This is a genomic window from Nocardia sp. Root136 (assembly GCF_001427185.1).
Lineage (GTDB): Bacteria > Actinomycetota > Actinomycetes > Mycobacteriales > Mycobacteriaceae > Nocardia > Nocardia salmonicida.
In genome coordinates this window covers 2234723-2464040 of record NZ_LMFE01000001.1, presented here as the reverse complement: position 1 = coordinate 2464040, position 229318 = coordinate 2234723, and the positions used below count along the sequence as shown (strand labels likewise).

At 67.2% G+C, this 229318-nt stretch carries 220 protein-coding genes, 1 tRNA gene and 3 pseudogenes (1 of these 224 only partly in view); 96 read left to right on the top strand and 128 right to left on the bottom strand.

Going from position 1 to position 229318, the window contains the following annotated elements:
• The 3 genes in view from ASD42_RS11430 to ASD42_RS11420 are tightly spaced (each overlapping or abutting the next) and all read right to left on the bottom strand, a layout consistent with a single transcriptional unit that may run on beyond the window.
• Positions 1-757: the 5' portion of an alanine racemase gene (locus ASD42_RS11430; RefSeq protein WP_235569379.1), read on the bottom strand. The gene continues 698 nt to the left of window position 1, outside the view; the window shows 757 of its 1455 coding nt (coding positions 1-757); its start codon is at positions 755-757; the stop codon falls past the left edge of the window.
• On the bottom strand, positions 748-1758 hold the full coding sequence (locus tag ASD42_RS11425; RefSeq protein ID WP_200950401.1) for an ornithine cyclodeaminase family protein: 1011 nt from the start codon (positions 1756-1758) through the stop codon (positions 748-750). The genes ASD42_RS11430 and ASD42_RS11425 overlap by 10 nt, the downstream gene beginning before the upstream one ends.
• Positions 1730-2806, bottom strand: coding sequence for a TauD/TfdA family dioxygenase (locus tag ASD42_RS11420; protein WP_084787073.1), 1077 nt, complete (start codon positions 2804-2806; stop codon positions 1730-1732). The genes ASD42_RS11425 and ASD42_RS11420 overlap by 29 nt, the downstream gene beginning before the upstream one ends.
• Before the next feature lie 330 nt (positions 2807-3136).
• Here ASD42_RS11420 and ASD42_RS11415 point away from each other — a divergent pair, with 330 nt between their 5' ends.
• The 8 genes from ASD42_RS11415 to ASD42_RS11380 all read left to right on the top strand — a co-directional run bounded on the left by ASD42_RS11415 (position 3137) and on the right by ASD42_RS11380 (position 12485).
• Positions 3137-4642, top strand: a complete 1506-nt coding sequence (locus tag ASD42_RS11415; RefSeq protein ID WP_056813795.1) for an ABC transporter substrate-binding protein — start codon at positions 3137-3139, stop codon at positions 4640-4642.
• 5 nt (positions 4643-4647) lie between these two features.
• On the top strand, positions 4648-5577 hold the full coding sequence (locus ASD42_RS11410; RefSeq protein ID WP_056816080.1) for an ABC transporter permease: 930 nt from the start codon (positions 4648-4650) through the stop codon (positions 5575-5577).
• Between the two features lie 35 nt (positions 5578-5612).
• Complete coding sequence (locus ASD42_RS11405; protein ID WP_156677426.1) at positions 5613-8135, top strand: ABC transporter ATP-binding protein/permease; 2523 nt, start codon at positions 5613-5615, stop codon at positions 8133-8135.
• A 106-nt stretch (positions 8136-8241) separates the two neighbouring features.
• Entirely contained in the window at positions 8242-8958 is a 717-nt protein-coding gene (locus ASD42_RS11400; RefSeq protein ID WP_056816074.1) for a lytic transglycosylase domain-containing protein, read from the top strand.
• A gap of 115 nt (positions 8959-9073) precedes the next feature.
• Complete coding sequence (eno, locus tag ASD42_RS11395) at positions 9074-10360, top strand: phosphopyruvate hydratase (protein WP_056813794.1); 1287 nt, start codon at positions 9074-9076, stop codon at positions 10358-10360.
• A 23-nt stretch (positions 10361-10383) separates the two neighbouring features.
• On the top strand, positions 10384-10962 hold the full coding sequence (locus ASD42_RS11390) for an FtsB family cell division protein (RefSeq protein ID WP_056813793.1): 579 nt from the start codon (positions 10384-10386) through the stop codon (positions 10960-10962).
• Positions 10959-11480: a DUF501 domain-containing protein gene (locus tag ASD42_RS11385; RefSeq protein ID WP_056813790.1), complete on the top strand. Its 522-nt coding sequence runs from the start codon at positions 10959-10961 to the stop codon at positions 11478-11480. Before ASD42_RS11390 ends, ASD42_RS11385 begins: the two co-directional genes overlap by 4 nt.
• A gap of 45 nt (positions 11481-11525) precedes the next feature.
• Positions 11526-12485, top strand: coding sequence for a Ppx/GppA phosphatase family protein (locus ASD42_RS11380; protein ID WP_056813787.1), 960 nt, complete (start codon positions 11526-11528; stop codon positions 12483-12485).
• Between the two features lie 21 nt (positions 12486-12506).
• Here ASD42_RS11380 and ASD42_RS11375 read toward each other — a convergent pair whose 3' ends face one another.
• The gene (locus ASD42_RS11375; RefSeq protein ID WP_162256201.1) at positions 12507-13457 is read right to left on the bottom strand and encodes a TfoX/Sxy family DNA transformation protein; all 951 of its coding nucleotides are present in this window, start codon (positions 13455-13457) and stop codon (positions 12507-12509) included.
• A gap of 245 nt (positions 13458-13702) precedes the next feature.
• Complete coding sequence (locus ASD42_RS11370; RefSeq protein WP_056813779.1) at positions 13703-13969, bottom strand: YdeI/OmpD-associated family protein; 267 nt, start codon at positions 13967-13969, stop codon at positions 13703-13705.
• A gap of 96 nt (positions 13970-14065) precedes the next feature.
• On the opposite strand from ASD42_RS11370, the gene ASD42_RS11365 reads away from it, so the two are divergent.
• From ASD42_RS11365 to ASD42_RS11350, 4 genes are all read left to right on the top strand, one after another.
• Positions 14066-15307 (top strand): cytochrome P450, encoded by a 1242-nt coding sequence (locus tag ASD42_RS11365; protein ID WP_056813776.1) that lies wholly within the window; start codon positions 14066-14068, stop codon positions 15305-15307.
• A gap of 70 nt (positions 15308-15377) precedes the next feature.
• Positions 15378-15956 carry a TetR/AcrR family transcriptional regulator gene (locus ASD42_RS11360; protein ID WP_056813773.1) on the top strand — a complete coding sequence of 193 codons (579 nt, stop codon included), beginning with the start codon at positions 15378-15380 and terminating at the stop codon, positions 15954-15956.
• Positions 15957-16008: 52 nt separating this feature from the next.
• Positions 16009-17235 (top strand): acyl-CoA dehydrogenase family protein, encoded by a 1227-nt coding sequence (locus ASD42_RS11355; RefSeq protein WP_056813771.1) that lies wholly within the window; start codon positions 16009-16011, stop codon positions 17233-17235.
• Positions 17236-17287: 52 nt separating this feature from the next.
• Positions 17288-17737, top strand: coding sequence for a cupin domain-containing protein (locus ASD42_RS11350; protein ID WP_056813768.1), 450 nt, complete (start codon positions 17288-17290; stop codon positions 17735-17737).
• Positions 17738-17741: 4 nt separating this feature from the next.
• Here ASD42_RS11350 and ASD42_RS11345 read toward each other — a convergent pair whose 3' ends face one another.
• The gene (locus tag ASD42_RS11345; RefSeq protein WP_056813766.1) at positions 17742-18986 is read right to left on the bottom strand and encodes a hypothetical protein; all 1245 of its coding nucleotides are present in this window, start codon (positions 18984-18986) and stop codon (positions 17742-17744) included.
• Positions 18987-19142: 156 nt separating this feature from the next.
• On the bottom strand, positions 19143-19691 hold the full coding sequence (locus tag ASD42_RS11340; protein ID WP_056813764.1) for a carboxymuconolactone decarboxylase family protein: 549 nt from the start codon (positions 19689-19691) through the stop codon (positions 19143-19145).
• Between the two features lie 271 nt (positions 19692-19962).
• Between ASD42_RS11340 and ASD42_RS11335 the strand changes: the two genes are divergently transcribed.
• Entirely contained in the window at positions 19963-20181 is a 219-nt protein-coding gene (locus tag ASD42_RS11335; RefSeq protein WP_131816976.1) for a hypothetical protein, read from the top strand.
• A gap of 136 nt (positions 20182-20317) precedes the next feature.
• Here the strand turns inward: ASD42_RS11335 and ASD42_RS11330 are convergent.
• The 3 genes from ASD42_RS11330 to ASD42_RS11320 form a co-directional block, all read right to left on the bottom strand.
• A tRNA-Leu gene (locus ASD42_RS11330) sits at positions 20318-20391 on the bottom strand.
• A 116-nt stretch (positions 20392-20507) separates the two neighbouring features.
• Entirely contained in the window at positions 20508-22019 is a 1512-nt protein-coding gene (locus ASD42_RS11325; protein ID WP_056813758.1) for an APC family permease, read from the bottom strand.
• 54 nt (positions 22020-22073) lie between these two features.
• Entirely contained in the window at positions 22074-23561 is a 1488-nt protein-coding gene (locus tag ASD42_RS11320; RefSeq protein ID WP_056813754.1) for a peptide MFS transporter, read from the bottom strand.
• 218 nt (positions 23562-23779) lie between these two features.
• Between ASD42_RS11320 and ASD42_RS11315 the strand changes: the two genes are divergently transcribed.
• Both ASD42_RS11315 and ASD42_RS11310 read left to right on the top strand, forming a co-directional pair.
• On the top strand, positions 23780-24226 hold the full coding sequence (locus ASD42_RS11315; RefSeq protein WP_056813751.1) for an SRPBCC family protein: 447 nt from the start codon (positions 23780-23782) through the stop codon (positions 24224-24226).
• Positions 24227-24408: 182 nt separating this feature from the next.
• A complete protein-coding gene (locus ASD42_RS11310; protein ID WP_235569378.1) occupies positions 24409-25113 on the top strand; it encodes an MHYT domain-containing protein in 705 nt (234 codons plus the stop codon).
• Between the two features lie 43 nt (positions 25114-25156).
• Here the strand turns inward: ASD42_RS11310 and ASD42_RS11305 are convergent, their stop codons facing one another.
• From ASD42_RS11305 to ASD42_RS11270, 9 genes are all read right to left on the bottom strand, one after another.
• Entirely contained in the window at positions 25157-25369 is a 213-nt protein-coding gene (locus tag ASD42_RS11305; protein ID WP_056813745.1) for a hypothetical protein, read from the bottom strand.
• 41 nt (positions 25370-25410) lie between these two features.
• The gene (locus ASD42_RS35230; RefSeq protein WP_165610278.1) at positions 25411-25566 is read right to left on the bottom strand and encodes a DUF6131 family protein; all 156 of its coding nucleotides are present in this window, start codon (positions 25564-25566) and stop codon (positions 25411-25413) included.
• Between the two features lie 148 nt (positions 25567-25714).
• Positions 25715-25990 (bottom strand): hypothetical protein, encoded by a 276-nt coding sequence (locus tag ASD42_RS11300; protein ID WP_056813742.1) that lies wholly within the window; start codon positions 25988-25990, stop codon positions 25715-25717.
• A gap of 85 nt (positions 25991-26075) precedes the next feature.
• Positions 26076-26807 carry a GntR family transcriptional regulator gene (locus ASD42_RS11295; protein ID WP_056813740.1) on the bottom strand — a complete coding sequence of 244 codons (732 nt, stop codon included), beginning with the start codon at positions 26805-26807 and terminating at the stop codon, positions 26076-26078.
• Between the two features lie 108 nt (positions 26808-26915).
• Positions 26916-28223 carry a serine hydrolase domain-containing protein gene (locus ASD42_RS11290; protein ID WP_056813736.1) on the bottom strand — a complete coding sequence of 436 codons (1308 nt, stop codon included), beginning with the start codon at positions 28221-28223 and terminating at the stop codon, positions 26916-26918.
• Positions 28224-28311: 88 nt separating this feature from the next.
• A complete protein-coding gene (locus ASD42_RS11285; RefSeq protein ID WP_056813735.1) occupies positions 28312-28851 on the bottom strand; it encodes a hypothetical protein in 540 nt (179 codons plus the stop codon).
• Positions 28852-29006: 155 nt separating this feature from the next.
• Positions 29007-29606 carry a DUF305 domain-containing protein gene (locus tag ASD42_RS11280; protein ID WP_084465801.1) on the bottom strand — a complete coding sequence of 200 codons (600 nt, stop codon included), beginning with the start codon at positions 29604-29606 and terminating at the stop codon, positions 29007-29009.
• A 65-nt stretch (positions 29607-29671) separates the two neighbouring features.
• Entirely contained in the window at positions 29672-30184 is a 513-nt protein-coding gene (locus tag ASD42_RS11275; protein WP_235569377.1) for a DUF6153 family protein, read from the bottom strand.
• A 48-nt stretch (positions 30185-30232) separates the two neighbouring features.
• Entirely contained in the window at positions 30233-30814 is a 582-nt protein-coding gene (locus tag ASD42_RS11270; protein ID WP_056813730.1) for an AMIN-like domain-containing (lipo)protein, read from the bottom strand.
• A 402-nt stretch (positions 30815-31216) separates the two neighbouring features.
• Between ASD42_RS11270 and ASD42_RS11265 the strand changes: the two genes are divergently transcribed.
• Both ASD42_RS11265 and ASD42_RS11260 read left to right on the top strand, forming a co-directional pair.
• Entirely contained in the window at positions 31217-32365 is a 1149-nt protein-coding gene (locus ASD42_RS11265) for a class I SAM-dependent methyltransferase (protein ID WP_056813728.1), read from the top strand.
• 150 nt (positions 32366-32515) lie between these two features.
• Entirely contained in the window at positions 32516-33373 is an 858-nt protein-coding gene (locus ASD42_RS11260) for a Bax inhibitor-1/YccA family protein (RefSeq protein ID WP_056813723.1), read from the top strand.
• Positions 33374-33435: 62 nt separating this feature from the next.
• Here ASD42_RS11260 and ASD42_RS11255 read toward each other — a convergent pair whose 3' ends face one another.
• Together ASD42_RS11255 and ASD42_RS11250 are read right to left on the bottom strand one after the other, a co-directional pair.
• On the bottom strand, positions 33436-34656 hold the full coding sequence (locus ASD42_RS11255) for an acetyl-CoA C-acetyltransferase (protein WP_056813720.1): 1221 nt from the start codon (positions 34654-34656) through the stop codon (positions 33436-33438).
• Positions 34657-34717: 61 nt separating this feature from the next.
• The gene (locus tag ASD42_RS11250; RefSeq protein ID WP_056813717.1) at positions 34718-35587 is read right to left on the bottom strand and encodes an SGNH/GDSL hydrolase family protein; all 870 of its coding nucleotides are present in this window, start codon (positions 35585-35587) and stop codon (positions 34718-34720) included.
• Between the two features lie 87 nt (positions 35588-35674).
• Here ASD42_RS11250 and ASD42_RS11245 point away from each other — a divergent pair, with 87 nt between their 5' ends.
• Positions 35675-37057, top strand: coding sequence for a cystathionine beta-synthase (locus ASD42_RS11245; protein ID WP_056813716.1), 1383 nt, complete (start codon positions 35675-35677; stop codon positions 37055-37057).
• On the opposite strand, the gene ASD42_RS11240 is transcribed toward ASD42_RS11245, so the two are convergent.
• Positions 37025-37996: a LysR family transcriptional regulator gene (locus tag ASD42_RS11240; protein ID WP_084787072.1), complete on the bottom strand. Its 972-nt coding sequence runs from the start codon at positions 37994-37996 to the stop codon at positions 37025-37027. The two genes, ASD42_RS11245 and ASD42_RS11240, sit on opposite strands and share 33 nt — an antisense overlap.
• A gap of 156 nt (positions 37997-38152) precedes the next feature.
• Between ASD42_RS11240 and ASD42_RS11235 the strand changes: the two genes are divergently transcribed.
• The gene (locus ASD42_RS11235; protein ID WP_084787129.1) at positions 38153-39400 is read left to right on the top strand and encodes a Glu/Leu/Phe/Val dehydrogenase dimerization domain-containing protein; all 1248 of its coding nucleotides are present in this window, start codon (positions 38153-38155) and stop codon (positions 39398-39400) included.
• Positions 39401-39448: 48 nt separating this feature from the next.
• Here ASD42_RS11235 and erm read toward each other — a convergent pair whose 3' ends face one another.
• Complete coding sequence (erm, locus tag ASD42_RS11230) at positions 39449-40273, bottom strand: 23S ribosomal RNA methyltransferase Erm (RefSeq protein WP_056813712.1); 825 nt, start codon at positions 40271-40273, stop codon at positions 39449-39451.
• Between the two features lie 226 nt (positions 40274-40499).
• Between erm and ASD42_RS11225 the strand changes: the two genes are divergently transcribed.
• Positions 40500-41513, top strand: a complete 1014-nt coding sequence (locus ASD42_RS11225) for a mechanosensitive ion channel family protein (RefSeq protein ID WP_235569375.1) — start codon at positions 40500-40502, stop codon at positions 41511-41513.
• A gap of 65 nt (positions 41514-41578) precedes the next feature.
• Here ASD42_RS11225 and ASD42_RS11220 read toward each other — a convergent pair whose 3' ends face one another.
• Entirely contained in the window at positions 41579-41923 is a 345-nt protein-coding gene (locus ASD42_RS11220; RefSeq protein WP_056813708.1) for a DUF6401 family natural product biosynthesis protein, read from the bottom strand.
• 158 nt (positions 41924-42081) lie between these two features.
• On the opposite strand from ASD42_RS11220, the gene ASD42_RS11215 reads away from it, so the two are divergent.
• Both ASD42_RS11215 and ASD42_RS11210 read left to right on the top strand, forming a co-directional pair.
• On the top strand, positions 42082-43383 hold the full coding sequence (locus ASD42_RS11215; protein WP_056813705.1) for an NtaA/DmoA family FMN-dependent monooxygenase: 1302 nt from the start codon (positions 42082-42084) through the stop codon (positions 43381-43383).
• A gap of 157 nt (positions 43384-43540) precedes the next feature.
• On the top strand, positions 43541-43822 hold the full coding sequence (locus tag ASD42_RS11210) for a hypothetical protein (RefSeq protein WP_131816974.1): 282 nt from the start codon (positions 43541-43543) through the stop codon (positions 43820-43822).
• A 1-nt stretch (position 43823) separates the two neighbouring features.
• On the opposite strand, the gene ASD42_RS11205 is transcribed toward ASD42_RS11210, so the two are convergent.
• Positions 43824-45005 carry an acyl-CoA dehydrogenase family protein gene (locus ASD42_RS11205; protein WP_056813699.1) on the bottom strand — a complete coding sequence of 394 codons (1182 nt, stop codon included), beginning with the start codon at positions 45003-45005 and terminating at the stop codon, positions 43824-43826.
• 100 nt (positions 45006-45105) lie between these two features.
• On the opposite strand from ASD42_RS11205, the gene ASD42_RS11200 reads away from it, so the two are divergent.
• The gene (locus ASD42_RS11200; protein WP_056813696.1) at positions 45106-46248 is read left to right on the top strand and encodes a cystathionine gamma-synthase; all 1143 of its coding nucleotides are present in this window, start codon (positions 45106-45108) and stop codon (positions 46246-46248) included.
• Between the two features lie 90 nt (positions 46249-46338).
• Here ASD42_RS11200 and greA read toward each other — a convergent pair whose 3' ends face one another.
• Both greA and ASD42_RS11190 read right to left on the bottom strand, forming a co-directional pair.
• Complete coding sequence (gene greA / locus ASD42_RS11195) at positions 46339-46830, bottom strand: transcription elongation factor GreA (protein WP_056813695.1); 492 nt, start codon at positions 46828-46830, stop codon at positions 46339-46341.
• Between the two features lie 301 nt (positions 46831-47131).
• Positions 47132-47596: a DUF4307 domain-containing protein gene (locus ASD42_RS11190; RefSeq protein ID WP_056813694.1), complete on the bottom strand. Its 465-nt coding sequence runs from the start codon at positions 47594-47596 to the stop codon at positions 47132-47134.
• Between the two features lie 119 nt (positions 47597-47715).
• On the opposite strand from ASD42_RS11190, the gene mca reads away from it, so the two are divergent.
• Both mca and ASD42_RS11180 read left to right on the top strand, forming a co-directional pair.
• Complete coding sequence (gene mca, locus ASD42_RS11185) at positions 47716-48582, top strand: mycothiol conjugate amidase Mca (RefSeq protein ID WP_131816803.1); 867 nt, start codon at positions 47716-47718, stop codon at positions 48580-48582.
• Positions 48582-48830: a hypothetical protein gene (locus ASD42_RS11180; RefSeq protein ID WP_056813692.1), complete on the top strand. Its 249-nt coding sequence runs from the start codon at positions 48582-48584 to the stop codon at positions 48828-48830. The genes mca and ASD42_RS11180 overlap by 1 nt, the downstream gene beginning before the upstream one ends.
• Before the next feature lie 10 nt (positions 48831-48840).
• Here the strand turns inward: ASD42_RS11180 and ASD42_RS11175 are convergent, their stop codons facing one another.
• From ASD42_RS11175 to ASD42_RS11140, 8 genes are all read right to left on the bottom strand, one after another.
• The gene (locus ASD42_RS11175; protein ID WP_156677424.1) at positions 48841-49014 is read right to left on the bottom strand and encodes a hypothetical protein; all 174 of its coding nucleotides are present in this window, start codon (positions 49012-49014) and stop codon (positions 48841-48843) included.
• A gap of 92 nt (positions 49015-49106) precedes the next feature.
• Positions 49107-49505, bottom strand: coding sequence for an NUDIX hydrolase (locus tag ASD42_RS11170; RefSeq protein WP_056816067.1), 399 nt, complete (start codon positions 49503-49505; stop codon positions 49107-49109).
• Between the two features lie 64 nt (positions 49506-49569).
• Positions 49570-50412: an ethanolamine ammonia-lyase subunit EutC gene (gene eutC / locus ASD42_RS11165; RefSeq protein ID WP_084787071.1), complete on the bottom strand. Its 843-nt coding sequence runs from the start codon at positions 50410-50412 to the stop codon at positions 49570-49572.
• The gene (locus ASD42_RS11160) at positions 50409-51821 is read right to left on the bottom strand and encodes an ethanolamine ammonia-lyase subunit EutB (RefSeq protein WP_056813688.1); all 1413 of its coding nucleotides are present in this window, start codon (positions 51819-51821) and stop codon (positions 50409-50411) included. Before ASD42_RS11160 ends, eutC begins: the two co-directional genes overlap by 4 nt.
• 46 nt (positions 51822-51867) lie before the next feature.
• Positions 51868-53295 carry an ethanolamine permease gene (gene eat, locus ASD42_RS11155; protein ID WP_056813686.1) on the bottom strand — a complete coding sequence of 476 codons (1428 nt, stop codon included), beginning with the start codon at positions 53293-53295 and terminating at the stop codon, positions 51868-51870.
• A gap of 161 nt (positions 53296-53456) precedes the next feature.
• Complete coding sequence (locus ASD42_RS11150; protein WP_056813683.1) at positions 53457-53834, bottom strand: DUF779 domain-containing protein; 378 nt, start codon at positions 53832-53834, stop codon at positions 53457-53459.
• Positions 53834-55351, bottom strand: coding sequence for an aldehyde dehydrogenase (gene adh / locus ASD42_RS11145; RefSeq protein ID WP_056813679.1), 1518 nt, complete (start codon positions 55349-55351; stop codon positions 53834-53836). The genes ASD42_RS11150 and adh overlap by 1 nt, the downstream gene beginning before the upstream one ends.
• Before the next feature lie 203 nt (positions 55352-55554).
• Positions 55555-56757 (bottom strand): transcriptional regulator, encoded by a 1203-nt coding sequence (locus tag ASD42_RS11140; RefSeq protein ID WP_174552009.1) that lies wholly within the window; start codon positions 56755-56757, stop codon positions 55555-55557.
• A 311-nt stretch (positions 56758-57068) separates the two neighbouring features.
• Between ASD42_RS11140 and ASD42_RS11135 the strand changes: the two genes are divergently transcribed.
• Positions 57069-57689 carry an alpha/beta fold hydrolase gene (locus tag ASD42_RS11135; RefSeq protein ID WP_056813672.1) on the top strand — a complete coding sequence of 207 codons (621 nt, stop codon included), beginning with the start codon at positions 57069-57071 and terminating at the stop codon, positions 57687-57689.
• A 111-nt stretch (positions 57690-57800) separates the two neighbouring features.
• Here the strand turns inward: ASD42_RS11135 and ASD42_RS11130 are convergent, their stop codons facing one another.
• From ASD42_RS11130 to ASD42_RS11090, 9 genes are all read right to left on the bottom strand, one after another.
• Complete coding sequence (locus ASD42_RS11130) at positions 57801-58586, bottom strand: helix-turn-helix transcriptional regulator (RefSeq protein WP_056813669.1); 786 nt, start codon at positions 58584-58586, stop codon at positions 57801-57803.
• 70 nt (positions 58587-58656) lie between these two features.
• Positions 58657-60270, bottom strand: coding sequence for a dipeptide ABC transporter ATP-binding protein (locus ASD42_RS11125; RefSeq protein WP_056813666.1), 1614 nt, complete (start codon positions 60268-60270; stop codon positions 58657-58659).
• Positions 60267-61136 carry an ABC transporter permease gene (locus ASD42_RS11120; RefSeq protein WP_235569374.1) on the bottom strand — a complete coding sequence of 290 codons (870 nt, stop codon included), beginning with the start codon at positions 61134-61136 and terminating at the stop codon, positions 60267-60269. Before ASD42_RS11120 ends, ASD42_RS11125 begins: the two co-directional genes overlap by 4 nt.
• A gap of 79 nt (positions 61137-61215) precedes the next feature.
• A complete protein-coding gene (locus tag ASD42_RS11115; protein WP_056813664.1) occupies positions 61216-62220 on the bottom strand; it encodes an ABC transporter permease in 1005 nt (334 codons plus the stop codon).
• Positions 62221-62226: 6 nt separating this feature from the next.
• Positions 62227-63822: an ABC transporter substrate-binding protein gene (locus ASD42_RS11110; protein ID WP_200950399.1), complete on the bottom strand. Its 1596-nt coding sequence runs from the start codon at positions 63820-63822 to the stop codon at positions 62227-62229.
• Between the two features lie 41 nt (positions 63823-63863).
• Positions 63864-65930, bottom strand: a complete 2067-nt coding sequence (locus tag ASD42_RS11105) for an ATP-binding protein (protein WP_056813659.1) — start codon at positions 65928-65930, stop codon at positions 63864-63866.
• Positions 65927-67492, bottom strand: a complete 1566-nt coding sequence (locus tag ASD42_RS11100; protein WP_056813656.1) for a carboxyl transferase domain-containing protein — start codon at positions 67490-67492, stop codon at positions 65927-65929. The genes ASD42_RS11105 and ASD42_RS11100 overlap by 4 nt, the downstream gene beginning before the upstream one ends.
• Positions 67489-68724: an aminotransferase class I/II-fold pyridoxal phosphate-dependent enzyme gene (locus ASD42_RS11095; RefSeq protein WP_056813654.1), complete on the bottom strand. Its 1236-nt coding sequence runs from the start codon at positions 68722-68724 to the stop codon at positions 67489-67491. Before ASD42_RS11095 ends, ASD42_RS11100 begins: the two co-directional genes overlap by 4 nt.
• Positions 68725-68737: 13 nt before the next feature.
• Entirely contained in the window at positions 68738-69943 is a 1206-nt protein-coding gene (locus ASD42_RS11090; protein WP_268793524.1) for an MFS transporter, read from the bottom strand.
• Positions 69944-70207: 264 nt separating this feature from the next.
• On the opposite strand from ASD42_RS11090, the gene ASD42_RS11085 reads away from it, so the two are divergent.
• Positions 70208-72259, top strand: coding sequence for a thioredoxin domain-containing protein (locus ASD42_RS11085; RefSeq protein WP_235569373.1), 2052 nt, complete (start codon positions 70208-70210; stop codon positions 72257-72259).
• A 49-nt stretch (positions 72260-72308) separates the two neighbouring features.
• Here ASD42_RS11085 and ASD42_RS11080 read toward each other — a convergent pair whose 3' ends face one another.
• Positions 72309-73790 (bottom strand): adenylate/guanylate cyclase domain-containing protein, encoded by a 1482-nt coding sequence (locus tag ASD42_RS11080; protein ID WP_056813649.1) that lies wholly within the window; start codon positions 73788-73790, stop codon positions 72309-72311.
• Positions 73791-73905: 115 nt separating this feature from the next.
• Complete coding sequence (gene trhA / locus ASD42_RS11075; protein WP_084465817.1) at positions 73906-74571, bottom strand: PAQR family membrane homeostasis protein TrhA; 666 nt, start codon at positions 74569-74571, stop codon at positions 73906-73908.
• A gap of 251 nt (positions 74572-74822) precedes the next feature.
• Here trhA and ASD42_RS11070 point away from each other — a divergent pair, with 251 nt between their 5' ends.
• From ASD42_RS11070 to ASD42_RS11060, 3 genes are all read left to right on the top strand, one after another.
• Positions 74823-75602 carry an isoprenyl transferase gene (locus ASD42_RS11070; RefSeq protein WP_056813646.1) on the top strand — a complete coding sequence of 260 codons (780 nt, stop codon included), beginning with the start codon at positions 74823-74825 and terminating at the stop codon, positions 75600-75602.
• Between the two features lie 29 nt (positions 75603-75631).
• On the top strand, positions 75632-76198 hold the full coding sequence (locus tag ASD42_RS11065; RefSeq protein ID WP_056813643.1) for a hypothetical protein: 567 nt from the start codon (positions 75632-75634) through the stop codon (positions 76196-76198).
• Positions 76199-76281: 83 nt separating this feature from the next.
• Positions 76282-77409: a hypothetical protein gene (locus ASD42_RS11060; protein WP_056813640.1), complete on the top strand. Its 1128-nt coding sequence runs from the start codon at positions 76282-76284 to the stop codon at positions 77407-77409.
• A gap of 45 nt (positions 77410-77454) precedes the next feature.
• Here the strand turns inward: ASD42_RS11060 and coaA are convergent, their stop codons facing one another.
• A complete protein-coding gene (coaA, locus tag ASD42_RS11055; protein WP_056813636.1) occupies positions 77455-78387 on the bottom strand; it encodes a type I pantothenate kinase in 933 nt (310 codons plus the stop codon).
• A 199-nt stretch (positions 78388-78586) separates the two neighbouring features.
• Between coaA and ASD42_RS11050 the strand changes: the two genes are divergently transcribed.
• The 4 genes from ASD42_RS11050 (at position 78587) to ASD42_RS11040 (ending at position 82983) form a co-directional block, all read left to right on the top strand.
• On the top strand, positions 78587-79798 hold the full coding sequence (locus tag ASD42_RS11050) for a hypothetical protein (protein WP_056813633.1): 1212 nt from the start codon (positions 78587-78589) through the stop codon (positions 79796-79798).
• A gap of 195 nt (positions 79799-79993) precedes the next feature.
• On the top strand, positions 79994-81289 hold the full coding sequence (gene glyA / locus ASD42_RS11045) for a serine hydroxymethyltransferase (RefSeq protein ID WP_056816047.1): 1296 nt from the start codon (positions 79994-79996) through the stop codon (positions 81287-81289).
• Between the two features lie 178 nt (positions 81290-81467).
• A complete protein-coding gene (locus ASD42_RS34340) occupies positions 81468-81680 on the top strand; it encodes a hypothetical protein (RefSeq protein ID WP_131816804.1) in 213 nt (70 codons plus the stop codon).
• Positions 81681-81684: 4 nt separating this feature from the next.
• Complete coding sequence (locus ASD42_RS11040) at positions 81685-82983, top strand: hypothetical protein (protein WP_056813630.1); 1299 nt, start codon at positions 81685-81687, stop codon at positions 82981-82983.
• Between the two features lie 2 nt (positions 82984-82985).
• Here ASD42_RS11040 and ASD42_RS11035 read toward each other — a convergent pair whose 3' ends face one another.
• Positions 82986-83969 carry an LLM class F420-dependent oxidoreductase gene (locus ASD42_RS11035; protein WP_056813627.1) on the bottom strand — a complete coding sequence of 328 codons (984 nt, stop codon included), beginning with the start codon at positions 83967-83969 and terminating at the stop codon, positions 82986-82988.
• A 153-nt stretch (positions 83970-84122) separates the two neighbouring features.
• Here ASD42_RS11035 and ASD42_RS11030 point away from each other — a divergent pair, with 153 nt between their 5' ends.
• Positions 84123-85451 carry a purine-cytosine permease family protein gene (locus ASD42_RS11030; protein WP_056816045.1) on the top strand — a complete coding sequence of 443 codons (1329 nt, stop codon included), beginning with the start codon at positions 84123-84125 and terminating at the stop codon, positions 85449-85451.
• Positions 85448-86938, top strand: a complete 1491-nt coding sequence (locus ASD42_RS11025; RefSeq protein ID WP_056813624.1) for an amidase — start codon at positions 85448-85450, stop codon at positions 86936-86938. Before ASD42_RS11030 ends, ASD42_RS11025 begins: the two co-directional genes overlap by 4 nt.
• Here ASD42_RS11025 and ASD42_RS11020 read toward each other — a convergent pair.
• Positions 86914-88089, bottom strand: coding sequence for an FAD-dependent monooxygenase (locus ASD42_RS11020; protein WP_235569372.1), 1176 nt, complete (start codon positions 88087-88089; stop codon positions 86914-86916). The genes ASD42_RS11025 and ASD42_RS11020 overlap by 25 nt on opposite strands.
• A gap of 108 nt (positions 88090-88197) precedes the next feature.
• Here ASD42_RS11020 and ASD42_RS11015 point away from each other — a divergent pair, with 108 nt between their 5' ends.
• Complete coding sequence (locus ASD42_RS11015) at positions 88198-88911, top strand: TetR/AcrR family transcriptional regulator (protein WP_056813621.1); 714 nt, start codon at positions 88198-88200, stop codon at positions 88909-88911.
• Positions 88912-88955: 44 nt separating this feature from the next.
• Positions 88956-89375 carry a limonene-1,2-epoxide hydrolase family protein gene (locus tag ASD42_RS11010; protein WP_056813620.1) on the top strand — a complete coding sequence of 140 codons (420 nt, stop codon included), beginning with the start codon at positions 88956-88958 and terminating at the stop codon, positions 89373-89375.
• On the opposite strand, the gene ASD42_RS11005 is transcribed toward ASD42_RS11010, so the two are convergent.
• Complete coding sequence (locus tag ASD42_RS11005) at positions 89376-89648, bottom strand: hypothetical protein (protein ID WP_056813617.1); 273 nt, start codon at positions 89646-89648, stop codon at positions 89376-89378.
• A 307-nt stretch (positions 89649-89955) separates the two neighbouring features.
• Between ASD42_RS11005 and ASD42_RS11000 the strand changes: the two genes are divergently transcribed.
• From ASD42_RS11000 to ASD42_RS10990, 3 genes are all read left to right on the top strand, one after another.
• Positions 89956-91350, top strand: coding sequence for a PhoH family protein (locus ASD42_RS11000; RefSeq protein WP_082843528.1), 1395 nt, complete (start codon positions 89956-89958; stop codon positions 91348-91350).
• A gap of 184 nt (positions 91351-91534) precedes the next feature.
• Entirely contained in the window at positions 91535-92161 is a 627-nt protein-coding gene (locus ASD42_RS10995) for an LGFP repeat-containing protein (protein WP_056816035.1), read from the top strand.
• An 83-nt stretch (positions 92162-92244) separates the two neighbouring features.
• Positions 92245-93099 carry an acyl-ACP desaturase gene (locus tag ASD42_RS10990; protein WP_056813614.1) on the top strand — a complete coding sequence of 285 codons (855 nt, stop codon included), beginning with the start codon at positions 92245-92247 and terminating at the stop codon, positions 93097-93099.
• Positions 93100-93151: 52 nt separating this feature from the next.
• Here ASD42_RS10990 and ASD42_RS10985 read toward each other — a convergent pair whose 3' ends face one another.
• Both ASD42_RS10985 and glpX read right to left on the bottom strand, forming a co-directional pair.
• Entirely contained in the window at positions 93152-94552 is a 1401-nt protein-coding gene (locus tag ASD42_RS10985; RefSeq protein WP_056813611.1) for a class II fumarate hydratase, read from the bottom strand.
• A gap of 223 nt (positions 94553-94775) precedes the next feature.
• Entirely contained in the window at positions 94776-95819 is a 1044-nt protein-coding gene (gene glpX / locus ASD42_RS10980) for a class II fructose-bisphosphatase (RefSeq protein ID WP_056813608.1), read from the bottom strand.
• A 127-nt stretch (positions 95820-95946) separates the two neighbouring features.
• Here glpX and ASD42_RS10975 point away from each other — a divergent pair, with 127 nt between their 5' ends.
• Positions 95947-96513, top strand: coding sequence for a DUF4245 domain-containing protein (locus tag ASD42_RS10975; protein ID WP_056813605.1), 567 nt, complete (start codon positions 95947-95949; stop codon positions 96511-96513).
• 26 nt (positions 96514-96539) lie between these two features.
• Here ASD42_RS10975 and ASD42_RS10970 read toward each other — a convergent pair whose 3' ends face one another.
• The 10 genes from ASD42_RS10970 to ASD42_RS10925 all read right to left on the bottom strand — a co-directional run bounded on the left by ASD42_RS10970 (position 96540) and on the right by ASD42_RS10925 (position 106000).
• Positions 96540-97553: a LacI family DNA-binding transcriptional regulator gene (locus ASD42_RS10970; protein WP_056813602.1), complete on the bottom strand. Its 1014-nt coding sequence runs from the start codon at positions 97551-97553 to the stop codon at positions 96540-96542.
• Positions 97550-98332, bottom strand: a complete 783-nt coding sequence (locus tag ASD42_RS10965; protein ID WP_056813598.1) for an ABC transporter permease — start codon at positions 98330-98332, stop codon at positions 97550-97552. The genes ASD42_RS10970 and ASD42_RS10965 overlap by 4 nt, the downstream gene beginning before the upstream one ends.
• Positions 98329-99093 (bottom strand): ABC transporter permease, encoded by a 765-nt coding sequence (locus tag ASD42_RS10960; RefSeq protein ID WP_056813596.1) that lies wholly within the window; start codon positions 99091-99093, stop codon positions 98329-98331. The genes ASD42_RS10965 and ASD42_RS10960 overlap by 4 nt, the downstream gene beginning before the upstream one ends.
• Positions 99090-99857 (bottom strand): ABC transporter ATP-binding protein, encoded by a 768-nt coding sequence (locus ASD42_RS10955; protein ID WP_056813591.1) that lies wholly within the window; start codon positions 99855-99857, stop codon positions 99090-99092. The genes ASD42_RS10960 and ASD42_RS10955 overlap by 4 nt, the downstream gene beginning before the upstream one ends.
• Positions 99854-100879, bottom strand: coding sequence for an ABC transporter substrate-binding protein (locus tag ASD42_RS10950; protein WP_056813588.1), 1026 nt, complete (start codon positions 100877-100879; stop codon positions 99854-99856). The genes ASD42_RS10955 and ASD42_RS10950 overlap by 4 nt, the downstream gene beginning before the upstream one ends.
• 14 nt (positions 100880-100893) lie before the next feature.
• Positions 100894-102318, bottom strand: a complete 1425-nt coding sequence (locus ASD42_RS10945; RefSeq protein ID WP_056813585.1) for an FAD-binding oxidoreductase — start codon at positions 102316-102318, stop codon at positions 100894-100896.
• Positions 102319-102377: 59 nt separating this feature from the next.
• Positions 102378-103646, bottom strand: coding sequence for an amidohydrolase family protein (locus tag ASD42_RS10940; RefSeq protein WP_056813583.1), 1269 nt, complete (start codon positions 103644-103646; stop codon positions 102378-102380).
• A 129-nt stretch (positions 103647-103775) separates the two neighbouring features.
• Positions 103776-104036, bottom strand: coding sequence for an exodeoxyribonuclease VII small subunit (locus ASD42_RS10935; protein WP_373864333.1), 261 nt, complete (start codon positions 104034-104036; stop codon positions 103776-103778).
• On the bottom strand, positions 104033-105319 hold the full coding sequence (xseA, locus tag ASD42_RS10930; RefSeq protein WP_056813580.1) for an exodeoxyribonuclease VII large subunit: 1287 nt from the start codon (positions 105317-105319) through the stop codon (positions 104033-104035). The genes ASD42_RS10935 and xseA overlap by 4 nt, the downstream gene beginning before the upstream one ends.
• 87 nt (positions 105320-105406) lie before the next feature.
• Complete coding sequence (locus ASD42_RS10925) at positions 105407-106000, bottom strand: lipid droplet-associated protein (protein ID WP_056813577.1); 594 nt, start codon at positions 105998-106000, stop codon at positions 105407-105409.
• A gap of 114 nt (positions 106001-106114) precedes the next feature.
• Here ASD42_RS10925 and ASD42_RS10920 point away from each other — a divergent pair, with 114 nt between their 5' ends.
• Positions 106115-107125 carry a 4-hydroxy-3-methylbut-2-enyl diphosphate reductase gene (locus ASD42_RS10920; protein ID WP_056813574.1) on the top strand — a complete coding sequence of 337 codons (1011 nt, stop codon included), beginning with the start codon at positions 106115-106117 and terminating at the stop codon, positions 107123-107125.
• Positions 107126-107278: 153 nt separating this feature from the next.
• Here the strand turns inward: ASD42_RS10920 and ASD42_RS10915 are convergent, their stop codons facing one another.
• Positions 107279-108133, bottom strand: a complete 855-nt coding sequence (locus ASD42_RS10915; protein WP_156677422.1) for a DUF6542 domain-containing protein — start codon at positions 108131-108133, stop codon at positions 107279-107281.
• 51 nt (positions 108134-108184) lie between these two features.
• Complete coding sequence (locus ASD42_RS10910; protein ID WP_056816028.1) at positions 108185-109333, bottom strand: DNA recombination protein RmuC; 1149 nt, start codon at positions 109331-109333, stop codon at positions 108185-108187.
• 183 nt (positions 109334-109516) lie between these two features.
• On the opposite strand from ASD42_RS10910, the gene ASD42_RS10905 reads away from it, so the two are divergent.
• Both ASD42_RS10905 and ASD42_RS10900 read left to right on the top strand, forming a co-directional pair.
• A complete protein-coding gene (locus tag ASD42_RS10905) occupies positions 109517-110704 on the top strand; it encodes an exonuclease SbcCD subunit D (protein ID WP_056813568.1) in 1188 nt (395 codons plus the stop codon).
• A gap of 49 nt (positions 110705-110753) precedes the next feature.
• On the top strand, positions 110754-114170 hold the full coding sequence (locus tag ASD42_RS10900) for an AAA family ATPase (protein WP_056813565.1): 3417 nt from the start codon (positions 110754-110756) through the stop codon (positions 114168-114170).
• Between the two features lie 26 nt (positions 114171-114196).
• Here the strand turns inward: ASD42_RS10900 and yczE are convergent, their stop codons facing one another.
• The 7 genes from yczE to ASD42_RS10865 form a co-directional block, all read right to left on the bottom strand.
• Entirely contained in the window at positions 114197-114850 is a 654-nt protein-coding gene (gene yczE, locus ASD42_RS10895) for a membrane protein YczE (RefSeq protein WP_084787064.1), read from the bottom strand.
• A gap of 106 nt (positions 114851-114956) precedes the next feature.
• Positions 114957-115469, bottom strand: coding sequence for a methylated-DNA--[protein]-cysteine S-methyltransferase (locus ASD42_RS10890; protein ID WP_056813561.1), 513 nt, complete (start codon positions 115467-115469; stop codon positions 114957-114959).
• Positions 115462-116982, bottom strand: coding sequence for an Ada metal-binding domain-containing protein (locus ASD42_RS10885; protein ID WP_056813558.1), 1521 nt, complete (start codon positions 116980-116982; stop codon positions 115462-115464). Before ASD42_RS10885 ends, ASD42_RS10890 begins: the two co-directional genes overlap by 8 nt.
• Positions 116983-117050: 68 nt before the next feature.
• Positions 117051-117221: a YbdD/YjiX family protein gene (locus ASD42_RS34335; protein ID WP_131816778.1), complete on the bottom strand. Its 171-nt coding sequence runs from the start codon at positions 117219-117221 to the stop codon at positions 117051-117053.
• Positions 117222-117334: 113 nt separating this feature from the next.
• A complete protein-coding gene (locus tag ASD42_RS10875) occupies positions 117335-119587 on the bottom strand; it encodes a carbon starvation CstA family protein (protein WP_056813555.1) in 2253 nt (750 codons plus the stop codon).
• Positions 119588-119712: 125 nt separating this feature from the next.
• On the bottom strand, positions 119713-120114 hold the full coding sequence (locus ASD42_RS10870; RefSeq protein WP_056813553.1) for a VOC family protein: 402 nt from the start codon (positions 120112-120114) through the stop codon (positions 119713-119715).
• 4 nt (positions 120115-120118) lie between these two features.
• Positions 120119-120961 (bottom strand): AraC family transcriptional regulator, encoded by an 843-nt coding sequence (locus tag ASD42_RS10865; RefSeq protein WP_056813548.1) that lies wholly within the window; start codon positions 120959-120961, stop codon positions 120119-120121.
• A gap of 192 nt (positions 120962-121153) precedes the next feature.
• On the opposite strand from ASD42_RS10865, the gene ASD42_RS10860 reads away from it, so the two are divergent.
• Both ASD42_RS10860 and ASD42_RS10855 read left to right on the top strand, forming a co-directional pair.
• Positions 121154-122074 (top strand): quinone oxidoreductase family protein, encoded by a 921-nt coding sequence (locus ASD42_RS10860; RefSeq protein WP_056813545.1) that lies wholly within the window; start codon positions 121154-121156, stop codon positions 122072-122074.
• An 80-nt stretch (positions 122075-122154) separates the two neighbouring features.
• Positions 122155-123143 (top strand): annotated as a pseudogene (locus ASD42_RS10855) (redox-regulated ATPase YchF).
• A 119-nt stretch (positions 123144-123262) separates the two neighbouring features.
• Here the strand turns inward: ASD42_RS10855 and ASD42_RS10850 are convergent.
• Positions 123263-124084, bottom strand: a complete 822-nt coding sequence (locus tag ASD42_RS10850) for a hypothetical protein (protein WP_156677421.1) — start codon at positions 124082-124084, stop codon at positions 123263-123265.
• Positions 124077-125060, bottom strand: a complete 984-nt coding sequence (locus tag ASD42_RS10845) for a type IV toxin-antitoxin system AbiEi family antitoxin (protein WP_162256200.1) — start codon at positions 125058-125060, stop codon at positions 124077-124079. The genes ASD42_RS10850 and ASD42_RS10845 overlap by 8 nt, the downstream gene beginning before the upstream one ends.
• Before the next feature lie 92 nt (positions 125061-125152).
• On the opposite strand from ASD42_RS10845, the pseudogene ASD42_RS33755 reads away from it, so the two are divergent.
• Positions 125153-125398 (top strand): annotated as a pseudogene (locus ASD42_RS33755) (DUF933 domain-containing protein); the annotation flags it as partial.
• Positions 125399-125425: 27 nt separating this feature from the next.
• On the opposite strand, the gene ASD42_RS10840 reads toward ASD42_RS33755, so the two are convergent.
• Together ASD42_RS10840 and ASD42_RS10835 are read right to left on the bottom strand one after the other, a co-directional pair.
• Positions 125426-126682, bottom strand: coding sequence for a PucR family transcriptional regulator (locus ASD42_RS10840; protein WP_056813537.1), 1257 nt, complete (start codon positions 126680-126682; stop codon positions 125426-125428).
• Between the two features lie 41 nt (positions 126683-126723).
• Positions 126724-128058, bottom strand: coding sequence for a lipase family protein (locus ASD42_RS10835; RefSeq protein WP_056813533.1), 1335 nt, complete (start codon positions 128056-128058; stop codon positions 126724-126726).
• A 350-nt stretch (positions 128059-128408) separates the two neighbouring features.
• Between ASD42_RS10835 and ASD42_RS10830 the strand changes: the two genes are divergently transcribed.
• The 7 genes from ASD42_RS10830 to ASD42_RS10800 all read left to right on the top strand — a co-directional run bounded on the left by ASD42_RS10830 (position 128409) and on the right by ASD42_RS10800 (position 135878).
• Positions 128409-129713: a cytochrome P450 gene (locus tag ASD42_RS10830; protein WP_056813530.1), complete on the top strand. Its 1305-nt coding sequence runs from the start codon at positions 128409-128411 to the stop codon at positions 129711-129713.
• A gap of 205 nt (positions 129714-129918) precedes the next feature.
• Positions 129919-130785, top strand: coding sequence for an AraC family transcriptional regulator (locus tag ASD42_RS10825; protein WP_056813526.1), 867 nt, complete (start codon positions 129919-129921; stop codon positions 130783-130785).
• Positions 130786-130913: 128 nt separating this feature from the next.
• On the top strand, positions 130914-131870 hold the full coding sequence (locus ASD42_RS10820) for an alpha/beta fold hydrolase (protein ID WP_056816021.1): 957 nt from the start codon (positions 130914-130916) through the stop codon (positions 131868-131870).
• 73 nt (positions 131871-131943) lie between these two features.
• The gene (locus ASD42_RS10815) at positions 131944-132465 is read left to right on the top strand and encodes a hypothetical protein (RefSeq protein WP_056813523.1); all 522 of its coding nucleotides are present in this window, start codon (positions 131944-131946) and stop codon (positions 132463-132465) included.
• A 75-nt stretch (positions 132466-132540) separates the two neighbouring features.
• Positions 132541-132897, top strand: a complete 357-nt coding sequence (locus ASD42_RS10810) for a BlaI/MecI/CopY family transcriptional regulator (RefSeq protein ID WP_056813521.1) — start codon at positions 132541-132543, stop codon at positions 132895-132897.
• Positions 132894-133841, top strand: a complete 948-nt coding sequence (locus ASD42_RS10805) for a M56 family metallopeptidase (protein ID WP_056813518.1) — start codon at positions 132894-132896, stop codon at positions 133839-133841. The genes ASD42_RS10810 and ASD42_RS10805 overlap by 4 nt, the downstream gene beginning before the upstream one ends.
• A 102-nt stretch (positions 133842-133943) precedes the next feature.
• The gene (locus ASD42_RS10800) at positions 133944-135878 is read left to right on the top strand and encodes a hypothetical protein (protein WP_056813515.1); all 1935 of its coding nucleotides are present in this window, start codon (positions 133944-133946) and stop codon (positions 135876-135878) included.
• Here the strand turns inward: ASD42_RS10800 and ASD42_RS10795 are convergent.
• Positions 135868-136482 (bottom strand): class I SAM-dependent methyltransferase, encoded by a 615-nt coding sequence (locus ASD42_RS10795; RefSeq protein ID WP_235569370.1) that lies wholly within the window; start codon positions 136480-136482, stop codon positions 135868-135870. The genes ASD42_RS10800 and ASD42_RS10795 overlap by 11 nt on opposite strands.
• 121 nt (positions 136483-136603) lie before the next feature.
• On the opposite strand from ASD42_RS10795, the gene ASD42_RS10790 reads away from it, so the two are divergent.
• A complete protein-coding gene (locus ASD42_RS10790) occupies positions 136604-137557 on the top strand; it encodes a DoxX family protein (RefSeq protein ID WP_056813508.1) in 954 nt (317 codons plus the stop codon).
• A gap of 319 nt (positions 137558-137876) precedes the next feature.
• Positions 137877-138161: a hypothetical protein gene (locus ASD42_RS10785; RefSeq protein WP_056813505.1), complete on the top strand. Its 285-nt coding sequence runs from the start codon at positions 137877-137879 to the stop codon at positions 138159-138161.
• Here ASD42_RS10785 and ASD42_RS10780 read toward each other — a convergent pair.
• Positions 138158-138481 carry a hypothetical protein gene (locus ASD42_RS10780; RefSeq protein ID WP_056813502.1) on the bottom strand — a complete coding sequence of 108 codons (324 nt, stop codon included), beginning with the start codon at positions 138479-138481 and terminating at the stop codon, positions 138158-138160. The two genes, ASD42_RS10785 and ASD42_RS10780, sit on opposite strands and share 4 nt — an antisense overlap.
• A 19-nt stretch (positions 138482-138500) precedes the next feature.
• Entirely contained in the window at positions 138501-138986 is a 486-nt protein-coding gene (locus ASD42_RS10775) for a MarR family winged helix-turn-helix transcriptional regulator (RefSeq protein WP_056813499.1), read from the bottom strand.
• Between the two features lie 74 nt (positions 138987-139060).
• Between ASD42_RS10775 and ASD42_RS10770 the strand changes: the two genes are divergently transcribed.
• Positions 139061-140491: an MFS transporter gene (locus ASD42_RS10770; protein ID WP_056813496.1), complete on the top strand. Its 1431-nt coding sequence runs from the start codon at positions 139061-139063 to the stop codon at positions 140489-140491.
• 1 nt (position 140492) lies between these two features.
• Here ASD42_RS10770 and ASD42_RS10765 read toward each other — a convergent pair whose 3' ends face one another.
• Complete coding sequence (locus ASD42_RS10765) at positions 140493-141218, bottom strand: helix-turn-helix domain-containing protein (RefSeq protein ID WP_056813488.1); 726 nt, start codon at positions 141216-141218, stop codon at positions 140493-140495.
• 391 nt (positions 141219-141609) lie between these two features.
• Between ASD42_RS10765 and ASD42_RS10760 the strand changes: the two genes are divergently transcribed.
• From ASD42_RS10760 to ASD42_RS10750, 3 genes are all read left to right on the top strand, one after another.
• Positions 141610-142194: a CHAP domain-containing protein gene (locus tag ASD42_RS10760; RefSeq protein WP_056813485.1), complete on the top strand. Its 585-nt coding sequence runs from the start codon at positions 141610-141612 to the stop codon at positions 142192-142194.
• Positions 142195-142382: 188 nt separating this feature from the next.
• Positions 142383-143531, top strand: coding sequence for a hypothetical protein (locus ASD42_RS10755; RefSeq protein ID WP_235569369.1), 1149 nt, complete (start codon positions 142383-142385; stop codon positions 143529-143531).
• 164 nt (positions 143532-143695) lie between these two features.
• On the top strand, positions 143696-144406 hold the full coding sequence (locus tag ASD42_RS10750; RefSeq protein WP_056813481.1) for a DUF1906 domain-containing protein: 711 nt from the start codon (positions 143696-143698) through the stop codon (positions 144404-144406).
• A gap of 1 nt (position 144407) precedes the next feature.
• Here ASD42_RS10750 and ASD42_RS35225 read toward each other — a convergent pair whose 3' ends face one another.
• Both ASD42_RS35225 and ASD42_RS10740 read right to left on the bottom strand, forming a co-directional pair.
• On the bottom strand, positions 144408-144755 hold the full coding sequence (locus ASD42_RS35225) for a hypothetical protein (protein WP_056813479.1): 348 nt from the start codon (positions 144753-144755) through the stop codon (positions 144408-144410).
• Between the two features lie 99 nt (positions 144756-144854).
• Complete coding sequence (locus ASD42_RS10740; RefSeq protein ID WP_056813477.1) at positions 144855-145634, bottom strand: Rv1157c family protein; 780 nt, start codon at positions 145632-145634, stop codon at positions 144855-144857.
• Positions 145635-145827: 193 nt separating this feature from the next.
• Here ASD42_RS10740 and ASD42_RS10735 point away from each other — a divergent pair, with 193 nt between their 5' ends.
• Positions 145828-147153, top strand: a complete 1326-nt coding sequence (locus tag ASD42_RS10735) for a mannosyltransferase (RefSeq protein WP_371852112.1) — start codon at positions 145828-145830, stop codon at positions 147151-147153.
• Between the two features lie 6 nt (positions 147154-147159).
• On the opposite strand, the gene ASD42_RS10730 is transcribed toward ASD42_RS10735, so the two are convergent.
• Both ASD42_RS10730 and ASD42_RS34890 read right to left on the bottom strand, forming a co-directional pair.
• Positions 147160-147447 (bottom strand): 4a-hydroxytetrahydrobiopterin dehydratase, encoded by a 288-nt coding sequence (locus tag ASD42_RS10730; RefSeq protein WP_056813475.1) that lies wholly within the window; start codon positions 147445-147447, stop codon positions 147160-147162.
• 21 nt (positions 147448-147468) lie between these two features.
• Positions 147469-147645, bottom strand: a complete 177-nt coding sequence (locus ASD42_RS34890; RefSeq protein ID WP_165610273.1) for a hypothetical protein — start codon at positions 147643-147645, stop codon at positions 147469-147471.
• 125 nt (positions 147646-147770) lie between these two features.
• Between ASD42_RS34890 and typA the strand changes: the two genes are divergently transcribed.
• The 4 genes from typA to ASD42_RS10705 all read left to right on the top strand — a co-directional run bounded on the left by typA (position 147771) and on the right by ASD42_RS10705 (position 152967).
• Complete coding sequence (gene typA, locus ASD42_RS10720) at positions 147771-149672, top strand: translational GTPase TypA (protein WP_235569368.1); 1902 nt, start codon at positions 147771-147773, stop codon at positions 149670-149672.
• Positions 149673-149823: 151 nt separating this feature from the next.
• Positions 149824-151557 carry an ABC transporter family substrate-binding protein gene (locus ASD42_RS10715; protein WP_084787062.1) on the top strand — a complete coding sequence of 578 codons (1734 nt, stop codon included), beginning with the start codon at positions 149824-149826 and terminating at the stop codon, positions 151555-151557.
• Positions 151554-152435 (top strand): N-acetyl-1-D-myo-inositol-2-amino-2-deoxy-alpha-D-glucopyranoside deacetylase, encoded by an 882-nt coding sequence (gene mshB, locus ASD42_RS10710; RefSeq protein WP_056816009.1) that lies wholly within the window; start codon positions 151554-151556, stop codon positions 152433-152435. The genes ASD42_RS10715 and mshB overlap by 4 nt, the downstream gene beginning before the upstream one ends.
• A 112-nt stretch (positions 152436-152547) precedes the next feature.
• Entirely contained in the window at positions 152548-152967 is a 420-nt protein-coding gene (locus ASD42_RS10705; protein ID WP_056813465.1) for a hypothetical protein, read from the top strand.
• Here the strand turns inward: ASD42_RS10705 and ASD42_RS10700 are convergent.
• From ASD42_RS10700 to ASD42_RS10685, 4 genes are all read right to left on the bottom strand, one after another.
• Positions 152957-153310, bottom strand: a complete 354-nt coding sequence (locus ASD42_RS10700) for a DUF1622 domain-containing protein (RefSeq protein WP_056813463.1) — start codon at positions 153308-153310, stop codon at positions 152957-152959. The two genes, ASD42_RS10705 and ASD42_RS10700, sit on opposite strands and share 11 nt — an antisense overlap.
• A 70-nt stretch (positions 153311-153380) precedes the next feature.
• Positions 153381-154121, bottom strand: a complete 741-nt coding sequence (locus ASD42_RS10695; RefSeq protein ID WP_056813458.1) for a TetR/AcrR family transcriptional regulator — start codon at positions 154119-154121, stop codon at positions 153381-153383.
• Positions 154122-154408: 287 nt separating this feature from the next.
• Positions 154409-156016 carry a PH domain-containing protein gene (locus ASD42_RS10690; protein ID WP_056816008.1) on the bottom strand — a complete coding sequence of 536 codons (1608 nt, stop codon included), beginning with the start codon at positions 156014-156016 and terminating at the stop codon, positions 154409-154411.
• Between the two features lie 47 nt (positions 156017-156063).
• Complete coding sequence (locus ASD42_RS10685) at positions 156064-156564, bottom strand: PH domain-containing protein (protein WP_056816005.1); 501 nt, start codon at positions 156562-156564, stop codon at positions 156064-156066.
• A gap of 151 nt (positions 156565-156715) precedes the next feature.
• Here ASD42_RS10685 and ASD42_RS10680 point away from each other — a divergent pair, with 151 nt between their 5' ends.
• The 4 genes from ASD42_RS10680 (at position 156716) to ASD42_RS35695 (ending at position 162639) form a co-directional block, all read left to right on the top strand.
• Positions 156716-159316 (top strand): bifunctional FO biosynthesis protein CofGH, encoded by a 2601-nt coding sequence (locus tag ASD42_RS10680; protein ID WP_056813454.1) that lies wholly within the window; start codon positions 156716-156718, stop codon positions 159314-159316.
• A gap of 108 nt (positions 159317-159424) precedes the next feature.
• Positions 159425-159748, top strand: a complete 324-nt coding sequence (gene fdxA, locus ASD42_RS10675; protein ID WP_056813450.1) for a ferredoxin — start codon at positions 159425-159427, stop codon at positions 159746-159748.
• 26 nt (positions 159749-159774) lie between these two features.
• The gene (dapC, locus tag ASD42_RS10670) at positions 159775-160860 is read left to right on the top strand and encodes a succinyldiaminopimelate transaminase (RefSeq protein WP_056813447.1); all 1086 of its coding nucleotides are present in this window, start codon (positions 159775-159777) and stop codon (positions 160858-160860) included.
• A gap of 75 nt (positions 160861-160935) precedes the next feature.
• Complete coding sequence (locus tag ASD42_RS35695) at positions 160936-162639, top strand: serine/threonine-protein kinase (protein WP_327152877.1); 1704 nt, start codon at positions 160936-160938, stop codon at positions 162637-162639.
• Here ASD42_RS35695 and ASD42_RS10660 read toward each other — a convergent pair whose 3' ends face one another.
• Complete coding sequence (locus tag ASD42_RS10660; RefSeq protein WP_235569366.1) at positions 162640-163350, bottom strand: hypothetical protein; 711 nt, start codon at positions 163348-163350, stop codon at positions 162640-162642. It lies immediately after the preceding gene.
• A 93-nt stretch (positions 163351-163443) separates the two neighbouring features.
• Positions 163444-164295 (bottom strand): oxygenase MpaB family protein, encoded by an 852-nt coding sequence (locus ASD42_RS10655; RefSeq protein ID WP_056813441.1) that lies wholly within the window; start codon positions 164293-164295, stop codon positions 163444-163446.
• 125 nt (positions 164296-164420) lie between these two features.
• Between ASD42_RS10655 and ASD42_RS10650 the strand changes: the two genes are divergently transcribed.
• Complete coding sequence (locus ASD42_RS10650; protein WP_056813440.1) at positions 164421-165848, top strand: acyl-CoA synthetase; 1428 nt, start codon at positions 164421-164423, stop codon at positions 165846-165848.
• A gap of 3 nt (positions 165849-165851) precedes the next feature.
• Here ASD42_RS10650 and ASD42_RS10645 read toward each other — a convergent pair whose 3' ends face one another.
• The gene (locus ASD42_RS10645; protein WP_056813437.1) at positions 165852-166523 is read right to left on the bottom strand and encodes a molybdopterin-dependent oxidoreductase; all 672 of its coding nucleotides are present in this window, start codon (positions 166521-166523) and stop codon (positions 165852-165854) included.
• 123 nt (positions 166524-166646) lie between these two features.
• Between ASD42_RS10645 and ASD42_RS10640 the strand changes: the two genes are divergently transcribed.
• Positions 166647-167036, top strand: coding sequence for a PPOX class F420-dependent oxidoreductase (locus tag ASD42_RS10640; protein WP_056813434.1), 390 nt, complete (start codon positions 166647-166649; stop codon positions 167034-167036).
• Here ASD42_RS10640 and sigJ read toward each other — a convergent pair.
• The 4 genes from sigJ to dapD form a co-directional block, all read right to left on the bottom strand.
• Entirely contained in the window at positions 167011-167889 is an 879-nt protein-coding gene (gene sigJ, locus ASD42_RS10635; RefSeq protein ID WP_082844116.1) for an RNA polymerase sigma factor SigJ, read from the bottom strand. The genes ASD42_RS10640 and sigJ overlap by 26 nt on opposite strands.
• Positions 167886-168965, bottom strand: coding sequence for an NAD(P)/FAD-dependent oxidoreductase (locus tag ASD42_RS10630; RefSeq protein WP_056813431.1), 1080 nt, complete (start codon positions 168963-168965; stop codon positions 167886-167888). The genes sigJ and ASD42_RS10630 overlap by 4 nt, the downstream gene beginning before the upstream one ends.
• 139 nt (positions 168966-169104) lie before the next feature.
• Positions 169105-169722 (bottom strand): hypothetical protein, encoded by a 618-nt coding sequence (locus tag ASD42_RS10625; RefSeq protein WP_056813428.1) that lies wholly within the window; start codon positions 169720-169722, stop codon positions 169105-169107.
• A 169-nt stretch (positions 169723-169891) separates the two neighbouring features.
• Positions 169892-170842 carry a 2,3,4,5-tetrahydropyridine-2,6-dicarboxylate N-succinyltransferase gene (gene dapD / locus ASD42_RS10620; RefSeq protein ID WP_056813425.1) on the bottom strand — a complete coding sequence of 317 codons (951 nt, stop codon included), beginning with the start codon at positions 170840-170842 and terminating at the stop codon, positions 169892-169894.
• Positions 170843-170960: 118 nt separating this feature from the next.
• On the opposite strand from dapD, the gene dapE reads away from it, so the two are divergent.
• A complete protein-coding gene (gene dapE / locus ASD42_RS10615; RefSeq protein WP_056813422.1) occupies positions 170961-172055 on the top strand; it encodes a succinyl-diaminopimelate desuccinylase in 1095 nt (364 codons plus the stop codon).
• 26 nt (positions 172056-172081) lie between these two features.
• Here the strand turns inward: dapE and ASD42_RS10610 are convergent, their stop codons facing one another.
• Positions 172082-172900 (bottom strand): hypothetical protein, encoded by an 819-nt coding sequence (locus ASD42_RS10610; protein ID WP_200950398.1) that lies wholly within the window; start codon positions 172898-172900, stop codon positions 172082-172084.
• A gap of 99 nt (positions 172901-172999) precedes the next feature.
• On the opposite strand from ASD42_RS10610, the gene ASD42_RS10605 reads away from it, so the two are divergent.
• The 5 genes from ASD42_RS10605 to ASD42_RS10585 are packed head-to-tail and all read left to right on the top strand — an operon-like array spanning position 173000 to position 178060.
• Entirely contained in the window at positions 173000-173800 is an 801-nt protein-coding gene (locus ASD42_RS10605; protein WP_056813420.1) for a TIGR00730 family Rossman fold protein, read from the top strand.
• On the top strand, positions 173794-174348 hold the full coding sequence (locus ASD42_RS10600) for a TIGR00730 family Rossman fold protein (protein ID WP_056813417.1): 555 nt from the start codon (positions 173794-173796) through the stop codon (positions 174346-174348). Before ASD42_RS10605 ends, ASD42_RS10600 begins: the two co-directional genes overlap by 7 nt.
• An 11-nt stretch (positions 174349-174359) precedes the next feature.
• Complete coding sequence (locus ASD42_RS10595; RefSeq protein WP_056813415.1) at positions 174360-176126, top strand: long-chain-acyl-CoA synthetase; 1767 nt, start codon at positions 174360-174362, stop codon at positions 176124-176126.
• Between the two features lie 21 nt (positions 176127-176147).
• Complete coding sequence (gene folP / locus ASD42_RS10590; protein ID WP_174552001.1) at positions 176148-177125, top strand: dihydropteroate synthase; 978 nt, start codon at positions 176148-176150, stop codon at positions 177123-177125.
• On the top strand, positions 177122-178060 hold the full coding sequence (locus tag ASD42_RS10585; RefSeq protein WP_056813411.1) for a glucosyl-3-phosphoglycerate synthase: 939 nt from the start codon (positions 177122-177124) through the stop codon (positions 178058-178060). The genes folP and ASD42_RS10585 overlap by 4 nt, the downstream gene beginning before the upstream one ends.
• A gap of 53 nt (positions 178061-178113) precedes the next feature.
• Here the strand turns inward: ASD42_RS10585 and ASD42_RS10580 are convergent, their stop codons facing one another.
• The 9 genes from ASD42_RS10580 to sigE all read right to left on the bottom strand — a co-directional run bounded on the left by ASD42_RS10580 (position 178114) and on the right by sigE (position 185226).
• Entirely contained in the window at positions 178114-178548 is a 435-nt protein-coding gene (locus tag ASD42_RS10580) for a DUF6640 family protein (RefSeq protein WP_056813408.1), read from the bottom strand.
• Positions 178545-179141, bottom strand: coding sequence for a TetR/AcrR family transcriptional regulator (locus ASD42_RS10575; RefSeq protein WP_056813405.1), 597 nt, complete (start codon positions 179139-179141; stop codon positions 178545-178547). Before ASD42_RS10575 ends, ASD42_RS10580 begins: the two co-directional genes overlap by 4 nt.
• A gap of 103 nt (positions 179142-179244) precedes the next feature.
• Positions 179245-180324: an XdhC family protein gene (locus ASD42_RS10570; protein WP_056813402.1), complete on the bottom strand. Its 1080-nt coding sequence runs from the start codon at positions 180322-180324 to the stop codon at positions 179245-179247.
• Positions 180325-180417: 93 nt separating this feature from the next.
• Positions 180418-180984, bottom strand: a complete 567-nt coding sequence (locus tag ASD42_RS10565) for a hypothetical protein (RefSeq protein WP_131816777.1) — start codon at positions 180982-180984, stop codon at positions 180418-180420.
• A gap of 116 nt (positions 180985-181100) precedes the next feature.
• Positions 181101-181958 carry a hypothetical protein gene (locus ASD42_RS10560; RefSeq protein WP_056813397.1) on the bottom strand — a complete coding sequence of 286 codons (858 nt, stop codon included), beginning with the start codon at positions 181956-181958 and terminating at the stop codon, positions 181101-181103.
• 181 nt (positions 181959-182139) lie between these two features.
• Positions 182140-182559, bottom strand: a complete 420-nt coding sequence (gene tatB / locus ASD42_RS10555; protein WP_056813396.1) for a Sec-independent protein translocase protein TatB — start codon at positions 182557-182559, stop codon at positions 182140-182142.
• Positions 182560-182592: 33 nt separating this feature from the next.
• Positions 182593-184125, bottom strand: a complete 1533-nt coding sequence (locus ASD42_RS10550; protein WP_056813393.1) for a S1C family serine protease — start codon at positions 184123-184125, stop codon at positions 182593-182595.
• Between the two features lie 10 nt (positions 184126-184135).
• Positions 184136-184504: a hypothetical protein gene (locus ASD42_RS10545; protein WP_056813391.1), complete on the bottom strand. Its 369-nt coding sequence runs from the start codon at positions 184502-184504 to the stop codon at positions 184136-184138.
• Between the two features lie 59 nt (positions 184505-184563).
• Positions 184564-185226, bottom strand: a complete 663-nt coding sequence (gene sigE / locus ASD42_RS10540) for an RNA polymerase sigma factor SigE (RefSeq protein ID WP_056813388.1) — start codon at positions 185224-185226, stop codon at positions 184564-184566.
• 376 nt (positions 185227-185602) lie between these two features.
• Between sigE and ASD42_RS10535 the strand changes: the two genes are divergently transcribed.
• A complete protein-coding gene (locus ASD42_RS10535; protein WP_056813381.1) occupies positions 185603-186235 on the top strand; it encodes an O-methyltransferase in 633 nt (210 codons plus the stop codon).
• 24 nt (positions 186236-186259) lie between these two features.
• Here ASD42_RS10535 and glgC read toward each other — a convergent pair whose 3' ends face one another.
• The gene (gene glgC / locus ASD42_RS10530; RefSeq protein ID WP_056813378.1) at positions 186260-187477 is read right to left on the bottom strand and encodes a glucose-1-phosphate adenylyltransferase; all 1218 of its coding nucleotides are present in this window, start codon (positions 187475-187477) and stop codon (positions 186260-186262) included.
• 111 nt (positions 187478-187588) lie between these two features.
• On the opposite strand from glgC, the gene glgA reads away from it, so the two are divergent.
• Positions 187589-188755, top strand: coding sequence for a glycogen synthase (glgA, locus tag ASD42_RS10525; protein ID WP_056815989.1), 1167 nt, complete (start codon positions 187589-187591; stop codon positions 188753-188755).
• A gap of 61 nt (positions 188756-188816) precedes the next feature.
• Here glgA and ASD42_RS10520 read toward each other — a convergent pair whose 3' ends face one another.
• From ASD42_RS10520 to ASD42_RS10480, 9 genes are all read right to left on the bottom strand, one after another.
• Positions 188817-189647, bottom strand: coding sequence for a putative RNA methyltransferase (locus tag ASD42_RS10520; RefSeq protein WP_200950444.1), 831 nt, complete (start codon positions 189645-189647; stop codon positions 188817-188819).
• A complete protein-coding gene (locus ASD42_RS10515) occupies positions 189644-189811 on the bottom strand; it encodes a DUF3117 domain-containing protein (RefSeq protein ID WP_011211259.1) in 168 nt (55 codons plus the stop codon). Before ASD42_RS10515 ends, ASD42_RS10520 begins: the two co-directional genes overlap by 4 nt.
• 106 nt (positions 189812-189917) lie before the next feature.
• Complete coding sequence (locus tag ASD42_RS10510; protein WP_056813367.1) at positions 189918-190550, bottom strand: DNA-3-methyladenine glycosylase I; 633 nt, start codon at positions 190548-190550, stop codon at positions 189918-189920.
• Positions 190547-190867: a DivIVA domain-containing protein gene (locus ASD42_RS10505; protein ID WP_056813364.1), complete on the bottom strand. Its 321-nt coding sequence runs from the start codon at positions 190865-190867 to the stop codon at positions 190547-190549. Before ASD42_RS10505 ends, ASD42_RS10510 begins: the two co-directional genes overlap by 4 nt.
• Positions 190868-190904: 37 nt before the next feature.
• Positions 190905-192041: an Mrp/NBP35 family ATP-binding protein gene (locus tag ASD42_RS10500; RefSeq protein WP_056813362.1), complete on the bottom strand. Its 1137-nt coding sequence runs from the start codon at positions 192039-192041 to the stop codon at positions 190905-190907.
• 172 nt (positions 192042-192213) lie between these two features.
• Complete coding sequence (locus ASD42_RS10495) at positions 192214-193077, bottom strand: lytic transglycosylase domain-containing protein (RefSeq protein ID WP_056813357.1); 864 nt, start codon at positions 193075-193077, stop codon at positions 192214-192216.
• Positions 193078-193173: 96 nt separating this feature from the next.
• Positions 193174-194478, bottom strand: a complete 1305-nt coding sequence (locus tag ASD42_RS10490) for a lytic transglycosylase domain-containing protein (protein ID WP_156677420.1) — start codon at positions 194476-194478, stop codon at positions 193174-193176.
• Between the two features lie 181 nt (positions 194479-194659).
• On the bottom strand, positions 194660-195250 hold the full coding sequence (locus tag ASD42_RS10485; RefSeq protein WP_056813355.1) for a DUF1003 domain-containing protein: 591 nt from the start codon (positions 195248-195250) through the stop codon (positions 194660-194662).
• Positions 195247-196554: a magnesium transporter MgtE N-terminal domain-containing protein gene (locus tag ASD42_RS10480; RefSeq protein ID WP_082844121.1), complete on the bottom strand. Its 1308-nt coding sequence runs from the start codon at positions 196552-196554 to the stop codon at positions 195247-195249. The genes ASD42_RS10485 and ASD42_RS10480 overlap by 4 nt, the downstream gene beginning before the upstream one ends.
• A gap of 52 nt (positions 196555-196606) precedes the next feature.
• Here ASD42_RS10480 and ASD42_RS10475 point away from each other — a divergent pair, with 52 nt between their 5' ends.
• From ASD42_RS10475 to ASD42_RS10465, 3 genes are all read left to right on the top strand, one after another.
• A complete protein-coding gene (locus ASD42_RS10475) occupies positions 196607-197536 on the top strand; it encodes an HpcH/HpaI aldolase/citrate lyase family protein (protein WP_056813352.1) in 930 nt (309 codons plus the stop codon).
• A gap of 89 nt (positions 197537-197625) precedes the next feature.
• Positions 197626-198120 (top strand): general stress protein, encoded by a 495-nt coding sequence (locus ASD42_RS10470; protein ID WP_056813349.1) that lies wholly within the window; start codon positions 197626-197628, stop codon positions 198118-198120.
• 4 nt (positions 198121-198124) lie between these two features.
• A complete protein-coding gene (locus tag ASD42_RS10465; protein ID WP_056813346.1) occupies positions 198125-198706 on the top strand; it encodes a suppressor of fused domain protein in 582 nt (193 codons plus the stop codon).
• Here ASD42_RS10465 and ASD42_RS10460 read toward each other — a convergent pair.
• Entirely contained in the window at positions 198703-199791 is a 1089-nt protein-coding gene (locus ASD42_RS10460; protein WP_413232929.1) for a magnesium and cobalt transport protein CorA, read from the bottom strand. The two genes, ASD42_RS10465 and ASD42_RS10460, sit on opposite strands and share 4 nt — an antisense overlap.
• Before the next feature lie 69 nt (positions 199792-199860).
• On the opposite strand from ASD42_RS10460, the gene ASD42_RS10455 reads away from it, so the two are divergent.
• The 5 genes from ASD42_RS10455 (at position 199861) to ASD42_RS10435 (ending at position 204493) form a co-directional block, all read left to right on the top strand.
• Positions 199861-200715, top strand: a complete 855-nt coding sequence (locus tag ASD42_RS10455; protein WP_056813340.1) for a PHP domain-containing protein — start codon at positions 199861-199863, stop codon at positions 200713-200715.
• The gene (locus ASD42_RS10450; protein WP_056813337.1) at positions 200712-200978 is read left to right on the top strand and encodes a hypothetical protein; all 267 of its coding nucleotides are present in this window, start codon (positions 200712-200714) and stop codon (positions 200976-200978) included. The genes ASD42_RS10455 and ASD42_RS10450 overlap by 4 nt, the downstream gene beginning before the upstream one ends.
• Positions 200979-201029: 51 nt before the next feature.
• Positions 201030-202586, top strand: coding sequence for an FAD-binding protein (locus ASD42_RS10445; protein WP_056813334.1), 1557 nt, complete (start codon positions 201030-201032; stop codon positions 202584-202586).
• Positions 202587-202990: 404 nt separating this feature from the next.
• Positions 202991-204211, top strand: a complete 1221-nt coding sequence (locus ASD42_RS10440) for an NAD(P)-dependent malic enzyme (protein ID WP_056813332.1) — start codon at positions 202991-202993, stop codon at positions 204209-204211.
• 72 nt (positions 204212-204283) lie between these two features.
• Positions 204284-204493, top strand: a complete 210-nt coding sequence (locus ASD42_RS10435) for a ribbon-helix-helix protein, CopG family (protein WP_056813329.1) — start codon at positions 204284-204286, stop codon at positions 204491-204493.
• On the opposite strand, the gene ASD42_RS10430 is transcribed toward ASD42_RS10435, so the two are convergent.
• From ASD42_RS10430 to ASD42_RS10415, 4 genes are read right to left on the bottom strand one after another with little or no spacing between them, the layout of a single operon-like run.
• A complete protein-coding gene (locus ASD42_RS10430) occupies positions 204476-205183 on the bottom strand; it encodes an ABC transporter permease (protein ID WP_056815981.1) in 708 nt (235 codons plus the stop codon). The two genes, ASD42_RS10435 and ASD42_RS10430, sit on opposite strands and share 18 nt — an antisense overlap.
• The gene (locus ASD42_RS10425) at positions 205180-205845 is read right to left on the bottom strand and encodes an ABC transporter permease (protein ID WP_056813326.1); all 666 of its coding nucleotides are present in this window, start codon (positions 205843-205845) and stop codon (positions 205180-205182) included. The genes ASD42_RS10430 and ASD42_RS10425 overlap by 4 nt, the downstream gene beginning before the upstream one ends.
• Positions 205842-206990, bottom strand: a complete 1149-nt coding sequence (locus ASD42_RS10420; RefSeq protein WP_056813323.1) for an ABC transporter ATP-binding protein — start codon at positions 206988-206990, stop codon at positions 205842-205844. The genes ASD42_RS10425 and ASD42_RS10420 overlap by 4 nt, the downstream gene beginning before the upstream one ends.
• A gap of 28 nt (positions 206991-207018) precedes the next feature.
• Entirely contained in the window at positions 207019-207951 is a 933-nt protein-coding gene (locus tag ASD42_RS10415; RefSeq protein WP_056813320.1) for an ABC transporter substrate-binding protein, read from the bottom strand.
• A gap of 199 nt (positions 207952-208150) precedes the next feature.
• Between ASD42_RS10415 and ASD42_RS10410 the strand changes: the two genes are divergently transcribed.
• On the top strand, positions 208151-208735 hold the full coding sequence (locus ASD42_RS10410) for a hypothetical protein (protein ID WP_056813317.1): 585 nt from the start codon (positions 208151-208153) through the stop codon (positions 208733-208735).
• 95 nt (positions 208736-208830) lie between these two features.
• On the opposite strand, the gene ASD42_RS10405 is transcribed toward ASD42_RS10410, so the two are convergent.
• The 6 genes from ASD42_RS10405 to ASD42_RS10385 form a co-directional block, all read right to left on the bottom strand.
• A complete protein-coding gene (locus tag ASD42_RS10405; protein WP_056813314.1) occupies positions 208831-209241 on the bottom strand; it encodes a DUF4189 domain-containing protein in 411 nt (136 codons plus the stop codon).
• 280 nt (positions 209242-209521) lie between these two features.
• Positions 209522-210433, bottom strand: coding sequence for a TniQ family protein (locus ASD42_RS33750; protein ID WP_084787060.1), 912 nt, complete (start codon positions 210431-210433; stop codon positions 209522-209524).
• Positions 210430-211479, bottom strand: a complete 1050-nt coding sequence (locus ASD42_RS10400) for a TniB family NTP-binding protein (RefSeq protein WP_056813311.1) — start codon at positions 211477-211479, stop codon at positions 210430-210432. The genes ASD42_RS33750 and ASD42_RS10400 overlap by 4 nt, the downstream gene beginning before the upstream one ends.
• Positions 211476-213542, bottom strand: a complete 2067-nt coding sequence (locus ASD42_RS10395) for a Mu transposase C-terminal domain-containing protein (RefSeq protein WP_056813308.1) — start codon at positions 213540-213542, stop codon at positions 211476-211478. The genes ASD42_RS10400 and ASD42_RS10395 overlap by 4 nt, the downstream gene beginning before the upstream one ends.
• Positions 213539-214303 carry a TnsA-like heteromeric transposase endonuclease subunit gene (locus tag ASD42_RS10390; RefSeq protein WP_235569364.1) on the bottom strand — a complete coding sequence of 255 codons (765 nt, stop codon included), beginning with the start codon at positions 214301-214303 and terminating at the stop codon, positions 213539-213541. The genes ASD42_RS10395 and ASD42_RS10390 overlap by 4 nt, the downstream gene beginning before the upstream one ends.
• Positions 214304-214478: 175 nt before the next feature.
• The gene (locus ASD42_RS10385; protein WP_156677418.1) at positions 214479-215258 is read right to left on the bottom strand and encodes a hypothetical protein; all 780 of its coding nucleotides are present in this window, start codon (positions 215256-215258) and stop codon (positions 214479-214481) included.
• A gap of 350 nt (positions 215259-215608) precedes the next feature.
• Between ASD42_RS10385 and ASD42_RS33745 the strand changes: the two genes are divergently transcribed.
• Positions 215609-215866: a helix-turn-helix domain-containing protein gene (locus ASD42_RS33745; RefSeq protein WP_084787058.1), complete on the top strand. Its 258-nt coding sequence runs from the start codon at positions 215609-215611 to the stop codon at positions 215864-215866.
• 259 nt (positions 215867-216125) lie between these two features.
• Complete coding sequence (locus ASD42_RS10380) at positions 216126-216896, top strand: hypothetical protein (RefSeq protein WP_156677417.1); 771 nt, start codon at positions 216126-216128, stop codon at positions 216894-216896.
• A 646-nt stretch (positions 216897-217542) separates the two neighbouring features.
• On the opposite strand, the gene ASD42_RS10375 is transcribed toward ASD42_RS10380, so the two are convergent.
• Together ASD42_RS10375 and ASD42_RS10370 are read right to left on the bottom strand one after the other, a co-directional pair.
• On the bottom strand, positions 217543-219144 hold the full coding sequence (locus ASD42_RS10375; RefSeq protein ID WP_056813300.1) for a phosphoribosyltransferase-like protein: 1602 nt from the start codon (positions 219142-219144) through the stop codon (positions 217543-217545).
• A gap of 2 nt (positions 219145-219146) precedes the next feature.
• Positions 219147-222176, bottom strand: a complete 3030-nt coding sequence (locus ASD42_RS10370) for a hypothetical protein (RefSeq protein ID WP_156677416.1) — start codon at positions 222174-222176, stop codon at positions 219147-219149.
• A gap of 1473 nt (positions 222177-223649) precedes the next feature.
• Between ASD42_RS10370 and ASD42_RS10365 the strand changes: the two genes are divergently transcribed.
• Entirely contained in the window at positions 223650-224330 is a 681-nt protein-coding gene (locus ASD42_RS10365; protein ID WP_056813294.1) for a PadR family transcriptional regulator, read from the top strand.
• A gap of 30 nt (positions 224331-224360) precedes the next feature.
• The gene (locus ASD42_RS10360; protein WP_056815975.1) at positions 224361-225833 is read left to right on the top strand and encodes a DHA2 family efflux MFS transporter permease subunit; all 1473 of its coding nucleotides are present in this window, start codon (positions 224361-224363) and stop codon (positions 225831-225833) included.
• A gap of 14 nt (positions 225834-225847) precedes the next feature.
• Here ASD42_RS10360 and ASD42_RS10355 read toward each other — a convergent pair whose 3' ends face one another.
• Positions 225848-227425, bottom strand: a complete 1578-nt coding sequence (locus ASD42_RS10355) for a molybdopterin-dependent oxidoreductase (RefSeq protein ID WP_056813291.1) — start codon at positions 227423-227425, stop codon at positions 225848-225850.
• Between the two features lie 124 nt (positions 227426-227549).
• Here ASD42_RS10355 and ASD42_RS10350 point away from each other — a divergent pair, with 124 nt between their 5' ends.
• From ASD42_RS10350 to ASD42_RS35210, 3 genes and pseudogenes are all read left to right on the top strand, one after another.
• Positions 227550-228020 carry a hypothetical protein gene (locus ASD42_RS10350; protein WP_056815971.1) on the top strand — a complete coding sequence of 157 codons (471 nt, stop codon included), beginning with the start codon at positions 227550-227552 and terminating at the stop codon, positions 228018-228020.
• Positions 228021-228088: 68 nt separating this feature from the next.
• Positions 228089-228160, top strand: a pseudogene (locus ASD42_RS35215) (helix-turn-helix domain-containing protein); the annotation flags it as partial.
• A gap of 376 nt (positions 228161-228536) precedes the next feature.
• Positions 228537-229235, top strand: a complete 699-nt coding sequence (locus ASD42_RS35210; protein WP_327152887.1) for an RNA-guided endonuclease InsQ/TnpB family protein — start codon at positions 228537-228539, stop codon at positions 229233-229235.
• Positions 229236-229318: the final 83 nt, after the last annotated feature.

Below are 229318 nucleotides of genomic sequence, written 5' to 3'. Positions count from 1 at the left end.
CGGCCGCCTGTTCGGAGCGGGCGACCGCGTCGTAGCCCGACAGATGGAAACTGAAGCCCGACAGCGTGATCGGTCCTGCGACGGCGATGGCTTGGATCGCCTGTTCGAGTTCCATGGCATCGAGCCCGAACCGGCTGGTCGAACCTTCGGGCAAGACCCGAAGCAGCACCCGCACCGGCAGATCCAGCGCGGTGAGGCGGTCGAGTTCGTCGAGTGCGTCGACAGCGATGAGCGCTCGATGCCGAGCGGCCAACCACAGCAACTCATCGGATTTCGCGGGCCCGGTGACCATCAGATCCTCGCCACGCACCCCTTGTCCCAACGCCGCGATCAGCTCGCCGGTGCTGGCGACATCGATCCCCGCGCCGTTCTCCGCGCACGCGCGAGCCACGCACGCCGCCTTGTTCGCCTTCTTCCCGTAGTAGACGAACCCGTCGACCTCACCGAACGCTGACTGAAAAGCCTTGATATTCACCGAGACCCGCTCGGGGAACAGCACATGGAACGGCCCACCGACCGCATCGGCGATCTCCCCGAGCAGGCGGGGATCGGCGAGCAGCCGCTGTTCCGCCACGTCGGTGTAGGCGGGCATGGGTGGCGCGCAGTGCCCCGGCCGCACGTCGGTTGCCGTCGGTGCCGAGTCGACGGCCAGGTCCGCGATTGGCGGCGGGCTCGGCGGCACCCGCGCGTCGGTGCGGGGCGCGGCGAGTGGGGTGCTGTCCCCGGTGACCCCGGGCTGCGCACCCGTCAGTCCCACAACGGCACCTCCGTGCCGCGTCCCTCGCTGATCGCCCTGGCGGCCAGCGCGTGCGCGACCGCGATATCGGTGAGTACCAGCCCGCTGTTGTAGACGAAGATCTTCTCGTCCTCGTTGCGACGCGCCACGGCGCTGCGGGTGAGCACTTGCGGCAGTTCGGCATCCACCGACCGCAGGGTCCCGTCGGGTCCGACCATGTCGGTGCCCGTCAGTGCCATCTGCGCCGCGCTGGTGGCCACCACCCGATCGGCTTCGACCAGCGTCGACGGCGCCAGTCCGTAGCCGACCAGTACCGCCACCGAACCCGGTGCCAGATGCGAGGATTCGAGCGCCACCTCGGTACCGGGTCCGGCCGTGGCCAGCACCACATCGGCGGATGCCGCCGCGGCGTACGGATCGTCGACCACGTCGAGCAGCGCGTGCGGCGCCGCGTCGGCCAGGTGCGCGTGCACGGCGGCCAGCCCCTCGGGATGCGTGCCGAACACCATCAGCTTGCGCAGCTGTGGGTTCGCGGCGAGCAAGTGCGGCAACGCATTACGTCCCTGGGTGCCGGTGCCGATGAGTAGCACGCTCTCCGCCCCGCGCCGGACCGTCTCGCGCACCAGCAGCGCCGACACGGCCGGCGTGCGTAACGCGCCGACCCGCGCGCAGTCCATCATCGCGATGGGGGCGCCGGTGGTGTCGTCGTAGAGGGTGATGGTCGTGTAGTACCGCTTGGTGCTGCGGTCGTGACCGGGGTCGAATTTGTAGGAGGTCTTCATGGCCACCACGCGCCGCCGCCCGTCGCGGCCGAGCATGGCATAGGACACCGAAGATCCGCCAGGGTCGGCGACGCTCAGCTTGCGCGGATTGTCGGATTCGCCTGCCGCGAACGCGAGATAGGCCTCCTCCACGGCGCGCACCACCTCGGCGGGGCCGATCGGCACGTCGGCCAGGTCGCTGCGGGAGAGCACCCGCAGCCCGATGCCACGGTCACGGTTGTTCAACGGATCCTCGTTCATCTGCAATGCCCCGCTCTGCTGTCCGATCAGCGACCGCCCGGAACGGGGCGACCACACGTTGGCCATACCCATTCTCGGACGACTCCTGCGCGCGCCGACGGCGTTCGGGCAGCCGGATATTGACACGCTTGAGCCAGCGGTCGGTGCCGTCGTAGCGCGCGCGGAACGGAACGCGTCCGTGTACGGCGACATCGTTGTCCACCAGCAGGATCTCGCCGGGGGCCAGCGCGGGGGCGTGACTGACCCTGGCGAGTTCGGTGGTGAGCCTGGCGTAGGCGGCGCGGAAAACCGCGTCCGCGTCGTCGATCGGGGTATAGGCGGGATCGTAACGTGCTGTGACAGCATTGTTTTCGTCGAGCCACAGCGTGGGCAACGGTGCGAGCTGATCGAACCCGGTGCCGTAGGAGACGTCGGGCAGGATCGGTAGCGTCGGGGTGGTGAGCGTGCGCAGATCGTCGTCGGACAGGCGTGCCTCGCGCACCGAGGAGACCGTGGTGGCCACGCGGTCGGGGTTGCGCAGGCAGGCCAGCATGAGCATGTTCGCGCGCTGAGCGTGGAAAGCGTCCTCGGTGTGCGGGCTGAGCAGGGTGGAACTGCTCGCGCCCGACTGCTCGTCCTCGTGACCCTCGGCGGGCACGATGTTGTTGACCAGCCTGCCGTTCTGCTGCCCCTGCCAGCCGAAAGGCTCACCGGCACAACGCCCGAGCAGCAACATCGCGATATCCAGCTCGAGTGAGCCACGGTGCGCGTGCTCGGCCGCGGCCTGCCAATGCGCCGGAGTCGCGCCGAATTCGGCGTCGTCGACGGACAATCCGCGCACCACGGTCGCGCCCGCGGCGGTGGCGGGTGGTCGAACGGCGTGGCGCACGCTGTCGGGCAGTTCGCCGACGCGCTCGGTGATCTGGGCGATCAATGCGGGATCGTGCAGAGTCGCGGTGTGTAGTGCGTCACCTAATCGGTGGCGGATGTCGGTCGCGAGCGATCGCAGCGCCGTGGCGGCACGGGGATCCAGCTCGCGATATTCGATGTCGTGCTGGTGAATCGTCATACGTTCGGAGAGAACGCTTTTCACCGGCTTCCCTTCTTCGCATCGGTCGAACGCGGGTGATCTTCAGACTCGATGTGCGAAGGTAGTGCCTGTACTCTGATTAGGCAAGACTTACCTAACGTGTCGGCCAGGGAAATAGCCGATCCATATAACATAGCGTTGTGCCCCCGAACTGCCGAAGCGAACGCTGACCGGGGTGTCGTCAGGTCGCTGCGGTTCGGTGACGGTCGATGTGAAGCTCCCCACTCGGTGTAAGTTTTAGGCTAGCCTCGCCTGGTTTGCGGCGCCGGAAAAGGGGTTTCGGCGCACGCGGTTCGAGGAGGCAACACGATGAGTTTCACTCGCAGGCAGCTCTTCCAGTCCGGCATCGGCGTCACCGCGGTGCTGCTGGCCGCCGCATGCACCAGCGATGATCGATCCGCCACCGCGCAACGCGGTGGCACTCTGCGCGTCGGCGCGCTCGGCACCGCGGCCCGCAGCGAACGCGATCCGCACGCAAATCTCAGCAACGACAGCGACTTTCTCATCGCCTCGCTCGTCTACGACGCACTCACCGTTCCCGGCGCGGACCCGACTGTCGCCCCGCGCCTCGCCTCGCGCTGGGAGCCGAGCCAGGACAACCGCCGCTGGACCTTCACCATCGCCGAGGGCGCGACCTTCCACAACGGTGCGCCGGTGACCGCCGACGACGTGGTGTGGTCGATGCGGCGCCTGCGCTCGGTCGGTGGCGCCTCGAAGATGCCGGTGGCCGAGAACGACATCGTCGCCGACGGCCCGAACCGCGTCATGTTCACGCTGGCGGCGCCTAATACCCAACTGCCACTGCTGCTTCGGCTGATGACCTTCACTGTGCCGAAGGACACCACCGACTTCGCCGCCGCGATCGGCACCGGGCCGTTCCGGCTCGAGTCCTATCAGGGCGGCAACGCCAGGTTGGTGCGCAACGAGCGCTGGCACGGCACGCCGCCCCTGCTCGACGCCATCGAGGTGACGATGTTCGACAGCGTCACCGCGCTGGGCAACGCCGCGCTGGGCGGCCAGATCGACCTCGCCTCCAACGTGGGCGCGATCGCCGGGCGTACCGCCGCAGGACGCGGTGACCTACAGGTGATCCGGCGTGCCGACGACACCATGCTCGGTGTGGCGATGCGTGTCGCCGACGGCCCGTTCGCCGATGCCAGGGTGCGCACCGCACTGCGTCTGGGCGTCGACCGGACCGCGCTGGTCAACCAGGTGCACTCCGGCTACGGCACCGTCGCCGCCGATGTTCTCGGCACCGCCGACCCGCTCTACGACACCGCGCTGCGTCGTGACCGCGATGTCGAGCGCGCGAAAAACTTACTGCGCGAGGCGAACTTCGACACCGGGCGCAGCTACCCGTTCGTAACGAAGGCCGAGGTGCCGGGCGAGGTCGAATCGGCGAAGGTGATCGCCACCCAGCTCGCCGAGATCGGCGTGCGGCTCGATGTGCAGGTGGTGGAATCGGCGGCGTTCTACGACCGGACCTGGCTCAACGCACCGTTGTACACGGTGTCGTGGGGGACCAACGACTCGATGGTGTTCCTGGCCGACAAGCTGATGACCTCCGGCTCCAACCGCAACGAAACCGCCTTCCGCGACCCGGAATTCGACGCCGCCGACGCGAAGGCGCTCGCCGCATCCGGTGACGAGTACACCCGTGCGGTGCGCGAACTGCAGCGCATCGAGTTCGAGCGTGGCGGCTATCTGGTGTGGGGCATGGCCGACGGTGTCGACATCGCCGCGTCGACAGTGCGTGATCTGCCGACGCTCGGCGGGTTCGCGCGCGTTCAGCTGGAACGTGCCTGGTTGGCGTGAGTGTCATGAAAACCTTCGCCCTGCCGATGTTCCGGCGGATCGCGCTCCTGGTGGCATTGCTGGCCATCGTGTTCGTCGCGGTGGATCTGCTGCCGGGCAACGCGGCACGCGCGGCGCTCGGCAGGGACGCGGATCCGGCCGCGCTGGCGGCGAAAGAACACGAGCTCGGACTGGATCGAGCACTGCCGGTGCAGTTCCTGGACTGGATCCGCGGGGTACTCACCGGAGACTTCGGGCAGACCGCGCGCGGGAACTCGATCGGCGCGTTGCTGGCCGACAAGTTTCCGCAGACTCTGCTGCTGGGTGGGATCGCCTTGCTGCTGACCATCGCCTTGTCCTTGGGGCTCGGCTGCTGGTGGGCGATGCGGCCGACCGCGCTCGGCTCGCGAATTTTGCAGCCTGTCAGCACGATCTCGGTGGCCGTTCCGGAGTTCGTCGGCGGCACCTTGCTGATCCTGGTGTTCTCCCTGGCCACCGGCTGGCTCCCGGCCGTCACCATTACGGGCCGTTCCGGTTTTCCCCTCGGTCCCGAGATGCTGGTGCTTCCGGTGCTGGCGTTGGCGATTCCGCAGATCGGCTGGAACGCCCGAGTCGTGCGCTCGGCCCTGCTCGATGTGGTTGCCGCACCCCATGTGGAAAGCGCGGTGCTGGACGGACTCCCTACCCGCACGATCCTGATCCGGCACATGCTGCCGTTCGCCGCGCCGACCATCGTCGCCGGGTACGCGACCTCGGTCGGCATGCTCTTCGGCGGCGCCCTGGTGGTCGAGACACTCTTCAACTACCCCGGTATCGGCGCCGTTCTCGCCGGGTCCGTCGCCGACCGTGACGCCACCATGGTCGCCGCGGTGGTCGCCCTGACGGCGATCGTCATCATGGTGCTGCTCGCCGTCGCCGACCTGGTCCGGGCGTGGGCATCGAGGAGCGCGCGGTGAGGAGGTCCAACTCGGGAGGTAGAGCGGTGCCGCGGATGTCCAGGTGGTGGCGGTATTCGATGGCGGGTGGTGTGGGGCTGGTTGTGCTGCTCGCGGTGGCCGGGCCGCTCTTCGCGCCCCATCCGGGGGAGAAGGCCGTCGGGATGCCGTTCGCGCAGCCGGGTGGGGACGCGCTGCTCGGGACGGATCGGCTCGGCCGCGATGTGCTCAGTCACCTGCTCACCGGCGGCACGCAGCTGCTGGCCGTCTCCGCGGTGATCGCGGTGGCGGTGACCGTGCTGTCGGCCGTCCTCGGCGCCGTCGCGGCCGTGCGCCCGCGCGCGGGCAAGGTCATCGAACTCTGCGGCGACTTGGTCATCCTGCTGCCCGCTGTCCTCGGCATCCTGCTCGTACTCACCGCATGGCCACAGGGCGGCGTCACCGCGCTGGTCGCCGTTTCCCTGCTCTTCGGAGTTCCCTACTGCGCCAGAATCTTCGCGGCCTCCGCCTCGACCATCGCTGCCTCCGGATACGTCGAATCCGCCGTCGCCAGCGGAGAGTCGCTGTCGCACCTGGTCTTTCGCGAAATCCTGCCCAACCTGCGCGCTGTCTTCACCACCCAGCTCGGCCTGCGCTTCGTCGTCGCCGTCTACCTCGTCAGCACCATCGCCTTCCTCGGCGTCTCCGCCCTCGACCCCGACAACTGGGCGATCATGGTCCGCGACAATGCCTCCGGGCTGCTGCTGAACCCCTGGGCGGTGCTGGCGCCGAGCACTGCCATCGCCATCGTGGCGGTCGGTGTGAATTTGGTGGTGACGAGTGGGCCGAGGAATCGCCGGACCGCGAAAACCTCGGATGCGCTCGACGCGGTCGAGGTCTCGAGGCCGAGAGCTGAGAGGGGCGCACTCAGCGGGGGAGCCCTCGGGGGCGTAAACGTTGCTGGAGGATCAGGAGATGCTGGGCGGCTGAGGGATTCGGGGAGGGCCGGGGTATGTGGGATCTCCGTGGTGGATTCAGGGGACGCGGCGGTGGTAGACGGGCTCAGCGTCGTTGCCGACAGTGGGGCGGTGTTGCTGGCGCCGGTGTCGTTTCGGTTGACATCGGGGACGGTCACCGCGCTCACCGGGGCGTCGGGGTCGGGGAAGTCGACGGCGATGCGTGCGCTGCTCGGACATCTGCCCGCCGGTGCCAGTAGGCAGGGCGCGGTGCTCGTCGCGGGACACGATGTGTTCGCGCTCGACGCGGGCGCGCTGCGCGCTTTCCGCCGTGGGCAGATCGCCTATGTCGGCCAGGATCCCGGCTCCGAACTCAACCCGCTGCTTCGCGTCCGGGCAGTCCTGGCCGAGGCGGCGCCCGGCGCCTCCGCCGCCGACCGCCTGGCCGTCCTCGAACAAGTGGGCCTCGACCCCGCCCATCTCCGCCGCCGCTGCGCTCGGCTCTCCGGCGGCCAGCAACGTCGTGTCGCCCTGGCCCGTGCCATCCTGCGCCGCCCCCGAATCCTCGTACTCGACGAACCACTCGCGGGCCTGCACGGCACTCTTCGCACCGAAATAGCCCAGCTGATCTCGACCCTCGCCACCGAGAACCACACCACCGTCCTCCTCTCCGGCCACGACACCGAGGCGATCACGGCCATCGCCGACACCGTGATCGAACTCCACCCGCCCGGCGACAGGTCGATGAATGTCGCTGTTGCGGTAGCTGATTCCGTCGAGGATGCTCGCCTGTCGGCCCGGAGTTCGGTACGGGCCTCGGTCTCCGGCACCGACCGCATCGCCGACATGCGCACCGACTTGTCGGGCGAGGTTCCGGGGAGCAGGACGGCATCTCGAACCGGCCCGGCGGAGATTGCCTTGCGCACCAAGGCGATCCACGCCGACGCGGGCGGCCACAGGGTGCTCGAGAACATCGGTTTCAGCCTGCCCGCAGGTGCTGCCCTTGCTGTCGTCGGTCCTTCCGGGGCGGGAAAGACCACCCTCGCACGGGTGATCGCGGGTTTGCACGCCGATGCCATCGGATCGCTGGAGGTAGATGGTGTGCGGGTTCCGGTGGGAAGTCGGCGGCGAATCCGCTTTGGCGCCAACGGTATTCAATTCGTCCCCCAGAACCCTCGGGCCGCGTTGAACCCCCGACGCACCGTCGAGCAGACCCTGGCACGCCCCCTGCGTCGCATCGCACGCGTCCCCAGACCCGAAATCCACCCCCGCGTCACCGCCCTTCTCGCCGCCGTCGACCTCCCCGCCGACCTCGCCGACCGCCGCCCCCACCAACTCTCCGGCGGCCAACGCCAACGGGTCGCCCTGGCCCGCGCCCTCGCCGCCGACCCAGCGGTCCTGATCTGCGACGAGATCACCACCGCCCTCGACACCGACACCGCCGCCGCCATCATGTCCCTGCTCGACCGCCTCCGCGCCGACCACGGCACCGCGGTCATCCTGATCAGCCACGACATGACCCTGGTCCGTGGCCACTGCACCGACCTCCTCGTCCTCGACCACGGCCGAATAGTCGAATCAGGCACCCCCGAAACAGTTCTCACCACCCCGACCCACCGAGCCACCGCCGCGCTACTCGGCTGACACCGCCCGGACAACCGCCTCGGTCCGGCCGGAATCGCGGGGACACGGAGCTGAGAACTCCCTGTGAGATGTGCACGAACACTGCTGGATCTGGATGATTGAACAGATGTCAGTGCAGAAGGTCGGCGTACTCGCCGCGGTGGCGATCACCGCCCTCTTATCGGGGTGCAGTTCGCTCGCGTCGATCCCCGATGACATGCCGCCGGGGCCGGGAGTCGCGCTGCCCGTGATCGATGTCGACGCACCCGGCCGCGCGGCCGAGCAGTTGCGCGGCTGGGCCGACGAGCAGTCCGGGGCGATCGGCATCGAGCCGGTCGCGCTGGAGGCCTACGGCTACGCCGCCGCCGTGCTGGCGAAGTCGAAGCCCGAATGCGGGATCGCCTGGACCACCATCGCCGGCATCGCCAGCGTGGAGAGCGGGCACGGCACCCATCGCGGCGCGGGCGTCGACGCCGACGGGACGGTTCGCCCGGCGATCATCGGCGTCGCCCTCGACGGCACCAAGGGCAACGCCGACATCCGCGACACCGACGGCGGCAGCCTCGACGGCGACACCACCTACGACCGCGCGGTGGGCCCGCTGCAGTTCATCCCCGAAACCTGGAAGCGCTGGGGCGTCGACGCCAACGGCGACGGCGTGGCCGACCCGCAGAACATCGACGACGCCGCCCTCACCGCCGCCCGCTACCTCTGCACCCGCGGCGGCGATCTGACCTCGGCCGACGGCTGGCAGCGCGCCCTGTTCGCCTACAACCAGTCGAACAAATACATGCATGTGGTGCGCGATCGCGCCGCCATATACAGCATCGGCCGCCGCGTGTAGTTGCGCACGGCCCGGAGTGCCGGTTACTCCACACTCCGCCGAGACGATAGGCTCGGCACCGCACGGCCCTTTCCCGTGATACCTACCGTGCCTTCCGTCGTAAGGAGCAGTTTTCGTGGCCATTATCGAACAGGTCGGAGCTCGCGAGATTCTGGATTCGCGCGGCAATCCCACTGTCGAGGTCGAGATCGCCCTCGACGACGGCACCCTGACCAGGGCAGACGTACCTTCCGGTGCGTCCACCGGCGAGCACGAGGCCGTCGAGCTGCGTGACGGCGGCGACCGCTACGGCGGCAAGGGTGTGACCAAGGCTGTCGAGGGCGTCCTCGACGAGATCGCGCCCGCCATCATCGGCCTCGACGCCGTGGAGCAGCGCACCGTCGATCAGGTCCTGCTGGATCTGGACGGCACCCCCGACAAGTCCCGCCTCGGCGCGAACGCCCTGCTCGGTGTATCGCTGGCCGTGGCACGTGGTGCCGCCGAGTCCTCGGGCCTCGAGCTGTTCCGCTACCTGGGCGGCCCGAACGCCCACGTGCTGCCGGTCCCGATGATGAACATCCTCAACGGTGGCGCGCACGCCGACACCGGCGTGGACGTGCAGGAATTCATGGTCGCCCCGATCGGCGCGCCCACCTTCCGCGAGGCACTGCGCTGGGGCACCGAGGTGTACCACTCGCTCAAGGCCGTGCTGAAGGAGAAGGGCCTGTCCACCGGTCTCGGTGACGAGGGCGGCTTCGCCCCCGACGTCGCGGGCACCGTGGAGGCTCTCGACCTGATCAGCGTCGCCATCGAGCGCGCGGGCTACAAGCTCGGCACCGATGTGGCGCTGGCGCTCGACGTGGCCGCCACCGAGTTCTACACCGAGGGCGAGGGTTACAAGTTCGAGGGCAAGGTCCGCACGGCCGCCGAGATGGGCGAGTTCTACGCGGATCTGCTCACCCGGTACCCGCTGGTCTCCATCGAGGACCCGCTGTCGGAAGACGACTGGGACGGCTGGGTCGCGCTGACCGACGCCATCGGCGACAAGGTGCAGCTGGTCGGTGACGACCTGTTCGTCACCAACCCCGAGCGCCTCGAAGAGGGCATCGCCAAGGGCGCGGCCAACGCGCTGCTGGTGAAGGTCAACCAGATCGGCACGCTGACCGAGACCCTCGACGCCGTCGAGCTGGCGCACCGCAACGGTTACAAGACCATGATGTCGCACCGTTCGGGCGAAACCGAGGACACCACCATCGCCGACCTCGCGGTCGCCGTCGGTTCGGGCCAGATCAAGACCGGTGCCCCCGCGCGCTCCGAGCGGGTCGCCAAGTACAACCAGCTGCTGCGCATCGAGGACGCCCTCGGTGATTCGGCACGCTACGCGGGTGACGTGGCCTTCCCGCGTTTCACCGGCGAATTCTGAAGGCAGTGCAGGGGCGGTAGCGAATGACCGAGCGACGTGCGCGTGGGACCAGTCCAGGTGGACGAGGTGACCGGCGCACGTCGCGGGCCGCGCGCTCCCGCCCCAGCCTCGACACGCCCGGCCGCCCCACCGCGGCCAAGCGCCCGACGCGGCGGCACCCGCAACCCGCGGGTGCTACCCGTAAGTCCAGCGGCAAGCTGGAACGCAGCGAGCACACCATCCTCGGTCTCTCGACCGGTAAAGCGGTGATCCTGGCGGCGGTGCTGTGCGGTCTCGCGCTGACCTTGGCCGTGCCGACGCGCACCTACTTCAGTCAGCGCGCCGAAGCCGTGGCACTGGCCAAGCAGCGGACCGAACTCGAAGCCGACCTGGCCGACCTGCGTAATCGTCGTGCGCAACAACAGGATCCGGCCTACATCCGATCCGAAGCGCGCGACCGCCTGCGCCTGGTGATGCCCGGCGAAACCCCCTACATCGTGCAGATTCCCGGCATCGAGGCACCAGCGCCGCCGCCGATGAGCACCCGAACAGCGGCGCCCGACCCCTGGTACACCGACCTGTGGCGCAGCATCTCCGAACCAGCCCCGGAAGGACCACGGTGACGACACCGAACGCCGACGACCTCGAGATCATCGCGAAGCAGTTGGGTCGCGAGCCTCGCGGCGTGCTCGAAGTCGCCTACCGTACCCCCGACGGCCTGCCCGCCGTGGTGAAGACCGCGCCACGCCTGCCCGACGGCACCCCGTTCCCCACGCTCTACTACCTGACCGACCCCCGGCTCACCGCCGAGGCGAGCAGGCAGGAATCGGCCGGGGTGATGCGCGAGATGACCGAACGCCTCGCCACCGATCCCGAACTGGCCGCCGCCTACCGGCGCGCGCACGAGAGCTACCTGGCCGAACGCGATGAAATCGAGTCGCTCGGCACCGATTTCACCGGTGGCGGGATGCCCGACCGGGTGAAGTGCCTGCATGTGCTGATCGCGCATTCGCTCGCCAAGGGGCCCGGTCTGAACCCCTTCGGGGACGAGGCCGTCGCCCTCGCCGCCGACGCCGGTTTCCGCGGTACCGCGATCCCCGCCGACTGGCCTGCCACGAGCACACCCGACGAACAGGCATAATCGCGGTCAGTGCCCGTGCGCGGGTCGAGACCTCTGGAGGACACCATGAGTGAGCGCATCGCCGCAGTCGACTGCGGCACCAACTCGATCCGCCTGCTGATCGCCGAGGTGGGGGCCGACGGCGGACTCACCGACGTGCACCGGGAGATGCGCATCGTGCGCCTCGGCCAGGGGGTGGACGCCACCGGCCGTCTCGCGCCCGAAGCCATCGAACGCACGCGCCTCGCGCTGTCCGATTACGTCGATGTGATGGTGGCGCAGGGTGTTTCGCGCGTGCGCATGGTCGCCACCTCCGCCACCCGTGACGCCGCCAACCGCGACGACTTCTTCTCGATGACCCGCACCGAACTCGGCCGCGTAGTGCCCGACGCGGTCGCCGAAGTGATCACCGGCGACGAAGAAGCACGGCTGTCCTTCGCCGGTGCCGTCGGTGAATTGTCAGCTGATGCAGGACCTTTCGTCGTGGTCGACCTCGGCGGCGGCTCGACCGAGCTGGTCGTCGGCGATGAAAACGGCGTCCAGGCAGCCTATTCCGCGGATATCGGCTGTGTCCGCATCACTGAGCGTTGTCTGGCGGGCAACCCGCCCACCGCCGACCAGGTGGCTGCCGCACGGGAATTCGCCCAGCAGAAGCTCGACGAGGCCTTCGCGAAGGTTCCTGTCGACAAGGTACACACCTGGGTCGGCGTGGCAGGCACGATGACCACGATCACCGCCGTCGCCCTCGACCTCCCCGAATACGACTCCGCGCGAGTACATCTCACCCGTCTGAGTCTCGCCGAAGTCCACCAGGTCTGCGACCGCTTGATCGGCATGAACCACGACGAACGCGCCGCCCTCGGACCGATGCATCCGGGCCGGGTCGACGTGATCGGCGGCGGCGCGGTGATCACCGAGGTTCTCGCCGACGAACTGTCCGAGCGCGCGGGAGTTTCCGAACTCATCGTCAGCGAACACGACATCCTCGACGGCATCGCCATGTCGATCGTCAACGCCGCGGCCTGATGTTCGCCCCGGAGGCTGGGTTCAGCGCCTCGCGCTCACGGTGACGGCATGCGATGACCGCACCGGCGCGCGGTAACGCCGACGCCGCCTGACTGGTGCGGCGGCGGCGGGGGCCGGGCCGAGTTGGGCGATCAACTCACGCCGACGTGCGGCACCGATCAACCGGCGATCACGGTAGGTGAGCGCGCCTTCCATCGCCCACAGCATCTCCAGGTCCAAGCCGTTCACCTCGGCCGCGCGCAGTCGTCGGTAAGCCTCGACAGCGCCGATTTCGGCGAGATCGTCGAGCGAACGCACGTCGGCGTGGGCGAGCATCTCGGCGGCGGCCGCACCGAGCGCGGGCGCGTTCCCGGACCATCCACGCACGCGCAGATGCGCGTCACCCCGCACGCTCTCGGCTTCATCCCACACGGCCTCGCGGAGCGCACGCGGTGCCGATGGTGCATCCGTGCGCGAAAGCACCTGTGCGCGGGCCTGTTCGGCGATGCCGACCATCGGACGGAATCGCCGGAAGATCTGGATCTCCCCGTCGTGCCCGTGATCCCATTCGTCGAGATAGACATGGTCGGTGCCGAATCGCGTCGTGTCGAGGCGAGCCGCGTCGAGCGCCCACTGGCGGCAGTCCTCGGGTGTGCGCGCCGTGAGTACGAGCAGCCCGCGTCGCCGGGAGATATGACTCGCGTCGCGGCGGTACCGGCGCTCGGCGCACCACGCGGCGAAGGCTCGCGGCTCCAGGGTGCGATCCAATCCGAACGTCTGCCACCGCACCGTTCCCGCTGAATTCCGCAGCGGCAACCGCGCTTTCAACTGCGCCGCGCCATGCTCATCGAGCCGGGTGCACCACTCCGGCACCAGCACGATGGGGTCGGCCGGGTCCGCGTCGAACGGGGTCGGCATCAGGAACTCCCGATCGATCACCAGCACGGTGCCCGGCCGAGCCTGATACGACAGCCCCCACAGCAACCGACTCAACAACCGAGCTCCGTGATCATCGCTCAACACATGCCACGTCTCATGAAACCGATTGGTGCTGAACCGGGCGTGCGTCCCCGGCCGCAGTGCGATCACCGTCCGCACGCCATCGACCGACCGCACCACATGCCGGTGCAGTTTCAGGCCGTCACTGACGGATCGGGCGTTGCCCGGGCGTTGCCTCTTCATCCCCGTAAGCAGGCCACACCTCACCGACGCCGAGCAACAGGTTTATGCCGGTGGCCTCAGCTGCCGGTGCGTTCGCGATGCTTGCACCCCGGCCAGCAGCACGGCCGCCGTTGCCCTTCTTCCAGCTCCTCCTGGGTGCGCCGGATCCGCCGTTCACGAGTCGCGTTCTGCTTCGCGTCCTCGACCCAGCAGATGAACTCGTTGCGGGCCAGCGGCGTGATGTCCTGCCAGGCATCGAGCGCTACGGAGTTGGCGAGCAGAGCCGCACGCAGATCGGCGGGCAACTCGTGCACCACGCCCCCGGAGACTTGTCGACTGCTCATCAGTCCACGGTAGCGCGCAAGCGTTCGACCTGCGGTTACCAAGAAGGGGAGCCAGCGCCTCTAGACAAAACAGTTCATATGTCTCACTATGGAGTCATGAGCACAGCGACGTCTCATTCGGTGCGGTTCGAACTTCGCTCCGGAGACACTTGGCGCGATCCCTGGTCCATGTATTCCGCACTGCGTGATCACGACCCTGTTCACCGTGTGATCCCCGCCGGGCAGGAGGACAACGACTTCTACGTGTTGTCCCGGCATGCCGACGTGTGGATGGCGGCGCGTGACCCCGCGACCTTCTCCTCCGCGTCGGGACTGACCGTCGACTATGTCGACCTGGTCGCCGCCGGGTTCGGCGCGGTCAAGCCGTTCGTCTTCATGGACCCGCCGGAGCACACCGATTTCCGGCGTCGGGTGTCACCGGGATTCACTCCGTGCCAGGTGAATTCGGTCGAGCCCGCCGTGCGGAGGTTCATCGTCGAACGCATCGAGCGGCTACGTGCGGCGGGTGGGGGCGACATCGTCAAGGACCTGTTCAAGCCGCTGCCCACCATGGTGGTCGCCCACTATCTCGGTGTACCGGAACAGGATCACGAGAAGTTCGACGCGTGGACCGAGAACATCGTCGGCGGCGCGGTCGCGGGGGCCGGGCTTGCCGCGGGCGACCAGAACGCCTTCACCGCGGTGGGCGAAATGGTCGGCTATTTCAGTGAATTGATCGCCCGCCGCCGCGTCGAGCCGGGCGACGACACCATTTCGCACCTGCTGGCCTCCGGTCTCGGCGCCGACGGCGACAACGAGGGCCTGGTCGCGATCCTCGGCTTCGCGTTCACGATGATCACCGGCGGCAACGACACCACCACCGGCAATCTCGGCGGTGCGGTCCAGTTGCTCACCGCCGCCCCCGACCAGCGGCAGCTGCTCATCGACGATCCCTCGCTCATCCCGGACTCCATCGAGGAGTTCCTCCGGATGACCTCACCGGTGCAGGGCCTGGCCCGCACCACCACCCGCGATGTCGAACTGCACGACACCATCATCCCCGAGGGCCGCCGCGTGCTGTTGCTCTACGGTTCGGGCAACCGCGACGAACGCGAATTCGGCCCCACCGCAGCCGAACTCGATATCCGGCGCAACCCCAAGCGCATCCTCAGCTTCAGTCACGGCCACCACCACTGCCTCGGCGCGGCCGCCGCCCGCATGCAGGCGCGCGTCGCACTCGAGGAACTGCTCACCCGCTGCCCCGACTTCACCGTCGACCTCGACGCGGTGCAGTGGTCGCAGGGCAATTATGTGCGCTGGCCGGTCTCGGTGCCGTTCCGCGCGGAGGGCTCGGCATGAGCGGTCAGCGCCCGGAGGCGGTAGCCCGCGTAACCACGCAGGGCGCCCGAGCATGCCGCGGGGAAACAGCATGAGCGGTGACTGGCTCGGCGCCGATCGGGCGGACCTGGCCGCCGAACGCATCATCGACGCGGCCGCCGAACTGTTCGCCGAGCACGGGGTGGCCGCGGTCGGCATGGCCGAAATCGCCAAGGCCGCAGGTTGCTCCCGCGCCACGCTGTACCGCTACTTCGACAACCGGCACGCGGTGCGTCTGGCGTTCGTGCACCGCGAGACCCGTCGCATCGTCGCCCAGCTCGACGAACGGTTCCGCGACATCGCCGACCCGGGGGAACGCATCATCGCCGCGATGCTCGGCGCGGTCGAGGAGGTCCGCGCCAACCCCCTGCTCATCGCCTGGTTCCGCCCCGCCGACTCCGGCACGGCGGGTCGCATCAGCCAGGACTCCGACGTCATCGAATCCCTGGCCGCGACCATCTTCGGCCCCGCGGGCCTGACCGACCCGGAACGCAGCAGGCTGGCCCGCTGGCTCACCCGCGTCATCGTCTCGCTGCTGTCGGCTCCCGGCCGCGATGCCGCCGACGAACGGGCCATGCTCGAGGAGTTCGTCGCCCCGGTCATCACCCGCACCTTCGTCTCGCCGAACTAGAACGTGTTCTATATTTGAGGGAAAGTTCCGGCGATCCCTCGGGAGTCCAGATATGTACCAGTGGTCAGACGAAGACCTGATGTTCCGCGACGCTGTGCGCGGCTTCATCGCCAAGGAGGTCACCCCGCACGTCGACCAGCTGGAGAGCGGCGCGCTGCCGCCGTTCGACATCATCCGCAAGCTGTACGCCACCTTCGGGCTGGACGAGATGGCGCGTGACGGGCTGGAGAAGGCACTCGCCCGCGAAGAGGCCGGTACCACCGGCTCCGGTAAGTCAGGCGGCGGTTTCAGCGGTGCGGGCAGCATGGGCGTAGTCCTCAACAGTGAGCTCGCCGGCGTCAGCCTCGGGCTGGTGGCCTCCATGGGGGTGAGCCTCGGTCTCACCGTTGGCACCATCCGCAGTCGCGGCACCCTGGCGCAGAAGAAGCGCTGGCTGCCCGAACTGGTCACCATGGCCAAGGTCGGCGCCTGGGCCATCACCGAACCCGATTCGGGCTCCGACGCGTTCGGCGGCATGAAGTCCTATGTGCGCCGTGACGGCGAAGACTACATCCTGAACGGTCGCAAGACGTTCATCACCAACGGTCCGTACGCCGACGTCACCGTCGTCTACGCCAAGCTGGACGAAGGTGACGGCACCGACCGCCGCGACCGCAAAGTGCTGCCGTTCGTGCTGGACAAGGGCATGCCCGGTTTCGTACAGAGCCCCCCGTTCAAGAAGATGGGCATGAACTCCTCGCCCACCGGCGAACTGTTCTTCGAGAACGTCCGCATCACCCCCGACCGGCTGCTCGGCGAAACGGAGAACCCGGCCAAGGGTGACGGAAAAGATAGTGCCAAGGAGTCTTTCGCGGCCGAACGCATCGGCATCGCCTCCCTCGCGCTGGGCATCATCAACGAATGTCACCGCCTGTGCGTCGATTACGCCAAGTCCCGCACGCTGTGGGGCAAGGAGATCGCGCAGTTCCAGCTCATCCAGCTCAAGCTCGCCGAGATGGAGATCGCGCGAATCAACGTGCAGAACATGGTCTTCAACGCCATCGAGCGCACCGCCGCCGGCGACAAGGTGACCCTCGCCGAGGCCTCGGCGATGAAGCTCTACTCCTCTCGCGCCGCCACCGAGGTCGCGATGGAGGCCGTGCAGCTGTTCGGCGGCAACGGGTACATGGCCGAGTACAAGGTCGAACAATTGGCCCGCGACGCCAAGTCGCTGATGATCTACGCGGGCAGCAACGAAATCCAGGTAACCCACATCGCCAAGGGGTTGACCGCCGGGTAAGCGAGTTTATTTCCAGCTATTCGTACAGGTAGTTCGCTCGTATACTACGAAGATGCGAATCCACCGGAATGCTTGTGCCGGCGCCGCGGTGGTCGTCGCCGCGGTCGTCGCCCTCGCGCCGTCGACTTCGGCCACCCCGGCCTCCGGTGTGACCGTCGAACCGCTGACCCAGGTCGATGTCAGCGCATTCAGCCCCTTCGCCTCCTTGCCGAGCAAGTTCACCTTCCGGCGGATCACCATCGCGCCCGGGGGCACCCTCGGCTGGCACTACCACGACGGCACTGTGCTCGCGGTGATCACGGCGGGTCAGGTGACTCGATACGAGACAGACTGCGTGCCGACCACGTACTCCGCGGGCCAGGGATTGTCGGAGACCGTGGGCCCTGACCATGTCCATGTAGGCCGCAACCTCGGCAACGAGCCCGCCGAGCTGTACGTCGCGTATGTCAACCTCGCGAATGAACCCCTTTTCGTGGACGCCCCCGCCCCGGACTGCGCGTAGCCCCTCAGGCGTTGAGGCACGCTTCGGTGCCGCCGGTAGCGAACGTTTCGGTGCTGCAATAAGCGGTTCTAGGGTAGTACGGGCCCATTGTGATAGCCGGGTCGTCGCCGGAGTCCTGGGACGCCTGGATCGAATTCGGATAGAACGCCGCGCTCGGGGTCATGTTCCGCAGGAACAGCACCTTGTCCACATCGGTACTGCCCCAGGGAATCACCGTCACGCTCGGGTCGAGATTCGAGGGCACGTCCGCGGGTGCTGCGACCACGTAGGTGTAGTAGCCGGACCCGTCGATCGCGGTCTGGAAGTCGGCCGCGCAGGCGACAACGGGGTAGGGCGAGCGCAGGTCGTTCTGGCACATCGACCAATACCGCACCTGCTGGCTCGGATCCGTAGGTGATTGTCCCGCACGGGTATTCGGGAATATCGGCGCCTTGCCACGCACCACCAGCAGGCGTCCGGGCTGATAGCTGATCCGCGTTCCGATGTATTTGTTGTCGCCGTTAGGGAAGAGTCCGGAGGTGCTCGCCGGGTTGCTGAACGTCGCCTCCGGCGTGTTGCCGGGGAACGCGCCCGCAGCCGCTCCGGCGATCGCCCGGTCGAAGGCGGACTTGGCCGCGTCGGCGACGGGACCGCTGTACGAAGCCGGGTCGAAGGGCTGCGCGCACGGTTGGGCAGGCACGTCGGCGCCCGCGATCGAGAGCTTCACATCGGGCAGTGGGACGCCGCCACTGAGCGAAGCCGGGTCGGTCGGAACATAGACACGGACGATGACGAAGCCGATCGGCGTGCTCTGACCGTTGGCGACAGCCTGAATCTCGTTGCGGCTGTGGTCGGCCGGACCGTTGACCAACGTGGCGTGCCAGCGCCGCTGCGAGGCGGGCAGTGACGCGGCGGCGGCGTCGACGAACGGATTGGCACTGCCCGGGTCGGCGGTGATCTGGTCGTCGCGCAACGTGTCCACGGTGTCGAGGTCGGTCCCGTAGGTGTTCACCGAGAAATACCGAGCGGCCGGATAGGTACCGGACAACTCGATCGAGTCGCCCGGCCCCAGTGCATAGGGCATCAGCCAATACGTCGAATTCGCATCGGGGAAAGCCACATTCAGCACGGTGCTGTTGGACATGAACCGCCACGCGCACAGCGCCGAGTCCGGCGGATTCGCGGAGGCGGGCGCGGCGAACCCCACCGCGGCCAGCACCGTAGCCACCACACAACAGACGCGAACTATCACAGCACCGACCGAATGCATGACGATCCCCTCGCTGAGCTCGAACTGGCGAACTATCGAAGAATCCCGCGCGCCCACGTCACCGTGGTCGGCTCGCGACCAACATAGTGCACCCCATGGCAGCGCTCCACGCCACGTAGCGGTGGACCGTCGACGGTGTGTCCGGTCGCCGCCGTTCTACGGCGCTCGTCGTGGTTCCGGCATCGCGCATGCCAGCCCGTCGGCCATCCCTGTCGGCTGCACACCGAGACCCTGATTGAGCCTGGCCCGTTGGTTCTCCCACGCGATGCTCGCCGCCAACTCGGCCAGCTGCGCCTTCGACAGGTGCGTGAGCAGCGTGTCACGCAATTCGTCGATATCGACCGCGGGAGTAACCGTCATCGCCTCGGCGAACGCGATCACCAGCTTCTCCAACTCGGTATAGGCATCACTGGTCCGATACCGAGGCAGATCGACGAGCTGCTGCTCGGTCAGCCCCGCCGTATGCGCCAGCGCCGACCCGATATCGAGACAGAACTGACACGCCACCAGCCCCGCCGTCTTGAGCTCGGCCAACTCCTTGAGCCGAGGATCCAGCTTGTTACTGAACAACAACGCCGTCTCATAGGTCAGCGTCGCCGCCGCGATCTGCGGCCGCCGCCCGAGCCACCCCACCAGATCCCCCCGATTACGCCGAGCCTGCCCGATGACCTCGGCGTATCCCCGAACCCGCTTGACCACCCGCATCGATAACACCCCTTCGTGCCGACGATTCACCTACCGATGAACCTACGCCGAGACCCCACCGAACCCCAGAGTGATCCGCCTCGCTTCCTGCAGGCGGAGAGCCCGACATCGAGGCGGTTGCCGTGTAAGCCGTTGGAGCACAGTGCAATACCCATCGCACCGTGGCCGGCGCCTTAAGGATTTAGCATGTCGACCGTATGCAGCGCTCTCTAATTTCATGGGTGTCAAGGCCCCCAAGGGGCGAAGTCATCCACACCAGGGGAGATCTGAATTGAAGAAGATTGTTACAGGACTGCTGATGGGCGCGCTCGCCACGGGGACCATGGTCGCCATGGCGCCCGCGGCGCAGGCGGCGCAGTACGCAAACCTCAAGGATTGCCAAGCTGCCGCGAAGCGCAAGGTCGACGAGCGTATTTCGCAGGGCGACATCAACGTCCCCAACTACACCTGCAAGCGTGACGGAAACGGCTGGCGGGTAGCAGTCGGCTAGCCCTCTTCGAAGTGGTCAGGGGTCAGTTCGGCGGCTGACCTCTACCATCCGGTTGCCGCTGCGGACTCCCTGCGGACTGAGCGGCCAGTTGACCGGGAAAGAAGCGCGGATAACGCCCGCGACCTGCGATGAAGAGTGCCCCCACAGGGACTCGAACCCTGACTGTGCGGATTTTAAGTCCGCTGCCTCTGCCAATTGGGCTATAGGGGCGTCCCGGATAGCGTAGCGAATCGTACGGGTGTACCGGAATCCTGTTGGTCGACAAGGTCGGCCCGGCGTGTCGGAACAGACCACGCCGGGACCGATCATGTCATCGAAGGTGCTGGTCAGTCTGCACTCGCGCTCTTTTTGCCGAGGACGGAGTGTCGACGGCCATAGGCGAAGTAGACGGCGAAGCCGATGGCCATCCAGATCACGAAGCGCAGCCAGGTTTCCACCGAGAGGTTCACCATCAGCCACAGGCAGGCCGCGACGGCCAGGATGGGGATGAAGGGGACCAGCGGGACGCGGAAGCCGCGGGGCAGGTCGGGGCGGGTGCGGCGCAGCACGATGACGCCGACCGAGACCAGCACGAAGGCGAACAGCGTGCCGATGTTCACCATTTCCTCCAGCGTGCCGAAGTCGACGAAACCGGCCAGCACGCAGCAGATCACGCCGACGATGGCGGTGAGCCGCACCGGCGTGCCGCGCTTGCCGGTGTGGGCGAGTCCGCGGGGCAGCAGGCCGTCGCGCGACATCGCGAACAGCACGCGGGTCTGCCCGAGGAACAGCACCATCACCACGGTGGTGAGGCCGGCCAGGGCGCCGATGGAGATGACGTTCTTTGCCCAGTCCACGCCGAGGATCTGGAATGCCGTTGCCAGCGTGGCATTCTCGCCGGACAGATCGGTGTAGGGCACCATGCCGGTGAGCACCAGCGTCACCGCCACGTAGAGCACGGTGACGATCAGCAGCGAACCCAGGATGCCGCGCGGCACCGCCTTCTGCGGGTTCTTGGTCTCCTCGGCGGCGGTGGCCACCACGTCGAAACCGATGAACGCGAAGAACACGATGCTGGCCGCGGCGAGCAGGCCGTACCAGCCGAAGTTGGTGTCACCCGCGCCGGTGATGAATTGGAACAGCGTCTGGTGCAGACCACTGGCGCTTTCCTCGGCGGGCTGCGACGGCGGGATGTAGGGGCTCAGATTGGACGCCTTGAAATAGGTGATGCCGAGAACGAGCACCAGCGCGATGACCGCGAGCTTGATCGCCACGGCGACCGCCGACACCCGCGAGGACACCTTGGTGCCGATGGCGAGCAGCACACCGAGCGCGGCGAGCAGTAACACCGCGCCCCAGTCGAAGGTGATCGAACCTAATTGCACAGTGGCGGAATCGAATCCGAATACCGTGCCGAGATACTGCGACCAGCCTTTCGCGACCACCGACGCGGCGAGCGCGAATTCCAAGATCAGGTCCCAGCCGATGATCCACGCCACCAGTTCCCCGAAGGTGGCATAGGAATAGGTATAGGCACTACCGGCAACGGGCACGGTCGAAGCGAATTCCGCATAACAAACCGCGGTGAGACCACACGCTATCGCCGCGAAAACGAATGCCAGCGAGACCGAAGGCCCGGCCACATTGCCCGCGGTTCGCGCGGTGAGCGTGAAGATGCCCGCGCCGACGACAACCGCGACACCGAAGATCGTGAGATCCCAGGCCGTCAGATCTTTGCGGAGTTTGGAATCGGGATCATCGGTATCGAGAATCGACTGTTCGACGGATTTGGTGCGGAACAACCCGCCCCAGCGGCTGGGCGATCGGCCCACGCCTGGAGCGTCCTGCGGTGTCGGCACGGTATATCTCCTTCTGCTGCGAAAAACGTAATCGGGGATTACCCGGAAATCAGGTCAGTGCACGCCCTGCATGCGGCGCTTGATCCAGGGCGAGCACGCGACAACGACGAGACCGGCCACGATGGCCGCGGCGCCGCTGAACCCGAAGTAGGCCGTCTCGCTGTCGGGGCTGTAGAAGCGGGCGAGCGTGCCGGCCATCGACGTGCCGATGCCGACGGAGAAGAAATACAGGGCCATCATCTGCGAGCGGAACGCGGCGGGCGCGAGATGGGTGGTCACCGCGAGACCGATCGGCGAGAGCAGCAGTTCCGAGACCGCGAAGCCACCGAGGATCAAGAAGACCGCGAGCACCGGCACGGTCTTGCCGTCGAAACCGCTGAGCAGCGCGAACAACCAGAACGCGATGCCCATCCCGATCACGCCGAGCGCGAACTTGATCGGCGTGCTCGGCGCGCGATTGCCGAGTTTGGTCCACATCAGCGCGAACAGCGGCGAGAGCGCGATGATCCACACCGGCTCGACCGAACCGATCCAGCTCGCCGGGGCCTCCCAGCCGAAGATCCGCCAGTCGACGCGCTCGTCGGAATAGACCGCGAGCATGGTGAACATCTGCTGGAACAGCGACCAGAACACCGCGTTGGCGATGAACAGTGGGATGAACGCGACCACCCTCGTCCGCTCCACGTGCGTCACCTTGGCGCTGCGCAGCATCACCGCGAAATACACGACCGAGGCGACCACGATGACGCCGGTGGTGACGTCGGAGAGATTCTCGAGGGTGATCAGCTTCGTCAGCACGGCCACCAGCACCACGACGGCCGCGACGGCGACGCCGATCAGTACCGGGGTGAGCTCGCGACGGGTGATGGGATTGGGCACCTCGCGCCCGTGGGTGCCCAGGTTGCGACGGAAGATCACGTACTGGGCCAGACCGAGCGACATACCGATCGCCGCGGCGCCGAAAGCCACGTGGAATCCCCACTCGCGCTGCAACAGGCCGGTGAGCAGCGGGCCGCAGAACGCACCGATATTGATGCCGAGATAGAACAGCGTGAATCCGCCGTCGACCCGCGCGTCGGTGGGCGCGTAGAGAGTGCCGAGCAACGACGACGCGTTCGCCTTCAACCCACCACTGCCGAGCGCGACGAGCACCAGGCCGACGCCGACGCCGGTCAAGCCGGGCAACACCGCCAGCGCGAGGTGTCCGGCCACGACCACGACACCGCCGTAGAAGACCGTCCGCTCCATCCCCAGCACCCGGTCGGCAATCCAGCCGCCGAGCACGGTGGACAGGTATACCAGGCCGCCGTACGCGCCGACGATGCCGAGCGCGGTGCTCTGGGCGATGCCGAGGCCGCCCTCGGTGGTGGAGTAGTAGAGGTAGTAGCCCAGGATGGTGAGCATGCCGTAGAAGGAGAAACGCTCCCACAGCTCGACGCCGAACAGGTTGGTCAGCCCGATGGGGTGACCGAACACGGTGCGTTCGGCCGCCTTGTCGGCAGGGTTCGGCGGGTCGCCGAGCCGGGTTTCTTCGGTGGACATAAGGGAACGATCCCACGTCGAAACGGTGGACAGCAATTTCCCCGCATCGTCGCGGGTTCGGCGTGCCGAACCCGCCGGGCCGTCGCGAACACCTCCGGCGGGGGCGCCGACACAAGGGGGCGTGCCGCCGCGAACGCCGCGGCGGTACGCGGGGAGAGGAGCGCTGCGCCAATTAGGCTGTGGTGACCGGACTCCCGCGACGGACGAGGAAATCAGACGTGCTGACAGCCCAAGTGACCGTCCCCGTGCGGCCGGAGAGGGCGTTCGCGACCCTGGCCGACGGCTGGCTCTACGCGAGCTGGGTGGTCGGCGCCTCGCATATCCGCGAGGTCGACCCCGGCTGGCCTGCCATCGGCAGCCGCATCCACTACCGCTTCGGGCTGTGGCCGGTGCTGATCAGCGATACGACGGTGGTGCGCGCGATCGACCCGCCGCACCGGCTCGAGTTGGAGGCGCGGCTGTGGTCGGTCGGTTCGGCGTTGATCACGCTCACGCTCGTCGAACAATCCCCGGGGCACACCACGATCCGGATGGTCGAACGCGCCGGGAGCGGACCCGCTCAGTTGATTCCCGGAGTGGCGCAGGATCTGCTCTTCTCGGCGCGTAACCAGGAATCCCTCGATCGGCTGGCCGCTTTGATTCGTGCGCGTTCGCAGAATGAATGACTCACCGGAATTCCGACCGGTCCGTATTTCTCGATAGCGAGTATTTCGCGCTGAAATAGTCGCGAGGAATTCTCTGTCGCCGTGTTCGATCTGCGTAATTGGTTTAGTCTCTACCGATTAACTGAATGCGTAGATCAGGGGAAAAGCGCGTGCTTCATATCGAGCACTTCAATAATGGCTGGATGAATCCGGTGCTGGCCTTCGGCCTGTCGTTCATCGGTTCGGTATTGGGGCTACGGTGCGCGGTGCACGCCAAAGCGTCGTCGGCGCCGCTCGGTTGGCTCATCGCCGCGGCCGTGGGGCTGGGCGGAGCGGCCATCTGGGTCACGCACTTCACGGCCATGCTCGGGTTCAGCATCGGCGGGGCGCCCATCCGCTACGACGTGCCGTTGACGCTGGTCAGTGCGGTGATCGCGATCGTGGTGGTGCTGATCGGGCTCACTATCGTCACCGGTGGTGGCAACGAGTGGGTGACACTGCCCTTCGGCGGCGCGATCACCGGGCTGGGCGTGGCCGCCATGCACTACCTGGGGATGTGGGCGATACGCGCCAGAGCCGTCATCGAATACGAGCCCGCGCTGATGGCGATGTCGATCGTGATCGCCGTGGTCGCGGCCACGGTGGCGCTGTGGTTCATGCTGCACGTGCGCGGCCTGCTGATGACAACAGGCGCCGCGCTGGTCATGGGAATCGCGGTGTGCGGCACGCACTACACGGCGATGGCAGCCATGCGCGTGCACCACGGTGACCCGATGACGGTGGTGGACGGTGTCACTCCGGTGCAATTGCTGCTGCCGTTGATCGCGACGGTGTCGTTGGTGGTCACCGGATTGGTGATCGTGGTCGGGTTGGCCGAGTTGGAGGTCGGCGAGAGTCGACCGGACTGACGGATTAACGCCGTGGCCGAATATTCGGCCACGGCGGTATCCATCAACTCGGCTGGGGTAGCTCGCAGTCATCGACCTTCGGATTGGCGCCCACATAGTTCAGTGGGCCCGCGATCAGGGTCACCGCGATGGTGCCGAGGGTCGCACAGTTCTGATCGCGTTCGGTGTAGTAACCGCGTTGACCCGCGGCCAGTACTCCGATCAGCAACCACACCAGCACGACGATCGAAATGATGCGAGAACTACTGCCTGTCATGACCGGTCCTCTACTGCTACTTCGACGGATTCTGCGCATGGTCAGTAGTAGTGTCGTCGGCCGCCGACTGCACGTCCTGTGCTGCCGATCAATGCCAGCGCTACGCCGACCACCAGGAGGATGACTCCCACCGTGTTGAGGAGGGGGATGCCGAAAACGAGTCCGGCTATGAGAAGTACTGCGCCGAGAAGAATCATCAGAGCTCACCTTGTTCGGTGTCGGGACTGTGGAATACCGGTGGGCACCCACATAGGCCGTTTGCCCGGTTTTCCCGATCCGAAACAGGCTGTGCCGCAAGAGACCGACTGCCGTGGCCGAACAGTTCGGCCACGGCAGTCGGGTGAATCAGCGGGCGAAGATCGGCAGCGCGGCCGAGCCCGTCGAGACCGGGCGCGGGGCGCTCGAGCCGAGGTCGGCGTCGAACGAGCCGGTGCCGCTGCCGACGTCGACCGAGCCCATCGAACTACCGGTGGGCGGGCCGAGCTCGACCGAACCGGAGGGGAGCAGGTCCCAATCGGCGCTGCCGACCGCGTTGGCGGTGCCGCCGGCGCCGAGCAGGGTTCCCGCGGCGAGCACGGCCAACAGGCCTGCCCTGGCGGCGGTGGATTGACGGATGGACATGGGTGATACCTCCGAGCGCTTCGCTGTGATAGCACCCAGACGGTAACTGAAATACGGTGATTTCACACCGGATCGGCGTGGTCGGCTACGACTGCGGCCGCTGACCCACTTCCATCTGCACGCGATAGCGGTCGGCCCGGTACCAGCTCTGGGTGTGCTCGATCGGTACCTCCGCGCTGAACGACACGCGGTCGAAATGCAGTACGGGAGCGCCCTTCTTGACGCCGAGCAGGGCCGCGACACCACCCTCCGCGGCTTGGGCGTCGACCGTCTGCACGGCTCGTTCGATCGGCCTGCCGTAGCGATCGGCCGTGGTCCGGTAGATCGACGAGGTGAGGTCGTGTGAGATCAGACCGGGGACCAGTTCGGGGTTGAACCAGGCGTCGTCGACGCTGACCGGATCCTCGTCGGCCAGCCGCAATCGCCGCACGTGGTAGGCGAGCGCGCCCTGGGGCAGGCGCAGCCCGCGCGCGGTCGCCTCGGGCGCGATCGCTTCCTCGGCGACGAGCACCAGGGTGGTCGGATGGTGGCCGAGCGCGCGCATCTCCTCGGTGAAAGAGGCCAGGTGCAGCCGCGATTGCACGGGCCGGTGCGCGACGAAGGTGCCCTTGCCGCGAACCCTGACCAGATACCCTTCGTTGACCAGCTGACCGACCGCTTCGCGCACGGTGATCCGGCTGACGCCGTAGTCCTGCATCAGATTGCGCTCGCTGGTGAGCAGATCACCCGGCTGCAGCTCGCGCGTGCACTTCTGGAGCAGAATCGCGCGCAGCTGTTCGTGTTTGGGCACTGCGCTGTCGCGCAGCGGTGCGGGCATCGCCAGTGGCTCCTTTTTCCTGGTAGGCCGACCGGTCCCTACTGGTCCTATCCGGTTGATTCGAGAATACGCGACCGGCGCCCGGGAACCCAGAGATCTACGCCCGGCTCAGCGGATGCCCGGCGTGCGTGGGTCGGTGCCGACGCATCCCAGGATGACGCATCCCGGTGGCGAATCCGCGAACGGGGCCTTCGGAGTCTCGCCGAGGCAGTCGAGGAAGTTGCAGCCGGGGTAGGCGTACGGGCCGACGCCGAGGGTGCCGAAGAAGGCATCGGGCCGCGCGATCATCGGGTCGGTCACGCTCACATCGGGACGCTCCCGATACGGACCGGGATCGGGAACCTGCTGGTCGCGGAACGCGGAGACGAGCGTGCGCAGCACGTCGTGGGTGTAGGTGGTCGAACTGCCGACCGTCGCGACGCCGGTCCAATTCAGCACCATGCCGAGGCTGGGCACGATGAAGCTGTCGTTGCGCAGCATGCCCGACATCTTCACCGCGTCGTCGGGCAGTCCGGGGAACTCGAGGCGGCACGGTGCGCCGTTGATCACGAACAGGAAGCCGTAGCAGGGCATGCTCGGCGACGGTGATACCGCCGCACGCATGTAGTCCTCGGAGATCACCTGCTGGGAATTCCAGCGGCCCCGATTACCCACGAGCAGACCGAGTTTCGCGAAGTCGTCCGGCGGCAGGATCAAATGCGCGTGGCCGTAGGTGTTTCCGGCGCGGTCGCGGGCCCAGTAGTAGTCGCTGCGGGCAATACCCAACGGGTCGAACAACTTCCGCTGGGCGAAGGACTGGAAGTCCTCGCCCACCGACTGCTGGATCACATAGACCAGCAGGTCGACAGCGCGCTGGCTGTAGCGGAACATCGTGCCCTGCGGGCGTTCGATCGGCATCGCGAGTGCTTGGGCGACGACATTGGGATCGAGTTGGGCCAGTCCCGTCGCGCCCTCGGCGGCGACGGCGACTTCCATGCCGGAGGACTCGGTGAGCAGATTGCGCACGGTGATCTCACGGTGCCCGGCATCGCCGAGCCCAGGGGGCAGATACCGGCCGATCGGCTCGTCGATCCGCAGCAGTCCCTCGTCGACGGCCGCGCCGGCGACGAGCGCGACGACGCTCTTGGTCCCGCTCCACAGATTCCACGCCACCCCACCGGATTCGGCGTTGCGCGGGCCGGTCGCGATCAGGCAGTTGTTGCGGAACAGCTGGATATTGAAGCGGGTGACGTCGGTCGCTCGCGCCATGGCGGTGGCCAGCACGGCGGGGTCGAGCGCGGCCTCGGCCGGTGTCGCGGACTGTGGAGTGCGGCCGGTGGTGACCTCACACCGCTTCGCGGTGACCGGGTCGGCGGTCGCCGGGCTGGGGAGCCATGCCCCCGAAACCAGGGTCAGTGCGGTAATCGATACTGCCACAACGTGTTTCAAATAGCCCTGCACGTACCCCTCCAGATGGTGTGTCGGGAGGGGAATCGTGAACGATCACGTTCTTGTTACGAGGCGATCAGCTGCCGTACGGCGTGCACACCCCGATCGCGGTGTCCTTGGACGTGTTGAAAGTGTCGATCACACCGTTGAGTTCGTCGGTGGGCGCCCTGCGTTCGAGGGTGTCGGCGAGGATGTTGGTCTTCTGGATGTAGTCGCGCAGCGGCACGGACAGATCGGCGATCACGTCCCCGGTGATCTTGCGGTCGAGGTCTTTGGCGCTGTTGCGCAGGGTGGTGACCGCGTCGGTGGCCTTGGCATCGGCATCGGGCGCCTGATCGTTGGAGGCCGCGATGTAGGCGTTGAACGAGGTGACCGAGGTCTTGTTGGCCGAGCGCAGGCCGTCGCACGCCGTGTCGTTGGCCGCCTCGATCTTCGCCGCCTTCGACGACGAGGCCGCCGCCGACGACGCCGCCACCTCGGAGGTATACGAGGCGAGCTCGCTCTGGTTGACCTCGGCGGTGCCCGGCACCTGCTTGGAGCAGGCGCCGATGAAGATCACTCCGGTCGCGGTGGCCGCGAGCGCGGTTCCGAGCCCCAGCCGTTCCAGTACTCGCATTTCTCTCTCCTGCCTCGAGACTGCAGGCACCGGTTGGGCCGGAGCCGAACATATCGACCGTACTGGCTACTTCCGGGTGACGTCAGGTCGCGGTGGCGATTTCGATGACGAACCGAGATGCGGCGCCGGAGTGTCGTGTCCGGCGCCGCCCCCGCTCAATTCTGCGCGAGCATGCCGCGCATGGTGGCGATCTCGGCCTCTTGATCGGCGATGATCTTCGTCGCGAGCTGCCGCGACGGCGGATTCACGCCGACGTTCAGCTCGGTCTGGGCCATCCTGACCGCGCCCTCGTGGTGGGCGATCATCATCTCCAGCCACTGCCGGTCGAAATCGGCGCCGTTCGCGGCTTGCAGACTGCCCATCTGCGCGTCGGTCATCATGCCGGGCATGGCGTGCCCGCCGTGCCCTTCGGTCGCGCTCGGGGCGGGTTTGCCGAAGCCGACGAGCAGGTCGGTGATCTGCTGCATCTCCGGCGCCTGCGCCTTCTCCACCTGGGCGGCCAGCGCGATGAGCTGCTGGTTCTGGGTGTGACTCGGCACCATCTTCGCCATCTCGACGGCCTGCGCGTGATGCGGGTACATCATCTGCAGGAAGCTGACGTCGGCATCGTTGAAGTCGGTACTCGCGGCAGCGCTGGTCGTGATGGTGGTGGAGTGCTCGGTGGTGTGGGTGGCGGTGCTGTCGTCGCTACAACCGGCCGCGAGCAAGACGGTGGCGGCCGCGGCGACGAGGATATGGGTACGGCTGATGGACATGGTGATCCTCCTGGGGATTCGGGTGAGGTGTCGAAACTGGCGAGGCACGTCAGGTGCCACGCCTGTCAGATCCGCAGAATCGCCAGTTGGGAAAGGGTGAGGACGGTCCATGGTGGTGGGCGCGTCCGTCGGCCGCGCCAGGCCCTCGACGGGTGCCGGGTGGCCTCGGAGGCATCGCCGAGGCGGTAGAGCAGGACCAGGGTCAGTGCGATGGCGAGCGCGGCCAGGACGAAAACACAGGCGTGGACGGCAGCGTGCTCGTGGCAGCCTGCCGCGCCGCAGCCCGTGTGCGGGTCGGACGGAGCGACGACGGGCATCATCGGCGATGCTTCGGGCAAAGCGGCGTGCTCGGTCGCGAGGATCGTGGCGTGCTCATCGGTCGGAGCCGCGGACAGGTGGCGGTCGGGCGCTGCCATGGTGGGGACCGGTGCTTGTGGAGCCGGGCCGTGCGCACTGTCGCTCGCGTGGGCGGTGCCGAAGACCGCGGAGTGCATGGCGACGATTCCGGCCAGCAGCATCAGCACAGCGAGCGCCCTGGCAATGCCGGGTGCGCGCGCGGGCGGATGCAGGTCCATCACAGTAGCCAGTCTAGCGATCGTCATCGCGATACCCGGTAGGGGTAAGGGCTACTGGGTGGCGATGTCGACGACCAGGCGCGGGGGATCGGCCAGGGCTGTCACGGCGAACGGCGGCTGATCGGCGTCGAGGCCGATGAACGACTGCGTGACGCCTTCGTAGACCAGCTTCTTGTAGACCCCGGTGATGGCGGGCGTGCTCGGATCGGTCACCGGGTCCGGCCCGTCGAACGGGGGGACGACCGAGTCGAACGGATACGCGGAGCCGAGGATCCGTACCTCGAGAATCGCGCGGCCCGCCACGTCGACGGTCTTGCCGCTGCCGTCCTGCACCGCTTGATCGGTGTAGGACACCTGCCACCCGGGAGCCCCGGTGCCACCGAGGGCGAAGACCACGCGGTCGAAGCCGGGCTGGCGGCCGAGCCGGATATCGGTGACGGTGAGCGCCGCATCGGTGGAGGCCGCGCCGGACTTCGGGCTCGCGTCGGTGGGCACCTCGCCGGTGGCCTCCGCGAACCTGCTGGCGGTGCTCGTCGTTGTCGGTGGAGTCGCGGCCGGTGCGTCGTCGGTGCCGCAGCCGGACACCGAAACCGCGGCCGCGGCGATCAGCACGAACACGAGGGCGTTGCGCATGTGCCTGATGCTACGCAGGGACGGCGGCGTCGTGGGCGAAGGAGCACGGGGTGTGTTCGGCTACGGAAAGTTTGCTGATGGCCACGGAATAGGAGCTGTTCCGGTTGGCGCCCGCAGGTCGCAGCCGGGTTTTCCGCTGAACGCGTACCAGTTCGGTAGTTAGCGCCACCTGCGGTGATCGGCTGCGGCGCGAAGTCGGTCGACGATCGCGTCCGAAGCATTGGGGAAGAATGGAATTCGGTGGATCCGCGAATTCGGAGCGATCTGCAAGGGCGTCGCAAATCGATGGAACCCGTTACCGCTCAGTGAAATACATCCGACGAAGACCCGTCGCGAGTCGCCGCTACAGCCGATAGCGGGCCCGGATGTGACGGTGGGGCAACGATCTAGCACACTTGCCGGGTGGACAGTGTTGACGACGTATTCGACCGACTACGCCGGTATCCGGATGTGGAGGCGCCGAACCTCTATGCCGTCGATGCCGCCGACCGACTGATCCTCGACACGGCAGCCGACGCCCTCGCGGCCGCGGGTAGCGGTGATGTTGCGGTGATCGGTGACGCCTACGGCGCGCTCACGCTCGGTCTCGCCGCGCAGCACGGACTCGCCGGTATTCGCGTCCACCAGGACCTGATCACCGGCGAATCGGCGCTGGCGGCCAACGCCAAGACCCTCGGGCTCACCGATCGCTACACCACCCACGCCCTCGACGCCGACCTGCTCGCCGGCGCGCGCGTGATCCTGATGCGGTTGCCGCGGATGCTGTCGGGCGTCGCCGAGATCGCCGAGGCCATCGCCCGCTACGCCGCCGACGATGTGGTGGTGTTCGCGGGCGGTCGCGACAAATACCTCACTCCCGCGATGAACGAGGTACTCGCCGAATCCTTCGCGCGGGTCCGTGCGGGCCGGGGCAGGCAGAAGTCGCGTGTGCTCGTGGTCGGCGAGCCGCTGCCGATGGGCGAATCCCGGTTCCCCGTTCGCGAGCACGTCATCGAGATCGACGGCGATGTCGTCGCGTTCGGCGCGGCGTTCTCCGGCTCGCGCCTCGACATCGGTACCCGCTTCCTGCTCGAACACATGGACCGGATGAAGCCCGACGCGCGCGACGCCGTCGACCTCGGTTGTGGCACCGGCATTCTCGCGGTCGCGCTGGCGAAATCGCGGCCGCACATCCGGGTGGTCGGCACCGACCAGTCCGCCGCCGCCGTCGCCTCGGCCAGGGCTACAGCTGTTGCCAACGGTGTCGCCGACCGGGTGACGGTGGTGCGCGACGACGCCATGTCCTCGGCCGCCGACAACAGCGCCGACCTGGTGCTGTGCAATCCGCCGTTCCACGTCGGGGCGGCCGTGCACACCGGTTCGGCGATCAAGATGTTCGTCGAGACCGGGCGGGTGCTGCGGCCGGGCGGTGAGTTGTGGACGGTGTACAACTCGCACTTGAACTATCGCGGCGTGGTGGAGCGGATGGTGGGTCGCACCGATGTGATCGGCCGGAACCAGAAGTTCACGGTCACGCGGTCCGTTCGTGGTCTGCGCGACGTACAACGATAGGACGACCCGAAAGCGGTAGAGTCCGATTTGTCCGAACGGGTCAGCGGTGTGGTCATCGACCTGATCGCTGGGAACTTTGTCCGATCGTGACGCGTTGAACAGGGCAGTTGGAGCTTCTGCAGCGACTCGTAACTCCAGGAAAGGCGCACGGTGCGTACCTCATCGAATCCGGTGTTCAAGAACCTTCCCCGCCAGGAAGGTGTCGGCGGTTACGCGAACTTCGGTTCGGGCGTAGCCGGCGCGGGCCAGCTCGGTAACCAGCAATACGGCGAATACGGGCAGCAGTACGGCCAGCAATTCCAGCAGGCCCCTGCCACCCGCGCGATGACCATCGACGACGTGGTCACCAAGACCGGCATCACCCTCGCGGTGCTGACCGTCTCGGCGATCATCTCCTTCGCGCTGTCGAGCGCGAACCCGTCGCTGGCCCCGCTGTTCGTCATCGGCGGCGCGATCGTCGGCCTGGTGCTCGTCCTGATCGCGACCTTCGGTCGCAAGATGGACAACCCAGCCATCGTGCTGTCCTACGCGGCCTTCGAGGGCCTGTTCCTCGGCGCGCTGTCCCTGATGTTCACCGACGTCACCTTCGGCGGGGTGGGCGGTAGCGCCCTGATCGGCCAGGCGGTGCTCGGCACGTTCGGCGTGTTCTTCGGCATGCTCGTCGTCTACAAGACCGGCGCTATCCGCGTTACCCCGCGCTTCACTCGCATGCTGATCGGCGCGATGGTCGGCGTGCTGGTGCTGATGGTCGGCAACCTGATCGCGAGCTTCTTCACCGACGGCGGCTTCGGCCTGCGCGACGGCGGCGCGCTGGCGATCGTGTTCAGCCTGGTCTGCATCGCCATCGCCGCGTTCAGCTTCCTGCTGGACTTCGACGCCGCCGACCAGCTGATCCGCGCCCAGGCCCCCGAAAAGGCCGCGTGGGGCGTGGCCCTCGGCCTCACCATCACCCTGGTCTGGCTCTACGTCGAGATCCTTCGCCTGCTGAGCTACTTCCAGCGCGACTGATCCGAGCACGAAAAAGCGGCCCACCTCGATGAGGTGGGCCGCTTTTTTCGGTCTATCTCATCTCAGCTGAGGCGCTCGAGGACCAGCGCCATGCCCTGGCCGCCGCCGACGCACATGGTCTCCACGCCGAACTGCTTGTCGTAGGTCTGCAGGTTGTTCAGCAGGGTGGTGGTGATGCGGGCACCGGTCATGCCGAACGGGTGGCCGAGCGCGATCGCGCCGCCGGAGACGTTGAGCTTGTCCTCGTCGATCTTCAGCTCACGCGCCGAGCCGAGGACCTGCACGGCGAAGGCCTCGTTGATCTCGAACAGGTCGATGTCGGAGACCGACTTGCCTGCGATCGCCAGCGCGCGCTTGACGGCCTCGACCGGGCCGAGGCCCATGATCTCGGGCGACAGGCCGGAGACGCCGGTGGAGACGATGCGGGCAAGCGGGGTCAGACCCAGTTCCTTGGCCTTGGTGTCGCTCATGATGACCAGCGCCGCGGCGCCGTCGTTGAGCGCGCAGCAGTTACCGGCGGTGATGGTGCCGTCGGGACGGAACACCGGCTTGAGCTGGCTGACCGCCTCGTAGGTGACGCCGGCGCGCGGGCCGTCGTCCTTGCTCACGATCGTGCCGTCGGGCAGGGTCACCGGGGTGATCTCGCGCTCGAAGAACCCGGCCTTGATGGCCTCTTCGGCACGGTTCTGCGAGCGCACGCCCCAGCGGTCCTGGTCTTCGCGTGAGATGCCGGTCAGCGACGCCACGTTCTCGGCGGTCTGGCCCATCGCGATGTAGGCGTCGGGGAGCAGGCCGTCCTGACGCGGGTCGTGCCAGACACCGGCGCCACCTTCGGCGGCCTTGGCGGTGCGGGCAACGGCCTCGTCGAAAATGGGGTTCCTGGTGTCGGGCGAGCTGTCGGCCGAGCCACGGGCGTAGCGCGAGACGGTCTCCACGCCCGCGGAGATGAACACATCACCCTCGCCTGCCTTGATCGCGTGGAAGGCCATCCGGGTGGTCTGCACCGACGACGCACAGTAGCGCTGCACGGTGGTGCCGGGGACGACATCGAGGCCGAGCTCGATGGCGATCATGCGGCCCATACCGAAGCCACCCTCGCCGGCGGGGGAGCCGGTGCCCAGGATGATGTCGTCGATCTGCGTCGGATCCAGCGAAGGCACCTTGGCCAGCGCTGCACGAACCATCTGCGTGGTCAGGTCGTCCGGGCGCATTCCCGCCAATGACCCCTTGACGGCACGGCCGATCGGGGAACGGGCGGTGCTGACGATGACGGCCTCGGGCATGAGGACTCCTTTTCGCATTGTTCGACGTGAACGGCTGTTTACATGCCGGTCATTCTCGAATCTACGTCTCCAGCTGCCCCACGGGAAGAGCAGGGCGGTCGCGCACCTGTGCGATCAACACGGGCAGCAGCTGCGCGGCGGCCAATTCGTAGCCTGCCGCGGAGGGGTGGAATCCGTCGGTGGCGAACAGGATTTCAGGCGAGGCGCGGAACTCCGACGCGACCAGCGGTGAGCCCATCGGCACCGCGATACCGCCCGCGATCGTGGTCGCCACCGTCTGCGCCTTGGCCAGCCGCACACTCCAGTTCGCGACGATCGTGCGCAGCGGCTGCTGAATCGCGGTGACGGTGCCCAGGTTCGGGCAGGTGCCGACCACCACCAGCGCGTCCGCTTCGCGCAGCCGCGACACCGCAGCCGCGAGCCTGCGCGCCGAGGCCCGGATGGAGTGCTTCTTGGTGATGTCGTTGGCGCCGACCAGGATCACCGCCGCGTCCGGCGGTGGGCCCGCGACGAACATCGCGTCGACCTGTCCGGCCAGGCCCTTCGAGGTGGCGCCGGAGATCGCTTTGGTACTCAACCGGATTCGCAGGCCGGTGGCCTCGGCCAGACCGCGGGCCAACCGCACTCCCGGCACATCGGCGGCACCGAGACAACCGAGCCCCGCCGCGGTGGAGTCGCCGAAGATCATCAGGTGCAGGTCGACCGGCGTGTTCTTGCGCCACGGCTCGGGACGGGTGGCGCCCGGCGCGTACACGCCGTCGGCCTCGGGCGGTTTGGAGGTGTCGCGGCCGATCACCGCGCGCGCCGCACCCGCCTGCGTCATCAGCAAACGATAGGTCGCCCAGGAGACCGTCCCGGCGCTCGATCCGGCGAGCACCGTCGTCGCTCCGGTCACGACCGCGGTCCGCCAGCTGATTCGAGGTGCGCTCACATCCGAAAATTCTACGACGCGGGTTCGCCAGTACCCGACGAGTTACCCATGTACTCGCGAAATCAGAGGTTCTGCAACGATGGAGGAATGCGCATCGCGGATCATGTGGTCGACCTCATCGGTAACACCCCCCTTGTTCGGCTGAACTCGGTGGTCGGCCCCAACGCGGGTCTGGTGGCCGCGAAGGTCGAATACCTGAACCCGGGCGGCAGCTCCAAGGACCGGATCGCGGTCAAGATGATCGACGCCGCCGAGCAGGACGGACTGCTGAAGCCGGGTGGCACGATCGTCGAGCCGACCTCCGGTAACACCGGTGTCGGCCTGGCGTTGGTCGCCCAGCAGCGCGGGTACAAGTGTGTGTTCGTCTGCCCGGACAAGGTCAGCGAGGACAAGCGCAACGTGTTGCGTGCCTACGGCGCCGAGGTCGTGGTCTGCCCGACCGCCGTGCCGCCGGAGCACCCCGACAGCTATTACAACGTCTCCGATCGCCTGGTCCGGGAGATCGAGGGCGCCTGGAAGCCCAACCAGTACTCGAACCCGGGCGGTCCCGACAGCCACTACGAGACCACCGGTCCCGAGATCTGGGCCGACACCGAGGGCAAGGTCACCCACTTCGTCGCGGGCGTCGGCACCGGCGGCACCATCTCCGGCACCGGCCGCTACCTCAAGGAAGTCTCCGGCGGCAAGGTCAAGATCATCGGCGCCGATCCGGAAGGCTCGGTGTACTCCGGCGGCACCGGTCGCCCGTATCTGGTCGAGGGTGTCGGCGAGGACTTCTGGCCCTCGGCGTACGACGCGTCGATCCCCGACGAGATCATCGCCGTCTCCGACGCGGATTCCTTCGAGATGACCCGGCGTCTGGCTCGCGAGGAAGGCCTGCTGGTCGGCGGTTCCTGCGGTATGGCCGTGGTCGCCGCGATCGAGGTCGCCCGCCGCGATCCCGACGCGGTGGTGGTCGTGCTGCTGCCCGACGGTGGCCGCGGTTACCTGTCGAAGATCTTCAACGACAAGTGGATGAGTTCCTACGGCTTCCTCCAGACTCCGCTGGAAGCGGGCCCCGAACCGCTGGTCGGCGACGTGCTGCGCGGCAAGTCCGGCGCCCTGCCCGACCTGGTGCACACCCACCCGTCGGAAACCCTGCGCGACGCCATCGAGATCCTGCGCGAATACGGCGTGTCACAGATGCCCGTCGTCGGCGCCGAGCCGCCGGTCATGGCGGGCGAGGTCGCGGGCAGCGTCACCGAACGCGACCTGCTCTCCGCCGTCTTCGAAGGCCGCGCCAACCTCACCGACTCGGTGGCCCAGCACATGAGCCCGTCGTTCCCGCTGATCGGCTCCGGCGAACCCCTCTCCACCGCCACCAAGGCGCTGTCGGACTCCGACGCCCTGATGGTCGTCGAAGACGGCAAGCCCGTCGGCGTCATCACCCGCCACGACCTACTCGGCTTCCTGAGCACCGGCAGCATCTGAGGCTCGACGCACCGTGGGCGCGGTGCGGATCTCGGCGGCGAGTCCCTTCTTGGCCGCGGCGGTCCGGATCGCGTCCACCACCAGGAGCAGCGCGGCTCGGCCCGCCGAGTTGGTGCGGTAGGCCAGCGACACCGTCCGGGTGAGGGCGTCACTGAGCGCGACGATGTCCACCCCGGGTGGACGCAACGCCAAACCCAGGTCCGATACCAGCGTGACGCCGAGTCCGGCCGCGACCATCGACATCGCGGTCGCCTGCTCCTCCAACTCGTGGTCGATGCGCGGCCGCAGCCCGGCGGACTGGAACGCCAGCCGCGCCGCGTGCCCGAAGTGTGACCGGGCGGGCGCGATGATCCACGGATGTTCGGACAGCTCGGCCAGCGTCACGCTGGCCGCGGGCACCGCACCGGCGGGGACGGCCGCGTGGATCCGTTCGACGCCGATGACCGCTCGCTCCAGGCCACGGTCCCAGGTCATCGGATAGTTCGAGTAGTCCAGAACGAAGGACAGATCGAGCGTGCCGTCACGGACGGCCGCGGCCGTCGACTCCGGCGCGAGCTCGGTGGTGCGCACCAGAATGCCCGGATGCGAGGCGGCGAGGGTGGTGAGCGCGTCGGGGAGCAGGCCGGAGGCCACCGACGCCCACACCCCGGCGGTGATCTTCGCGGTCACCGATCCGCCCGCTTCCTCCAGCGCCTGGGTCGCGCGCTCGACCGCGGCCAGGATTTCCTCGGCGTGCTCGGCGAGCACGATCCCGAGGTCGGTGAGCTGCACGCGGCGCCCACGTCGTTCGAACAGCCGGGTGCCCGCGTCGCGTTCGAGCTGTGCGAGCTGTTGGGAAACCGCCGACGCGGTGTAGTGCAGAGCAGCCGCCGCGGCCGTGATCGTGCCGCGTTGGTGTAGCTCGTGCAACATTCGCAGCCGGGCCAGAGACAGGTCCATAGCACCGAGGGTAGGCACTGTGCAGGAACCGTGAACGGTGCCGTGAACGATCCGTAAATAGACGCGCCGCCGGGGGTGACGCACGCTTGGTGCTACCGGGACGACGAGGTCCGCCACAGGCGATCACGACGAATGAGGAGGTGGGGCGCCATGACGATGCTGAACCCGAATGGGGGAACGCCGCAGGTGACTTCACAGACTGTTGCGGCCACATCCACGGACCCGGCCGTTGCTCCCGCGGTCCGCCGCAGCCAGCCGTACATGCGTCTGCAGTGGACGGATTCGCTCACCGACGCGGTCGGCTACCTCGTTGTCCACACCCTGCGCGGCGGCTTGGCCACCGGCGGCACCCGGATGCGGGCCGGCTGCACCCTGGGTGAGGTCGAGGATCTGGCGCGCGGCATGGCCAACAAGACCGCCACGTTCGACCTGCCGATCGGCGGCGCCAAGGGCGGGATCGACTTCGATCCCAAGGACCCGCGCGCCGTGGAGGTGCTGCAGCGATTCTGCGAGGCGATGCGCCCGTGGCTCGACGCGCACTGGGTGACCGCGGAGGACCTGGGGGTTCCGCAGCACCTGATCGACGAGGTCTTCGACAAGCTCGACCTTGACCAGAGTTTCCACGCCGCGATCCGGCGCGCCGCCGACCCGGTGGCGACGCTGGCGCGCGTCCGCAACGGGCTCAACGCGGCAGTAGACGGCGGCTTCCTGCTCGGTGACGTCATCGGTGGCTACGGCGTCGCGCACGCCTGTCTCGCCACGGCGGTGCAGTGGGGGCAGGCACCGGCCCAGACGACGGTCGCGATCCAAGGCGTCGGCACCATGGGCGGGGCGGCGGCCTACTACCTGCACGAGGCCGGAATGAAGATCACCGCGGTAGCGGATGCCGCCGGCACGCTGTCGTGCGCCGATGGGCTCGACATTCCGGCGCTGCTGGATCTCCGCGACGGCTACGGCGAGATCGATCGGTCCCGCCTGCCCGAGGGCATCGAGCAGCTGCCGCGCAACGCCATCGTCGCCGCCGACGTCGATATCCTTGTGCCCGCGGCGATCTCGTACGCGATCACGCCGGACAACTCCTACGATATCCGGGCCCACGTCATCGTCGAAGCCGCGAACGCCGCCACGACACCGGAGGCCGAGGCCATGCTCGCCGCCCGCGGCATCCCGGTACTGCCCGACTTCGTCGCCAACGCGGGCGCGGTGGCCTGGGCGTGGTGGTTGCTGCTCGGCGAAGTGGACGACACCCCGGACACCTCCTTCGACCGACTCCGAACCACCATGCACGACAAGGTGGCACAGCTGCTGACCGCGTGGACCGACGAAGGCGTCACTCCTCGCGAGGTCGGCCACCGCTGGGCCGACGACCCGTCACCGCTCACCGGGCCGGTCGTCATTCCCTGAGGCCGACGTCGGTGCTGCCTTCGGGCGGAAGGCAGCACCGATCGTCCGTCAGCAGGTGAGCATCGAATGCAACTCCACCCACTGATCCGGGTGGACATAGGCGACCACGGTGTCGTGGGCGATGCCCGCGGCCGCCATGGCCTCGTCCACGCCGTGGTAGCGGGTGTGCAGGGAAGCCCGGACCGTGCCGCCTGATCCCGAGAAGGCGGTGCGTACCAACTCGATGTAGGAATCACGGTGGGGGACAGAGGGTTGTGTTCGTCGAACGATCCGCAGGATCGCGGAGTCGACCGACGGGATCGGGCGGAAGCTGTCGCGGGGTATCTGCCCGCGAAGTTCCCAGCTGAACCACGGCCAGGTCGTCGCGGTCAGTAGGCTCCAGCGGCCGTAGTCGCCGGTGCGTTTGCGGGCGTATTCGCGTTGGGTGAGCAACGTCGCCGAAGTCAGGGCGGGTGCGGTCAGGCACCAGTCGACGATGTCGGCCGTCACGGAGAACGGGATGTTGCCCACCACGGCGAACGGCTCGCGGGGAGCCTTCGCCTTGGTGAAATCACCACGGACGACGCGGATTCCGTCCTCGGACCGCGTGTGCGCCGAGAGCTTGGCCGCGAGTAGGGGATCGATCTCGTACGCGGTGACCCGCGCTCCGCGCCGAGCCAAGGCCCGCGTGAGAATGCCCTCGCCCGCACCGGGCTCGAGAACTGTCCCCGCCGGGTCGGCCGCTGTCACGATCGAGTCGACGGCGCCACGATCCACCAGAAAGTTCTGGGACAGTGTCCTTCTCGCGTGGTCACGAGCGGTCCGGCCGCCACTCTTCCCGGTGACCTTGCGCTGTGTGTGTGAATAGTTTCGGTGTGAATAGTCCTGCGCCACGGCAGTTGCCCCTTCGGGTCTTCGAGTTGATGGAAGCTCGAAGGGCCCTTGGCGCGCCGGTGGACGCCGATGCAGTTATCCGCGTCCGCTAGCGGGCCAGAGCCCGGTTGTGGCGGATGCGAATGAAGAAGTGACACGACATGCGACCGACTCTAGGAATCGGCGCGACGGTGGGCAACCGAATTTTCGGTCGGGAGGGTGTGGACACCACCAGTAGCGGACCTGAGTGCGTGGCGAGCGCGATCCCTCAGACCGATCGACCGGAAATTATGGCGCTGACCGGCCATCGGCAAATTCATCGCTACTTTCACGATTCGACGAAGATTACCTGGGTAAGTACCTCGGACAGGTGCTTCGGCAATTCAGCCGCACTGATCGGAAAGCGAAAGGACAGGCCGTGGACAACTCCGTCATTGCGATAGATTTCCAGCAGGGCTTGACCGATGCGTGGAGTTCGGTCGCGCAGTTCGTCCCCAAAGCGGTGGCTTTCATCGCCATTCTTCTCGTCGGCTGGATCATTGCGAAGGTCGTCGCCAAGATCGTGAACGCGGTGCTGGAGCGCGTCGGATTCGATAAGCTCGTCGAACGCGGCGAACTGCGAAATATGATGTCCCGCAGTAAATATGACGCTTCCGACATTATCGCCAAGATCGCCTACTACGCGATTCTGTTGATCGCGCTGCAGATCGGTTTCGCGGTATTCGGGCCGAACCCGGTCAGCGCCCTGCTCACCAGCATCGTGGCCTGGCTGCCCAAGGCCGTGATCGCGATCGTGATCGTGGTGATCGCCGCGGCCATCGCCCATGCGGTGAGCGACCTGATCTCCAACGTGCTCGGCGGGCTGTCCTACGGGAAGATGCTCGGCCGGATCGCGGCGGTGTTCATCTGGGGTATCGGCATCATCGCCGCGCTGAACCAGATCGGCGTGGCGACCTCGGTGACCACGCCGATCCTGATCGCCGTGCTCGCCACCATCGGCGGCATCCTGGTAGTCGGCGTCGGCGGTGGCCTGGTCAGGCCCATGGAGCAGCGCTGGAGCAATTGGCTGGGCAACCTGGAATCGGAGATGCCCGCGATGAAGGGGCACGCCCAGGCATACCAGCGTGGACGCGAGGACGCGGCGCGCCAGGGCGCGCAGGTGGCGCCGAGCACAGCCGAGCAGGCTCGGCAGACGCGGGTGACGCCCGGCACCAGCTACCCGGAAGGCGAACCGGGCTGGGGTGGCGAAACGGCTCGATAGCCGATCGGCACCGGCGCCCCGTCACCTTCGGGTGGCGGGGCGCCGCTGCCTGTCCCGGGGTGGTGTCAGTCGGCGGCGTACGCGCACACCGCGGCCAGGCGTAACTGCAGCCAGTCGGCGTCGTGCCAGTCGGCAGGCGCGCCGGCGAAGAATCCGTCGGCTCGCTCGGCGAAATGGTCGAGGAGCCCGCGGACATAACCGGCGAGCAGAATGGTCATCGGCACGCGAGCGGAATCATCGACACCGAGGACAAGGATGTCGCGCACCGCGGCGGCGTGCTGATCCAACTGGGCGGACAGGGCGGGCACCACTGCGGCGACGGCTGCCGCGGGGGCTCCGAACTCGGTGTTCAACTGTTGTAATTGTCGTTGCGCCGAGAGTTCGAGCAACGCGGGACCGGGCGCAAACATTGCAATATGGTAGCAATCTCTCCAGTCCTGGTAAAGATTGGATCTCTTCAAGATCAATAGGATGACCTGGCGAATATGTCGCAACCTCGTCGCGTTCGATCGAATTCGGGTGAGCGCAACCATGGTCGCTCCGCCGACGTCCTGCTGGACTGTCGACCATGGGCAGTGAACGTCGGAAGTTGAAGACCGTCACCGGGGTCAGCGGATCGCGCGATGTATACGCCGCGGCCCTCGACCCGACCCGCTCGACGCTCGACGAAGCGGTGCGGGTCGCGCGGATCGCGCAGGAGAACAAGTTCGGCGCGATCTTCGCCGCGGACCTGCTCAGCTTCGGCGCCCAGGGGGCGATCGGCGCGCAGGAACCACTGATCCAGCTCGCCGCCCTCGGCGCGGTGACCACCGATCTCGGCCTGATCGCCACCGTCTCCACGACCTTCCATCACCCCTACAACCTGGCCCGGCTCTTCGGCACGCTCGACCACATCAGCAACGGCCGCGCGGCCTGGAACGTGGTGACCTCCTCGCTGGGTGAGGAGAACTACGGCGACGGTGACCTGCCGAGCCCCGAGCAGCGCTACGCGCGTGCCACGGAATCCCTCGAGGTGGTCAACGCGCTGTTCGACAGCTGGCAGCCCGGTGCGCTTCGGCCGGACGGCAAAGGCGGTGCGGCACTGGACGAATCGCTCGTGCGGCCGATCGACTATGCCGGACAGCATTTCTCGGTGCGTGGTCCGCTGAACATCCCGCCGTTGCCGCAGGGCAGGCCGGTACAGTTCCAGGCCGGTCAGTCCGCCGGTGGCGTGGAACTCGGCGCGCGATTCGCGGAGATGGTCTTCACCTCGCTGGCGACGCTCGAGGACGCGGTCACCTATACGAAGAAGATTCGCACCCGCGCCGCTGAACTGGGCAGGCCGGACGGGCTTCCGCTCATCTTCAGTTCCTTCCACGCGACCTACGGTGCGACGGAGGAGGAAGCTCGCAGGTTGGTCCGCGAGGCCGCCGAAGCCACCGATTTCGAGGCGGGTCGTCGTCAACTGGCCGACATGCTGGGCGGCGCCATCGACCTGTCCGACCTGCCGTTGGACAAGCCCATCCCGGAAAGTTTGCTGCCGCAGTTGGATTCGGTACACCGCCGACGCGGAAGGGTCGAGATCTTCGGCAAGCTCGCCGCCTCCGGCGCGACCCTGCGCGAACTCGTCATCGCCGCCAAGGACACCGGGCACTGGGCCGCGGCGGGCACGCCCGAACAGTTGGCCGACGCGATCGAAGAGCGGTATCGGGCGAATGTGCTCGACGTGATCTCCCTCGGCGGGCTCACCGACGAACGCACCCACGATTTCGTCGTCAACGGCTTGCTGCCCGAGCTGCGTCGCAGAGGTCTGCTCGATACCGACTATCTGGGCGGCACCTACCGCGAGAACCTGGAACTGCCTGCGCCGACCGGAGCGACGAGGGCGTAGCCGACGAGATCTGATCGATACTGCGGAGTTGCGCGAACCGGGCGTCCGATGGACTCTGAATGGGTATAACCGTTCCGAGACAACTTTCGGCAAACAAGCTCGGCGAGCGAAGGGATCCGCAGTGCAGGTCACCGACCCGGCCGTTCATCTGTTCGGCATGAGCACGGTAATCGCTGCTAGCGCAGGGTATTCGGCTCAGACGAGAATCGCAGGCGCCTGGCGTCGCTCGCCTTACGCACCGCTGTTCGGTCGGCTGGCCGCCGCGATCTTCTGGGGTTGCGGCAGTGTGGCCGGTCTGACGCTGCTCGGCATCCCCACAGCGATCACCGTGCCCATCGCGCTGACCGTGTTGACGGTGGTGATCGTGATGCTCGCCGCGGCTTTCGCCGGCGGCATGATCAGGCCCGCGCCGAGGCCGGGCCTGACCGCCGGTACCTGACCTACCGGAACGCGTTGACGTCGGTGAGTGCCTTGCCGATGACCAGTTGGTGCACCTCGGCGGTGCCCTCGTAGGTCAGCACCGATTCCAGGTTGTTGGCGTGCCGCAGCACCGGGTAGTCGAGGGTGATTCCGTTGGCGCCCATGATGGTCCGGCATTCGCGAGCGATCTTGATGGCTTCGCGGGTGCTGTTCAGTTTGCCCACGCTGATCTGCTCGCCGGTGATCTCGTGACGATCCTTCAACCGGCCCAGGTGCAGCGCGAGCAACTGTCCCTTGCCGAGCTCGAGCGCCATATCGGCCAGTTTGGCCTGGGTGAGTTGGTAGCCGGCCAGCGGCTTGTCGAACACGTCACGGGTACGGGCGTAGTCGATCGCCGCGCTCAGGCAGTCGCGTGCGGCGCCGAGCGCGCCGAAGATGATGCCGAACCGTGCCTCGCTCAAGCAGGCCAGCGGCGAACTGAGCCCGAGCGATTCGGGCAGTACCGCATCGGCGGGCAAGCGGACGTCGTCGAAATCCAGTGCGGCGGTGATCGATGCGCGCAGCGACAACTTGCGGTGGATCTCGCGAGTGGTGAAACCCGATGTGCCCGCGGGCACCAGGAAGCCGCGCACTCGCGGCTTGTCCGTGCCCGGCTCGTCCGCGTAGGCCCAGACGATCGCGATATCGGCCACCGACCCGTTGGTGATCCACATCTTGGACCCGTTCAGAATCCAGTCGTCACCGTCGCGGCGCGCCCGCGTGCGCATCCCGCCGGGGTTCGACCCGAAGTCGGGTTCGGTGAGTCCGAAGCACCCGATCACCTCACCGGCCGCCATCGCAGGTAGGTACTGCTGCTTCTGCTCCTCCGATCCGAAGAAGTGAATGGCCGCCATCGCCAGCGAGCCCTGCACCGACACCATGCTGCGCACGCCGGAGTCGATGGCTTCGAGCTCCTGGCAGGCGAGCCCGTACGCGGTGGCCGACGCGCCTGCGCAGCCGTAGCCCTCGAGGTGCATGCCGAGCAGTCCGAGCTTGCCCAGCTCCGGCGCGATCTCGCGGGCCGGGAAGGTTCCCTCCTCGAACCAGTCCGCGAGGTGTGGCCGCAGCCTGCGTTCCCCGAATCGCGCCACCGTGTCGCGGATTTCGCGCTCCTCCGGCGACAGCAACGGATCAATGGCGAACAACTCTTCGACGGTGACCATGGCGTGAGCTTAACCGCAGTACCGACACCGAATCCGGCACATCGACCATGTCGAGAACCCCTGCGAAAGCGACCCGAACCGGCCAACTAGTCTGAGGTATATGAGTGAGCTGGGATTCTCCACCAGGGCCGTGCACGCCGGATACGAACCCGATCCTCAGACCGGTGCGGTGAATGTGCCCATCTACGCGAGCTCGACCTTCGCCCAGGACGGCGTCGGCGGCATGCGTGGTGGCTACGAGTACGCGCGCACCGGCAACCCCACCCGCACGGCCTTGGAAGCCAACCTCGCCGCCCTCGAATCGGGCAGTTACGGGCGCGCCTTCGCCTCGGGTATGGCGGCCACCGACTGTGCGCTGCGCGCCATGCTGCGTCCCGGCGACCACATCGTCATCCCCGACGATGCCTACGGCGGCACCTTCCGGCTCATCGACAAGGTCTTCAGCCAGTGGGGCATCGAGCACTCGCCCGCCCACATCGCCGACCTCGACGCGGTGCGTGCGGCCATTCGCCCCAACACCAAGCTGGTGTGGATCGAGACCCCGACCAACCCGCTGCTGAGCATCGGTGACATCCCCGCGCTGGCCGATATCGCCCACGAGGCCGACGCGAAGCTGGTCGTGGACAACACGTTCGCCACCCCGTACCTGCAGCAGCCGCTGCTGCTCGGCGCCGATGTCGTCCTGCACTCCACCACCAAGTACATCGGCGGGCACTCCGATGTCGTCGGCGGCGCGCTGATCACCAACAGCGCCGAGCTCGACAAGGACTTCGCGTTCCTGCAGAACGGCGCGGGCGCGGTACCCGGCCCGTTCGACGCCTTCCTCACGATGCGCGGCATCAAGACGCTGGCCGTGCGGATGGAGAAGCACTGCGACAACGCCGAGGTCATCGCGGAGTTCCTGACCAACCACCCGGCCATCTCGCAGGTCATCTACCCCGGTCTGCCCACGCACCCCGGCTACGAGATCGCGCAGAAGCAGATGCGTCGCAGCGGCGGCATGATCTCGGTGCGCCTGGCCGGCGGCCGGGAAGCGGCGCTGAAGTTCTGCTCGCGGACCGAGATCTTCACCCTGGCCGAATCGCTGGGCGGGGTCGAATCGCTGATCGAGCACCCGGGCGCGATGACCCACGCCAGCACCGAGGGCTCGGCCCTCGAAGTCCCCGCCGACCTGGTTCGCCTCTCGGTAGGCATCGAGGACATCAGCGATCTCCTCGCTGACGTCGAGCAGGCCCTGAGCTGAGCCGGACCCCCACACATGACGAAGCGGCCGCATCCGGATTCCGGATGCGGCCGCTTGCGTTCGGGTTCTCGACGTACGGGTTCAGCCGGCTCAGCTGTGGTACGGCTCCGCGCTGACCAGCGTGACCTTCATGGTGTTGCCGTTGGGGAGTGTGTACTCGCGGGTCTCGCCCACCTTGGCGTCGATCAGCGCGCCGCCCAGCGGCGAGTTCGGCGAGTAGGCTTCGAGGCCGGTGGCGCCGAGTCCCTCTTCGCGGGTGGCGATGAGGAAGGTCTCGGTATCGCCTTCGTCGCCGTCGTAGTAGACCGTGACGACCGAGCCCGGCAGCGCCACGCCGGATTTGGTGGGGGCGACGCCGACCTTGGCGTTGTTCAGCAGTTCCTGCAGCTGGCGGATACGCGCCTCCTGCTGGCCCTGCTCTTCACGCGCGGCGTGGTAGCCACCGTTCTCCTTGAGGTCGCCCTCTTCGCGGCGCTCGTTGATCTCGGCGGCAATGACCGGACGATTGGCAATGAGCGAGTCCAACTCGCCCTTGAGCCTGTCGTGCGACTCCTGGGTAAGCCAGGTCACATTCTCGGTCATCTCGATCACTCCCTAGTAGTTGTTCCCGGCGCACCGGGATTCCTGAGAAACCAGCGCGATTCCTCCCGAAGGAGGGCATGCACCAGCCCGACGGCTGGAGCGATCCTGGGGGTGAACCCGATACCCGCAAACAGCACCGCTGGCCGCCAATGCAGCAAACACGGCTCCGAACCCCGGAACCGTGTATCAGCCCATTTTAGCATGTCTCACAAAAATGCAGGTCAGCCTAGTCAGCCGGGCATTTCAGGTCCGCCGGACCACCTAGCGCTGGTGCGCCGGACCACCTAGCGCTGGTGCGCGGTCACTGAGCGCCGGTGCGCAGATACCCAGGTATCTGGTCGCTGCAACCATAAATATCGCCCGCCGAAGGGCGTGCCGACGACTTGACCGTAGTGGTTACTTGCACGCTGGTCGAATCCGAGCCGGGGACGAGTACTTCGCGCCGCCCCACCTCGGCGCCGTCGCGATCCATCGCCCGGACGAAGCAGACCACGGCCTGCTGTGGATCGTCGCGGGTGACCTTGATCCGCACTTCCAAGGTGGCGTCGTCGACGACCACATAGCCGAGCTGCTCGGTCTCGATCGCCTTCGGACCATATTTCTGGAAGCCGAGATAGGCCACCGCGAAGCCGACGACAACGACGCCGACACCGAGCAAAACCATCAGCCACAGGCGACGCGCGGGTGGTTTTGTGCCGTAACGGTCGGCGTGTCGCGCTGCTGCGGCGGCCGAGGTCGCGGCGGAGTCCGGTGCGGGCTCGGTCATCGGTTCGCGCTCCCGGGGGTGGTCGGAACAAACAGGGGGTCGGATGGAACTATAGGTAACGACATCTGACACCCGCGAGCGAGAGCGACGGTGAACGAGAAGTGAGTGGCCTTCGCCTCATGGCAGTGCACGCCCACCCCGACGACGAATCGAGCAAGGGCGCCGCGACGACCGCCAGATACGCCGCGGAGGGCGTCGAGGTGCTCGTCGTGACGTTGACCGGCGGTGAGCGCGGCAGCATCCTGAATCCGGCCATGGACACCCCCGGTGTGCTCGACCGCATCAACGAAGTGCGGCGCGAGGAGATGGCCGCGGCCGCCCACGCGCTCGGCGTGCGCCAGCACTGGCTGGGATTCGTCGATTCGGGCCTCCCCGAGGGCGACCCACTGCCGCCGCTGCCCGAGGGCTGCTTCGCGCTGGTGCCCCTCGAAGAGTCCACCGAAGCGCTGGTGCGTGTGATCCGCGAGTTCAAGCCGCAGGTGATCACCACCTACGACGAGAACGGTGGCTACCCGCACCCCGACCACATCCGCTGCCACGAGGTGTCGATGGCCGCCTACGAGGCGGCGGGCGATCCCAGCGCGTTCCCCGAGGCGGGCGAGCCGTGGACGCCGCTCAAGCTCTACTACGACCACGGTTTCAGCATGAAGCGGCTGGAAGCCTTCGCCGCGGAGTACGAGCGCATCGGTGAACCGTTCCCGCTGCAGGAGTGGCTGGACCGGATGAAGCAGTACACGCGAGCGCGCAGCGACATCATGGGCCGGGTCACCACCCAGATCGAATGCTCGAAGTACTTCCCCCAGCGTGACGACGCTCTGCGCGCCCACGCGACCCAGATCGATCCCAACGGCGCGTTCTTCGCGATCCCGTTGGAGATGCAGCAGCGGCTCTGGCCGACCGAGGAGTTCGAATTGGCCAAGACGCGCGTATCCACCGCCATCCCGGAGACCGACCTGTTCGCCGGCATCGAGGAAAACGACCGGTGATGTTGGTCTACCTCGCACAGCAACCGACGGGCCCCGAATTCGGCAAGGCCTCGCCCCTCGGCCTGCTGGTCATCCTGATCCTGCTGGCAGGCACGGTGCTGCTGGTCCGTTCGATGAACAAGCACCTCAAGGGCCTGCCCGAAACGTTCGAACCCGAGCACCCGGAACCGGATCAGAAGGCCGACGAGGGCACCGAGCCCGGCGTGATCACCGTCGAGGATTCCGAACCGAAGCAGGGTTCCCAGTAGGCGCGGGCGCCTAGCGCGCCGCGGCCAGGTCGGCGACGAGTTCGCCGACCAGGTCGCGCGCGGTGGCGGCCTGCTCGGCCACCGACCGCGGCGCCCCACTGGCGTTCAATTCGATCATCGTGTTCATCATGCCGAACAGCGCGACGAGTCGGCGTAGGGCTGCGCGGCGCTCGGAGACAGTCATCGGCGCGGTGGATATCGGCATGTTCACAGCTATGGGATCGCTGCCGTTCGTGGGTTCGTTTCGGCCGATATCCAATCGAAGCCGTCCGCGAATCACCAGTCGATGAGGTCGAGTTCGTGCAGGCGCCGGAACACCATCATCGAACCAGGGGCGACGTGCTCCATCGCGGCGTACTCACTCACGGTGAAGTAGCGGAATTCGGCGATTTCGCCGGTGGCGAAGGGTTCTCCGGTGAGTTCGGCACGGAAACAGGTCATGTGCAGGCCGGTGTTGCGGCGGTGTCCGAAGGCTTCGGCCTCGAAGACGCCGAACTCGGCGACACCGGCGAGGCCGACGCCGAGTTCTTCCTCGATCTCGCGATGTAACGCCTGTAAAGGGGTCTCGCCGGGGTCGATCTTGCCGCCCGCCATGTAGAAGACATCCTTGCCTTCGGGACGCGTCTGAATCAGCCTGCGGTCGCGGACATGGGCGAGGGCGGCGGTGCGGATCATGGGGATCACTCTATGGACCGAACGGCTTCGGTTCATATCGAACGGCTCTGGTGTCTGGGTCAGCTCACGGTGACGGCGTGATCGTGCGGGGATCGGCGCCGGTCAGGGCGCGGGAGGTGTCCTTGAGGTCGACACCGGAGCGGCCGAGTGCGCGGGCGCCCGCGACGAGGCCCGCCACCACCCGGGCCGCGTCGGCGTAGGTCAGGCCGTCGGGCGGGTGGATGTTGGAGATGCAGTTGCGTTCGGCGTCGGCACGGCCGGGGCGGGGCAGGTGGGTGAGGTAGATACCGAGGCTGTCGGCGACCGAGAGGCCGGGGCGCTCGCCGATCAGGACAAGGACGGTGCGCACGCCCATGGCTGCGGCGATGTGGTCGCCCAGCGCCACTCTGGCCTGGGTGGCGATGACCGGCGGGGCCAGGATGTAGCGATCACCGAGTTCTGTTGCGAGAGCGGCGAGTAGGCCGGGGGCGTGGTCGGTGAGGGCCAAGGGGGACAGACCGTCGGCGAGGACGAATCCGATGTCGGCGCCGGTGTCGGGGACTGCGGTGAGGTTGTCGGGGAGTCGACCGAGGTCTGGTCGGCGCAGGTATTCCGCGCGGTCCGCCGCTCGGCTGGCGACGGTCACCGGAGTGCCGAGCCCGACGGCCGTGATCTGCTCGGTGAAGGACTCGACGTCGAGCGGAAGGTGTACGGCGTCGCGGGCCGCCGCGTGGGCTGCGCGCAGTGCGAGGACATCGGTCGTCGGTAGCGCGTCGCCGGTGCGGCCGAGTCCGATCCTGGCTTGCGTGCTGCCACGCAGGTCGCGCCAGAAGTCTTCGGTGACAGTCGAATCCGGGGCGGGAGCGGCAACGGGCTGGTTAGCAGGTGCCGCGCCGGTGGGTTCGCCCGGCTGTCGTGGCGCGCTCATCGGGTGGCCGTCAGCGCGCGCAGAGGTGAGGACAACGGTTCTACTTGTCGCACACGGCCGTTCGCGTCCAGCATGCCCAGCCCCGACAGCCAAGCCTCGAATTCCGGTGCGGGGCGCAGATTCAGGACCTGGCGGGCGTAGAGGGCGTCGTGGAAGCTGAGGCTCTGATAGCCGAGCATCACGTCGTCGGCGCCGGGCACCGCGATGACGAACGCGCAACCGGCCGCGCCCAGCAGGGTGAGCAGGGTGTCCATGTCGTCCTGGTCGGCCTCGGCATGGTTGGTGTAGCAGACATCCACGCCCATCGGCAGACCGAGCAGCTTGCCGCAGAAGTGGTCTTCGAGCCCGGCCCGGATGATCTGCTTGCCATCGTAGAGATATTCGGGCCCGATGAAGCCGACGACCGTATTCACCAGTAGCGGTTGAAGATCCCGTGCCACGGCGTAGGCGCGCGCTTCGAGCGTCTGCTGGTCCACCGGCCGATCACCCACGCCCAGATGGGCATTCGCGCTCAGCGCCGACCCCTGCCCGGTCTCGAGGTACATCACGTTGTCGCCGACGGTGCCGCGCCGTAGCGAGCGTCCCGCCTCGTTCCCCTCCCGCAACAGCGAAATATTCACTCCGAAGCCGGTATTGGCGCCCTCGGTCCCCGCCACGGACTGGAACACCAGGTCCACCGGCGCCCCCGCCTCGATCAGCCCGATGGTCGTGGTGACGTGGGAGAGCACGCACGACTGCGTCGGGATGTCGAAGCGCGATCGCACCTCGTCGAGCAGATGCAGCAGATCCGAGGTGGCCTGTGGTGAATCGGTGGCCGGGTTGATCCCGATCACCGCATCGCCGCAGCCGAGCAGCAGTCCGTCCAAGGTGGCGGCGGCGATCCCGCGCGGATCGTCGGTCGGATGATTGGGCTGCAACCGCGTGCTCAACCGGCCGGGCAGACCGATGGTGGTGCGGAAGCCCGCGGTCACCTCGGCCGCCTTGGCCACCGCGATCAGATCCTGATTGCGCATGATCTTGCTGACCGCGGCCACCATTTCCGGCGTCAACCCCGGCGACACCGCGGCCAGGGTCGCCGCCGAATCCGTCGTGGCGGCGACCGCGAGCAACCAGTCCCGCAGTCCGCCGACCGTCAGGTGCGCGATCGGCGCGAAGGCCACCCGGTCGTGACTGTCGATGATCAGCCGGGTGACCTCGTCGGTCTCGTAGGGCACGAGCACGTCATCGAGGAATGTGGCCAGCGGGACGTCCGCCAACGCCCATTGCGCCGCGGCGCGTTCGGCATCCGTGGCGGCCGCGCAGCCGGCGAGTTCGTCGCCGCTGCGCAGGGGGGTGGCCTTGGCCATCAGGTCGATCAAACCGTCGAAGGTGTAGGTTATGACGCCGATTGTGCTGCGGTACACGGTCATCGGGTCCCTTTCGAAAAGATCTGTCGGCCACCGGGGTATCTGCGCGTTACTCCAGCTCGGATTCCGCCTCGGCGATCGCCGCGAACTCCTCGTCCGGCGACTTGGCGACCAGGTGTTTGCGACTGTAGAGCCCGAAGTACGCCATGAAGGCGATGAACACACCGAGGGTCCACAGCGCCGCGGTCGGGTCGACCAGGAAGGTCGCCGCCACCGACGCGGCCGCGATGACCAGCGCGAACCCCGTGGTCACGATGCCGCCGGGGGTGCGATACGGGCGCGGCATGTTCGGTTCGCGCTTGCGGAGCACGATGTGGCTCACCATCATCAGCACGTAGCTCACGGCCGCGCCGAATACCGCCATGTTCAGCAGCATCGCGCCCTTGCCGGTGAGCGAGAGGGCGAAGCCGATGATGCCGGGCACGATCAGCGCCAGCATCGGCGCCTTGCGGGAATTGGTCACCGACAGGGCCGTCGGCAGGTAGCCGGCGCGGGAGAGCGCGAAGGTCTGGCGGGAGTAGGCGTAGATGATCGAGAAGAAGCTGGCGACCAGCCCGGCCAGGCCGATGTAGTTGACCACCTTGGCCGCCGAGCTGTCGCCCAGCGCTTCCACGAGGGGGTTGCCCGAGGCGGATGCGCTCTGGGCACCGAGCGCGCCGGTGACCAGGAACAGCACCAGCGCGCCGGTGACGCACAGCAGCAGCATCGCGACGATGATGCCCTTCGGCACGTTCTTCTCCGGCTCGCTGGCTTCCTCTGCGGCCAGCGGCACCCCTTCCACCGCGAGGAAGAACCAGATCGCGAACGGGATGGCGGCCCAGATGCCCAGGTATCCGAACGGCAGGAACGACGACGATCCGGTCGCCGTGGGATCGGCCGCGATGTTGGTCAGGTTGGCCACGTCGAACTTGCCGACGGCCGCGAACGCGAAGATCGCCAGACCCACCAGCGCGATCGCGGTGATCACGAACATCGCCTTGAGCGCCTCACCCGCACCGGCCAGGTGGATGCCGATGAACAGCGCGTAGACCGCCAGATAGACCCACCAGCCGTCGGTGATCCCGAACAGGTTCAGCGATTCCACATAGGCGCCGATGAAGGTGGCGATGGCAGCGGGCGCGATCGCGTATTCGATGAGAATCGCTGTGCCGGTGGCGAATCCGCCCCACGGTCCGAGCGCGCGCCGAGCGAAGGTGTAGCCGCCGCCCGCTGCGGGCAGCGCCGAGGACAGTTCGGCCATGCCGAGCACCATGGCCAGATACATCGCGGCGATGACGATCGTGGCGATCAGCAGGCCACCGAATCCGCCTTCGGCGAGACCGAAGTTCCAGCCCGAGAAGTCGCCGGAGATCACGTAACTCACGCCGAGGCCCGCGAGCAGCACCCAGCCCGCCGAGCCCTTGCGCAGGGTGCGTTTGGCGAGATAGTCGTCGACCGGTGTGCCCTCGCCGGTGGCGGGGCTGATTTCTGTACTCATCGGGAGCCTCTCATCAACAAGCAAAGCGCGTTCGGCGGCAACGGTGATCGTCGAGGGTTGAAGAATGGTTGACGACTGTTACGGCCGTGGATCCGTCAGGTCAGCGGTGCGTATCGAGCACCGCTGACCTGCGGAAACAATCTGATTACGCGTGTTTCAGATCACCCGGTGGGCGGCGGCGCCGATTCGAGCGCGCCCGCCTCCTCGTCGGTGAACAGGCGTGAGCGGATCAGGAACCGCACGCCCTCGGGAGCTTCGAGGGAGAATCCGCCGCCGCGGCCCGGCACCACGTCGACGGTGAGGTGGGTGTGTTTCCAGTACTCGAACTGGTCGGCGCTCATCCAGAACGGCGTCTCGCCGGGCAGGTACCCGAGCAGCACGTCCGAACCGCCCACCCGGAATTCCCCACGCGGGTAACACATCGGCGAGCTGCCGTCGCAGCAACCACCGGACTGGTGGAACATGACCGGGCCGTGTTGCCCGGTCAAGTCCCGCAGCAGCGCCGCCGCCTTGTCGGTGAGGTCGACGCGCTGCACCATCAGAAGAAGCCGAGCTTCGTCGCCGAGTAGCTGACCAGGATGTTCTTGGTCTGCTGGTAGTGATCGAGCATCATCTTGTGGTTCTCACGGCCGATGCCGGACTTCTTGTAGCCGCCGAACGCCGCGTGCGCGGGGTAGGCGTGGTAGCAGTTGGTCCAGACCCGGCCCGCCTTGATGCCGCGACCGAGGCGGTAGGCGGTGTTCATATCGCGCGTCCACACGCCCGCGCCGAGACCGTAGAGGGTGTCGTTGGCGATCGACAGCGCCTCCTCGGTGGAGTCGAAGGTGGTCACCGCGACGACGGGGCCGAAGATCTCCTCCTGGAACACACGCATGTCGTTGCTGCCCTTGAAGATCGTCGGCTCGATGTAGAAGCCGTCGGCCAGCCCGTCGACGCTGCGGACCGCGCCGCCGGTGAGTACCTCGGCGCCTTCCTTCTTGCCGATGTCGATGTAGGACAGGATCTTCTCGAACTGATCGTTGCTGGCCTGGGCGCCGATCATGGTCGCCTCGTCGAGCGGGTTGCCGCTGATGATGGCCTTGGTGCGCTCGACGCAGCGGGCCATGAACTCGTCGTAGATCGACGAGGCGATCAGCGCGCGCGACGGACAGGTGCACACCTCGCCCTGATTGAGGGCGAACATCACGAACCCCTCGATCGCCTTGTCCAGGTAGTCGTCGTCGGCGGCCATCACATCGGCCAGGAAGATATTGGGGCTCTTGCCGCCCAACTCCAGGGTGACCGGAATGATGTTCTCGCTGGCGTACTGCATGATCAGTCGGCCCGTGGTGGTCTCGCCGGTGAACGCGACCTTCGCCACGCGCGGGCTGGAGGCCAGCGGCTTACCCGCTTCGACGCCGAAACCGTTGACCACGTTGAGAACTCCCGGCGGCAGCAGATCCGCGACGAGTTCGACGACCTTCATGATCGAGGCCGGGGTCTGCTCGGCGGGCTTGAGCACGACCGCGTTTCCGGCGGCCAGTGCGGGCGCCAGCTTCCAGGTGGCCATCAGGATGGGGAAGTTCCACGGAATGATCTGTGCGACAACGCCGAGCGGCTCGTGGAAGTGGTAGGCGATGGTGTCCTTGTCGACCTCGCTGATGCCGCCTTCCTGCGCGCGCAGCACCCCGGCGAAGTAGCGGAAGTGGTCGACCGCGAGGGGGAGGTCGGCGGCGAGGGTCTCGCGGACCGGCTTGCCGTTGTCCCAGGTCTCGGCGACGGCGAGGGGCTCGAGGTTGGCCTCGATCCGGTCGGCGATCTTGTTGAGGATGTTGGCGCGCTCGGCGGCCGAGGTCTCACCCCAGGCGGGGGCCGCGCGGTGGGCGGCGTCGAGAGCCAGTTCCACATCGGCGGCGCTCGAGCGGGCGATCTCGCAGAACGGCTGCCCGTCCACCGGGGAGGTGTTCTCGAAGTAGCGGCCCTCGACCGGCGGAACCCACTTGCCGTCGATGAAATTGTCGTATCGCGGCGCGTAGCTGACAATGCTGCCCTCGGTGCCCGGCTTGGCGTAGATCATGTGCGGTGGCTCCTCGCTGATTCCGGTGAAGCGTGACGCCCATCACTATCCGGCACGAGGGTTGATGAAACGTTGAAGCTGTATCTATTGGCGGCTGGTGCCGCGGTTCTCGGCGCTTGACTCCGCCTCTTCCCTCCCTCCGGGCACTCCTTCGTCGCACCCTCCACTCAGTCCAGAGGCGGAGGCGCGCCGAGAACGAGGGCCTATGTACGCAGCGCGCTGTGCAGGCGTGCGATGGCGACCGCGCGGCGGGCGTCGCGGGCGGGGAGCAGGGCGAGCGCGTGTTCGTGGACGGCGACGTCGTCGGGTGCGCAATCGCCGTAGGTCAGCGCGTGATTCGCGTCCGGGCTGTTCAGGACCGCGTTGCGCATGGCGACTTCGAGGTAGTCGCGCCATTCGCTGATGCCCGGCGTCTCCGAATCGGGAAGCAGCGGACCGTGATACAGGCGCACGGCGGTGTCGAGATCGCCTCGCTCGATGGCGCGCAGCACGTCGACGGCGTCGCAGGACAGGGGAGTGGTGAAGCGGTAGACGCGACTGGTGATGTCGCCGCCGGTGGCGCGGCGCAGGTACGACATCTCCGATTTGAGCGTGCTCGCGCCGACCGCGCGATCGCCGTAGACGGCGTAGTGCAGGCGTTCGTGGCTGTAGCCGTCGTCGTCGAGGGCGAGCAGGGTCAGGATCTCGAGGTGGCGTGGCCGCAACCGGATCTGCTGACCGTCGCGCATCAACCGCCCGGTTCCGAGACAGGTCAGCCGCATCCCCGTCGGCGCGGGCACGGCGGCGTGCAATTTCGACTCGATGGCGCTGGTCATGGTGCGCACGGTGGCCATGGCCAGTGGGTGCGAACGCTTCCAGGTGGTCGACAGGTCGAGCACGCCGAGCAGGGTTCCGTCGGCGGCGCGGATCGGCGCGCAATAACAGACCCAGCCGTGCAGGGCCGCGACAAGATGCTCGGCCGAGAACACGGTGTGCGGCTGGTCGGTGCGCAACGCCAACGACAGTGCGTTGGTCCCCATGTGCGCCTCGTCCCACCGGCCACCCGGCGCGAAGTTCACCTGCTCGGCCCGCCTGCGCATGACGGGCCCGCCATAAGTCCACAGAATCGTCCCCGAAGCGTCGGTGACCGCCGCGACGTAGCCCGCGTCGTCGGCGACACTGTGCAACTGCTCTTTCAGCTCGGTCACCGGCCCCCGCAACGGCGACTCCGCCCACCGGGGCCCGATATCGGTCTCACTGACCGGTGCGTGATCGCGCCCCGGATCCACCGTCCGTAACGAGCGAGACCAGGACTGCGCCACTTCGGTCCGTACCCCTGCTCCCGAAACCCCCACCCCGCCCGGCACCCACATCGCCCACTCCCGCTCCAGCGCAGCCCGCTGCGCGGAAAGCGTGAGCTGCACCATCTCGGGTCTTCCTACTAGACGAACTGGGCGAGGATTCCACATTTCATCATGCCCCAGCGTCACCCGCTGAGCAGTGGTTTCGTCAGGCCGAACCAGTCGACGAGAACCTCGAGACGTCCGACTCGTCGAGCCGGCGACGTACCCTGTCTCCGTGGAGCCACTAGGTCGCCCTGTGCACAGTGCCGCCGAATTGGTCGCCCGCCATCGAACGTTGCCGCGGGTGGATGGCGCGACGATGTGTCGGGACGCGGATGAGTTCTTCGGTTCTCAGGATCGGATCGGCGACGACACACCGGTCGAGCGGTGACCAGGTGAGCACATTTATGCTGATCCCCGGAGCTGGGTGCGCTGCGGGTTACTGGGGGCAGGTGGCCGACGAGCTGCGCGGGCTCGGCCATGACGCCGTGCCCGTGTCGCTGCCGAGTGAGGACGACAGCGCGGGGTTGGCGGAGTACGCCGACGCGGTGGTCGAGGCGATCGGCGCACGACCGGATGTGGTTGTGGTGGCGCACTCGTTCGGCGGGTTCACCGCACCGCTGGTGTGCGATCGAGTGCCGGTGGAGCGAATGGTGTTGGTGTCGGCGATGATCCCGGCGCCGGGCGAGGCCCCGGGCGACTGGTGGGCCAACACCGGACACGCGACCTCGGGTGACGACGACGTGTTCTACAACCAGCTCACCCCCGAGCAGCGGGCCGAGGCGGAGAAATACGAGTGCGGCCAGTCCGGCACCCCGATGGAGTCCCCATGGCCGCTGGCTTCGTGGCCCGAGGTGCCTACCCGGTTCGTCCTGCTGCGCGACGACCAATTCTTCCCAGCCGACTTCATGCGCGAACTCGTAGCCTCCCGGCTGGGGATCGAGCCGGTCGAAATGGACGGCGGGCACATGGTCATGATGTCCAGACCCGCGGAATTGGCCCGCCTCCTGCTCTGATCGCGGAGGGAGGTGAGCAGCGCGAGCAGTGACGAGGCCACAACGCGCGCGAGCTGGTGCAACGAGAGTTCTCGTCCGCTGAACGGCGTAGGTGGGTGGCCGACGAGCTGCTCACCCGCGCTGGACGGCCCTGGTGCCGAGGTCGAAGTGGATGCCGGCTCCGAGCATTGTGGTGGCGGGGAGGCCGATCATGGCGCGGAAGGATTCGCTGAAATGGGAGGGGGTGGCGAAGCCCGCGTCGATGGCGGAGCGGGTGAGGTCGTGGCCGTTGACGGCGTTGGTGATCGCGGTGACCATGCGGTTCCAGCGTTGATAGCCGCGGAAGGTGGTGCCGCAGTGCTGGGTGAACAGGTGCAGGAAATGGCCGGTGGACAGGCCGAGGTTCGCGGCGATCTGGTCGGCTCGCAGCGCGTTGGCGGGCTGGTCGCGGATCGCGGCGGCGAGCCTGGCGATGCGCGCGTCGGTGCCGAGGTGCGGGCCCGCGATCGCGCGGTGGTAGAGGAGATCCGGGTCGACGACGGGTTCGGCACACAGCTCGACGAGTTCGCGCTCGTGTCGGTGACTGAGGCCGAAAGTGCCTGCTGCAGCAGTCATCTCGTCGGAAATCATGGTCGCGGGCGCACTCGACGGGTCGATGAACAACACCAGAATCCACCCCTGCGTGGCAACGACGCGGTGGGCGGTGCGGGCAGGCGCGAAGGAGCTGCCGGTCCGAATCAGACCGCGGGCGGTGTGCACGATCAGTGGCCCGTCCAGGCCGACGGTGAGCATCGCGACTGGCGGCGAGTGCGTATCGGGCCGCAGGTCCGGCCCGACGTACCCGATGTGCCCCGGCCGTGCCCACGCGGTCGGCATCCGCGCGGAACCGCGGATCTTCGAACGGGCATCGTGGCTCACCCGTACCAGGGTATCGACGTGTCGCCTGGTGTGCCGCCATCAGTGATCCGGATCGGCGTCTCTGTGGTTGTCATCCGCGATCGGCGGCTGCGGGGAGGCGGGGGACCGAGGCGACGAGTTGGCGGGTGTATTCGTGCTGGGGGGAGCGCAGGACTGTGTCGGCTCCGCCGGATTCGACGATCTTGCCGTCTTTCATGACGAGGACGCGGTCGGCGAGGTGATGCACGACGCCGAGGTCGTGGGAGATGAGCAGGAGGGCGGTGCCGAACTCGGATTGGAGTTCGGCGAGGAGGTCGAGGATCTGAGCTTGAACGGAGACGTCCAGGGCGGACAGCGGCTCGTCGGCGACCAGGAGGGCGGGGTTGGGGGCAAGGGCGCGGGCGATGGCGACGCGTTGGCGTTGGCCGCCGGAGAGGGTGCGGGGATGGCGGGGGAGTAGGTCGCGGGCGAGGCCGACCGCGTCGAGGATCTCGCGGACGCGCTGGGTGCGGGCTTTGCCGCGGAGATCGACGGTGTCGAGGCTTTCGCCGATGACGCGTTCCACGGTGTAGCGGGGGTCGAAGGAGCTGAGGGGGTCCTGGGCGATCAGCTGCGCCGCGCCACGGAGCGGGCGTAATGCCTTGTCGGAGAGCTCACTCCATGGTTCGCCGTCGACGACCACCCGTCCGGACGACGGTGCGATGAGCCGCAGTGCGAGACGGGCCGTCGTGGTCTTGCCCGAACCCGATTCGCCGACGATGCCCAGCGTTTCGCCGCCGAACAGGTCGAAGTCGACGTTGTCCACCACGGTGCGGGCGGCTGATCCGGAGCCGTAGGTCTTGCGCAGATTGCGGACCGAGAGCACGACCCTGGTGTTGTCCACCGAGCGCGGCGGCAGCTCACGGCGTTCGGAGACCGACAATTTCGAACCGCGTGAGGCGGCGGACGGTACGGCCGCGAGCAGCTTCTTCGTGTACGGGTGCTCCGGACGGGTCAGCACGTCGTGCGTGCTGCCCTCCTCGACGACCTCCCCGTCACGCATGACCAGCACCCGGTCGGCCACCTCGGCGACCACCGCCAGGTCATGGCTGATCAGCAGCAGTGCCGTGCCGTCGGCCTTGCGGGCGCGAAGCAGTTCCAGGATCTGTTGCTGCACAGTCACATCGAGCGCGGTGGTCGGCTCGTCGGCGACGATGAGACGCGGATCGCCCGCCAGGGCCGTCGCGATCAACACGCGCTGACGCAGCCCGCCGGACAGTTCGTGGGGATACTGACGCAGCCGCAGTTCGGGTTCGGGGACGCCGACATCGGTGAGCAGTCGCACACTGCGTTCGGTGAGCGCCTGCCCGCGCAGGTCGGTCAGCGCGCGTTGCGCTTCGGCGAGTTGGCTACCGATCGAGTACAGCGGATCGAGGGAGACCAACGCGTCCTGGAGGACGAATCCGATGTCGCTGCCGCGGATTCGCCGCCACTGCCGATCGCGATGACCGCGCGCGTCCTGCCCGAAGAGGTCGAGGCGGTCGGCGCGCACCCCGGCGCCCGGACCGGCCAGGCCGACCAGCGCGCGCGCCGTCACCGACTTGCCCGACCCGGATTCACCGACGAGGGCGACGGCCTCGCCCGGCTCGATCCGCAGATCGATGCCGTGCACCACCTCCTTGCTCCCGAACCCGACTCGCAGATTCTCGACCGCGATCAGACTCATGTCGTTGGCCTTCCGTCGTAGTGGCGCTGCCAGTGCCGACCGAGCGAGCTCACCGCGATGACCGTGGCGGTTACCGCCACGCCGGGCAGCACCGCGATCCACCAGGCATTGCGCAGATAGTTGCGCCCCTCGGCGAGCATCGCGCCCCATTCCGGTTCCGGCGGTTGCGGACCCATCCCCAGGAAGCTCAGACCGGCCGCGCCGAGGATCGCCGTGCCGAGGCCGATGGTGGCCAGGATCGGGACCTGCGCGACCGCGTGCGGCAGGACGTGTCGCCGCACCAGCGTTGCTCTGGTGAGCCCGAATGTTCTCGCCTGTTCGACATACCCGGACTCCTGCACGACGAGGGTCTGCGCGCGCACCACCCGGGCGAACCGGGGGATGGAGGCGATGCCGAGCGCGAAGATCAGGTTCGTCGTGCCGGGACCGGTGAACGAGATCAGGACCAGCGCGAGCAACAGATCGGGAAACGCCGAGACCACGTCGAGGAACCGCGTGATCAGCTCGTCGAGCGGACCACGCGCCAACCCGGACAGCAGGCCGAGCGCCGTTCCCGCCACCACGGCGATCGCGACGGCGGTGATGCCGATGAGCATCGAGTAGCGCGCGCCGTGGATGACGCGGGTGAGGACGTCACGGCCCAGATGATCCGTGCCGAACCAGTGCCGCGCACTCGGTGGTAGTTGAGCGGCGAGCGGATCGGCGGCGAGCGGGTCGGCACCGGTCAGCAGCGTGGGAGCAACCACAGCGATGGCGACCAACGCCACTGTCAGTGCGGCGACGGTGACACCCGGCGCAACGACGAAACCCCTTGCGCGCAGCCTGTTTCGGGCGACAGCGGCTCGCGGAAGAGCTGTGATCGTCACAGCGCCGCCCCTCGCTGGAGGTCGAACAGTGGGCGTGAAGATGTTGTGCGCACGGTGCTCCGCCGCGCTCCGATGTCCGTCATCGTTGCTCTCCATTCCGTGAGTCGCGGCGCAGTCGCGGATCGAGCCACAGGTAGAGCAGATCGACCAGTGTGCTGATCACGACGTAGACGAAGGCCGAGAGAATCGCTACGGCAAGCACCACCGGAAGATCCTGTGCGAGAACCGCTTCGACGGTCACGCGCCCCAGTCCGGGCCGGCCGAAGACCTCCTCGATGATCACCGCCCCGCCGAGCAGACCGCCGACCAGCCAGCCGGTCAAAGTCACCGCGGGCAGGGCGGCGTGCCGCAGACCGTGCCGCAGCCGCAGGGCGTTCTCGCTCACCGACCACGACCGCACCGTCACCGCGAACGGTTCGTCGAGCGCCCGCTCCAGCCCGTCGCGCAATACCTGGGAGATCACCGCGCCCAGCGACAGACCGAGCGCGAGTGCGGGCAGAACCAAGGCCGACAGGCCCTTGTTCGCCGCCACCGGAAAGATCTTCAGCTGGAAGCTGAACACCGATAGCAGCACGATGCCGAGCCAGAAGGAAGGCGTCGAAACAAGGGTCAATTCCACAGCATTCGCGACGGCGCGCGATCGCCGCCGCGAAGCGGTGCTCGTCGCGACGACGACCGCGAACACCAGCGCCACCAGCAACGCGGCACCCGTCAGCGCCAAGGTGGGACCGGCCTGCGAGCTGATGATTTCCGACACCGGCCGCTGCAGCACATAGGAACGCCCGAAATCCCCGTGCGCCACATTCCACAGATAGCGGGCGTACTGGACGACGGCCGGACTGTCGAGTCCCCATTCCGCGCGGATGGCCGCCTCGACTTCGGGGGTGCGCTGCTGTTCGCCGAGCAACACGTCGACCGTGTCGCCCGGCGCCAGCCGCACTCCGAGGAACGACAGCGTGGTCGCACCCCACAGGACGCCGAGACCCGTGATCACCCGCAGCACAATCTGTTTGGCTGTGCCGACGCGAGCATCGCTGTCCGCTGTGGCGGTCACGACGTCCGGCGCGATCGCTTCCGTCGTCATCGTCGCCTATCCACGATCGACCCAGATGTCGTACGCGTTCTCCGGAAGCTGCTTGTACGGACGGTATCCCGCGCCGTACACGTGCGCCGCCGTCGCGATCTGGTTCTCGGGAATGTAGAGCGGCAGCCCGTAGGCCTTGTCGACGATCGCGAACCGCTGCAACGCCGCGTACTGCTTCGCCCGCTCGGCGGAGTCGGTGGTCGAGGCGGCGGCCCGCAGCCAGGTGGACAGTTCGGGATCGGTGGCGCGGCTGTAGTTCAGCGTGCCCAGCGGCGTCGGCGGGTACCAGTGGTTCTCGATGTCGATACCGCCGGTGATGGTGTCGGAGTTGGCGATCGATCCGAAGGCGTTCTTCTTGCGGAGCTCGCTGTAGGTGCCGAGGTCGACGTAGGACAGCTTCAGATCGATGCCCGCGTTCTGCTTGGCCTGCGCCTGCACCGCCTGCAACAGCACCTCACGCTGATCGCGCACGGTCGACTGAGCCTGCACCAGTTCGACGGTCAGCCGCTGGCCGTCCTTGGTCCGGAACCCTTCGGAATCCTTTGCCGTCCAACCGGCTTCGTCGAGCAGCCGGTTCGAGGCGGCCTTGTCGGCGCCGTAGGTGCCCTCGACGCTCTTGTCGTAGAACAGGGTGTCGACGCTGGAGGCGATACCCCAGCCGCGGGTGCGCTCGCCGCGATAGATCGACTGCAGCACCGCGTTCACGTCGACGGAGTTGTTGAGCGCCTTGCGGACTCGTTCATCGGTGGCAGGGCCGAAGGTCGCGTTCCAGTACAGCGTGTACGGGCTGCCGTTGTTCAGCCCGGTCGTATAGGTGAAGTCGGGGTTGTCCCGGAACAGTGAGGCGTCGTTGCCGGAGACGCCTTCGATGAGGTCGACCTGACCGGAGGTGAGCGCGCCGGTGCGCACCGACGACTCGGGCAGGAATCGATAGGTCACCTCGTCGAGGTAGGCCGGACCCTGATGCTTGGCGCTCTGCGGCGCCCAGTTGTAGTCGGGGTTCTTGCGGAAGTGCAGTTCCTGACCTTTCACGTAGCGGTCGAGGATGAACGGACCGGTACCTGCGATCTCCGGCCCACCGGCCTTGAGCTGCGGCTTGTCCCACGCGGCCGAGGAGATGATGGGGAAGCCGGCGGCGAAGTCGAGGAACGGCGCGTACGGGTCCTTCAGGGTGAACACCACGGTGCGCTCGTCGCGGGCGGTGACAGCGGCCAGGTGTGACAGCGGCCCGGCGGACCAGCCGCCGGAATAGGACACGTCCTGCATCGTGGTGAAGTTGCGGGCCACGGCGGTCGCGGTGAGCGGGTTGCCGTCGGTGAACTTCACCCCCTCGCGCAGGGGGAAGGTGTAGACGAGACCGTCGGGCGAGATCTCGTGGCCCGTGGCCAGCCCCGCCACGAAACCGCCCTCGGTCGTGCGCGCGAGAAGCGACTCGAAGACGTTGCGCAACATCAGATGCGTATTGCTCTGGCCGTTGAGATGCGGATTCAACGTGGTCGGCTCGGTCTCCACCCCCCACGTCAACGAGCCGCCGCTGACCGGCTGCGCCGATTCGCGTGCCGCGGTGTCCGTTCCGCCACACGCGGTCGCCAGCACGGCCACCGCCGATACCAGAGCTGTGGCAAATAGTCGCCGGTGTCGCATCACAGCGCGGCGCCCCTCTCTTCGATGAGAAACAGTGATTGAGCTGTGGTGACCACGGCGCCTTCGGCCGCGGTCACGGTGACGATCCCCGCATGGGTGGCGGTCAGTTCGTGTTCGAGTTTCATGGCCTCGACCACGCCGAGCAGTTGCCCCTTCTCGACCGGGTTGCCCGATTCGACGTGGAGCTGTACGAGGGTGCCCGGCATGGGCGAGCGGATCTCGGGATCCGTCGCGGTCGTGCCGAGCGAGCGGTATTCGGCGTAGCGCACCTGCCGGGAAACCCCGGCTACCTGGCAGATCCAGCCCTCGCCGTCGCGTCGTACGACACACGGGGTCGAGCCGACCGTGATCGTGTCGCCGTCGGTTCGTCGAGCGGTGACGCCCACCTCGGTCGTCTGCCGGGTGTCTGTGGTCTGCACAGCGGGGCTGGTCGGGTCGGCGGTGTCGGCGCGCACGAGCACCGCGTCGCCCTCGTAGCCGCCGACTCGCACCGTGACCGCGCGCCCGTCGACCGACAGATCGAGACTGCCGAGGTCGCGGTCGGCGGGATCGAGCCAGGCCCGATCACCGCCGGGCGCGCCGGTCGACCAGGGTGTCGCGCGGTCGGGTGCGGTGAGCGCCGCGGCCACCGCGAGGGCACTGAGCTCGTCGGGATCGCCGAACTCGGCGACCGGATCGATCCGGTCCAGATAGGCGGTGTCGTGCTCGGCCGCCGTGACGATCGGGGCGGCCAGGACGCGTGCGACGAAACCGAGGTTGGTCGAAATGCCCTGCCAGCGAAGGTCTTCGCAGGCCCGGCGGGCGGCGGTGAGCGCGTCGTCGCGGGTGGCGCCGGTGGCGACGAGTTTGGCGATCATCGGATCGAACCCGCCGGTGACGTCGAGATGGCGAGTGAAGGCGCGTTCGACGCGAACATCGGGCCAGTGGGTGACCTCGAGCCCGCCCGGGCACGGCAGAAACGACCGGAACGGGTCCTCGGCGTACATCCGCACCTGCACCGCAGCGCCCGAGTACGCGATGCCGGATTGGTCGGCGGGCAGCGGTTCGCCCGCGGCGACCCGCAATTGCCACTGCACCAGATCGATGCCGGTGATCTCCTCGGTGACGGTGTGCTCCACCTGCAACCGCGTATTCATCTCGATGAAGAAGAACTCGTCACCGACCAGCAGGAATTCGAAGGTGCCCGCGCCCACGTACTGCAAAGCCTTCGTGCCCTGCACCGCGGCGGCGAACATCGCCGCGCGCACCGCATGGGGAATTCGCGGAGCCGGAGCTTCCTCGATCACCTTCTGATGGCGCCGTTGCAGCGAGCAGTCACGGTCGAAAAGGTGCACGGCACGGCCGAATTCGTCGCCGAACACCTGGACTTCGATGTGGCGTGCGCGTTCGACGTAGCGCTCGAGATGCAGACGGCCATCGGCGAAAGCCGCTGTCGCGGTGCGTGAAGCGGACGCCAGCGCCTCGCGGAGTCCGGCCGCCGAGCGCACCACCGACATGCCCTTGCCGCCACCGCCGCCAGCGGGTTTGACGATCAGTGGGTACCCGATGTCGGCTGCCGCACCCACCAGAGCGTCGAGGTCTTCGCTCGCCCGCACGGTGCCGGGTAGCACGGGCACCCCCGCCTCGGCCATGACCTGGCGCGCCGAGGACTTGTCGGCCATCGTCTCGATCACCCGCGAACTCGGGCCGACGAACACCAATCCGGCCGCACGGACCGCACGCGCGAAATCGGCGTTCTCGGACAGAAATCCGTATCCGGGATGTATGGCGTCGCAGCCTGTTTCGGTCGCGGCGTGCACCAGTGCGTCGATATCGAGGTAGCCGGTGGGCCGGGTTGTCCCGGATTCGCCACGCGTCGGGCCGATCGAAGGATCAGTCCTGGCCGCTGTGGCGTCGCGGCTGTCGCGTTCGGGCAGCGCGACGGTCGACACCGCCGCCGCGTGATAGGTGAGTGACCGGTCCGCCGCCACGCTCACCGTCACGTACTCGATGCCGAGGCGATCGCAGGTGCGGGCGATCCGGGCGGCGATCTCGCCCCGGTTCGCGATGAGTAGTCGGGAGATCACAGCCGGAACACCCCGAAGTTCGAACCCGCCGGCTGCGGCCGATCCCAGCGCTCGTGAGCCAGCGACAGGCACCGCGCCAACCACGACCGGGTGTCCTCCGGTTCGACGACGGCATCGATCCACATGCGCGCCGCGATATAGGTCGGCAGCGATTGCCGTTCGAAACTGTCGATGATCGGCTGCTTGATGGCGGCTTCCTCGGCGGCGCCGAGTTCCTTGCCCTCGCGGCGCAACCGGTCACGCTTGAGGATCGCCATCACCGCCGCGGCCTGCTCGCCACCGACCCCGGTGGAGCGGGCATTGGGCCACATCGCCATGAACTGGCCGCCCATCGACCGCCCCGACATCGCGAAATTGGCGGCGCCGAAGCTCCCGCCGATCACCAGCGAGATCTTCGGCACCGTGGCGCACGAGACCGCGTTGACCATCTTCGCGCCGTGTTTGGCGATCCCGGCCCGCTCGTACTCTTCGCCGACCATGAACCCACTCACGTTGTGCACGAACAACAGTGGGATGCGCCGCTGCTCGCAGATCTGGATGAAGTTGGTGGCCTTGAGCGCGCTGTCGGGGAAAATCACGCCTTGATTCGCGATGATCCCCACCTCGTACCCCGCGATCCGGGCGGTGGCGCACACGATCGTGATGCCGTAGTCCTTGCGGTACTCGACCCACGAGGTGGCGTCGACGACGCAGCGCAGAATCGCGCGAACGTCCATCTCCTTCTTGGTGGTCGCCGGAATGAGATCCGGTAGTCGCGCCGGATCGTCGGCGGGTTCGAGCACCTCGAACGCGGGGGGATGCACGCGGTCACCGGGGGTGCGAGACACGATGTCGCGCACCATCGCCAGCGCTTCCAGTTCGTTCGCGGCGAGATGGTCGGCCACCGCGGTTTCGCGCACGTGCAGGTCGGCGCCGCCGAGGGTCTGCGCGTCGACCACCACACCCGTGGCGGCCTCCACCAGCTGCGGACCGCCGAGGAACACGGTGCTGAGGTCTTTCACCATCACGGTCTCGTCGCTCATCGCGGGGATGTAGGCGCCGCCCGCGGTGCAGATGCCGAGCACCGCCGAGATCTGCGGCAGCCCCATCGCCGACATCTCCGCGATATTGCGGAACATCTTTCCGAGGTGTTCCTCGTCGGGGAAGATCTCCTCCTGCAACGGAAGGTAGATGCCGCCCGAGTCCGCCAGATACACACACGGCAGGCGGTACTCCCTGGCCAGCTTCTGCCCGCGCAGGTGCTTCTTGATCGTGAGCGGGTAGAAGGTTCCGCCCTTGACGTGTGGATCGTTGGCGAACACCATGCACGGCCTGCCGTGGATGGCGCCGATGCCGACGATCAGCGCGGCGGCGGGCAGATCGGTGTCATAGACCTCGTGCGCGGCGAGCCTGCCGATCTCCAGGAACGGCGTACCGGGGTCGAGAATGCGGTTGACCCGTTCGCGCACAGGAAGTTTCGTGTCGCCCTGGCGTCGACGCGGCGCCACGATCCCGGCGGTGTGATCGCGCAGCAGGCTGCGCTGGGCTTCGAACCCGAGGGTGTTCTCGATGACGGCGGTCATGCTGGTAGTTCCTCCCGGTCCTGATGCGCGGCGAGGCTCGAGCTCAGGGTGTCGGCGAAGCGGCGGATCGTGTCGGGCTCGAGGTCGGCTCGCAACATCAGGCGCAGGCCCGCGCTGCCGCGACGGATGATCGGGAAGAACACCGGTGAGGTGTAGAAACCGGCGTCGAGCATGTCTCGTGCCACGGCGACCGTGACGTCCTCCTGGCCGATGCTGACGAACCGGATGGGCAGTCCGTCACCGGCGAGGTCGGTGTCGACGAGCGAGTCGAACCGGCGGACCCGCTCCTGGAGCTCGAGCTGAAGACGATCGACGGTGCCGTCGTCGTGCAGCTCGCAGGCGGCGATGATCGCGCCGAGCCCGGCCGTGTTGATGCGCTGCGACCACATCAGCGGCCCGCTCGTGCGCAGCAGGGTGGGTGTGCGCGACGTGTCGCCCGCCGCGCCGAAGAAGATCACGCCACCGCTGGCGCCGAAACCCTTGTTGAGCGAGGCGATCACGAGGGTCCGCTCGCGCCAGCCTTCATAGGCTCCGAGAACATATCCGCGGCCACGGCTACCCAGCGTCGAAATGCCGTGCGCCTCATCGAAGTACAAGAACAGCCCGTAGTGATCCTGGAGCCGGTGCAGCTCGGCCAGCGGCGCCCCGCCGCCGGTGCTGTAGACGCCGTCGGCGACGTAGGCCACATGCGAATGCGTGCGGCACAACTCTTCCAAGGCGTCGATGTCGTTGTGCTCGATCGTCACCAGCTCGGTCTCGTCCGCGACCAGCGGCTTCATCGCGTTCAGGCAGAAGTGCGCGTTCTTGTCGAAGACCACCAGCGGCGGGTGCCCGTCGGTGAGTTCGCCGGAGGCGAGCAGCGGCAAGGTCGCCCACGCGGCGGCCGCGCACGACGACACGGTGACCGCCTGCGCGCCGAAGGTCCGGGAGAGTCGCTGTTCGGCCTCCTCCAGCAGGCCGAGCCGGATTCGCATCCGGGAAATAGAAGAATTGATCGTCGCGGTTTCGTCGAGTCCGCGGTGAGCACCCTCGACGATTCGTGGATCGCTGTCCAAACCGAGATAGGAATAGGACGAGAAATTGACGATCGTGCGACCGTCGCGCGAATGGACTATTCCGTCGCGCATATCGTCGGCGATGATGTCGACCAGTCCGTGGGCGGTGCTGTCGTCCCAAAATGTATTGCTCAGTTGCAACTGCCTGCGGATATTTGCGAATTGGTTTCTGGGCACTGGCGTTCATTCCTTATGTTGGCGAAGGTGCGTCAGTTTTCTCGGGCGCCGCGACGACGAGCACGTTCGCCGCGGCGAGCAGCGTGATGGCGATGGACCAGGCGAGGAGCCCGGACAGGGTGGGGCCTGCCAGCGAGGCGATGCCCGCGAGGCCCTGCTGCACCAGCGCGCACCACGACACGGCGATCGCGGCTCCGGTGGCGAGGTGGCTGACGGCGTGCGCGGCGCTGTTGGGGAACAGCGTCGCCTGGCCGAAGGTCGTGGTGACGTACCCGGCGAGGAAGACCGGCAGCGCGATCGCCCGTGGCAGATCGAAGGCCCACACGACGGTGATGAGCACGCAGCCCGCGAGCATGATCGCGGCCCCCTGCCGCATCATGGCGTGGGCTCCTACCTGTCGCACGCGCTGTCGGACGTAGGTCGCGCCGCCGAGGTAGGCCGCACCGTAGAGGACGCCGAACAGGCCGAATACCCACGGCGAGAGCGCGAACCGGTCGGTGAAGATGAACGCGGACTTCTGCTGGATCATCACGATCACGGCGAATCCGATGCCGCCCGCGACCGCGCTCACGACGAAGACCCGGTCGGTGAAAAGGCGTCTAGCTGTGCCTTTGTCCCCCGGACCCGGTTCACGCCGGGGCAGTGAGATGCGCAGGGCGAAGGCGACCGGCACTGCGGCGAGCACGGCCAGCACGACGAATCCGTATCGCCACCCGACCGTCGAGGTGACGATGCCGCCGATCACCTGACCGCCGCCGAGCGCGACGACGAACGCCATCGACAACAGCGCGAGTTGGCGCGCGAGCTCCGCGCCGGTGAACAGATCTTTGATCATCATCCGGCCGACGACCGCGATGCCGCCCGCGCCGATCGCCTGGACCACGCGTAGCCCGAGCAACTCCGAGGCGTTGGTGATCAGCGCGAGACCCGCGCTGGCGAGGACGAACAACAGCCCGGCCGCGACGAAGGCGGGCACCCGACCGAACCGCTCCGCCGCCCTGCCCCACGCGACGACCGGGAGCGCGGCGAACACCACGAACACGGCCACCGACAGCTGAAGGACGCCGTCACCGGCGCCGATGTCGGTGCCGAGCGCGGGCATGCTCGGCAGGTAGATGGTTGTCGCCATTTGTGCGACCGCGACCGCGACACATGCCGTTGTGACAACTGCTCGGCGTGTTGCCGCGGAAGCCGGAATTTCGCCGGTTTCCGCTTGCACAGACAATGCACTCCCCTATGGCCGAGCGAATGACGCAGGATGCTGGATCCGAGTTATAGATATACGGCCAGGCGAAGCGGTCGAACACCGTTGCGATCGCGGTGATTTCAGTGAGGAAAGGTAAATATTCGGTGGCGTATTCATGACGGCACGGTGCCTCGCACGGGGATGCGAGGAAATTGCCTGAGCGCATCGGGCCGAACGACGAGAGCGTTCGACACCGGGGGCGCGGCCTGTGCTCGTCGCGTGTGGCAGGGTGGAACCGTGAACCGATTGGCCGGTGCGACCTCGCCCTATCTGCGTCAACACGCCGACAACCCCGTCCATTGGCGGGAGTGGGACGCCGATGCCCTAGCCGAGGCAACCGAGCGGAACGTGCCGATCCTGCTGTCGATCGGCTACGCGAGCTGCCACTGGTGCCATGTGATGGCACACGAGTCCTTCGAGGACACCGCGACGGCCGAGCAGATGAACGCCGATTTCGTCTGCGTGAAGGTGGATCGGGAGGAGCGTCCCGACCTGGACGCGGTGTACATGAACGCCACCGTGGCCATGACCGGGCAGGGCGGCTGGCCCATGACCTGCTTCCTCACCCCCGACGGCGCGCCGTTCTACTGCGGTACCTACTACCCCAAGCAGCCGCGCGGGGGGATGCCGTCGTTCACGCAGTTGCTCAGCGCGGTGGCCGAGACCTGGCTCAACCGGCGCGACGACGTGGACAAGGCCGCGCGTCAGGTGACCGATGCGCTCCAGTCGCAGGCAGCGGGCCTGCCCGACGCCGAATTCACCATTGTTCCCGAACTGCTCGACAAGGCTGTGCTGGAGATCGCCGCCGACGAGGACGCGACCCACGGCGGATTCGGTGGGGCGCCGAAGTTTCCGCCGTCGGCGCTGCTGGAAGGACTGCTGCGGCACTGGGAGCGCACCGGCGACCAGGCCGTGTTCGATCTGGTCGAGCGCACAGCCGAGGCGATGGCGCGTGGCGGGATCTACGACCAGTTGCGTGGTGGTTTCGCGCGCTACTCGGTCGATGCCGGGTGGCTGGTGCCGCACTTCGAGAAGATGCTCTACGACAACGCCCTGCTGCTGCGCGCCTACGCCCACCTCTCGCGGCGCACGCCCCCTACCCCCTTGGAATCGTTGCCGCACAGAGTGACTCGTGAGACGGTCGAATTCCTGCTGGGTGATCTCGGGACCGCCGACGGCGGTTTCGCGTCGGCGCTCGATGCCGACACCCACCTCGAACCGGACGGTCCCGGCGTGGAGGGAGCCACCTACGTGTGGACGCCCGCCGAGCTGGTCGGTGAACTCGGTCCGCTCGAAGGGATGTGGGCGGCCGACGCTCTCGGCGTCACCACCGCGGGCAATTTCGAACAGGGCACCTCGGTGCTCACCCGGCACAGCGACCCCGTCGACGCCGAGCAGTCGTCGCGTTTCGACCGACTGCGCGCCCAACTGTTCGAGGTCCGCACCCGGCGCCCACAGCCTGCCCGCGACGACAAAGTGGTCACCGCCTGGAACGGTATGGCCATCACCGCGCTCGCGGAATCCGGTGCCGCGCTGGAGGAACCGTCGTGGATCGCCGCCGCCGTGCGGTGCGCCCGCTACCTGCTCGATGTCCATCTCGTCGGGGGCAGACTGCGCCGCGCCTCCCTAGACGGTGTCGCGGGCACCCCGCCCGGTGTCCTCGAGGACTACGCCTGGTTCACCACCGGCCTGCTCGCCCTCTACCAGGCCACCGGTGAACCGGACTGGCTCGCCGCCGCACAGCTGTTGCTGGACAACACGATCGACCACTTCGCCGACCCTGAACGCTCCGGCAGCTGGTTCGACACCGCCGACGACGCCGAAACCCTGGTAGCCCGCCCGCGCGACCCCGTCGACGGTGCCACCCCCTCCGGCGCCTCCGCCCTGGCCGAGGCCCTGCTCACCGCATCGGCGGTCGCCGACACCGAGCGCGCCGTCCGCTACCGCGAACTCGCCGACCAGACCCTCACCCGTGGCGCGATCCTGCTGGCGCGCGCACCACGGACCGCGGGCAACTGGCTCTCCGTCGCCGAAGCAGCGGTCCGCGGGCCGTATCAGGTAGCCATCGCTGCGACCGAACAATCATCCGCCGCAATGGAACTCCTCGCCGCAGCCCGCGCTTCGGCCCCCGGCGGCACGATCATTCTCGCGGCTCCACCGAACACCGCTCCGCTCCTCACCGACCGGCCGCTGGTCGACGGGACCCCCGCCGCCTATGTCTGCCGAGGCTCGGTCTGCGACCTTCCGGTCACCGACCCCGCCGACCTGACAGCATCACTGCGGCGGTGAGCGGACCCGTGCGGTACGCCTGATCGTCGGCCGATACGACGGCTCGGACTCACTTACCCGGAGGGATGTCCGTCCAGGTCCGGGTGCGCCCGGGGATTCCGCGCAGGCGTAAGTCCTTGTGGCGCTTCCACTTGGACCGCTCGGCCGGTGTGGCGGCCTGCCACACCGAATCGCTCACCAGGACCCGCCGCGGCGCTTCCTTCGCGACGGCGGTGAGGCGGGCCGCCTCGTTGACGGCGTCGCCGATGACCGTGAACTCGAGGCGGGTGTCGGCGCCGACGTCGCCGGCGAACACCTGCCCACGGGCCACTCCGATGCCGACGTCGAGTTCGCCGGTGGCGACTACTTCGTCGCGGATGCGGCGGGCGGCGCGAAGGGCAGGGGTGGCGTTGTCCTGCAGGGCGGAAGGGGCGCCGAAGATGCACAGGGCGGCGTCGCCGGCGAATTTGTTCACCAGGCCGCCGTTGTCCTCGGTGGCCGCGACGACCGTGGCGAGCAGCCGGTTGAGCTTGTGGACGAAATCCTCCGGCGCCATTTCGGCGGACAGCTGGACCGAGCCGGTGACGTCGACGAACAGCGCCGAGACGATGCGCACGTCGCCGGTGAGGTCGGTGCTGCCCGACAGCGCGCGTTCGGCCACGGTGGAGCCGACGTGTCTGCCGAAGACGTCCTCGGTGTGCATCTGATCGCGCAGGGTGGCGGCGAGTTCGTTGACGGAGTGCTCGAGCCGGCCGATCTCACTCGCGCTGCCGACCGGCACCCGCACATCGAGTTCGCCGCGGGTGATCCGGTCCAGCGCCCGGTACATCGCGCGCATCGGCGTCGCCACCGAGCGCGCGAGCAAGGCGGTGGCGAGGGTGCCGACACCGAGGGCGACGATCGAGAACAGCAAGGCGGCGCGCACCCGGTCCTCAGCGGACGTGGTGGTATCGCTGAGGACCACGATGATGATCAGCCCTGGCAGCGCACTGGATACCGCCCAGGTGACGAGCACCCGCACCAGCACGGTCGAGGTGGGATGCACGGTGGGCCCGAGCACCGCGGCGATGATGGGCACCGCCGGTCGGATCAGGCGGTCCAGGATCAGGTAGATCGCGCCCGCCGCTTCCAACCCGCCGAGGGCGAATCCGGCCAGCAGCACGGTGATGTTGTGATAGTCGGTGAACCGGTCGACCAGCCACACGGTCAACACGACGCCCGGCGTCCACAGGATGATCGCGCGCAGGGTGATCGCGGCGGGCAGCCGGATCAGGATGCGCGCTTCCTCCGGCGTCGGTTTGCGGTTGTCGTCGAGCCAGCGCATATATCGGCGCCGGTCATAGAGGGCGATCCCGATCCCGACCGAGAAGGCGATGATCGGATAGATCAGGATCAGCGCCGCCGCGTCGCGCCAATCGTTGCCGAGGCGGCTGAACACCCCGCCCGCCCAGCTGACCAGGAAGATGGCCGTGACTCCGACCATGTTGGCGGTAATGACCACCAGCGCCAGCCCCCAGTAGGACTGCAGTGCCCACCGGACCAGCCGGTTCACCGCACACGCCCTGACCCGGCGCCCGAGGACGCCCGGGCATCACGAGCTGCGCTGACGGGTGACACAACTACCGAGCATAGAAGGCGCGCCGACCGGGGCGACGCGCACGCGCCGTTCAGCCGAGCACGACCAGCCAGATCGCGATGTAGTGACACAGTGCCGCGACCACCGTCGCCGCGTGGAAGAACTCGTGATGTCCGAAGTCGGGCCAGGGATTGGGCCACTTGGTCGCGTACAGAATCGCCCCCACGCTGTAGATCACGCCGCCGACCGCGAGCAGCACCAGCGGCGCGACCCCGACGTTGCGCAGCAGCTCGGGAATCACGGGCACGATCGCCCACCCCAGCAACAGATACAGCGGCACCCCGACCCAGGCGGGCGCGGTGGGCCACAACAGCTTCAGCGCGATCCCGGCGATGGCTCCCGCCCACACCACGACCAGCAGGATCTGCCCGGTCCGTCCGGGCAATCCGAGCAGCGCGAACGGCGTGTAGCTGCCCGCGATGAACAGGAAGATCATCGAATGATCGGCCCGCTTCATCCGCACCCGGGTCCGCACGCTCGCCCAGGTGACCCGGTGATACACCGCGCTCACCCCGAACAGCGCGCACACCGAGATCCCGTACAGCAAGGTCGACCATCCCGCCGTCAACGACGTCAGGAACCCGAACACCACGAGCACCGTCACCGCGACAGCGGCAACGCCCACCGCCCAGGTGTGAATCCACCCCCGAAACCGCGGCTTGCTCACCGTGCCGATCTCAGTCAGAACTGCCTCCACGAAACCTCCAGGGCCAAAACCTACGGTACCGTAAGTTACGCTCCCAACCGTACGTCAAACCCCCACCTCGACACCACAAAACGTGCCCCCGACCACACAAAAGACGCACCCTCTGATCTCGCGAGAACATGGGTAACTCCCCAACCACCCCAAAAGCCGACCCCGCGCTCACCGCAGGGCCGGCACGAATCTCACCTCTCGCCCACGACCGGCAAAATTTCCGGAGAGGCGGGGGAGCGTAGGGTGCGGGCGTGGAGTTTCTTGGTCGGGTGCGTGGATTGCCGTACCGCATCTACGAAGCCAGGCTGTCACAGCAGCTGGCAGACAAGCAGCACCCTCGCCACGTCGCCGTGATGTGCGACGGCAATCGTCGCTGGGCGCGCGAGAACGGGTTCACCGATGTCAGCCACGGCCATCGCGTCGGCGCGCTGAAAATCGCCGAGCTCGTCGGCTGGTGTTCCGACCAGGGCATCGAGATGGTCACCGTCTATCTGCTCTCGACCGAGAACCTGCGCCGCGATGCCGATGAGCTCGAGACCCTGTTCGAAGTGATCACCGATGTCGTCGAGGAACTGTCCGCTCCCGAGCAGAACTGGAGCGTGCGGATCGTCGGGTCGCTCGAGGGTTTCCCCGAGCTGATCGCCAAGCGCCTGCGGGTAGCCGCCGAGCGGACGAGCGGGCGCGACGGCGTGCACGTGAATGTCGCGGTGGGGTACGGCGGACGCCAGGAGATCACCGACGCCGTGCGGTCGCTGGTGCGGCAGGAGATCGCGTCGGGGGAGTCGGGAGAGGATCTGGTGCAGTCGATTACGGTCGACGCGATCGGCCAGCACCTCTACACCTCCGGCCAGCCCGACCCCGATCTGGTGATCAGAACATCTGGTGAGCAGCGACTTTCGGGTTTTCTGTTGTGGCAGAGCGCCTATTCGGAGATCTGGTTCACCGAGGCGTATTGGCCGGAGTTCCGGCGTGTCGACTTTTTGCGCGCACTAAGGGATTACGCGGCGCGGCACCGCCGTTTCGGCGTGTGATGGCGTAGCTGTCGCGTACTCTGCGGTCAGTGGAACCCGAACAGCCTTCTTACATCAGCTATGAGGAATTCGGCAGGCGTTTCCTGGAATACGCCGTCTCCGAGCAACGTATCGCCGACGCGTTCGGCCAACTCACCGGGGCCGCTTTCGATTTCGGGCCGATCGGGGTGGGGCCGGGTCGGCTGGCGAAGGTCACCGCGCAGGTGGAGCTCATGCAGCCACGAATCCTGCGTTTCGTCGACGCGTTCATCTCCTTCGAATTGACCATCCCGTTGCATGTGGATCTGGTCCTCGATCTGGCGGTGGACCGGTCGCGGTTCCGCGTCGACGGCACCGTGCATCTGCATCTCACCGCGCGCACCGCCGACCCGCTGCGGGTGGTCATCGATATCGCCGAGCCACGGCCCGGTGATGTGCGGGTCAATGTCGCCAGTAGCTCCAAGCGTGGTGAGCTGCTGCGCGTGCTGGCCAGTGTCGACCACGAGATCCGCCGATTCGTCGCCCGGTATGTCGCGCAGGAGATCCGCAAGCCCGAGATCGCGGCCGTCCGCAATATCGACGTGGCGACCAGGCTCGACGCGGCCTGGAAGTTGTAGCGGAGTGAGCCCGATCCGCGACGTCCCCCAGCTAGGCTGCTGCGCGAGACCGGGCCCGACGACACATTGCAGGGGTGTGAGCTGTGGGAATTGCGACGAAGGCGAGCGGATGGCGTGCGCGGATCGCGGTGCTCGGCGCGGTGTGCGGCGCCGCGATGGTCGTCGCGGGCTGCGGTGAGGTCGAGCAGCCCGCGCCGCCACGACTGACACCCGCCGAGGAGCAGGCCGCCAAGGGCCCCGTGTTCGCCTATCGCACCGACGCCGAACTGGCGGTGGTGCACGGCGCCGAAACCGTGCGGGCGCCGGGCAGTTTCGGCCATTCGTCGGCCGCGGTGACCTTCACCGAGGACGGGCAGTACGCGTTCGCGGTGGAGACGAGCAGCAAGACGCTGGTGGCGCTGGGTGTACGGGACCGGTCGGTGACCCGCATACCGTGCGACTGCACCAACGCGGTGGGGCTGCGTGGTTCGGTGATCGGCTGGTGGCGCGAGCCCGGTGAGATCATGAGCATGGATCTGGCCGGTTCCGAGCCCGCCGCACCCGAACGTGAGATCGTCCTGCCGGATTCGCCGAGTCCATTGGGTGGTGGCAGCTGGAACGGCGCCGAGCTGGTGGCGGCCACCGATGAATTCGTCCTGCTGGCCAGGGTCGAATCGCGCGGACTGTGGTGGGAGAAGAGCCACCTCTATGCCATCGGCGCCGACGCCATCCTGCCGCTGGGCCGCGTGCCCGGCATCGACGCCGGACTCTCCGCCGCCGCCGGACCCGATGGGCACACCTTCGTCCTGGCCGGGGCGACGGCGCGCAGCGCGACCTGCGGCAGCGGCAACGTGGCCACCATCGATGTCGCGACCAACGGTGTCCGGTCGCTGCCCACGCTGCCGGGCGAGTGCTCCGCGGTGTACAGCCCGCGCTGGAGCGAAGACGGATCGATCACGATCGCCACCCGCAAATGGGCCGATCTCGTCGGCGCGCCGAGCATGGTCGACCGGCTGCAGTCGGCGGCGCAGGGATGGGCGCCGGTGGGGGAGTACCCGGTGGTCGACATGCTCCGGCGGGTGCCGGGGTCGGTGATCGAGGTGGTCGCCGGTGAACCCACCGATGCGCGCGGCACTCCGCACGGGGTGTTGGTTGTGCACAGGGGCGGCGTCCGTGAGGAATTGGCGAAGCAGGTCATCTCGCTCGGTGCGCCGCCGACCGCGAACGGCTGATGCCGTTCGCGATCGGATCGCGGAATCTGTTGCCGCGCAGGCTGATCAGAGCTTGCGCAGGCGCAACCTGTTGATCGTGTGATCGGAGTCCTTGCGCAGCACCAGGGTGGCGCGCGGACGGGTGGGCAGGATGTTCTCCACCAGGTTGGGTCGGTTGGTGGAGTTCCAGATATCGCGCGCGGCCGCGGTGGCCTGCTCGTCGCTGAACGCCGCGTAGTGGTGGAAGTGTGCGTCGGGGTCGGCGAAGCCGGTCTTGCGCAACGCGAGAAAGCGCTGCACATACCAGTTTTCGATGTCCTCGATGCGGGCGTCGACATAGATGGAGAAGTCGAACAGGTCCGACACCATCAGTCGCGGACCGGTCTGCAACACATTCAGGCCCTCGACGATGAGGATGTCGGGCTGACGCACACAGTGCTTCTCGTCGGGCACGATGTCGTAGGACTTGTGCGAATACACCGGCGCGCACACCTCTTCGGCGCCCGACTTCACCTCGGTGACGAACCGCAGCAGCTTGCGCCGGTCGTAACTGTCCGGGAAACCCTTGCGGTGCATGATGCCGCGGCGGGTGAGTTCGGCGGTGGGATAAAGGAATCCGTCGGTGGTCACCAGGTCGACCCGCGGGTGGTGATCCCAGCGCGCCAGCAGCGCCTGCAGCACGCGGGCGGTGGTCGACTTGCCGACCGCGACACTGCCCGCGACACCGATCACGAACGGCACCTGCTTGTCGGGGTGCTTCTCCCCGAGGAAGGTGGCGGTGGCGGCGAACAACCGCTGCCGCGCCGCGACCTGGAGATGGATCAACCTGGCCAGCGGCAGGTAGACCTCGGCGACTTCCTCGAGGTCGATCTGCTCGCCCAGACCGCGCAGGCCGGTCAGTTCGTCCTCGGTCAGGACGAGGGGAGTCGATTTGCGCAGGGTGCGCCACTGGCTTCGATCGAACTCCACATAGGGGCTCGGTTCACTCATCCGTGCCACCTACCCGACCCTCCGTCCAGGCGCATCCGCACAGCTTGGCTGCCCGTCTGGTGAGATCCGGGATAACTCTGACCGCATAGCGAGATTGTGCTCCGTGCTCGCCGCCCGCGCGCAACAGGGGGTTTGGCTACCGGTCGGTAACTAGCGACAATGCCGAGGTAAGGCGCCATTTTCCGGGAGACCACGTAATGTCGGGCGGATGGGGTCACATCCACTTGTCACTGAATACCTGCGCCTCGGTTTGGCTTTCGATCGCCTCGAAGAGGGCTTCGTCGACGCCTATACCGGCGATCCGCAGCTGCGTCGCGATGTCGAGAACGCCGCCGTCCCCGAACCCGCCGAGCTGGCCCGGCGCGCCGTCGACCTGCGGGCCGCCCTGCCCGATGCCGGGCTGTCGGCCCAGCGCACCGAATTCCTCGATGCCCACCTGGTCGCGATGGAGTGCTCGGCTCGCAAGTTCGCCGGTGAGCAGATCGGTTTCGTCGACGAGGTCCGCGCCTATTTCGACGTCGACATCGCACCGGGTGACCCCGACGACTATCGCGAAGCGCACCGGCAGATGGACGAGGTGCTCGGCGGCGACGGTCCGCTCGCCGAACGCGCCGCCGCCTACCGTCGCGGCGACGAGATCCCGCCGGAAAAGCTCGCTACCTGTGTCGAAGCGTTCTCCAGTGCGTTGCGCGAGCGGGTGCGCGACCGGTATCCGCTGCCCGACCACGAGCACGTCACCTACGAGGTTGTCGGCGACAAGCCCTGGTCCGGCTTCAACTACTACCTGGGCAATTTCGCCTCGACAGTGGCGATCAACTCCGACCTCAAACAGCACATGGGCAACCTCCCCGCGCTGATCGCGCACGAGGCCTACCCCGGCCATCACACCGAGCACTGCCGCAAGGAAGCCGGACTGGTCGCGGCGGGCGAGGACGAGCAGACGCTGTTCCTGGTCAACACCCCGCAGTGCCTGATGGCCGAGGGCCTCGCCGACCTTGCCCTGCAGTCGATCGTCGGACCCGGCTGGGGCGTGTGGGCCCAGGAGATCTACGCCGATCTCGGCCTTCGTTTCGACGGTGAACGGGCCGAACGCTTCTCGACCGCGTCGGCGAAATTGCTGAACGTGCGTCAGGACGCCGCGCTGCTGCTGCACGATCAGCACCGCGGCGAGGACGAGGTGGCGCTGTTCCTGCAGCGGTGGATCCTGGCGACGCCGGAGCGGGCGCGGCAGTCGTTGCGGTTTCTCTCCTCGCCGCTGTGGCGGGCCTACATCAGCACCTATGTCGAGGGCTACCGGTTGCTCGGTGGCTGGCTCGACGGCGCGGTCGGCGCCCAGGATCGGGTCGAGCGGTTCGGGCGTCTGCTCGACGAGCCGCTGACGCCGGGGGCGATCCGGCGGATGAGCGTCGCTACTGGATGACGGCGCAGCCGGCGGGGCGGTCATCTCTGTGTCATCGGTCACCGTCGGACGGGTCGTTTCGCCGAGTCTGTCGTGTTCGACGGCTATCGAACCTGGTCAGGCGCGGTGTGACCCTGGTCTCTCAGGTGGCGGCTCGGACGGTGTTGCGGTATCCCCGTGCTCGGCGCGTACACGGTCGGCAATAGACTCGCAGGCGTGACGCAGACGACCGCTTCGGTGAATACCCAGTCTCTCGGTGAGCTCGATCCCGAGTTGGCCGCCGCGATGGCGGGCGAGCTCGCCCGCGAACGCGACACCCTCGAGATGATCGCTTCGGAGAACTTCGTGCCGCGCGCGGTCCTGCAGGCGCAGGGCTCCGTCCTCACGAACAAGTACGCCGAGGGTTACCCGGGCCGCCGCTACTACGGTGGCTGCGAGGCCGTCGACGTGGTGGAGACCCTGGCTCGTGACCGCGCCAAGGAACTGTTCGGCGCCGAGTTCGCCAACGTGCAGCCCCACTCGGGCGCGCAGGCCAACGCCGCGGTGCTGATGGCGCTGATGAACCCGGGCGAGACCCTGCTCGGCCTCGATCTCGCGCACGGCGGGCACCTCACCCACGGTATGCGCCTGAACTTCTCGGGCAAGCTCTACGACGTCCACTCCTACGGCGTGAGCAAGGAAGACCACCGCATCGACATGGACGAGGTGCGTGACATCGCACTCAAGGCCAAGCCGAAGGTGATCGTCGCCGGATGGTCGGCCTACCCGCGTCACCAGGACTTCGCTCGCTTCCGCGAGATCGCCGACGAGGTCGGCGCCTACCTGTGGGTCGACATGGCCCACTTCGCCGGCCTGGTCGCCGCCGGTCTGCACCCCTCGCCGGTGCCCTACGCCGACGTCGTGTCCTCCACCGTGCACAAGACGCTCGGCGGCCCCCGCTCCGGCCTGATCCTGGCCAAGCAGGAGTTCGCCAAGAAGCTCAACTCCGCGGTGTTCCCCGGCCAGCAGGGCGGCCCGCTCATGCACGTGATCGCCGCCAAGGCCGCCGCGTTCAAGATCGCAGCCACCGAGGAGTTCGCCGACCGGCAGGTCCGCACCCTGTCCGGCGCCCGCATCCTCGCCGAGCGTCTGACCGGCGCCGACGTCAAGGACAAGGGCGTCTCCGTCCTCACCGGCGGCACGGACGTGCACCTGGTCCTGGTCGACCTGCGTAACTCCGAGCTCGACGGTCAGCAGGCCGAGGACCTCCTCCACGAGGTCGGCATCACCGTCAACCGCAACGCGGTTCCCTTCGACCCGCGCCCCCCGATGGTCACCTCTGGCCTGCGCATCGGCACGGCCGCGCTGGCGACCCGTGGTTTCGGTGACGCCGAGTTCACCGAGGTGGCCGACATCATCGCCGCCACCCTCGCGGGCTCCTCCGACACCGACACGCTGCGTGGTCGGGTCTCCAAGCTGGCCCAGAGCGTCCCGCTCTACCAGGGCCTCGAGGACTGGCGCCTGCTCGGCTGAGACCGACTCACACTCGCGAATCGCCCCGGTAGACCGAAAACTCGGTCTACCGGGGCGATTCGCCGTTCGTGGCAGGTGCGTGTCGCGGTGACAGGGGTTGTGACGTGTGATTGTCGGAACGCACAAAATTTTGAGTAAGTGCCTACGGGGGTAATGGAATACGGCATGGTCAGTCCGCATGGGATATCGACGTGAGCTTGCGCGTGAGGTCGGCGGGGAGGTGCATGCGTTCGAGTTGCTCACCGAGGCCGAGGCCAGGGAGCTGATCGAACTGTTCCGAGCCGCGCGGGCCAACGAGGTGCGGGCATTGCGCCGGGCCATCGACGCCGCGCTCATCGCGATGCCCGGTCCGCTGCGCAAGATCACCCGCAAGATCATGTTCGGCAGCTGAACCCATGATCGAGACCGAACTGGAAGCCCAGACTCAACTCGTCGTACTCGCGCGCACGCTGCAGGTGCCGCCGCAACACCTCGCGCCGCTGGCTCGTCTCGGCGCGGTGCACCTTTCGGCGATGCACCAGCAGATTCTGCGCGCGCTGCACGCCGAGCACGCGGCTACGTTCCGCCGGATCGGCCCGGTCGTGCCGATCTTTCCGGTCGGACTCGGCGTCGCGCTGTTCGAGCGGGTGGTGCCGCCGGTGCTGGCGGCCAGATTCCTCGGCGCGGTCGGGGTCAAACATCCGGTGAAGTGCGCGCAGGCGTTGTGCGCGGTCGACGCCGTTTACGCGGCAGACGGCGCGCCGTACCTCGACCCGAACGTCTTCGAACAGCTGATGCGATACGGCAGTCCGGAGCCGATCACCCTCATCATCAACGAGCTGCTGCGGCGTCGCGACTACGTGACGGCGGCGCGGTTCCTCGCGGTGGTGGACGAGCCGCTGATCGCGGCCTTGGAGCAGACGGTCCACGATGACGCCGGACTGATCTTCACCGCCGCCTACGCCTACCCCGCGCACACGCTGAGCCGGATCGTCCGGCAATTGCTCGCGGGCCCGCGACAGCGGATCCCGGGAATGCTCCAGACGGTGCTGGCCGGTCCGCCCACCCTGCATCACGCCATGCTCGCGTTGTTCTGCAAGGTCGCCCCCGATATCGCGGGCAGCCTCGGTGACATCTTCTTCGGCCGCGGCACCACCCACGAGGTCGGTCGATTCCTTCTCACCGCCGTCAACCGGAACGCGTCCACCGCCCTGCTCACCGTGATCGGCCGGCTCAATCCGGTGGCGCTGTGGGCACTGTCGACGAACCCCCAGTTCGCCGACACCGACGTGCTCGGCGCGCTGGTCCGCTCGCTGGACGGCAAAAACGAAGCCGACCCGTGGCGCGGCCTGTTCGCACTGTCGGCCCGACTGAGCGAACCGGCCCGCCGCCACATCGCCGCGACCCTCGCCGAACTGGACGAGACCTCGGTAGCCGCCCTGCCCGCCCACGCGACCGACGCCACTTACTGGCCCGCTCTCCTGCAACTACTCGCCGAATCCGAACCGGCCGCGCAGGCCAGGGTCGCCGCGATCTGGTCGCGCCTTTCCCCTGAATGGCAAGCCGGCATCGAACGCCACATCCACGAGAACCGCTACGACACCCGTCTGAGCCGCATCACCGACGCCCTGACCACCGTCACCCCCGAAGAGGTCTTCTTCCGCCGTCGCCAACAGATCCGTCAACGGGGAGAAGACCACTTCGCTTCGTGGTGAGCTCAGCTCATCAGGGGGCGAAGGGCGCGGCCGACCTGCTCGATGACGCCGGGTTCGTGGCCGTTGGTGATCAGGTTGACGATGATGCCGTCGACGCCGTGGTCGAGCACGCGGGCCCTGACCTGTTCGGCGACTTCGTCAGGGGTGCCGACGAATTGGCGGTCAGCGATGCTGGCGAGGCGTTCGGCGTCGGTCATCGTGGACAGGTCGATACCGAGCCGCGCCAGCATCTCGGACTGTAGTTTCCTGGCGCGGTCACCGTCTTGGTCGGTGATGACGAAGGCGAGGAAGCTGGTTTCGAGGGTGGCGCGGTCGCGTCCTGCTTCGGCGCACCGCTGGTGCAGGGCGTCGAGTTTGCGTGGCAGTTCGGAGGCGTTGCAGATGATGTTGAGGTGGTCGGCGTAACGGGCCGCCATGCCGAAGGTCTTCTTCTCGCCGCCACCGCCGAGCAGAATCGGCAGGTCGTCGCGGATGCGGGGTTCGTTCATCGCGTTCTCGGTGCGGTACCACTTGCCGTCGAAGGTGGAGCGCTGCCCACGCAGCATCGGCGTGATGATCTGCAATGCCTCGTCGAGCCGCTCGAATCGTTCGGTGAACGTGCCGAACTCGAACCCGTACTGCTGATGCTCGAGCTCGAACCACCCCGCCCCGATCCCGAGCACCGCCCGCCCGCCACTCACCACGTCGAGCGTGGTGACCGTCTTGGCGAGCAGCGCCGGATTCCGATAGGTATTGCCGGTTACCAAGGCGGACAATTGAATTCGCTCGGTCGCGGTAGCCAGACCGGACAGCGCCGAGTAGGCCTCCAGCATCGGCTCCTCCGGCTCGCCGATCACCGGTAACTGATAGAAGTGATCCATCACGAAAGCGGCATCGAAGCCCGCCGCCTCCGCCTCCCTGGCCTGCGCGATCACCGCGGGAAACAACTCACGCACCGAAGCGGTGTTGCTGAAGTTGGGCATCTGGTAACCGAGTCGAATGCTCATGTCCTCGACGATATGACCTGGAGTGCACTCCAAGTCAACCTCTGGGGGTGAGTCACATCGACGTAACCGACGAAGCGCCCGACGGTAATCTGGCCTGCCTACCCTTCCCGTGATTTCGTATACGAAAACATCACAGGAAGTCCGGTGAGCATCATGTCGGTCCAGTCGGCCCCAACGTCAGATGAACTCGATTCGGCCGCGGAATATGAGCATGTACCAGTGCCGATGGCTGCTAGGCGAAGCACGCTATCGGTCGCGGCGGTGTGGGCAGGCTTCCCGATGTGCATCGGGAACGCGGTCTTCGGTGGGCTGATCGTATTCAATCAGGGCTTGGTTCTCGGCTTCTGGGCGATCCTGCTCGGCAACCTGCTGCTCTTCGGCTATGTCGGCGCGCTGAGCTGGATCGCGGGCAACTCCGGCCGCAACTTCTCGCTACAGGCCATGTCGGCCTTCGGACGACGCGGAAAGGTCGTCGCCGCAGGGTTTCTCGCGAGTGTGGTGATCGGCTGGTTCTCGTATCAGATCGGTCTCACCGGTACGACCCTGCATGGTGTGTTCGGCTGGAGTCCGCTGTGGGGTGCGCTGTTGGGCGCCGTCATCTACACCGCGCTGACGGTCGCGGGCATCCGCGCGCTCTCGGTGATCGGGATGATCGGCGCTCCGCTGTTCCTTGTGATGGCGGCGATCGCGCTGTACTTCGGCCTGCGCGACGGCGACGCCACGCTGAGCGGGGTGTTGTCCTATGAGGCGCACGGCAACGCGCTCGGTTTCTTGGCGTGTGTCGGCATCGTGATCGCCGGTTTCGCCGACTCCGGCACGATGACCGCCGACTTCACCCGCTGGGCGGCCGACGGCCGCAGCGCGGTACTGGCCGCCGCCAGCGCTTTTCCGTTCGCCAACACCATCTCCTTCCTGGTCGGCGGGCTTGTGGTCGCGGTCGGCGGGGTCGGCGATCCCGGTACCGAAGGCGGCGCGTTCCTCGGCCTGCTCACGGGGCACGGCGCGCTGCTCACCGGTCTCGCGGTGCTGTTCTTGCTCACCAATCTCGGCTCGGTTGCCTCGCACTGCCTCTACAACGGCGCCGTCGGCTGGTCGGGGATCACGCCGTTGCGCATGCGCGGGATGGCGTTGGTGCTCGGCGGTGTCGGCACGATCATCGCGTTGACCGGAGTGTGGAGCCGGATCGTGGACTGGCTGATGCTGCTCGGGGTGTTCGTGCCGCCGATCGGCGCCGTGCTGCTGGCCGATCATCTGTTGCGCAACCGGCGCGGTTATTCGGCACTGGTCGATATCCGATGGAGCGCCTTCGCCTCGTGGGCGCTGGGAGCCACGGCGGCGGGAATCGCGCACTACCGACTGCCCGGCTCGGTCGACGCGGTGGTCGGCTTCGTCGTCGCCTTCGCGGTGCTGGTCGGCGTAACGCTCGCAGTCGAAAGCCGCACGCGCACAGCTGTGGTGGATGCCGCGAAGGTGCCGGCGTGAGCGCGGGGGAGCTGACCCGCTGCAGCGCGACCGAACTCGGCGCGTTGATCCGGGCCCGCGAGGTCTCCCCGGTCGAGGTCGTCGAGTCCGCGCTCGCCCGGATGGAACAGCTCGACCCCACCCTGCACGCCTTCTGCACCCCGACACCGGAACTAGCTCTGGCACAGGCACATCGGGTCGCCGACAAGCTGGCCAACGGCGGCGACCCAGGTCCGCTGGCCGGGGTGCCGATGGGGATCAAGGATCTCCTGAGCACCGCGGGGGTACGCACCACCTTCGGCTCGTGGGTGTATCGAGACTTCGTTCCCGACGAAGACGACATCGTGGTGCGACGCAGTCTGGCGGCTGGCGCGATCTGCCTCGGCAAGACCAACACCTCCGAGTTCGGTTACAGCGCGACCGGTGACAATCCGCTGTTCCCGACCACCCGCAACCCATGGAACCCCGCGCTCACCCCGGGCGGTTCCAGCGCCGGCTCGGCCGCCGCGGTGGCGGCGGGCATGGCGACCGTCGCGCTCGGCAGCGACGGCGGCTGCTCGGTCCGGGTACCCGCGGCGCTGTGCGGGCTGGTGGGGGTGAAGCCGTCCATGGGTCGCGTTCCGGTGTATCCGGGGTGCCGCGACGAACGACTGCCCGGCGTATCCGGTTGGGAGAGCATCGAACACATCGGCCCGATCACCCGCACGGTCGCCGATGCCGCGCTGATGTTGTCGGTGCTCGCCGGACCGGATCCCCGCGACCGGCACTCGATTCCCTGTGATGACGTCGACTGGCTCGGCGCCGCCGCGGCGGGCAGCGCGCGCGAGGATTCCGTAGCGGGATTGCGGGTGGGGTTCAGCGTCGATTTCGGTTATCTCGCAGTCGATCCCGAGGTGCGCCGGGTCGTCACCGCGGCGGTCACCGATGTCATCGCCGATCGGCTCGGTTGTGTGGTGGAGGAGGTGGTGCCGGAGTGGCCCGATCCGACCGAGACGTTCTCGGCACTGATCGTGGCCGAGACGGATCTGACCGGTATGCGCCGGATGATCGATCGGCACGGGGACCGGATGTCACCGCACCTGGTCGATTGGCTGCGCGCACCGTGGACGGCGCACCAGTTCACCGACGCCAATATCACCCGCAAGGCGGTGGTGAACGCGATGGCGCGCTTGATGACTCGCTACGACGTGCTGGTCACCCCGACCTCGGCGGTACCCGCGTTTCCGATCGAGGAGCGCGGTCCCACCGAGATCGACGGTCACCGGGTGTCGGACTCCGCCTGGATCGGCTTCAACTATCCCGCCAACCTCACCGGCCAGCCCGCGGCGAGCGTGCCCGCGGGGTCGACCCGCGACGGACTGCCGGTAGGTGTGCAGATCATCGGCCGCCACCTCGCCGACGCCACGGTGCTGCGCCTGGCCGCCGCGATCGAACGCGCGGCACCATGGGCGCACCTGCGCCCGCAGCTCGGCGATCTGCCGTCTCACACCCCGACCAGCTGCGGGTAGTCGATCAGGTCGATGTCGTTGGCGGCCTTGTCGCCGTACTTCATCATCAGGGTGAAGAAGCGGGAGCCGAGGAACCAGTTGCGGGCCCTGATGCCGAGGGCGGTCTTCGGGGCGAGGAAGTGGCCCGCGTTGGTGTTGCCCGCGATTTTGGCGTAGCGCTTCATGATTCGGTCGTAGTTGGCGAAAGCTGTGACGTGATCGCCTGCGGCGGCCGCCAGTTCGCCCGCGAGCACGTACGCGCCGACGACGGCGAGGCCGGTGCCGAAGCCCGCCAGGGTGTTTCCGTAGGCGGCATCGCCGACGAGGGCGACGCGGCCGCGGGTGTAGGCGCCGTTCATGCGGACCTGGCTGATCGAATCGAGGTATATGTCGTCGAAGTCGGCCAGGTCGGTGAGCATGCGGGGAACGTGCCAGCCCATGTCGGCGAAGGTTTCTTCGATGATCTGGCGTTGGGCGGCGGCGTCGTCGCGGGGGTAGTGGAGTTCGGGCGCGGCGAACATGTACATCTGCTGTGCCTTCGGACCGCCGTCGATGGCGAGTTTGCCCGGGGTGTTGTGGGCGTAGCCGGACGCTTTGTCGCGGGGGGTGGCCGCGTCGCTCCAGCGGCTCGCGCCTGCCACGCAGTAGTAATAGCTCAGGTGTGTGACGTAGTCGGATTCGGGGCCGAACGCCAATTTCCGTACCCGGGAATGGATTCCGTCGGCGCCGAGGACGAGGTCGAAGGTGCGCGGCTGGCTGTTCTCGAACCGCACCGCCACCCCGTCGCCGGTGTCGTGCAGGTCGGTGATGGTGTCGCCGAAGAGGTATTCGACGGAGTCGGCGGTCCTGTCGTACATGATCTCGGCCAGGTCGCCGCGCAGGATCTCGAGGTCGCCGCCAGTGAACTCGCCCGACATCACGCCGAGCTCGCGCCCGTCGGCGTCGACGAGAACCAGGTCGGTGGTGCCGGTACGCCTGGCCCGAACCTCGTCGAGGATGCCCATCCGCTCGAGCACGGTGAGGTGGGTCCTGCCCTTGAAGTCCACTGCCTGTCCGCCCGCCCGGAGTGCGGGGGCGCGCTCGACGACGGTGACGGAAAAACCGTATCGGTGCAGCCAGTAGGCGAGGGCGGGGCCGGCGACGCTGGCGCCGGAGATGAGAACGGTACGCACGGGAACTCCTAGAATATCTGTGTCCGATGGAATCTGTATCCGGTGGATGCAGATAAGAGTATGGTAGACACAGTTTCGCGTCAAGATGATTTTCGAGAGGATGGACAGATGCCGCCGCCGACCACAGTCGAGCTGCTGTGGGGGACCACGCAGCGCCCCAAGCGCGGGCCCAAACCCGCGCTCACCCTCGACGGGATCGTCGCCGAGGCCATCGCGCTCGTCGATGCCGAAGGGCTGTCCGCGTTGTCGATGCAGCGCCTGGCCGAACGCCTCGGCTTCACCAAGATGTCGCTGTACCGGTACGTGCCGGGCAAAGAGCAGCTCACCGCGCTGATGCTCGACGCGGCGATGGGCGAGCCGCCGAATACTGCTCGAGCGCAACAGAATTGGCGCACCGGCCTGCGGGACTGGGGTGAGGCGATCTTCGCCCGCTACCTCGCGCACCCGTGGACGATCGAGCTCACCCTCGGCGCGCGCCCGTTCGGTCCGAACGAGATGGGGTGGACCGAAGCCGCGCTCACCGCGTTGGCGGGGACCGGCCTCACCGGCTCGGAGAAGCTGGACACGATCGTCTTGCTCAACGGTCACGCCCGCAATCTGGCCCAGCAGGTCGCGTCGATCGGCGGTGACGGCGAACTGCAGTTCACCGAGCAGTTCACCGCGATGATGACCGCCGCCGCGGGCCGCTACCCCGAGGTACTCGCGGCCTTCGCTGAGGAAGCCGCCGCCCCGGCGGGCAGAGGCGGCCCGAACGACGCCCTGCGGTTCGGCGTCGACCGCATCATCGCCGGACTCGCCGTCCTGATCGACCAGCGGAACTGAGCGGACCACTGGTCCCGCGGCGATCGGAGCCCTAGGCTCATCCCATGACCGACGAGCCGGAACTGCCGGAGCCCGCTGTCACCATCGTGCGCGAATTCTTCAACGCGCTCGAGCTCAGCGCGGTGGACGAGTCGCTGGATCTGCTCGATCCCGAGATCGTCTGGAAGAACGCCTCGCTGCCCAGCGTGCGTGGCAAGAAACGAGTCGCCGCGGTGTTGCGCGGCCTGGATCGTCCCAAGCTCGGGTTCTCGGCGGAGATTCACCACATCGCCGCCGACGGCGACATCGTGCTCACCGACCGCACCGACTACCTGCACGTGGGCCCGGTGCGGATCGGCTTCTGGGTGAGCGGCACCTTCGAGTTGCGCGACGGCCGAATCGTGCTGTGGGACGACCACTTCAGCAAGGGCAACGTCCTGCGCGGCACCATCGTGGGCGTGGTGAAGGCGATCCGCGGACGCTGACTACTGGTGCTTGCGCAGATACGCCAGGTAGGTCGGTCGCAGCACGTCGGCCAGTTTGCCGTCGCCCGCGTGGAAGTAGTCGTCGATCATCGGCAGCACGTACTTGATGTCGGCCGAGCTCTCGCCCAGGTCGCCCGCCTCGGCTTGGGCCGCCGGGATCGACTTGAGCAGTTCCCACAGGAACTTCACATCACCGCGGTGCACGGCGGTCTTCACCGCGCGATCGTGCAGTTCTTTCGACGACAGCTCGTCCAGATTCTGTTCATCGGCCATGCCATCGACTCTAGCGCTCGGCGGCACGGACGCGCCGGATCCGGCGCGACAGTGCCGGTTAACGACAAATTCACGGACACGTGTGCCGGTCCAGCAGCGCGGCTACGAATTCGGCGGTAGCGTCGGTGATGCGAGTCGCGTCGGTGTGATTCGTACGGGAGGTCCTGACCGTGACTGAGCTACTCAGTGCGAGAGGGCCGGCACCTGGCCCTCGGGGCGGTTGACTCAGCGTCGAACGCCCACAAGGACGGACCGGTCCAGCGAGATCGTTCGCGCGGGTGCCGTGCGAACACATAAGGAGCCCACCGTGACTGCTGCACGCTCCGTTTCCGCTTCCGCGAAGCACACGGCCTCGGCCTCGGCCTCGAGCAATTCGGCCTCGAAGAAAGGGGCTCGCCCCTCACGTTCCGGTCGCAAGACTTTTGTCGTCGACACCTCTGTACTCCTGTCGGATCCCTGGGCCGTCACCCGGTTCGGGGAACACAGTGTGGTCCTACCCCTGGTCGTGATCAGTGAGCTGGAGGCGAAACGGCACCACCACGAGCTCGGCTGGTTCGCCCGCGAAGCTCTGCGCATGCTCGATGACCTGCGTGTGCAGCACGGCAGGCTCGACCAGGCGCTGCCCATCGGCACCGACGGCGGCACCCTGCAGGTGGAGCTCAACCACACCGACTCGTCGGTGCTGCCCGCCGGGTTCCGTTCCGACACCAACGATTCCCGCATCCTGGCCTGCGCGCTGAACTTCTCGGCCGAGGGCGAAGACGTGGTGCTGGTGTCGAAGGACATCCCGCTGCGCGTCAAGGCCAGCGCGGTCGGCTTGTCGGCCGACGAGTACCACGCCCAGGACGTGGTGACCTCCGGCTGGAGCGGAATGGTGGAACTCGACGTCTCGGGCTCCCAGATCGATCAGCTCTACACCGATTCGGTGATCGACCTCGACGATGCGCGAGAACTGCCGTGCCACACCGGTGTTCGGTTGCTGGGCAGCAGCTCCAGCGCGCTGGGCCGGGTCACCGCCGACAAGCGGATCCAACTGGTCAGGGAACGGGAGGCATTCGGTCTGCACGGGCGTTCGGCCGAACAGCGCATCGCACTCGATCTGCTGCTCGACGAGAGCATCGGGATCGTGTCGATGGGTGGACGCGCCGGTACCGGTAAGTCGGCGCTGGCGTTGACCGCCGGGCTCGAGGCGGTACTGGAGCGCCGGACCCAGCGCAAGGTGGTCGTGTTCCGGCCGCTGTACGCGGTGGGCGGGCAGGAACTGGGCTATCTGCCGGGTTCGGAGAGCGAGAAGATGGGCCCGTGGGCACAGGCCGTCTTCGACACGCTCGACGGGCTGGCCAGCCGTGAGGTGCTCGAGGAGGTGCTCAGTCGCGACATGCTCGAAGTGCTGCCGCTGACCCACATTCGTGGTCGGTCGCTGCACGATTCGTTCGTGATCGTCGACGAGGCGCAGTCGCTCGAACGCAATGTGCTGCTGACGGTGTTGAGCCGCCTCGGCACGGGTTCTCGGGTGGTGCTCACCCACGATGTCGCCCAGCGCGACAATCTGCGGGTGGGCAGGCACGACGGCGTGGCGGCGGTGATCGAAAAGCTCAAGGGGCATCCGCTTTTCGCGCACATCACGCTCACTCGCAGCGAGCGCTCGCCGATCGCGGCGCTGGTGACCGAGATGCTCGAGGAGTACGGGCCCAGCGCGTAATCACCGGCAATCGGGCCGCGTTGCGGTCCGAATCCGTTTGATTACCGCAAACGGTGGGTAATATCCGCTCCGACACCAATCCAGCAACGGCTCGGCGAACACTGTTCCGCCGGGCCGTTGCGGATGTCGGCCAGGCTCCAATCCGGGGGCACCCCCGGGGGGAGCCACTCGCGAGAGGATGGATATGAACCACTTCGCTCGACGTACTGTTGCCGGGAGCGCCGCGGTCCTGGCCGCGACGGGTCTGCTGCTCGCCGCCGGCTGCAGCGACGACGACCAGGACAAGGCCAACGACGCCGTCGCCTCGGTGACTTCGGCGATGGGCGCCCCAGGGGGCAGCGCGACCACCATGCCGGGCATGGGCAGCATGACCACCACCCCGGGTTCGGAAACCACCTCCGGTACCGAGACCACCTCCGGTGCGGCCACCACCAGTGGAGCCGCAGGCGAATCGACCACCGTCTCCACTCCGAACGGTGACATCACCATCTCCGGCGAGGTCTACAAGAAGTACGTGGCGGTCGGCGGCGCGGCCAGCCCGCTCGGCGTACCGGAAGAAGCCCAGGAATCCGGCCCCGATGGCGGCCAGTACCAGGACTTCACCGGCGGCACCATCTACTGGAGCAAGGATTCCGGCGCCCACATCGTGTGGGGCGAGATTCGCGAGGCGTGGGAGGCCAACGGCGGCGCCAACGGCACGCTGGGCTACCCGACCAGCGACGAGAAGGACATCGCAGGCGGCAAGCAGAGCGACTTCACCGGCGGCACCATCACCTGGGTCAACGGTGAGATCACGGTGACGCCCAAGTAAGAGCGTTGTGCTCCGCCCCAGCGCGGGGGCCCGGTTCACCCCGTAGGTCCCCGCGCTTGCGCACGAGGTACTAGGTTGTCTGGGTGCAGAAAACTTTGACCGACCGCGAGCTGCTGGATTCGCTCGCGGACGAGGTGGAAATCAACCTGCGTCGCCACATCGAGGTGGCCGACGGCTGGCAGCCGCACGAGCAGGTGCCGTGGTCGGACGGGCGCAACTTCGCCTTCCTCGGTGGCACCGACTGGAGCCCGGAACAGTCCGAGCTCAGCGAGACCGCCAGGCTCGCGCTGACCGTGAGCGTCCTGGTCGCCGACAATCTGCCGTCCTACCACCGTGAGCTCGGCAAGCACCTGCGCATCGGCCCCTGGTGGCGCTGGGTCGGCCGGTGGACGGCGGAGGAGAACCGCCACGAGATCATGATCCGCAACTACCTCATGCTCACGCGCGCGGTGGACCCGATCGCGCTCGAGCGGGCCCGCATGCAGCACATGACCGATGGTTTCAACCGGCCTCCCATGCACCTCATCGACGTCCTGGCCACCTGCGCGTTCGAAGAGGCCGCTGCCGCGATCCGTCATCGCAACACCGCCGCGCTCGGCGAGAACCCGATCGTCACCGCGATGGCCGAGAAGCTGGCCGCCGACGACGAGCTGCAGGCCGAGTTCTTCGCCGTGCTCGTCGCCGCCGCCCTCGACCTGGTTCCCGACCAGGGTGTGCGCGCGATCGCCGATCGAGTCGCCGACTTCCGGGTACCGCACGTGGATCTGCCCGGTGGCGGATCGAGCGACGAGGCGCTGGCCGAGGCGGGCATCTACGACCGTGCCGACGAGGACGAACTGGTGTTCAAGCCGCTGCTGCAGCGCTGGAACATCTTCTCCCGCACCGATTTCAGCGAAGCGGGCGAGAAGGCTCGCGCGGAACTCGCGCACCTGGCCTGAGCCGCTGCGCGAACGGCCGTCACCTCCTGCGAGGTGGCGGCCGTTCGTGTTCTCAGCGGTCGACGTCGGCCATGGCCAGCACGTCGAGCTTGCGGTCGAGCTCTTCGAGCGAGAGCTTGTCCGGGACCAGCCCGCGATCGATGACGGTCTGACGGATCGTCTTCTTCTCGCGCAGTGCCTCTTTGGCGACGGCGGCCGCTTCCTCGTAACCGATGGCCGAGTTGAGCGGGGTGACGATCGACGGCGACGATTCGGCGAGCGTGCGCAGGTGCTCCTCATTGGCCACCAGGCCGCTCACGCACCTGTCGGCGAACAGTCGAGAAACGTTGGCCAGCAGGCGAATCGACTCCAGCAGGTTGCGGGCCATCACGGGGATGTAGACATTGAGCTCGAAGGCCCCACTTGCTCCGCCGAACGCGATCGCCGCGTCGTTGCCGACCACCTGCACGGCCACCTGCGTCACCGCCTCGGGCAGTACGGGATTCACCTTGCCCGGCATGATCGAGCTACCCGGCTGCAGGTCCGGCAGCTGCAATTCGCCGAGCCCGGTGAGCGGGCCCGAACCCATCCAGCGGATATCGTTGGCGATCTTGGTCAGGCTGACCGCGATGGTGCGCAGCGCGCCGGAGGCCTCGACGAGTCCGTCGCGCGCGGCCTGTGCCTCGAAGTGGTCGTTGGCTTCGCGCAGCGCGTCGATTCCCGTGGTGCGCACCAGTTCCGCGACGACCTTCGTGCCGAAGCCGGCGGGTGCGTTGAGTCCGGTGCCCACCGCGGTGCCGCCGATCGGCAACTCGCCCAGGCGCGGCAGGGTAGCCATCGCGCGCTCGATGCCCGCGGCGATCTGGCGGGTGTAGCCGCCGAATTCCTGACCGAGCGTCACCGGCACCGCGTCCATCAGGTGGGTGCGACCCGACTTCACCACGGTGCGCCACTGCTGCGACTTGTCGAGCAGGGCGAGGCGCAGATGATCGAGCGCGGGAACGAGGTCGGTGATCACGGCCTCGGTGGCGGCCAGGTGTGTGGCGGTGGGGAAGGTGTCGTTGGACGACTGCGACATGTTCACGTCGTCGTTGGGGTGCACGGCCACACCGTCGCGCGCGGCGATCGAGGCGATCACCTCGTTGGCGTTCATGTTCGAGCTGGTGCCCGAACCGGTCTGGAACACGTCGATCGGGAACTGGTCGTCGTGCTCACCGTTGGCGATCTCGCCCGCCGCCGCGATGATCGCGTCGGCCTTGACCGGATCGAGCAGGCCCAGATCCTTGTTGACCTGCGCGCAGGCGGCTTTCAGCAGACCGAGCGCCCGGATCTGGGCTCGTTCGAGCCCACGTCCGCTGATCGGGAAGTTCTCGACGGCCCGCTGCGTCTGCGCCCGCCACAGGGCGTCGACAGGGACGCGAACCTCCCCCATGGTGTCGTGCTCGATCCGGTACTGCCCGTCGTCGTCAGCCATAGTTCGACCCTAGGACGAGAACACCACGAATGGTGGCCCCACACCAGCGGCGATTCCCACACCGCCCGCGGGAATACATCCAGAGACGACCAACACAGGCGAGTCTTACGAGCCCGTTCGCGGCCGGCTCGCGTTCGCGGGTCGAGACGGAACGCCGCAGGCGCAGTATCGACCCGCGAGCGCGAGCCCTCGGGCCGCGAACCCGCGGCCCCGGCCGCTGATGTCAGGGCAGCGGCGGGTTCGCGCTGTCGTCGCCGTCGAAGTCGACCGAGGAGTACTCGCGCAGCTTGGTCAGGCGGTGGTAGGCGTCGATCATGCGGACGGTGCCCGACTTGGACCGCATCACGATCGACTGGGTGGACGCGCCACCCGCGTAGTAGCGCACGCCGCGCAGCAGGTCGCCGTCGGTGACGCCGGTGGCGCAGAAGAAGACGTTGTCGCCGGAGACCAGGTCGGTGGTCGAGAGCACGCGGTCCAGATCGTGGCCCGCGTCGATCGCCTTCTGACGCTCTTCGTCGTCCTTCGGGGCGAGCATGCCCTGCAGCTCACCGCCGAGGCAGCGCAGCGCGGCGGCGGCGATGATGCCCTCGGGGGTGCCGCCGATGCCGACCAGGATGTCGACGCCGGACTCGGGACGCGCGGCGGCGATGGCGCCCGCGACGTCACCGTCGGAAATGAGGCGGATGCGAGCGCCCGCGTCGCGCGCCTGCTGGATGGTGTCCTCGTGGCGAGGACGGTCCAGGATGCAGACGGTCAGGTCGGACACCGAAAGGCGCTTGGCCTTGGCCACGCGGCGGATGTTCTCGCCGATCGGGGCGGTGATGTCGATCGAGCCCGCGGCGTCGGGGCCGACGGCGATCTTGTGCATGTAGAACACCGCGGACGGGTCGAACATGGCGCCGCGCTCGGCGACCGCGAGCACGGAGATGGCGCCGGGGGAGCCCTTCGACATCAGGGTGGTGCCGTCGACCGGGTCGACCGCGAAGTCGACCTCGGGGCCGGTGCCGTCGCCGACGAGCTCACCGTTGTAGAGCATCGGCGCTTCGTCCTTCTCGCCTTCGCCGATGACGACGATGCCCTTCATGGACACCGAGCTGACGAGCTGACGCATGGCGTCGACGGCAGCGCCGTCGCCACCTTCCTTGTCGCCACGGCCGACCCAACGGCCACTCGCCATCGCGCCTGCCTCGGTGACGCGGACCAGCTCCAGTGCGAGGTTGCGATCGGGTGCCTCGCGGCGGCTGTGAACGGGCGAGGTGGGCGTCATTGCGGAGTGCCTCCTTGGCGTTGGTGATACGGGGGCATTGTCGCATTTCGAAACGGCACGCTCGTGCACGACCTCCTGCGATGACCCCTGGGCGGCCTGGTCCTGGCTCGAGTGGATACTGGTAGCCGTGGCACAGACCAAGCACCGGATTTTCAACGACTACCGCGATCTGTTCTGGTCGTTGATCCCGTTGGTGCTGGCCGCGGTGGTGCTGGCCGGCGTGGCGAGCCAGTGCACGGTGGCGACGAATGGCCCGACGCAGGGTCAGATCCCGCATTTCGACGCCGACGCCGCGCTGAAGTCCGACGCGAAGACGCTGTCGTTCCCGATCCGCAACCCGACGTTGCCGCAGGGCTGGACCTCGAACTCCGGCAGCCGCGACACCATCGCCGCCGCCGGTGGCGGTGCGGTGAGCACGGTCGGCTACATCACGCCGCAGGGCACCTACATGCGGTATTCGCAGACCGGCGCCTCCGAGGAGGCGTTGTCGCGGCAGGTACTCGGCTCGCGCTATCCGACCGGGACACAAGAGGTGGCCGGGCAGAAGTGGGTCGTCTACACCGAGCCGACCGAGGAAACCGGCTGGATCGCCGACCTCGGTGGGGTGCGGATCCTGATCACCGGCGCGGGCAACGAAGCCGCGTTCACGACGCTGGCCACGGCGATCACCACGGCCCAACCGCTGTCGAAGTAGCCGCCACACCCGGCTTCGAGGTGGGTTCAGCGCACGATCAGGCTGGGTAGGAAAGTTTGGTTCGGTGCCCTTTCGCCGCTGGCGAGGGCTGCGACCAGCATGCGAACCGCCGCCGCTGCCTGCTCTTCGCGATGGGTGTCTATCGCGGTGAGCGGCGGATCGTTGTCACGGGCGATGCTGCCCTCGGAGGTGATCAGGCCCAGGTCGGCGCCGATGGTGCGGCCGAGTTCGCGGGCCGCGGTGACGCAACCGGCGGCGACCGAGTCCAGCGGGGCGTAGACGGCGTCGACGTCGGGGCGTTCGGTCAGCAGTTGCACGCACGCGCGATGGGCGAGTCTGGTGCGGCCGCCGCCCCCGGCGAAATCGACGGTCGCCACGATCGGCGTCATGCCCGCGATGCGGCACCAGTGTTCGTAGGCGGTTCTGGAGGCGGCCGCATTCTGTCTGCCGCTGTTGTCGACCAGCAGGGCGGGTCGGCGAGCGCCGGTGCTCAGGAAGTGCGTCATCGCCAGGTCGACCGCCGCGTCGCGGTCGAGCGATACCGAGCTCGCCGGGGCGGGCGCGTGACCGCCGATCGTCACCACCGCCAGGCCGCGGGCGGCCGCCGTTTCGACGAAGCCTTCGGCCGGGTCGGGGTCGATGAGCAGGACGCCGTCGGCGGCGAGATCGTGTACCTGGTCGTGCTCGCCCAGCGGCGGGACGAGGACCAGCGCGTAGCCGTGCCGAAAGGACTCGTTGGCGGCGGCCAGTGCGGTGCGGGTGTACCAGTCCAGGCGTGATTCGTGGTCGTCGACCTGATCGGCGACCATCGAGGTGACCAGCCCGATCATCATCGTTCGCCCGGTGCGCAGTGCCCTGGCCTCGCGGTTGATCCGGTAGCCGAGTTCGGTGGCGGTGGCCAGGATGCGGGCACGGGTGCTGTCTTCCATCCGGCCCTTGCCCGCGAGCGCGAGCGACACCGCCGACGGCGAGACACCCACGGCGGCCGCGATATCGCGCATGGTCGGCCTCGGTGGCACGCGCACCTCCTTCGTGGTCATGAGATTACCGAGGCATCGGCGAAGCGCAGCGCGACGACACGTTCGACCGCGCCGACGAGCGTGTAGAGCACGATCGACGCGGCGGCGACCACCGCGATCGAGGCCCACAGCTGCGGATAGTCATAGCGTGGAATCGCTTTGAGCATCGAGGACCCCAATCCCGCACCCGTACCGAGCCATTCGGCGATGAGCGCGCCGATCAGCGCGCCGGGCACCGAGATCCGCAGCGCGGCGAACAGCGAGGGCAGCGCGGCCGGCAGCGCGACCATGCGCAGCGCCGCGGCCTCGCTGCCACCGTAGGCGCGGATCAGGTCCATGCTCTGCGCCGGCGCGCCACGCAGCCCGGCCACGAGGGTGACGAAGGCGGGGAAGAACACCACGAGCGCGCCGGTGACGGCGACCATCGTCAGCCCACGGCCGAAGGTGGCCACCAGGATCGGCGCGAGGGTGACCAGCGGGATCGAGCGCAGCAGGGTCGCCACCGGCACCGCGCTGCGCTCGAATTCGCGCGACAGCAGGGCCAGCGCGGCGCCGCTGAGCGCCAGGCTCATGCCGACGACGAATCCGAGGCCCGCGTCGCGCAGCGTGATGGTGAGCCCGTCGACGATCTGCGCGCGATGCGCGGGTTCGCCGTCGAACAGGTAGGCCCACACGTCCATCGGGGTCTGGCCGATTCGCGGTCCGATCTGGGGGAACGCGGCGAGGAAGCCGAACCACACGGCGAGCACGAGCACCGTGGCCAGCGCCACCGAGCCGAGGAAAGCCCAGACACTCTTCATGATTCGTTCTCCGGTTGCGTGATGGGGCCCGGGCCGTACAGCCGGGCCCGAACAATCTTGCCAGCCAAGGAGGCAACGAAATAGCCTGCGCCAGAAAGTAATCCGGCCGCCAAAGCCATGCCCCAGGTGCGCGGCAGATCGTAGGAGGACTGCGCGGCGGTGAGCGCGACGCCGACACCACTGTCCACCCCACCCAGGTACTCCCCGAGAATCGCACCGAGAACGGCTGCGGGCGCGGCGATCTGGAGTGCGGCGGTCGCGGCGGGCAGGGCGGCGGGGATCCGGACCCGGACGAGGCGGTGCCAGCCGTTGCCGCCGTACGCGTCGACCAGATCGATGCTGGTGCGGTTGGCTGATTTCAGGCCCGTGAGGGTGCCGATCATAGAGGTGAAGAACACCGAGATCGCGGCAAGGAAGACCGTCGGCGTGCGTCCGCCGAACACCACCAGCACGATCGGGCCGAGCGCGAGCAGTGGCACGCAATAGCTGATCACTGCCAGCTGGGCGGCCAAGGGTTCGGTGCGGGGGAACACCGCCACGGCGAGTGCGACGGCGAGGGCGGCGATATTGCCGAACGCGAAGCCCTGGACCGCACCCCACGCGGTGATCGACGCGTTCGGGCCGTAGAGGGCGAATCCGTCCTCGGCTACGGAGGTCAGAACTGCCCACGGGGTGGGCACGGCGGACGTGCTGAGACCGGCCACCGCCCACAGCAGGATCAGGACCGCAGGGCCACGCAGTCCGGCGAGTCGGGCGTTCACGCGGGCCGCCGTTCCCCGAACAACAGCCCCGACAGATGATCGTGCAGCGCATGGAATTCCGGTGTGCGCATCATCTCCGGTGCCCGTGGTCGCGGCAGGTCGATATCGACCAGCTCCAGCACGCGTCCCGGCCGCGTCGACATCACCGCGACGGTGTCGGACAGGAACACCGCCTCCCCGATGCCATGGGTGACCATCAACGTGGTGGCGGGCTTCTCGGTCCAGATCCGCAGCAGCTCCATGTTCAACCGCTGTCGGGTCATGTCGTCGAGCGCGCCGAACGGCTCGTCCAGCAGCAGCACCGACGGCTTCACCACCAGCGCACGGGCGATCGAAACGCGTTGCCGCATACCGCCGGACAGCTGTGCCGGTTTGGCCGCCTCGAAGCCGGTGAGACCGACGAGTTCGATGAGCCCGTCGATCACCGCGTGGTCGATCGGCAGCCCCGCCACCTGTAGGGGCAACGCGATATTGGAACGCACACTGCGCCAGGGCAAGAGGGCGGAGTCCTGAAAGGCGATACCCAGCTCGTGCTCGGTCCGCAGCTGCTCGGGGGTACGCCCGTTGACCAGCGCCGAGCCGGCGGTCGGCGTGTCCAGACCGGCCAGAATTCGCAGAATGGTCGATTTGCCGCAGCCGGAAGGTCCGAGCAGCGAGAGGAATTCGCCCTGCTTGCTCCGTAGGTCCACCTCGGCGAGCGCTTCGACCTTGCGCTTGCCCGCGGTGAATGTCTTGGTCAGTCCACTGATGTCGATGCCGGTCATCGCAACCCCGGATGCTCGGTGTAGAGCTCGGTGAGGAGCGAGGAATCGAACAGCTGGGCAGCGGTCACCGTGGAACCCGTACGTCCCAGCGCCGTCACCGTGTCGGCGATCAGACTCGTCGACAGGGTGAGCAGTCCGTCGCGGCGGGTATCGGGCGTCTGGATCAGCGGCAGTGTCGCGTCGAGCAGGGCACGCTGCTGCGCGGTGTCGAGCTTTTGATCGGCACCGTACTTCTGTACGGCCAGTGCGACAGCGCGATCAGGATCGGCGAGCGCGTCCTTCCAGCCCTTGATCTCGGCGGTGAGGAACGCCTTGCACTTGGCCCGTTCATCGACCAGCGATTGCTCGGAGACCACGAAAACCTGTGCGCACGTGCGTAATCCGAAATCGTTGTACAGAAAGGAATAGGTGGCGAACCCCTTGGCGCGCAGCGAGACCGGCTCATTGGTGGTGAACCCGGACCACGCGTCGACCTCGCCGTTGACCAGCGGTGACGGATCGAACTGCACCGGAATGACTTTCACCGACGACGGGTCTACGCCATTGGCGGTGAGCAGGGCCTCGAACGTCGGCAGATTGTGGTCCGCCACGCCGACTCGCTTGCCCACCAGATCTTTCGGTGTCCGCAACGGCTTCGACTCCGGCGAGGTGATGCACGCGGGACTCGTGGCAAGGGTCGCGCCGATGATGCGTACCGGCACACCGCGTTCCACCGCGGCGGCCACCTTCTGCGGCGTGGAGGTGCCGATCCACACCTTGCCGGTGTCGATACCGGCTTCGGTGCTGGTACCCGCCGCGCCACCGGCGAGCAGGTCGACGGACAGTCCAGCATCGCGGAAGTGACCGTTCTCCAGTGCCAGGTATTCACCGGCGAACTGGACGTTCTTGATCCAACCCAGTTGCATGGCAATCGCATTGCCGGATTCGGTCGAACGTGAGGCGGCGGGGGAGCAGGCGGCAAGGCCGGCGGCGACGCCGACACAGCCGGTCAGCCGCAGGGCGTGACGACGGGAGAGTTGCATGATGGGCGCCTTTCTCAATTGCTCAGTCGGTAGGACCAGCCGCTGTTGGGCAGCGCGGTCGAGGTGGAAACGGTGTCGGTGCCGACGACGTCGTCGGCCTTGCCCTGGGCCAGCAGACCGTAGGGGTCGAATTCGCGTTTGAACGCAGCCTCTTTCGGCCCCCACGGCTTCATGCCACTCGCGCCGAGGACAGGCGTGTGGGTGTTGGCGATGAACAGCCCGGACTGCTGCAACTGCGCGGTGATCGCGGCCAGCTGCTGCTGACTCTCGAACTCGAATACCGGCGAGCCCTGGCACGACAGGCCGCCGTCGATCCGCTTCATCTCCAGATGCAGCGGGCCGAGCTCGGCGAAGTCGCGGTGAATCCGCAGGATCGACTCGTACAGGTTCTCCTGCGGGTACAGCGCGAGCAGGCCGATCAGCTTCTTGTTGCGGCGCTGGTAGTGCATCATCGAATGCCCCCAGGTGAACTCGTACAGCGGTGCGCCATAGGTGCCCTTGCCCTCGAGGCAGCGGTAGCGGATCCGGCCGCCGTTGGCGTGCACGAGATCCTCCACGTTCGGCACCGACTGCACGGCCGCCATCAACAGCACCATCGCCTCGCCGTCGGGTACGAGACCCGCCAGATCGGGGAAGTACTGCGGGAGCGGATGCGCGTGGGGCGAGACGACCTTCTTCAGCACACCGTCGCTGTTGCAGATGTCGACCGAAAACCGTGCGGCCTGTTCGAATTCCGGGAACGAGATCACCAGCTCGTGCCATTCCCACGCCGGTGCGACCGGGAGCTCGACCTCGGTGATGATGCCGTTGGCGCCGTAGGCGTGGTGCACCGTGTTCACATCGCGCCCGCGCAGTTCGATCAGGCGCGGATGTTCTTCCACCGTCATCACTTCCAGCGCGGTGATATTGCCGGTGTCACGCAGAATTCCCCACTGGCAGCTGCCGATTCCGGCGTGTCCGCCCGCGATGTAGCCGCCGACGGTGGCCTGCTGCGAGGTGGACGGATGCATGCGCAGCTCCCAGCCCGACGGGCGGATCGCGGCGTCGATATCGGCCACCACCGTGCCGGTGAGCGCCCGTACGGTGCGCGGGATCTGCCTGCCGCGATCGCCGTGCCAGCCGAGGACCCCGGCCAGGGCGGTCACGTCGATCACCGCGCCACCGCTGAGCGGCACGCCCTGCCCGAACTGCCCGGAACCCGCGCCGCGCACGGTGATCGGGATGCGATGGCGCGCGCACGCGGCGACGGCGGTGCGCAGTTCCTCTTTGTCGCGCGGGGCGATGAAGATCTCGGCGTTGCGGCCGCGCAACAGGTCTCGCAGCACCGGGCTCTGCGCGAAGCGGTCGCGGCTCTTGCTGCGCAACTTGCGGGCGTCGGTGGAGTGGTCGATGGGACCGAGCTCGGTCCGCAGCTTTGTCAGGGCTTCGATAGGTGACATCGGTAGTGCTCCAAGCTATTTCGAGAAGGTGCCGGGACGTCCGGCATCGAGGATTCAGGTCAGAGCAGCGCGCGCAGAGCGGCGACGCGCTCGTGGATCGCGCCGGTGGCGGTGGGCTCGAAGAGTCCCGCCGAGACGCTGCGCCCGCCCAGTCGAACATCGGTGATGTTGGCAGCGGACAGCGCGAGTACGGCGTGCGCGTAGAGGTCTGGTGACAGGGGCCCCGTACTCGGTCGCTCCGGATCGATGACGAGGAAGTCGGCGAACTTGCCCGGCTCCAGGCTGCCGACACGGTCCTCGACACCGAGCGCTTCGGCGCTGCCGAGGGTGTGCATCCGCAGGATCTCCCGGCTGCTCAGCACCGTCGCGTCCCTGGCCGCCGCGCGCAGCAGGTACAGCCCGGTGCGCATGTTCTGGAACGGATCGGCGACGTCGGCACTGGCCTGGCCGTCTACGCCGAGCCCGATCCGCAGGCCCGCGGCGCGATATCCGAGGATGTCGGGAACGCCGGAGCCGAGCCTGCCGTTGGACAACGGATTCCACGCGATGGCCGCGCCGCGCCTGCCCGCCTCGGCCACGATCTCGGGTGTGGTGTGGATGAAGTGCGCGAAAACCGTGTCGGGACCGACACTTCCGGTCGCCAGCAGCAGCGGAAAGTCGGCGCGCTGACGGTCGGCGGCGGCTGGATCCTCGAGATAGTGCAGGTGCTTGCCGATGCCGTACTCGGTCAGCAGTTCGGCTTCGGCGCGCATCTCGGATTCGTCGAGCGGCCAGGTGGTGTTGTAGGAACGGCCGAGGATGCGCGGATCGTCGACCTCGGCGGTGATCTTCTGGAACTGTTCTATCCCTGCCCGGCGTTCGGCCGCGGTGTCCGTGCGAGAAGGACTGTGCGCGTAGACCGTTCGCTGTGGCAGATCCAGGGCGGCGCGCCACTGCCCGGCCGCACCGCCGCCGAAACTGTGCGTGTGGTTGCAGACCGTGGTGATGCCGTGGCGCAGGAGGTCGTGACCGCCGTGCACGGTGAAGGCGTACATGTCCGACTCGGTGAGCAGCGGGCCGTATCGCATGTGCAACTGCTCGATCCACCCGTAGGTGGAGCAGCCGTCGGCCAGGCCGCGGAATACCGACTGCCACAGGTGGCTGTGCGCCGAGACGAAGCCCGGCAGCACCAGCTTGCCCGCTAGATCCACCACGGTGGCGCCGGGCGCAATCTCGGGTGAACCGGGTCCGGTCGCGGTGACGACGCCGTTCTCGACAGTAAGGAATCCCCGATAGGGCTCGGCCCCGTCGTGCACCGGCACGAACAGTCCGTCGACGAAAATCTCCACCGCGTACGCCTCCCAGCCGCCAGGCTGATCAATCGATTTACCAACGAGGATCAGCGTGCCGGGACAGTGTTTCGTGGCCGTAAAGCGCGAATTGCGTTTTGTGCACCGGTCGCGGAGACCGGCGCCGGATCAGTCGGTGGAGTCGAGATCCGCGCGGGAGAGCGCGTCCTCCACGCGGCGCCGGGCACCGGCGAGATGCTGTTCGCAGCGCGTAGCGAGGGCTTCGCCGCGTTCCCACAGCACCAGCGAGTCGTCCAGGTCGAGGCCGCCCTGTTCCAGCATCTTCACCACGTTGATGAGCTCGTCGCGGGCGCGTTCGTAGCCGAAGGTCGCGATCTCGGCCAAGGTGTCGGCAGCGGTGTTCTCGGAACCGGCGTCGGCCACGGTCACTTCCTCTTCTCGTCGGTGGTCTCTGGCGTCAATCGCTGGGTGCCGAGCGCCGCGGCGGTGACGGCTCCGTCGGCGACCCTGATGCGGAGCTGGCTGCCCGCGGGGGAGTCGTCGATCGAACGCACGACATGGCGTTCGGGACCGGCGACGCGCTGCACGACAGCGTAACCACGGGCCAGCGTGGCGGCCGGACCCACGGCGGTGAGCTTCTCGCGCAGATGCAGGGTGGTCGTCGACTCGCCGCGCAGGAGCTGTTCGACATTGCGTCGCGCGGCGGTGCGCAAGCGCTCCAGCTCGTCGTGGCGGTGGTTCAGCTCGCGCAGCGGATCGGCGAGGACGGGACGCGATCGCAACTGCGTGATGGTGTGCGCCTCGCGCTGGACCCAGCCGCGCAACGCGGCCGCCGAACGTGCGCGCATGTCCCGGACTCCGGCCAGTTCGGCGGCGGCGTCGGGGACGATGCGTTTGGCGGCGTCGGTGGGGGTGGCCGCGCGCAGGTCGGCGACCAGGTCGAGCAGCGGGTTGTCGGGTTCGTGGCCGATGGCGCTGACGATCGGGGTGCGGGCGGCGGCGACCGCTCGGCACAGTGCTTCGTCGGAGAAGGCCAGCAGGTCCTCGACGCTGCCGCCGCCGCGAGCCAGCACGATCACCTCGACGTCGGGGTCGCCATCCAGTTCGGCCAAGGCTTCGAGCATCTGCGGGACCGCGGTCGGACCCTGCACCGCGGTGTTCCGGATGACGAAACGGACTGCGGGCCAGCGATTCTGGGCCACGGACAAGACGTCACGTTCGGCCGCGCTCGCCCGTCCGGTGATCAGCCCGATCGTCGCGGGCAGGAACGGCAACGGTCGCTTGAGCCGGGCATCGAACAATCCCTCGGCTGTCAACAGGGCTTTCAATCGTTCGATCCGCGCCAGCAGCTCACCGATGCCGACCGCGCGAATCTCGGTGACCCGCAACGAGACCGTGCCTCGACCGGTGAAGAAGTGCAGCTTGCCGTAGACGACCACGCGGCTGCCCTCGGTCAACGGCACCGGCAGCCTGCGCAACAGATCGGGATCGCAGGTCAGCGACAGCGACATGTCCACCGAGGCGTCGCGCAACACCAGAAACGCGGTGCGGGTGCCGGGGCGCAGATTGATCTGGGTGACCTGCCCCTCCACCCAGATGCTGCCGAGCCGCTCGATCCACTGGGCGACCTTCACCGCGACCGAACGCACCGGATACGGCTGCTCCGCCGAATTGGCCGGAGCGCCGGTCTGCGCGACGCCGTCCTGAGTCATAGGTCAGTTCTACGCGGAGCTACCGACACAACCAAAAAGCGGCCGCATCCGTTGTGTTGGATTGCGGCCGCCTCGACGGAAGGTCGGTTACTGCGCCTGGACGGTGGCGATGCGGTTGGTGAGCATCGTGACGAAGGGGGCGCGGGCGCGGGTCTGCTGTTCGAAGTCGAGCAGCTGGGCCAACTCCTCGACGGTCAGCATCCGCAGCCGGGCGCGCAGCTGGGCCAGCGTCATCGCGGGGTAGTCGTAGCGGATAGCGACCTCGGGGGCTACGACGTCCTCCTCGGTGGGCTCCTCGGCGGGCTCGATGACCTCTTCCTCGGTCTCGAGCAGCAGCAGCGGCGCGGGCACGACCTTGCCGTTGGTCTGCGGGGCGTCGGTCTCTTCGAACAGATCGAAGCGGCTGGTGTGGCCGTTGGCGGCGGGCGCGGGCTCGATGTCCTCGTCGAAGGTGGCCCACTCGGGCTGCTCGGCCGGAGCCGAACCCAGCCGCTCGAACACACCGTCACCCTTGAGCGCGAGGCTGGTGACGAACTGCTGCATATGCATCGTGGTCTGCAGCACGCGACTGAGCGCGGTGATCGGGAAATTGACCGCGGCGACGGGCAGTCGCCGGGTCTCTTCTAAGGCATACACGGCGGCGCCGGCGGCCACCCTGGCCAGGAACGGAGGTCGAAACATGACCCCAGCCTGCCGCAAACCGAGTGTGATGCAAAGGTCCAGCCCCCAGTTATGTGACTTTCGCCCCTTGATCCGACCTGATCCGGCCCGTCGCACGCACGTAAGCTGTGGAATATGACCTCGGCAATCCCCTTGAACGTCGGTATCACGCGCTCCGCGGGCGCGAAGGCTGCCGGTGGCAAGCGCGTGCTGCTGGCCGAGCCGCGCGGCTACTGCGCAGGCGTCGACCGCGCCGTCGAGACCGTGGAGAAGGCTCTCGAGAAACACGGCGCCCCGATCTATGTGCGCAAGGAGATCGTGCACAACCGCCACGTCGTGGAAACGCTACGTGAGCAGGGCGTGATCTTCGTCGACGAGACCGACGAGGTGCCGGAGGGCGCGCTGGTCGTGTTCTCCGCGCACGGTGTCGCGCCGATCGTGCACGAGACCGCCGCGCAGCGGAACCTGCGCACCATCGACGCCACCTGCCCGCTGGTCACCAAGGTGCACCAGGAAGCCAAGCGCTTCGCCCGCGACGACTTCGACATCCTGCTGATCGGCCACGAAGGCCACGAGGAAGTCGAAGGCACCGCCGGAGAGGCGCCCGAGCACGTGCAACTGGTCGACGGGCCCGACTCGGTGGACAAGGTGACGGTGCGCGACCCGTCGAAGGTGATCTGGCTGTCGCAGACCACGCTCTCGGTCGACGAGACCATGGAGACCGTCGAGCGGCTGCGTGAACGCTTCCCGACGCTGCAGGACCCGCCCAGCGACGACATCTGCTACGCCACCTCCAACCGCCAGACCGCGGTCAAGGCGATGGCGCCCGAATGCGATCTGGTGATCGTGGTCGGTTCGCGCAACTCGTCGAACTCGGTGCGACTGGTCGAGGTGGCGCTCGGCGCGGGTGCGACCGCGGCCTATCTGGTCGACTACGCGCGCGAGGTCGATCTGGCCTGGCTCGAGGGCGTGCAGACCATCGGCATCACCTCCGGTGCTTCGGTGCCGGAGATCCTGGTGACCGGGGTGCTCGACCTGCTGGCCGAGCACGGCTTCGGCGAGGTGCAGCCGGTGACCACAGCCAACGAAACCCTGGTCTTCTCCCTCCCCCGCGAACTCCGGCCTGCCCGCCTCCCCGCGACTTAAAGCCAGACTTGGGGCGGGGACGGTTGCGTTGGCGGCCAGACGGTGATTGTGGGCTGGTTAGCCCGTAGCCGGTGAGTTACCCATGTTCTTGCTGGATCTGTGAGCTCTTAAAAGAAGATCCCCGCCGTTTGTACGGCGGGGATCTCTTTGTTTTCAGACGTTGTCTGGGCGGCGGCGTTCTGTGCGGGTGGAGTCGGCTCGGTCGCGGTAGCGCACGTTCGGCTGCGGGTGCGGGGGTGCTTCGCCGCGGCGGCGCGGGACTCGGGAGGGTTCGGGTTCGCGCGGCGGGGCGGCGGCGCGGGCGGCGCGGGGTTCGCCACGGGCGGCGCGGGGCTCGCGAGGCTCGCGGGGCCTGGCGGCGGCGGGGGCGCGTTTGGGTTCGGTGGGCCTAGCCGGGCGGCGAGCCGGGCTCGCCATGTCGACCTCGGTGTCGGGCTCGTCCAGGACCGCGGTGCCGCGGCGCGGTCGCTTGCGGGCGGCAGTGGCCAGGTCGGGGGTCGGTTCGGGGCGACGGCGCTTGACCGGCTTGCGTTCGGTCTTGCGCTCCGGGGTGGGGCGAGCCGTCTGGGGCGCGCGCTTGGCGATCGCGATCCTGGCGCCGCCGATCGCCAGTACCAGCACGGTCGCCAGCGCCATCGTCGGGAAGCGCTCCACCAGCGGGATGATCAGGTTCATCAGAACGTCTTTGATCGAGGTGGTGGCACGCCCACCCAGCATCTGGCAGGCCAGCGGCACTGCGACGAACAGCAGCAGCGGCGGCATCACCATGGTGGAGAACAGACCGCGGAAGCGCACCGCGCAGACGGCGAGCACGCAGCCGAGCACATACAGCGCCGAGAACGTGCCCGTCGGATACGTCTCTCCGCCGAGACCGTCGATCAAGAACCCGAGACCCGTCGCACCCGCGGCGAGCAGAATCGCGGCCCAGGCGGGGATGCCGGGTACCGAGGGCACGATCGAACGTTGCGGCGCGGGCACCCGGGGTCGCGCACGTTGGGAAGCAGCCACACTATGACACTAACTGCACATCGCCCCCGTAGGCGCCACGGCACGAGGATCTCAGATGCGATCCTCGGCGTCGGCGAACGCGACGACCCGCGGTCGGGTCTCGGTGAGCCGGATTGCCGGGAGCTCCTGATCGGCGATGCCGAGATCGTGCATCCGGCGTGCGGTGACCATCACCCGCGACTCCACCGAGCCTACTGTCGCGTTGAAAGCCGCTACGGCCTTACCGAGATTCACGCCCAGATTGTCCAGATGTTCGGCGACTTTACCCAGCCGGGTGTAGAGCTCCTTACCCAGTTGCTGCACCGTTGCCATATCGCGCGAGAGCGCTTCCTGCCGCCAACTGAACGCCACCGTTCGTAGCAGCGCGATCAATGTAGTGGGGGTTGCCAGAATCACGTTCCGGCCGAACGCGTACTCCAGAAGGTCGGCATCGGTGGTGAGCGCGGCGTCGAGGAACGGGTCGCCGGGCACGAACAACACGACGAACTCCGGTGCCGGATCGAAGGCCGCCCAGTACGCCTTGTCGGCCAGTTGGTCGACGTGGGCGCGCAGGTGCTTGGCGTGGCGGGCCAGTAATTGCGTGCGTTGGCTGGGATCGTCGGTGGTCGCCGCGTCCAGATAGGCCGAGAACGGCACCTTCGCGTCGACGACGATGTGTCTGCCGCCGGCCAGCCGCACCACCATGTCGGGACGCACCACGCCGCGATCGTCGCCGCCGGGCCGACTCACCTGGGTGTCGAAATCGCAGTGCCGGGTCATCCCGGCCAGTTCGACGACTCGTTCCAGCTGGATCTCGCCCCACCGGCCGCGCACCTGCGGCGCGCGCAGCGCCGCGACCAGCTGACCGGTTTGATCGGAGAGCCGATGCGAGGTGCGTTGCATGCCCGCGACCTGCTCGCGCAATCCCGAATACGCGTCGATCCGATGGTGCTCGACCTGTCGGATCTGCTGCTCCAATGCTCCGACCGCGTCGCGCAGCGGATCGACCATCGCGCCGATCGCGGCCGAATGCCTGCGCGCCGCATCCTCATTGGCCGAGTGCAGCGACTGCTGCAGCAACCGTTGATTGTCCCCGGCCGCGGCGAGCCGGGCTTCCGCGGTGGCGGCGCGCTGCCCACCACGGGCGGAATGCCCCAACCAGCCGAGACCGAAGCCTGCGGCGAAGACGAAGACGAGCGCGACGAGCATCGAAGCGGTCATGTCGGCGATACTGCCCGAGGCCACCGACAAAGTCGCAATTCCCCGGCAAACCGGGGACGGTCGTGGCGCACTCGCCAGGCCGTCACGGCGGCGGGTGCGCCGCGCTGTGCGGCACGCCGGTGAATTACACGCGTGTGGTGCGTCGATTGAATTCTGTCGGGGGTGTGCCCTACGGTTCGCGACATGCGGATCCTGCACACCTCCGACTGGCACATCGGGCGCACCTTTCACGGTGTCGACCTGCTGGCCGATCAGGCACGGGTGCTGACTGCCGTCGCGGAGCTGGTCGCGGCCGAATCGGTCGACGTGGTGGTGGTGCCCGGCGATATCTACGACCGCTCCATCCCCAACGCCGACGCCATCGGGGTCTGCAATCGCGGATTCGAGGCGATCCGAGCGGCGGGCGCGACGATCGTCGCCACCTCGGGCAATCACGATTCGCCCGCCCGACTCGGCGCGGGTGCCAGCTTCGCCGCGGCCGGTGGCCTGCATCTGTGCACGCGGGTCGCCGACGCGGACCAGCCGATCGTACTCTCCGATGACGACGGTGACGTGGCGTTCTACGGCATCCCGTATCTGGAACCGGAGATCACCCGCGCCGAACTGGGTGTACCGCAGGCGCATTCGCACGCGGAGATCCTCGATGCCGCGATGGAGCGGATTCGCGCCGATATCGCCGCCAGGTCCGGCACTCGCACGGTGGTGCTGGCGCACGCCTTCGTGGTCGGCGGGGAAGCGACGGGATCGGAGCGGTCCATCTCGGTGGGCGGTGTGGAGACGGTCTCGATGTCGGCCTTCGACGGCATCGACTATGTGGCGCTGGGACACCTGCATTCGCCGCAGACGCTGTCGGAGTCGGTGCGCTACAGCGGATCGCCGCTGCCGTATTCGTTCGGTGAGAGTTCGCACCGCAAAGCGGTGTGGATCGTCGACCTCGACGCCGAGGGGCTCGCCGCGGTGCGTCGCCACGATCTGCCGCTGGTACGCGGGCTCAGCAGGCTCACCGGCACCCTCGAATCCCTGCTCACCGATACCGAATACGCCGCGGCCGAGGACCATTACGTGTCGGCCACGCTCACCGACACCACCCGTCCGGTGGACCCGATGCGTAAACTGCGCGGGCGATTCCCGCACGCGGTGCACGTGGAATGGGCGCGCCCGGAAGGTAATCCGGAGTTGCACTACCGCGAGCGGGTGCACGGTCGTCGCGACGCGGAGGTCGCGGCGAGCTTCCTGACCGACGTGCGTGGCACACCGAGCAAGGGGGAGATGGCATGGGTGGAGCGCGCGCTGGCCGCCGCGGTCAGCGAAAACGACTCGGTCCGTGCCGAATCCGGCCAGTCGCCGGTTGCGTCGGAGCTGACTGCGTGAGCCCACGCGTCGCGTTCGCAGTGGCGACTGTCGCCGGTGGTGGCATCGCGTGAGGCTGCACCGGCTCGAACTCACCGCGTTCGGCCCGTTCGCCGAGACCACTGTCGTCGATTTCGACGCGCTCGGCGCCGACGGGCTGTTCCTGCTGCACGGGCATACGGGCGCGGGCAAGACGACGATCCTCGACGCCATCGCCTTCGCCCTCTACGGCAAGGTGCCCGGTGCGCGCGGCGAGAGCAAACGCCTGCACTCCGATCACGCCGATCCGCAGACGCCGCCGAGCGTGGTACTGGAAGCCACGCTCGGCGGCCGTCTCCTTCGCCTGACCCGCTCACCCGAATTCGAGCGCCCGAAGAAGACCGGCACCGGTACCCGGCTCCTGCAACCCCAGGCCACGCTCACCTGGCTCGACGGCAGCGGTGAGAACCTCTCGCGCATCACCGATATCGGCGACGAGGTCCTGCGCCTGCTCGGTATGAGCGCCGACCAGTTCTTCCAAGTGGTGCTGCTCCCGCAGGGCGACTTCGCCAAATTCTTGCGCGCCGAGAACGAGGACCGCGAGAAGCTGCTCGAAAAGCTCTTCGACACCCAACGTTTCGGGACGGCCGAACAGTGGCTGTCCGATCGCCGCCGCGCCGCCGCGGGCGACCTGGATTCCCGCAAACAGGGCATCGACCGCCTGATCACCAAGGTCGGTATGGCCGGGGGCTACGGCGGCGCGGAATCGGTCGGTGTACTCGACGCGGTGACCTGGTCGCAGGAGCTACTCGCCACCGCGCGCACCGCACTCGCCGAGGCGACCACGAATGCCGAACTGCGCCAGAAAGAATCGTCGCGGGCCCGCGCCGAAGCCGAAGAACAACGTCGCGTCGCCGGGCTGCACGCCCGCATGGCGGCAGCCCGCACCGAACTGGACACCTACACCGCATCTTCCCCCCGCCGCACCGAGCTCGAACACGAACTGGTCAAGGCCCGCCGCGCCGAGCCCGTCGTCCACGCCATCGACGAGGCTCGCTCCGCGGTCCGCACCCTGCGCCGTGCGGAGACCGCGACCCGTAGCGCCACTGGCGAACTGGCCGACCAACTGCGGGCACCCGCAGCCGCCGACATCGCGGGAGTAGACCGGCTGACCGTGGTGACGGATGAGCCGGTCGATGGACGCGCCGCCACACCGGAGGGTGGGCGGCCCGACTATGGCACGTCAGCGGACCTGCCGTCCGGCGGTCCACTCGGCGCGGGTCATCAGGGACGCGGGCCGGTCCATGGCGGGGATGCGGGCGCCGGTGTCGGTGATGTCCGGGGCGACCTCGATGCCGCCATCAGTCAGTGGAACGCGCTGCTCGGTGTGCTCGGTGAGGTTCGCGCTGATGTGGTGACCGCGCGTCAGCTCACCGCGGATCTCGCCGCGCACGAGGGGGAAGCCGGTCGGCTCACGCAGCGTTCGGGGGAGCTGGCGCAGCGGCGGCTCGAACTGCCGGCGGCGATCGGCTCGGTCCAAGAGCAATTGCGTGAGGCCACCGACGCGGCCGCCGCGTTGCCCGGGCTTCGCAACGAGTTGAGCAAGTGGCAGGACTCGGCAGCGGCCGCTGTCGACATCGCGCGTCGCCGACCAGCTTTGGACACAGCGCGGACCGAACACGATGCCGCCTGGCGCGCTCACCTCGAAGCCAAGGAACGGGTCCTCGATCTGCGGGCCCGCCGCCTCGCGGGCATGGCCGCCGAGCTCGCGGGCGCGCTCACCGACGGTGCGCCGTGCACGGTCTGCGGTTCTGCCGAGCATCCTGAACCGGCGCGGCCCACCGACGACGCGGTATCCAAGGACGCCGAGGACGCCGCGCACACCGCCGAACAGTCCGCCGAGGCCGCGCGGGATCGCATCGCCGATCGCATCAGCGTCATCGAACGCGAGATCGAGGCGCTGACCGCCCGCGGTGGCGACGCGGACCCCGTCGCCCTCGCCGACGCGGTCCGCACCGCCACTCACCGCTTCGACGACACCGCCGAAGCCGCCGAGCGTGGCCCCGCCCTGACCAGCCGCCTCGAGGCCCTGCGCACCGAGGAAACCGCCCTCCACGACCGGTCTCGCGAGCTCGACGCCCGCATCGGCACCATCACCGCCAACATCACCACCACCCGCAACCGCCTCGACGAACTCACCGCGCGGCTGCGCACCGCCGCGGGCGCCGACAACACCGTCGACGCCCGCACCGCCCGCCTCGAATCGCTCATCACCGCGGCCACCATGCTCCGCACTGCCCGCACCGAGGAATCCACCGCTCGCGACGCCGTCCGCACCATTGCCGCCCGCGTGGAAAACCTTTCCCGCACAGCCGGTCTCGTGCCGGAAGGCTACGAGGACCGCGGGCCGTCGGAGGCACTCGATTCACCAGTCGCTCCCACCAGCCGAACTGCGGGTGACGATGTCGACGCCGAGCTCGACACTGACGAGCAGGCGACCGGGAGCCCCGCGCGAGCGATCCGTGCCGAGCCCGACATGCCCAGCCTGTTCGACCTGTTCGACGAAGGTCCCCCGGATGAAGAACCCGCCGACGAAGCCTCGGCCGTCGAGCCGGCAGCGCCGCGTGACGATATCGCTCTCCTGACCGCCTATGCCCAGGTCGTCACCGCCGTCGCGCGGACCGCGCGGCAGCAGGCCGCGATCGAAGCTGAACTCACCGCCGCGGACCGGGCCCGTGCGCATGCCGAGGCGGTGCTCGCGGAACCGCAGATCCAGGCCGTCGCCGAACAGACCCCGGGCGACTTGAACACCCTCGAGCAGCGCTTCACCGAAGCTCAGAGCGCGCTCACCGCGGCGGTGGCAACCCAGTCGGCGGCCACCGAGCGGGTGGCCCAGCTCGAGCAGCTGGGGACGCAGCTGTGGGGAGAGGTCGAGCGGATCGCGCCCAAGCAGCGTGATTTCGACGAACTGGCTGCCCTGGCGGAAGTGGTGGCGGGTCGCGGCGAGAACAACCGGCGAATGTCGTTGCGCTCCTATGTCCTCGCGGCTCGGCTCGAAGAGGTCGCGGTGGCGGGGTCACTGCGGCTACGCCGAATGTCGGGCGGCCGTTACGAATTCGTCCACTCCGACAAGGCGGGTCCCCGGGGCAGACGAGGCGGTCTCGGCCTCGACGTCCGCGACGACTACACCGGCGTCGTCCGCTCCGCGAAGACCCTGTCCGGCGGTGAAACCTTCATGGCCTCACTGGCCTTGGCGCTCGGACTCGCCGACGTGGTCGCCGCCGAGTCCGGCGGCCTGGTCCTCGACACCCTGTTCATCGACGAAGGCTTCGGCAGCCTCGACGCCGATACCCTCGACGCCGTCATGGGCGTTCTCGACGAACTCCGCGCGAACGGCCGCGTGGTCGGCGTCGTCAGCCACGTGGACGAAATGCGCCAGCGCATCCCCACACGCCTGCATGTCCTGCGCGGTCGCACGGGTTCGCACCTCGAGGCCACGGTCGTCTAATCATCCGGACGAGCCCGACGAAGCGATCAGCACGGCGCGGCCGGGGCTTGCGGACGCTCCACAGGCAGCTCAGCTTCCCGGCGAACGATCGGTGTGAATCCGGGAAGACGGCCGTCGACGAGCGGGATCATCAGCTGGACCAGCGGCCCGATCCCGAACGCGTAGACCAGCGTGCCGATCCCCACGCTGCCGCCGAGGAACCAGCCGGTGGTCAGCACCGAGACTTCGATGCCGGTCCGAACAGACCAGACCGGCCAGCCGGTTCGGCCGACCAGTCCAGTCATCAGTCCATCGCGCGGTCCCGGACCCATGCCCGCACCGATATAGAGCACCGTCGCCGCGGCGTTCACCACCACCGCGGCAACCATGGCCATAACCCGCAACCACAGCGCGTCCACGGCCGGAATCAACCACAAACCGACGTCGACCGCGATCGCGATCACCACCACATTGCTGATGGTCCCGAGCCCCGGCCGCTGTCGTAGCGGGATCCAGGCGAGCAGCACAGCGATCCCGGTCAGCGCGGTCACCGCCCCGAAACTCAACGGCACATGCGCGGCGACCCCCTGATGGAACACATCCCACGGGTCGAGCCCGAGTCCCGCCCGGATCATCACTGCCATCGATGTCCCGTACAACCACAAACCGACGTAGAGCGCGACCAGGCGACGAGTGAGCATAGGTAATAGAATCCCGCCGACTGGACCTAGAAAAAAGAGCCAATCTGGGATAGCTGGACTGATCTGTCATCGAGAACCGTCACACCGCTCCGGCACTGTCGCCTACTCAGCTCTCGTGCGCGAGCAACCAGGCCTTGGCTTCCAGCCCCCACCGGAAGCCGCCGAGCGCGCCGCCGATCCGCAGCACGCGATGACACGGCACGAACAGCGCGGCGGAGTTGCGCGCGCAGGCATTGGCCGCTGCCCGCGTGGCCGCCGGACGCCCGGAGAGTCCGGCGAACTCGGTATAGGTCACCGGCTCGCCCGCTGGCACCTTGCGCAGGACTTCCCAGGCGTGGACCAGGAACTCGCCCGACTGTTGGCGCACGGGAACCGCGTCGATCGCCGTGAGATCGCCCGCGTGATAGTCGACGACGGCCTGGGTGACCGCGCCGAGTGAATCTCGCTGCCGCAGTTCGGCCGGGCGCAAGGTGGCGTGGATGAGGCCGGTCAGTGTGGCCGCGTCTCCGGTCCAGCCCGAGGCGAGTACGGCGCCGTCGGTGTCGACGACGGTGGTGAACGGGCCGATCGGCGTGGTGACCGTCGCGACATCGGCGAGACGAAGAGCAGTGTCAGTCATGGTGTTTCGCTTCCTGGAAAGAAGGTTCACGGACAAGCGCGCCACGATGTTCGAGCGCGGTCTTCCACAAGTGCATGGACAGATAGGAGCGCCACGGCGCCCAGTGGGTGGTGTCGTCGAGATCGATTCCCGCTCGCTCCGCGCCCTGGCGAACCACCAGGTCGGTGTCGAGCAGGATGTCGGGATCGGCCAGCGACCGCATGGTGACGTAGTCGGCCGTCCATGGCCCGACCCCGTCGAGCGCGAGCAGGTCGTGCCGCAGGTCAGCGGCAGTGCGACCGGAATGCAGGACCAGTTCGCCGTCGGCGATCGCTCGTGCCGCGGCAACGATGGCGTTAACCCTGCGCACGGGCCCGGTCAACACCTCGGCGCCGCGCTCGGCGACCGCTTCGGCCGTCGGAAACAGTCGAGGCACCGGCCCGTCGATCCGCTCGCCGAGCGCATCCACCAGCCGCGCGGTATGCGTCCCCGCCGCCCGCACCGAGATCTGTTGCCCGATCATGGTGCGCAACAACAACTCCGAGCCATCGAGGCACCCCGGTACGCGGATTCCCGATGTGAACCCGTGCCCCGTGACGGCCTCACCCGATTCACTGGAACCGATCCCGAGCGCACCGTCGATCCCCAGCGGATCCGCGTCCAGATCGAGCAGATGCCGCACCCGGGCCACGGTCGGCGCCAGATCGCGCATATCCCGCAGCGCCAACTCGGCCCGCACATGCCCCGGCTGAAACGACAGCCGAATTGTCGCGTGGCCGTGCGGAGTACGCAGGCTGCGCGTGTACACGCCGTCCTCCCACAGCTCCATCCCCGGCACCGCGTGTGACGAGAGGAACCAGGCCAGCCAGCCGGTATCGAGCGGCTCGCGATACGGCAGTCGCAATGTCAGCAGACCCGGCGTGCCCGGTGCGACGACATCGGCGCGTGGCGATCGGCGCAACTCGGTCCGCATCGTCGTCGGACTCACCGCGAACACCTCGCGCACGGTGTCGTTGAACTGCCGAATACTGGCGAATCCGGCCGCGAACGCGATATCCGACATCGGCATCTCGGTGGTCTGGATGAGCAGCCGCGCGGTGTGCGCGCGATGTGCCCTGGCCAGCGCGAGCGGGCCGGCTCCGAGTTCGGTGGTGAGCACCCGCGTGAGCTGACGCTGCGAATAACCGAGGGTGGCGGCCAGCCCTGGCACCCCACCCCGCTCGATCATCCCGTCACCGATCAACCGCATGGCCCGCGCGGCCAGGTCGGCGCGCACATTCCACAGCGGTGAACCGGGCGCGGCATCGGGCAGGCACCGACGGCAGGCGCGATAACCGGCCTGCTGCGCCGCCGCCGCGGTGGGCAGGAACGACACATTGGCCCGCTTGGGGGTGATCGCCGGGCACGAGGGCCTGCAGTAGATGCCGGTCGTGCGCACCGCGGTGAAGAACTGCCCGTCGAAGCGGGAGTCGCGGGTGGAGACCGCCCGGTAGCAGCCCTCGAAGTCCAAAGCAGTGATGGTCACGAGTTCCACAATGGCACCCGTCCCGGCGAGGTGCTAGCGGAAATCGGCCACCGATCCCTCAGGGGCGTGAACCCGGATCAGCAGCAGCGATTGGTCGGATTCCGCTCGGCCTCGGCATAGCGTTCGCGCCAGTAGTCGCGCACCGACGGCACCGGAGCCGCCGGATGATTACGGCGCAGGTGCTCGACGTAGCGCTCGTAATCCTGGCCGCCGTTGATCGCGCTGTACCAGCGGGCGATGCCACGCAAGGCCGCCCAGACTCGCCGAAGAATCTCTCGAGGCCCACCGAGACCGCCGGCGACAACCGCAGGGGCACGGACGGCCGATCCACTGAATCGGCCGTCCGCGTCCCTGACCACACTCACGAGACGTGCGCCGATCCGGGCGCGCTCACCTTGCCCTCGGCGATCAACGCGTCCCACTCCTTCTGCACGTTCTTCTCCGTGGCCGTGGCGACGAAACCGCTGGGGGCGAAGATCTTCGACGGCTGCTCCTCGGACTCGGTGCTGGTCACCGTGCCCGTGCGGATCGCCTTCGCGCACACCAGCACACCGATGACGGTGACGATCAGCACCAGCACCGCGAACACGATCGACAGCGTGCCCTGGATGAAGGTGTTGCGGATCGCGATGTCGACCTGCTCGGGCGTCTTCGCCGTCAGGCAGGCTTTGCCCGCGTCCTTGGCCGCCTCGCACAGGCTGTGCTGCTTCCAGTAACCGACCTTGGGATCGTCGGAGAAGATCTTCTGCCAGGACGCGGTCATCGTGACCACCAGATCCCACGCCAGCGGAACACCGGGAATCCACGCCCACTTCCACTGCCCGCGCTTGACGATGATCGTGAGCACCACGATCAGCGCGATCGCGGCGAGCAGCTGGTTGGCGATGCCGAACAGTGGATACAGCGCGTTGATGCCGCCGAACGGATCATTGACGCCCATCAGCAGCACCCCGCCCCAGCCCGCGACCACGATCAGCGAGCACAGCCAGGCGCCGATCCGCCACGACGGATCACGGAATTTCTTGAACCCGCCGCCGAAGTTGCCCAGCGCGTCCGAGACCAGGAAGCGCGCCACACGAGTGCCCGCGTCGATGGTGGTGAGGATGAACAGCGCTTCGAACATGATCGCGAAGTGGTACCAGAAGGCCTTCATCGTCGAGCCGCCGAGGAATTGCGAGAAGACATCGGAGATGCCGATCGCAAGGGTCGGTGCGCCACCGGTGCGCGAGACGATCGACTTCTCGCCCACATCGGCGGCCGCGTCGGTGAACAGTTCCGGCGTCGCGGGCGGGCCGGACAGGCCGAGCGAATTCGTGAACTTGGCAGCACCTTCGGCCGTGCCGCCGGTGAGTCCGGCCGAGGCGTTCATGCCGAAGTACAGGTGCTGGTCGATGATCGAGGCGGTGATGATCGCCATGATCGCCACGAACGACTCCATCAGCATGCCGCCGTAGCCGATCATCCTGGCGTTGGATTCCTTGGCCATCAGTTTCGGCGTCGTGCCGGAGGAGACCAGCGCGTGGAAACCCGAGAGCGCACCGCAGGCGATGGTGATGAACAGGAACGGGAACAGACTGCCCGCGAACGCGGGACCGGCGCCGGTGTGCGCGAATTCGGAGACGGCGGGCGCCTTCAGTACCGGCATCGTGATCAGGATGCCGACCGCGAGCAGCACGATCGTGCCGACCTTCATGAACGTCGACAGGTAGTCGCGCGGGGCGAGCAGCAGCCACACCGGCAGCACCGAGGCGATGAAGCCATAGGCGATCAGGCACCACGCGATGGTGGTGCGCGACAGGGTGAACCAGTCCGCGCCCCACTCGGTTTCGGATACCCAGCCGCCGCCGATGATCGCGGCCAGCAGCAACACGATGCCGATCGCGGAGACCTCGCCGACCGCACCCGGCCGCAGGTACCGCAGATAGATGCCCATGAACAGGGCGATCGGGACGGTCATCGCGATGGAGAACACACCCCACGGGCTCTCGCCGAGCGCGTTCACCACCACCAGCGCCAGCACCGCCAGCAGGATCGTCATGATCACCAGAATCGCCACGATCGCCGCGACACCACCGACGACGCCGAGCTCGTCACGCGCCATCTGGCCGAGGCTGCGGCCGCGTCGACGGGTCGAGGCCCACAGCACCAGGTAGTCCTGCACCGCGCCGGCGAACACCACGCCGACGACGATCCAGATGGTGCCGGGCAGATAACCCATCTGCGCGGCCAGCACCGGACCGACCAGCGGACCGGCGCCCGCGATGGCGGCGAAGTGGTGTCCGTAGAGCACCCGCCGGTCCATCGGCATGAAATCTTTGCCGTTGTCATAGATTTCGGCGGGCGTGGCCACGTCGTCGCGCGGCTTGGTGATCTTCCACTCGATGAACCGCGCGTAGAAGCGGTAGGCGATGATGTAGGTACAGACCGCCGCGATCACGATCCACACCGCGTTCACGGACTCGCCGCGCACGAACGCGATGATCGTCCACGCGACAGCGCCGAGTACGGCGATCCCCGCGAACACGGCCTTTTTGGCGGGCGTGATCGGCGTGCGATCGACGACACCGACCGGAGGCAAGTCCGGATCGGTCCGCAGATGTTCGATGGTCGCCATTGACTCAACTCTCCTGTATAACGCGCAGAGCCTCGGGTGAAGCAATCGACAACGTAGCTGATCGCAGAACTGCGACGGAGAGGTTCGCACACGATCGTGCGCAGAATGAAATTTTGTTCAGCTGGTCATTCGCCCCGGTAGGTTCCGAAGCTCCAGAGGTTGCCTTCCGGGTCGGCGGCACTGAAGCCACGGGAGCCGTAGTCCTCGTCGCGCAGGTCGCGGATGATCCTCGCGCCCGCGGCCTTCGCCCGGTCGTAGAGCGCGTCGGGCCCGTCGGTGACCAGGTAGAGATTGGCGACGCCCGGTGGGCGCGTGCCGAAGGGGCTGTCGTCGCGGCCGGTGGACCCGAACATGACGCCGCCGCCGCCCGGCCAGCGCAGTTCGCCGTGTTCGACGACGGAGTCGTCATTATCCCTGGCGTAGACCGCAGTTGCTTCGAAACCGAAAGCGGTGGTGAGGAATTCGACCATGGCGCGGGCGTCGTCGAAGGCGAGGCAGGGCCAGATGGTGTTCGGTGAAGTTTCCATGTGCTCAGCCTCTCGTTGGTCCGGCCTCCGGGTCTTGGACGGATGGAATCTCCTCGGCGAGCCAGGCGGTGGGGGCCACGCCGGCCAGTTCGGCGAAGTCGCGGTTCAGGTGAGCTTGGTCGTAGTAGCCGCAGGTGTTCGCGACCTGGGCGATGGAGATATAGGACGGGGTGCTCACCAGCATGCGCCTGGCGTGCTCGAACCGGATGATCCGCGCAGCCAGTTTCGGGCTCGCGCCGAATTCGGCGGTGAACTTGCGGGTCAGGTGTTGGCGGGTCCAACCGATCCGATCGGCGAGCGGGTTGATCGCATAGGTGCCGCCGGTCTCGACGAGAGCGCGCCAGGCCCAGGTCAATTCGGGACCGGCGAGAGTGTCGGTTCGCGCCGCCGCGGTCAGGGCTCGGTCGCACGCGGCGAATCGACTCGGCCAATCCTGGTGGGATTGCACGGCATCGGCGAGTTGGTCACCGAGAGTGCTTTGCGCTTGGGAACATTCGATCGAGGTGTCCCACAGTTCGCTCGCGGGCATGCCGAACAGCACCCGGCAACCCAGCGGGGTCAGTTCGATCGCCACACCTTCTTGAAAACCGGTGTGCGCGATCATCGCTGGGCTCGCCTGCAAGCCGCTCAGTACGCAGCGATAGCTGCCGGGGGATTGGTGCGGATCGGTTTGCTCGATGACATCGATGGTGGGGCCGATGGCGACGATGAACGTCATGTGCCGTGATGGCAGGCCGCGGTGCAAGCCGGGCTCGAAACCCGCGAGCCGATAGCCCACGTACCGGTCGATGAACGCTGCCAACACCGGCGCGGGGGCCGCGGTCACCACCTCCGTGGTCGCCTCCATAGGGCAACGCTACGCCGGGGGTGTGGGATTACCCACGCGTCTCGGGCATCGCTGCGGGGTAACCGGACCGTGAAGGTGCTCTCCGTCATGCGGCGGAGGCGGTGAGATTTAGCACTCGTAGGTCGATGGCCTGTGGAAACGCGAGGTCAGCCGGTTAATGTTGCGCCTTCGCTCAATTCTGTAGGAGGTGTCATGCGGCGGGTTCAGTACGAGCGCAGCAGTGGTTCGGAGATGCTCGAGGTCGTCGCGGCCGAGATGCCGGTACCCGGTGTCGGTGAGCTGCTGGTCCGGGTCGAGGCCATCGGCGTGACGCTGTCGGCGATCCGGCGGATCAGTGCCGCGCCGGTCACGCAGATGCGTGCCGAAGTCGCCGGTGAGGTCGTCGGGGTCGGTGACGGGGTCGACGGATACGGCGTCGGTTATCGCGTGGTCGGGCTCTGTACTTCCGACGCCTATGCCGAGTACGTCGTGCTCGCGGTCGACCAGGCTTCCGCCATCCCGGACGGCGCTTCCGCGGTCGATGCCGTCGCGTTGATGCGCAGCGGGCTCGTCGCGCTCGGCGCGCTCGACACCGCCACCCCGCGTGAGGGCGAAACCGCGCTGGTCACCGCCGCTGCCGGCGGTGTCGGCCACCTCGCGGTGCAATTGGCGCGGGTGCGTGGAGCGAGCTGGGTGGTCGGCGCGGTGTCCGACGAGTCGAAGATCGATTTCGTGCGCGAACTCGGCGCCGACGAGGTCTTCACCTACGGCGAGCTGCACTGCGGCAAGCAGGCTGATTACGCCCTCGACGGCGTCGGCGGCACCGGTCTCGACGGCACCCTCGCCGGTCTCGCCGAAGGCGGCCGCGCGGTCACCTACGGCACCGGCGGCGGCCTCGTCGACACCGAGGATCTCCTCGCCGGCGGCAAGACCCTGACCGGTTTCCGGATCGGCCGTCTCGCCCAGCGCGACCCGGCCCGCTACGAGGACCTGCGCCAGGAGGTCTGGCAGTACTACGCCTCCGGTCTGCTGCACCCGGTCGTGCACGCCGAGTTCGCACTCGACGACGCCGCTGCCGCGCACGCGGTCATCGAGCAGCGCGCCAACCTGGGCAAGGTCGTGCTCGTACCTTGATCGCTGCTCGACCCGCCCCGGCCGACGGGGCGGGTTCCGGTGGTTCGGGCGCGGTCGCGGACCCGTAGACTCTGGTCCTTGTGAGCCTCACCCTCGGAATCGTCGGCCTGCCCAACGTCGGAAAGTCGACGCTGTTCAACGCGCTGACCAAGAACGACGTGCTGGCCGCGAACTACCCGTTCGCGACCATCGAGCCCAACGTCGGCGTGGTCCCGCTGCCCGACCCGCGCCTGAACAAGCTCGCCGAGATCTTCGGTTCCGAGAAGATCGTGCCCGCCGTGGTGTCGTTCGTCGACATCGCCGGCATCGTGAAGGGCGCTTCCGAAGGCGCTGGTCTCGGCAACAAGTTCCTCGCCAACATCCGTGAGGCCGACGCGATCTGCCAGGTCGTGCGCGTGTTCGCCGACGACGACGTGATCCACGTCGACGGCCGGGTCGATGCCGCCGCCGACATCGAGGTCATCGAAACCGAGCTCATCCTCGCCGACCTGCAGACCCTCGAGAAGGCGATCCCGCGTCTCGAGAAGGAAGCCAGGGTCAAGAAGGACCGCAAGCCCCTGCTCGACGCGGCCAAGACCGCCGAGGGCTTCCTCAATGAGGGCACCACCCTCTTCGCCGCCGGTAAGAAGATCGACGCCGACCTGCTGCGTGAGCTCTCCCTGCTCACCATCAAGCCGTTCCTCTACGTCTTCAACGCCGACGAATCCGTCCTCACCGACGAGGCCAAGCTCGCCGAGCTGCGCGCCACCGTCGCCCCCGCCGACGCGGTCTTCCTCGACGCCAAGGTGGAAGCCGAGCTCCTCGAACTCGACGACGAATCCGCCTCACCGCAGGCCCCAAGGAATCCCGAGCCTGGACCATCCACCAGGGCGACACCGCCCCCAAGGCCGCCGGCGTCATCCACACCGACTTCGAACGCGGCTTCATCAAGGCCGAAATCGTCGCCTTCAACGACCTGGTCGACGCGGGTTCTATGGCAGCCGCCAAGGCCGCGGGCAAGGTCCGCATGGAAGGCAAGGACTATGTCATGGTCGACGGCGACGTCTGCGACTTCCGCTTCAACGTATAATTCGCTGCGCCTGAGGGCAATTGACGGAGCCCCAGGCGCATGAATTGCCTTCAGAGGTGACACTGGCCGGTCTCCGAGATAACAGCGATCTGCGCGCCATTTCTGATGCTTTCGGTCGATCAGCTGACAAGTAGGTAGTTCAGCGCCAGTATCGCCCGTTGCGCCGCCGCGAGATCGGGAAGTGTTCTTGACTGATGCCGCGCGAAGTGATGGGCGAGTAGCTCTCGATCCGTGTGGCTCCATGCTGCTGAGAGTTCAGCGAGCCGAACGGGACCGAGAAGGCTTGCGATCTCCTCGCAGAGAAGATGCAGTGATGCGAGGTCGACGTCTAGTTCAGCTCTGATCAGCAGATCGGTGCGTGCTTCGTAGAGCGAAGCCGTGATGTCGGCGTCGCCGTGGTACCAGGTACAAACGGTTGCGATGTCATCGGCGTCCTTGTATTCGCCGATGGCGGATCGATCGCACCAAGCCTTCAACTTCAGCGCGGTGTAGCCCGCTGGCGTCGGAATCCGCACCTGATAGCCGCTCGGAAGTCGCAATTCGAGCGAATGCATGAATACCTCGCGGAAGCCGAAAACGTCAATGCCCTCCTTCCTGCCCGGTAAGGGGGTCGTCCCAGTAGGATCTTCGATGTCGCCGAACGGCACCACATCGACCACCATTCCTGCGATCGAAAATCGGATGTCAGTGGTTCCCGACCGGGGGTGTACCGCGACGATTCGTCGGTATTCGGCATCCCCGTCGACGGCGATCGCGACATCGACGTCGTATGTGCGGCGAAGTTGATCGATGCGGCCGAATCCGGTGTGTAGCAAGTCGCGACACTGCGCACCGATGATCATGATCGACGCGCCGTTCGTCTCGACGCCTGAAACGAGCGCAACCACCACACGGTCTACCAGATCAACTGACCTTTGATCGATGCGGGCGATGTCAAACAAGATGGTCCTTCCTCAAGCTTCTCGCCACCTCGGATTGCCGCGGCTCCTTCGAGGCCAGGAGATCTGCGTAAACCAACAGTGGAGGGGCCGAAGACCCGACGAAGATGCCCCGTCCACCGGATGGTGTAGCCCATTCGGGTGCTTCCCAGAATTTATGGCGAACCTCGATGTTCGGATCTTCGGACTTCTGCCAGCGATTGCGAACGGCCTCTGCGAGGTCGAATTTCTCAGCATAGATTGTGAGTGTCTGTGGCTGCCTGATCATTTCGACAGACGACTCGCCGCTCACGAAGCATCCGGCAGGTGCAGACCAGTGGTCGATATTTCCGCGGAAGGAGAGATTCCGGATCTTCGGCAGTAGTGCGCCTCTGAAAGCGGCGGCCCATAGATCGATCAGTTCGTCGCGGCGGTGGAGCGATCTGCCGATCAGATAGTCGGATTCTTTCATGACCTCGAGCGTCGACTGCGTGATCCCTACCGATGTCCCAGCAGCCTCAGCGATCCGGCGAACTGGCATCTCCGCCGAGTTCGGCCAGTTGAGGAGCACGAAGAGGACCTGCATTCGTCTGCCGCTGAACAGGTTGGCGTCTGCGGCGCGATGGCTCGATACCTTGGTCGGGCCGGAGCGTCCACGGACGTCTATGAGGACTGGCCCGAAGTCCAGGTGCGCATTTCCCGCGTAGTCGATGTAATTGATGTCTGTGGCAACCAGGGCCTCAGCAGTTCGACTTGTGACCCGTGGTCCGGTCACCAGCAGCCGATGCGTGTGATCTTGCTGGTCGATTCGTGCTAGCTCTGACAGGGTTACGTGCGGCAACCAGGCCAACCGATAGGTCGTATGGAAACCTTGTCGGCGCACATCGACAATCGCGGTGTGTTCCGACGTCCAGCGCTGCACGGAGATTTCGATCGAGTACTCCGCGAGCATCTGAGCCAGGGAGCGTTCGATGTCATCGTGTCGCGTTCGGTCGGTCATATTGTTCATTTTAACTGAACAACCATAAATATTGAACACTATCTGCTCGGCTGTTCGGCACAGTCTTCAACGACGACGAATCTGCCCTGGAGCTCACCGCAGGCCCCAAGGAATCCCGAGCCTGGACCATCCACCAGGGCGACACCGCCCCCAAGGCCGCCGGCGTCATCCACACCGACTTCGAACGCGGTTTCATCAAGGCCGAAATCGTCGCCTTCAACGACCTCGTCGACGCGGGTTCCATGGCAGCCGCGAAGGCCGCGGGCAAGGTCCGTATGGAAGGCAAGGACTACGTCATGGTCGACGGCGACGTAGTCGAGTTCCGCTTCAACGTGTGATGTAGCCCCAAAGGCTTTGAGCCTGCATCATCGACGTTGTTGAGCCCCGTCCGGAGAACTGGATGGGGCTCTAGTCGGTTCCCGTGATCGGGTTGAAGTGGTTGGGTAGGTAACGATGCGCTGGGCGACGCGCGCGGCCATGAGAGTGGAAACGCCACTGGGTAGCAGGGGGTCGTAGCCGCTCAGTTCGGTGATGCGGGAGAGCCGGTAGGTGACGGTGTTGCGGTGGATGAAGAGTGCCTGGGCGGCGGCGTTGTGGTTGAACTCGCTGTCTATGAACGCGTCGAGGGTCTCCAGCAGCGCAGGATGATCGGCGAGCGGATCGAGCAGCGCGGCCAGGGCGTTGAGCGTGGCTCCGCCCGCAGCCACAGAGTATTCGAACATCATGTGCCTTCGGGTGCAGATTGTTTCGGGCCGGGCAAGGGCGCGGGCTGTCTCGGCGACGGTGTGCGCTTCGATATAGGCCCCGGGGATGTCCGCCCGGGTGAGGGCGGTCGCGACGCCGATCCAGCATTCGGGCCGAGCAGCCTTGCTGGACAACCCGATACGGCTGGCCAGCGCTGCCGCCGGATCGTCTTCGTCGACCGGGCGCAGAGGGACGAGCGCGATCCAGCCGCCGTTGTCGCGGTAGAGGAAGGTGCCAGGGAGCTGCCCGAGCCGGTTGCGTAGGGCGGTGAGCGTGCCGGGCGCGGGTTCGCCGAGCCGTACCGCGGCAACGAGGAACGATTCCGCGATGGGTATCTCGGGCGCGCCTGTCCAGCCGCTGATCTCGCGTCCAGCCAGCAGGTCGGCAGCGATCTCGCCTTGGCGTTCCAGGATGTCCCAGCGTGGCTGGCGGCTGTCCTCGATCAGGGCGGTGGCGATGTGTGTGACCACCAGGTTGAGGTAGTTGGTCAGGTGCAGCCCGAGTTCCGGCAGCAGCGGGTACTCGTCCGGTTCGAGGATCGAGATGGACTGACTCCACAGGAATGCGGTGCCGACCCGGTAATTGGTCAGGATCTCCTCGAGGGACATACCGTCACGGACCAATCGCATCGCCCGCTCGACGATCGGGAGGGTGTCTTCTCTGGACAGTTCGTGGTCCACGGTGAGCGACCGGAAGAACAGTGCAATGTTGAGTTGGACGCTCGGTACGAAGTCCGCGTCCAGCATGGAGTGGGGCAGCAGATCATCGGTCTTGAGGGCGGCGGCCAAGCCTGCCGCTTTGGCGTGCGTCCGCTCGACCACCTGCTGCCACCGCTTATCGCGCGCGAGCCCGGGCTCGGGGGAATACATCTGGGTCATGTGCCCTCCTGAGACGCCGGTACCCGCGTCGATCGATGGGCTCAAGAGCCCGGGAATCCTTCGGGCAGCGGTGCGGGGAACCCGAGATTGAACGTCGGGCCCGGAGGAAAGCCGCGCAGGACTGCGCTGGTCCAAGCTACCGACGGAATCCAGCCGGTGACAGCGTTCACCCCGTGCTCAGGAAGGGGAACGGTGGTGAACCGCAGGTCCGCACCGCTGTCCCAGTACTTGTTCACTGTCGGCAGCACTGTCGACGGTGGCACGACCTCATCCCAGATACCGTGCCACCACAGGATCGGGGTGTCCGGTATGTGTTTGCCGAGGCTGTTGTCTTCCAGCACCCGCATGATGGCGGGCTCGGTTTCCAGTGATTTGCCCGGTTTGAAATACGCACTGAGCGGGCGATATATTCCCGACGGTGCGAGGGTGATGACACAGCGGGACTGAAAATCGCGGAGTAGTTGCTGGCCTTCCTCGGTCAGCAACTCCTCGGGCCGGAACACATCCGGGTATTCCCGCGCGAAGGCTACGAGCCCGAGCCACATGGTGAAGTTGCCGATCCCCGCGAGTCCGGTCTGCGGCTGCACCGCGTATCGCGCGATTCCTGTGAGGCTGCCGGGGGTGGCGCCCACGGCCGTGCCCAGCAGCCGCACATCAGGCGCGTAGGTGGCGCGCAGTTCGGCTGCGCGAATCGATCCTGAGCCGCCACCGGAGTACCCGTACAGCGCGATGCCGGCATCCGCCAGGCCCAGTCCCGCATCGTTCTTCACCGCTCGCAAGCTGTCCAGCACCATCTTGCCCTCGGCGTAGGTGTTGAACGTGTTGAACTTGCCGTCGAAGTCAGGGACGTTGAGGGCGAAGCCTTGCATCAGCCAGTAGATTGCAAGCGCGGACTCCTTCATCGTGCCGACCTGCAATGTGTACGACGGATTACAGGAGGAGTTGGTGGAGTCGATGGCTTCCTGAAACGACAGCACCGGCCGTGTACTGCCCTGCCACGGAATGCCCGGGATGATGACGGTCGTGGCTGTCACGATGGGATTGTCGTGGACATCGTTCGATCGAAACAGCAGTTGCTTGGTGTAAACCGGGAACGGGATGCCGATCAGGCGGGTCTGGACCTCCCGCGTGCGAACGATCTGCCCGGGCGCGTAGGAGGCGAGGTCGTCCGGATCGTTGTACCAGGGGTCTTCCGAGGGCGTCGGAATCGGCAGCAGATCGTAGATCTGCGGTTCGGACGGTAGTTGCGGTAGTTGGTTCTGGTCTGGAGGGAATGCGATATCGGTGGGATCACCCGCCGCGGTACCGGCACTGACCAGTACAGTTGCCGCGGATAGCGTCGCGACAGTCCAGTGTCGCAACCATGTCTTACCCATTGAACCTCCAGCGTCATTGCCATGAAGTGTCGAAAGCCTCCCGGCACCTCGAACAAGAACATCGCATGACACAGTGCGGAGTCTTCGGCACGATCCCAGCAGTGAATGTCAACATTAGTGCGTGTGCACAACCCGATCCGAGTGCACTTCACCAGGCTCGATCGGGTTTGCTGGCCCGATGCTTCGGGTTGACCGCGCCAGTACTGCCACCAAACCCACTCAGTGGATGGGAGTCGGAAGGTCTCGAGATCTCCTTCCGGCAGGTTCCGCGTAACCTGTGATTTTCGTTACAAACGTGTGATATTCGTAGCACCCAAGGGATTCGCCGGTTCGACGATCGGAGGGGCTCGATGAAACCGCATTACATGTATCGGTGGGTCAACAACCACGGGTTGGTCCTGCTGTTCAAGAAGATCCTGCTTCGTCGTGGCAATCCGTTCGCTCGGTTGATCGGCGGTGCGGAGGGGATCGAGAATCCGTACGCGCTGATCGAGGAGATGCGTGGGGAGGGTGGGTTGATCCGCGCCCTTCCGGTGTGGATCACCTTCGATCACGACATGGTCCGGGAGATCTTGCGCGACAGCCGTTTCGGTGTCGGTATTCCGACTGTGTTCGGGATACCGGGGCCGGTGTTGCGCGCGCTGGAGCGTCAGCCTCTTCCGCCGAATCTGATGGATCCGCCGTCGATGCTGGTGGTCGACGAGCCCGAGCACACCCGGATGCGCAAACCGGTCTCCACGGCGTTCACCCCGCGTGCCATCGCCCGGCTGCGCGACAGGATCGAGACGGTCACCGGGGAACTGCTCGCGGAGCTGCCCGACGACGGGCCCACCGACCTGGTGACGCGGTACGCGGCGCAGGTGCCCATCGCCATCATCTCCGAGATGCTCGGCTTCCCGGACGCCGACCGTGAGATGTTCCTGCACTGGGGTGACGAGATCAGTCCGTTGCTCGATCTCGGGATCTCTTGGCAGACGCACCAGCGGGCGATGGAATCCTCGGAGCGACTGCACCGGTATCTCGTCGACCACCTCGAGCGACTCCGTGCCGAGCCCGGCGACGACATCCTCAGCAGCCTGGTCACCTCGGGCGATCTGTCCACCTACGAACTGTGCGCGTCGGCGACCCTGCTGATGGCCGCGGGCTTCGAGACAACGGTCAACCTGATCGGCAAGGGCGTCGTCTGGCTGCTCGAGCACCCCGAACAGCTGGCCCGGTTGCAGGCTGAGCCGGACCTCTGGCCCAACGCCGTGGAGGAGATCCTCCGGATCGATCCGCCGGTGCAGTCCACCGCTCGCACCACCAGGACGGCGTTGGAGATCGGTGGTCTCGAGTTGCGCGAGGGGTCGACCGTGGTGCTCTCGTTGGCCGGCGCGAACCGCGACCCCGCCGTGTTCACCGACCCGGCCCGGTTCGATATCACCAGGGACAACGCCAAGAATCATCTGTCCTTCAGCAGCGGTAGCCATGTGTGCCTCGGCGCCGGTCTGGCCCGGATGGAAGCGGCGCATGCCCTGCGCGCGCTGTTCGAGACCTTCCCGCATCTGCGATTGACCCATCCGCCCACCCGTCGGCCGCTGTTCACCCTGCACGGCTATCAGCACCTTCCCGCGCACACCGGTCCGCGCGTACGCAGCCATTCGTCCATCAGCTGACCCGCTCACCACACCCGCCGTCGCGCGGGGCTCGCCTCACCGAGATCTGTCGATAGTTCGAATCCGTGCTTTCCGCCGAAAAAGTTTGTCGGAAGGCGGTTTTCGTATGCGACCGCACCAGTGCGCGGCACCCGATCGGATCGGGCCGAAAGTATCGGGCGGGCAGGTCTTCGGCTGACGAGAATCGTTCGGGAAGGGGGTAGCCGTGATCGAGTTACTGAACCGCCTCGTCACTGTGGTGGAAGAGCACCTCGGTGCGGAGGTCGACGTCGATGCGTTCGCCTCACGATCGGGAACTACCGAATACCACCTGCGACGGATGTTCTCGTCGTTGGCGGCGATGCCGCTGTCCGATTACATCCGTCGGCGACGGATGACGGTCGCCGCGGCCGATGTGATCGGGGGCGAGGATCTGCTGACGATCGCCGTCCGGTACGGGTACGGGTCGACCGAGGCATTCGGGCGAGCATTCCGTGCTGTTCACGGCGTACGGCCCTCTGACGTTCGACGCGACGGCGGCCCCCTTCGAAGTCAATCGCAACTCAGGTTCCGCCTGACCGTCGAAGGGAGCACCGCCATGGATGCCCGAATCATCGAACAGCCCTCGTTCCGACTCATCGGCCACGCCGCTCGCGTGCCGTTGATCCACGAGGGTGTGAACCCACATATCCAAGCGCACATCGCGTCGCTGCCCGCGGCAGAGCACGCGCGCCTCGCGCAGCTCAGCAACACCGAGCCCGGCGGCCTGTTGCAGGTGAGCGCGGAGGTCGATCCGGATTACACGCAGGACAGTGAGCTGACCTACCTGCACGGCGTCGCTGTCGCCGCTGGAACCGCCGTCGAAGAGGACCTCGACGCGATCGAGGTTCCCGCCGGAATGTGGGCGGTGTTCGGCACGACGGGTGAACATCCGAAACAGCTTCAGGACGCGTGGGCCGCAACAGCGACGGAGTGGTTCCCCTCGAACCCCTGGCGACTGCGTCCGGGCCCGTCCATCGTCTCGGTGCTCGAACGGGCCGACGACTTCAGCACCGCGACGTGCGAGTTGTGGCTCCCCGTCGAACGGAGCTGACGCGCCGCGACACCAAGGTGGTGTTCTGTGCACCCTCGGGGGAGCCGGCTCAGTACTCGGGGCCCTGATGAGGGGCCCCGATTCGGCGCAGAGTGGATGTTGTCACCACACGCGAACCGGAGGCTCCGATGTCGAACATCAGCACACTTGCCCGCTCAGCCGAGCGTCGTGTTTCGGTGTCGACCGGTGACGGCGTTGACCTCGCGGTTCGTGAGTACGGGGCGCGGGATGCGCACATGACGGTTGTCCTGATCCACGGACACTGCCTGCGGACCGAGTCGTGGACCGATGTGCGGGACGCGCTGCTGCGCGAGCACGTCGGCGCCAAGGTTGTTTGCTACGACCATCGCGGGCACGGTGACTCCGCTGCGGCGTCGAGGAAGACCTACAACATCGAACAGCTCGGTCATGATCTGCACGACGTGCTCGACGCCGTCGCCCCGACCGGGCCGGTCGTGCTGGTCGGGCATTCGATGGGTGGCATGACCGTCCTGACCTACGTCGACCAGTACCGGCACGAGGTCGGGACCCGCATCGTCGGCGTCGGGCTTGTCGCCACCGCCGCGAGTGGGCTCGCCGACGCCGGCTTCGGCCGACTGCTGCACAACCCGATCGTCCCTGTTTTCCAGGCCGCGGTTCGGCGCGCACCGCGTCTGATGCAGCACGCGAAGGTGCTGGCCTGCAAGGTTTTCGCCCCGGTCGTGCGCACCGCCGAGTTCGGCGATCGCAAGGTCAGTCAGCGCGTGCTGGCGCTGGCCGAGGCGATGCACAACGCGACGTCGATCGTCACCATGGCGACCTTTCTGAGCGCCTTCAAGACCTTCGACCGCACCGCCGCTCTGGCCACGCTCTCGACCATCCCGACCATGATCCTGTGCGGCTCCGCCGACCTGATGACGCCCCCGTCCCACTCGGTCGCCATGGCCGCCGCCGTCGACTACGCAGACCTCGTGCAGATCGACGGCGCGGGCCACTCGGTGATCCTCGAACAGCCCGCGCAGGTCGCCGAGGCCATCGCCCGACTGGTCGGCCGAGCAGCCAACGTCGACCGCCCCGAGCGCGCTCAGCTGGCCCTCGCCGCCTGAGTCCCGGCTGCTCGATCGGCTGGCAAGTCTCGCGGCACGCTGCAGTTCCACGCTCCTGCTAGGGTCCGGGGCTGTGATCGTCTGGCTCAACGGCACCCACGGCGCGGGTAAGACGACGACCGGTGCGCTCGTGCAGAAGCTGATCCCGGATTCGCGGGTGTTCGACGCCGAGAAGGTCGGTGAGACGCTCATGGACGTCACGCCGGGGCTGCCCGCGACGAACAACTTCCAGCACTGGCCACCGTGGCGACCGCTGGTGGTCGAGACCGCCCGCCACATTCTCGACTACACCGGGGGCACGCTGGTGATGCCGATGACCGTGCTGGTCGAGCAGTATTGGCGGGAGATCAGCACCGGGCTGGCGCGGCATGCGATACCCGTCCGGCACTTCGTCCTGCACGCCGACCAGGACACCCTCCGTGGGCGGATCGAGGGTGACACCGTTCTCGGCCCCTCGTCATTTCGACTCCAGTACCTCGAGCCCTACGCGGAGGCCGCGCGTACCTGGTTGCACAGCGAGGCCGAGGTTGTCGACACCTCCGAGATCACGCCCGCCGAGGCCGCTCGGCGGATCGCTGACGCCGTAAACAACTGACGCGGTTACGACCCGAAAACTATGCGGAATAGTAAATTGGGCAGCCGGACGTGAATGCTCGGGCGAGGGGGAGTGATGAAGGGCCTGGGTGCGCTCGAGAGCCAGGTGATGGCGGTGCTGTGGGACAGTTCCGACGCGCTGTCTGTGCATGATCTGGTCGAGCGGCTGGACAGCGACGATCGGACTCCCGCCTACACCACGGTGTTGACGGTGGTGACGCATCTGTGGGAGAAGCGCTGGGTTCAGCGGGAGAAGATCGGCCGGTCCTATCGTTACCGGCCCACCCGAACCAGGGCCGAGGCGACCACGGATCTGCTGCGCGAAATCCTCGACGCCAGTCCCGATTCCTCCGCGGTGCTGTTGCACCTGGTGAGCACCGCCAGCGAGCGCGAGGTCGAGGCGCTGCGCCGCGGCCTCGCCGACGGACCATGATCCTCATCACGGCGCTCCTGGCCGCGGGAATCGCGTTGGCGGTGCTCGTTCCCGCAGCGCTCGCGCGCATCGATTTCACCGCTGCCCCGGCCGTCGGGATGACGGCGTGGTTGGGTGCGGTCGCCGCCACCATCGGGTGCGGCGTGCTGGCATTGGTGGCGTTGGCCTGGCCGGGTGATCCGCCGGGCAATCTGTCCGCGGGCAGGTGGGTGGCGAGCTTGGCCGCGGTCGAGCCCACGGTCGTCACCATGACGGCGGGGCTGATCATGCCGGTCGCGGTGATCGGCATGATCGTGCCGACCGGGCAGCTGGCGCGAACCGTTGTCGGGCACCGGGGGCGTACGGCGGCGCTGCGTCGCAGGCACCGGGAGCTGGTGGAGATCGTGGGCCGCGTCGATGCCGTCGGCGGGAAGCTGGTGCGGCTCGAGCACTCGGTTCCGCTGGCCTACAGCGTCGCGGGGCGCGGCGGCTTCGTCGTGGTCACCGAGGGTCTGGAGCGCTGTCTCACCGACACGCAGTGGCGTGCCGTGCTCGCGCACGAACACGCGCATCTACGCGGGTTCCACCATCACATCGTCGGAGCCTGTCAGGTTCTCGCCCAAGCTTTTTCGTGGATTCCGCTGTTCGCCGCCGCCCCGGCCGCGATGACCACCCTTGTCGAGTTCGCCGCCGACCGCGCGGCCGCGACCTCGACCGACCCTCGCGCTCTCTCGGCCGCGCTGCACACGGTTGCCGCGCACGGCGCGACGACACCGACATCACCGCTGCGATTGGTCGACGAATCACTGGCGATGCGGCTGAAGTGTCTGGGGGCCGCGCCGGAGTCCCGTTCGGCGGCACGCCGCACGGCGACGGTGATGCTGTTCGTGACGATGTTGCTCGCGCCCGTCGCGTCGGTCGTCGTGGTCGGGCTGAGCGCGGCGATGGTGTTGCTCGTGGTCTGAGAACCGCACGAAAAACTATGTTCCATAGTATTTTGACCGAAAGGGCGTGCGCCGGTCGTGCGCGTCAAATGTAAAACAGATCTAGGTCAGAAATGGGAACCCTTGCATCCGAACATCTTTCGCCTGACAGCCGCGACCATCCTGGCGGTCGCGGGGCTCGCCGTGCCCGGCTGCTCGGGGTGGGCGACCGCGGCCCCGGAACAGACCCGCTATTCGCTGGTCGACGGCTGCTACCGGATCACCACTCCGGCCGGACCGCTGGTTCCGGCGTCGGGGCCCTATCGGATGCGCGCGACAGGACTCGGCGAATACCTCCTCTACGGGCGCAATCGTGAGGTGCTGGAAGCATCGGCGGGGTCGATCGTCCCCGCGAAGAATCCGTCACCCGCCGCGGTGTGGAAGGTCGACGGTTCCGGCGCAGGCGGTTTCACTCTCACCAATGCCGCGTCGACGACCAGCACGCCCGCCGACTTCGTCGCCGATACCGGTTGCGCGGACTTCCCCGAGGCCCGAACCGGTGCGGTGGGAACGCCGGGCCCCAGCGTCGGCGCGGACGGCGCGATCGTGGGCGCCATAGACGCGCACGCGCATGTGACCGCCTATGAGTTCATGGGCGGAAACTTCCACTGCGGCCGCCCATGGCATCCCTACGGGGTGACCTCCGCCCTGCCCGATTGCGCGCAATATCGCACCGGCACCAACGGTCTGGTCGCCGACTTCCTCGACTACGGTGAACCGTTCCACGGCGCCGATACCCGTGGCTGGCCCACCTTCCGCGACTGGCCCAAGCCCTCCGTGCTCACCGCGGAAGGCACCTACTGGACCAGCATCGAGCGCTCGTGGAAGGCGGGGCTGCGAGTGATGACGGTCGACCTGGTCGACAACGAGTCACTGTGCACCATGCTGACCGACCGCCGAAACCCTTGCGACGATATGGCTTCCGTACGTCTCCAGGCGAACAGCCTGCGCGGACTGCAGGACTACATCGATGCTCAGGCCGGTGGGCCCGGACAAGGCTTCTTTCGGATCGTCACCGAACCGGGCGAAGCGCGCCGGGTCGCCGCGTCGGGCAAACTCGCCGTCGTTCTCGGGATGGAGCTCTCCGACCCGATGGGCTGCGGAGTCTTTCTCGGACAACCCGAGTGCGGCCGCGCCGATGTGGACCGCTGGCTGACCGAGCTCAGGAGCATCGGAGTCAGCAGCTTCTTCCCCGTCCACAAATTCGACAACGCCTTCGGCGGCACGAAGATGGACCACGACGTCACCGGCCTGCTGGTGAACGCGGGCAACTTCATGCAAACCGGCACGTTCTGGAACGTGCAGCCGTGCTCCGGCGCCGAACAGGACAGCACTCAGATCTCGGTGCCCATCGCCGGCCATATCAATCAATTCCTCGCGAATCTCACCGGGCCGCTGCTCGGCGGCGCACCGTTGCCGCTGTACCCGGCGGGGTCGCATTGCAATGCCCGCGGTCTGACCGAGTTGGGCGCGTACCTGATCAACCGGATGATCGACCACGGCTTCCTCATCGAAGTCGATCATCTGAGCGAAGCCACCGCGGACGAAGTCATGTCCATCATCGAAAAGCGTGACTACGCCGGTGTGCTGTCCTCGCACGGCTGGGACTCGCCCCGCACCACCGAACGCGTCTATGCCGCAGGCGGTTTCGTGACTCCCTACGCTGGTGGCCCAGCCGGTTTCGTGAATGCCTGGCGCGAAGCCAAGGCCGCGCCTCGGCCGAACAGCGATTTCGGCTTCGGCTTCGGCTCGGATATGAACGGCATCGCCGGCCAGGGCGCGGCGCTGGGAGCCGATGTCGTGCGATATCCGTTCGTCTCGCACGACGGCCAGGTGACCTTCGACCGGGAGCAGTGGGGCGAGCGAACGTTCGACATCAATACCGACGGCACCGCGACCTACGGGACCTACGCCGACTGGCTCGAAGCAGTCCGTATCCTCGGCGGCCCCGAGATCATGACCGACGTCTTCCACGGCGCCGAGGTGTACCTGCGGCTGTGGGATCAGGTCAGACGGTAGTTGCGCGGACCTTGCTGACCGCCAGGGCCGCGTGCGGCCGGACGTTTCCGGATGCGGGGTGGTGGAGGCGGCCGAGTTCGGCGAATCCGGCTGCGCGCAGGGTCGCGGACAGGTGGTCGGTCGGCCAGCGGTAGGCCGTGGTCACCTTGTGCGGGAAGGGTTCGACCAGGTCGGTGGATTCGAAGAAGCCGACCACCAGTCGGCCGCCCGGCGTGAGCACCCGGTGGAATTCCGCGAGCACGCCGGGAAGTTCGGTGGGGTCGATGTGGATGAGGGAGAACCACGCGAGGATGCCGGGAACGGACTCGGTGGGGGCGTCGAGCGCTCGAAGCGAGCCGAGTTCGAATGCGATGTTTGGGTAGGCCGATCTGGCGTGGGCGATGAATTCTGGGACGAGGTCCACACCGGTGGTGGGGATGCCCGCGTCGGTGAGGAATTTGGTGAAGTGACCGGGTCCGCAGCCCAGGTCGAGGACCGGGCCCGGGGAAAGGTGGGTGCCGGCGAAGGCGGTGTCTTCGGGGTCGAGGTCGGTGGGCGAGCCGAAGGATTCGATGTAGAGGTTGTGGACGGCGGTGTAGGCGGCTTGGACGGTGTTGTCGGGCACCCGGTCGACGGTAGTCACTGGACAGGGCATGCCCTGTCTCGTCCATCGTTTGTGATGGCAAGACCCGGGTAGTCGAATGTAGGGAGCCGTTTTCCCAGTCGTAGACACGAAGGGATCGACGATGCCGATCAAGCCTGTTCGACGCATTGCTCGCGCGCTGCTGGGGACCACATTCGTGGCCGCCGGAGTGAACGGGTTGATGAATCAGAAGCCCCGCGCCGCCGCCGCGAACGCGCTGGCCGACAAGGGCAGGACCGGTCTGCCCGACGCACTGGCCGCGCGGGTGCCCGATGATCCGAGTCAATTCGTGCGCATCAACTCCGCGGCGCAGGTGGTGGGTGGCTTGTTGCTGGCCAGTGGACGGGCGCCGCGACCCGCGGCCCTCGTGCTCGCCGCGACCGTGGTGCCGGGGACCGTCACCGAGCAGGACTTCTGGGCCGAGAACGACCCGGACCGCAAGGCCGCGAAGCGGGTGGGGTTCTTGAAGGACCTCGGGTTGCTCGGCGGGCTGATGATCGCCGCTGCCGACACCGAGGGCAAGCCGTCGCTCGGCTGGCGGGCGCGTCGGGCATTCTCGCGGGAGGAGCCCCGCATCGCGGCCGAAGGCGCCGCCATCGCCGCCGCGGCCAAGGTTCGTGGCGCGCATCTCGCCGATGTGGCCCACGAGCAGGGCGCGCATCTGGCGGAGATCGCGAACGAGCGCGGCAGCGCGCTGGCCGAGATCGCTCGCGAACGGGGGCCACAGCTGGCCGACGCGGTGCGCAACCGCAGTGCCCACCTGGTGGAGGTCGCCAAGGACCGTGGCCCCGAGGTGGCCGAGGCTGTGCGAACCCGCGGTGCGCACCTGGTCGATGTGGCGAAGGACCGTGGCCCCGAGGTGGCTGAGGCCGCGCGCACCCGCGGCGCCCAGATTGCCGAGGTCGCCAAGGAAAAGGGGCCGGAGCTGGCCGAAGCCGCGCGCGAACGAGGCACGATTCTGGTCGAGACGGCCCGCGAACGCGGCTCGGAATTGGCCGCCGCGGCACGGGAGCGTGAGGAGATCGCAGCTCCCGCACGCCGGTGGTCGAGGCGATAGAAAAGCCCGCGCCGGGGATCTGCCACTGAGAAGGTGGCGGACCCCGGCGTCGTTGTGTTCCGCCGCGGCACGGCGGCTACCTGACCGGGGTCGAGCGGACGTCAGCTGCCAACCGCCCGGTCTGTACGTGAATGCCCCGATAATCGTGGTCTGGCGCTGTCACCTGCTGTGGCGCACCATAAAGCCGGGGTCGGGCTTACCGACGAACTCACCGTGCGAACCGAACATCGGGGCAATCCCGGCGATTCAGGTTTGGCGGTGGGTTCTGGTGTGAATACTGGGCATTCGCAATGCTTTTCGACAGAGTGGGATTCATCTGATGTTGTCCGGTCGTGAAACGTCCAAGCTGTATGCCGTTCGAGCCGCGGCGGTAGGGGCGGCGGTGACCATCGGCCTGCTCGGTTCGGCGGGAACCGCTGCCGCACTTCCGGGTTCGGGCTCGGCGTCGGGCTCGGCCAGCGGATCCGCGAACTCGGCGACAGGGTCGGCGGCCGCGTCGGCGTCGATCGATCCGGCGGTCGCTTCCTATCTCACCTGGCAGTCGGCGCAGTTCATCCACAACACCCTGCGCGTCCTGCTGTCGATCCCGATGCGCAACATCTAGTTCCAGGCCTTTTCCCAGCGCTCGGCCGCCCAGTCGCGCACCTCGCCGCTGAGCAGAATCGCGGGTAGCAGTAGCGCGAAGCCGATCAGCAGGATCGCCAGCCGCGCCCACACGCTCAGTTCGCCGAGGGCGCGCAGCAGCGCGGGCAGGATGCAGATCACGGCGAGCGCGACTAGGGCGATCGCGGCGAGATTGTGTCCTGGCCCGGCGATCAGCGCGGCGCAGGTGCCGAAGCACAGGCCGAGGACCAGGCCGCCGACGCCGACGAAGTAGTTGTCCCAGGAAAGCCAGCTCGGGCGGGTAGACCGGTGAGTGACCACGCCGCGCAGCTTAGCGTGATCAGCTATCGCTGCGCGGCGGTCTGGGCCAAGGGTTTTCCTCCAGCTGTTCGACCGACCGGTTGAATTTGCGCATCAGTCTGCTGAGGTCGGCGACATCGTCGACGTCCCAGTCGGCGACGACTTTGCCGATGTCGCTGCTGCGGTGTCGTCGATCGGCTTCGAGCGCGGCCTTGCCGTCGGCCGTGGTCTTGATCTTGCGGGCGACGCCGCCGTCGGGATCGGGGACCCGTTGCACCAGTTCCTGTTTCAGCATCGCGCCGACCTGGCGGTTGATGGTGGAGATATCGAGCTGGAACGACTCCGACAGCTCGCGCAGGCTCAGCGGTTCACCGAGATCGAGCCTGGTCAGGATGAGGAACGCCGATCGGTCGAGGAGGAAACCGGGGCGCCTGCGGGTGGTCGTGGGAAAGTGCCGAGAGATCAGGTTCAACTCGAACACCAGGCGGGTGAACGGGGTGTCGTCGGCGGCGCCGGAATCGGACATGTGCCAACTATGTCGCGTGAGTGACCCCCGACACAAATTGTGTACCATGCACACCCTGTGTAGCGTGCATATTTGTGTCTGTAACTGCCGCCGACGTCACGCCGGCCCTCCCCGAAGCCCGCCGCCCGGCCCCGGCCGTGCTGATCGCGGTGCTCAGTACGGTCGGCATCGTCGTCTCTCTCATGCAGACGCTGGTCATCCCGATCATTCCGACGCTGCCGACCTTGCTCAACACCTCGGCCTCCAACGCCTCCTGGGTGGTCACCGCCACCCTGCTGGCGGGTGCGGTCTCGACGCCGATCGCCGGACGGCTCGGCGATATGTTCGGCAAGCGGCGAATCCTCGTCATCAATCTCGGCTTCATGATCGTCGGCTCGGTGGTCTGCGCGGTGTCGAGCTCGCTGCTGCCCGAGGTGCTCGGCCGGTCGCTGCAGGGCGTCGCGGTGGGTGCGATCCCGCTGGGGATCAGCATCATGCGCGACGAGCTCGCGCCCGAGAAGGTCGGCGGCGCGATGGCGGTGATGAGCGCGACCCTCGGCGTCGGCGGCGCCGTCGGCCTGCCGTTCTCGGCGCTGATCGCGCAGAACACGGACTGGCACATGCTGTTCTGGACCGCGGCCGGGCTCGGCGTGGTGTGCGCGGTGCTGGTTTTCGTGTTCGTGCCGGAGTCGCCGGTGCGCACGCCCGCGCGCTTCGATTTCGGTGGTGCGATCGGGCTGTCGATCGCCCTGCTCGCGCTGCTGATCGGCATCACCAAGGGTGCCGACTGGGGCTGGGCGAGCGGTTCGATCCTCGCGCTGTTCGGTCTGTCGCTGGTGAGCTTCCTCGGTTGGGGCGCCTATGAACTGCGCCGGTCCGCACCGCTGGTCGACCTGCGCGTGTCGGCTCGTCCGCGCGTGCTGTTCACCAATATGGCCTCGATCGCGGTCGGCTTCTCGCTCTACGGCATGTCGCTGACGTTCCCGCAGCTGCTCATGGCCCCGAAGCAGACCGGCTACGGGTTCGGGCTGTCGATGGTGGTCGCCGGCCTGGCGATGGCGCCGACCGGTCTGGTGATGATGCTGCTCTCGCCGGTGTCGGCGCGGCTGTCGGCGAAGAAGGGCCCGAAGTTCACGCTGGCGCTCGGCTCGGCGGTGATCGCGCTCGGCTACCTGTGCGCGGTCGTCATGATGGACACCGTGTGGCAGATCGTGCTCTCGGCGCTCATCGTCGCGGGCGGTGTCGGCCTGGCATTCGCGGCCATGCCAGCGCTGATCATGGGCGCGGTGCCGCTGAGCGAAACCGCCGCGGCCAACGGCCTCAACTCGCTGATGCGGTCCGTCGGTACTTCGACCTCGGCGGCGGTGATGGGCGTCGTGCTCGCGCACATGACCATGCACCTCGGCCCGCACATGGTGCCGACCCGGTCTGCGTTCCACACCGCGTTCTTCATCGCGATGGCGGGTGCGGTCGCCGCCATCGCCTTGACCCTGTGCATTCCCAAGGCGAAGAAGAAGGCCGACTGAGTCAGTCAGCGGCCGGCGAGTACACCACCAGCGACCAGTCCCGACGCGGTACGAGGGAGGCGCCGAGGGAGTGCACCGCCATCGAGATCGGCGCGCCGCTGTGCGGATCGCGCAGTTGTACCATCGGTCCGTCGGGTCCGGGCGTGGCCGACGGTTCGGTGGTCCAGAATTTCTCCCATTCGGAAGCGCGCGCACAGGTTTCGACGATCTCGGCGATCCGCGTTCGCGACGCCAATCCCGGGCCCATCACGCGAAACGCGTAGACGCACAGGTGAACCTGCTGCTCCCAGTCGACCAGCGCGGTCCTGGCGCGCGGGTCGAGCAACATCCACTCGAGCATCGACTCGCCCGTGACCAGGCCGGGAAAGAGGCGTCGCCACGCGGCGTTGGTGGCCAGGATCTCGAAGACCGGATGCAGTTGCAGGCTGGCCGGATGGGTGATCCCGTCGATCAGGACCTGGTCGGCCGGTCGGACGAGCGAGGGCGTCGAGTCGTAGCGGTGAGCCACCGACAGCGAGATCAGATGGTCGCGAAACACCTCGGGCACGTCGAGCGCGTCGAACAGCGCGGTCAGCGCCTCCAGTGTCGGTGTGCGCGTGCCCTGTTCGATCTTCTGGATGAGCGCGGGCGAGATGCCCGCAGCCTCGCCGAGCGCCGCCCTGGTCAGGCCCGACGATTCGCGGCGTTCGCGGAGGTATCGCGAGATCGACGCGTTCGGGTCTTCCACAATGCACTCCCGGTTCGGTCATAGGTACAAATTGGGACAGTCGTCTAGCTTGACCGAGGGTAAAGGTTTCGCAAAAATCATGTCAGCCGAGCGGGGCAGCGCGTGGCTACCCGACCGTCGCGCACAGGCTGATCATCGGCCTCTGTGCTGGTCGGGCCAGTGTGTTCCGAAGCGGAAAGTGTTCGACACCACCCCTGCGCGGACTCGAGGTCGCCGGAGGGGACGGCGCGCACCCGTTGGCGCGCCGAGAGCGATCGCCGGGCTGATACCCGGGTGGCGCAGGGGTCCACCCGGTTGTTGCCCGTCCGCTTCGGAAAACACCCGCGATCGGGAACCGAACGCCCTCGCGATTCGTCCAATAGGTCAGAAGGACGAATGAGAGTGGGGGGCGATGACGCAGATTCACGCCGAACGATCCGGTCGACGCACGCCCTGGATCGTCGGAATCTCCGGAATGTTGGCCGCGGCGACCGTGGTAGTCGTCGGACTTGTGTGGTGGCAGCACGATTGGGGAGATCAGTTCCCCGCGCTCGACAGCGAACGTCTCGACGAGCAGCAGGTCGTGCTCGTCGACGTGTTGCGCCGCGAGTACGAGCAGCCCGGCGACGGCCCGAAGTACGCCGAGGGCGTCAAGGAGGCGTGGTGCGCCGACTTCGTCAGCTGGACGATGCGCGAGGCGGGCAGGCCGCTGGCCAACCCGAACTCCGGTTCCTGGCGGATCCCCGGCGTGTACACGCTGCAGGAGTACTACCAGCAGGTCGGCCGATTCACCCGCGCCGACGTCGGCTATCGCCCGCGCACCGGTGACGTGGTCCTCTACGGGCCCGGCAGTCCGCTCGGCCAGCACACCAACATCGTGCTGAAGGCCGAGGGCGACACGATCACCACCATCGGCGGCAACGAAATGGGCGGGGTTCGGGTCCGAACCATCACACCCGCCGAAACCGCCGATCTGGTCGGTTACGGGCGATTCTGAAATCGATTGGCGCTCAAGACAACTGCGATGATCCTGGACGGCGGTACCACGCCGATACCCGTACCATGGAACTCGCGGCGCCCGGCAGCGCCGTCGCCGGCTCCTCCGTCCTGCTTCCCCCTCATCGGCAGGACGGGGGAGTTGTGCCACCAACAGCGGGTTCGCTGACGTCACGTACCGTGTTCGATGTGCGTGTGAAGGTGGACGAGCAGCCACGTCGTGAGCCGATGAGGATCGAGTACGCCGATTTCGGCGAACGATTCGTCACCTACGCGGTGACCGAGGAGCGCATCACCGCCGCGGTATCGGGGATGACCGGGCGTGGCGTGAAGATCGGTCCGTTCTCCCTCGGCCCCGCCGGGCTGGCCGGTTTCGTCGCCGAGGGCACCCTGGGAACCCCTGTTGTCACCCGTACTCCCGGTGACGCGCTGAGCTTCGGCGTGAAGGTCCCGCTGACCCTGGCCGTGAAACTGGTCCTCGGTGGACGCAAACTGCGCTTGGCCGCCGTGGTCGAGATCGGGCTGACGCTGCACGCCCGCACCGCCGCCCCGCTGCTGGTCGTGATCGATGTCGCCCCCGTGACGGCCAAGGACGTCAGCTTCACGTTGCGCGCCGAGGCCATCGACGGTGCGTGGGAGATGCTGCTCGACCCGATCGCGGGCCTGGTGCAGCGCGAGGTCGCCAGTCGGGTCAACGCCATCGTCGGCGATCCGAAGGTGCGCTCGGAGCGGGTCTTCGATATCGAGGCGATTCTGGACGGCTACCGCTCACCGCATCGCAACGACACCGTCTTCGAATGGATCGACTACCGCGAATTCGGTCTGCGCTTCTTCACCACCATCGTCACCAGGGACCGCGTGCACGGCGTGGTCGCGCAGTTGGCGGGCAACGAGATCGAGGTGGGACCACTGGCCGAGGGCCCACGCGGCGCGGCCACGGTGACCGTGCGCGGTGCGATCGAGCAGCCGCGCGTGATCGATCGTGGCCTCGGCGAGCCGGGCGAGCTGCGGATCTTCGATATGACGCTGCCGGTCGGGCTCGACATCACCGTCGACGTCCTCAAAGCCAATCACTACCGCGCCGACCTCGAGATTCCGCTGGTCCTCACGGCCAGGGCCGCCGAGCCGTTGCAGATCGTGATCGAGGTGCCGCCGCCCGCGCTCGAGGACATCTCGATGGAGTTCACCGCGAAGGGCCTGCGCGCGGCGACCCTGGCCCGGCTGGCCGGGATCAAGAAGCAGGTCGTCGCGCAGGTCGTCGCGGTGGTGAGCACCGAACTGGCCGATCCGACCGGCCGCACCATCGATGTGGGCGCGGCGATCGACGGCGCGACCTGAGTCGTGTGACTCGTGGGGCGAATGTTGCCGTTGGTTCTGGTGGTTCCCCTGGGGTTGTGGTGCAATGAATCGCACGTTCCAGACTCCCGGCGCGCGATTTTCGGGGAAGGCGCGCCGGGTTCGCTTGCCGGTTGAAGGTCGGGTTTGCGCGAAGGAGTCCTGCGATGCGTTCTGTTCCGGTGAATCGGCGGAAGTTCTTCGGCTTGGCCGCCGCCGCGGCCACGATCGGCGCAGGCCTCGCCGCCGCCCCTGCCCGCGCCCAATCCTTCGGCACCATGGTCGACTACGCCGCGGGGGTTCCCTCCGCCGCGTCGATCGCCGCCGAAGGCCATATCGGCGTCATCCGCTATGTCTCCGAGCGAAGGCCGGGCGCGGAGTGGATGGAAGGTAAGCCGCTGCTCGCCGCCGAGGTCGAGGACCTGTGGGCCAACGGCCTGTCGATCGTGTCGAACTATCAGTTCGGTAAGGGCCCGACGGCCGACTGGCGCGGCGGCCTCGAAGCGGGCAAGGAACACGCCGAGCGCGGCTGGGCCATCCACGTCGCCGCGGGCGGACCCGACACCGCGCCGATCTACGCCTCCATCGACGACAACCCGTCGCAAGAAGAGTTCGACGAGATGATCGCGCCCTATATCGAGGGTTGGCAGTCGGTGCTCGGACCCGAACTCGTCGGCATCTACGCCAACGCGCCGACCATCGACCGCGCACTCGACGCGGGCCTCGGTTCCTGGTTCTGGCAACACAACTGGGGCACCGAGCGAGGTTTCGTGCACGATTCCGCGCACCTGCACCAATTCGAGATCGACAAGCGCTCGATCGACGGCGTCGGCGTCGATCTGAACCGGGTGCTGGCCGAGGACTACGGCCAGTGGTGAATCAGGTCTGGCAGTGGCACGTCGATCCGTGACGCAAGTCGGGCTCGTCGTCGGGCATCACGCACAGCGGTGTCGTGGTGTCGGGTGCGGAATGGTTCCCGAGCCAGGACAGCAGCGACCAGCGTGACAGCCCCGACAGCGCCGAACCCAAGCTGACGAACGAGCCCGACGAGATCGCCGACCCGAACGACCCGATCGAGCCGATGGACAGCACCGACCCGACGCTGCCGATGGACAGCACCGAATAGGCCGATCCGATCGACAGGATCGACCCCTCGGATCGGTAGGAGAGAATCGAGCGGCTGCTGCGAGTCGACCGAATGTTGCGAGATCCATGCGTGGTCGCCATCGTCTCGGTCTACCACATCGCGATGCCCGCGGGAACAGCCGAAAACAACTGAGCCCGATTCGCTCGCGAGGAACGAACCGGGCTCAGTGGATGCACTACCTAGACGGTGAAGAAGCCGAGGGTCGGCATGAACGTGCAGGTGCGCGGTGCGGCGCCCTCGGCGGCGGTGGTGAGCGAACCCGAGATCACCGCGACGACGCGGCCGTGGCCGGTGTTCGCGATGGCCGACAGGGTGGCCGGACCGCCGGGGTTGATCTTGGCCTCGTCGGTCAGCGTCTGGATCGCGGACTGACGGGTGTCGAGGTTGAGCCACTGCACCGTCATCGGCGGGTTCTGCTCACCGGTCGGCGCCTTGGTGCCGAGCGCGGTGAACACGAAACCGGCCTGCCCGGCGGCGGGGCCGGGCGGGGGCAGCTGCGCCGGACCGGCGACCGCGAGCGCGGTGCCGACCGAATCGGCGCCGTCGCCGATGCAGCCCTTGCCGATCGTCGGGTACAGGAACTGCGCGATGGCCGGGCCGTCCTGCGGGAGTTCGGGACCGCCGCCGCCGCTGCCGTCGAGGAAGGTGATGATCCGCTCGAGGGTGGCCTTGATGGCGGGCGGCAGGTTCAGCGTTGCCAGCAGTGCGCGCGCCTGATCGAGCAGGGCGGTCTGTGGGCTGGCGACGTCGGCCGGGCCCGCTACCAGGCCGGCCACGGCGGGGGCGAAGGCGGCTAGCGCGTCGACCGGAACGCCTTCTGGCACCATCGGGACGCTGATCGGCGCCGCCTGTGGGGCGGGCGCGGGCGCGGCGATGGTCGATGCGGGCGCGGCCAGCATGGCACCGGCAGCGATGGCGAGAGCGGTCGTTGCGATCCGCGATCCTCGGCTACGAAGCACTTGTCTAGCCGTCCTTACCTCGGTTTGCGATGGGCGAGGGTTGTCGACCCCAACATGTCGGGGGTCACTCTAAGGACAACGCTGCCGTGTTGTACAGCCGCCGGGCCCTGAGCGGATCACCGGCCGAAACCATGCTCATCGACGCTAGCCCTGACTGGCGTTACACCTGGGGATGTTGATGCAAATGTTACCGATGGTGTCGTCGCAGCCGGTGCGCGCGGGGGTCGATCGACGCCCGGTTAAAGTAGCGGAGCACCGTGAAACGGCGCCCGGCGCCACCCATCCGACCGAAAGCCTGGCTTTGAACAGACACCTCCGATGGGCTCTCGCGCTGCTCGGACTGTCCGTGCTCGCCCGGTTGGCCTGGATGCTCTTCGCCCCGAACGGGCTCAATGTTGTCGATCTGCACGTCTACGTGGACGGGTCGGCGTCACTGCTCACCGATCGGCTCTACGACTTCACCTACTCGGAGGTGACGCCGGACTTCCCGCTGCCGTTCACCTATCCGCCGTTCGCCGCGCTGGTGTTCTTCCCGCTGCACTATCTGCCGTTCACCCTCGTGGCGGTCGGCTGGATGCTGGCCACGGTCGCCGCGCTCTACGGGGTGATCCGGATCAGCTTCGAGCTGCTCCTCGGCGCGGAGAAGGCGAAGCAGACGCCGTGGATCACCGCGGCCGTCGGCTGGACGGCGCTCGGCGTGTGGCTCGAGCCGGTGCGAACCACGATCGACTACGGCCAGGTGAATGTGTTCCTGGTGCTCGGCGCGATGCTGGCCGTGCGCAGTGCGCGCTGGTGGATCTCGGGCACCCTCGTCGGCGTGATCGCGGGCATCAAGCTGACCCCGGCCATCACCGGCCTGTATTTCGTGGCGCGGCGGCGCTGGGCGACAGTGCTGTGGTCGGCGGCGGCCTTCGGGCTGACCGTCGCTGTGAGCTTTCTCATCAATGCCCACGAGGCGAAACGCTATTTCGGCACCCTGCTCGGCGACGCCGACCGGATCGGCCCGGTGGGCTCGGTGTGGAACCAGTCGCTGCGCGGTGCGCTGAGCCGCATCCTCGGCTACGACGTGCAGTCCGGGCCGTGGTGGCTCGCCGCCGTCGTGGTCACGACGGTGCTGGCGTTCTGCGCGTGGCGCACCCTCGGCCCCGACGACCGGCTCGGCACCCTGGTGCTGGTGCAGCTGTTCGGGCTGATGATCTCGCCGATCTCCTGGTCACACCACTGGGTGTGGCTGATCCCGACGGTGCTGTGGCTGCTCTACGGGCCGCTGCGGGCCGAGCGCGTCGCGCGGATCATCGCCGGGTTCTGGGTGCTGACGATGCTGGTCGGCGTGCCGTGGGTGCTCTCGTTCGCGCAGCCGACGATCTGGACCATCCCGCGCCCGTGGCCGTTGGCCTGGCTCGGCGCGGTGGATGCGATCGGCGTGTTCGTGCTGCTCGGCTGGCTGATCTGGCGTGGCCGCGACAGCCTGCGCGCGCAACTCCCCGGCCGTCGCACGGCCGAGGTGCCCGCGAGCTGACGCTTGTCAGTCGACGAGGTCGTCGATGGTGTGCGCCATCGCCGTATCGAGCGCGGTGAGCCCACCGGCCGAATGCGTACTCAGCGTGAAACGCAGTGTGCGCCAACGGATATCGATATCCGGATGATGATCGGCCGCTTCGGCCGCGGTGGCGACCTTGCGGACCGTCTCGATACCGGCGAGGAAACTGGGTGCCTGCACCGTGCGGGTGATCGCGTCACCCTCGCGTGACCACTCCGGAAGAGTGGCCAGCGCGATCGTGAGTTCGGGGGCGGAGAGCAACGGGGTACTCATACCTCGGTTGTACCCCTCTGCCTACTTGGCGCGCGCCAACTTCAAGGCCTTTTTGAGATCTTTACCGCTTGTTCCGGCGGCCTCGGCCTTCTTCATTCGCATGATGACGACGGGGCATTTGAAGCAGCGCGTCTTCTTCCTGCAGCACTTTTTCTTCGGCTTCAGGCTCGAGACCTTCTTCGCCTTCACCTTGCCCATGGGAGTTAGCGTAGCCTAAGTACAAAGCCTGACACGAGACTGTCACCGGGGTACCGGTAGGCTGTAACAGGCCGCGATGCCAGATGAATGCGCGCCAAATACCCCAACAGCAGGAGGATCCAGGCGTGTCGTCTTCACGCGATTTTCGCAACGTCGCCATCGTGGCCCACGTCGACCACGGCAAGACGACGCTGGTTGACGCCATGCTTCGTCAGTCGGGCGCGTTCGCTGAGCGAGCCGAACTGGTCGACCGCGTCATGGACTCCGGTGATCTCGAGCGCGAGAAGGGCATCACCATTCTCGCGAAGAACACCGCCGTCCATCGCCATAACCCCGACGGTTCTCTCACCGTCATCAACGTGATCGACACCCCCGGCCACGCCGACTTCGGTGGCGAGGTCGAACGCGGCCTGTCCATGGTCGACGGTGTCGTGCTGCTCGTCGACGCGTCCGAGGGCCCGCTGCCCCAGACCCGTTTCGTACTGCGCAAGGCCCTCGCGGCCAAGCTGCCGGTCATCCTGGTCGTGAACAAGACCGACCGTCCCGACGCCCGCATCGCCGAGGTCGTCTCCGAGTCGCACGACTTGCTGCTCGACCTGGCCTCCGACCTCGACGACGAGGCCGCCGAAGCCGCCGAGCTGGCGCTCGACCTGCCGGTCCTCTACGCCTCGGGCCGTGAGGGCAAGGCCTCGAAGGTGGAGCCGGAAAACGGTTCCGCTCCCGACGCCGAGAACCTCGACGCCCTGTTCGAGGTGCTGATGGACTACATCCCGGCACCGAAGAGCAACAAGGACGCGCCGCTGCAGGCCCACGTCACCAACCTCGACGCGTCGGCGTTCCTCGGTCGTCTGGCCCTGGTCCGCATCTACGCGGGCGAGCTGCGCAAGGGTCAGAACGTCACCTGGATCAACGCCGACGGCGCCAAGACGGTCAAGATCACCGAACTGCTGCAGACGATCGGTGTGGAGCGTCAGCCCGGCGAGGTCGCCGAGGCGGGCGACATCGTCGCCATCGCCGGTATCCCCGACATCATGATCGGCGACACCCTCGCCGATCCGGAGAACCCGATCGCGCTGCCGCGCATCACCGTCGACGAGCCCGCCATCTCGGTGGTCATCGGCACCAACACCTCGCCGCTGGTCGGCCGGGTGCAGGGCCACAAGCTCACCGCCCGCATGCTCAAGTCGCGCCTGGATGCCGAGCTCATCGGCAACGTGTCGCTGCGCGTGCTCGACATCGGCCGTCCCGACGCCTGGGAGGTGCAGGGTCGTGGTGAGCTGGCGCTGGCCATCCTGGTCGAGCAGATGCGTCGTGAGGGCTTCGAACTGACCGTCGGCAAGCCGCAGGTGGTCACCAGGCAGGTCGACGGCAAGACCCACGAGCCGTTCGAAGAGCTGACCATCGACTGCCCCGACGAGTACCTCGGCGCGATCACTCAGCTGCTGGCCGCTCGCAAGGGCAAGATGGTGCAGATGAGCAACCACGCCGCCGGCTGGGTGCGCATGGAGTTCATCGTCCCCTCGCGTGGCCTGATCGGCTTCCGCACCGTGTTCCTCACCGAAACCCGCGGCACCGGCATCGCCAACGCCGTCGCCCACGGTTACGCGCCGTGGGCCGGTGAGATCCGCGCCCGCCACACCGGTTCGCTGGTCTCCGACCGCGCGGGCACCGTCACCCCGTTCGCGATGATCCAGCTGGCCGACCGTGGTCAGTTCTTCGTCGAGCCGGGCGCCGACACCTACGAGGGCATGGTCGTGGGTATCAACCCGCGCGCCGAGGATCTCGATATCAACGTGACCCGCGAGAAGAAGCTGACCAACATGCGCAGCGCCAACGCGGACACCTTCGAGACCATGGCCAAGCCGTTGCAGCTCGATCTCGAGCTGGCGATGGAGTTCTGCACCGAAGACGAGTGCGTGGAGGTCACCCCCGAGGTGGTTCGCGTGCGCAAGCTCGTCCTCGGCGCCAACGAGCGGGCCCGCGACCTGTCGCGTCGCAAGGCTCGCGACAAGGCCGCCGCGAACTAGGCAGCAGTAGTTTCGAACGGCGTCGGCCGGGTACCGGAAACGGACCCGGCCGACGCCTTTTCGTAGGCCTGTACTGGCCGAACGGCAGCCGATCGAGGGGTTGGGTAGAGTGCGCAAGGTGAGTTCGGGGCGGCACGCAGGGTGGCGTGCGATGGTGCTGGCGATGATCGCCTCGACGGCGGTCGTGGCCGGTTGCACGGCGAATCCACCACCGCCGATCGAGTCGTCCGACTCTCCCAAGACCACCCAGGTCAAGCCGGGTAAGAACACCGTGGTCGTCGCGATCGATGACATCGGGATCGGGTTCAATCCGCATCTGCGCTCGGATCAGTCGCCGGTGACCAGCGCGGTGAGTTCGATGGTGCTGCCGAGCCCGTTCCGTGCCGCGCCGAGTCCCGTGCGTCCGGGTCTGGTCGAGTGGGTGCCCGATACCTCGCTGATCGTGTCGGCCGATGTGACAGCGCAGGAGCCGTTCACCATCACCTACACCCTGCGCAACCAGGCCAATTGGTCCGACGGTGCGCCGATCGCGGCCGAGGACTTCCGATTCCTCTGGCAGCAGATGATCAGCCAGCCCGGCGTGGTCGATCCGGCCGGTTACCGGCTCATCTCGGATGTGGCGTCCTCGGGTGGCGGCAAAACGGTCACGGTGACCATGGCGCAGCCGTATCCCGCCTGGCGTGAACTGTTCTCGAACCTGCTGCCCTCGCACCTGGTGAAGGACTCCCCGGGTGGGTTCACCAGCGGCCTGGTCGACAAGATTCCGGTCTCGGGCGGCAATTTCACCATCAAATCGGTCGATCGCGGGCGCGACGAGATCCTGCTCGAACGCAACGACCGTTTCTGGGGCACCCCGGCTTCGCCGGATCAGATCCAGTTCCGTCGTGGCGGCACGCCCTCGCAGCTGGCCGAATCGCTGCGCACCGGAGACGCGCAGATGGCGCTCGTGCACGGCGGGGTGGCGACCCAGGCGCAACTGGCCGCGATCCCATCGGTGCGCACCACGATCATGCCGCAGGCCCGTGAAATGCAACTCGCGCTCAACGGCCGCGCCGGCGACCTCGCCGATGTCCGGGTCCGCAAGGCGGTGCTCGCGCTGCTCGACCCCGCCCTGTTGGCGACCGTCGGCGCGCAGACCGGCGGCTGGGTGGAACCCGCACGCGCACAAGTACTTTCGCCGTCGAGCCCCGGCTACGTGCCCACCGCGCCGCCGCGGATGACCGCCGAGGAAGCGTTCGCGCTGCTGGCCGAGGCCGGTTACGGCCGTGCGCCGGAGACGCCGCAGACCGGTTCGCCCACCTCACCCGCGCCGCGCCCGCGCTCGGTGGCGCGCAACGGCAAGGGGCTGTCGGTGCGGATCGGCGCGGTCACCGAGGACGCGTCGGCGCTGGCCGTCGCCAATACCGCCGCCGACCAATTGCGCAGTGCCGGAATCGATGCCACCGTGCGCGGCCTGCCCGCCGACGAGCTGTACGGCAAGGACCTCACCGAATCCTCGATCGACGCCATCGTCGGCTGGGAGCTGGCAGGCGGCGACCCGGCCACCGCGCTGGCCTCGCGCTACGGCTGCCCGCCGGTCGCACCGGCAGGCGCCGAAGGTCCCGCGCTGGCCGCGGCGGAGGCTTACCGCCAGGCGCCGAGCAATATCGGCGGGGTGTGCGACCCGACCCTGCAGCCCTCGATCGACGAAGCCCTGCGCGGGTTCGATGTGCCGCGCATCCTGGCCGAATCCGAGCCTCGGCTCTGGGAACTGGCGACCGTGTTGCCGATCGTGCAGGACAACGTGGTCGCGGCGGCCGGTCCGCGCGTCGACGGTGTGTCGCTGTCGGGCGCGATCCAGGTCGGCATCTTCGGTGATACGGCACAGTGGCGGAGGATCCCATGACCGATACCGGCGGACTGTTGCTGGTCCACGCCCATCCTGATGACGAAACCCTCACTACGGGTGGCACGATCGCGCACTACCGCAGGCGGGGCGTCCCGGTGACCGTGGTGACCTGCACGCTCGGCGAGGAGGGTGAGGTCATCGGCGACCGGTGGTCTCGCTTGATCGCCACCGAAGCCGACCAGCTCGGCGGTTACCGCATCGGCGAGCTCACCGCCGCGCTGTCGGCTCTCGGCGTGACCGAGCCGCGGTTCCTCGGCGGCCCCGGTCGCTGGCGCGATTCCGGCATGGCGGGTACGCCGTCGGCGGAGAACCCGCGGGCCTTCGTGCATTCCGGTGACGCCGCTGTCGACGAACTCGTCGCGGTGATCCTCGAACTGCGGCCACGGGTTGTGGTCACCTACGATCCGCGCGGCGGCTACGGCCATCCCGATCACATCCGCGCGCACGAGATCACCACCGCGGCCGTCGCGGCGGCCGCCGAGCAGGGCTGGGATGTCCCCAAGTTCTACTGGACCGTCACCGACGCCGACCTGCTGCGCCAGCACACCGCCGCGCTGGCCCGCCGCACCGTCGACGAACTGCCGGGCGCGCTGCCCGCGGGCTGGCGTCTGCCGGTCGAGGCCGAGCTGGCCGCCATGTCGACGAGCGGGGTGAGCACCGTCGTCGACGTCTCCGATGTGGTCTCGGCCAAGCGCGCCGCCATGCGCGCACACGCCACCCAGGTCACCGTCGCGCCGAGTGGCCGAGAATTCGCTCTGTCGAACAACATCGCGCTGCCGGTACTGCCCGAAGAGCACTTCACACTGGTCCGCGGCACTCGCGGCGAGGTGGGCGCCGATGGATTCGAACACGACCTGTTCGCCGGTCTCGATTGAGCGGCTGGCCACACGATCGCCATCGCCGGTCGCGGTTGTCTGCTGACCGATCGGCGATTCTCCAGGGCGCGCGCGACACGGCGGGCCGGTGCGGCCGAATAGACTCGGGCCCATGGTGACCGATCGCGATCAGCCCACCGCCGTGCTGCGGTCCTCGCGCCTTACCGGCGTGGCGGATCCGTTGATCGCGGGACTCATCGTCGTGCTGCTGTTCCTCGACGCGCTGATCACCCTGGCCGTCGAAGTGCTGTTCCTGCCCACCTATATCGGCTCGTTCGCCTTTCCGGCGGTGGCGCTGCTCGCCGCACCGATCAATATCGCCCTGGTCTACGGCATGGAATCGGTGACCGACCGGGTCGGCTTCACCTTCGCCCCGATCGTGGTGTGGGTCTTCGGGTTCCTGGTCTGCGCCTCGCGCGGCCCCGGCGGCGACATCATGCTCGGCAGCGACTGGCGCACCCTGCTGTTGTTCGCCTGCGGCGTGCTCGCCCCCGCGGCCTACCTGTACTACCGCTCGAACGTCATTCGGTAGATTTCGGCCGCTGCCACGGCCATTGCCCGGTGAGTTCGAGTTCGAGCGAGTAGCTGAGGAACGTCCGCACCAGCACGATCAACGCGAGCACGCCGACGCTGGTGAAAGTCGGTGAGATGGCGACCGTGCGGATGATGTCGGCGGCCACCAGGAATTCCAGTCCGAGCAGGATCGCCCGGCCGAGCCCGCGCCGATAGGTGTTGTAGGCGCGCTCGAACTCCTTGTGCTCTGCCAACTGCCGCAGGAACCGGACCGTGCCGATGAACCCGCCGATGACGATGGCCGCGACCCCGGCCCCGTCGAGCACCTGGCCCGCGGTCTCGATAACCTCGGTGAACTGCACGAATCACCCCTAGCGTCAGCGGCACGGCGATCGAATCGAACGCTACGCCGTGTGGGCGTCGCCTGCGTTGCTATCGGGCGTGGCGGGTCTGCGCGCCGTCCAGGATCAGGTCGATGGCCTGGGTGAACCGGCTGAGCACCCCGTTGGCGGCCTCCTCGACGACCTGCGGGCGCTGCTCGACATAGCGCCGGTGCAGGCGCGGATACTGCTGCGACGCGGCCTCGCTCGCCACCATCACCCGGTCCACCCACTGCTGGGTCGACAGGCCGCTGCGCGCGATCGTCATCATCATCGCGGCCTCGTTGCCGCACGAGCCGACCACGAACTGGAAGATCGCGTCGATCGCGATATCGACCACCTCGTCGTCGAAGCCCCCGGCTTCCACGATGGCGACCATCGAGTCGGTCAGCCGCATCATGTTGGGCCCGAGATAGGTCAGCGCCGCGCTGCTCAACACCACGGTGATCCACGGATGGGCCAGGATCGTCGCGCGCAGGCCGTCGGCCTGCGCGTGCATCACCGCCCGCCAGCGCTCGGGATCGGGCGTCGGTGTCGGCACCTCGCCGATGACCTGGTCGACGACGAGTTCGAGCAGCTCGTCCTTGTTCGCCACGTGGGTGTACAGCGAGGTCGCACCCGCGCCGAGGCGGGCGCCGAGCTTGCGCATGCTCAACGCGTCGAAGCCTTCGGCGTCGAGCAGGGCGATGGCCTCGGCGACGATCTGGTCACGGGTCAGTGTGGGTTGGTCGCGCCGTTCGCGCGCGGGCTTGGTCCACACCGAGGTGATCTCCGTCGAGCCGGTGCTCGCCATCCGCTGCCTCCTCGCGTTCTCCGACTTCGCCGATCGGCACAGCATAGCCCCGGTTGAACACTGTTCGGCGTGACCGCACAATGTGCGGAGAGCGCGGAAACGCTCGTCGCCGGGCTTGCTGGATCGTGTCGTCGAGCGCGGAGCCGATACCCGCGTGCTCGCCGGCCGCCGCGGTGTCGATGCCTGACGCGAAAACGCCTGTGGGCGAATCCGAATTGGCGAAGGAGCCGGTGAACGCCTAGGCTGTCGACGCGGAATGGCCGGGAGTCCAAGGGCGCCCGGCCATTTCAGCGTTCACCGAGTCGGCCCGGGGTCACTGCCTCGATCAGGTCGGCGGCCTGATCGATCGGGATGTCGACCACCGAGTAGGACTTCTTGCCCGCCGCGGTGGCCGCGACGACAGTGGCGAGTCCCGCGCGGCGCTGCCAGAAGGTCTGCCGCACAGTCCATCCGATGATACCGGGAGCTTCGAGACAGTCCCGATTGCGATCGAGGCTGCCGCTGCGGGTGATCAGCCAGGTCGGGCCCGTGGTGCCGGGGAGCACGCGGTGGCCCAAGCCGCGGTAGCGGTCCTCGGCGAGCAGGGCCATGACGACGGCGAGCAGCACCGGGAAGGGCCAGGTCCACACCGGTGGATGCCCACCCGCGAGCGTGATGGCGAGCAGGACGACGGCAACGACGCCGACGGGCCACGCGGCGCGGGTGTAGCGGCGACGATGTGCGGCGGGTCCATGGCGTCGTAGCTCGACGGTGCCGAGGGCGGAACCGGTGATCTGTTGCGGTGCGGGCGAATCCGTGAGTACGGCTGTCGAGGCGACTTTGTCGAGGGAGGTCGCGACCGGGCGTTCGCTGTCGTCGCGGGGTGCCCAGGCCGAGTCCGGTTCCTGGGCGGTCGACGCCTCGGCGTCCGGGCGTCGGCGGGTGCAGAGTAGTTCGTCGAGGGTGCGTTCGACGGCGGCGCGTGGGGCCTGGGGAAGGATCTTCTGCCGGGGGTTCTCACCGGTCATGATCATTTCGAGCTGAGCGGCGTTGGCCGCGCGCAGCAGGAGCGGTTCGTTGAGCGTGGCGCCGCGGAAGCGAGCCAGGTCCAGGGTGATCTGGCGGGTGGTGAACAGGCCGTGGCGCAGGTGCAGGGTGGCGCCGTTGTCGAGCACGCGCAGGCCGAACCAGGTGGCGAGGTAGTGGGCGCACCCGGCCAGGCTCACCAGCAGCACCGTCAGCAGGGTCAACCCGGTGATGACGATGACGACGATCATCGCGGTGTCGTCGTCGAGATGTTGCACGACAGCGCTTTTCGACAGCACGTCGATGAGTCCGTACTGCGCGCCGATTCCCGCGATCGGCGCGACGACGGCCAGCCCGGTCAGCGACAACGGTGCGTACCGCACCCACGCCGCCTGCCAGTGCCCGATCTCCACTCCGGAGTCGGTGAGGGCATCGTGGTGCGAAACATGCGGCGCCCCGGCGCTCTCGCTGTGCCCGGGTGTCAGTCGACCGGTGTGTGCGAGTAATTCGGCCCGCAACGCCGGGATCTGACTGGTGTCGAGCGCGTCGAGCTTGAATTCCTCGCCCTTGTCGGTCTGCTTGCCGGTTCCGATGGCCAGTACCGCCAGCCCGAGCACCCGGTGCAGCAGATCGGCTTCCACATCCACCGATCGAATGCGCGAGCGAGGCACCGACAGCGTGCGGCGCTGCACGATTCCGCTGCGCAACTGCACGTGATCGGCATCGATCCGATACGAGGTGGTGAACCACCGCGCGATGCCGAACGCCGCGACGAGCGTGACCGGAATCAAACTCCACAGCGGATTGCCGCTGGTGGTGCCGACGATGATCGAACCGAGCAGCACCGGAATGTATTTCATGACCTCGTTGACCGGATACACCAGCAGCATGCGCGGATCCAGGCGCTGCCAGTCGGTCTCGGTGCGCGCGGGTGCGGTCACGTCGCGTCTCCGCGGTGCTGCGCGGCGATGGCGGTCAGCCGCAGCACCGTCTCCTCGGCGACCGGCAGGTCCAGCGCGCTGATCTTCACCGCGCCCGCCGACGACGCGGTGGTGACGGTGACAGTCGCCAGCCCGAGGATCCGTTCCAGCGGCCCACGCTCGGTATCGACGGTCTGTACCCGCGAGATCGGCGCGACCCGCGATTCCTGATCCAGCCACCCCACCCGCGTGTACACGGCGTCATCGGTGACCTCCCAGCGATGCACCGCGTATCGCCACACCGGAATCACCACAACGGCCAGCACCGCGAGCGCCACGATCGCCAGCCCGGCCAGCACCTGCCAGCCACGATGGTCCTCGTCCAACACCGCCCACACCACGAGTACCACGAACAGCACCACCACCCCGATCGCGTTCTCCAACGCCCACAGCAGCTTGGCCTTGGAACTCGGACGCCAGGCCGGTTCGGCCAGGATGGTGGAGCGTGGCAGCGACATGCTGCCCATGGTTCCATGCGCGTGCGACGAGTTCACTCCGTCGGGAATACGCGCGGTCACGGGGGAGGTTGTCGTCGGACAAGGACGACCACGCCGCGCCCGCCACGGGCCCGTGACCTCACCGACCACACGTCCGGGGAAGAAGTAGCGCATGATCGACGGGGTGACCGACCTTCCGAAGCCGAGCGTTCCGATGTCGCCGCCGAGTCCCACCGCTATGCGACGGGCCCTGCGCCGAGCCCGCGACGGCGTCACGTTGAACGTCGACGAGGCCACCGTCCTGCTGCATGCCACCGGCGACGACCTCGTCGACCTGTGCGCGAGCGCCGCCAGGGTCCGCGATGCCGGGCTCGAATCGGCGGGTCGCCCACGCACGATCAGCTATTCGCGCAATGTGTTCATCCCCCTCACCAAGCTGTGCCGGGACAAGTGTCACTACTGCACGTTCGTCACCGTGCCCGGCAAGCTGCGTGCCGAGGGCAAGGGCATGTTCCTCGAACCCGACGAGGTCCTCGAGATCGCCCGCCAGGGCGCCGCGCTGGGGTGCAAGGAAGCGCTGTTCACCCTGGGCGACCGGCCGGAGGACCGCTGGCCGGAGGCGGCGCAGTGGCTCGACGAACGCGGCTACGACTCCACCCTCGACTACCTGCGCGCCGTCTCCATCCTCGTGCTCGAGGAGACCGGCCTGCTGCCGCACCTGAACCCCGGGGTGATGAGCTGGAACGAGATCTCCCGCCTCAAGCCGGTCGCCCAGTCCATGGGCATGATGCTCGAGACCACCGCCACCAGGCTGTTCACCGACAAGGGCGAGTGCCATTACGGCAGCCCCGACAAGGATCCCGCGGTCCGGCTGCGCTCGATCACCGACGCGGGCAGGCTCTCGGTGCCCTACACCACCGGCATCCTGGTCGGCATCGGCGAGAACCTCACCGAGCGCGCCGAGTCGATCATGGCGATTCGTCAGCGGCACAGGGAGTTCGGGCACATCCAGGAAGTGATCGTGCAGAACTTCCGGGCCAAGGACGACACCGCCATGCGCGACGTCCCCGACGCGGGCGTGGCGGAGTTCCTTGCCACCGTGGCGGTGACGAGATTGCTTCTCGGACCCGATGTTCCGGTGCAGGCACCGCCGAACCTGGTGTCGCACAGCGATTGCCTGGCCTTGATCGACGCGGGCATCGACGACTGGGGCGGGGTGTCGCCGGTGACGGTCGACCACGTGAACCCCGAAAGGCCGTGGCCGAACCTGGACACCCTGCGCGAGATCACCGAGGCGGCCGGGTTCACCCTCGTCGAACGCACCTCCGCGCACCCGAAATACGTGCGCGCGGGACACCCGTGGATCGACCCGAGGATCGGCGCGCATGTCGACGCGCTCACCGACCCCGCCACCGGGCTGGCCAGGCCCGATGTGCTGCCGGTCGGCCTGCCGTGGCAGGAGCCGGACGAGTCGTGGGATTCGGTCGGCCGTGTCGACCTGAACACCGCCATCGACACCGAGGGCCGCAATACCGACAGTCGCAGCGATTCCGGGCTCGGCCAGGAAGTCGTCGGCGCGTTCGGCGACTGGGAGACGATCCGCGAACACGCTCGCGACCTGGCCGTCGTGGCGCCGGAGCGCCTCGATTCCGAGGTGCTCGATGCCCTGCGCGCGGCCGAGAAGGACCCGGCGGGGCTCACCGACGACCAGTACCTCGCACTGGCGACGGCCGACGGCGCCAATATGGAAGCCGTTGCTGCACTGGCTGATTCGCTGCGCCGCGAGGTCTCCGGCGACGAGGTCACCTACGTCGTCAACCGCAATATCAACTTCACCAATATCTGCTACACCGGTTGCCGCTTCTGCGCCTTCGCCCAGCGCAAGGGCGATGCCGACGCCTTCACCCTCAGCACCGACGAGGTCGCCGATCGCGCGTGGGAAGCCCACGTCGACGGCGCCACCGAGATCTGCATGCAGGGCGGCATCGACCCCGAACTCCCCGTCACCGGCTACGCCGATCTGGTCCGCGCCATCAAGGCCCGCGTCCCGTCGATGCATGTCCACGCGTTCAGCCCGATGGAGATCGTCAACGGCGCCTCCCGTGGCGGCCAGAGCATCCACGACTGGCTGTCGGCGCTGAAGGAGGCCGGATTGGGCTCGATCCCCGGAACGGCCGCCGAAATCCTCGACGACGAGGTCCGCTGGGTGCTCACCAAGGGCAAACTCCCCACCTCCGCCTGGATCGAGGTCATCACCACCGCCCACAAACTGGGCATCCCCTCCAGCTCGACAATGATGTACGGCCATGTGGACAACCCGAAGCACTGGGTCGGCCACCTGCGGGTGCTGCGCGGCATCCAGGACGAGACGGGCGGCTTCACCGAGTTCGTCCCACTGCCGTTCGTCCACCAGAGCGCGCCGCTGTACCTCGCTGGCGCGGCCAGGCCGGGGCCGACCAACCGGGACAACCGCGCGGTCCACGCCCTGGCCAGGATCATGCTGCACGGCCGCATCCACAACATTCAGACCAGCTGGGTGAAACTGGGTACCCTCGGTACTCAGGCCATGCTCACCGGCGGCGCCAACGATCTGGGTGGCACCTTGATGGAGGAGACCATCTCCCGGATGGCCGGCTCCCAGCACGGCTCGGCGAAAACCGTCGCCGAGCTGACCGAGATCGCGGCGGGCATCGACCGTCCGGTCCGCGAACGCACCACCACCTACGGACAGGTGGAAGCCAAACCGACACCACTGCCTTTGGCTATCGGATGATTGCCAGAGTGAGTTAGGGCAGGCTGACCTGGGAGTAATGTGGGCGGTCGGGATAGGGTTTCGTGGGCGGAGTAACCCCGCAGGTGAGGACAGACTAGGAGAACGGCAGTGCCGTACATCATCGCTGAACCGTGCGTTGACGTGAAGGACAAGGCGTGCATCGAGGAATGCCCCGTGGATTGCATCTACGAGGGCGGTCGCATGCTCTACATCCAACCCGACGAGTGCGTGGACTGTGGTGCGTGTGAGCCGGTCTGCCCCGTGGAAGCGATCTTCTACGAGGACGACACTCCGGACCAGTGGAGCGGTTACATCAACGCCAACGTCGACTTCTTCAACGAACTGGGATCCCCCGGTGGCGCGACCAAGGTCGGTGTGGTCGATTTCGACCCCGCCTTCATCAAGGCGCTGCCCCCGATGGCCGAAGAGTGAGCACAGGGGCGCCCACCCGTGGGCGTGTGAGCAGCCTGCTGCCTGATTTCCCGTGGGACACCATCGCGGCGGTCAAGCAGAAGGCGTCCACCCATCCGGGCGGACTCGTCGACCTGTCCGTGGGGACACCGGTGGACCCGGTCGATCCGCTGATCCGGGCGGCACTGGGTTCGGTGGCGGCTGTTCCCGGTTATCCGACCACGCACGGCACCCCTGAGCTTCGTTCCGCCGTCGTGGCCGCGTTCGCGCGCAGGTTCGGCGTCACCGGCGTCGACCCGGCGGCGGTGCTGCCGGTGCTCGGCACGAAGGAGCTCATCGCCGGGCTGCCTCGGCTGCTCGGCATCGGTTCCGCCGATCTGGTGGTGATCCCCGAGATCGCCTACCCGACCTACGAGGTCGGCGTGCTGCTGGCGGGCGCGAAGCCTTGGCGCGCAGACGGTCTCACCCAGATCGGCCCGCAGAACCCGGCGCTGATCTTCGTGAACTCACCCTCGAACCCCACCGGCAAGGTGCTGCCCGTCGAGCACCTGCGCAAGGTGGTGGCGTTCGCTCGCGAGCGCGGCGCGATCGTCGCCTCCGACGAGTGCTACCTGGGCCTGACCTGGGAGGGCGAGGCCGTATCGATCCTCGACCCGCGCGTCTGCGACGGCGACCACACCGGCCTGCTGGCCATCCACTCCCTGTCGAAGACCTCGAACCTGGCCAGCTACCGCGCCGGTTTCATCGCCGGTGATCCGGAACTGGTGGCCGAACTGCTCGAGGTGCGCAAGCACTCCGGCATGATCATGCCGTTCCCGATCCAGGCCGCGATGACCGCCGCGCTCAGCGACGACGTGCACGAGGTCGAGCAGCGCGAGCGTTACCGCGCCCGCCGCGAAATCCTGCGAAACGCCTTGCTGCAGGCGGGTTTCCGCATCGACTTCTCCGAAGCCGGGCTGTACCTGTGGGCCACCCGCGGCGAACCCTGCCGCGTGACCCTCGACTGGCTCGCCGAACGCGGAATCCTCGCCGCCCCCGGCGATTTCTACGGTCCCCGTTCGCCCGAGCACGTGCGTATCGCCCTCACCGCCACCGACGAGCGCATCGCCGAAGCGGCCGCCCGCCTGTCCTGAACGCGATCTCGGCGCGCTTGCCGATATCGTGTGGAGCACAAGGGGACAGGATCGAGGGGACAACGGATGCACGGGGTGGAGTTCGGCGCCGGCACGGTCTTCGCGGGGTATCGGATCGACCGGTTGCTCGGCCGGGGCGGGATGGGCACCGTGTATCTCGCGGCGCATCCGCGCCTGCCGCGGCAGGTAGCGCTGAAATTGCTCGATCGCGAACTGTATTCCGACAACGAGGTACGCGGCCGGTTCGAGCGCGAGGCCGATGTGTCCGCCCATCTCGATCATCCCGGCATCGTGTCGGTGCTCGACCGCGGTATCGAAGACGGCCTGATGTGGATCTCCATGCAGTACGTCGACGGCCGCGACGCCTCGGCGTTCCGCGGGGAGCCGTTGGCCCCGGCGCGGGCGGTCGGCATCATCGCCCGGACCGCCGAAGCCCTCGACTACGCCCACGATCGCGGCGTGCTGCACCGAGATGTGAAGCCCGCCAATATCTTGCTCGGCCCCAGCCGTTCCGGCGACCGCGTGCTGCTCACCGACTTCGGCATCGCCCGACTCCGCGGCGATGCCCGCCAACTCACCCGCACCGGAGCTTTCCTCGCGACCCTGGCCTACGCGTCCCCCGAACAACTCTCGGGTGAACCGGTCGATCACCGCTCCGACCAGTACTCGCTCGGCTGTACGTTGTTCACCCTGCTCACCGGCGAAAGTCCCTTTCCCGCCGACAATCCCGGCGCGGTGGTCGCCGCCCACCTGACCAAGCCGGTACCTCGCGCGTCCGCGGTGGTCGGGGATCTGCCGCCCGGAATCGACGCGGTCATCGCCAGGGCCATGGCGAAGGTGCCGGACGAAAGATTCGACAGCTGCGAGGAATTCGCGCGCGCGGCGACAGCGGCCTTGGGCGGTGCGGGTTCCGTGTCGCAGGGCATAGGCGGTTCCCCGTCGCCCCGTACTGGGGAACCAACCCGTATGGCGACTAGGTCGGCAGGTTCGGCCGGGGCGTTTTTCGGTCGTGAACACCTGCCGACGAATACTGGCGAGAGTTCGCTGAACCCGACCTTGGTGAGTTCGCCGTCGTATCCCGTTCCGCGGCCGGCCACAGTGCACGGTGGTGGAAGGGAAGCAGTTGGCGCCGTGGCGATTCCGCGTCCCGAGAATGCGCCAGCAGGTGCCCGTGGGGTCGGGCAGCACGCTGAATCGTCCGGGCGACCACCGCAGCGGGCGGTTTCGTCGCGGTGGCGGGCGCTCGCGGTGAGTCTGATCGTGCTCGCGCTGGTCGCCGGGGTCGGCGTCATCGGCGTCGGTGCGATCTACTGGAAGTTCGTGCGGCCCAACCGAGTTCCACCGCCGCCTACCTGGGGCGCACATGGTTCGGTGGCGTCGGGGTTCACCGGCTTGATCCCGTCGGGGCCCACCGGGCGCGGCTGGCGCGCGGCGAATTGCTCGGCGACCCCGTCACTGGTCGTGCTGCCGGGTGACCCGGCGCCGCTGCGACAGATCAGCTGCACCGATTCCGACGGGCTCATCGCCTGGTACACCGAGTACCCCGAGGCCGCCGATGTCGACGCTTATCTCCTGCGGCACACCATCGAGGACAGCACGCGCGAACTGCACCACACCAGCCTCGCCGCCTACCGGCCACGCGACCCCGCCGCGCCGTTCACGCTCGCGGCCAGGGAGCGCGGCAATGTGTTCAGCGCGAACTCGGTGGTGGAGGTGTCGTGGCCGGGTCACTCCTTCGAGGAGACCCGCGACAACTGGTGGCAGCAAGCACCCTTCTGATCAGTACGCCCCAGCCAGGCGAAGGATCAGCGCGGGAAGGGCGTCGAGCACATCGGCGGACTGGTCGGCCGGTGCGCCGTAGGTGTGCGCGGCGACCGAGAAGCCGGGCCCGAAGGACGCGGAAGCCACCTCGGGAGCGCCCACATCCGACCATCCCCACTTGCTGCCCTGCACGCCGGGGAGCTGGGCGGTACCCCAGTTCTGGGGAGTGCCGTCGGCGGCGGTATTGCTCGCACCCGCCATCCACTCGAAGATCGGCGAACCGGCGTCGGTGCGCTGCTTGGCGGCCAGGAATTCGGTGATGTCGGCGGTGCTGGTGCTCGACCGGCCCCAGTCGGCGGTGCCGTGCGTCGCGCGCAATCCGTATTCGCCCGCGGTCGCTTCGATCGCTTGCGGATATTTGTCGGCGAGTCGGGTGGCGGCGCCGTCGTCGGAGTCACGGATCATCCGTTCCGACAGCGCGCGGTCCTCCGGCGAGCCGTCGCCGTGGCGCAGCGCGTAATCGGCGATGTAGAGCTTGGACATCGACAGCGCCGCCCGCGATTCGTGCTCGTTGGCTGTGCCCCAGGCGAATCCGCCCGGCATCCGCAGCGACATCGCGGTTCGCGGCGGCACCGTCGACGGGTCCTCGTCCGCGCGGGCGGCGGGCGCGGCCACCATGAGGCCGACGGCGACCGCCGCCGCGCACCATGTCACTGTTCGAATGCTCACGAACGTCCTCCGATTCCGCGCGACGGCGTTGCGATCGTGGGGAATGAAACCCGAACGCCGCAGGTCGGCGTGGGAGGCGCGCGGTACGACCGATCAGATCAGGGGCTTGCCGCGCCGGTGGCGGCGGCGCATGTCGACGAGGGTGACATTGAAGGGGAAGTTGCGGAGGGGGCGCGGCAGGCGGCCCGTCACATTGCCGGTGGTGCGCATCAGGCGGTTGAGTTTGCGCTCGTCGGCAGGGCTCCACGACAGGCCGAGTTCGTCTCGGAGGTGTTGGGGGAGCAGGCCGGTGGTGAACCAGCGGTGGAAGCGGGCGAAGGGCGGGCGCAGGATCGGGTGCAGCATCTTCAGGTCGAGCAGGTCGTCGAAGTAGGCCTTGACCGTGGCGTCGACGCTGGTGAGCTTCAGATGCTCGGACCAGTAGGCATCGAAGGCGGCGCGGTCGGCGGGCCACATCTCGCGGGGCACCTGGAGGGTGGTGCCGAGGTAGTGGGCGTAGTCGTAGAAAGTGTCGGCGATGACATCGTCGACGGGGCCGTAGAGACGATCCATCACGTCGACCGAGCCCCAGTACAGACACGCGGCCACCCACAGCTGCAGGTTCTTGTCGAAGGCGTTGTACTTCACGGGGCTGTCGGCGGTGGAGTGGACTTGGCGGTGCGCGCCGTTGACGGCGGTGCGGTAGGCCGCGCGGTCGGCGTCGGTGCCCATCAGCGCGACCGACAGGTAGGTGAGCGTGGTTCGAGTGCGCTTGATCGGGTGCCTCATGATGCTGCCGCTGTGCACCGTCGATTCGGCGACGCCGTGGCCCACGGGTGCCAGGCTGAGCTGCATGATCACATTGGCGGTCGCGCCGTAGAAGGCAGCGGAGCCGTCGACGTAGTCGCGGATGTCGAATTGTGCCGGTTCGGATTGCTGCGAACGCGAGCGCGACTGGATGGTCATCGTTGACCCCGTTTTCGTCGAAGAGAGCGTGAGAGAATTATACGTTGAATCTCGCATCATGTCACCGGGGTGTCAACGACAGCGGCGGCGGCACGCACGGAACCTCGTCGCGTTAGCGTTGACGGATGCCCTATGGTCCGCCGCTGCTGCTCGCTTCGTTGAATCCGGCCGCCGTCGCCGCCGGGGATGACATTCCCGACGCCGTCACCATCGATGATGCCACCGTGTCGCGCAGTGATCTGCTGGGTTCGGCAACATCGGTGGCGGAACGGATCGCTCGTGCCGACCGCGTCGCGGTGCTGGCCGAACCGACCCTGCGCACCGTGATCGCCGTGGTCGGTTGCCTGATCGCCGGTGTCACCGTGGTTCCGGTGCCGCCGGACTCCGGCGTCGCCGAGCGCGAGCACATTCTGCGTGATTCGGGTGCGCAAGCCTGGCTGGGTCCGGCCCCGGAGGGCACGGATCTGCCGGTGGTGCCGGTGCGGCTGCACGCGCGGTCGTGGCATACCTATCCCGAACCCGATCCGGCGGCGACCGCCTTCATCCTCTACACCTCGGGAACCACCGGGGCGCCCAAGGGTGTGATGCTCAGCCGTGGTGCGATCGCCGCCGGGCTCGACGCGCTGGCCGAGGCGTGGGCATGGACGTGGAAAGACACACTGGTGCACGGGCTTCCGCTGTTCCACGTGCACGGGCTGATCCTCGGGCTGCTCGGGCCGTTGCGCATCGGTAGTCCCGTGATCCACACCGGCAAGCCGACGCCCGAGGCGTACGCGGCGGCGGGCGGCAGTCTGTACTTCGGCGTGCCGACGGTGTGGTCGCGCGTGGTCGAGAAGCCTGAACTGGCCAAGGAATTGGGGAAGGCGCGGCTGCTCGTCTCGGGCAGTGCGCCGCTGCCGGTGCCGGTGTTCGAGAAGCTGGCCGAACTCACCGGGCAGGCGCCGGTGGAGCGGTACGGGATGAGCGAAACCATGATCACGCTGTCCACCCGGGCCGACGGTGAGCGCAGGCCCGGCTGGGTCGGCACACCGGTGCGAGGGGTGGAAACGAGGCTGCGGGACGAAGGCGGCGAGCCCGTTCCGCATGACGGTGCGAGCATCGGTGGCCTGCAGGTTCGTGGACCGATGCTGTTCGACGGCTATCTGAATCGGCCGGAGGCCACCGCGCGGGACTGGACCGAGGACGGCTGGTTCCGCACCGGTGACGTGGCTGTCATCGATGCCGCCGGGTTCCATCGGATCGTCGGGCGCGAGTCGATCGATCTCATCAAATCCGGCGGCTACCGGATCGGCGCGGGGGAGATCGAGACCGCGCTGCTCGGGCATCCGGCGGTCGGCGAGGTCGCCGTGGTCGGGCTGCCCGATGACGATCTCGGGCAGCGGATCGTGGCCTTCGTCGTCGCGCGTGACGGGAGTTCCGACGCGCTCGGTGTCGAGCTGACCGCCTATGTGGGCGAACAGCTTTCGGCGCACAAGCGCCCGCGTGAGGTCCGCTTCGTCGACGCGCTCCCGCGCAACGCGATGGGCAAGGTGCAGAAGAAGCTGCTGGACTGAGATTCACTCGGTCCGTTCGGTGCTCCCGCGAGCGCTCATTCGCCGGATCGGTCCGATCAACGCGTGGTAGATCGGCCGAACAACGCGTCCCGGCAGGTAGCGATGCCGCTCCTCCTCCCAGACCCGCGCCCTGCGGTGTGCCGCGAGCGGTGACCACTTGTCCGGGTCGATGGGCTGCGAAGTGTGGAATTCGATGCGGCACAGGTGTTTCGTGTTGACGAATCCGTACTGACCGGGACTCACCAGCCGAATCGGAGCGCCGTGATCGCTGGTGAGCGGCTGCCCGTCGAGTCGGTCGGCGATGAGCACATCATCGGCCAGCGCGTCCTCGAGCAACGCGATCGACTGGAACCCGTCGAGACCTTCGAAAACGACGTGACTGATCGAAATGCCCGGCGCGAGAATCGGTTCGACGCGCGTGCGGTAGAACGCCGCGAACGGGATGCCCTCCCAGCGCAGGTCGGTAGCAGACCACCCGGCCACGCAGTGGAAGTCGGCTTTCACCTCCACGCGCGGTAGCTGGGCGAGGTCGGTCATGGCGAGAGCGAACGGTTGGGTCAGCTCGCCACCGACCTCGATCACCGGGTTCGCGGGAATCGGCGGCGGTGGGTGATGCAGGTGGGTGCCGAAGCGGGGGAAGCCGTCGATCGCGCGTTGACCAGGGGGAAGTGTCATGCCGAACCTCCAGTTATACGGTGCCGTATAACTGGCAGCGTAGCGCGTGGACGGCGCGAGGTCGAGCGGCGGTGCGCGGCGATCCCTTGACCTCGACAGCGCTCGAGGTTTTAGCGTCGAGGCATGAGCACAACGCTGACACCGGACCACCTCGCCTACCTGTCGACCCAGCAGCTCGGGCGGTTGGCGACGGTCCGCCCAGACGGCACCCCGCAGAACAACCCGGTCGGCTTCCGCTACAACGCCGAACTCGGCACGATCGACATCGCGGGCTGGAACATGGCCGCCTCCAAGAAGTTCCGCAATCTCGCCGACAACGCCCAGGTGGCCTTCGTCGTCGACGACATCGCCTCGGTGCGGCCGTGGCGGGTGCGCTGCCTCGAGATCCGGGGCACCGCCGAGGCGCTGACCGGCGTCGAGTCCTATATCGGTGATCAGCCCGACGCGCTCATCCGGATCCACCCCGAGCGGATCATCGCCTTCGGCCTCATTCCGGAATCCGCACAGCGCTGAGCTTTTCGGGGTTGCGCATGGAGTAGATCGCGGTGACCCGGCCATCGGTGACCTCGATGGAGGTCACCTGGTCGAGTACGCCGTCGACGGTCGCCAGGATCGTGGGCATCGCGTTGTAGATGCCGAGGTGCGCGCCCAGGACGCCGAGTCGCTGCCCCTTGGCGAGCAAGCCGATGACGAGCCTGGCCACCTTGTCCTGGCCGCGTACCGGCCTGCGTACCGCGTTCACCACGCCGCCGCCGTCACCGAGGAACACCACCTCGGGAGCGAGCACGTCCATCAGTGCTTGCACATTGCCGGTGGCGGCCGCGATCGAGAACTTCTCCACCACAGACTGGGCCTCGGCGGGAGTGGCGACGGCGGTGTGGCGTGCGGCGTGCACCCGATTGCGGGCGCGTTGGTTCAGTTGCCGCACAGCGGCTTCGGATTTGTCCACCGCCGCCGCGATCTCCGGATAGTCGAACGCGAACACCTCGCGCAGCACGAACACCGCCCGCTGCACCGGCGTGAGCGTTTCCAGCACGAGCAGCATCGCGGTGGTCACCGCCTCGCCGGTGAGCACGTGCTCGACCCCGCCGTCGGCCTCGGTGGCCAGTGGTTCGGGCAGCCACGGGCCGATGTAGTCCTCACGCCTGCGCGCGGTGGACCGCAGCACTCCGAGCGCCTGCCGCGTGACGATCTGCGCGAGGTAGGCGCGCGGGTTCTCGATCAGCGCGAGGTCGACCTCGCGCCAGCGCAGGTAGCTGTCGTGCAGGACGTCCTCGGTGTCGACGACCGAGCCGAGGATCTCGTAGGCGATCGAGAACAGCAGCCGCCGGTTCTCGGTGAAGGTGTCGACGTGTGCCTGGATCACCGTTTCGGGCCGCTGAGCCACACGCTGTTGCCGGTGCGCGAGGCGTAGGCGGCATAGCGGCTGATGCGTTCCTTGGTGAACGAGGCGAGGGATCCGCCGAGGTACAACCGCCGGGCGATGTCGTTGCGGTCGGTCGCCTGCACCAGCCCGTCATGCCTGCCCAGGCTCATTCCCTGGCCGCTGTAGCCCAGCGAAAACGGCCGCGGCTCCCGTCCTTTGCTCATCCTGGCCAGCGTATCGGCCGCGTGTGCGCCCTGGGGAGCGGCAGTGGCGCAGGCCATGCGCATGCCGGGCACAGCCGCGCAGTCGCCGACGACGAAGACGCGAGGATCGGTGACGCTGCGCAGGTCGGCGTCCACCAGGGCGCGGCCGTCGATGTCCACCGCGAGTCCGCTGCGAGCGGCCAGTTGGGGTACCGCGGAGATGATCGCCCAGAGGGTGAGATCGGAATCGAGTTCGGTGCCCGAACGCAGGCGCAGGGTCGTCGCATCGATCTCGGCGACCCGATCGGCCACGATCTCCACGTTCAATCGGGTCAGCGTGTTCCGGATATGCCGCTGCGCGCCGACGGAGAGCCAGTCGGCGACCGTGTCGCTCACCAGTCGTACGCGCAGGTCGGGACGGGCTTCGGCGATCTCGGCCGTGGTCTCGATCCCGGTCAGCCCACCACCGATCACCGTGACGATCCCGCCGGCGGGCAGCGCCGCGAGCGCGATGCGCGCCTGTTCGGCGCCTTCCCACGTACCGACCGCGATCGCGCCGGGCAGTGGGTTCGCGATGCTGCCCGCCGCGAGGATCGCGTGGTCGAAGTTCAGGCTCCGGCCGTTGTCGAGGGCGACAGTGCCGTCGCCGATCTTGTCCACGCTCGCGGTCTCGACCGCGATCGCTCCCCTGAGCATCTCGGCGAGCGGTCGGGCCGCGGCGCCGCTGCCCGCGATCTGCTCGTGCAACCGCACCCGCTCGATGAAGTCGCCCCGCGGATTGACCACAGTGATCCGCGCGTCGGGAACCTTCTTGTTCAGTCGATTCGCCGCGACAGTCCCTGCGTAGCCCGCTCCGATAACCACGATGTCCATCTGTGCCTCCTGCCATGGGAACTGAGGTGTTCGACCATGGGATGCGGGCAGGCGCTTGTTTGTGACGGTGATCCCCACCACAGCGGAAAGGCCCCGTACTCCGCAGAAGTACGAGGCCTTTCCCTATCGCGATGTCAGATCAGGGCTGACCGGTCGCGAAGGCGATCACGGCATCCAGGAATTCCTGGCCGCCCATCAGGTAGCCGCCGATGACCATTCCGGCCGGGATGGTGAACAGCCACAGGAACGGGAAGAACGCGCCGATGACGCCGCCGATGACGACGCCGGGCAGGTTCTTGTTGACCTGCTCGACGAGCCGGTCGTAGGAGCTGATGTCCTTCAGTTCCGCGATGTCGCTCAGCTTCGCGGAATCCTCGGGCGTCATGGTGGAGGTCAGCTTGACGGTGCGGCCGTCCTCGCTGATCTGCGGGTTCACGGCGATCGGCAGGCCGGCGACCTCGGAGCGCAGCGGCGCCTGGTCGACGATCACGCCGTCGGCGGTCTCGAGCAGCACCGAGGCGCCGTCGGCGGAGACCGCGAACTTGCCGTTGTCGACTGCCCAGGTGACGGTCTTGTCCGCCGGGGACACCGTGGTCTGGTAGTTGATTCCGTGCGTCACGCCAGAAGTCACGCCCCCCGAAGCCACTACAGCGGGCTGTTCGGTGGCCACCGCGGGCGCACCGTTGGCAGTGGCAGCGGTAATCCCCACCGCGGCGACCGCCATGAAAACAGCAGTAGTGATCTTTCCGAACTTCATTCTTGAATCCCTCCGCTTTTTCGCTGTCCTGATCGGAGCAGCGAAACGAAGATTAGCGCGCGAATTCGCTTGTCGCACATTTGGGTTCATCTTCATGAAACCGCAATATTTGCTGAATTGTGACTGGTGAGAAGAATTGCCGGGCCGTTCGGCCCGGCAATTCGACCGGTCAATCGTTGGCGTGCAATGCGGCGTTCAGTTCCACGCCGGTGCCCTTGCGCCCGACGACCTCGACGGCGCCGGTGGTGGAATTGCGGCGGAACAGCAGGTTGTCCTGACCGGACAGGCTCGCGGCCTTGACGACGGTGCCGTCGGGTCCGGTGACCTTGGTGCCCGCGGTGACGTAGAGGCCCGCCTCGATCACGCAGTCGTTGCCGAGGGAGATGCCCACGCCCGCGTTCGCGCCGAGCAGCGAACGCTCGCCGACCGAGATGACCTGGGTGCCGCCGCCGGACAGGGTGCCCATGATGGAAGCGCCGCCGCCCACATCGGAACCGTCGCCGACCACGACACCCGCCGAGATGCGACCTTCGACCATCGAGTTACCGAGGGTGCCCGCGTTGAAGTTGACGAAGCCCTCGTGCATGACGGTGGTGCCCGCGGCGAGGTGCGCACCGAGGCGGACCCGGTCGGCGTCACCGATGCGCACGCCGGAGGGGATCACGTAGTCGACCAGGCGGGGGAACTTGTCGACGCTGAGCACCGTCACCGGGCCGCGGGCGCGCAGCTTCAGGCGGGTCTGCTCGAAGCCCTCGACCGCGCACGGGCCGTGGTTGGTCCACACGACATTGCTGAGCAGGCCGAACTGGCCGTCGAGGTTCAGGCCGTGCGGCTGGACCAGGCGGTGCGAGAGCAGGTGCAGGCGCAGGTAGACCTCGTGCGCGTCGACCGGGGCGGCCGACAGATCCGCGATGGTGGTGCGCACCGCGATCACCTCGACCCCACGCGCCGCGTCCACGCCGAGGAGTTCGGCGAACTCGGGCACCTCGGCGGCGTCGAGGCGCTGGGAGCCGGTCTCGGTGAACTCGCCCAGCGCGGGGCTGGGGTACCAGGTATCGAGGACGGTTCCGTCCGAGGTCACATTGGCGATACCGACTGCAGTTGCTCCCTGAATACTCACGGAGGCTATTTTGCCCGTTCCGGCCGGTGCGGTGTGCCGCGGGCCCTGTGCGTTGGACCACGCGGTCGGCTTCGCCCGGATCCGCGGATCGAGGGCTCGGGCGTACTACTGTCGAGATGTGACTCTCGATTTGCGTGCCGATCCCATCCAGTTGACCGCCGCCCTCGTCGACGTGCCGAGTGTGTCGCGCGACGAGGCCAAGATCGCGGACCTGGTCGAGCAGGCGATTCGGGAGCAGACCACCGGGTTCGAAGTGCTCCGGCACGGCAATGTGGTGCTGGCGCGCACACAGCGCGGATTGCCCACACGGGTAATTCTGGCGGGCCACCTCGATACGGTGCCGATCGCGAACAATGTGCCGAGCCGACCGGATCGAGTCGACGGCGAAGCGGTGCTGTTCGGTTGTGGCACAGTCGATATGAAATCCGGCGACGCGGTATTCCTACATCTGGCCGCCACGATCGCCGACCCCGCCCATGATTTGACGCTGATCTTCTACGACGGCGAGGAGATCGCCGCGGAGTTCAACGGACTCGGACATATCGAGCGCGAATTGCCGGAATGGCTCGAAGGCGACTTGGCGATTCTCGGTGAACCGTCGGCGGGTTGGATCGAGGCGGGGTGTCAGGGCACCTTGCGGGTGCGCTTGACCACCTCGGGTGTGCGAGCGCATTCCGCACGGGCATGGCTGGGGGAGAACGCGATTCACGGTCTCGCTCCGGTGCTGGCGCGGTTGTCGGCCTACGAGGCGCGCGAGGTCGATATCGACGGTTGTGTGTACCGCGAGGGTCTGTCGGCCGTGCGGGTCTCGGGCGGGGTCGCGGGCAATGTGGTGCCCGATGTCGCCGAGGTGGATGTGAACTTCCGTTTCGCCCCCGACCGCACCGTCGAGCAGGCCGTGGCGCATGTCCACGAGGTCTTCGACGGACTCGACGTCGCCTTCGAGGTCACCGATTCCTCCCCGGGCGCCCTGCCCGGCCTGACCGCCCCCGCCGCCCGCACCCTCATCGACTCCGTCAACGCCCACGGTGGCGGCGGCGTGCGCGCCAAGTACGGCTGGACCGACGTGTCCCGCTTCGCCGCCCGTGGCATCCCCGCCGTGAACTTCGGCCCCGGCGACCCCAACCTCGCCCACAAGCGCGACGAGCACGTCCCGCTCAGCCAGATCACCGCCGTCACCGCGATGCTGCGCACCTACCTGTCCAAGGCGTAGGCCGAGGCGGCTGTCGAAGTTCGCGCTCACCAACCGTTGGTGAACAGGGCGGCCAGGCCGGGGACCGGGTTCGACGCGTTGGTGGTGTTGGCTACCGCGACGACGACCATGATCAGCGCGAGCAGTGCCGAGAGGGTGCCGAACCACGCGAGGACGCGGCGGGAGCGCCGGTCGGGGGACCGGACGGATGTGCGCCACAGAAGTGCGCACGCCCCGAGCAGGAGAACGGCTGTGACGGCGGCGAGTGCGGCCATCGCCACGTGGTAGCGAGCGAATTCGTCGATCATCACCTCCAGCGGGGGTACCCGGGTGCCGTCGGCCAACCGGCGGTCGACCTGGGTGATGACCTCGGTCGGGGCGGAGTCCTCGCCCAGCAGCATCGGCAACAGCGACGCGAAGGGCGTCACCGCGCCCTGCACATTGGCCAGTACCAGCACGAGCGAGCACAGCGCGAGCACGGCGGCCAGGCCACCGGACACCGCGAGACCGACCCGTGTGCCCAGCGCGGCCTGGCCCGCCGCCATGAACGCCCGCCAGAGCTTCACGGTGAGCGTGACGAGCACAGCCAGCAGAATCGCGGCGAGTACCGCTTTGACGAGGTGGTAGCGGTACCAGTAGTCGACCACCTTCGCCAGGTCGGCGGTGAACTCCCGGTTCCCGGCCTGCCAATACTCGACGAAGGCCGTGCGGAACGCTCGTCGGAGATCGTTCTCGTCGCTGAAGCCGGCCTCGACGCTGTTCGCCAGCAGGCGTGGAGCGACAACGAACGCGGCGCTCAGCGCACCGGTCATGGCGACGAGTACGACGAGCACGCGACCGGAATGTGCCGCGGCGGCAGGGGACACAGGAAATCCTTCGGCTCGATCGAGGACGCGGATGGCCGTGGCCCGGCCGATCTAGAAGTGCGCGCCCGTGACCGGAATCCAACACAGTAGGTTGGGGTCATGTCTACCGATTCCGCTGATGAACAGGTTGGGAAGGTCAAACCGAAGTTCCGTGGTCCGGTGATGTTCCGCCGGGAGCGCAAGCCCGGTGTGCGGACCGCCGACCGGAACCTGCTCGATACGCGGCAGGACAGCGACTGGGTGCACACCGATCCGTGGCGGGTACTGCGGATCCAGGCCGAGTTCGTCGAGGGTTTCGGCGCGCTCGCGGAGATCCCGCCCGCGGTGACGGTATTCGGCTCGGCGCGTACGGGTCCCGACCACCCCGAGTACGTGGCGGGCCGGGAGATCGGCGCGGCGCTCAGTCGGGCGGGCTTCGCGGTGATCACCGGCGGCGGGCCCGGCGCGATGGAAGCGGCCAACCGCGGTTGCTCGGAAGGGGGCGGCTACTCGATCGGGCTCGGGATCGAGCTGCCGTTCGAGCAGGGGCTCAACGAGTGGGTGGATCTGGGGATCAACTTCCGGTACTTCTTCGTCCGCAAGACGATGTTCGTGAAGTACTCCCAGGCCTTCGTCTGCCTGCCCGGCGGTTTCGGGACCCTGGACGAGCTGTTCGAGGCGCTCACCCTGGTGCAGACCCGCAAGATCACCCGCTTCCCGATCATTCTGTTCGGCACCGCCTACTGGTCCGGCCTCGTCGACTGGCTGCGCAGCTCCCTGGCGGGTTCGGGCAAGATCTCGCCCGAGGATCTCGACCTGATCCAGCTCACCGACAGCGTCGACGAGGTCGTGCGGATCATCCAGGGCGAAACCGGCGACCACGCGAACATCGAGCGTCTCGGTACCGAGGATCAATGGTGAGCTATTCCGTCTGTGTCTACTGCTCCGCCAGCACCACCGATCCCGACCTGATCAGCCTCGCCGCGCGCGTCGGCACCGAGATCGCGCGTCGCGGTTGGCAATTGGTCTCCGGTGGTGGCCACGTGTCGATGATGGGCGCGGTCGCCACCGCGGCCAGGGCCGGTGGCGCGCACACCATCGGCGTGATCCCGAAACATCTGGTGCACAAGGAAGTCGCCGATGTCGACGCCGACGAACTGCTCGTCACCGACACGATGCGCCAGCGCAAGCAGCTGATGGAAGCGCGCGCGGACGCGTTCCTCACCCTGCCGGGCGGCATCGGGACCCTCGAGGAACTGTTCGAGACCTGGACCGGCGGCTACCTCGGTGAACACACCAAACCCGTTGTCCTGCTGAATGCGAACGGCTTCTACGACGGCCTGTTCCACTGGATCGACGAACTGTCCGAGCGCACCATTGTGCCGAGGGCAGCACGTGACCGACTCATCGTGGCCACCGACCTGCCCACCGCGTTCGCCGCGCTGGAACCGGCCGCGCCCGCACAGTAGGAGAGATCGACGTGAGCAATGACGCGCGCGACACGGTAAGCGTGTTCGACCTGGCCAAAGCCCTGCCCGCCATGGTGCTCGACGCCCCCGGCATGCTGCGCAACGCGCGCGGAATGCTGGTGGGGCCCAAGGACAAAGCCTCCATCGGGCTGTATTTCCAGCGGGTCGCACACCGCAGGCCCGACCGGGTGTTCCTGCGTTTCGAAGGTCGTTCCTACACCTACCGCGCCGCCAACAGCGAGGTGAACCGTTACGCCGCAGTGCTGTCCGCGCGCGGGGTGACGCGCGGCGACGTGGTCGGCGTACTGATGACCAACCGGCCCGAAACCCTGTTCACGGTGCTGGCCGTGCTCAAACTCGGCGCCACGGTGGGGCTGCTCAACTACAACCAGCGAGATCAGGTGCTGGCACACAGTATCGGGCTGCTCGGCAGCGTGCTCAATGTCGTCGGCGCGGAATGTGCCGAGGCGCTGGATTCGCTGCCCGACCCGGCGGAGAACGTGCTCACCGCCGAGGAACTGGCCGAGTCGGCCCGCACCGCGACCGATTCCGACCCCGCCACGTGCGCGCGGGTCCGGGCCGGGGAACGGGCGTTCCTCATCTTCACCTCCGGCACCACCGGGCTGCCCAAGGCCAGCGTGATGACCCATCAGCGCTGGACCAAGAGCATGTCCGGGCTCGGCGGGCTCGGCGTCCGGTTGCGTGCCGACGACGCCCTGTACTGCTGCCTGCCGCTCTATCACAACAACGCGCTCACGGTCGCGCTGTCGGCCGTGCTCGCGGGCGAATCCACCTATGTGCTCAGCCGCAAGTTCTCGGCGTCGGGGTTCTGGGACGAGATCGCGCGCGAGCGGGCCACCGCGTTCATCTACATCGGCGAGCTGTGCCGCTACCTGATCAACCAGCCGGTGCGGTCCGGCGAGCAGGGCAACCGGGTCCGGCTGGCCGTCGGCAACGGGTTGCGGCCCGAACTGTGGGACGAGTTCCGTCGCCGGTTCGGGATCGGCCGGGTGGTCGAGTTCTACGGGTCGAGCGAGGCGCCGCTGGCGTTCGTCAACGCGTTCGGCGTCGACCGGACCGCCGGACTGTGCCCGCTGCCGTACGCGGTCGTCGAGTACGACGACGAGACCGGCCACGCGCGGCGCGGTCGCGATGGGAAGCTGCGCCGGGTGCGGTCCGGCGGGGTGGGGCTGCTGCTGGCGAAGGTGAACAACCGGCAGCCGTTCGACGGCTACACCGACAAGAAGGCGTCGGAATCCAAGCTGGTGCGCGACGGCTTCAAGAAGGGCGACTGCTGGTTCGACACCGGCGACCTCGTCCGCGATCAGCACTTCTGGCATATCGCGTTCGTCGACCGGCTCGGCGACACCTTCCGGTGGAAGGGCGAGAACGTGGCGACCACGGAGGTCGAGGGCGCCCTCGGGCACGACGAGCGCGTCGATCAGGCCGTTGTCTACGGCGTCGATATTCCCGGCACCGACGGAAAAGCGGGTATGGCGGCGATCACGCTGGCCGACGACGCCTCGTTCGACGGGAAGGCCCTGGCCGCGACCGCCTACCAGCGACTGCCTTTATACGCGGTCCCGCTGTACGTGCGCGTGGTCGCCGAACTGGAGCAGACCTCGACATTCAAGAGCCGGAAGGTGGAATTGCGTAAGCAGGGATACGCACCCGACGCGGACGGTCAGCTGTATGTGCTGTCCGGTCCGACAGATGGCTACATCCCGGCTTACGACGGATACGCCGATGACGTCGCCGCCGGTCGAGCCCCGCGCTAGCAAGGTAACGTCTGATTTCGCATGAACATCGGTAACTCGTCGGGTACGCCCGGACCCCGACCAGAGAACGAACCGCCTGCCCGGAGCACAAGCAGTCGCGGTCCCGAGTCGTCGGCGGAAATCCCGGGGAGGCGCGACGCGCACACCTTCTGTGGGCGCGAGGTGGCCACGGATCGCGCGTTGGTGATGGCGATCGTGAATCGCACGCCGGACTCGTTCTACGACCGTGGCGCCACCTTCAGCGACGAGGCCGCGATGGAACGCGTCTCGCGCGCGGTCGACGAGGGCGCCGATCTGGTCGACATCGGCGGGGTGAAGGCGGGGCCGGGAGTCACCGTCGACGCGGCCGAGGAGGCGCAGCGGGTGGTGCCGTTCGTCGCGGCGATCCGGGCGAAGTATCCGGACCTGTTGATCAGTGTGGATACCTGGCGAGGTGACGTCGCGCGGGCCGCTGTCGCCGTGGGTGCCGACCTGATCAACGACACCTGGGCCGGCGCCGACCCCGATCTCGTGCACGTCGCCGCCGAAACGGGCGCGGGCATCGTGTGCAGCCACACCGGCGGCGCCGTGCCGCGCACCCGTCCGCATCGTGTTCGCTACGCCGATGTGGTGGCCGAGGTGACCGCCACCGTCGTCGCCGCGGCCGAGAATGCCGCGGCGGCGGGCGTGCGAGCCGATGGCATCGTGATCGATCCCACTCATGATTTCGGCAAAAACACCTATCACGGGCTCGAGTTGTTGCGCGGAATCGACGGTCTTGTAAATACCGGATGGCCAGTGCTGATGGCACTGAGCAACAAGGATTTTATCGGGGAGACTCTAGGGGTAGGTCTTACCGAAAGGGTCGAGGGCACACTGGCGGCAACCGCATGGTCGGCCGCCGCGGGCGCTCGGATCTTCCGGGTTCACGAAGTCGCCGAAACCCGACGGGTCGTGGACATGATCGCCGCGATCCAGGGCATCCGGCCCCCCGCACGAACTCTGCGAGGTCTGGCATGAAAATCCAACACCGCGAGCCCGCCTGGGCCACTACCCACACATGGGACACCCCTGAATGGACGGTCGGCGAGCTCGTCGCCGCCAAGGAGGGCCGCACCGTATCGGTGGTGCTGCCCGCGCTGAACGAACAGGACACCGTCGCCGGGGTCGTGGCCAGTATCCGGCCGCTGCTCGGCACGCTCGTCGACGAACTGATCGTGCTGGACTCCGGGTCCACTGACGCCACCGCCGAACGCGCACGCGCGGCGGGCGCCGAGGTGATCTCACGTGAGGAAGCCGTTCCCGAACTCGAACCGGTCCCCGGTAAGGGCGAGGTGCTGTGGCGGTCGCTGGCGGTCACCACGGGCGATCTGATCGCCTTCGTCGACTCCGACCTGATCGACCCCGACCCCGACTTCGTGCCCAAGCTCCTCGGCCCGCTGCTGATGATGCAGGGCACGCACCTGTCCAAGGCCTATTACCGCCGCCCGCTGCGTCAGGGCGAGTCCGTCGACGCGAACGGCGGCGGGCGGGTCACCGAACTCGTCGCCCGTCCGCTGCTGGCCGCCCTTCGCCCCGAACTGGTGCAGGTGCTCCAGCCGCTCGGCGGCGAATACGCGGGCACCCGCGAACTCCTCACCGCGGTCCCGTTCGCTCCCGGCTACGGCGTGGAGATCGGCCTGCTCCTCGACACCTACGACCACATGGGCATGGACGCCATCACCCAGGTGAACCTGGGCGTACGCACCCACCGCAACCGCCCGCTGTCCGACCTGGGCGTGATGAGCCGCCAGATCCTCGGCACCGCTCTGCGCCGCAGCGGAGTCCCCGACTCGGGCGCTCCGCTGACCCAGTTCCCGTTGATCGAAGGCGAATTCATCGCCCATTCCACCGCGGTCTCGCTCGAAGACCGACCGCCGATGAAAACCCTTCGGCCCGAACAAGTCGCGGCATAGTCGTCCACATCGGGCGCCGCCTCGGTCAGTGGACCGGAGCGGCGCCCGATGTGTCAGTTCCGCCGTCGGGTGCTGAGCGCGACGGCGGTGACCAGCACTGCCAGCAGGATCACCGCCAGCAGCACCTGCGGGTGCAGGCCGATGATCGTGGTGTCGGCGAACTCGGGATCGTGAACAGCGGTGCCGGGGAACAGCATCGCCGCCAGCAGGCCGAGCCACGGCGTAGCCAGGATCGCGCAGGCCGTCCACAGGCGCGAGCGGGTGCCGCCATCGCGCCGCAGCAGCAATGTCAGCGCCAGCACGCCGAGCAGGATTGACATGACGATGTACTGGGCGTCGTGAAGTTTCGCGTGCGGCGGCCAGGCGTCGTTGCGCAGGTGCTGAGCAGCGCCCGCGGGGATGACGAAATCAGCGAGCAGAGCACCGAATACGGTGATGACCGCGACGAGTACGGCGAGAGCGCGCGGGGCGGACAGGGTTTTCGTCATGTCACGGGGTTCCTTGCCGGCGCGGGTTTCGAGGTGCGGTCGCGCAGGAAGTCGTCGAGGACCTCGCGCACGTAGTCGAGGTCGAAGGTTCGATTGGCGACGAGCCGCCGGAAGAACAAGGGACCGTGCAGCTGATCGACCGCGAGGTCGATATCGAGTTCGGCGGAGAGTTCCCCGCGGGTGACGGCCTCGGTCAGCGTCGTGCGCACCGTCCGGGTTCCCGACCGGTACAGCGACTCCTTCACCTCCGCGAATTTCGCGTCGACAGCGGCCCTTTCGATCATCACCCGCATGCCCTGCTCGGTTGCCGGTTCGTGCAGCATCGCGCGCGTGGCAGTCAGCGCGGTCAGCAGATCGGCTCGCAGATCCCCGGTCGGCTGTGGCTGCGCGAGAGTGATATGGCGGGTCAACGTGGCGCGGACGAGATCGGTGGGCTCCGGCCAGAGCCGGTACAGCGTGGCTCGGCTGATCCCGCTGCGCGCCGCGACGGCCCCATGCGTCAGCCCGGCCAATCCCTGCTCTATCAACAGCTCTCGCGCCGATACGAGCGCGGCATCACGGCTGCGCACCGTCCGCGGATCGGGTGGTCGCACGAAACATTCCCTTCGGACAATCTGTTTCATAACTTCGATACAAACTGTATCGAAGTTATGAACGAATGAACAGATGTCCGGGGGAGTAAGTACCGAGCGGGACCTAGTCCGGGCGGCGGTGGATCGGGCCGTCCAGCTCTGCCAGAGGTCGGGCTGTGGCGCTTCCTCGGGTGGCGAGGATTTGGGCGAGGATGGAGATGGCGGTTTCTTCGGGGGTGTGGGCGGCGAGGTCGAGGCCGAGGGGGCTTCGGACGCGGGCGATGTCGGAGTCGAGGAGTCCGGTTTCGCGAAGACGGGCGGCGCGGTCGGCGTGAGCTCTGCGGGAACCGAGAGCGCCGATGAACGCTATCGCCGGGAGGTCGAGGGCGGTGGCCAGGAGGGGGACGTCGAACTTGGGGTCGTGGGTGAGGACGCAGAGGACGGTGCGGTCGTCGATGCGGCCCGCGAGCTGTTCGGCCTCGAGGTAGCGGTGCGGCCAATCGATCACCACCTCGTCGGCTGCCGGGAAACGGGCTGGGGTGGTGAAGGTTTCGCGGGCGTCTACGACGGTGACGTGGTAGCCGAGGTTCGCCGCGGCGACGGTCATGGCGCGGGTGTAGTCGTTGGCGCCTGCCAGGATCATTCGGGCGGGGGAGCGGAAGACCTGGACGAAGGTGCGGGGGCGTTCGGCCTGGGCGGGGGTGCAGTCCTGGGCGCCGATGAGTCCGTTGTGGCCCGCGGTGAGGAGGGCGGTGGCGTCGTGGTCGAGGCCGCGCCATGGGGCGGTATCGCCGGGCCGCAGGAGTTTTCGGTCGGGGGTCGACTCGAGGGTGGTGGCGTAGGCGATCGGATGGTGCGCGTCGAGTGCGGAGTGGAGGGCGCGCAGGACGGGGAGATCGTCGCGGTCGAGGCGTTCGACGAAGACTTCGATCTCGCCACCGCACGGTAGGCCGACCGTGAGTTCATCGGCGGCCGCGAACCGCTCGCGGCTCGCCCGGCCGTCGAGCAGAACCTGGCCGGCAGCAGCGAGCACCGCCGACTCGACGCAGCCGCCCGACAGCGAACCGAGCACGCGACCGTCGCCCGTCATCGCCATCGCGGCCCCGGTTTCGCGCGGACCCGCACCGGTTCGGTCGACGATCCTGGCCAGTGCCACGGCCTGATCACCGAGCAGTTCGAGCACCTGTCCGAGGAGATCACGCATCACGCACCGGCCTCTCCACGGTCACCATCGAGGCATTGTGACCGTTCGACCAGCCTAGCTATCGTCGAGCATTTCGCGCGCGGCGAGCAGCTCTCAGTCGAGGATCTCGCGCTGCTGCAGACCCGCGGGAACCGCGCCGGCGTGGAAGAAGTCGCGGAAGATCTCCACCGCGTTGTCGGCGGTGAACACCTCTTCCGGGTAGACGTAGGTGTCCTCGTCGCCGTGCGGAAGGTACACCGTCGGCAGGCCGAGTCGACCCCCGGGCAGCCCGAGGGTGAAGCGCCGGGTGACGTGATCGATGGTCGTGCGCAGTTGCAGAGTCATCGCGTCCGCCGAACCGGCGCAGCCGAGCGCGAGATCGCCGCGCGCCGAACTCACGGTCGTGGTGACCTCGGTGGCGGGCACCGGCTCGGGTAGCACGGTCAGATCGAGTGAGTAGCGCTGATGCCCATCCATCCGGCGCAACGGGCGTAGGAAGCTGTCCACGTCCTCGTGCGGGCCGATGAAGACCTTCAGACGATCGCTGTAGGTCACACGATGGGTGGTGACGATGACGTCGCCGGTGGTCGGCTCCGCGTCGAAGGGCGGAACGGGCCGTGGATGGCCTGCCGCGTGCACGGGCAGAACCCGGCATGCGCTGGCCTCTGGAGACGAGAACATGTGATGCTCACCTACTCACACTCGGTTACTCGCTAGCAATCTAACCATCGCGGGCGACTTGTGATCCATAACAGTACAGTGATGCAGATCACTGAGCACGGCGAGTTTAGTTCAGTCTACGGACGAACCCGGGTCGTAGCCAACTTTGGGTCTGTTTCATGGCGGTAAACCGGGGTGAGCAAATCCGCATCAACGGGTTCGCCGGTGGCGCGGTCGTATCGGACTGCGATGAGGACCGAGAACAAATGGCTGCTCGCACGCTCGTGCAGGGTCGCCAAGCGGGTCGCCAGCAATCGGATCGCACCCAGTGAGCCGGGCGGATGCAGGCCGTCGATCAGCATGATGCTGCCGCGCCGGTCGGGCCGGGGGAGCCGAGCCAGGTAGGCGATGTCGTGCGGTTCGGTGCCGCCGGGCCGGTAGACGCGGCGTGCGGCCCTGTCCTCTATGCCGCGCCGGGTATCGCCCGCTCTGGTGACGGTCCGGCGCAGGCGCGGATCGGCCACCACCAGCTGGCGCAGGCTGGGCGAGAGTTCGGGGCCGCCGAGAATCACCAGCCCGTCGCGATTGAGGTCGATCGGTCGGCCGGGCATGAACGTCTCGACGTTCGCCGCGAAGCCGAGTTGTCGCAGCAGTTCGGCCAGACGCTGCGCGGCCTGTGGGTCCGGTGCGCCCAGGAGTCGGCCGGAGCGGACCTCAGGGGCGAGCACGGTCAAGGTGCCGTGGCCGAAGAACAGTCCTTCGGGAACGGGACCCTGCGTGCTCACCTGGTGAATACGCGCACGCGACAGTCCGGCGGCGGCGCCGATCCGGGCGAACGTCCAGCCGTCGGCATGGAGTTCTCGGATCACGGCTCGCCGGATCCTGGTTAGTTCGTTGATGGTCTGCTGGGCAGCCGCCACCCCGTCGGTGGCTGCTTTGAGTCGCTCGACCTTGTCCTCGATCGCGAAAACTCGTGCCACGTCATCGGCCGACATGTGCGAAGTCTAGACAGCTCGACAGCGTTGTGTGTCTATAACGGTTGACATCGAACTGTCTTGCGACACAACACTCTCGGACGCGGTTTGTCGGCAAATCACACAGAAGCGAGGTCGCCGCCGCAGAGTTCGTTCAGCGCGATCTCGCAGCAAATGCCGACCGTGCGGTGTGTTCGGCGAGCTAAGTCGCGTCGTAGTCGACCGGGGGGCGCTCGTTGCGCTCCAGCGACTTCGGCGGCGGGGGGGCCGACGGAGTGGAAGGCATGCCGCTGCTGGTGCCGAACAGTTGCTTCTTGTCGGGCACCGCGCTCTCCAGATCGCGCAGCACCGAATCGTCACCGCCCAGCAGGTGCTTGGTGACCACGGCCCTCGGGCTCATGCCACGCAGCTCGTTCAGGTCGGCGAGCGGCTTGCGCAGATCGTCGAACTCCGGTCCGAGCTCCTGTTTCAGCTGCGAGGTGGCGCCGCTGGCGTAGTCGCGCGCCTGGCGCAGCGCGCCGGTGGTCCAGCGGACGGCGCCGGGCAGTCGCTCCGGACCGAGGATCACAAGGGCGGCGACGAGCAGGATCATCATCTCGCTCCACCCGATGTTGCTGAACACGGTTCCAGGTTACCCGGCGCGCGCGTCCGCAGGTCAGTCGGATTCGAGGGTGACCGGCACGTCCACCTGCCTGCCATCACGGATCAACTGCACGTTCACCGTTTCGCCGATCTTGCGCGACTGCACGGCGACGACCAGTTCGTCGGGCCCGGTGACCTCGCGGTCGCCGATCTTCACGACCACGTCGCCCTCGACGATGCCTGCCTTGTCGGCGGGGCTGCCCGGCGTCACATCGGCGACGGCGGCACCGCTCATCACCTCGTTGGCGACGGTCTTGGTGCGCGCGCTCAGGCCGATCACCGGGTGGTGCATCTGGCCGTCGCGGATCAGGGTCTGGGTGACGGCGGTCATCACGTCGACCGGGATGGCGAAGCCGAGGCCCACCGAACCGCCGGTCTCACTGCGGATGGCGGTGTTGATACCGATGACGCGGCCCTGCATGTCGACCAGCGCGCCACCGGAGTTACCCGGGTTGATCGCCGCGTCGGTCTGTACGGCGTCGATCACCGCGTTGGTGTCGCTGCCCTCGCCCGCGAGTTTCACGGGCCGGTGCAGGGCGCTGACGATGCCGGAAGTGACGGTCTTGCTCAGGCCGAGTGGCGAACCGACCGCCAGCACGTCGTCGCCGACCTGCACATCGGCGGACTTGCCGAGATTGGCCACCGTCAGGTTCTTGGCCTCGACCTTGAGCACTGCGAGGTCGGTCTTGGGATCGCGCCCGACGATCTGCGCGGGCACCCGGGTGCCGTCGGAGAACTGGACCTGGATGGCGGACCGGTTGGACTTGTCGGTCGCGGCCATCGAGATCACGTGGTTGTTGGTGACGACGTAACCGCCGCCGTCGATCACCACGCCGGAACCGGTCGCGCCGTTGTCGCCGACAGTGGCCCGGATCGAGACCACCGAGGGCAGTACGGCATTGGCGACCGCGGCGATCTGGCTGTGCGGGGTCTCGACACCCGCGCTCTGATCCAGGGTCACCTTGCGTGAGGTGAGGGTGGACGCGGTCTCGGCGGTGACCCGCCCGACCAGCCCGCCCACAACGGCGATGCCGAGGGCCAGCACGGCCAGCATCGCCAGTGCCTTCGGCGCCACCCGCGAACCGAACAGCACCTCGCGAGCGCTCAGCTTGTCCGCGACGGGCAATCGGGCAGGCGGGGGAGTGTCGACGGCGGGCGCACCGAGCCGGGCCGCCGCGTCGGGATCACGCCACGGGTCGACCGGACCCGCGACGACCGTCTTCGGCTCGTCGGCGCCGGGCTCGCGCTGCAACAGCTCCGAGGAGCCCTCGGGCCGGGCGAACGCCTCGGCGAGCACGCCGTCCGGCGGGCGGGCGACGATGCCTTCGTCGGCGCCCTTTCCGGCCATGCGCTGCGGGTCGTGCGGTGCGAACGAACCGGCTTGGCCGTTCGGGCGGCGGAACGCGCGCGCGGTGTGGCTGTCGATGTGCGGCCGGTAGACCGGGCGCGGCCCGAGGCTCGGTGCGTCCGAAGGGCGCAGCGTGCCCCGATTGTCACCCGAATCCGAGTGGTCGGCCGATCCGGAATTCGTCGATTCGCCTGTCACGTCGCAGACTCTACTTGCGCCGCCACGTTGTCCACCGGGTCGCGGTGAAGGAATCTGTGATGAATCCGAGAAATGCCTCGTTACGGCGCTGCGGTTCGGGGGCGTTGCCGGGGAGGTCGGCCAGCGGAATGCGCGAGAGGCTGTCGTGCAGGCTGCGCGGAATCGCCACCTCGGCGGCCCGGCGCAGCGCGATGCGCGCCTGCTGCTGGGCATCGACCTCGGCCGCGCATTCGGGGCAGACCGAAAGATGCTGGGCGGCACGCAGATAAGCGTTCATCCGCAGCTCGCCGTCGACAAAAGCCGCGACAGCCTCACTGGCCAGGTGCTCGGTGGGCTGAAAGCGCGGTGGGCGACCTGCGGCACTGGGTTCCACGCTCATCCGGGATTCTTCCTTCCGACCGACGTCAACCGAGAGCCCCCGGTGACGTCGAACTCCCGTCACAACGATGGGGCTTCAGCGGAGTACCGCTGCTCACTTCCATTATGCGCAAGGTACTCGCGCAATGCCTGACGCCCGCGATGGATCCGGCTTCGCACGGTGCCCAGTTTCACACCCAGCGTCGCGCCGATCTCCTCGTAGGACAGACCCTCGATGTCACACAGCACGACCGCGGCGCGAAACTCCGGCGCCAGCGAATCGAGTGCTTTCTGCAGGTCGGGGTCGAGGCGGGAGTCGTGGTAGGCGTCCTCCGGGGTCGGGCCTTCGGCGGGCACCCGGTCGTAGTCCTCCGGCAGCGCTTCCATGCGGATGCGGTTGCGACGACGGACCATGTCGAGGAACAGGTTGGTGGTGATGCGGTGCAGCCAGCCCTCGAACGTGCCGGGCTGGTAGTTCTGCAGCGAGCGGAACACCCGGATGAAGGTGTCCTGGGTGAGGTCATCGGCGTCCTGGGCGTCCCCGGAGAGACGGTAGGCCAGGCGATAGACCCGGTCGGCGTGCTCGCGGACCAGTTCGTCCCAGGAGGGCATGGCGGCGCGATCGCCGGTCGCGTCGAAAGCGGCGGTGCCGGTGAGTTCGGCCTCGAGTTCGTCGGCTTCTGCCGTGATGAGATCGGCGGGCAGAGTCTGGTCGGTGGCGTCTTGACGCGCCGTGTCTACCATCGTGATGGGACACCTCCTACTCGGGACCGCTGGCACAAAACCTGGCTGGTCCGGGTCAGCGAACCTTGCTTACCGACAATCAACCAGCAACTGTGTGCGGTTGTTCCCGAGTCTCGTGCCCGCCGCGATCGGCTGGCCTTGCGTAGGGCAACTATTTCCTGCCCTGATATGGGTCAGGTGTGGAGATCCTGAGTGTGACCTGAGAATTCTGGTCGAACTCGACCCTAGTCCTGTCGCCAACGGAGAACCAGCAGTTCGGGGGCTGTTGTGACCGATCCGCAAACTTTCGGCAATTGTTCGGGATCTGTGCGACACAGTGTCGGATCCGTCCCTTTGCTGAATACACATACCCCCTCGGTGGCCTAGCCTCATAGCTGTGGCATCGAACGTGGAGCGGAACCTGGCCTATGTGGAGGAGTCCGTCGTCGAAGACGAGGTTCTTCTCGAAGCGCGCGAGCGGGCCACCGAATTGGGTGCCGCGCCGGTGCCCGCGGCGGTCGGTGCGCTGCTGAGCATGTACGCGCAGATGCTCGGCGCGCGCTCGGTCGTCGAGGTGGGCACCGGGGCAGGCGTCAGTGGGCTGTGGCTGCTCGACGGGATGCGTGAGGACGGGACGCTGACGACGATCGACTCCGAACCCGAGCATCAGCGCGCGGCCAAGGAGGCGTTCCGGACCGCCGAGATCACGCCGTCGCGCACGCGACTGATCAACGGGCGCGCGCTGGACGTGCTACCCCGCCTGGCCGACGGCTCCTACGACCTGGTCTTCATCGACGCGGCACCGATGGAACACCCCAATTACGTCGAACAGGGTGTGCGGTTGTTGCGCGAGGGCGGCGCGTTCATCCTCAACAACGCGCTGCTCGGCGGGCGCGTTCCCGATCCGGACCAGCGTGACCCGGCCACGCAGGCGGTGCGTGCGGCGACTCGTGCGATCGCGGAAAACCCCGAGCTCACCAGCGTTCTGATCCCGATCGGTGACGGGTTGCTCTGCGCGTCGAGGTGCTGAACCGCGGCACCAGCCGCAAAAAATTCAGCCGACCCAGATGCCCTTGCCGACGGTGACCACACCGCCGTTGCTGACGGCGAAACGCTCCCGGTCGCGATCGAGATCGAGGCCGATGATCTCGCCCTCGCCGACCACCACGTTCTTGTCCAGGATCGCGTGGCGCACCACCGCGCCACGCCCGATCCGCACACCGGGCATCAACACGCTGCCCTCCACCGTGGCGCCGTCCTCGATCACCACGTTCGAGCTCAGCACCGAATTGCGGACCGTGGCCGCCGACAGGATCGAGCCCGCCCCGACGATCGACTCCTGGGCGAGTCCGCCCTGGGCGAATTTCGCGGGCGGCAGGTTCTCGGCGGCGCCGCGGATCGGCCAGTGCTTGTTGTAGAGGTTGAACACGGGGTGCACCGAGACCAGGTCCATGTGCGCCTCGTAGAAGGCGTCGATGGTGCCCACGTCGCGCCAGTAGCCGCGGTCGCGTTGGGTGGCGCCGGGGACGTCGTTGTCGGCGAAGTCGTAGACGGCGGCCTGGCCGGCGGCGACCAGCGTCGGGATGATGTCACCGCCCATATCGTGGTCGGAATCGGAGTTCTCGGCGTCGGCGCGGATGGCGTCGACCAGTACGCGGGTGGTGAACACGTAGTTGCCCATCGACGCGAACGTCACGTTCGGGTCGTCGGGGGTGCCCGGCGGATGCGCGGGCTTCTCCAGGAACTGGGTGATCTTGCCGGACTCGTCGGTGTCGATGCAGCCGAACGCGCTCGCCTCGGCCCTCGGCACCCGGATGCCGGCGACGGTGACGCCCGCGCCGGACGCGATATGGCTGGCCACCATCTGTTCCGGGTCCATCCGGTACACGTGGTCGGCGCCGAACACCACGATGTAGTCGGGGTCCTCGTCGTAGATCAGGTTGAGCGACTGCATGATCGCGTCGGCGCTGCCGGTGTACCAGCGCGGCCCGAGACGCTGCTGGGCGGGCACCGGGGTGATGTATTCACCGGTGAATCCGGACAGCCGCCAGGTCTGCGAGATATGGCGATCGAGCGAATGCGATTTGTACTGGGTGAGCACGCACAGACGCAGGTATCCCGCGTTCACGAGGTTGCTCAACACGAAGTCGATCAGCCGGTACGCGCCGCCGAAGGGGACCGCGGGCTTGGCACGGTCGGCGGTGAGCGGAAACAGTCGTTTGCCCTCGCCACCGGCGAGCACGATCCCGAGTACGTGCGGCTGGCTCCTCACCCTGCTCAAAGTACAGGGCCAGCGGGGTTACGGTGGCCCATGTCGACCCGAGGGTCTAATTTGGACCCAGTGAGTGATGGCACCGACAGCGAGCAGATTCCAGCGCAACCGCTGCGAGTCGCCATGCTGACCCGGGAGTATCCCCCCGAGGTGTATGGCGGTGCGGGCGTTCATGTCACCGAACTCACGGTCCGATTGCGTGATCTCTGTGATGTCACCGTGCACTGCATGGGCGCGCCGCGCGGCGGCGCCGTGGTGCACCGCCCCGACCCCGAGCTGTACGCCGCCAATGCCGCGTTGCAGATGATGTCGGCGCAGTTGCGCATGGCCGACGCGGCGGGCGGCGTGGACGTGGTGCACTCGCACACCTGGTACGCGGGGTTGGCCGGTCACCTCGCCGCCATGCTGCACGGGATTCCGCATGTGCTCACGGCGCATTCGCTGGAACCGCGCAGGCCGTGGAAGGCCGAACAGCTCGGTGGCGGATATCGCCTCTCGTCGTGGTCGGAACGCAATGCGATGGAGCACGCCGATGCGGTGATCGCGGTGAGCGAAGGCATGCGCCACGACGTCCTCGACGCCTACCCCGCGATCGATCCTGATCGAGTTCATGTGGTGCACAACGGCATCGACGCGAGCGTGTGGCATCCCGGCCCGCCCGGCGGTGCCGACATTCCGGTGCTGGAGCGGCTCGGGGTGCGCACTGACCTGCCGATCGTGTCGTTCGTCGGACGGATCACCCGGCAGAAGGGTGTCGGGCATCTGCTCGCCGCGGCCGCCTCGTTCGACCCCGATATCCAGTTGGTGCTGTGCGCGGGCGCGGCCGATACCAAGGAGCTCGAGGTAGAGGTCGCGGCCGCGGTCGACGGATTGCAGCGTCGGCGCGGCAATGTCTTCTGGGTGAAGGAGATGCTCCCCGCGGGGCAGGTCCGCCAGATCCTGTCCGCCTCCTCGGTATTCGTGTGCCCGTCGGTCTACGAACCGCTCGGAATCGTGAACCTGGAGGCGATGGCGTGCGCGACCGCCGTCGTCGCTTCCGATGTGGGTGGGATTCCGGAGGTGGTCGTCGACGGGGGCACCGGTCGATTGGTGCACTACGACCCGGAGGCGACGGAGGAGTACGAGCAGGGGCTCGCTGCCGCCGTGAACGACGTCGCGGGAGATCGGGCGCTCGCTGCGCGCTACGGCGAGGCCGGGCGGGCGCGGGCGATCGCGGAGTTCGACTGGGCACGGATCGCCGAGCGCACGCTCGAGGTGTACCGGAGTGTGTTGCGCTAGGGCCCGGTTGAGCCGCAGGGCGCTCGGTGGGGAAGCGCGGGCCGCGGTGCGACGTGTGCGGTCAGCCGCGAGGTAGATAGGTCGACACGGTTACCGAGGCCGTCACTTCGGTGATGTCGGGTAGGGCGGCGATGCGTGGATCGTCGGCGGGGGTGCCGTGGAAAGCCGACGGGCCCATCGCGACGACGTTGGTGACGTCGGGGCGCGACAACTTCATCGGGAACTCGACGAGGGTGTGCTCGGCGCGGGTGAAGGCGCCTGACAGGGAGTCGGCCAGGCGGCGGTCCTTGTCGGGGTCGACGCTGACCATGCCGAGGGGGCCGATCAGCTCGCCCAGATGACGAGCCGTCGGCGTGACGACGACGAAGCGTCCGCCCGGGGTGAGCACGCGGGCGACTTCGGCGGGGTTGCGTGGGGCGAACACCGAGAGCGCGCCGGAGACGGCATCGTCGCGCACCGGCAGGCCGCGCCAGGCGTCGGCCAGTACGGAGCCCATGTGGGGATGCCCGCGTGCGGCTCGGCGGGCGGCGGGCTTGGCTACGTCCAAGGCGATGCCGAGGGTGCCTGGGTGCGCGTCGAGCACCTCGGCGAGGTAGTAGCCCGTACCCGCGCCGATCTCGAGCACCGTGCCGTCGGTGTCGAGGGCACGAGCGATCGCCGCGGCGATCGGGGCGAAATGGCCCGCACCTTGAAAGGCGGCGCGGGCGTCGAGCATGTCGGCGGTATCGCCGGTCATTTTCGTCGATGCGCCGGTCAGCAGCCCGACATAGCCCTGACGGGCGATGTCGAAGCTGTGGCCGATGCCGCATCGCAGCGCACGATCGTGCGGTTGCAGTGCATCGCCGCACTCCGGGCAGGCCAGAAGTGCGGCGACCTCGGTCAGCGCATTCAGCTGGTGACGCTCTTCAATTCGTCACCGAGCGCCGCAGCCTCGTCCGGTGTGAGTTCGACGACCAGACGCCCGCCACCCTCGAGTGGAACCCGCATGACGATTCCACGACCTTCCTTGGTTGCTTCGAGGGGACCGTCCCCGGTACGGGGCTTCATGGCCGCCATCCTCTGCTCCCTCCAGATCTGCGCGGTGGTTCTGCGCACTGTTTTCTCGTCTGCCGGTTGTCGCCAACCAGCGGGCTCGCCGGGTGTTCGGCGGGCCACACCGGTCCTATTCTTCCCTATTGCCGTCGCGGGCGGACACCTGAGTACGAAATATGACTGCTGAGTCGGTTCCGTTCGGTACCGCGCCCACCCAGCAAACGTCCAGGTGATCGTCCACCATGCCGGTTGCCTGCATGAGGGCATACGCCGTCGTAGGGCCGACGAAAGCGAACCCGCGACGCTTCAATTCCTTTGCCAGAGCAATGGATTCAGGTGTGGTCGCGGGCACATTCGCGATCGAGGTCGGCCGTGGGCGTGGCGCGGGTGCGAACGACCACACCAGCTCGTCGAGACTCGTCGTCAGGTCGCGAGCAACCCGGGCGTTGTTGATCACCGCGTCGATCTTGGCGCGGTTGCGCACGATGCCGGCGTCGGCGAGCAGCCGCGCGCGGTCGTGATCATCGAATTCGGCGACCTTCGCGATCTCGAAACCGGCGAACGCGGTGCGGAACGCGGGGCGCTTTCGCAGGACGGTGATCCATGCCAGCCCCGACTGGAAGGCCTCGAGGCAGAGTCGTTCGAACATCGCGTCGTCGCCGTGCAGGGGTTGCCCCCACTCGGTGTCGTGATAGTCGCGGTACAGCTGCGAGCCGGTCGACCAGTCGCAGCGAACGAGGCCGTCGTCGGCGAGCTCGCTCACCCGCGATCCTGGCCCGCCGCCACCTGCGCCTGCCACTGCCGAACCTGGGCCAACTCGAACTCGAGTTCGTCGATCCGATCGGCCAGCCTGCCCAGCGCCCAGTCGACCTCACCGGCCTTGTACCCGCGCACCACCTGCTGGAACCGCAACGCCCGCACATCGGCCCCCGTGACCCCGTCAGCGGGCAGCACAGTAGCCGTGGTCCCGTCAGGCAACGGCCCGAGCTCCTCGGACCGCCCGAACACCGCACTGGCGACAAGGAACAACATCGCCGCAACCAACCCGACGATGAGCACGTACAGAAGCAGCGTCAGCATGGAAACAGCCTAGGCAACGCCACTGACAAGTCCCGAATCAGAGATGACGAGTTGTGTCGATTCCCAGTGACATGCCTGCCAGGCCACGCTTGCGGACGGCGAGTTTGTCGGCGATGTCGAGCAGGGCGACGGCGGCGGGGTTCTCCGGGTCGGACAGCACGATCGGGTTGCCGTCGTCGCCGCCTTCGCGCAGGGCCTGCTCGATCGGGATCTGGCCGAGCAGCGGCACATTCGAGCCGACGGCGCGGGTGAGGCGGTCGGCCACGACCTGGCCACCGCCGGAGCCGTAGAGCTCCATGCGCGAACCATCCGGCAGGTCGAGCCAGGACATGTTCTCCACGACCCCGGCGATGCGCTGGCGGGTCTGCAGGGCGATCGCACCCGCGCGCTCGGCCACCTCGGCGGCGGCGATCTGCGGGGTGGTGACGACCAGGATCTCGGCGCTCGGGATGAGCTGGGCGAGGGAGATCGCGACGTCGCCGGTGCCGGGCGGCAGGTCGAGCAGCAGCACGTCCAGATCGCCCCAGAACACGTCGGCGAGGAACTGCTGCAGCGCGCGGTGCAGCATCGGGCCGCGCCACACCACGGGAGTATTGCCCTCGGTGAACTGCGCGATCGAGATCATCTTCACGTCGTGCGCGACGGGCGGCATGATCATCCGCTCGACCTGGGTCGGGCGGGCGTCGGTGCCGAGCATGCGCGGGATGGAGTGGCCGTAGATATCGGCATCGAGCACACCGACCGACAGCCCACGCTGTGCCAGTGCCACGGCGAGGTTGGCGGTGACGCTGGACTTGCCGACGCCACCCTTACCGGAGGCCACCGCGTACACGCGGGTCAGCGAACCGGGCTGGGCGAACGGGATGACCGGCTCGGCCGAATCGCCACGCAGCGACTTGCGCAGCTCGGTGCGCTGCTCATCGCTCATCACGTCGAGGTCGACCGTCACCGCGCCGGCCCCGTTGACGTCGGCGACGGCCTTGGTGACCCGCTGAATGATCTCGGTCCGCAACGGGCACCCGGAGGTGGTCAGATAGATCTCGATGTGCACATCACCGCTGTCGGCGATGGCGATGGACTTGACCATCCCCAACTCGGTGATCGGTTTGCGGATCTCCGGATCGTCGACCTTCGCGAGCGCCGCCCGCACATCCGCTTCCGTAATCACTGACATACGCCCGATGTTATCCCCCCAGCGGTAGCGAGCCTTCCGGGGATTCCAAGACGGTCCCGATGCTTCAGCGGGTATCGGCCCGGTTCCGCTCCACCGCCGCCACGAAATCCGGGTGCGCGGAAACGACCAACTGGTCTGCCGCGCGTTCATCCACACATCGGTGTGACGATTCCTAGTGGATCCTGGGGAGGTCCTGGGGCTTGGGGGCCAGGCCGCTGGAGTACGAACCCGACCAGGCCATCACGTTGGCGACGTAGGCCATCGAGTTGTTGTAGCGCAGGATCGCCTTGGACTGCTGGGAGAGGTCGCGCATGTTCAGGCCGCCGTCGCAGAGGTAGCGGCCCGCGGTGAGGGCGGCGTCGAAGAGGTTCTGGGGGTCGGCGATGCCGTCGGCGTTGCCGTCGGCGGCGTAGCGGTGCCAGGTTTCGGGCAGGAACTGCATCGGGCCGATGGCGCGGTCGTAGCCGTCGAGGCCGTCGAGGTCGCCGCCGTCGCTGTCGTGGATGACGTTGTTGCCGGAGAGACTGCCGTCGAGGACGGGTCCGTAGACCGCCTTGATCGGATTGCCCTGTGCGTCGGCCTTGCCATAGGCATGGGTGGATTCGACGCGGCCGATGCCCGCCAGCAGCGACCAGGACATCCCGCAGTGCGGATCCTCCACGGCCAGTTGCTGTTCGGCGGTCTGATAGGCGGCGACGGCGATGCCCGGAATGCCGAGCGGACCCGCGGGCATATCCGAGGCGGCGCGATCGTCCGACAACGCAACGGTTTTCACGACCGGCGTGGCCGAGGCCGACTGGCGAGCCTCCGCATGCGTGACCTCGGCGACGTCGGCCTCCGATGACGCGACCAGATCGGCCCTCGTCTCCGGCTCGGCGCCGGGAAGCAGGTCGTGCTCGACAGCTGCGGTGGTTGCCGTGGTCGCCTCGGAGGTGGCCGCGGTAACGGCTACCAGTCCAGCGGGGACCAATCCGGTCAGTGCGATGAGCGAGCTACGTCGAACTGTTGTAGCAGGCTGTTTCCGATGACGACCCACTGTGTGGTGCCCTCCTCAACCGTGTTGGATGAGAAGAGGTTACCGCACCCGAGACCTTTTTGTTACTCCCTTGTGATCTGAGTTTCGGTTTGATTTCTACGGGGCCGGTGCGGGGGCGGGCGGCAGCGGGATGACGATGCCGAACGGCAGCGTGATGCCTGGTTGCTGGGTCGGCGCCACCGGCGCGGGCTCGGCGGGCGCCGGTTCCTCGGCGGGCGCGACACCTGGTTCCGGTGTCTTCTCCGGCGTGGCGGGGGCCGGCTTCTCGGTGGGCTCGGCGGCGGCCGGGGTGCACGCGGCGGGCTCGACGACCGGCTGCTCCGGCTCGGCCGGGTCCTTCGGCGCCGCAGCGCCGTAGGTCTGCTCGGCGGGCTTGTCGGCGGGCTTCTGCTCGGGTTCGAGCGGGTTCGGCATCTGCGCGGGCAGCGGCTCGCTCACACAGGTTTCGGGCGGTGCGACCGGCGCCGGGCAGAAGATGCCACACGGGATCGGCGGCAGGCCGGGCAGCGTGATCATCACCTGGGTCGGTGTGGTGACCTTCGGCGTGGTCGGCTTCGGCGTGGTGGTGGTGGGGGTGGGTGTGTTGGTCGAGGCGGCCAGCACATTGGGGGCCACCAGCGGGGCACTGCCCGGCGGGATGATCTCCGGCGAGATGGCCACCTGGCTCGGCGCGCCGCCCGTCCGATACGCCGCCGACCAGCTCAGCACATTGGCCGCGTAGGACATGGAGTTGTTGTAGCGCAGCACCGCTCGCAGTTCCTGGGCGGCCTCGCGCAGGTTCAGGCCGCCCGAGCAGAGGTATTTGCCCGCGGCCAGCGCGGCGTCGAAGACATTGTGCGGGTCCGCGGCGCCGTCGCCGTTGCCGTCGGCGGCGTAGTGCACCCAGGTGCTCGGCAGGAACTGCATGGGACCGAGGGCGCGCACGAAACCGCCGTCGGCTTCCTTGATGATCTCGTTGCCCGGCAGCGTGCCGTCGAGCGCGGGCCCGAAGATCGGCGTCGTCGTCGTACCGGCGGGGTCGGTGCGGCCACTGCTGGCGTGCCCGGATTCGATCCGGCCGATGCCGGCGAGCAGGTTCCAGGTGAGTCCGCACCCCGGCTGCGCGGTTTCCATGGCCAACTCGGCGTTGCGGTAGGCGGCCAGCACGATCTCCGGGATGCCGAGTGCACCGCTGCCGGTGGGTAGCGAGATGCTTTGCAGCGGGACGGTTCCCGCGAAGGGTGCGGCGCTGTTGGCGCTCGGCAAGAGGGCCCGCAGCCTGCGCGGCGCCTCCTGCGCGATCGGCAACAGGCCGACGATCTCGGACGGATCGGTTTCGGGCGTGTCATCGGCGGTGCTCGCGCTGGCGGCCAACAGTGCCTCCGGCGCGGTAGGCGCGGTACTCGGGTCGCTGGTGTGCACGCCCGATCCAGAGGCGACGAGACCTGCGACTACAAGGGCCGACATCGTTATCGGAGCAGAGATTCGCACGGCCACACCCTTTTCGTCGAAAAGCAGCGGCGCCGCAGAGTCCCCCTCCGGCCCGCCCGGAACAACGTGATCCAGGTTACCTACCGGTCAGGAAGTTGTTGAGCATTTCCGGTCATACGTCTGGAGCGCCTGGCGAAATCGGGGCGGAAGAGGGCGTTTGACCGGAGGTTTTCTTGCGGACCGCTTTCCGCTTTTTGTCCGTCTTCGGCGCGCCGTCGGGCGTGGTGACCGCATCGATGCGATCGAGGACGTCTTTGATCTCCTCGAGCTCACGGCGCAGGTAGTCGCGGGTGGCGACCTCGCCGACCGCGAGGCGCAGCGAGGCGAGCTCACGGGCGAGGAACTCGGTGTCGGCCTTGGTCTGCGCGGCCCTGGTCCGGTCCTCGTCGAGGGAGACCTTGTCCCTGTTGTCCTGGCGGTTCTGCGCCAGCAGGATCAACGGCGCCGCATAGGCGGCCTGGGTGGAGAAGGCCAGATTGAGCAGGATGAACGGGTACGGATCCCAGCGCAGCGCCACCGCGAACACATTGAGCAGGATCCACACGATGACGATCACCGTCTGGATCGCCAGATAGCGCCCGGTGCCGAGGAACCGCGCCACCCGCTCGCTGGAGCGGGCGAACGCGTCGGAATCCCAGTCGAAACTGAACCGCGACCCGACCGGGGTCTCCAGTCGTTGCCTGGCCGGATTCTTCTCACTCACGCCGTGCTCCTGTTCGCCGGACTCGTCTCGACCTGGGCGAGCGCCGGTGGTTCCTCTTCCCGCCAATCCTCTGGCAGCAGATGATCGAGGACATCGTCGACGGTCACCGCACCGAGCAGATGGTTCTCCGCGTCGACCACCGGCCCGCACACCAGGTTGTAGGTGGCGAAATAGCGGGTCACCGCCGAGAGCGGCAGATCGGGCGTCAGCGGCGCCAGATCACTGTCGAGGATGCCGCCTACCAGATGCGCGGGCGGTTCCCGCAGCAACCGCTGAATGTGTACGCAGCCCAGGTAGCGGCCGGTCGGCGTAGCGGTCGGCGGTCGCACGACGAAGGCCATCGAGGCCAGCGCCGGTGTGAGGTCGGGGTCGCGGACGCGGGCCAGCGCTTCGGCGACGGTCGTCGCGGGCCCGAGCACGATCGGTTTCGGCGTCATCAGACCGCCCGCGGTGTCGGGGGAGTGCGCGAGCAATCGGCGCACCGGCTCGGATTCCTCGGGGTCCATCAGGGCCAGCAGTGATTCGGCTTCGCTCTCGGGCAGCTCGCCGAGCAGGTCGGCGGCGTCGTCGGGGTCCATCGCCTCGAGCACGTCGGCGGCACGGCGCACCTCGAGATGGCTGAGCAAGTCGACCTGGTCGTCGTCGGGCAGTTCCTGGACCACATCGGCGAGGCGTTCGTCGTCGAGGGCGATCGCCACCTCGATGCGGCGTTTCTCCGGGAGCTCACGCAGCCGGTGCGCGACATCGGCCGCGCGCAGTCCCTCGAACTGGGTGAGCAGGGTGGTCACGTCCTGGCCGGGCCGGTCCACCTCGGCGGGGGTGAGCCCGTCGACCTGTGACCACTCCACGACGTGCACCGCGCGCCTGCGCCCGATCCGCCGGTGGCCGCGCACCGCGACCCGGCTGACGATCCAATCCCTGGTCCTGGTCTGTTCGATGCCCAGATCGGCGACCAGCACGTCGACATCGGCCAGATCCGGCAGATCCGGGTCGTTCACCCGTACCTGCGAATCGACGATCTGCGCCATGGCGAGGAGTTCGCCTGCTCGCGGTGCGAAACGGCGCAGGCTCACGGTTCCGGTATTGAGCGTGACCATGCCGGGTTCGATCGCGGTCACCCGCAGTATCGGCACGAAAATTCTTCGCCGGGTGAGCAATTCGACGACGAGCCCGTGGACATGTGGCGGCTGGCGCCCGTTCCGGACGGCGACGACCACGTCGCGGACCCGGCCGATAGACTCCCCGTCCGGACCCAGCACCGTCAGGCCGGCGAGCCGGGCGACGTACACCCTGGTGGTTGCCATGACCATCAGGCTATCGGTCGAGTACGGCCGCTCGAACCAGGAGGCGCTCCTCATGAAGCCACGTCGGTCGGTACTCGCTGTGCCGGGAAGCAACCCGAAGATGATCGCCAAGGCGAAGACTCTGCCGGTGGACGAGGTGTTCCTCGATCTGGAGGACGCGGTCGCCCCCGGCGCCAAGGCCGCCGCGCGGGCGAACATCGTCGCGGCGCTCAACGAACCCGGCTGGGGTTCGCAGTTGCGGGTGGTGCGGGTCAACGACTGGTCGACCGAATGGACCTTCGCCGATGTGATCAGCGTGGTCGAGGGCGCGGGCAGCTGGATCGACGCGATCCTGCTCCCCAAGGTCACCGACGCGGGTCAGGTGCAGGCCCTCGACCTGCTGCTGACCCAGCTGGAGAAGGCCAGCGGCCTCGAGGTCGGGCGGATCGGCATCGAACCGCAGATCGAGAACGCGCTCGGCCTGCGCAATATCGATGCGATCGCCACCGCGAGCGCGCGCGTGCAGACACTGGTGTTCGGGCCCGCCGATTTCATGGCCAGCATCAATATGCGCACGCTGGTGGTCGGCGAGCAGCCGGAGGGCTACGACGTCGGCGACGCCTATCACCACATCCTGATGACGATCCTGCTCGCCGCCCGAGCCCACGGCCTACAGGCGATCGACGGCCCCTACCTGCAGGTTCGCGATGTCGACGGTTTCCGCCGGGCCGCGGGCCGTACGGCCGCACTGGGTTTCGACGGTAAATGGGTGCTGCATCCCGGCCAGGTGGACGCGGCCAACGAGATCTTCAGCCCACGTCAGGCCGACTACGACCGCGCCGAGTTGATCTTGGAGACCTACGCCTTCCACACCTCCGAGGAAGGCGGCGCGCGTGGCGCTGTCATGTTGGGAGATGAGATGATCGACGAGGCCAGCGCCAAAATGGCACAGGTTATCGCCGACAAGGGCCGCGCTGCGGGAATGACAAGGACTGACGTCTGATCCCACAGGTCATCGCCGACAAGGGCCGCGCTGCGGGAATGACGCGTTTCACTGCGGCGCAGCCGGTCCAGGAATAGCAGAATAGGACTATGACGAATCCCTTGGGCAACTCGAATCGCGGGCGGCAGGCGTTGCCGACGCCGCCGTCGGGCTGGCCGGTCGGCTCCTATCCCACCTACGCCGAGGCGCAGCGTGCGGTCGACTACCTGGCCGACGGGCAGTTCCCGGTGCAGGACGTGACCATCGTCGGTGTCGATCTGATGCAGGTGGAGCGCGTGCTCTATCGGCTCACGTGGGGCAAGGTCATCGGCGGCGGCGTGGTGTCGGGCGCGTGGCTCGGCCTGTTCCTCGGTCTGCTGCTGAGCCTGTTCACCACCACCGGCGGAGCGCTCGGACCGCTCGTGGTCGGTCTGCTCGGCGGCATCGTCTTCGGCGTCATCACCACCTCGATCCCGTACGCGGCCACCAAGGGGCAGCGCGATTTCGCCTCGACCATGCAGTTGGTCGCGGGGCGGTACGACGTGCTGTGCGATCCGAAGTCCGCCGAACAAGCCCGCGACATGCTGGCCCGATTGGCCCTGTAGCGCAATGGATGTAGAGAACACGGTCCGCGCGGCGGTGCTGGATCACTTCGAGGTCGAACGCGCACAGGTCGATTCGGCGTCGGTCACCTTCCTCGGGCTCGAACCCGTCGAGATCCTGCGTATTCCAGGCGACGGCGCGGTCCACTACGCGACAGTGGGCGGTTCGCGTCATCCGATGGGTGATCCGACCGATCTGTTGGCCGACCCGGTGCGCGGACCGCGCGCCGAACTGATCCTGACGCTGTTGATGAGCGCGGACCCACAGGTCGGGGTGGTCAAATCCCTCGGTGTCCTGGTCGCCTCGCCGTCGGTGGAAGGCGTTGTGCTGCAAGCCGACGCACTTCTCGATCTCGGAGAACCGCTGTGGCGCAACGCGAAGTTCACCGCGGTCGTGCTCGGCGAGAGCGACATTCCAGCGGTCGGGCTGCCCGACCCCGCCGACCCGGTGCGCTACCTCAGTGTCACCCCGGTGACCGCGACCGAGGCCGCCTGGGTGCGGGTCCGCGGCGCCCAGGCGCTGCGTGACGCCTGGTCGGAGGCCGGGATCGACGTGCGTGATCCCGAGCGCGGCGCGGTGAATCTCTAGAGCCACCCGTTTCGGCGGAAGCTGCGGAACAACCACCCGCAGATCACGACCATGAGCACCAAGGTCGAGGGATACCCCCACCATTGATGCAGGATCCACATGTGGTCGAAGTTCATGCCGTACACGCCCGCGATCAGTGTCGGCACGGCCGCCATCGCGGCATAGGCCGAGATCTTGCGCATGTCGGTGTTCTGCTGAACGCTGATCTTGGCCAGCGCGGCATTGACCAAGCCGCTGAGCGCTTCGTCGAAATAGCTGATGTGATCGGAGACGGTGACCTGGTGGTCGGCGACGTCGCGCAGATAGCGGCGGATCTCCGTCGGCACCGGTAGTTCGGTGTTGTTCACCAGCCGCTCCAGCGGAACCGCCAGCGGCGCCACCGCCCTTCGCAGCTCCACCACTTCGCGTTTGAGCTGGTAGATCGACCCGATTCCGATCTTCGAGGCGGGCGTGAAGACCGCCTCTTCCATCTCGTCGATATCGATGCCGACGGATTCGGTGACATCGACGTAGGTGTCCACAATGTGGTCGGCGACGGCGTGCAGCACCGCCGTCGGTCCGTATTTCAGCTGTTCGGGACGGTCTTCGAGCTCGTGGCGCACGTTGGACAGGTGGGTGTGTTCGCCGTGACGCACCGTGACGGCGAAGCGTGGCCCGGTGAAGACCATGATGTCGCCGGTCTCCACGATCTCGCTGGTCGAGTCGATCTCGTGGTCGACGTAGCGGACCGTGGTCATCACCAGGAACAGCGTGTCGGCGTAGCGCTCGAGCTTGGGGCGTTGGCGGCCCTGCACCGCGTCCTCCACCGCCAGCGGATGCAGGTCGAAGATCGAGGCGATGTCGTTCATCTGCCGGTCGTCCGGGTCGTGCAGGCCGATCCAGACGAATCCCGATTCGGTCTTCTCCGCCGCCGTCAGTGCCTGCTGTGGGGTGAAATGTCCCGGCTGCCGCTCGCCGTCGACGTAGACCCCGCAGTCGACGATCGCTCGCGCCGTGGGAACGGGGACCTGTGGTCGCGGCGTCTTCGTCGCGCGATTCGGCCCGTGGAACGACGGCATCGGCGGAAAGGAGGGCACCGAGCCGATCCTACGGTCACCGACCGTGCGGACCCTTCGAACGCGCGGTACCCGAGACCGCACTGTAAGACTGAGGGTGTGCGCATCGATCTGCATACCCATTCCACCGCCTCCGACGGCACCGACAGCCCCGCCGAACTGGTGCGTCATGCCGCGGCGGCCGGTCTCGACGTCGTCGCGATCACCGACCACGACACCACCGGGGGCTGGGCCGAGGCCGAGGCCGCCCGCCCACCGGGACTCACCCTGGTGCGTGGCATGGAGATGTCGTGCACGGGCATGGGTGAGGACGGCTACCCGGTGCCGGTGCATCTGCTGGCGTATCTGTTCGACCCCACCGACCGCGGTTTCGCCGCCGAACGCGAGCGGTTGCGCGGCGAACGGGTGGCCAGGGTGCGGGCGATGGCCGACAAGATGGCGGCCGACGGGCTGCCGATCGATCCCGACGCGGTGATGGCGAGCGCCGGTCCTGCCGTCGGCAGGCCGCATCTGGCGCAGGCGCTGGTCGCGGCCGGGGTCGTCGAGAGCGTGAACGCCGCGTTCATCGATCTCCTCGCCCCGCACGGGCCGTACTACGCCGAGAAGGCCGACACCCCGCTGACCAGGGCGGTGCAGTTGATCGCGGCCGCGGGTGGGGTCAGCGTGATCGCCCATGCCAGGGCGCGCACGCGGGGCAGACTGCTGGCGCTCGACGAGATCAGGGAGCTGGCCGGGCTCGGCCTCGGCGGGCTCGAGATCGACCACCCGGATCACAACGACGCCGATCGTGTTGTGCTGAACGAACTTTCGCGGGAACTCGGCTTGGTGCGCACCGGCTCGTCGGACTATCACGGCAGCAACAAGACCATCCGGATCGGCGCGTGTGCCACCGATCCCGATCAGTACGAAGCGCTCATCGACAAGGCGAGCGGGACGCCGGTGATCGCCCCGTGACGCTGGTGCGCGGCTTCAGCGGCGTCGTCGCCGGTGGGGTACTCGTCCTGTTGTGTGTGGTCGTGGGGGCGGCGGTGATCGGCTCGCGCCGCGACTTTCCCGGACCTGGCGCCGAATCACTGGCTTGGCATTTCGTGGCCGCGGCGGTGGTGGTCGTGGCGCAGGTCTTCGCCGATCGGCGGCGCGGGATGTCGGCACTGTTCGGAGCCGTGACGGTCTTGGTCACGGCTGGTGTATTGCTTTGGACACAATGGTGGGGTTGACGGCCGCGTAATGGTTGCGGACGGGTGAACTGTGCCCGAATATTTCTCTTTGTGACCAGTATCGAAACGGATGTCTTGGTACTCGGCGGTGGCCCCGCCGGGCTCTGGGCCGCCGTCTCGGCCGCGGCGACGGGCGCGCGGGTGGTGCTGGTCGACAAGAGCCGCTGCGGTTCCAGCGGGCCCACCGTGTACGGCACCACCGTGCTCTGGGCGATCCCGCCCGGTCCCGGCCGCGCCGACGCGGTCGACAAGGCGTTCGTGGCGGGCGGCGGGCTCGGTGATCGGGCCTGGCTGCACCGCGTCGTCGAGGAGACCCACCGGCGATTGCAGTCCTGGTCGGGCACCCGCCACCGCGTCCCCGACCCGAACGGCGACCCGGCGCACGTGCACTTCGACGGCGCGAGCTACCTGCGCCGCCTTCGACGCGGTGCGCTGGAGGCGGGCGTGCGCATCCTCGATCATCATCCGGCGCTGCAACTGCTGGTCGATCCGGCGGGCACCGTGGTCGGCGCCGTGGGGGTCCAGCGTCACAACAAGTTTCGGCCGTGGACCATCAGGGCAGGCGCGGTCGTGGTCGCCACCGGCGGCTGCGCCTTCCTGTCCGGCGGCGCGGGCACCGACGTGAGCACCGGCGAGGGCTTGCTGATGGCGGCCGAGGCAGGCGCCGAACTGTGCGGGATGGAATTCTCCAGCGCCTACGGGCTGGCGCCGGTGCTGTCGCGAGTACATCCGCATCCGGCGGTCGCGCCCGGTCTGTCGGTGCATTTCGCGGCCCTCTACGACGAGTCGGGCGCCGAACTGCCCGACCGGTATCCGGCGGCACTCACCGCCATCGCGGAGGGCAGGCGGGTCTTCGCCGCCCTGAGCGAGGTGCCCGACACCGTTCGGCACTGGCTGAGCAGGCACGGCGCGATCGATGCCACGGGTCGGGTTCCGGTGCGAGCGGTGCTGGAGGGCACCATTCGCGGCGCGGCCGGACTGGCCCTCGCCGACACCGATTGCTCGACGACGATCCGCGGCCTGTTCGGTGCGGGCGATGTGACGGGCCGACAGGTGGTCACCGGAGCGGCGGGGGCCACCGGCGGCCTCAACGGTGCGTGGGCGCTGGCCTCTGGCAGCTGGGCGGGTCAGGGTGCCGCCGCGTTCGCCTTCGCCAACGAGCGGGCGAGCAGCGCGCGCCCCGTGCCCGGCGCAGGCCTGGGCCCCCACGCCCACATCGATCCGCGCTCGGTGGTCGGCCTGGTGCAGGAACACACGCTGCCGCTGCGCCGCAGCTACCGACGTAGCGCGGGCAGCCTCGCCGACAGCATCGCCGAACTGGACGCCATGTGGCCCGGCGCCCAGTTCGATCTCGGCGGTCTCGGCATCGGGCAGCTGCGGGCACGCCAAGCGGCCGCCCTGCTCGCCGTGGCCCGGTGGGCCGGCTACAGCGCGCTCGTGCGCACCGAGAGTCGCGGCATCCACCAGCGCATCGACCACCCCGACGCCCGCTCGGATTGGCTGGTCCGGCTGCGTTGTGGTGGGCTCGACGAGGTGTGGGTGCGCCGCGAGGAATGGCCGGAGCCACTCGGCGGCGAGCTCACCGCGGCCACCCCCGCCGCGGTGTGAGAGTTCACCGGATGTTCCCGCTGCGCTGCGAGTTTTCGCTTACGCCACGGCAATTCGACACGGCTACGCTCGACACATGACGCGGTTTGGCAATCGAGGCACCATGCTGGCAGAATGTTGCGGATTCCCTACCCTTGCCACCGCCGGGTTCGGGGACCTCGGTGACCTTCCGCCGTGCGACGCACCGTCGCAGCGTAGGTCGACCCGTTCTGCTCGCCCGGACACACCCGTCCGGTTCCGCTCGGCGGATCAGTGCCGCGCCATGCGTCCGGTTGCCACCGCGAAACGCGTGCGGTCGCGCACTCGATGAGCGTTGTAGCGATCCAGCGTCCCAGTAATCCGTTTCCGATATACCCGGCGGTAACCGTCCCCCGGTTGAGCCCGACTCGAGCAGGAGTGAAATCGTGTCACCTGTGACTGACGCACCGAATGCCACCGCGGCGCCCAAGGCCGATGACGCAGCGAGCCTCGCTGCCATCACCAACGACGAGATCTTCGCGGGCCACCTCGGCGGCAAGCTGTCGGTCGAGCTGGCCGCGCCCCTCGAGACCCAGCGCGATCTGTCCATCGCCTACACCCCCGGTGTCGCCCAGGTCAGCCGTGCCATCGCCGAGGATCCCGCCCTCACCAAGCGCTACACCTGGACCGACCGCCTGGTGGTCGTGGTCAGCGACGGCACCGCCGTGCTCGGCCTCGGCGACATCGGCCCGCGCGCCTCGCTGCCCGTGATGGAGGGCAAGGCCGCGCTGTTCAAGAAGTTCGCCGGTCTGAACTCGATTCCGCTCGTGCTCGACACCACCGATCCCGACGAGATCGTCCAGACGCTGATCCACCTGCGTCCGAGCTTCGGCGCGGTGAACCTGGAAGACATCTCCGCCCCGCGCTGCTTCGAGATCGAGCGTCGCGTCATCGAGGCGCTGGACTGCCCGGTCATGCACGACGACCAGCACGGCACCGCCATCGTGGTGCTGGCCGCCCTCAAGGGCGCGGCCGCGGTGCAGGGCCGTGACATGTCGGGCCTGAAGGTCGTCGTCTCCGGTGCGGGCGCGGCCGGTGTGGCCTGCGCGAACATCCTGATCGCCGCGGGCGTCCCCGATGTGGTCGTGCTCGACTCGAAGGGCATCGTCAGCGCCGGTCGCGACGGTCTCAACGGTGTGAAGGCCGATCTGGCCGCCCGCTCCAACCCGCGCGGCCTGACCGGTGGCCCGGCCGACGCGCTGGCCGGTGCCGATGTGTTCCTCGGCCTGTCCGCGGGCACCATCCCCGAAGAGCTCATCGCCTCGATGGCGCCGGAGGCGATCGTGTTCGCCATGTCCAACCCGGACCCGGAGATCCACCCCGACGTGGCCGCCAAGTACGTGGCGATCGTCGCGACGGGCCGCAGCGACTTCCCGAACCAGATCAACAATGTGCTCGCCTTCCCCGGCGTGTTCAAGGGTGCGCTCGATGCCGGTGCCCGCCGCATCACCGAGGGCATGAAGGTCGCCGCCGCGAACGCCATCTTCGGCGTCGTGGCCGACGAGCTCGCCGTCGACAAGATCATCCCGAGCCCGCTCGATCCGCGCGTGGCTCCGGCTGTGGCCGAGGCCGTCGCGGAAGCCGCGCGCGCCGAGGGTGTCGCCTAGTTTTTTGCTGACGCAGCGCCCCCGTTCCCACCGGAACGGGGGCGCTGTCGCGTTATCTGGGATCATCCAACGATGACCACTATCACCGTGCAGCTTCCCGATGACGTCGCCGAGCAGCTCGCCGCCGCCGCGACGGCTACGGGCGTTTCGGTGAATGTGGCGATGGTGCAGGCGGCGCAGGAGTGGATTCACGCCAACGCCCAGCGGGCCAGGGAACGCGCCAGGATACAGGCGGTGCTGGCCGACGACCCGCACCTGCGGGCACTACTCGGTGACGACTGAGATCCGGGTGAGGTCCGCCGAGGTGCGCGTGAGCCGACCGGTGCCCGGCGCGCTCGCCCACACCGCCACCGCCAGCAGCCCGTCGAGCACGAGCGCGAGCACGGCGACCAACAGCGCACCGACCAGCACCAGGTCGTAGCGATAGAGCCCGATCCCGTCGAAGATGTAGCGGCCGAGCCCGCCGAGGTTGACGTAGGCCGCGATGGTCGCCGTGGCGACGACCTGCAGGGTGGCGTTGCGCAAACCGCCGAGCATCACCGGCATCGCATTGGGCACCTCGACCCGCAACAGGATCTGGCTCTCGGTCATCCCCATCGCCCGCGAGGCGTCGACCACATCGGCGGGCACATTCGCGATCCCCGCGTACGCCCCCGCCAGCAGCGGCGGGATGCCGACGGTGATCAGCGCCAGCAGCGGCGGGATCAGCCCGAGCCCGAGGCCGAGCACCAGAAAGGTGAGCAGACCCAGCGTCGGCAGCGCCCGCATGGCATTGGCGAAGCCGACCATCACCGCACTGCCGCGGCGCGTATGCCCGATCACCAGCCCGAGCGGCACCGCGATCACCGCCGACAATGCCACGGTCAGGAAGCTGTACCACAGATGTTGCAGCAGGCGATGTTCGATGCCGGTGGGCCCACCCCAGTTGGTGCCGTCGCTCAGATAGTTCCAGGCCTCGACGAACAGGTTCACGCGCGCGCACCCTTCCGGGTCACGCGCGCGTCGGCGCGAGTCCACGGGGTAGCGAGGGTGCTGAGCAGGAATACCAGCCGATCGAAGATCAGTGCCAGCAGCAGCGTGACGATGATGCCCGCGATGATCTGGTCGGGGTAGTCACGCTGATAGCCCTGGGTGAACAGCTTCCCGAGCCCGCCGACTCCGATCAGCGCACCGACCGACACCATGGCGATATTGGTGACCACCACCACGCGCAACGAGGCGGTGAAAACCGGGAGCGCCAACGGCATATCGACGGTGAGGGTGCGTCGCAACCGGCCGAAGCCGATCGCGTCGGCGGCATCGATCACGCTGTCGGGCACCGTGTCCAGCGCCATCGGCACCGCGATCAGCAGCAGCGCGGTCGAGTACACGGTGAGCGCGATGATCACATTGAGCGGGTCGATCATCGAGATGCCGATCAGCGGCGGAATGATCACGAACAGCGCGAGCGAGGGAATGGTGTAGGCCAGGCTCGACATCGTGGTGCTGATCCGGCGGGTCCAGCGGTTCGCTCGCACCAGCGCGCCGATTGGCACCGCGATCACCAGACCGAGCAGCAGCGGGATCAGTGCCAGCACAAGGTGGGTGCGGGTGATCGCCATGACTTCGGCGAAGTTGTCGATCAGATATCTCACGACGTGCCCTGGGTGAAGAACTCCTGATTGCGTTCGGAGTCTTCGGCTTTCCGCTGTTCGGCGAGTTGGGTCAGCACATCGGCGGCGAGCAGTCCGCCGCGCACCGCACCCGCCTCGTCGACGGCGACGCCGATGCCGGAGGGTGAGGAGATGGCCGCGTCCAGCGCCTGACGGAGGTCGCCGTCCGGGGTGAACAGCGAACCACCGGCGGAAACGCTCGAGTCCAAGGGTTTTCCGGCGCGCACCCGCTCCACGCCGGTGACGTCGATCCAGCCGCCCGGTTTGCCGAGGGCATCCACGACCAGCGCCCATTCGCCTCTGGCGAGCCGCAATCCGGCGAGGTCGTCCGGTTGGATCGTCCGAATCGGCGCCAGCGCGACAGCTTCGGCGCTACGGAACGACAGCCCTCGATAGCCGCGATCCCTTCCGACGAATCCCGCTACGAAATCCGTTGCGGGCTGCGCCAAGACCTTCTCGGGAGTGTCGAACTGCTGCAGCACGCCGCCCCGCCCGAACACCGCGATCTTGTCGCCGAGGGTGATCGCCTCGTCGATATCGTGGGTGACGAACACGATCGTCTTGTGCAACGCGGACTGCAACCGCTGCATCTCCGATTGCAATTCCGCCCGCACCACCGGGTCGACCGCGCTGAACGGCTCGTCCATCAACAGCACCGGTGGGTCCGCGGCCAGCGCGCGCGCCACCCCGACCCGCTGCTGCTGACCACCCGAGAGTTGCGCCGGATACCGTTCGGCCAGATCGCGATCCAGCCCTACCCGGTCCATCACCTCGAGCGCGGCGGCGCGGGCTGCCCTGCGTGACTGCCCGAGCAGGATCGGCACGGTCGCCACATTGTCGACCACCTTGCGGTTGGGCAGCAGCCCGCCGCTCTGGATCACGTAGCCGATACCGAGGCGTAGTTTCACCGGATCGACCGTCGCGATATCGCGGCCGTCGATGGTGATGGCGCCCGCGGTGGGGTCGACCATCCGATTGATCATGCGCATCGAGGTGGTCTTGCCGCAGCCGGACGGCCCGACGAACACGGTGAACGATCCCGAGTCGATGTGCAGGTTCAGGTCGCGCACCGCGTGTGTGCCGTTCGGATAGGTCTTGTCGATACCGCGGAATTCGATGTCGGACAATGAATTTCTCCTCGAGGCGCCGGTCCGCCTAGCCGATGGGGGAGTTCAGCCCCTGCGCGGTGATCCAGGCGAGCGCTGCGGCCTTCGGTTCGATCTTGCTCTCGCCCGAGACGGCCGTGTTCAGCGAGATCAGCTCGGTGGTGGTGAGTTTGGCCGATACCGCGTCGAGCACGGCGACGGCCTTATCGGTCTTCTTCGCGGAGTTGAACAGCGGCACCACGTTCTGGGCGGCGAAATTGTGCTTCGGATCGGCGAGTACCACCAGGTTGTTCTGCGCGATCGCCGGTGAGGTGGTGAAGATGTCGGCCGCACTCACCTGGCCGTCGACCAGCGCGCGCACCGTCGCGGGGCCGCCGCCGTCGGCGATCGGCACGAAATTGGCGTCGGTGATATCGAGGCCGTAGTTCTTCTCCAGGCCCGGCAATCCACCCGGGCGCTGCGCGAATTCGGCCATCCCACCGAACTTCACCTCGGCCGAGTGCGGCGCGAGGTCGGCGATGGACTTCAAGTTCCACTTGTCGGCCGTCGCGCGAGTGACCACCACCGCGTCGGAATCCTCGCCGGGGGCGGGCGTCGCGATGGCGAGATCGTCGCCGAGCGCCTTGGTGAGTGCGGCGTTCACCTCGGGGGCGGCGGTGGCCGTGGCGTCTTTGTCGAGGTATTGCAGCAGGTTGCCGGTGTATTCCGGGATCAGCGAGATCGCGCACTGGCGCAGTGCGGGGATGTAGGCCTCGCGCGAGCCGATGTCGAACTTGGTGTCGACCTTGAAACCGTTGATCCGCAGCACCTCGGTGTAGATGTTGGCGACGGTCTCGGACTCGGGGAAGTTGGCCGACCCGATGATCAACGCGTCGCTCGTGCAATCGCCCTTCGCGGCGAGCGGATCGCTGTTGCCGCAGGCGGAGGCGATCATGGCGGCGGCCAGCGCCACCGCGGCAACCAGTACCCGGCCCGCCCGCATCGCGAGGCGGCGTGCCGGTCGACGTTGTCCTGGTGATGAGGAGGCGAAGTCGGGTTTCACTGGTGTCCTTCCGGCAAAGGCGGGCAGTGCGCTGTGCGTGCGACCCGGGGGCCACAGGTACATTCTGGTAGTTCATACTGCCCGCCGTCGGGCCGAATTGCGCGGGTTGACGGCAAATACGGAAAGTTGGTGTCGTCGGATGCACTCGGTCGCCGTGCGTGGAACCGCCGCCGCGATCCTGGCCGCAGCCTGCGCTTTCACCACTGTTTCCTGCGCCTCCGACGAGGCCCGTCCGGTGGTCGTGGTGGGTGGGGATTCGACTACGGAATCAGTTCTGCTCGCCGAGATCTATTCCCAAGCACTGGAACGCGCGGGCACCGACTCCGCCGTCGTCACCGGATTGCCCACCCCGCTGGCCGATCTCGACGCCGGTCGCATCGCGGTCTTGCCCGCCCGCAACGGCGCGCTCGTCGACCGCTGGAACCCAGCCTCCCCGGCACGCACACCGGACGAAGTGGTCGCTGCGGTCAACTCGGCTCTCCCACAAGGAATCTCGGTCTCCGATGCGGCGGATGGCACGGACCCGCGCCCCCGACTCGCCCGCGCCCTGAGCGTCGTCGCTCTCTACCGCAGCGGCATCTTCGATCGCCAACAGCTGAAGAAGCTCAACTACGTAGCAGGCGAACTGACCACCGAGGAACTGGTCGACCTGATCCATCAGGTCGACACCGGTTCCCGGCCCGCCGACGCAGCCCGATCCTGGCTCGACGCCCACAGCCTCTAGCGTCACCCTCCCGCCGATCTTCGGCGCCTCCCCGACCCGCCACCCCGCCATCGCGCACGGTTTCGGTGGTGTCCTGTCTCAGTAGATCTGGCCGATCAAGGCCGGGTGCAGGCGTGGTCGCGATTGAACGAGCCGGCGCTTCCGGTGCCGGTGGGGAGGTTGTGGGTGGCGTCTGCGTATGCCTCCCCCGGGGTCGCCCCTTTACCGAAGCCCACGATCGGGAACCCTGCGACGATCGCGAGCGGACTCGTCACGACTGCACCGCAGCCGTTCGTGAACGTCACCACCATCCGGCAGTCGATGATGCCTTGACCTTTGCACGCTTGGTCGGCGGCTCGAATGGCGTCGGCTTCCGTTGGGTGGTTGACCGAAAACGCGTAGACATTGCCCCACACGCTGAGGGAAACGGCGCCCCAATTGACCGGGTCGGCGGCGGCGGGCGGTGCCGCGAGGACGGCAGCGGCGCTCACCGAGAGCGCGGCGGCCGCAAAGGACTTTTTGAACATACGGTTAGTGCTTCCTCTGCGCGCCGACCAGGGTGCGGCGATCGCATGGAAGATACCGCAGCGCATGGACGCGAGGTTGCCCCAAAAGTCTTGGGGTCACGGCAAAGACCGTCACGAAATCCAGCGCGACCGCTTCATCGCGCGTGAGTCACGACTCGTACTCCACCAGGTTGCTCGGGACAGGACAGGTGGTGTCCTGGCTCAAATTATGTGATGTCGCTCCAACCGGATTCACCTGGGCGGAATCAGTTACTGGAAAACACCGACCCGCCAGTTCGGATCAACGTAACTGAAGCAGATAGAAGTTCGGTGGTGGTTCAACTTTGCCCCATGGAATTGAACCGCCGATCAGATGGTCGACCCACCTACCAATCGGGTCACTCGTATTGTTGGGCCAGTACATCCATTCTTTACCTGCCAGGAGGTTGCCCAATGTCGCCAGGAAGAGTGTGAGTGTTTCTCGTCGTGATGCGGCCTGCTGCCATCGTGCGGACACAAGAAACCCGCACATATCTACGACTTCGGGGTAGCTCGCCGCGAGGTGCCGAGGGTCATTTAGCGAGACTCTTCCATCAGGGTTCAAGCCAAGGATTTCGAGCCGCCGATCGATACCTCGCACGTCGGCCTCGTCGTAAGAAATTCGACCCCAAACTTCCCGGGCCGTTGCGAAAGCATATTGAGTCGATTTGGGTCCAAATTGATTTGTAAGGCGGCGATGTCGAGTGTGAGCAGCGATGACTTCGGGGGTTCCGCTGATGTCGGCGGTCCCGCGAGAATATCTCTCACTGCTGATCCATACCCGATGTTTAGGGCAGCAATGGACGGATGGCGGATAATAGCGCATCACCCTGCCTCCAGGGTAGTGGCGGGCGCAGTTCTGGCAGGCAGGGCGCGGCCAATTCAACAAGTATGCGAGGTTGGTATGCCGGTTGGTCAGTTGTGGAAGAGCTTGGTCCAGTTGGATTTTCGGGTACCCGGTCGCGACGGCTAGCCGCGAGATGTGATGAGGTTGTAGGTGCAATCCGACGAGACCACGGTTAATTCCGAGCAGGTCATGCAGGACTTTCAGGGTGATGCGGTTATTGGTCGCAAGGCGTTGCAGGTAGGAAGTGGTTGTTTCGTTGAGTGCTGGAGGAACCGAGATAGGTAAGCGCCGTACCGGTTTGAACGAACTTGACGACGGTGGGCTCACGCCACGCCCTTTCGGCGTGCTGGCCTGCTACCTGGCGGAGAAGGCGGTTGACTATCTGCGGCATGGTCGAGCTTTTGAGCCTCCATGTGCGCTTTGGTAATCCTTTCGCTTCCATCGAGGATTGCATCGATTGCGGCCCCGCGAATGAGGTGCGAAAGGCTACCCAGCATGCCGTTGGTGCGTTGATACAGGTACCTGCTGTGGCGGGTCAGGCCGCCAGGGCGATGTTTATGCAGTCGGATGGCCTGTTCGAGAGTGATTACGAGCGCCTGCCAGTGTTGGCGTTGCTGTGACGAACCGTAGGCAAAGGGGCGGGTCGCGATAGTGGCAAATCTGCTGGCGATCTGGCTGCCGCGGATGCCGGAGAACAAGCCTGCATGGTCGACATCTATCCCTGCGTAGACGAATGTCGCTGGGATGCGTTCCGAAAAGTACTTGAGCTGGTCGGACACCTCCGCTCCGGAGCGCGTGGTCAGCGAGATGTTATGGATCTCGTCTACGAGCACCAGGTCACACCCGACGTCGCACAGTACTGCGCATACAGAGTTGGTGATGTCGGTCAGATTTGCGCGGCCGGTAGTGGGCAAACCGAGGAAGCGGGCGAACTCGACTGCGACCATTCTGGCAGTTGCGGCCGGCGGCAGGGTGATGTAGACGACCGGTATACGCGGCCCGCGAACAGGATTGCGTCTTCGGGTACTCAACTCATGGGCAAGGCCGAGTTGCGTCAGTGCGGTGGTCTTGCCGGTGCCCGCCCCTCCGGTAACGATCAGTCCACGCCGCGCAGATATCTGGCGGCGATTCAGGATAAGTAGGCGGCGAACGGTTTTCGCGATGTCCTGAATCGTCGGAGTGTTCACGACGATCAAGTCGGAATGGTAGTCCAACCGAGCGTCGTCATAGTCGTCTCTCTCCGCCGGCGAGAGGTCAAGCCAGTCTGAGCGAAGCTCAGGCGAAGTGCGGTCGCGCCCGACCCAAAGGCCCCAACCTTCTTTGGTAGTGAGCGGCGCGTCCGGAGGCGGGTCGAAGGTGTTTTGCTCTGTCACAACCACCTCTCGGCTTCCGCGGCGGCGTCGAAGACACCAAAGGGGACTACGTCGCCGTCCGGCTCTTCGGCGTCGAACTCACGGTCATCGGGCAAGGCGCTTGGATCGACCGGTTGGACAGCGGCGATCAGTCGCGTGGCAGCCTTTGTTCGAGCTGCCACCTTCCGTCCAGTTTTCGCTCGGTTGTCCGGTTTACTCGGCGGCCCGGACGAGGACTCATTCAGAAGCTCGGCGAGCGCCCGCGCGGCGGCAGTCTCCATCGGCTCGACCGATGGTCCGGCCTCAACGATCTTGCGGGCATGGCGCCACGTGAAGTCTGCGAACGGCGTCGAAACCATGGGCAAGTGCGTCCAAGGCGCGGGGATCCATCCACCGTCGCGGTGGTTGCGAACGAAAACCTGTGACAGGTCGTAGGGGTCGTAGCGGACCTCCCAAGCTCCGTTTCGTGAGGTGACGCCGGAGTGCTCCCGCCGGTAGGGATTGAGCGCTCGGTCGTCGTAGGTTCGCTGGTCGATTCGAATTCCGTAATCGTTGATCGTGCGCCATCGAGCGGGAAGGAGCTCGATGTAGTCATCCCCAGTCAGCATCAGCGGTAGGTATCCGGCGGCGCTTACGATCACCGCGTACATTTCGTTCGGCGAAACCACCCGATTGGAGTCGGGACTGCGCAGCCCCTGGTGTGGGCGGCGTTGCCAGTGGATCACCCACTCGTCGAACAGATCTTGGAGCTGTGCAAGCGACCACACAGCCTCGCTTGCGATCTCGGCGCCGCGGTGCGTGACATCTCGCCCTACGTAGCCGGAAACGTACTGGCAGAACAAGGTGTTGATCGACTGAAAAGTCCGCTCAATGACGCTGTTGTCGGTCGGGGTTCGCGGGTGCGACGGTTGAACTGAGATGCCCAACGTCTCACAGGATCGAACAAATGTTTCTGACAGGAAGACCTTTCCGCGGTCACAGCCAATCGTCTCCGGGATGATTACCGGCTTCGCCGCGGCATTTTCCATCCGGGTGTCGATGTCGGCGAGGCTGCGGTGCGGCAGCCGTGACACAGACATGCGTAGCACCTCTGCCCAACCTGGCCGCATCGGCTCCGGTACAAGCATCCGTGCGAGAAGTAGCGAGGCATCGATCGCTTTGGTGCCGACCGGCCGCAGGATCGCGGCCGCTATCGTGCGCGTCGCCACGTCGACGACCGCGGTCAACTCGACCCGTCGCGCAGTTCCGTCGTCGAAGGCCGCCAACACATCCAGCGGGGTCGTGTCGATTTGAACATGTTGCCCCGGTCGTGAGGCCCAGGTCGGCGTGAACGCACCCTCGGGCCGGTTAGCGGCTGAACGTCGCGTCTTCGCCGACCCGAACGTGTGGCGACCGGTCGACATTGCTGCGACCAGCCGGTTGAACGTGGCCTTCGATGGCATGGCAACGACCCCCTCGCCATGGCGCTGTGCCAGAAGATTTTCCACTTGTCGTCGCAAGCGGTCTCGGGTGCCGGTGGACCGCCGGGTTTCGCCATCCAGGGTGTCTTGGACAGCGGCCAGCAGGCGTTCATCGGTACGACGATAAGTAGATGAAGGTCGGGTCATGCGGCCATCGATCAACGCACGTACGCCACCAGAACGGTAGCGGGAACGCATCCGCTGGACAGTAATTGCGCTGGTCGGCATACCTGCCGCCGACAGCTCCGCTGCCTTGGCAGACTCTCGCTGGCGAATCGTGTTCCGCGCCGGGTCATATTCAGGACGCGGCACCGCGCCGGGGCCTGCCCCGGGCGGCAACCCCGTATCGACCTCGATCACGTGATGCTCCCACTCCCGAGCACGCTTGGCGGCTTCGGGAGACACATCGGCCAAGTCATGGCTGGCCAAGCCTCTGGGATTGGCTAGTTCGTCGACACGGCCGAGAACCGCGAAATCAGCCGAGTCAACCAGATGCGCGAGTAGAACAACCGTGGCTGTTCCGTCTGCGGCGGTCAATCTGACCTGTGTTCCCGAGAGCCCTACGACTACATGCTCAGTACCGTCGTAGATGACGCGGTCGCCGACTAGTAGCAGTTTCGTCACCGGGCGACCGCCGATACCGTGGATAGGGATTCGAGACGCTGAGACAGATCAGCTACCAATTCCCGCGACCACATCAAATGGTGCAACACGGGCATGATCGCCACCGGATCGCCCACCGATCTCACGCCCTCGATCAACGGGCGTGGTCTGGCGAAGGCCGCCGTCAATGCTGCTGCTGTCGGATCGATACGGTGACGGGGGTGCCGATACCCGCCTAGCCATTGCACGTTGGACAACCACACCGGATCATGTTCAGCCACACGCCGATACACCCAACCTGCTTCAGTACAAGCCTGCTGTGTGATCGAGAAGGCGGCTTCGTCACGTGGCTTGATACGCGTGGTCGGTCGGCAATCGATCACCACACCTGTACCGTCGGCGCGGCGCGCGAAGAAGTCCGGTGCGTGCGATCGCGTGCGCTGGCCATCGTGCCAGAAGAGCCAAAACGGTTGTGCTGCGTATCCGACGACATCCGGATCGAAATCGAGCGCCATCGCCTCGTCGCGCTCCAGCCAAGACTCGTAGCCGACGTGGCGCGACGTCGTCGCCGACCAGTACAACCCAGGATTGTGCCGCTGGCCACGAAACACAGGAATCGAACGGACCGGTGGTACCCGTTCGAAGGCGACGGCCAGTGCATCTTCGAGGGGGCACCGAACCTCACCGCCATCCGGCATGACGAATCCGATCCCGAATCGTGTCGGCCGGAACGTTCGGTCCGTGGCTGTCGCGCGCAAGCCGCCTGACAACTTCGATTCCATTCTGTTAGGAAGTTATCGACCTATATCGCGCAGCGATCATGGCACACAGGCACCAGATGCGTTGAGGCAATGATGGATTGAGATGCAGGATGCTTCTGGTCCGACAGCCACGGAGCTGGGCGACTTCCGAACTGTTGCGAGATCGCCCAGGCATCCGGATGTCAGCAGTCGTAGCTCAAGCAGCCTCGGTGGCTGCGGCGGCGCGCTTGAGAGCAGCGCGTCGGCGGGTTTCGGCTTTGGCCCGTTCTCCTCGACGAAGTTCGTCGCCTTCGATCCGAATCCATTCGTGGGTCTCCAGCCACCGTTGCTGAGCGCGGCCGTCGCCGGCGTTGAAGAACAAGGGCACCCCTTTGTCGTCGGTCGTCGATTCGGCGAGTTCCCCCCAGGAGGGACTACGGTCGTGGAGGCGCCGATGGATGCCGATGTGACGGGCGACCGAGTAGCCGATGATCGGTGCCGGTGCGTGGGATACATGGTCGCCGTGGAACCGGGTGTGGAATCGGCGACCTGTACACAGTGAGCGCGGCCGCCGATTGAATGCAATCCACCCGGCTCGCTCCAGGATGCTGAACAAAGGGCCGCGGGCGAGACGGTAGTCAGGAACACGCCCGTTGGTCAAAGCCCACCACGTGGTCAGCGCTTCTGATTGCCAAGCCTCATGCCACGTCGGACCGATCTTGTTGCGGGCCCAGTGCAGCGCGATGACCTCGGACAGTAACTCTCCGAAACTGTCTCGGTCGGCTCGGATGACCGCCGCAAGCCGTTTGGTTTCGGCGAGTGCTTCAGCCTTTCCCTCGGCGGTCGACCTCGGTACAGGCGGCTCGGCGATCACTTTTGACACCGCCTCTGGCGTGGGTACCTGTCCTGATTCGAGCACCCATAACACGAGCTTTGCTCGATCACCGATGCACCGAGCGAGATCCAAGGGCTCGCGCTTGCAGAATCCGTATCTCACCGGGTCAACCGCTCGAGAGAGTCTGTACGCAGCCTCCATGTCGCCTGCCAGGCCGGTTGCTGCCAGCCACGATTCGGCGGTGGGGTCGACGCCTGCCTGGCGTCCTTCACGATCACTGTGGACATCGATCAGCTCCGATCTCAGGTGATGTGGTCAATCGCTCCAAGCGAGCCGGGCGCTGAAGGCAGGGCTCGCCGAGTTCGGTTTACGCGGACCGCTGACTAGTCCGGTCGAGATGTTCGCTCGCGGCGATCGACTCGGCATAGTACGACGTTTACACACGGGATGGAAGCACATAGGACGTTTACGCTCTGGATCAATCTGCACTGGACAGATGAGCTTGCGGGTGTATGTCCAGTCCAGCCAAGCCGCCGATCAATCCGACCGCTCAGGCGTTCGGAGCGCGAGTGCGTGCCCGGCGGACGGAACTCGGCTGGAGTCAGGAGGCTGCGGCACATGCGTGCGGTGTCCACTGGACGTACCTCGGGCAGGTCGAACGAGGGCAACGCAGCCCCCGGGTGGAGAACATCCTGCGATTTGCAGTAGGGCTTGATACGACGCCGGGTGAGCTGCTCGACGGTATCCCCGCGCCTACTGGCCCGTCTTAGATGCCGAACGCAAATTCGCTGGTCGATGCTGGTACATGGCTCCGGAGACGGTGCATGGCTGAGTACGGCTGTGTTCTTGCTCGACCACCAAAATCTATTTGCGGGCAGAGCAGGAAGCGCGGACGATGGCCCGATGATCTTCGATTGGTGTCGACACTGTGGTCAACACAGGGAAATGACGGAGGAACACCTGCCTCCGCGGGCGACGGGGAATGACGCCGAAGTCATTCTTTTCACGGAGTCAGAGGATCCTTCGCGCGTGCTGCTGCACGAATTCCGAGACGGACATGCGTTGCAGTCGCTGTGCGGCACGTGCAACACCGGCGCGAGCAATCGGGGTCTGCCCCAGGCGTACACCGCCTGGAACCGCGATGTGATCGCCTGGATCCACCGCGCCGTCCACGAGTTATGCGAGGACTACGGCGCTGCGCCAGAGGATATTTGGAGCGTTTACCACACCGATGGGCGAGCGAAGGAACTGTGTATCGACCACGGCAAGGGCGAGAACCTCGATGGGATGAACAATCTCCACCCTGGCCGGATCGCACGACAGGTGCTCGGAATGCTGCTGGCAGTACAACGAACCGACGTTCTGCTGAAAGAGCACCCGCAGTTGGCTGCGGCGTACTTCTCGGAGGAGTCTTCCTCGATCGCGCCGTTCAGCTTGCACGTCGCGCTGGCGGACGCAGGCATCAACTACTTGAGCTCCGCTGCGATGCTGGCGACGATTCCACTTACAGCCGCCGCGGCCGCGGCAATGGCTGACTCCTCATCCGATATCCGGTTCTGGATGGTTAGTTTTCCGCCTTTTCTGATCTGCCTGGTGGAAGGGGAGATGTCTCCGATCACCGCCACCCGCATCGACCATTGGTTCGACCAGCCAACTGGCAAGACGTTTACCAAGTCGATGCGAAAGACGGCCTACCCGATCGCGCTGCACAGCGAGCCTGTAGTCAGGGACTTGTACGTCGGCCGCTACGAGGAGGGGGAACAGCCGGCAGTGCTCACGAGGAAACCCCGCAGCTTATAAGTCGCCGAGGTCGAGGACCGGTGGCTAGGAGGCAGTTCCGCACCGATGAGGTCCCGTATTCAACTGTCGCGGTACGGCCCTCTGAAAGCCGCACGCGCGGCGACTGCCGTTGGCTTAACTGTTGTGGGGTTGATCGGGCACAGGCCATATCAGTGGTACGCCAGCGGCAAGCCGTGTGCCAGCGGCGTACCAAGGCTGAGATGTCATCGGTGTCGAGCAACGCGTTCGCGTAGCGCCCGGTTAGTGAAGGGCCGCCGTCGTCGCAGGCCGCGAATTCCATATCTGCGATCTGGCACATCGCGAGTTGGCTTCGACACCGCGCAGCGTGGCTAACCTCGCACATGATGCATATCCGGATCGGATGCGGAGCTGGTTTGTAAACCGCACACCACCTGAGGCTGGCCTGCTGCAACATGTAGGGGTCCGGTGATTGCTCTCGCCGATGGTGGCATCTTCTGCGCTCATGTCTGCTGCACGTTGGACTTGCTTATCACCGATGATCCGGGGTCAAGGCTCGAACTCGCGAAATCGTCATCAGGAATCGACGGGACTATCTCGCTGAATCCACAGTTTTGAATCGATGCCCGGAAGAGGTCCAGTACGGCCTGTGAACCAGATCCGTTCTGAAGAGGCTGGGTAAATTCGCTCAAACAGTTCCGGCGATGGCGATGGTATTCGAGTCGGTTTCGATCAGTCCCGCTACTGGGAAGAGTGGCCGCCACGAGTCGCTGCTGTACCACAGCAGCGGCAGGCTGTTGTTGGGTACAGTGTCGTAGAATACGATCAAGGCAGCCATACTCTGGTAGCCCAATCGGTTTTTCCGGGCTAGCCGACGCAGTCCACCACCGTCGGTGCAGAAGGCCGCCATCGATGACCGGTGTTGTGGATCGGTGAGTATCTCACTGGTCTCCGTGAAGCAGCGGTCGCGGTCACCGAGTAGTCGGTGTGCCTCGATCTTCACTCGATCCCGGAACGCCGACAGGTCGCTGACAATTTCTTGCAGCGCAGTCTCGAACGCAACAACGACGAGAATCCTCACCTTCGCGTTTGGGAACCGCCGGAGAAGGCGCTTTAGGGGCGCGTTCTCCGGCTCCGTGTAGGCACGCAAAGTCCTGCCTGAGCCGACGATGTCGTCGGTGACGATGAACCAATCCGGCGGCTTGCCGCCGAAGTCTGGCCACTGTTCCTCTGCATCCTCCAGGTTTAGCTCCGGGAGGCGATCCCAGTTGGCCTGGTTCTTAAGGGCGTGCGCCAGGCGTGGACTGCTAGCACCGAGTGGTTGCCACCGGCAGAACGACACCCGTCCCTTGGTGGGTATCCCGGATGAATTGATGAGGTGGGCGAGTGCGCGGTAGAACTGACGCGTCCCGATGTAGTACTTCTGCGCTATCGACTGTACGAGCTGGAGCGCGATGGGCTGGAGCGCACTGGGGAATTGTGTCAGCCAGGATATCAAATCCTCCTCGGCAAGTTCATGGCCGCGGTAAGATACTTGGGCCGTCAACCATCTAACTTCGTGTGGGAGAACCGCAAGTACCGCCGCTTTGCTGATTGGTTGATTTGTGTCATATCCGCATGCGGCCTCGAGCACGCGGCGCAGCATATGCAGATGGTCACCTGCACTGGCCACCGAACTCAGCACACTAGACAATTCGTCGTCTTCGGTGAGAGTGGACTGTCCCGCTAACGAGGTCAAGATGCTGCTTGCGATGGTCATGATGCATGACTCTTCAGACGGAACGGGGACGTCGATGCGTCGTCCGAATGCCGTCCAAAGCCAATGCTCCGTCGGGATAAGGGCTTCGGCGTCGACTCGCCGTGAACCGATGATCACGATGTCTTCAGCGACCTGCCAAGTCGTTCCATGGACGTCGGTATAGCGCCGCTCCGAGATAGCTGTTCGCAGCCGCTGGGTGAACTCGACCGGAAGGTTGTGCAGGCCCGACAGGAATAGGACAGTCGCTTCCTCTCGCCCGAGAAGCCCGGGTGCGGTGATGTTGTTGCCTACACCCTGTACTTCACCTGGCGCACCGAAGAGAGTCGCGGACAAGGAATCGACCGAATCGGTTGCGACGACCTCCTGGAAGTGCATACCCATCTCGCTCGCGAGGGTGCGGGCGAGGATTCGTTTTCCAGACCCAGGCGGACCGGTCAGCAGTACGGCCGGAAGCTGGCTTCCTGCAATGACTGCGTTGCCGAGGCGCTCCAGCAGATTGCGCTGTGAGCCGCTCAGGACTATTGGCTCCATCGTCACTCCGTGCGTGGCGACGCGGCGCGGCGGTCCGAGGTGGGCGACTCGACGAAACGGGCAGGTATGGCAAGGGGTCCGTTCGACTCGAACCGGATCGCGCAGGTCACAATCTGACCACGCTCTGGCGGTGGAGAGAAGTGACGCGGCCGGAACGGCACACTCTGGTGCAAGTCGAGTAGATAGCCTTGTGCTCGCCAGTCAGTAATCCGTTTGTCCACCCGCATCTGGGTTAGCCGTGGTTGGACCGGGTCTGCCTGTTTCCGCCAGATGTCGTACATGCGGATCGAGGGAGAGTCTTCGCGACGAGCCTGCGCACGCAATCGTCTGAAGCATTCGGCCCCCGCCGAATAGTCTTCGGTCTGGTAGCAGAGTACGGCGTAGCGGAACAGGTCCAGCGGGCGGACCGACTCCGAGTTCTCGGCGTCTAATCGCTGGTAGAGCCTCTTGAGTAGACCGAAGTCGCGCTGATCGATTGGTTGGCGCTGAAGCAAGGAGATTCGCAGACGGACCGAGCGGTTTTGCAATATCATCCCGTTGCGCTCCCCGGAGTCGAGGACTGCGAGCGCGCGGTCGACATTCTGCTTTCCCTGAGTCAATAGGCAGAGCCATGCTTTGCAGTAGTACCCGAGTTCAGGGTCGGCTGAATTGATCAATTCGTCGATGTAGGTTTCGCCGAGCTCTTCGCTAAGCCGAGAGAAAGCTTCGGTGCGATACTGCGCGATTTGCTCGGTCCAGGCTGGTTCTGGTGCCGAGTAATTCGCGGCCACGTCCTCTGCCTCATTAAGCAACTCTAGAGCCTGCGTAACCTCGGATGCTTTGACCATCTGTTCCTCAGCGCCGGCCGAACTAGCGTGGTCCAGGAGTCGGCGGCTAAAAGCGAAAAGAGCCTCCATGTTTACGCCGCCAGAGAGCTCGATCGCCTTTTCGAAGGCGGTGCAGGCACTGGTCCATGCCGCCGCACTATCGATCTCGCGGCCTGCCTCCTGCAGAGCAAGGGAGTAGCGGTAGTTCGCTGTGCCGAGAGTGTTATAGAGATGGCTGGGGAGCTCGTCACGTCCAGCGCGACGAGGTAAGCTGGCAGCCCTTTCTAATTTTTCGATGGCACTGGCGAAGCGCGCGAGCCGCGTGTCGTTCGGGAGGCGGGGCGTGCGTTGGTCGGCAGACCGATACAGCAACCGCGCCCAGTGATGCAGAATCGCTTTACTCTGGTCGCGGATTGCGGGAGGAATCAGTTCGAAGGTCTGCAGCCGCCAGTCCCAGTCAGATTTTTCACGGTCCTCGAACTTCGGCGCCAGCACATCCTTCGCCAGCGACTCGGCGACCCAGATGTCTGCGTTGCTGCCGGGCGACAGTCCCCCGAGGACGGGAGCAAGCTGATGCATCCGCGCCTCGGAGGAGCGGGCGGCGGCATGGTGCTCTAGATAGGCGAGTGCGAGCGCCGGATGGAGAAACCGAATGACATCCTCGTCGAGGCCCTTCGCTGGCCCGCTCCAAGTTACGATGCCGTCCAGCTGCCGTACAGCAGCGGAAAGATTCGACGGATAGGTGCCGCCCACAGCTGGGCGAATGACTGTCCAGACTGGGCTCGGCAAGCGGAACGAGGACATTGCGGCCACGTATTTGACGATGTCACGCACTGCGGCATCTGCGATCGCCTCGCTACGCTGCGTAATCCACCGACCCAGGAAGCTCTGTGCCTGCTCGGCATCAGGCAACTCCATACCGTCGGTGAGGAAGAACCGTAGCGCGACCCAGAACAGCGATCCTGTGCGATTATCATCGCCGATCGGCCACCGCGTTGCCTGGTCGTACCGCTGCCATTGGTTCTGAGACGGGACGACCACGGGGAGACTCCACTGCTCGACCGTTTCGGACATGCTGCGCCAGCATTGTTCGATCTCCTGCGGAGCCAGATCTGCGCGCAGTCGAGGAAGCACCGCCATTCGCTGCGTCCGGCGCTCAGTGTCGGTTGGCGCATCTTGCGGAGCAACGGCGTGCAGCACAACGGCCGAGCGGCCCTGTCGGGCGAGTGCTCCAGCGATGCTACGGGCCGTAATACCGCGTTGCTCGTGCTCAACGTCGATCACGATGAGCAGCGGCGGCACTTGCTCAAGGCCGAGGGACAGGGCCCCTTCCGAAAGCATGGTCGCGAAGGCGGCTAGTTCTTCGTGGTCGATGGCGATCTGTTCGGGGCGCAGGACGAGCGTCGGGAATCCGTCCCGAGCGGCAGCATACGCCGAGGCCCGTAGTAGCGTTGTGACCCCTGCTCCAGGTTCGGCCGGAAGCCGCATAACGAAGGTCGACGCAGTCCCGGATCGTTCTTGAACCTGCCGGAGCGCTGTGAGGACATCTTCATGCAATGGCTTGCTCTGGGTTCTGTAGTCACGCCCGACTGGAAGGCCGACGCTGTAGGCCGACCAGTCCTCCAGGCTGCTGTCAAGAAACGCGAGAAGGTTCTCCATCTTGAACGACGCTGTCGGGGCGATGCGCTGCTCGGTGAGGAACGAGAATCGGGCGAGAATCCGATCGATATCGCGGATGCGTAGCCTCAGAGTGCGGTTCCCGATCCGCACACTGTGTTGTTGACTGTCGGTTACGCGCGGCGCGCCCGCCTCCGCCATAGCCGCGAAAAAGTCAGCCTCTGTACCACGCCAAACGTGGACGACGACTGATGAGCTCGTTGGTAGGTCAGGCTCCTGGGCTTCCGGTGGCCAGACAAGAAGAATCTCCAGGTCGACGATCGGGCAGTCTTCAAGGACTTCGGACAGCCTCACCAGATCCTCGATACCGCGGGCACCGAGGACAATCAGGGCTCGTTCCCGGTACTGCTGCAGACGCTCAGCAAGCGTCCACGCAGTCCGCTCGCGCACACGCTCGCGCACTGCGCCGTAACGAGAGCTGGGGGGAGCATCTGGATCGAGCACCCCGGGCAAGACATAAACTGGCAGGAACTCACGAGAGGACAGTTGTACAGAGGCATCCTCATCAGCTGCGAGCAGGACAATTTGCCGAACTTCCGGCTCGGTCATCTGGGTCGCGGCCCTCAATGCTGGCAGCAGGGGGCTTGCCGCGCCCTCAAGCCACACGGCCTCCCAGTAGTAGGCCGAAATGTCAAGATCGAGGTGGTCAGGCTCAAGTCGATACCGTATCGTCGCATCAGCCGCCGAGGCCGAGTAGTCGTGTGGCTCTTCCCCAGGGCGGAGGTCATGCGCTTGGCACGCCCACAAGAGAGCGCGCCGATCGCGAACGCGCATTGTGATGGAGGTGGGTAGGGAATCCGGCACTCTGCTAGTCACACGCTTTCGTCGGTCACGCGGTCAATTGCCGACCGCTGAATGAGGGGCGCGACGTAGAAGGGTCGCGGGGTAGGTGGTCGCCCCTGGATGATGGGCGCCCAGTCCGGGGTAGTTTAGCCCTCGTTCGCTGTGGACGACGGTATGTTGACGAGCGGCAAATTTGCCAGCCGAGCTGGCCAGCTGGAAGCGGATATCTGGCACCCGCGCCGCTGACGACGGAACGTGAAACCGATTTATGCGCGGCAACGCAAATCGGACCACCTGGTCGGTGACCCTGGCTCATCCGCGAACCGTCAGGTGACGCAGGGTTTCCTCCAGTGGCGCTGGCGGCCGGGTCGCATCGTCGGTGCGGCTGCCGCGAGTTCCTTGAATTTATCTGGATTTTAACGACTACTCAGGCGTCCGTTAGTTGAGCCGTAGTCGAATGTCTATGGGCTCTCGAACACCCCTGTAGGGTATGCGACACGCCAGCGGATGCCTTTGTGCGGCGATGGTACTTCGAAACGGAGTCGAACACTGGCATACCGAGGTCGATTGCTGCGGCAATGCGCTGGAAGATGGTTGTCGATCTACGCAATTTTCTCGGCGGCGCCCGGAGTAGCGTATTTGGAGTCCTCCGGCTTCGCCGAGCCAGCATTCGCGTTTGGCCTCGATGATGCGGGCTTCGAGGGTGTCGCGGATCTCTTCCAGCCAGGTCATTGGGTGGGGTCCGGCTGTAGGGGTGAACATCTCACACATGCATGCTGGTGAATTCACGGAGATGCGAAGGCTCGCGCGCAGGTTCCGACGGAGACTGTCCGGTTTTCGAAGTGTGCGAGGAAGGTCGTCCGGCGGCCTGATCGTGGCGATCAATCGCCCTTCCGGCCGCCGGTTGACGCCGACCGGGACGAGGGTGCCGATCTGCCGTAGGTCGACGCAGCAGCCCGCGAGGGGCGGGCGGGACTCAGCCCGCGAACTCCCGCGCACTGGTCGAGCTCTCGCAACAGGTGCGATCCATCCCTTTGTGCACGATCACGGTTAACCCGGCATCACATGCACTGAGTCGGCATCACGTTGATGCGGTGGGCATCAGATTTTATGAGTCTGCAACAGATCCAATGAGTCAGGACAAGTGGCTGGGTTACTCGCTTGCCAAGCTATGTCCCGCTCCGTATATTCCTACTGGAATATTTGGTAGGGAACATATAGCTGGTTGGAGGTGGCGGGGTGGGGCAGCCCGGGCGGAATGTGATGACGCCGTTGGCTATCGCGGTGCTCGCGTTGCTCGATGAGCGGCCCATGCATCCGTACGAGATGTATCAACTGCTGATCGCTCGCCGGGAGGATCTACTGGTCAAGGTGCGGCCGGGGTCGCTGTATCACGTGGTGGCCAGGCTGGCCGACGAGGAGATGGTGGCCGCGGAGGGCGTCGGTCGGGCGGGGAACAGGCCGGAGCGGACCACCTATCGGATCACCGATTCCGGGCGTACCGCGCTGCGCGGGCGGATCGCCGAGTTGCTGCGGACGCCGGTGCAGGAATATCCGATCTTCCGGTTGGCGTTGGCCGAGGCGCACACGCTCCCGCAGGAGCACGTTGTCGCGTTGCTCGACGAGCGCGTGGAGTACCTGGGTCAGTCGCGAACCGACATGGACGTGCTACTCGACTGGATGCGCAGCCGTGCCATCCCGCGACGCTATTACTTTGTCCTGGAATACATTCGGGCCACCATCCAGGCCGAACTCGGCTGGATCGAAGTCTTCGCCGCCGAACTCGGCAGCGGCGCCGTGCCGTGGGAGCAGTACGACCCTGACACCGGTGAACGGATCACCGACGATCACACCCACGAATGGCCGAGTGGGGATCACCCCGACGCCGCGCCCCGGCCTCGCTGGGCCGCCCGAAGTTGAATCCCTCTTGTGGAGATTGGAACCAATTCGATGACCACCCAACGTAATCCGTGGCTGGCGCTCACCGCGCTCGTGGTCGGGTTCTTCATGATCCTGTTGGATATGACGATCGTCGCGGTCGCCAATCCGGCCATCATGACCGACCTCGGCACCGATATCTCCAACGTCATCTGGGTCACCAGCGCCTACCTGCTCACCTACGCGGTGCCGCTGCTGGTCACCGGCCGTCTCGGTGACAAATTCGGGCCGAAGAACATCTACCTGATCGGCCTCGCGATCTTCACCGGCGCGTCGCTGTGGTGCGGCCTGTCCGGCAGCATCGGCATGCTGATCGCCGCCCGCGCCGCCCAGGGCGTCGGCGCCGCGTTGATGACGCCGCAGACGATGGCCGTGATCACCCGCACCTTCGCGCCGGACAAGCGCGGCGCCGCGATGGGCCTGTGGGGTGGCGTCGCCGGGCTGGCGACGCTGGTCGGTCCCATTCTCGGTGGTGTGCTGGTCGACAACCTCGGCTGGGAATGGATCTTCTTCGTGAACGTGCCGGTCGGCATCATCGCGTTCGGGCTGGCCGTGTGGCTGGTGCCCGCGCTGCCGACCAACGACCACAAGTTCGACATCGTCGGTGTCGTCCTCAGCGGCATCGGCATGCTCGCACTGGTTTTCGGTATCCAGGAAGGCAATTCGCAGGACTGGTCGCTGCGGATCTGGCTGCTGATCGGCTTCGGTGTGCTGATGCTGGTCGTGTTCGTGATCAACCAGGCGCGCAACAAGGGCGAACCGCTGGTGCCGCTGAGTCTGTTCCGCGACCGCAATTTCGCGCTGTCGAACCTGGCGATCGCCGCGATGGGCGCCGCGATCACCTCGATGATGGTGCCGTCGTACTTCTACCTGCAGGCGGTGCGGGAGATGACGCCGACCATGTCGGCGCTGGTCTTCGCGCCGATGGCGATCATCACCGGTTTCACCGCGCCGTTCATCGGCAAGGTGTCGGACAAGCTGCCGCCTCGACTGCTGCCGACGATCGGCTTCGTGCTGTTCGCCGGTTCGGTGGCCTCCTTCGGTGCGCTCATGAGCCCGGATTCGTCGATCGGCTGGTTCCTGCTCGCGGCCGCTGTCGCGGGTCTGGCCAACGCCTGCATCTGGGCCCCGCTCGCCACGACCGCCACCCACAACCTGCCGGTCGCCCAGGCCGGTGCGGGCGCCGGTATCTACAACACCACCCGCCAGGTCGGCTCGGTCCTCGGTAGCGCCGCGATCAGCGCCCTGATCGCCGCCCGCCTGACCGCCAACGGACTCGGCGACAGCGGCCCGGTCGGCGAAGGCGCGGCCACCGGCCCGCTCCCGCCCCAGATCATCGACGAATTCAGCACCGCACTGGCCCAGTCGATGATCCTGCCCGCCGCGATCCTGGTGATCGGCATCGTCGCCTCGGCGCTGTTCGTCGGCCACGGCAGATCGGCCGGAAAGGTTCCCACGCGGGAGAAAGCCGACGCTTCGGCCTGATCGCGGCGTCGAGTTCAGTTCACCTGGATGGTGAGAGTGGGGTAGCCGGTGGCGCCGTCGGGGACGACGTCCTGTTCCACAGCGGTCTGGGGCTGACCGGTGGTGTCGATGGCGCGGGCACGCAGGGTGTGTTGGCCGGGGGTGGCGTCCCAGTCGTAGGTCCATTGGCGCCAGGTGTCGACGGTGACCTCGGTGGACAGGCGAGCGGGTCGCCAGTCGCCGTTGTCGATCTGCACTTCGACGCCGGTGACGCCGCGATGTTGGGCCCAGGCGACACCGGCGATCACGGTGCGGCCCTGCGGGATTCGGCCACGACCGCGCGGAGTGTCGATGCGGGTTCCGGTTTTGATCGGGCCCTGCGCCGACCAGCCGCGGCGGGTCCAATAGGCGGTGGCTCGGTCGAAGCGGGTGACCTCGAGTTCGGTGACCCACTTGGTGGCGGAGACGTAGCCGTAGAGGCCGGGGACCACGAGACGGGCGGGGTAGCCGTGCTGGACGGGGAGGGGTTCGCCGTTCATGCCGATGGCGAGGAGGGCGTCGCGGCCATCGGTGAGTACGGAGAGCGGGCTGCCCGCGGTCCAGCCGTCTTTGCTGTGGGACAGGACCATGTCGGCGTCCGGGAGCGGGCGGGCTTGCGCGAGGAGTTCGTCGAGGCGGTAACCGAGCCACCGGGCATTGCCGATGAGGTCGCCGTTGATCGGATTGGACACGCAGGCCAGGGTCACCAGGCGCTCGACCGCGGTGCGGCGCAGAAGATCGTCCCAGGTGAGGGTGATTTCCTGTTCGACCATGCCGTGGATGCGCAGCGACCAGGAGTCTGTGGATACCTGGGGAACGATCAGCGCGGTGTCGATGCGGTAGAAGTCGCTGTTTGGGGTGAGGTACGAGGTGAGCCCCGGCACGCGCAGGTCGGCGTCCGGCGGAAGATCCGGCAATGGCGCGGCCGCTCCGGGGAGTTCGACGGTCGCGCGCTCGGCTGTCACGTCGTGGCGGGCGCCGCCGAGTAGCCGACCCGCGAGCCCGGCTCCGATGGCGAGCACCCCGGTCGCCGCGATACCGCCGAGCACGCGCCGCCGCCCTTCTCCCGTGGTCGATGGGTCGCCGACCGTCGATGTGGCGTCGGCATCCTGTTGTGGCGCAGTGGGTTCCGTTGCCGGTCGCCGCGATTCGGCGGCGTCGTCGATCCGCCTGGTCAGCCCTCGCAACGCGAGAATCCCAGCGGCGGTGCCGATCAGCGCGGGCAGCGCACCGGCGAACCCGCCGACTCGGCCTGCCCCGATGACGGCGGCGACCACCCCGAAGACCGCGAACGCGACCGACCCGATCGGCCTGGCCGTCCGCTCCACGACCCCGGCGACCCCCGCGACAACGAGCGCGACGATGCCCATGCACACGAACAACACGGCTTTGTCGTTCGTCCCGAAGGTCGAGATCGCCCACTCTCTGACCCCGTCGGGCGTGTGGTCGACAACGGTCGCGCCGAGTGCGTACGCGGGCGCACTACCGGCCCCGGTGAACACCGCGACCAACTCCGCCACACCGAGTACCAGTGCCGCGGCCACGATCCCGGCCATCGCCCGCATCAACGCCATGGTCCGAGCCTACGTCGCGGCCGAATCGCCCCGGTGACCGATTTGTGACAGCCGAACGCCTCCCGCGATCCGCTGTCGAAAACTACACTGTGTAGTAGAAATGATCCCCTCGGCAGGAGACCTGATGACCGAGACAGCTCCGGACAAGACACTGCGCGCCACGACGGCGATCTTCGCCGTGGCACTCCTGGTCCACGGCGCCGACCACCTACGCCGCGGCATGGACGCCACCTCGGCGCTGGTGAACGCCCTCGGCACCCTGCAACTCCTCTTCGCCCTGTTCACAGTGTTCCTGGTGTTCCGAGGTCACTCGGCGGCCCCACGCGCCGCGGTGTTCATCGGCTTCGCGAGCGCGTTCGGCTTCACGATCGTGCACGTGCTCCCGGACTGGTTCGGCCCACTCAGCGACAGCTTCGTCAACGCCCCGCCGAGCTCCAGCGTCACCGGATTCTCCTGGTTCGCGGCACTGTTCGAGATCGCCGCCGACCTCGCGATCGCCTTGGTCGGATTGCGAGTGCTGCGATCCAGGCGGGTGAGCGTTGCGTGGAACCGCACGATGCCGCCCACCGCGCTGGGGTCAGAAGGTTGCCATTGATGCGGCGCTGGTTCGTTGATCGGGCGAATTTCTAGCGAACTCTGCAGGCCGAGGCATACTTTGGTGGCGTGCAACTTCGCTACCAATACCGTGTGTACCCGACGACGGGCCAGCGGAACGCGCTGGCTCAGACGTTCGGTTGCGCGCGGGTGGTGTTCAACGATGCACTGCGCGCCCGTCGTAGGGCTCACGAGTCGGGCGTGAAGCTGTCGGATACGGCGGTGCAGAAGTTGGTGGTTACCGAGGCCAAGCGCACAGTCGAGCGCGCGTGGCTGGCCGAGGTGGCGTCTGTTGCGCTGGTGCAGGCGTGCCAGGATGCAAGGCTGGCTTACCGGAACTGGTTCGACTCGATATCGGGCAAGCGCAAAGGGCGCAAATTGGGCGCGCCACGGCTCCGGTCCCGAAAGGACAATCGGCAGGCGATCCGGCTTACCCGAAACGGGTTCTCGCTGAAACCGGGTCGAAAGCTGTACATTGCGAAGGTCGGAGAGTTGAAGGTGGCCTTGGTCGCGCGAGCTGCCGTCGTCGCCTTCGAGCGTCACGATCATCAAAGACTCCGGTGGGCGGTACTTCGCCTCGTTCGTTGTGGAGATCAGCAACGAACAACTCCCCGAGGCAGAGTCGGAAGTCGGCATCGATCTGGGGCTGACGACGTTCGCTGTGCTGTCGAACGGGAAAAGGATCACCTCTCCGAAGTTTCTGCGGCAGGCCGAGCGCAGGCTCCGTCGGGTGCAGCAGTCGTTGTCGCGCAAGGAGAAGGGCAGCAAGGACCGGGCCAAAGCGTGCTTGCGGGTGGCAAGGGTTCACGCCAGCGTGGCCGATGCCAGGCTGGATTTCGCGCACAAGCACTCGACGCAGATCATCCGCGACAACCAAGCGGTGTTCGTAGAGGACTTGTGTATTCGCGCGTTGGCTCGAACCCGGTCGGCGAAGTCGGTTCACGACGCCGGGTGGGGAATGTTCATCCGACTGCTCGAGCAGAAGGCGCGACGGTACGGGCGGGCCTTCTGTAAGGTGAACCGCTTCTATCCCTCGAGTCAGATCTGCTCCACATGTGGTGTGCGCGACGGACCGAAACCACTCTCGGTCCGGGAATGGACGTGCGTTTGCGGGGCGGTTCACGACCGCGACCTCAACGCAGCCAAGAACATCCACGCCGCCGGACGGGCGGAGTGGCTAAACGCCTGCGGAGAGGCTGCAAGTCTTTCCGCCTAGCGGGAAGCGAGCCCCTGTGAAACAGGAACCCACCGAGGAGACCCGAAAGGGCTCAGTAGGATTCCCGGTCGTTCACGACCGGG

Excerpts from the sequence above, each read along its gene's own strand:
- ASD42_RS10370 (WP_156677416.1), bottom strand. The coding sequence starts at position 222,176 with ATGACCGAGCCGGAAGTTCGGCAAATTGTCCTGCTCGCAGCTGATGAG.
- ASD42_RS11350 (WP_056813768.1), top strand. The coding sequence starts at position 17,288 with ATGCGAATCCACCGGAATGCTTGTGCCGGCGCCGCGGTGGTCGTCGCC.
- ASD42_RS10645 (WP_056813437.1), bottom strand. The coding sequence starts at position 166,523 with ATGACACTTCCCCCTGGTCAACGCGCGATCGACGGCTTCCCCCGCTTC.
- ASD42_RS10580 (WP_056813408.1), bottom strand. The coding sequence starts at position 178,548 with ATGACGAAAACCCTGTCCGCCCCGCGCGCTCTCGCCGTACTCGTCGCG.
- ASD42_RS10475 (WP_056813352.1), top strand. The coding sequence starts at position 196,607 with ATGAAGCCACGTCGGTCGGTACTCGCTGTGCCGGGAAGCAACCCGAAG.
- ASD42_RS11380 (WP_056813787.1), top strand. The coding sequence starts at position 11,526 with ATGAGTGAGCGCATCGCCGCAGTCGACTGCGGCACCAACTCGATCCGC.
- ASD42_RS10360 (WP_056815975.1), top strand. The coding sequence starts at position 224,361 with ATGACCACCCAACGTAATCCGTGGCTGGCGCTCACCGCGCTCGTGGTC.
- ASD42_RS10410 (WP_056813317.1), top strand. The coding sequence starts at position 208,151 with ATGCACTCGGTCGCCGTGCGTGGAACCGCCGCCGCGATCCTGGCCGCA.
- ASD42_RS10605 (WP_056813420.1), top strand. The coding sequence starts at position 173,000 with ATGTCTACCGATTCCGCTGATGAACAGGTTGGGAAGGTCAAACCGAAG.
- ASD42_RS10840 (WP_056813537.1), bottom strand. The coding sequence starts at position 126,682 with ATGACCCAGATGTATTCCCCCGAGCCCGGGCTCGCGCGCGATAAGCGG.
- ASD42_RS10870 (WP_056813553.1), bottom strand. The coding sequence starts at position 120,114 with ATGGAAACTTCACCGAACACCATCTGGCCCTGCCTCGCCTTCGACGAC.
- ASD42_RS11420 (WP_084787073.1), bottom strand. The coding sequence starts at position 2,806 with ATGACGATTCACCAGCACGACATCGAATATCGCGAGCTGGATCCCCGT.
- ASD42_RS10690 (WP_056816008.1), bottom strand. The coding sequence starts at position 156,016 with ATGCTGCTGGTGTATCCGGTCAACGAGGTCATGAAATACATTCCGGTG.
- ASD42_RS10865 (WP_056813548.1), bottom strand. The coding sequence starts at position 120,961 with ATGGAGGCGACCACGGAGGTGGTGACCGCGGCCCCCGCGCCGGTGTTG.
- sigE (WP_056813388.1), bottom strand. The coding sequence starts at position 185,226 with ATGGTAGACACGGCGCGTCAAGACGCCACCGACCAGACTCTGCCCGCC.
- ASD42_RS10650 (WP_056813440.1), top strand. The coding sequence starts at position 164,421 with ATGCCCTATGGTCCGCCGCTGCTGCTCGCTTCGTTGAATCCGGCCGCC.
- ASD42_RS11310 (WP_235569378.1), top strand. The coding sequence starts at position 24,409 with ATGAATCCGGTGCTGGCCTTCGGCCTGTCGTTCATCGGTTCGGTATTG.
- ASD42_RS10570 (WP_056813402.1), bottom strand. The coding sequence starts at position 180,324 with ATGCGTGATCTCCTCGGACAGGTGCTCGAACTGCTCGGTGATCAGGCC.
- ASD42_RS11400 (WP_056816074.1), top strand. The coding sequence starts at position 8,242 with ATGTCAGTGCAGAAGGTCGGCGTACTCGCCGCGGTGGCGATCACCGCC.
- ASD42_RS11240 (WP_084787072.1), bottom strand. The coding sequence starts at position 37,996 with ATGGACCTGTCTCTGGCCCGGCTGCGAATGTTGCACGAGCTACACCAA.
- ASD42_RS11280 (WP_084465801.1), bottom strand. The coding sequence starts at position 29,606 with ATGTCCATCAGCCGTACCCATATCCTCGTCGCCGCGGCCGCCACCGTC.
- ASD42_RS10970 (WP_056813602.1), bottom strand. The coding sequence starts at position 97,553 with ATGACCACGAAGGAGGTGCGCGTGCCACCGAGGCCGACCATGCGCGAT.
- ASD42_RS11300 (WP_056813742.1), bottom strand. The coding sequence starts at position 25,990 with ATGTCCATCCGTCAATCCACCGCCGCCAGGGCAGGCCTGTTGGCCGTG.
- ASD42_RS10995 (WP_056816035.1), top strand. The coding sequence starts at position 91,535 with ATGAACCACTTCGCTCGACGTACTGTTGCCGGGAGCGCCGCGGTCCTG.
- ASD42_RS11320 (WP_056813754.1), bottom strand. The coding sequence starts at position 23,561 with ATGTCCACCGAAGAAACCCGGCTCGGCGACCCGCCGAACCCTGCCGAC.
- ASD42_RS11190 (WP_056813694.1), bottom strand. The coding sequence starts at position 47,596 with ATGACCGAGCCCGCACCGGACTCCGCCGCGACCTCGGCCGCCGCAGCA.
- ASD42_RS10435 (WP_056813329.1), top strand. The coding sequence starts at position 204,284 with ATGACCACTATCACCGTGCAGCTTCCCGATGACGTCGCCGAGCAGCTC.
- ASD42_RS10790 (WP_056813508.1), top strand. The coding sequence starts at position 136,604 with ATGCCGATCAAGCCTGTTCGACGCATTGCTCGCGCGCTGCTGGGGACC.
- ASD42_RS10955 (WP_056813591.1), bottom strand. The coding sequence starts at position 99,857 with ATGACCGGCATCGACATCAGTGGACTGACCAAGACATTCACCGCGGGC.
- ASD42_RS11210 (WP_131816974.1), top strand. The coding sequence starts at position 43,541 with ATGAGCACGGTAATCGCTGCTAGCGCAGGGTATTCGGCTCAGACGAGA.
- ASD42_RS11410 (WP_056816080.1), top strand. The coding sequence starts at position 4,648 with ATGAAAACCTTCGCCCTGCCGATGTTCCGGCGGATCGCGCTCCTGGTG.
- ASD42_RS11030 (WP_056816045.1), top strand. The coding sequence starts at position 84,123 with ATGTCGGTCCAGTCGGCCCCAACGTCAGATGAACTCGATTCGGCCGCG.
- ASD42_RS34340 (WP_131816804.1), top strand. The coding sequence starts at position 81,468 with ATGGGATATCGACGTGAGCTTGCGCGTGAGGTCGGCGGGGAGGTGCAT.
- ASD42_RS10905 (WP_056813568.1), top strand. The coding sequence starts at position 109,517 with ATGCGGATCCTGCACACCTCCGACTGGCACATCGGGCGCACCTTTCAC.
- ASD42_RS10735 (WP_371852112.1), top strand. The coding sequence starts at position 145,828 with ATGGTGTCGTCGCAGCCGGTGCGCGCGGGGGTCGATCGACGCCCGGTT.
- ASD42_RS11115 (WP_056813664.1), bottom strand. The coding sequence starts at position 62,220 with ATGACGACGGAAGCGATCGCGCCGGACGTCGTGACCGCCACAGCGGAC.
- ASD42_RS10750 (WP_056813481.1), top strand. The coding sequence starts at position 143,696 with ATGCGTTCTGTTCCGGTGAATCGGCGGAAGTTCTTCGGCTTGGCCGCC.
- ASD42_RS34890 (WP_165610273.1), bottom strand. The coding sequence starts at position 147,645 with ATGGGCAAGGTGAAGGCGAAGAAGGTCTCGAGCCTGAAGCCGAAGAAA.
- ASD42_RS10480 (WP_082844121.1), bottom strand. The coding sequence starts at position 196,554 with ATGGCAACCACCAGGGTGTACGTCGCCCGGCTCGCCGGCCTGACGGTG.
- ASD42_RS10925 (WP_056813577.1), bottom strand. The coding sequence starts at position 106,000 with ATGTTTCGACCTCCGTTCCTGGCCAGGGTGGCCGCCGGCGCCGCCGTG.
- ASD42_RS10625 (WP_056813428.1), bottom strand. The coding sequence starts at position 169,722 with ATGAAGTTCGGAAAGATCACTACTGCTGTTTTCATGGCGGTCGCCGCG.
- mshB (WP_056816009.1), top strand. The coding sequence starts at position 151,554 with ATGACCGATACCGGCGGACTGTTGCTGGTCCACGCCCATCCTGATGAC.
- ASD42_RS10705 (WP_056813465.1), top strand. The coding sequence starts at position 152,548 with ATGGTGACCGATCGCGATCAGCCCACCGCCGTGCTGCGGTCCTCGCGC.
- ASD42_RS10415 (WP_056813320.1), bottom strand. The coding sequence starts at position 207,951 with ATGCGGGCGGGCCGGGTACTGGTTGCCGCGGTGGCGCTGGCCGCCGCC.
- ASD42_RS10405 (WP_056813314.1), bottom strand. The coding sequence starts at position 209,241 with ATGTTCAAAAAGTCCTTTGCGGCCGCCGCGCTCTCGGTGAGCGCCGCT.
- ASD42_RS10565 (WP_131816777.1), bottom strand. The coding sequence starts at position 180,984 with ATGTTCTCGTCTCCAGAGGCCAGCGCATGCCGGGTTCTGCCCGTGCAC.
- ASD42_RS10500 (WP_056813362.1), bottom strand. The coding sequence starts at position 192,041 with ATGTCAGTGATTACGGAAGCGGATGTGCGGGCGGCGCTCGCGAAGGTC.
- ASD42_RS11215 (WP_056813705.1), top strand. The coding sequence starts at position 42,082 with ATGGGCAGTGAACGTCGGAAGTTGAAGACCGTCACCGGGGTCAGCGGA.
- ASD42_RS10785 (WP_056813505.1), top strand. The coding sequence starts at position 137,877 with ATGTTGTCCGGTCGTGAAACGTCCAAGCTGTATGCCGTTCGAGCCGCG.
- ASD42_RS11180 (WP_056813692.1), top strand. The coding sequence starts at position 48,582 with ATGTTGGTCTACCTCGCACAGCAACCGACGGGCCCCGAATTCGGCAAG.
- ASD42_RS11415 (WP_056813795.1), top strand. The coding sequence starts at position 3,137 with ATGAGTTTCACTCGCAGGCAGCTCTTCCAGTCCGGCATCGGCGTCACC.
- ASD42_RS10835 (WP_056813533.1), bottom strand. The coding sequence starts at position 128,058 with ATGGGTAAGACATGGTTGCGACACTGGACTGTCGCGACGCTATCCGCG.
- ASD42_RS11405 (WP_156677426.1), top strand. The coding sequence starts at position 5,613 with ATGTCCAGGTGGTGGCGGTATTCGATGGCGGGTGGTGTGGGGCTGGTT.
- ASD42_RS10390 (WP_235569364.1), bottom strand. The coding sequence starts at position 214,303 with ATGGAATCGAAGTTGTCAGGCGGCTTGCGCGCGACAGCCACGGACCGA.
- ASD42_RS10920 (WP_056813574.1), top strand. The coding sequence starts at position 106,115 with ATGACCTCGGCAATCCCCTTGAACGTCGGTATCACGCGCTCCGCGGGC.
- ASD42_RS10505 (WP_056813364.1), bottom strand. The coding sequence starts at position 190,867 with ATGCTGACGCTGCTTCTGTACGTGCTCATCGTCGGGTTGGTTGCGGCG.
- ASD42_RS10600 (WP_056813417.1), top strand. The coding sequence starts at position 173,794 with ATGGTGAGCTATTCCGTCTGTGTCTACTGCTCCGCCAGCACCACCGAT.
- ASD42_RS10875 (WP_056813555.1), bottom strand. The coding sequence starts at position 119,587 with ATGGCGACCATCGAACATCTGCGGACCGATCCGGACTTGCCTCCGGTC.
- ASD42_RS10775 (WP_056813499.1), bottom strand. The coding sequence starts at position 138,986 with ATGTCCGATTCCGGCGCCGCCGACGACACCCCGTTCACCCGCCTGGTG.
- yczE (WP_084787064.1), bottom strand. The coding sequence starts at position 114,850 with ATGCTCACTCGTCGCCTGGTCGCGCTCTACGTCGGTTTGTGGTTGTAC.
- adh (WP_056813679.1), bottom strand. The coding sequence starts at position 55,351 with ATGATCTACGCCAAGCCGGGCACCGAGGGCAGCATTGTCAGCTACGCG.
- ASD42_RS10515 (WP_011211259.1), bottom strand. The coding sequence starts at position 189,811 with ATGGCGGCCATGAAGCCCCGTACCGGGGACGGTCCCCTCGAAGCAACC.
- ASD42_RS11220 (WP_056813708.1), bottom strand. The coding sequence starts at position 41,923 with ATGTTTGCGCCCGGTCCCGCGTTGCTCGAACTCTCGGCGCAACGACAA.
- ASD42_RS11140 (WP_174552009.1), bottom strand. The coding sequence starts at position 56,757 with ATGGTGCAGCTCACGCTTTCCGCGCAGCGGGCTGCGCTGGAGCGGGAG.
- ASD42_RS11345 (WP_056813766.1), bottom strand. The coding sequence starts at position 18,986 with ATGCATTCGGTCGGTGCTGTGATAGTTCGCGTCTGTTGTGTGGTGGCT.
- ASD42_RS10355 (WP_056813291.1), bottom strand. The coding sequence starts at position 227,425 with ATGGCGTTGATGCGGGCGATGGCCGGGATCGTGGCCGCGGCACTGGTA.
- xseA (WP_056813580.1), bottom strand. The coding sequence starts at position 105,319 with ATGACTCAGGACGGCGTCGCGCAGACCGGCGCTCCGGCCAATTCGGCG.
- ASD42_RS10985 (WP_056813611.1), bottom strand. The coding sequence starts at position 94,552 with ATGGCTGACGACGACGGGCAGTACCGGATCGAGCACGACACCATGGGG.
- ASD42_RS10375 (WP_056813300.1), bottom strand. The coding sequence starts at position 219,144 with ATGGAGCCAATAGTCCTGAGCGGCTCACAGCGCAATCTGCTGGAGCGC.
- ASD42_RS10715 (WP_084787062.1), top strand. The coding sequence starts at position 149,824 with ATGGTGCTGGCGATGATCGCCTCGACGGCGGTCGTGGCCGGTTGCACG.
- ASD42_RS10470 (WP_056813349.1), top strand. The coding sequence starts at position 197,626 with ATGACGAATCCCTTGGGCAACTCGAATCGCGGGCGGCAGGCGTTGCCG.
- ASD42_RS10685 (WP_056816005.1), bottom strand. The coding sequence starts at position 156,564 with ATGTCGCTGCCACGCTCCACCATCCTGGCCGAACCGGCCTGGCGTCCG.
- ASD42_RS11235 (WP_084787129.1), top strand. The coding sequence starts at position 38,153 with ATGCTGAACCCGAATGGGGGAACGCCGCAGGTGACTTCACAGACTGTT.
- ASD42_RS11295 (WP_056813740.1), bottom strand. The coding sequence starts at position 26,807 with ATGCCCGCACCGCTGCGCGACAGCGCAGTGCCCAAACACGAACAGCTG.
- ASD42_RS11245 (WP_056813716.1), top strand. The coding sequence starts at position 35,675 with ATGCGCATCGCGGATCATGTGGTCGACCTCATCGGTAACACCCCCCTT.
- ASD42_RS10545 (WP_056813391.1), bottom strand. The coding sequence starts at position 184,504 with ATGAGCGTGGAACCCAGTGCCGCAGGTCGCCCACCGCGCTTTCAGCCC.
- ASD42_RS11035 (WP_056813627.1), bottom strand. The coding sequence starts at position 83,969 with ATGAGCATTCGACTCGGTTACCAGATGCCCAACTTCAGCAACACCGCT.
- ASD42_RS35230 (WP_165610278.1), bottom strand. The coding sequence starts at position 25,566 with ATGATTCTTCTCGGCGCAGTACTTCTCATAGCCGGACTCGTTTTCGGC.
- ASD42_RS33745 (WP_084787058.1), top strand. The coding sequence starts at position 215,609 with ATGTCCAGTCCAGCCAAGCCGCCGATCAATCCGACCGCTCAGGCGTTC.
- greA (WP_056813695.1), bottom strand. The coding sequence starts at position 46,830 with ATGACCGAGAATGTGACCTGGCTTACCCAGGAGTCGCACGACAGGCTC.
- ASD42_RS10560 (WP_056813397.1), bottom strand. The coding sequence starts at position 181,958 with ATGTCGGCCGATGACGTGGCACGAGTTTTCGCGATCGAGGACAAGGTC.
- ASD42_RS11370 (WP_056813779.1), bottom strand. The coding sequence starts at position 13,969 with ATGAGCAGTCGACAAGTCTCCGGGGGCGTGGTGCACGAGTTGCCCGCC.
- ASD42_RS11255 (WP_056813720.1), bottom strand. The coding sequence starts at position 34,656 with ATGCCCGAGGCCGTCATCGTCAGCACCGCCCGTTCCCCGATCGGCCGT.
- ASD42_RS11355 (WP_056813771.1), top strand. The coding sequence starts at position 16,009 with ATGTACCAGTGGTCAGACGAAGACCTGATGTTCCGCGACGCTGTGCGC.
- ASD42_RS10730 (WP_056813475.1), bottom strand. The coding sequence starts at position 147,447 with ATGAGTACCCCGTTGCTCTCCGCCCCCGAACTCACGATCGCGCTGGCC.
- ASD42_RS11050 (WP_056813633.1), top strand. The coding sequence starts at position 78,587 with ATGGGGTCACATCCACTTGTCACTGAATACCTGCGCCTCGGTTTGGCT.
- ASD42_RS11100 (WP_056813656.1), bottom strand. The coding sequence starts at position 67,492 with ATGACCGCCGTCATCGAGAACACCCTCGGGTTCGAAGCCCAGCGCAGC.
- ASD42_RS10945 (WP_056813585.1), bottom strand. The coding sequence starts at position 102,318 with ATGTCACCTATCGAAGCCCTGACAAAGCTGCGGACCGAGCTCGGTCCC.
- ASD42_RS10640 (WP_056813434.1), top strand. The coding sequence starts at position 166,647 with ATGAGCACAACGCTGACACCGGACCACCTCGCCTACCTGTCGACCCAG.
- ASD42_RS11040 (WP_056813630.1), top strand. The coding sequence starts at position 81,685 with ATGATCGAGACCGAACTGGAAGCCCAGACTCAACTCGTCGTACTCGCG.
- ASD42_RS11305 (WP_056813745.1), bottom strand. The coding sequence starts at position 25,369 with ATGACAGGCAGTAGTTCTCGCATCATTTCGATCGTCGTGCTGGTGTGG.
- ASD42_RS10350 (WP_056815971.1), top strand. The coding sequence starts at position 227,550 with ATGACCGAGACAGCTCCGGACAAGACACTGCGCGCCACGACGGCGATC.
- ASD42_RS10630 (WP_056813431.1), bottom strand. The coding sequence starts at position 168,965 with ATGGACATCGTGGTTATCGGAGCGGGCTACGCAGGGACTGTCGCGGCG.
- ASD42_RS10760 (WP_056813485.1), top strand. The coding sequence starts at position 141,610 with ATGACGCAGATTCACGCCGAACGATCCGGTCGACGCACGCCCTGGATC.
- ASD42_RS11425 (WP_200950401.1), bottom strand. The coding sequence starts at position 1,758 with ATGAACGAGGATCCGTTGAACAACCGTGACCGTGGCATCGGGCTGCGG.
- ASD42_RS11160 (WP_056813688.1), bottom strand. The coding sequence starts at position 51,821 with ATGACCGTGTACCGCAGCACAATCGGCGTCATAACCTACACCTTCGAC.
- ASD42_RS10805 (WP_056813518.1), top strand. The coding sequence starts at position 132,894 with ATGATCCTCATCACGGCGCTCCTGGCCGCGGGAATCGCGTTGGCGGTG.
- ASD42_RS11390 (WP_056813793.1), top strand. The coding sequence starts at position 10,384 with ATGACCGAGCGACGTGCGCGTGGGACCAGTCCAGGTGGACGAGGTGAC.
- ASD42_RS10820 (WP_056816021.1), top strand. The coding sequence starts at position 130,914 with ATGTCGAACATCAGCACACTTGCCCGCTCAGCCGAGCGTCGTGTTTCG.
- ASD42_RS11340 (WP_056813764.1), bottom strand. The coding sequence starts at position 19,691 with ATGCGGGTGGTCAAGCGGGTTCGGGGATACGCCGAGGTCATCGGGCAG.
- ASD42_RS10890 (WP_056813561.1), bottom strand. The coding sequence starts at position 115,469 with ATGACTGACACTGCTCTTCGTCTCGCCGATGTCGCGACGGTCACCACG.
- ASD42_RS11270 (WP_056813730.1), bottom strand. The coding sequence starts at position 30,814 with ATGCGCAACGCCCTCGTGTTCGTGCTGATCGCCGCGGCCGCGGTTTCG.
- eutC (WP_084787071.1), bottom strand. The coding sequence starts at position 50,412 with ATGAGCGCGCCACGACAGCCGGGCGAACCCACCGGCGCGGCACCTGCT.
- ASD42_RS11005 (WP_056813617.1), bottom strand. The coding sequence starts at position 89,648 with ATGGCCGATGAACAGAATCTGGACGAGCTGTCGTCGAAAGAACTGCAC.
- ASD42_RS11010 (WP_056813620.1), top strand. The coding sequence starts at position 88,956 with ATGACCGACGAGCCGGAACTGCCGGAGCCCGCTGTCACCATCGTGCGC.
- ASD42_RS10830 (WP_056813530.1), top strand. The coding sequence starts at position 128,409 with ATGAAACCGCATTACATGTATCGGTGGGTCAACAACCACGGGTTGGTC.
- ASD42_RS11170 (WP_056816067.1), bottom strand. The coding sequence starts at position 49,505 with ATGATCCGCACCGCCGCCCTCGCCCATGTCCGCGACCGCAGGCTGATT.
- ASD42_RS11365 (WP_056813776.1), top strand. The coding sequence starts at position 14,066 with ATGAGCACAGCGACGTCTCATTCGGTGCGGTTCGAACTTCGCTCCGGA.
- ASD42_RS35225 (WP_056813479.1), bottom strand. The coding sequence starts at position 144,755 with ATGGCGACCACGCATGGATCTCGCAACATTCGGTCGACTCGCAGCAGC.
- ASD42_RS11150 (WP_056813683.1), bottom strand. The coding sequence starts at position 53,834 with ATGGTGCAGCGCGTCGACCTCACCGACAAGGCGGCGGCGCTGCTGCGG.
- eat (WP_056813686.1), bottom strand. The coding sequence starts at position 53,295 with ATGAGTACAGAAATCAGCCCCGCCACCGGCGAGGGCACACCGGTCGAC.
- ASD42_RS11360 (WP_056813773.1), top strand. The coding sequence starts at position 15,378 with ATGAGCGGTGACTGGCTCGGCGCCGATCGGGCGGACCTGGCCGCCGAA.
- ASD42_RS10810 (WP_056813521.1), top strand. The coding sequence starts at position 132,541 with ATGAAGGGCCTGGGTGCGCTCGAGAGCCAGGTGATGGCGGTGCTGTGG.
- ASD42_RS10680 (WP_056813454.1), top strand. The coding sequence starts at position 156,716 with ATGATCGACGGGGTGACCGACCTTCCGAAGCCGAGCGTTCCGATGTCG.
- mca (WP_131816803.1), top strand. The coding sequence starts at position 47,716 with ATGGCAGTGCACGCCCACCCCGACGACGAATCGAGCAAGGGCGCCGCG.
- ASD42_RS10845 (WP_162256200.1), bottom strand. The coding sequence starts at position 125,060 with ATGACCGACCGAACGCGACACGATGACATCGAACGCTCCCTGGCTCAG.
- ASD42_RS10655 (WP_056813441.1), bottom strand. The coding sequence starts at position 164,295 with ATGACCATCCAGTCGCGCTCGCGTTCGCAGCAATCCGAACCGGCACAA.
- folP (WP_174552001.1), top strand. The coding sequence starts at position 176,148 with ATGAACATCGGTAACTCGTCGGGTACGCCCGGACCCCGACCAGAGAAC.
- ASD42_RS11015 (WP_056813621.1), top strand. The coding sequence starts at position 88,198 with ATGCCGCCGCCGACCACAGTCGAGCTGCTGTGGGGGACCACGCAGCGC.
- ASD42_RS11175 (WP_156677424.1), bottom strand. The coding sequence starts at position 49,014 with ATGACTGTCTCCGAGCGCCGCGCAGCCCTACGCCGACTCGTCGCGCTG.
- ASD42_RS10950 (WP_056813588.1), bottom strand. The coding sequence starts at position 100,879 with ATGCAACTCTCCCGTCGTCACGCCCTGCGGCTGACCGGCTGTGTCGGC.
- ASD42_RS10465 (WP_056813346.1), top strand. The coding sequence starts at position 198,125 with ATGGATGTAGAGAACACGGTCCGCGCGGCGGTGCTGGATCACTTCGAG.
- ASD42_RS10585 (WP_056813411.1), top strand. The coding sequence starts at position 177,122 with ATGAAAATCCAACACCGCGAGCCCGCCTGGGCCACTACCCACACATGG.
- ASD42_RS11205 (WP_056813699.1), bottom strand. The coding sequence starts at position 45,005 with ATGGTCACCGTCGAAGAGTTGTTCGCCATTGATCCGTTGCTGTCGCCG.
- glpX (WP_056813608.1), bottom strand. The coding sequence starts at position 95,819 with ATGACGCCCACCTCGCCCGTTCACAGCCGCCGCGAGGCACCCGATCGC.
- ASD42_RS10695 (WP_056813458.1), bottom strand. The coding sequence starts at position 154,121 with ATGGCGAGCACCGGCTCGACGGAGATCACCTCGGTGTGGACCAAGCCC.
- ASD42_RS11200 (WP_056813696.1), top strand. The coding sequence starts at position 45,106 with ATGAGTGAGCTGGGATTCTCCACCAGGGCCGTGCACGCCGGATACGAA.
- ASD42_RS10910 (WP_056816028.1), bottom strand. The coding sequence starts at position 109,333 with ATGACCGCTTCGATGCTCGTCGCGCTCGTCTTCGTCTTCGCCGCAGGC.
- ASD42_RS11125 (WP_056813666.1), bottom strand. The coding sequence starts at position 60,270 with ATGAGTCTGATCGCGGTCGAGAATCTGCGAGTCGGGTTCGGGAGCAAG.
- ASD42_RS10965 (WP_056813598.1), bottom strand. The coding sequence starts at position 98,332 with ATGAAGAGTGTCTGGGCTTTCCTCGGCTCGGTGGCGCTGGCCACGGTG.
- ASD42_RS11285 (WP_056813735.1), bottom strand. The coding sequence starts at position 28,851 with ATGCGAGTACTGGAACGGCTGGGGCTCGGAACCGCGCTCGCGGCCACC.
- ASD42_RS10860 (WP_056813545.1), top strand. The coding sequence starts at position 121,154 with ATGCGGCGGGTTCAGTACGAGCGCAGCAGTGGTTCGGAGATGCTCGAG.